The 230,686-nt window shown below is 59.1% G+C and carries 190 protein-coding genes, 3 tRNA genes and 9 pseudogenes; 114 read left to right on the forward strand and 88 right to left on the reverse strand.

Going from position 1 to position 230,686, the window contains the following annotated elements; genetic code table 11:
• Positions 1-95: 95 nt before the first annotated feature.
• The 3 genes from AC3WTM_RS07795 to zapE form a co-directional block, all read right to left on the reverse strand.
• Positions 96-587, reverse strand: a complete 492-nt coding sequence (locus AC3WTM_RS07795) for a GNAT family N-acetyltransferase (RefSeq protein WP_008053742.1) — start codon at positions 585-587, stop codon at positions 96-98.
• A gap of 115 nt (positions 588-702) precedes the next feature.
• The gene (locus AC3WTM_RS07800) at positions 703-1,284 is read right to left on the reverse strand and encodes a DinB family protein (protein WP_102670371.1); all 582 of its coding nucleotides are present in this window, start codon (positions 1,282-1,284) and stop codon (positions 703-705) included.
• A gap of 26 nt (positions 1,285-1,310) precedes the next feature.
• Positions 1,311-2,429 (reverse strand): cell division protein ZapE, encoded by a 1,119-nt coding sequence (gene zapE, locus AC3WTM_RS07805; protein WP_102670460.1) that lies wholly within the window; start codon positions 2,427-2,429, stop codon positions 1,311-1,313.
• Positions 2,430-2,588: 159 nt separating this feature from the next.
• Between zapE and AC3WTM_RS07810 the strand changes: the two genes are divergently transcribed.
• The gene (locus tag AC3WTM_RS07810; RefSeq protein WP_102670372.1) at positions 2,589-3,641 is read left to right on the forward strand and encodes an aldo/keto reductase; all 1,053 of its coding nucleotides are present in this window, start codon (positions 2,589-2,591) and stop codon (positions 3,639-3,641) included.
• Between the two features lie 109 nt (positions 3,642-3,750).
• Here the strand turns inward: AC3WTM_RS07810 and speB are convergent, their stop codons facing one another.
• Together speB and AC3WTM_RS07820 are read right to left on the reverse strand one after the other, a co-directional pair.
• Complete coding sequence (speB, locus tag AC3WTM_RS07815) at positions 3,751-4,710, reverse strand: agmatinase (RefSeq protein ID WP_102670373.1); 960 nt, start codon at positions 4,708-4,710, stop codon at positions 3,751-3,753.
• Between the two features lie 21 nt (positions 4,711-4,731).
• Positions 4,732-5,823 (reverse strand): polyamine ABC transporter substrate-binding protein, encoded by a 1,092-nt coding sequence (locus AC3WTM_RS07820; RefSeq protein WP_102670374.1) that lies wholly within the window; start codon positions 5,821-5,823, stop codon positions 4,732-4,734.
• A 101-nt stretch (positions 5,824-5,924) separates the two neighbouring features.
• On the opposite strand from AC3WTM_RS07820, the gene AC3WTM_RS07825 reads away from it, so the two are divergent.
• From AC3WTM_RS07825 to AC3WTM_RS07840, 4 genes and pseudogenes are all read left to right on the forward strand, one after another.
• Positions 5,925-6,818, forward strand: coding sequence for a LysR family transcriptional regulator (locus AC3WTM_RS07825; protein ID WP_090455380.1), 894 nt, complete (start codon positions 5,925-5,927; stop codon positions 6,816-6,818).
• Positions 6,819-6,982: 164 nt separating this feature from the next.
• Complete coding sequence (locus AC3WTM_RS07830; protein WP_102670375.1) at positions 6,983-8,089, forward strand: enoyl-CoA hydratase/isomerase family protein; 1,107 nt, start codon at positions 6,983-6,985, stop codon at positions 8,087-8,089.
• A gap of 3 nt (positions 8,090-8,092) precedes the next feature.
• Entirely contained in the window at positions 8,093-9,244 is a 1,152-nt protein-coding gene (locus tag AC3WTM_RS07835) for an acyl-CoA dehydrogenase family protein (protein WP_102670376.1), read from the forward strand.
• 33 nt (positions 9,245-9,277) lie between these two features.
• Positions 9,278-9,355, forward strand: a pseudogene (locus AC3WTM_RS07840) (outer membrane lipoprotein carrier protein LolA); the annotation flags it as partial.
• 73 nt (positions 9,356-9,428) lie between these two features.
• Here the strand turns inward: AC3WTM_RS07840 and AC3WTM_RS07845 are convergent.
• From AC3WTM_RS07845 to AC3WTM_RS07870, 6 genes are all read right to left on the reverse strand, one after another.
• Positions 9,429-10,202, reverse strand: coding sequence for an enoyl-CoA hydratase (locus AC3WTM_RS07845; protein ID WP_056724587.1), 774 nt, complete (start codon positions 10,200-10,202; stop codon positions 9,429-9,431).
• Positions 10,203-10,215: 13 nt separating this feature from the next.
• Entirely contained in the window at positions 10,216-11,343 is a 1,128-nt protein-coding gene (locus AC3WTM_RS07850) for an acyl-CoA dehydrogenase (RefSeq protein WP_102670377.1), read from the reverse strand.
• 144 nt (positions 11,344-11,487) lie between these two features.
• The gene (locus AC3WTM_RS07855) at positions 11,488-12,681 is read right to left on the reverse strand and encodes an acetyl-CoA C-acyltransferase (RefSeq protein ID WP_102670378.1); all 1,194 of its coding nucleotides are present in this window, start codon (positions 12,679-12,681) and stop codon (positions 11,488-11,490) included.
• Positions 12,682-12,693: 12 nt separating this feature from the next.
• Positions 12,694-13,455: an SDR family NAD(P)-dependent oxidoreductase gene (locus tag AC3WTM_RS07860; protein WP_102670379.1), complete on the reverse strand. Its 762-nt coding sequence runs from the start codon at positions 13,453-13,455 to the stop codon at positions 12,694-12,696.
• Positions 13,456-13,471: 16 nt separating this feature from the next.
• Entirely contained in the window at positions 13,472-15,136 is a 1,665-nt protein-coding gene (locus tag AC3WTM_RS07865; RefSeq protein WP_102670380.1) for an AMP-binding protein, read from the reverse strand.
• Positions 15,137-15,273: 137 nt separating this feature from the next.
• Positions 15,274-16,197: a carbon-nitrogen hydrolase family protein gene (locus tag AC3WTM_RS07870; RefSeq protein ID WP_102670381.1), complete on the reverse strand. Its 924-nt coding sequence runs from the start codon at positions 16,195-16,197 to the stop codon at positions 15,274-15,276.
• Positions 16,198-16,281: 84 nt separating this feature from the next.
• Here AC3WTM_RS07870 and AC3WTM_RS07875 point away from each other — a divergent pair, with 84 nt between their 5' ends.
• A complete protein-coding gene (locus AC3WTM_RS07875; RefSeq protein WP_102670382.1) occupies positions 16,282-17,190 on the forward strand; it encodes a LysR family transcriptional regulator in 909 nt (302 codons plus the stop codon).
• 9 nt (positions 17,191-17,199) lie between these two features.
• Here AC3WTM_RS07875 and AC3WTM_RS07880 read toward each other — a convergent pair whose 3' ends face one another.
• Positions 17,200-17,454 (reverse strand): hypothetical protein, encoded by a 255-nt coding sequence (locus AC3WTM_RS07880; RefSeq protein ID WP_007970091.1) that lies wholly within the window; start codon positions 17,452-17,454, stop codon positions 17,200-17,202.
• Positions 17,455-17,618: 164 nt separating this feature from the next.
• Here AC3WTM_RS07880 and AC3WTM_RS07885 point away from each other — a divergent pair, with 164 nt between their 5' ends.
• Positions 17,619-17,936: an ElaB/YgaM/YqjD family protein gene (locus tag AC3WTM_RS07885; protein ID WP_102670383.1), complete on the forward strand. Its 318-nt coding sequence runs from the start codon at positions 17,619-17,621 to the stop codon at positions 17,934-17,936.
• Between the two features lie 80 nt (positions 17,937-18,016).
• On the opposite strand, the gene AC3WTM_RS07890 is transcribed toward AC3WTM_RS07885, so the two are convergent.
• Complete coding sequence (locus AC3WTM_RS07890; RefSeq protein WP_102670384.1) at positions 18,017-19,057, reverse strand: Ldh family oxidoreductase; 1,041 nt, start codon at positions 19,055-19,057, stop codon at positions 18,017-18,019.
• 234 nt (positions 19,058-19,291) lie between these two features.
• On the opposite strand from AC3WTM_RS07890, the gene AC3WTM_RS07895 reads away from it, so the two are divergent.
• Both AC3WTM_RS07895 and AC3WTM_RS07900 read left to right on the forward strand, forming a co-directional pair.
• Entirely contained in the window at positions 19,292-24,124 is a 4,833-nt protein-coding gene (locus AC3WTM_RS07895; protein ID WP_102670385.1) for a dermonecrotic toxin domain-containing protein, read from the forward strand.
• Positions 24,125-24,337: 213 nt separating this feature from the next.
• Positions 24,338-25,339 (forward strand): FecR family protein, encoded by a 1,002-nt coding sequence (locus tag AC3WTM_RS07900; RefSeq protein ID WP_102670386.1) that lies wholly within the window; start codon positions 24,338-24,340, stop codon positions 25,337-25,339.
• 57 nt (positions 25,340-25,396) lie between these two features.
• Here AC3WTM_RS07900 and pvdQ read toward each other — a convergent pair whose 3' ends face one another.
• The gene (gene pvdQ / locus AC3WTM_RS07905; RefSeq protein ID WP_102670387.1) at positions 25,397-27,745 is read right to left on the reverse strand and encodes a bifunctional acylase PvdQ; all 2,349 of its coding nucleotides are present in this window, start codon (positions 27,743-27,745) and stop codon (positions 25,397-25,399) included.
• 247 nt (positions 27,746-27,992) lie between these two features.
• On the opposite strand from pvdQ, the gene AC3WTM_RS07910 reads away from it, so the two are divergent.
• A complete protein-coding gene (locus AC3WTM_RS07910; protein ID WP_102670388.1) occupies positions 27,993-28,364 on the forward strand; it encodes a fe2+ zn2+ uptake regulation protein in 372 nt (123 codons plus the stop codon).
• An 8-nt stretch (positions 28,365-28,372) separates the two neighbouring features.
• Here the strand turns inward: AC3WTM_RS07910 and AC3WTM_RS07915 are convergent, their stop codons facing one another.
• A complete protein-coding gene (locus AC3WTM_RS07915) occupies positions 28,373-28,561 on the reverse strand; it encodes a hypothetical protein (RefSeq protein WP_102670389.1) in 189 nt (62 codons plus the stop codon).
• 181 nt (positions 28,562-28,742) lie between these two features.
• A pseudogene (locus AC3WTM_RS07920) lies at positions 28,743-28,892 on the reverse strand (LysR family transcriptional regulator); the annotation flags it as partial.
• Positions 28,893-28,895: 3 nt separating this feature from the next.
• Between AC3WTM_RS07920 and AC3WTM_RS07925 the strand changes: the two are divergent.
• Positions 28,896-29,035 (forward strand): annotated as a pseudogene (locus AC3WTM_RS07925) (aldo/keto reductase); the annotation flags it as partial.
• Positions 29,036-29,081: 46 nt separating this feature from the next.
• On the opposite strand, the gene AC3WTM_RS07930 reads toward AC3WTM_RS07925, so the two are convergent.
• Positions 29,082-29,612, reverse strand: coding sequence for a hypothetical protein (locus tag AC3WTM_RS07930; protein ID WP_102670390.1), 531 nt, complete (start codon positions 29,610-29,612; stop codon positions 29,082-29,084).
• A gap of 385 nt (positions 29,613-29,997) precedes the next feature.
• Between AC3WTM_RS07930 and AC3WTM_RS07935 the strand changes: the two genes are divergently transcribed.
• The 7 genes from AC3WTM_RS07935 (at position 29,998) to AC3WTM_RS07965 (ending at position 34,984) form a co-directional block, all read left to right on the forward strand.
• A complete protein-coding gene (locus tag AC3WTM_RS07935; protein ID WP_102670391.1) occupies positions 29,998-30,444 on the forward strand; it encodes a DUF411 domain-containing protein in 447 nt (148 codons plus the stop codon).
• Complete coding sequence (locus AC3WTM_RS07940; RefSeq protein ID WP_102670392.1) at positions 30,444-30,878, forward strand: YqaA family protein; 435 nt, start codon at positions 30,444-30,446, stop codon at positions 30,876-30,878. Before AC3WTM_RS07935 ends, AC3WTM_RS07940 begins: the two co-directional genes overlap by 1 nt.
• Positions 30,879-30,963: 85 nt before the next feature.
• Positions 30,964-31,989 carry an alpha/beta fold hydrolase gene (locus AC3WTM_RS07945; RefSeq protein WP_102670393.1) on the forward strand — a complete coding sequence of 342 codons (1,026 nt, stop codon included), beginning with the start codon at positions 30,964-30,966 and terminating at the stop codon, positions 31,987-31,989.
• Positions 31,990-32,002: 13 nt separating this feature from the next.
• Complete coding sequence (locus tag AC3WTM_RS07950) at positions 32,003-32,956, forward strand: D-2-hydroxyacid dehydrogenase family protein (protein WP_102670394.1); 954 nt, start codon at positions 32,003-32,005, stop codon at positions 32,954-32,956.
• 175 nt (positions 32,957-33,131) lie between these two features.
• On the forward strand, positions 33,132-33,674 hold the full coding sequence (locus tag AC3WTM_RS07955; RefSeq protein WP_057714697.1) for a tetratricopeptide repeat protein: 543 nt from the start codon (positions 33,132-33,134) through the stop codon (positions 33,672-33,674).
• Between the two features lie 54 nt (positions 33,675-33,728).
• Complete coding sequence (locus tag AC3WTM_RS07960; protein WP_102670395.1) at positions 33,729-34,223, forward strand: RNA polymerase sigma factor; 495 nt, start codon at positions 33,729-33,731, stop codon at positions 34,221-34,223.
• Entirely contained in the window at positions 34,223-34,984 is a 762-nt protein-coding gene (locus AC3WTM_RS07965) for an anti-sigma factor (protein WP_102670396.1), read from the forward strand. The genes AC3WTM_RS07960 and AC3WTM_RS07965 overlap by 1 nt, the downstream gene beginning before the upstream one ends.
• Before the next feature lie 49 nt (positions 34,985-35,033).
• Here the strand turns inward: AC3WTM_RS07965 and AC3WTM_RS07970 are convergent, their stop codons facing one another.
• Together AC3WTM_RS07970 and AC3WTM_RS07975 are read right to left on the reverse strand one after the other, a co-directional pair.
• Positions 35,034-36,335, reverse strand: coding sequence for an ATP-binding protein (locus AC3WTM_RS07970; protein WP_102670397.1), 1,302 nt, complete (start codon positions 36,333-36,335; stop codon positions 35,034-35,036).
• A 4-nt stretch (positions 36,336-36,339) separates the two neighbouring features.
• Positions 36,340-37,041 carry a response regulator gene (locus AC3WTM_RS07975; protein WP_057714693.1) on the reverse strand — a complete coding sequence of 234 codons (702 nt, stop codon included), beginning with the start codon at positions 37,039-37,041 and terminating at the stop codon, positions 36,340-36,342.
• Positions 37,042-37,334: 293 nt separating this feature from the next.
• Between AC3WTM_RS07975 and AC3WTM_RS07980 the strand changes: the two genes are divergently transcribed.
• The 8 genes from AC3WTM_RS07980 to AC3WTM_RS08015 all read left to right on the forward strand — a co-directional run bounded on the left by AC3WTM_RS07980 (position 37,335) and on the right by AC3WTM_RS08015 (position 47,977).
• Positions 37,335-38,492 carry an efflux RND transporter periplasmic adaptor subunit gene (locus AC3WTM_RS07980; protein ID WP_102670398.1) on the forward strand — a complete coding sequence of 386 codons (1,158 nt, stop codon included), beginning with the start codon at positions 37,335-37,337 and terminating at the stop codon, positions 38,490-38,492.
• A 15-nt stretch (positions 38,493-38,507) separates the two neighbouring features.
• Positions 38,508-41,606, forward strand: a complete 3,099-nt coding sequence (locus AC3WTM_RS07985) for a multidrug efflux RND transporter permease subunit (RefSeq protein ID WP_102670399.1) — start codon at positions 38,508-38,510, stop codon at positions 41,604-41,606.
• 168 nt (positions 41,607-41,774) lie between these two features.
• Positions 41,775-42,416, forward strand: a complete 642-nt coding sequence (locus AC3WTM_RS07990; protein WP_102670400.1) for a DUF1345 domain-containing protein — start codon at positions 41,775-41,777, stop codon at positions 42,414-42,416.
• 172 nt (positions 42,417-42,588) lie between these two features.
• A complete protein-coding gene (locus AC3WTM_RS07995) occupies positions 42,589-43,614 on the forward strand; it encodes a LacI family DNA-binding transcriptional regulator (RefSeq protein ID WP_102670401.1) in 1,026 nt (341 codons plus the stop codon).
• A gap of 182 nt (positions 43,615-43,796) precedes the next feature.
• Entirely contained in the window at positions 43,797-44,579 is a 783-nt protein-coding gene (locus tag AC3WTM_RS08000) for a sugar phosphate isomerase/epimerase family protein (protein WP_102670402.1), read from the forward strand.
• Complete coding sequence (locus AC3WTM_RS08005) at positions 44,572-45,558, forward strand: sugar kinase (protein WP_102670403.1); 987 nt, start codon at positions 44,572-44,574, stop codon at positions 45,556-45,558. The genes AC3WTM_RS08000 and AC3WTM_RS08005 overlap by 8 nt, the downstream gene beginning before the upstream one ends.
• 103 nt (positions 45,559-45,661) lie before the next feature.
• A complete protein-coding gene (locus AC3WTM_RS08010) occupies positions 45,662-46,954 on the forward strand; it encodes an MFS transporter (protein ID WP_102670404.1) in 1,293 nt (430 codons plus the stop codon).
• 21 nt (positions 46,955-46,975) lie between these two features.
• Complete coding sequence (locus AC3WTM_RS08015; RefSeq protein ID WP_102670405.1) at positions 46,976-47,977, forward strand: 2-hydroxyacid dehydrogenase; 1,002 nt, start codon at positions 46,976-46,978, stop codon at positions 47,975-47,977.
• Here the strand turns inward: AC3WTM_RS08015 and AC3WTM_RS08020 are convergent.
• Positions 47,969-49,642 carry a fibronectin type III domain-containing protein gene (locus AC3WTM_RS08020; RefSeq protein WP_102670406.1) on the reverse strand — a complete coding sequence of 558 codons (1,674 nt, stop codon included), beginning with the start codon at positions 49,640-49,642 and terminating at the stop codon, positions 47,969-47,971. The genes AC3WTM_RS08015 and AC3WTM_RS08020 overlap by 9 nt on opposite strands.
• A gap of 593 nt (positions 49,643-50,235) precedes the next feature.
• Here AC3WTM_RS08020 and AC3WTM_RS08025 point away from each other — a divergent pair.
• On the forward strand, positions 50,236-50,520 hold the full coding sequence (locus tag AC3WTM_RS08025; protein ID WP_102670407.1) for a helix-turn-helix transcriptional regulator: 285 nt from the start codon (positions 50,236-50,238) through the stop codon (positions 50,518-50,520).
• A 53-nt stretch (positions 50,521-50,573) separates the two neighbouring features.
• Positions 50,574-51,320, forward strand: a complete 747-nt coding sequence (locus AC3WTM_RS08030; protein ID WP_102670408.1) for a response regulator — start codon at positions 50,574-50,576, stop codon at positions 51,318-51,320.
• 77 nt (positions 51,321-51,397) lie between these two features.
• Here the strand turns inward: AC3WTM_RS08030 and AC3WTM_RS08035 are convergent, their stop codons facing one another.
• The 4 genes from AC3WTM_RS08035 to AC3WTM_RS08050 form a co-directional block, all read right to left on the reverse strand.
• Positions 51,398-56,113 carry an RHS repeat-associated core domain-containing protein gene (locus AC3WTM_RS08035; protein WP_102670409.1) on the reverse strand — a complete coding sequence of 1,572 codons (4,716 nt, stop codon included), beginning with the start codon at positions 56,111-56,113 and terminating at the stop codon, positions 51,398-51,400.
• A gap of 75 nt (positions 56,114-56,188) precedes the next feature.
• On the reverse strand, positions 56,189-59,581 hold the full coding sequence (locus AC3WTM_RS08040) for a hypothetical protein (protein WP_102670410.1): 3,393 nt from the start codon (positions 59,579-59,581) through the stop codon (positions 56,189-56,191).
• 62 nt (positions 59,582-59,643) lie between these two features.
• On the reverse strand, positions 59,644-62,046 hold the full coding sequence (locus AC3WTM_RS08045) for a hypothetical protein (protein ID WP_102670411.1): 2,403 nt from the start codon (positions 62,044-62,046) through the stop codon (positions 59,644-59,646).
• 40 nt (positions 62,047-62,086) lie between these two features.
• A complete protein-coding gene (locus tag AC3WTM_RS08050) occupies positions 62,087-63,862 on the reverse strand; it encodes a hypothetical protein (protein WP_102685551.1) in 1,776 nt (591 codons plus the stop codon).
• Between the two features lie 196 nt (positions 63,863-64,058).
• On the opposite strand from AC3WTM_RS08050, the gene AC3WTM_RS08055 reads away from it, so the two are divergent.
• The 6 genes from AC3WTM_RS08055 to AC3WTM_RS08080 all read left to right on the forward strand — a co-directional run bounded on the left by AC3WTM_RS08055 (position 64,059) and on the right by AC3WTM_RS08080 (position 74,915).
• Positions 64,059-64,592, forward strand: a complete 534-nt coding sequence (locus AC3WTM_RS08055) for a hypothetical protein (protein WP_146023707.1) — start codon at positions 64,059-64,061, stop codon at positions 64,590-64,592.
• Positions 64,593-64,896: 304 nt separating this feature from the next.
• Entirely contained in the window at positions 64,897-69,594 is a 4,698-nt protein-coding gene (locus tag AC3WTM_RS08060; RefSeq protein ID WP_158247445.1) for an RHS repeat-associated core domain-containing protein, read from the forward strand.
• Between the two features lie 238 nt (positions 69,595-69,832).
• Positions 69,833-70,384: a fimbrial protein gene (locus AC3WTM_RS08065; protein ID WP_102670415.1), complete on the forward strand. Its 552-nt coding sequence runs from the start codon at positions 69,833-69,835 to the stop codon at positions 70,382-70,384.
• A 76-nt stretch (positions 70,385-70,460) separates the two neighbouring features.
• Complete coding sequence (locus AC3WTM_RS08070; RefSeq protein ID WP_102670416.1) at positions 70,461-71,216, forward strand: fimbrial biogenesis chaperone; 756 nt, start codon at positions 70,461-70,463, stop codon at positions 71,214-71,216.
• 18 nt (positions 71,217-71,234) lie between these two features.
• Complete coding sequence (locus tag AC3WTM_RS08075) at positions 71,235-73,751, forward strand: fimbria/pilus outer membrane usher protein (protein ID WP_256586024.1); 2,517 nt, start codon at positions 71,235-71,237, stop codon at positions 73,749-73,751.
• Between the two features lie 69 nt (positions 73,752-73,820).
• Complete coding sequence (locus AC3WTM_RS08080) at positions 73,821-74,915, forward strand: fimbrial protein (RefSeq protein WP_102670417.1); 1,095 nt, start codon at positions 73,821-73,823, stop codon at positions 74,913-74,915.
• Positions 74,916-74,959: 44 nt separating this feature from the next.
• On the opposite strand, the gene AC3WTM_RS08085 is transcribed toward AC3WTM_RS08080, so the two are convergent.
• The 6 genes from AC3WTM_RS08085 to AC3WTM_RS08110 all read right to left on the reverse strand — a co-directional run bounded on the left by AC3WTM_RS08085 (position 74,960) and on the right by AC3WTM_RS08110 (position 85,274).
• Positions 74,960-76,429, reverse strand: coding sequence for a hypothetical protein (locus tag AC3WTM_RS08085; protein ID WP_102670418.1), 1,470 nt, complete (start codon positions 76,427-76,429; stop codon positions 74,960-74,962).
• A 126-nt stretch (positions 76,430-76,555) separates the two neighbouring features.
• Entirely contained in the window at positions 76,556-78,763 is a 2,208-nt protein-coding gene (locus AC3WTM_RS08090; RefSeq protein ID WP_173677965.1) for an autotransporter outer membrane beta-barrel domain-containing protein, read from the reverse strand.
• A 240-nt stretch (positions 78,764-79,003) separates the two neighbouring features.
• A complete protein-coding gene (locus tag AC3WTM_RS08095; RefSeq protein ID WP_102670419.1) occupies positions 79,004-81,031 on the reverse strand; it encodes a hypothetical protein in 2,028 nt (675 codons plus the stop codon).
• Between the two features lie 258 nt (positions 81,032-81,289).
• Complete coding sequence (locus AC3WTM_RS08100) at positions 81,290-82,477, reverse strand: pyridoxal phosphate-dependent aminotransferase (protein WP_102670420.1); 1,188 nt, start codon at positions 82,475-82,477, stop codon at positions 81,290-81,292.
• Positions 82,478-82,740: 263 nt separating this feature from the next.
• Positions 82,741-83,895 (reverse strand): glycerate kinase, encoded by a 1,155-nt coding sequence (locus tag AC3WTM_RS08105; protein WP_102670421.1) that lies wholly within the window; start codon positions 83,893-83,895, stop codon positions 82,741-82,743.
• 257 nt (positions 83,896-84,152) lie between these two features.
• Positions 84,153-85,274 carry a sugar diacid recognition domain-containing protein gene (locus AC3WTM_RS08110; protein ID WP_090455446.1) on the reverse strand — a complete coding sequence of 374 codons (1,122 nt, stop codon included), beginning with the start codon at positions 85,272-85,274 and terminating at the stop codon, positions 84,153-84,155.
• A gap of 169 nt (positions 85,275-85,443) precedes the next feature.
• On the opposite strand from AC3WTM_RS08110, the gene AC3WTM_RS08115 reads away from it, so the two are divergent.
• The 3 genes from AC3WTM_RS08115 (at position 85,444) to rarD (ending at position 89,015) form a co-directional block, all read left to right on the forward strand.
• Entirely contained in the window at positions 85,444-86,754 is a 1,311-nt protein-coding gene (locus tag AC3WTM_RS08115; RefSeq protein ID WP_102670422.1) for an MFS transporter, read from the forward strand.
• A gap of 158 nt (positions 86,755-86,912) precedes the next feature.
• The gene (locus AC3WTM_RS08120; RefSeq protein ID WP_102670423.1) at positions 86,913-87,923 is read left to right on the forward strand and encodes an aldo/keto reductase; all 1,011 of its coding nucleotides are present in this window, start codon (positions 86,913-86,915) and stop codon (positions 87,921-87,923) included.
• 210 nt (positions 87,924-88,133) lie between these two features.
• Positions 88,134-89,015, forward strand: a complete 882-nt coding sequence (gene rarD / locus AC3WTM_RS08125) for an EamA family transporter RarD (RefSeq protein ID WP_102670424.1) — start codon at positions 88,134-88,136, stop codon at positions 89,013-89,015.
• Between the two features lie 59 nt (positions 89,016-89,074).
• Here the strand turns inward: rarD and hppD are convergent, their stop codons facing one another.
• Both hppD and AC3WTM_RS08135 read right to left on the reverse strand, forming a co-directional pair.
• On the reverse strand, positions 89,075-90,151 hold the full coding sequence (hppD, locus tag AC3WTM_RS08130) for a 4-hydroxyphenylpyruvate dioxygenase (protein ID WP_102670425.1): 1,077 nt from the start codon (positions 90,149-90,151) through the stop codon (positions 89,075-89,077).
• Positions 90,152-90,401: 250 nt separating this feature from the next.
• Complete coding sequence (locus tag AC3WTM_RS08135) at positions 90,402-91,346, reverse strand: DMT family transporter (protein ID WP_102670426.1); 945 nt, start codon at positions 91,344-91,346, stop codon at positions 90,402-90,404.
• 77 nt (positions 91,347-91,423) lie between these two features.
• On the opposite strand from AC3WTM_RS08135, the gene AC3WTM_RS08140 reads away from it, so the two are divergent.
• The 3 genes from AC3WTM_RS08140 (at position 91,424) to AC3WTM_RS08150 (ending at position 94,541) form a co-directional block, all read left to right on the forward strand.
• The gene (locus AC3WTM_RS08140) at positions 91,424-92,296 is read left to right on the forward strand and encodes a LysR family transcriptional regulator (RefSeq protein WP_102670427.1); all 873 of its coding nucleotides are present in this window, start codon (positions 91,424-91,426) and stop codon (positions 92,294-92,296) included.
• Between the two features lie 112 nt (positions 92,297-92,408).
• Entirely contained in the window at positions 92,409-93,941 is a 1,533-nt protein-coding gene (locus tag AC3WTM_RS08145) for an EAL domain-containing protein (RefSeq protein WP_102670428.1), read from the forward strand.
• 234 nt (positions 93,942-94,175) lie between these two features.
• Positions 94,176-94,541 carry a histone-like nucleoid-structuring protein, MvaT/MvaU family gene (locus AC3WTM_RS08150; RefSeq protein ID WP_008051761.1) on the forward strand — a complete coding sequence of 122 codons (366 nt, stop codon included), beginning with the start codon at positions 94,176-94,178 and terminating at the stop codon, positions 94,539-94,541.
• A gap of 162 nt (positions 94,542-94,703) precedes the next feature.
• Here AC3WTM_RS08150 and AC3WTM_RS08155 read toward each other — a convergent pair whose 3' ends face one another.
• Positions 94,704-95,222, reverse strand: a complete 519-nt coding sequence (locus AC3WTM_RS08155; protein ID WP_102670429.1) for a DUF4946 domain-containing protein — start codon at positions 95,220-95,222, stop codon at positions 94,704-94,706.
• Between the two features lie 144 nt (positions 95,223-95,366).
• Between AC3WTM_RS08155 and gloA the strand changes: the two genes are divergently transcribed.
• Positions 95,367-95,888: a lactoylglutathione lyase gene (gloA, locus tag AC3WTM_RS08160; RefSeq protein WP_102670430.1), complete on the forward strand. Its 522-nt coding sequence runs from the start codon at positions 95,367-95,369 to the stop codon at positions 95,886-95,888.
• Between the two features lie 217 nt (positions 95,889-96,105).
• Here gloA and ahpF read toward each other — a convergent pair whose 3' ends face one another.
• The 3 genes from ahpF to AC3WTM_RS08175 all read right to left on the reverse strand — a co-directional run bounded on the left by ahpF (position 96,106) and on the right by AC3WTM_RS08175 (position 99,449).
• A complete protein-coding gene (ahpF, locus tag AC3WTM_RS08165) occupies positions 96,106-97,668 on the reverse strand; it encodes an alkyl hydroperoxide reductase subunit F (protein ID WP_102670431.1) in 1,563 nt (520 codons plus the stop codon).
• 139 nt (positions 97,669-97,807) lie between these two features.
• On the reverse strand, positions 97,808-98,371 hold the full coding sequence (gene ahpC, locus AC3WTM_RS08170) for an alkyl hydroperoxide reductase subunit C (RefSeq protein WP_007975937.1): 564 nt from the start codon (positions 98,369-98,371) through the stop codon (positions 97,808-97,810).
• A gap of 139 nt (positions 98,372-98,510) precedes the next feature.
• On the reverse strand, positions 98,511-99,449 hold the full coding sequence (locus AC3WTM_RS08175; protein WP_102670432.1) for a site-specific integrase: 939 nt from the start codon (positions 99,447-99,449) through the stop codon (positions 98,511-98,513).
• Positions 99,450-99,741: 292 nt separating this feature from the next.
• Here AC3WTM_RS08175 and AC3WTM_RS08180 point away from each other — a divergent pair, with 292 nt between their 5' ends.
• Positions 99,742-100,752, forward strand: a complete 1,011-nt coding sequence (locus AC3WTM_RS08180) for a DNA-binding protein (protein WP_102670434.1) — start codon at positions 99,742-99,744, stop codon at positions 100,750-100,752.
• Here the strand turns inward: AC3WTM_RS08180 and gorA are convergent.
• From gorA to galU, 3 genes are all read right to left on the reverse strand, one after another.
• On the reverse strand, positions 100,749-102,107 hold the full coding sequence (gorA, locus tag AC3WTM_RS08185) for a glutathione-disulfide reductase (RefSeq protein ID WP_102670435.1): 1,359 nt from the start codon (positions 102,105-102,107) through the stop codon (positions 100,749-100,751). The two genes, AC3WTM_RS08180 and gorA, sit on opposite strands and share 4 nt — an antisense overlap.
• Before the next feature lie 107 nt (positions 102,108-102,214).
• Positions 102,215-103,729, reverse strand: a complete 1,515-nt coding sequence (locus AC3WTM_RS08190) for an MFS transporter (RefSeq protein WP_102670436.1) — start codon at positions 103,727-103,729, stop codon at positions 102,215-102,217.
• A 336-nt stretch (positions 103,730-104,065) separates the two neighbouring features.
• Positions 104,066-104,905, reverse strand: a complete 840-nt coding sequence (gene galU / locus AC3WTM_RS08195; RefSeq protein WP_056724500.1) for a UTP--glucose-1-phosphate uridylyltransferase GalU — start codon at positions 104,903-104,905, stop codon at positions 104,066-104,068.
• 288 nt (positions 104,906-105,193) lie between these two features.
• Here galU and AC3WTM_RS08200 point away from each other — a divergent pair, with 288 nt between their 5' ends.
• The gene (locus tag AC3WTM_RS08200) at positions 105,194-105,382 is read left to right on the forward strand and encodes a hypothetical protein (RefSeq protein WP_102670437.1); all 189 of its coding nucleotides are present in this window, start codon (positions 105,194-105,196) and stop codon (positions 105,380-105,382) included.
• Positions 105,383-105,516: 134 nt separating this feature from the next.
• Positions 105,517-105,798, forward strand: coding sequence for a hypothetical protein (locus tag AC3WTM_RS08205; protein WP_102670438.1), 282 nt, complete (start codon positions 105,517-105,519; stop codon positions 105,796-105,798).
• 11 nt (positions 105,799-105,809) lie between these two features.
• Here the strand turns inward: AC3WTM_RS08205 and AC3WTM_RS08210 are convergent, their stop codons facing one another.
• Positions 105,810-106,040 carry a hypothetical protein gene (locus tag AC3WTM_RS08210; RefSeq protein WP_008053025.1) on the reverse strand — a complete coding sequence of 77 codons (231 nt, stop codon included), beginning with the start codon at positions 106,038-106,040 and terminating at the stop codon, positions 105,810-105,812.
• 72 nt (positions 106,041-106,112) lie between these two features.
• The gene (locus AC3WTM_RS08215; RefSeq protein WP_057714660.1) at positions 106,113-106,469 is read right to left on the reverse strand and encodes a hypothetical protein; all 357 of its coding nucleotides are present in this window, start codon (positions 106,467-106,469) and stop codon (positions 106,113-106,115) included.
• A 201-nt stretch (positions 106,470-106,670) separates the two neighbouring features.
• Here AC3WTM_RS08215 and AC3WTM_RS08220 point away from each other — a divergent pair, with 201 nt between their 5' ends.
• The 5 genes from AC3WTM_RS08220 (at position 106,671) to ada (ending at position 109,822) form a co-directional block, all read left to right on the forward strand.
• Positions 106,671-106,973: a DUF1883 domain-containing protein gene (locus AC3WTM_RS08220; protein WP_007912251.1), complete on the forward strand. Its 303-nt coding sequence runs from the start codon at positions 106,671-106,673 to the stop codon at positions 106,971-106,973.
• 37 nt (positions 106,974-107,010) lie between these two features.
• Complete coding sequence (locus AC3WTM_RS08225; RefSeq protein ID WP_090455470.1) at positions 107,011-107,178, forward strand: hypothetical protein; 168 nt, start codon at positions 107,011-107,013, stop codon at positions 107,176-107,178.
• A gap of 117 nt (positions 107,179-107,295) precedes the next feature.
• Positions 107,296-108,000 (forward strand): 2OG-Fe(II) oxygenase, encoded by a 705-nt coding sequence (locus AC3WTM_RS08230; RefSeq protein ID WP_102670439.1) that lies wholly within the window; start codon positions 107,296-107,298, stop codon positions 107,998-108,000.
• Positions 107,990-108,670 carry a DNA oxidative demethylase AlkB gene (gene alkB / locus AC3WTM_RS08235; protein ID WP_102670440.1) on the forward strand — a complete coding sequence of 227 codons (681 nt, stop codon included), beginning with the start codon at positions 107,990-107,992 and terminating at the stop codon, positions 108,668-108,670. The genes AC3WTM_RS08230 and alkB overlap by 11 nt, the downstream gene beginning before the upstream one ends.
• Positions 108,671-108,757: 87 nt before the next feature.
• The gene (ada, locus tag AC3WTM_RS08240) at positions 108,758-109,822 is read left to right on the forward strand and encodes a bifunctional DNA-binding transcriptional regulator/O6-methylguanine-DNA methyltransferase Ada (RefSeq protein ID WP_102670441.1); all 1,065 of its coding nucleotides are present in this window, start codon (positions 108,758-108,760) and stop codon (positions 109,820-109,822) included.
• Here the strand turns inward: ada and acuI are convergent, their stop codons facing one another.
• Positions 109,823-110,806 carry an acrylyl-CoA reductase (NADPH) gene (acuI, locus tag AC3WTM_RS08245; RefSeq protein ID WP_102670442.1) on the reverse strand — a complete coding sequence of 328 codons (984 nt, stop codon included), beginning with the start codon at positions 110,804-110,806 and terminating at the stop codon, positions 109,823-109,825. It abuts the gene before it with no gap.
• A gap of 154 nt (positions 110,807-110,960) precedes the next feature.
• Between acuI and AC3WTM_RS08250 the strand changes: the two genes are divergently transcribed.
• From AC3WTM_RS08250 to AC3WTM_RS08280, 7 genes are all read left to right on the forward strand, one after another.
• Positions 110,961-112,028, forward strand: coding sequence for an NAD(P)H-dependent flavin oxidoreductase (locus AC3WTM_RS08250; protein ID WP_102670443.1), 1,068 nt, complete (start codon positions 110,961-110,963; stop codon positions 112,026-112,028).
• 123 nt (positions 112,029-112,151) lie between these two features.
• Positions 112,152-112,919, forward strand: coding sequence for a molybdate ABC transporter substrate-binding protein (gene modA, locus AC3WTM_RS08255; protein WP_102670444.1), 768 nt, complete (start codon positions 112,152-112,154; stop codon positions 112,917-112,919).
• A complete protein-coding gene (gene modB / locus AC3WTM_RS08260) occupies positions 112,920-113,600 on the forward strand; it encodes a molybdate ABC transporter permease subunit (RefSeq protein WP_090455483.1) in 681 nt (226 codons plus the stop codon).
• A gap of 3 nt (positions 113,601-113,603) precedes the next feature.
• On the forward strand, positions 113,604-114,683 hold the full coding sequence (gene modC, locus AC3WTM_RS08265) for a molybdenum ABC transporter ATP-binding protein (RefSeq protein ID WP_102670445.1): 1,080 nt from the start codon (positions 113,604-113,606) through the stop codon (positions 114,681-114,683).
• Between the two features lie 126 nt (positions 114,684-114,809).
• Complete coding sequence (locus AC3WTM_RS08270) at positions 114,810-115,031, forward strand: hypothetical protein (protein WP_102670446.1); 222 nt, start codon at positions 114,810-114,812, stop codon at positions 115,029-115,031.
• 130 nt (positions 115,032-115,161) lie between these two features.
• A complete protein-coding gene (locus AC3WTM_RS08275; RefSeq protein ID WP_057714650.1) occupies positions 115,162-115,392 on the forward strand; it encodes a hypothetical protein in 231 nt (76 codons plus the stop codon).
• 206 nt (positions 115,393-115,598) lie between these two features.
• Entirely contained in the window at positions 115,599-115,883 is a 285-nt protein-coding gene (locus tag AC3WTM_RS08280) for a hypothetical protein (RefSeq protein ID WP_057714648.1), read from the forward strand.
• Between the two features lie 25 nt (positions 115,884-115,908).
• Here the strand turns inward: AC3WTM_RS08280 and AC3WTM_RS08285 are convergent, their stop codons facing one another.
• Positions 115,909-116,574: a TetR/AcrR family transcriptional regulator gene (locus AC3WTM_RS08285; RefSeq protein WP_102670447.1), complete on the reverse strand. Its 666-nt coding sequence runs from the start codon at positions 116,572-116,574 to the stop codon at positions 115,909-115,911.
• Between the two features lie 177 nt (positions 116,575-116,751).
• Between AC3WTM_RS08285 and AC3WTM_RS08290 the strand changes: the two genes are divergently transcribed.
• The 3 genes from AC3WTM_RS08290 to AC3WTM_RS08300 all read left to right on the forward strand — a co-directional run bounded on the left by AC3WTM_RS08290 (position 116,752) and on the right by AC3WTM_RS08300 (position 118,491).
• On the forward strand, positions 116,752-117,594 hold the full coding sequence (locus AC3WTM_RS08290) for an NAD(P)H-binding protein (protein WP_102670448.1): 843 nt from the start codon (positions 116,752-116,754) through the stop codon (positions 117,592-117,594).
• 93 nt (positions 117,595-117,687) lie between these two features.
• On the forward strand, positions 117,688-117,882 hold the full coding sequence (locus AC3WTM_RS08295) for a hypothetical protein (RefSeq protein WP_090455493.1): 195 nt from the start codon (positions 117,688-117,690) through the stop codon (positions 117,880-117,882).
• A 426-nt stretch (positions 117,883-118,308) separates the two neighbouring features.
• Complete coding sequence (locus AC3WTM_RS08300) at positions 118,309-118,491, forward strand: hypothetical protein (RefSeq protein ID WP_102670449.1); 183 nt, start codon at positions 118,309-118,311, stop codon at positions 118,489-118,491.
• A gap of 272 nt (positions 118,492-118,763) precedes the next feature.
• Here the strand turns inward: AC3WTM_RS08300 and AC3WTM_RS08305 are convergent, their stop codons facing one another.
• The 3 genes and pseudogenes from AC3WTM_RS08305 to otnI form a co-directional block, all read right to left on the reverse strand.
• Positions 118,764-119,369 (reverse strand): transglycosylase SLT domain-containing protein, encoded by a 606-nt coding sequence (locus AC3WTM_RS08305; protein WP_102670450.1) that lies wholly within the window; start codon positions 119,367-119,369, stop codon positions 118,764-118,766.
• Between the two features lie 200 nt (positions 119,370-119,569).
• Positions 119,570-119,671, reverse strand: a pseudogene (locus AC3WTM_RS08310) (hypothetical protein); the annotation flags it as partial.
• Positions 119,672-119,845: 174 nt separating this feature from the next.
• Positions 119,846-120,637 carry a 2-oxo-tetronate isomerase gene (gene otnI, locus AC3WTM_RS08315; protein WP_102670451.1) on the reverse strand — a complete coding sequence of 264 codons (792 nt, stop codon included), beginning with the start codon at positions 120,635-120,637 and terminating at the stop codon, positions 119,846-119,848.
• Positions 120,638-120,863: 226 nt separating this feature from the next.
• Here otnI and dapF point away from each other — a divergent pair, with 226 nt between their 5' ends.
• The 3 genes from dapF (at position 120,864) to AC3WTM_RS08330 (ending at position 123,922) form a co-directional block, all read left to right on the forward strand.
• Positions 120,864-121,679 (forward strand): diaminopimelate epimerase, encoded by an 816-nt coding sequence (dapF, locus tag AC3WTM_RS08320; protein WP_102670452.1) that lies wholly within the window; start codon positions 120,864-120,866, stop codon positions 121,677-121,679.
• Positions 121,680-121,891: 212 nt separating this feature from the next.
• On the forward strand, positions 121,892-122,941 hold the full coding sequence (locus AC3WTM_RS08325) for a DUF3592 domain-containing protein (RefSeq protein ID WP_102670453.1): 1,050 nt from the start codon (positions 121,892-121,894) through the stop codon (positions 122,939-122,941).
• 282 nt (positions 122,942-123,223) lie between these two features.
• On the forward strand, positions 123,224-123,922 hold the full coding sequence (locus AC3WTM_RS08330; RefSeq protein ID WP_102670454.1) for an ion channel: 699 nt from the start codon (positions 123,224-123,226) through the stop codon (positions 123,920-123,922).
• 154 nt (positions 123,923-124,076) lie between these two features.
• On the opposite strand, the gene AC3WTM_RS08335 is transcribed toward AC3WTM_RS08330, so the two are convergent.
• Entirely contained in the window at positions 124,077-125,027 is a 951-nt protein-coding gene (locus AC3WTM_RS08335) for a LysR family transcriptional regulator (RefSeq protein WP_158247446.1), read from the reverse strand.
• A gap of 237 nt (positions 125,028-125,264) precedes the next feature.
• Here AC3WTM_RS08335 and AC3WTM_RS08340 point away from each other — a divergent pair, with 237 nt between their 5' ends.
• A complete protein-coding gene (locus tag AC3WTM_RS08340; protein ID WP_102670456.1) occupies positions 125,265-125,690 on the forward strand; it encodes an ester cyclase in 426 nt (141 codons plus the stop codon).
• 364 nt (positions 125,691-126,054) lie between these two features.
• Here AC3WTM_RS08340 and AC3WTM_RS08345 read toward each other — a convergent pair whose 3' ends face one another.
• Positions 126,055-128,892 (reverse strand): AMP-binding protein, encoded by a 2,838-nt coding sequence (locus tag AC3WTM_RS08345; protein ID WP_256586026.1) that lies wholly within the window; start codon positions 128,890-128,892, stop codon positions 126,055-126,057.
• Positions 128,893-129,053: 161 nt separating this feature from the next.
• Here AC3WTM_RS08345 and AC3WTM_RS08350 point away from each other — a divergent pair, with 161 nt between their 5' ends.
• The 4 genes from AC3WTM_RS08350 to AC3WTM_RS08365 all read left to right on the forward strand — a co-directional run bounded on the left by AC3WTM_RS08350 (position 129,054) and on the right by AC3WTM_RS08365 (position 136,493).
• The gene (locus tag AC3WTM_RS08350) at positions 129,054-130,358 is read left to right on the forward strand and encodes an MFS transporter (protein ID WP_102670457.1); all 1,305 of its coding nucleotides are present in this window, start codon (positions 129,054-129,056) and stop codon (positions 130,356-130,358) included.
• A 190-nt stretch (positions 130,359-130,548) separates the two neighbouring features.
• On the forward strand, positions 130,549-130,866 hold the full coding sequence (locus tag AC3WTM_RS08355; protein WP_102670458.1) for a hypothetical protein: 318 nt from the start codon (positions 130,549-130,551) through the stop codon (positions 130,864-130,866).
• A gap of 93 nt (positions 130,867-130,959) precedes the next feature.
• Positions 130,960-131,826: a patatin-like phospholipase family protein gene (locus AC3WTM_RS08360; RefSeq protein WP_102670459.1), complete on the forward strand. Its 867-nt coding sequence runs from the start codon at positions 130,960-130,962 to the stop codon at positions 131,824-131,826.
• A 434-nt stretch (positions 131,827-132,260) separates the two neighbouring features.
• Entirely contained in the window at positions 132,261-136,493 is a 4,233-nt protein-coding gene (locus AC3WTM_RS08365; protein WP_492587599.1) for a DUF5801 repeats-in-toxin domain-containing protein, read from the forward strand.
• An 84-nt stretch (positions 136,494-136,577) separates the two neighbouring features.
• Here the strand turns inward: AC3WTM_RS08365 and AC3WTM_RS08370 are convergent.
• Positions 136,578-136,854 (reverse strand): annotated as a pseudogene (locus AC3WTM_RS08370) (DNA adenine methylase); the annotation flags it as partial.
• 197 nt (positions 136,855-137,051) lie between these two features.
• On the opposite strand from AC3WTM_RS08370, the gene AC3WTM_RS08375 reads away from it, so the two are divergent.
• The 3 genes and pseudogenes from AC3WTM_RS08375 to AC3WTM_RS08385 all read left to right on the forward strand — a co-directional run.
• Entirely contained in the window at positions 137,052-137,264 is a 213-nt protein-coding gene (locus AC3WTM_RS08375) for a DUF1059 domain-containing protein (RefSeq protein WP_008001113.1), read from the forward strand.
• A 982-nt stretch (positions 137,265-138,246) separates the two neighbouring features.
• Positions 138,247-139,872, forward strand: a complete 1,626-nt coding sequence (locus AC3WTM_RS08380; RefSeq protein WP_371918647.1) for a DUF5801 repeats-in-toxin domain-containing protein — start codon at positions 138,247-138,249, stop codon at positions 139,870-139,872.
• A pseudogene (locus AC3WTM_RS08385) lies at positions 139,812-143,411 on the forward strand (DUF5801 repeats-in-toxin domain-containing protein); the annotation flags it as partial. The gene AC3WTM_RS08380 and the pseudogene AC3WTM_RS08385, both read left to right, overlap by 61 nt.
• Positions 143,412-143,787: 376 nt before the next feature.
• On the opposite strand, the gene AC3WTM_RS08390 reads toward AC3WTM_RS08385, so the two are convergent.
• Positions 143,788-143,991 carry a hypothetical protein gene (locus AC3WTM_RS08390; protein ID WP_102671513.1) on the reverse strand — a complete coding sequence of 68 codons (204 nt, stop codon included), beginning with the start codon at positions 143,989-143,991 and terminating at the stop codon, positions 143,788-143,790.
• 773 nt (positions 143,992-144,764) lie between these two features.
• Between AC3WTM_RS08390 and AC3WTM_RS08395 the strand changes: the two genes are divergently transcribed.
• The 4 genes from AC3WTM_RS08395 to AC3WTM_RS08410 are packed head-to-tail and all read left to right on the forward strand — an operon-like array spanning position 144,765 to position 147,819.
• Entirely contained in the window at positions 144,765-145,547 is a 783-nt protein-coding gene (locus AC3WTM_RS08395) for a transporter substrate-binding domain-containing protein (RefSeq protein ID WP_102671512.1), read from the forward strand.
• Between the two features lie 55 nt (positions 145,548-145,602).
• Positions 145,603-146,331, forward strand: a complete 729-nt coding sequence (locus AC3WTM_RS08400) for an ABC transporter permease (protein ID WP_057712432.1) — start codon at positions 145,603-145,605, stop codon at positions 146,329-146,331.
• Positions 146,328-147,038 carry an ABC transporter permease gene (locus AC3WTM_RS08405; RefSeq protein ID WP_102671511.1) on the forward strand — a complete coding sequence of 237 codons (711 nt, stop codon included), beginning with the start codon at positions 146,328-146,330 and terminating at the stop codon, positions 147,036-147,038. Before AC3WTM_RS08400 ends, AC3WTM_RS08405 begins: the two co-directional genes overlap by 4 nt.
• A gap of 16 nt (positions 147,039-147,054) precedes the next feature.
• Positions 147,055-147,819: an ABC transporter ATP-binding protein gene (locus AC3WTM_RS08410; RefSeq protein WP_102671510.1), complete on the forward strand. Its 765-nt coding sequence runs from the start codon at positions 147,055-147,057 to the stop codon at positions 147,817-147,819.
• A gap of 97 nt (positions 147,820-147,916) precedes the next feature.
• On the opposite strand, the gene AC3WTM_RS08415 is transcribed toward AC3WTM_RS08410, so the two are convergent.
• Positions 147,917-148,546, reverse strand: a complete 630-nt coding sequence (locus AC3WTM_RS08415; protein WP_102671509.1) for a LysE family translocator — start codon at positions 148,544-148,546, stop codon at positions 147,917-147,919.
• 212 nt (positions 148,547-148,758) lie between these two features.
• On the opposite strand from AC3WTM_RS08415, the pseudogene AC3WTM_RS08420 reads away from it, so the two are divergent.
• The 4 genes and pseudogenes from AC3WTM_RS08420 to AC3WTM_RS08435 form a co-directional block, all read left to right on the forward strand.
• A pseudogene (locus AC3WTM_RS08420) lies at positions 148,759-148,938 on the forward strand (IS5/IS1182 family transposase); the annotation flags it as partial.
• A gap of 1,008 nt (positions 148,939-149,946) precedes the next feature.
• A complete protein-coding gene (locus AC3WTM_RS08425; protein WP_102671507.1) occupies positions 149,947-150,297 on the forward strand; it encodes an ArsR/SmtB family transcription factor in 351 nt (116 codons plus the stop codon).
• Positions 150,298-150,335: 38 nt separating this feature from the next.
• Positions 150,336-151,406, forward strand: a complete 1,071-nt coding sequence (locus AC3WTM_RS08430; protein WP_102671506.1) for a flavin-containing monooxygenase — start codon at positions 150,336-150,338, stop codon at positions 151,404-151,406.
• 414 nt (positions 151,407-151,820) lie between these two features.
• Positions 151,821-152,025, forward strand: a pseudogene (locus tag AC3WTM_RS08435) (nucleotidyltransferase domain-containing protein); the annotation flags it as partial.
• Positions 152,026-152,113: 88 nt separating this feature from the next.
• Here the strand turns inward: AC3WTM_RS08435 and AC3WTM_RS08440 are convergent.
• The 7 genes from AC3WTM_RS08440 to AC3WTM_RS08470 all read right to left on the reverse strand — a co-directional run bounded on the left by AC3WTM_RS08440 (position 152,114) and on the right by AC3WTM_RS08470 (position 156,286).
• A tRNA-Leu gene (locus AC3WTM_RS08440) sits at positions 152,114-152,200 on the reverse strand.
• Between the two features lie 195 nt (positions 152,201-152,395).
• Positions 152,396-152,469: transfer RNA gene (locus AC3WTM_RS08445), tRNA-Cys, on the reverse strand.
• Positions 152,470-152,515: 46 nt separating this feature from the next.
• Positions 152,516-152,591 (reverse strand) — tRNA-Gly (locus tag AC3WTM_RS08450).
• Between the two features lie 63 nt (positions 152,592-152,654).
• A complete protein-coding gene (gene pgsA / locus AC3WTM_RS08455; RefSeq protein ID WP_057714620.1) occupies positions 152,655-153,215 on the reverse strand; it encodes a CDP-diacylglycerol--glycerol-3-phosphate 3-phosphatidyltransferase in 561 nt (186 codons plus the stop codon).
• 32 nt (positions 153,216-153,247) lie between these two features.
• The gene (uvrC, locus tag AC3WTM_RS08460; RefSeq protein ID WP_102671505.1) at positions 153,248-155,071 is read right to left on the reverse strand and encodes an excinuclease ABC subunit UvrC; all 1,824 of its coding nucleotides are present in this window, start codon (positions 155,069-155,071) and stop codon (positions 153,248-153,250) included.
• Positions 155,072-155,073: 2 nt separating this feature from the next.
• Positions 155,074-155,715, reverse strand: coding sequence for a response regulator transcription factor GacA (gene gacA, locus AC3WTM_RS08465; RefSeq protein WP_032829778.1), 642 nt, complete (start codon positions 155,713-155,715; stop codon positions 155,074-155,076).
• 97 nt (positions 155,716-155,812) lie between these two features.
• Positions 155,813-156,286 (reverse strand): GNAT family N-acetyltransferase, encoded by a 474-nt coding sequence (locus tag AC3WTM_RS08470; protein ID WP_102671515.1) that lies wholly within the window; start codon positions 156,284-156,286, stop codon positions 155,813-155,815.
• 653 nt (positions 156,287-156,939) lie between these two features.
• Here AC3WTM_RS08470 and AC3WTM_RS08475 point away from each other — a divergent pair.
• Both AC3WTM_RS08475 and AC3WTM_RS08480 read left to right on the forward strand, forming a co-directional pair.
• The gene (locus tag AC3WTM_RS08475) at positions 156,940-158,016 is read left to right on the forward strand and encodes a 3-deoxy-7-phosphoheptulonate synthase (protein ID WP_102671504.1); all 1,077 of its coding nucleotides are present in this window, start codon (positions 156,940-156,942) and stop codon (positions 158,014-158,016) included.
• A gap of 247 nt (positions 158,017-158,263) precedes the next feature.
• On the forward strand, positions 158,264-158,593 hold the full coding sequence (locus tag AC3WTM_RS08480; RefSeq protein ID WP_102671503.1) for a colicin E1 family microcin immunity protein: 330 nt from the start codon (positions 158,264-158,266) through the stop codon (positions 158,591-158,593).
• A 23-nt stretch (positions 158,594-158,616) separates the two neighbouring features.
• Here the strand turns inward: AC3WTM_RS08480 and AC3WTM_RS08485 are convergent, their stop codons facing one another.
• Complete coding sequence (locus AC3WTM_RS08485; RefSeq protein WP_146023717.1) at positions 158,617-160,302, reverse strand: colicin-like pore-forming protein; 1,686 nt, start codon at positions 160,300-160,302, stop codon at positions 158,617-158,619.
• A gap of 208 nt (positions 160,303-160,510) precedes the next feature.
• On the opposite strand from AC3WTM_RS08485, the pseudogene AC3WTM_RS08490 reads away from it, so the two are divergent.
• Positions 160,511-160,714: pseudogene (locus tag AC3WTM_RS08490) on the forward strand (lipase family protein); the annotation flags it as partial.
• 207 nt (positions 160,715-160,921) lie between these two features.
• On the opposite strand, the gene AC3WTM_RS08495 reads toward AC3WTM_RS08490, so the two are convergent.
• Entirely contained in the window at positions 160,922-161,986 is a 1,065-nt protein-coding gene (locus AC3WTM_RS08495) for a hypothetical protein (protein ID WP_102671500.1), read from the reverse strand.
• Between the two features lie 335 nt (positions 161,987-162,321).
• Between AC3WTM_RS08495 and AC3WTM_RS08500 the strand changes: the two genes are divergently transcribed.
• From AC3WTM_RS08500 to AC3WTM_RS08555, 12 genes are all read left to right on the forward strand, one after another.
• Positions 162,322-163,203 (forward strand): esterase/lipase family protein, encoded by an 882-nt coding sequence (locus AC3WTM_RS08500; RefSeq protein WP_102671514.1) that lies wholly within the window; start codon positions 162,322-162,324, stop codon positions 163,201-163,203.
• Between the two features lie 106 nt (positions 163,204-163,309).
• A complete protein-coding gene (locus tag AC3WTM_RS08505) occupies positions 163,310-163,591 on the forward strand; it encodes a peptidylprolyl isomerase (protein ID WP_008051985.1) in 282 nt (93 codons plus the stop codon).
• Positions 163,592-163,726: 135 nt separating this feature from the next.
• The gene (locus AC3WTM_RS08510) at positions 163,727-165,595 is read left to right on the forward strand and encodes an extracellular solute-binding protein (RefSeq protein ID WP_102671499.1); all 1,869 of its coding nucleotides are present in this window, start codon (positions 163,727-163,729) and stop codon (positions 165,593-165,595) included.
• Positions 165,595-166,656 (forward strand): microcin C ABC transporter permease YejB, encoded by a 1,062-nt coding sequence (locus AC3WTM_RS08515; RefSeq protein WP_102671498.1) that lies wholly within the window; start codon positions 165,595-165,597, stop codon positions 166,654-166,656. The genes AC3WTM_RS08510 and AC3WTM_RS08515 overlap by 1 nt, the downstream gene beginning before the upstream one ends.
• Complete coding sequence (locus AC3WTM_RS08520; protein WP_102671497.1) at positions 166,656-167,678, forward strand: ABC transporter permease; 1,023 nt, start codon at positions 166,656-166,658, stop codon at positions 167,676-167,678. The genes AC3WTM_RS08515 and AC3WTM_RS08520 overlap by 1 nt, the downstream gene beginning before the upstream one ends.
• Before the next feature lie 26 nt (positions 167,679-167,704).
• Complete coding sequence (locus tag AC3WTM_RS08525) at positions 167,705-169,282, forward strand: ABC transporter ATP-binding protein (RefSeq protein WP_102671496.1); 1,578 nt, start codon at positions 167,705-167,707, stop codon at positions 169,280-169,282.
• 139 nt (positions 169,283-169,421) lie between these two features.
• Positions 169,422-170,837 (forward strand): sigma-54 interaction domain-containing protein, encoded by a 1,416-nt coding sequence (locus AC3WTM_RS08530; protein WP_102671495.1) that lies wholly within the window; start codon positions 169,422-169,424, stop codon positions 170,835-170,837.
• A gap of 286 nt (positions 170,838-171,123) precedes the next feature.
• Entirely contained in the window at positions 171,124-172,515 is a 1,392-nt protein-coding gene (locus AC3WTM_RS08535) for a GntP family permease (protein WP_102671494.1), read from the forward strand.
• A 7-nt stretch (positions 172,516-172,522) separates the two neighbouring features.
• Complete coding sequence (locus AC3WTM_RS08540) at positions 172,523-173,296, forward strand: 3-hydroxybutyrate dehydrogenase (RefSeq protein WP_102671493.1); 774 nt, start codon at positions 172,523-172,525, stop codon at positions 173,294-173,296.
• Positions 173,297-173,374: 78 nt separating this feature from the next.
• Positions 173,375-175,330 (forward strand): acetoacetate--CoA ligase, encoded by a 1,956-nt coding sequence (locus AC3WTM_RS08545; protein WP_102671492.1) that lies wholly within the window; start codon positions 173,375-173,377, stop codon positions 175,328-175,330.
• Between the two features lie 243 nt (positions 175,331-175,573).
• Positions 175,574-178,111 (forward strand): PAS domain-containing hybrid sensor histidine kinase/response regulator, encoded by a 2,538-nt coding sequence (locus AC3WTM_RS08550; RefSeq protein WP_102671491.1) that lies wholly within the window; start codon positions 175,574-175,576, stop codon positions 178,109-178,111.
• A gap of 66 nt (positions 178,112-178,177) precedes the next feature.
• Complete coding sequence (locus AC3WTM_RS08555; RefSeq protein ID WP_007898282.1) at positions 178,178-178,453, forward strand: peptidylprolyl isomerase; 276 nt, start codon at positions 178,178-178,180, stop codon at positions 178,451-178,453.
• Between the two features lie 145 nt (positions 178,454-178,598).
• Here the strand turns inward: AC3WTM_RS08555 and kdgK are convergent, their stop codons facing one another.
• The 4 genes from kdgK to AC3WTM_RS08575 all read right to left on the reverse strand — a co-directional run bounded on the left by kdgK (position 178,599) and on the right by AC3WTM_RS08575 (position 182,230).
• Positions 178,599-179,531 carry a 2-dehydro-3-deoxygluconokinase gene (gene kdgK / locus AC3WTM_RS08560; protein ID WP_102671490.1) on the reverse strand — a complete coding sequence of 311 codons (933 nt, stop codon included), beginning with the start codon at positions 179,529-179,531 and terminating at the stop codon, positions 178,599-178,601.
• Positions 179,532-179,672: 141 nt separating this feature from the next.
• Positions 179,673-180,890: an amino acid deaminase gene (locus AC3WTM_RS08565; RefSeq protein ID WP_102671489.1), complete on the reverse strand. Its 1,218-nt coding sequence runs from the start codon at positions 180,888-180,890 to the stop codon at positions 179,673-179,675.
• Positions 180,891-180,929: 39 nt separating this feature from the next.
• Positions 180,930-181,694, reverse strand: coding sequence for an IclR family transcriptional regulator (locus AC3WTM_RS08570; protein WP_102671488.1), 765 nt, complete (start codon positions 181,692-181,694; stop codon positions 180,930-180,932).
• A 146-nt stretch (positions 181,695-181,840) separates the two neighbouring features.
• Entirely contained in the window at positions 181,841-182,230 is a 390-nt protein-coding gene (locus AC3WTM_RS08575; RefSeq protein ID WP_102671487.1) for a RidA family protein, read from the reverse strand.
• Positions 182,231-182,603: 373 nt separating this feature from the next.
• Here AC3WTM_RS08575 and wecB point away from each other — a divergent pair, with 373 nt between their 5' ends.
• The 6 genes from wecB (at position 182,604) to AC3WTM_RS08605 (ending at position 191,938) form a co-directional block, all read left to right on the forward strand.
• On the forward strand, positions 182,604-183,755 hold the full coding sequence (gene wecB / locus AC3WTM_RS08580; RefSeq protein ID WP_102671486.1) for a non-hydrolyzing UDP-N-acetylglucosamine 2-epimerase: 1,152 nt from the start codon (positions 182,604-182,606) through the stop codon (positions 183,753-183,755).
• Positions 183,752-185,926, forward strand: coding sequence for a cyclic di-3',5'-guanylate-activated glycosyltransferase NfrB (gene nfrB / locus AC3WTM_RS08585; protein ID WP_102671485.1), 2,175 nt, complete (start codon positions 183,752-183,754; stop codon positions 185,924-185,926). Before wecB ends, nfrB begins: the two co-directional genes overlap by 4 nt.
• Positions 185,923-189,087, forward strand: a complete 3,165-nt coding sequence (locus tag AC3WTM_RS08590) for an NfrA family protein (protein WP_102671484.1) — start codon at positions 185,923-185,925, stop codon at positions 189,085-189,087. Before nfrB ends, AC3WTM_RS08590 begins: the two co-directional genes overlap by 4 nt.
• Positions 189,087-189,965 carry a DUF4434 family protein gene (locus AC3WTM_RS08595; protein ID WP_102671483.1) on the forward strand — a complete coding sequence of 293 codons (879 nt, stop codon included), beginning with the start codon at positions 189,087-189,089 and terminating at the stop codon, positions 189,963-189,965. Before AC3WTM_RS08590 ends, AC3WTM_RS08595 begins: the two co-directional genes overlap by 1 nt.
• The gene (locus tag AC3WTM_RS08600; protein ID WP_102671482.1) at positions 189,949-191,025 is read left to right on the forward strand and encodes a GGDEF domain-containing protein; all 1,077 of its coding nucleotides are present in this window, start codon (positions 189,949-189,951) and stop codon (positions 191,023-191,025) included. Before AC3WTM_RS08595 ends, AC3WTM_RS08600 begins: the two co-directional genes overlap by 17 nt.
• 184 nt (positions 191,026-191,209) lie before the next feature.
• On the forward strand, positions 191,210-191,938 hold the full coding sequence (locus tag AC3WTM_RS08605) for a hypothetical protein (protein ID WP_102671481.1): 729 nt from the start codon (positions 191,210-191,212) through the stop codon (positions 191,936-191,938).
• Positions 191,939-192,024: 86 nt separating this feature from the next.
• Here the strand turns inward: AC3WTM_RS08605 and AC3WTM_RS08610 are convergent, their stop codons facing one another.
• Positions 192,025-192,429 carry a MerR family transcriptional regulator gene (locus tag AC3WTM_RS08610; RefSeq protein WP_102671480.1) on the reverse strand — a complete coding sequence of 135 codons (405 nt, stop codon included), beginning with the start codon at positions 192,427-192,429 and terminating at the stop codon, positions 192,025-192,027.
• Positions 192,430-192,505: 76 nt separating this feature from the next.
• Between AC3WTM_RS08610 and AC3WTM_RS08615 the strand changes: the two genes are divergently transcribed.
• Positions 192,506-193,729 (forward strand): NADH:flavin oxidoreductase/NADH oxidase family protein, encoded by a 1,224-nt coding sequence (locus AC3WTM_RS08615; RefSeq protein WP_102671479.1) that lies wholly within the window; start codon positions 192,506-192,508, stop codon positions 193,727-193,729.
• Positions 193,730-193,802: 73 nt separating this feature from the next.
• Here AC3WTM_RS08615 and pqqE read toward each other — a convergent pair whose 3' ends face one another.
• The 12 genes from pqqE to AC3WTM_RS08675 all read right to left on the reverse strand — a co-directional run bounded on the left by pqqE (position 193,803) and on the right by AC3WTM_RS08675 (position 204,506).
• Positions 193,803-194,945, reverse strand: coding sequence for a pyrroloquinoline quinone biosynthesis protein PqqE (pqqE, locus tag AC3WTM_RS08620; protein WP_102671478.1), 1,143 nt, complete (start codon positions 194,943-194,945; stop codon positions 193,803-193,805).
• On the reverse strand, positions 194,923-195,195 hold the full coding sequence (gene pqqD, locus AC3WTM_RS08625) for a pyrroloquinoline quinone biosynthesis peptide chaperone PqqD (protein WP_057715190.1): 273 nt from the start codon (positions 195,193-195,195) through the stop codon (positions 194,923-194,925). The genes pqqE and pqqD overlap by 23 nt, the downstream gene beginning before the upstream one ends.
• On the reverse strand, positions 195,192-195,944 hold the full coding sequence (gene pqqC / locus AC3WTM_RS08630) for a pyrroloquinoline-quinone synthase PqqC (protein ID WP_102671477.1): 753 nt from the start codon (positions 195,942-195,944) through the stop codon (positions 195,192-195,194). The genes pqqD and pqqC overlap by 4 nt, the downstream gene beginning before the upstream one ends.
• A 143-nt stretch (positions 195,945-196,087) precedes the next feature.
• Positions 196,088-197,002 (reverse strand): pyrroloquinoline quinone biosynthesis protein PqqB, encoded by a 915-nt coding sequence (gene pqqB / locus AC3WTM_RS08635; RefSeq protein ID WP_102671476.1) that lies wholly within the window; start codon positions 197,000-197,002, stop codon positions 196,088-196,090.
• A gap of 55 nt (positions 197,003-197,057) precedes the next feature.
• Complete coding sequence (pqqA, locus tag AC3WTM_RS08640) at positions 197,058-197,129, reverse strand: pyrroloquinoline quinone precursor peptide PqqA (RefSeq protein ID WP_003253598.1); 72 nt, start codon at positions 197,127-197,129, stop codon at positions 197,058-197,060.
• A gap of 262 nt (positions 197,130-197,391) precedes the next feature.
• Positions 197,392-198,912, reverse strand: coding sequence for an acetaldehyde dehydrogenase ExaC (gene exaC / locus AC3WTM_RS08645; protein ID WP_102671475.1), 1,521 nt, complete (start codon positions 198,910-198,912; stop codon positions 197,392-197,394).
• Positions 198,913-199,163: 251 nt separating this feature from the next.
• Entirely contained in the window at positions 199,164-200,939 is a 1,776-nt protein-coding gene (locus AC3WTM_RS08650; protein ID WP_102671474.1) for a PQQ-dependent methanol/ethanol family dehydrogenase, read from the reverse strand.
• Positions 200,940-201,217: 278 nt separating this feature from the next.
• On the reverse strand, positions 201,218-202,156 hold the full coding sequence (locus AC3WTM_RS08655) for a quinoprotein relay system zinc metallohydrolase 1 (RefSeq protein ID WP_102671472.1): 939 nt from the start codon (positions 202,154-202,156) through the stop codon (positions 201,218-201,220).
• A gap of 16 nt (positions 202,157-202,172) precedes the next feature.
• The gene (locus tag AC3WTM_RS08660; RefSeq protein WP_102671471.1) at positions 202,173-202,934 is read right to left on the reverse strand and encodes a quinoprotein dehydrogenase-associated SoxYZ-like carrier; all 762 of its coding nucleotides are present in this window, start codon (positions 202,932-202,934) and stop codon (positions 202,173-202,175) included.
• Positions 202,935-202,944: 10 nt separating this feature from the next.
• On the reverse strand, positions 202,945-203,820 hold the full coding sequence (locus AC3WTM_RS08665; RefSeq protein ID WP_102671470.1) for a substrate-binding periplasmic protein: 876 nt from the start codon (positions 203,818-203,820) through the stop codon (positions 202,945-202,947).
• Positions 203,821-203,823: 3 nt separating this feature from the next.
• Positions 203,824-204,285: a cytochrome c-550 PedF gene (gene pedF, locus AC3WTM_RS08670; RefSeq protein ID WP_057715198.1), complete on the reverse strand. Its 462-nt coding sequence runs from the start codon at positions 204,283-204,285 to the stop codon at positions 203,824-203,826.
• 56 nt (positions 204,286-204,341) lie between these two features.
• Positions 204,342-204,506 (reverse strand): hypothetical protein, encoded by a 165-nt coding sequence (locus AC3WTM_RS08675; RefSeq protein WP_173677957.1) that lies wholly within the window; start codon positions 204,504-204,506, stop codon positions 204,342-204,344.
• 157 nt (positions 204,507-204,663) lie between these two features.
• Between AC3WTM_RS08675 and AC3WTM_RS08680 the strand changes: the two genes are divergently transcribed.
• The 6 genes from AC3WTM_RS08680 (at position 204,664) to AC3WTM_RS08705 (ending at position 209,763) form a co-directional block, all read left to right on the forward strand.
• Positions 204,664-205,848, forward strand: coding sequence for an ABC transporter substrate-binding protein (locus tag AC3WTM_RS08680; RefSeq protein ID WP_102671469.1), 1,185 nt, complete (start codon positions 204,664-204,666; stop codon positions 205,846-205,848).
• A 30-nt stretch (positions 205,849-205,878) separates the two neighbouring features.
• The gene (locus AC3WTM_RS08685) at positions 205,879-206,838 is read left to right on the forward strand and encodes a YVTN family beta-propeller repeat protein (protein WP_102671468.1); all 960 of its coding nucleotides are present in this window, start codon (positions 205,879-205,881) and stop codon (positions 206,836-206,838) included.
• Positions 206,835-207,566 carry an ABC transporter ATP-binding protein gene (locus AC3WTM_RS08690; RefSeq protein ID WP_102671467.1) on the forward strand — a complete coding sequence of 244 codons (732 nt, stop codon included), beginning with the start codon at positions 206,835-206,837 and terminating at the stop codon, positions 207,564-207,566. Before AC3WTM_RS08685 ends, AC3WTM_RS08690 begins: the two co-directional genes overlap by 4 nt.
• On the forward strand, positions 207,563-208,354 hold the full coding sequence (locus AC3WTM_RS08695; protein WP_102671466.1) for an ABC transporter permease: 792 nt from the start codon (positions 207,563-207,565) through the stop codon (positions 208,352-208,354). Before AC3WTM_RS08690 ends, AC3WTM_RS08695 begins: the two co-directional genes overlap by 4 nt.
• A gap of 128 nt (positions 208,355-208,482) precedes the next feature.
• On the forward strand, positions 208,483-209,040 hold the full coding sequence (locus AC3WTM_RS08700; protein WP_102671465.1) for a PQQ-dependent catabolism-associated CXXCW motif protein: 558 nt from the start codon (positions 208,483-208,485) through the stop codon (positions 209,038-209,040).
• A gap of 57 nt (positions 209,041-209,097) precedes the next feature.
• The gene (locus tag AC3WTM_RS08705; RefSeq protein WP_102671464.1) at positions 209,098-209,763 is read left to right on the forward strand and encodes a response regulator transcription factor; all 666 of its coding nucleotides are present in this window, start codon (positions 209,098-209,100) and stop codon (positions 209,761-209,763) included.
• Between the two features lie 107 nt (positions 209,764-209,870).
• On the opposite strand, the gene nahK is transcribed toward AC3WTM_RS08705, so the two are convergent.
• From nahK to AC3WTM_RS08735, 6 genes are all read right to left on the reverse strand, one after another.
• Positions 209,871-212,504, reverse strand: a complete 2,634-nt coding sequence (gene nahK / locus AC3WTM_RS08710) for a hybrid sensor histidine kinase/response regulator NahK/ErcS' (RefSeq protein WP_102671463.1) — start codon at positions 212,502-212,504, stop codon at positions 209,871-209,873.
• A complete protein-coding gene (gene nosP / locus AC3WTM_RS08715; RefSeq protein WP_102671462.1) occupies positions 212,434-213,591 on the reverse strand; it encodes a nitric oxide-sensing protein NosP in 1,158 nt (385 codons plus the stop codon). Before nosP ends, nahK begins: the two co-directional genes overlap by 71 nt.
• Positions 213,592-213,745: 154 nt before the next feature.
• Positions 213,746-214,930 carry a porin gene (locus tag AC3WTM_RS08720; RefSeq protein WP_090454960.1) on the reverse strand — a complete coding sequence of 395 codons (1,185 nt, stop codon included), beginning with the start codon at positions 214,928-214,930 and terminating at the stop codon, positions 213,746-213,748.
• 209 nt (positions 214,931-215,139) lie between these two features.
• The gene (locus AC3WTM_RS08725; RefSeq protein ID WP_102671461.1) at positions 215,140-215,946 is read right to left on the reverse strand and encodes a sulfite exporter TauE/SafE family protein; all 807 of its coding nucleotides are present in this window, start codon (positions 215,944-215,946) and stop codon (positions 215,140-215,142) included.
• Between the two features lie 9 nt (positions 215,947-215,955).
• Positions 215,956-217,200, reverse strand: a complete 1,245-nt coding sequence (locus AC3WTM_RS08730; RefSeq protein ID WP_102671460.1) for an NAD(P)/FAD-dependent oxidoreductase — start codon at positions 217,198-217,200, stop codon at positions 215,956-215,958.
• 70 nt (positions 217,201-217,270) lie between these two features.
• Positions 217,271-217,612: an ArsR/SmtB family transcription factor gene (locus tag AC3WTM_RS08735; protein WP_102671459.1), complete on the reverse strand. Its 342-nt coding sequence runs from the start codon at positions 217,610-217,612 to the stop codon at positions 217,271-217,273.
• A 118-nt stretch (positions 217,613-217,730) separates the two neighbouring features.
• Between AC3WTM_RS08735 and AC3WTM_RS08740 the strand changes: the two genes are divergently transcribed.
• Both AC3WTM_RS08740 and AC3WTM_RS08745 read left to right on the forward strand, forming a co-directional pair.
• A complete protein-coding gene (locus tag AC3WTM_RS08740; protein WP_102671458.1) occupies positions 217,731-218,594 on the forward strand; it encodes an MBL fold metallo-hydrolase in 864 nt (287 codons plus the stop codon).
• Positions 218,595-218,721: 127 nt separating this feature from the next.
• Positions 218,722-219,582, forward strand: coding sequence for a tyrosinase family protein (locus tag AC3WTM_RS08745; RefSeq protein WP_102671457.1), 861 nt, complete (start codon positions 218,722-218,724; stop codon positions 219,580-219,582).
• Between the two features lie 13 nt (positions 219,583-219,595).
• On the opposite strand, the gene bkdR is transcribed toward AC3WTM_RS08745, so the two are convergent.
• On the reverse strand, positions 219,596-220,084 hold the full coding sequence (gene bkdR / locus AC3WTM_RS08750; RefSeq protein WP_007976593.1) for a Bkd operon transcriptional regulator BkdR: 489 nt from the start codon (positions 220,082-220,084) through the stop codon (positions 219,596-219,598).
• Between the two features lie 185 nt (positions 220,085-220,269).
• On the opposite strand from bkdR, the gene AC3WTM_RS08755 reads away from it, so the two are divergent.
• From AC3WTM_RS08755 to AC3WTM_RS08775, 5 genes are all read left to right on the forward strand, one after another.
• On the forward strand, positions 220,270-221,505 hold the full coding sequence (locus tag AC3WTM_RS08755; protein ID WP_102671456.1) for a 3-methyl-2-oxobutanoate dehydrogenase (2-methylpropanoyl-transferring) subunit alpha: 1,236 nt from the start codon (positions 220,270-220,272) through the stop codon (positions 221,503-221,505).
• 1 nt (position 221,506) lies between these two features.
• The gene (locus AC3WTM_RS08760) at positions 221,507-222,565 is read left to right on the forward strand and encodes an alpha-ketoacid dehydrogenase subunit beta (RefSeq protein ID WP_102671455.1); all 1,059 of its coding nucleotides are present in this window, start codon (positions 221,507-221,509) and stop codon (positions 222,563-222,565) included.
• Positions 222,566-223,843 (forward strand): dihydrolipoamide acetyltransferase family protein, encoded by a 1,278-nt coding sequence (locus tag AC3WTM_RS08765; protein WP_102671454.1) that lies wholly within the window; start codon positions 222,566-222,568, stop codon positions 223,841-223,843.
• A 3-nt stretch (positions 223,844-223,846) separates the two neighbouring features.
• Positions 223,847-225,229, forward strand: coding sequence for a dihydrolipoyl dehydrogenase (lpdA, locus tag AC3WTM_RS08770; RefSeq protein WP_102671453.1), 1,383 nt, complete (start codon positions 223,847-223,849; stop codon positions 225,227-225,229).
• A 242-nt stretch (positions 225,230-225,471) separates the two neighbouring features.
• Positions 225,472-226,491 (forward strand): branched-chain amino acid aminotransferase, encoded by a 1,020-nt coding sequence (locus AC3WTM_RS08775; RefSeq protein ID WP_102671452.1) that lies wholly within the window; start codon positions 225,472-225,474, stop codon positions 226,489-226,491.
• Between the two features lie 158 nt (positions 226,492-226,649).
• On the opposite strand, the gene AC3WTM_RS08780 is transcribed toward AC3WTM_RS08775, so the two are convergent.
• Positions 226,650-227,414: an ArsR/SmtB family transcription factor gene (locus AC3WTM_RS08780; RefSeq protein WP_102671451.1), complete on the reverse strand. Its 765-nt coding sequence runs from the start codon at positions 227,412-227,414 to the stop codon at positions 226,650-226,652.
• A gap of 78 nt (positions 227,415-227,492) precedes the next feature.
• Here AC3WTM_RS08780 and AC3WTM_RS08785 point away from each other — a divergent pair, with 78 nt between their 5' ends.
• Positions 227,493-228,602 carry a cytochrome P450 gene (locus AC3WTM_RS08785; protein ID WP_102671450.1) on the forward strand — a complete coding sequence of 370 codons (1,110 nt, stop codon included), beginning with the start codon at positions 227,493-227,495 and terminating at the stop codon, positions 228,600-228,602.
• Positions 228,603-228,613: 11 nt separating this feature from the next.
• Here AC3WTM_RS08785 and dmeF read toward each other — a convergent pair whose 3' ends face one another.
• The 3 genes from dmeF to AC3WTM_RS08800 form a co-directional block, all read right to left on the reverse strand.
• Positions 228,614-229,546 (reverse strand): CDF family Co(II)/Ni(II) efflux transporter DmeF, encoded by a 933-nt coding sequence (gene dmeF / locus AC3WTM_RS08790; protein ID WP_102671449.1) that lies wholly within the window; start codon positions 229,544-229,546, stop codon positions 228,614-228,616.
• Between the two features lie 13 nt (positions 229,547-229,559).
• Positions 229,560-229,835, reverse strand: a complete 276-nt coding sequence (locus AC3WTM_RS08795; RefSeq protein ID WP_057715220.1) for a metal/formaldehyde-sensitive transcriptional repressor — start codon at positions 229,833-229,835, stop codon at positions 229,560-229,562.
• A gap of 426 nt (positions 229,836-230,261) precedes the next feature.
• Positions 230,262-230,600 (reverse strand): FKBP-type peptidyl-prolyl cis-trans isomerase, encoded by a 339-nt coding sequence (locus AC3WTM_RS08800; RefSeq protein ID WP_102671447.1) that lies wholly within the window; start codon positions 230,598-230,600, stop codon positions 230,262-230,264.
• Positions 230,601-230,686 lie beyond the last annotated feature (86 nt).

Raw genomic sequence — 230,686 nt, forward strand, 5'->3', positions numbered from 1 at the left:
TGGCGTACGGTTACCGGGATAGTGAGTTCTTTTTCATGAAGATCAAGAGCGTCTTTCCCGGCAATCCGTGAAGAACCCTTTTTTTTCCTGGTGAATCAGAGGCTCTTGGTCCAGAACAGCATCCGTCCATGGGCCGGGTCGAACATGCCGGCGGCGAAACCGGCTTTTTCATAGGAACCCTGAGCCACGGCATTGCCTTCCAGCACTTCCAGGGTGAGCTTGCAGCAGCCACGCTGACGGGCGATGTCTTCGACCTTTTGCAGCATCTTCTGGCTCAAGCCCAGGCCGCGAAATTTTTTCACCACCGACACATCATGCACATTGACCAGCGGCCGGCAGGCAAACGTCGAGAACCCCTCGAAGCAATTGACCAGCCCGGCCGGCTCGCCACCGACAAAGGCCAGCACACTGAAGGCGTGGGGGCGCCGGGCAAGTTCGGCCGGGAGCTGCTCCAGTACATTGGCCGGCAACGGCTGGCCGCCCCCCATCGGGTCCTCGGCGTAGTGGTTCAGCACCAGGCAAATAGCCTCGGCATGCACCGGATTGGTGTAACTGGCCTGAAGCACAAGAATTTCTGCGGAGTCCATTTCCATCCTCGATCACACATGAAGTAGCCCCCAGCATGTACTCACGCTGAAGTGCCGGCAGACCATAGCGCGAGCAATGTGCCAACGACAATCGCAACCGAGAAAATCTTTGGCCTCAAGCGCCCCAGATCAAGGCTTCCGTCCACCCCAGTTCGGCAAAATCCTCGGCCCGCAAGTGCGACTCACCGGCGCAGAAAAACTCGTCGAGTTGCGGTGGCTGGACCGAGGTGCCGCTGAGCATGGCGTGAATCTGCCCGCGGTGATGGATCTGGTGTTCAAACAAATGGGACAGCAGGCGCAAGCGACTGTCGTGTTGTGGGGTGTCGCGGGCGATGGTCACGATTTTTCCCAGGTCGGCGTCGCGCATCTGCTCGCAGTAGGCGATCAGCCGGCGGTCGACGTGGGCCTGTTCGCCAACCAGATCCATTGCCGTGAGGCAGGGTTCGTCCTCCTTGAAAAACACCCGGCAATCGGGATGCGGGTCGTCGCCGCGCAGTTCGCGCTCCAGGGCGTCCACATAAAACCAGTCACAGGTGAGGATGTGGTTGAGGGTGGCGCGGATCGAGGGGAAGAAGCTGACCCGGGATGCGCTCAGTTCCTGCGGGCTCAACTGACGCCAGGCCTTGGCCAGTCGGTGATTGGCCCAGGCGTTCTGGTAGGCCATGGTCAGCAAATGGTGTGACAGGGGCTGATTCATGTTCGCTGCTCCCGATCAAAACCCGATCAAACTTCGGCAAACCGCTGCAGTTGCATTTCCTGCAATCGACTGAGGGTGCGGCGGAACGGAAATTCCAGATAACCCTCGGTGTAAAGCGATGCCATTGGCACTTGCGCTTCAAGGTACAGCGGCACCTTGCGGTCGTAGCACTCGTCCACCAGGGCAATGAACCGTCGCACACCATCGTCATGCACCGATAACTGCGGCAACTCGCGATCTCCCGCCTCCACCCGCTCGACACCGTCCTCGGTGCCGCGGGCAATGCGCCCTGCGCGTTTCTGTGCGCTGAGGTTGGGCACGTCACTCAACAGGATAGCGCCGTAGGTATCGCACAGGGCGATGAAATCCATGGCCGCGAAGGGTTGCTCGCACAGCGCGGCGTAACGGGTCCAGAGCACCGTCGGGCTGGCCTTGACCACCTCGAGGGAACGGTGACCGACCTTGACCGGCTCGCTCGATACTGACTGGCCGACGCTCAACAACTGGAACACTTCACCCAGCGCGCAGGGGTTACCGGGCTCGGCCACCCAATAACGTTGCAAACCGGCCCCCGGATGCAGGCGATGGTCTTCCCCGCCATCCACCGCAATCACCTGCATGTGCTGCTTGATCGCCGCGATGGCGGGCATGAAACGGTCGCGATTGAAACCGTCGGCGTACAACTGGTCCGGCGGCAGATTGGACGTGCAAACCACCACCACGCCCTGTTCGAACATCACCTGGAACAGACGCCCGAGAATGATCGCGTCGCCGATGTCATTGACGAACAGTTCGTCGAAACACAGCACACGAACCTCTTCAGCCAATTCACGGGCCAACGCCTTGAGCGGATCGGCAGTGCCGGTCAGTTGAAACGAGCGTTGGTGCACCCAGCCCATGAAGTGGTGAAAGTGCTGGCGCCGAGCCGGTACTCGCAGGCTTTGGTAGAACTGGTCCATCAACCAGGTCTTGCCCCGCCCCACCGGCCCCCACAGGTACACGCCGGAAATGGGCGCGCGGTCTGCGTGCAACGCTTCGTGGCATTTTTGCAGCGCCCACACCGCATGTTCCTGGGCCTCGTCCTGGACAAAGCCCTTTTGTTCGATGGCATGCTGCCAGGCGCTTAAGGGGGAATCGATAGTCATGGGCGGCAGTATGCCATTGCCCATGGATAACGCGACCGGTGATCGGCAGTTTTGTGCAGACAGGAAAAGCACCTTGACGCTTTAAATTACCAGCATCATATTAAATAGATGCTTTAGATAATCTATTAAACCTTGTCGCCATCCCTCTGGAGTCATCCCATGCATTACAAAGTTTTCGGTCGTAAAACCGGCTTGCGTGTTTCCGAACTGGCGCTGGGCGCGGGTAATTTCGGTACCGGTTGGGGCCATGGCGCCGAGCGTGACGAAGCCAAACGGATTTTTGATGGTTATCTGGAAGCCGGTGGCAATTTCATCGATACCGCCAATGGCTATCAGGGCGGGCAGTCCGAGGCCATGCTCAGCGAATTCATCGCCGCAGAACGGGATCGCCTGGTCATCGCCACCAAATACACCCTCGGGACTACACCGGCAGCCGGCATTTCCCACACTGGCAACAGCCGCAAGAACATGGTGCGCGCCGTCGAAGAAAGCCTGAAACGGCTGAAGACCGAGCATGTCGACCTGTTCTGGGCGCACATGAGCGACGGCGTCACGCCCATGGAAGAGATCCTGCGCGGCTTCGACGATCTGGTCAGTGCCGGCAAGATTCATTACGCCGGGCTTTCGAACTTCTCCGCCTGGCGCATCGCCCGCGCCGACCTGCTGGCCGAGGTACGCGGTTTTGCCCCGATTGCCGCGATCCAGGTCGAGTACAGCCTCGCCGAACGCACGGCCGAGCGTGAACAACTGCCGATGGCCGAAGCCCTGGGCCTGGCCGCGACCTTGTGGTCGCCGCTGGGTGGCGGCTTCCTGACCGGCAAGTACCGCAACAGTGACGGCGACAACCGTGCGAACAAGCTCGGCGTGCTGATCCACGCCGAAAAAAGCGCCCGCGAAACCGCCCTGCTCGACACCTTGATCGATGTCGCCGCAGAACTGGACGCCAGCCCGACCCACGTGGCCATAGCCTGGCTGCGGGAAAAAGCCAGACGCTCGACCACGGCGCTGATTCCGATCCTCGGCTCCCGGACCCGTGAGCAGCTGGATGCCACGTTGGGCGCGCTGAATGTGCAGTTGAGCAGCGAACAACTGGCACGACTGGACGGCGTCAGTGACGTGGACAAAGGCGTGCCGCACGAATCCATTTCCGGTTCGTTCGCGCGGTTCAGCGGTGGTCAGATCCTCGACCTGCCAATCGTTCCAGTGGCCTGACCCCCATCAAAACTGTGTGGGAGCTTGCTCGCGATGAGGGCGGAACATTCAACATCCATGTCGGCTGATCGACCGCCATCGCGAGCAAGCTCCCACCGGGTCAGGCGTATTAGTTATCGACCTTATGCCTGGCCGCATACAGGCACAGCATCTCCATCGCCAGCGTCGCCGCCGCCAGTGAGGTGATCTCCGCGCTGTCATAGGCCGGTGCCACTTCCACCACGTCCATGCCCACCAGGTTGATGCCACGCAGACCGCCGAGAATCTCCAGCGCCTGCACCGTGCTCAAGCCGCCGCATACAGGTGTTCCGGTGCCCGGCGCGAATGCCGGATCGAGGCAGTCGATGTCGAAGGTCAGGTACACAGGGTTGTCGCCGACCCGCGCGCGAATCGCCTCGACGATCGCCTCGCAGCCACGGCGGTGCACCTGCCGTGCGTCGAGCACCTGAAAGCCCTGATGATCATCGTTGGTGGTGCGCAAGCCGATTTGTACTGAGCGCGACGGGTCCACCAGCCCTTCCTTGGCCGCGTGCCAGAACATGGTGCCGTGATCGATGCGCTTGCCCTCCTCGTCCGGCCAGGTGTCGCTGTGGGCATCGAAGTGGATCAGCGACAATGCCCCGTGCTTTCGCGCATGGGCCTTGAGCAGTGGGTAAGTAATGAAGTGATCGCCGCCAAAAGTCAGCATTGCCGTGCCAGCATTGAGGATGTGCTCGGCGTGGGCCTCAATCATTTCGGGCGTCGACTGCGGCGAACCGTAGTCGAAATCGCAATCGCCGTAGTCGATGACTGCCAGGTGATCGAACGGATCAAACGTCCACGGCCAATGCCGTTCCCAGGCGATCCCGGCCGAGGCTGCGCGAATACCCCGTGGCCCGAAGCGTGCGCCGGGGCGGTTGCTGGTGGCCGTGTCGAACGGCACGCCACTGACGGCCACATCAACGCCGCGCAGGTCACGACTGTAACGGCGACGCATGAAACTGGTGATACCGGCGTAGGTACTTTCAGCAGCCGTGCCGTATAGGCTGTCACGGGTAAGGGCTTGATCGTTCTGCATCGGGACGTCCATTTGAAGCTCCTTCATATCTAGTTATTGGCGGCTACGGAAAGTGGTCCACAAGCGCGTGCGCTGGCGCATGTCCTTGAGGTTCATGCTGCGGTCGGCGTACAGCCGTTCGCGCACGTCGGCCAGCGGGTAGATGTCCGGATCGGTGCGCACCGCTTCATCCACCAGCGGCGTGGCGGCCTGGTTCGCCGTGGCGAAGAACAAGGTGTTGGTCAGTGCCGCAACGGACCCGGGGCGCAACATGAATTCGATAAAGGCGCGGGCGGCTTCTGGGTGCGGCGCGTCCTTGGGAATCGCCAGGTTGTCCTGCCACACGAGGGTGCCTTCCCTGGGAATCCGGTAGGCAATTTCATAGGGTTTGTTGGCCTTGCGTGCCTGGTCGGCGGCCATGCTGGCGTCACCGTTGTAGGTCAACGCCAGGCACACGCTGCCATTGGCCAGGTCGCTGATCTGCCGCCCGGTGGCGACGTACAGCACGTTCGGCTGTAGCTGATGCAGCAACGCCCCGGCGGCTGACAGATCATTCTTATCCGTGCTGTAGGGATCTTTACCCAGGTAATGCAGCGCCAGTCCGATCACCTCCTGGGGCGAGTCGAGAATGGCGATGCCGCAGTCTTTCAACTTGCTTGCGTACTCGGGTTTGAACAGCAGGTCAAGGCTATTGAGCGGCACGTCCGGCAAGCGCTGCTTGATCGCCTCGACGTTCATGCCCAATCCCAGCGTGCCCCAGGTATAAGGCACGCCATAGCGGTTGCCGGGATCGACAGCGGCGAGTTTTTCCAGCAAGTCCGGATCGAGGTTGGCGTAACCCTTGAGTCCTTCGTGGGGAATCGGTTTCAACGCCCCGGCTGCAAGCCCCCGGGCCAGCACACTGGAGGACGGTACCACCACGTCATAACCGCTGCCGCCGGTGAGCAGCTTGGTCTCCAGTACTTCCGAAGAATCGAAGGTGTCGTAGCGCACATGGATGCCGGTTTCCTGCTCGAACCGCTGCAGGGTTTCGGGGGCCACGTAATCGGCCCAACTGTACAGATTGACCACCTTGTCTTCGGCCTGGGCCGAAACAGCCACGGCGAGCAACAGCGCGGGTAAACACAGCTTGAACATGGGAGCCATGACGAACACCTGACCAGAGGAAGTGGTTGCAGGATGCGTCGTCGGATACATTGGTAAAATATCAAGTTAATTAACCTGACTTTATGACGGAGTAATGTTTGATGCTCGGCCAACTCCATGATCTGGACCTGCAATTGTTGCGTCTGTTTGTCAGCGTGGTGGAGTGCGGCGGATTCAGTGCCGCCCAGGGTGAGCTGGGCTTGAGCCAGTCGAGCATCAGCCAGCAAATGGCCAAGCTGGAAACCCGCCTTGGCTATCGCCTGTGCAGCCGCGGCAAGGGCGGATTCAAGGTCACCGCCAAGGGCGAACAACTCCTCAGCGCCACACGCACCCTGTTCGAATCCATCGAAGCCTTCCGTCATCAATCCAACGGCGTGGCCGGGCGCTTGATCGGTGAAGTGCGCCTGGGTCTGTCCGAAGCCCTGGATCAATCGGTGCTGCAACGGGTGGCCGAGGCGATCCGGCGCTTCCGTGAGCGGGACGAGTCCGTGCGCATCGAACTGATCAGCGCCATGCCCGGCGAAATGGAGCGCTTGCTACTGCAACAGCGGCTGGACCTGGCCATCGGCTATTTCTCGCAAGTGCAAAGCGCGTTTGACTACCGCCAATTGTTCATTGAAACCCAGCATCTGTATTGCGCCCCCGGCCATCCGCTGTTCACCAACCCGGCCCCCTGCGATCAGGATCTGCAGGCCAGCGACCGGGTCGATCACCCCTACCGTTTCCTGCGCAGTGACGAACCCTTCCAGGGCAAGCTGTGTTCGGCGCGCTCGGAACAAGTCGAAGGCACCCTCGCCTTTATCCTTTCCGGCAAGCATGTCGGTTATTTACCCAGCCACTTCGCCCATGCCTGGGAAAACAAGGGTTTGCTCAGGGCCGTGCGTCGAGGCGACATGAGTTTCGATGTCGCGTTTCATCTGGCCCGGCACCGGGCGCAAGTGGCCGGCGATGCACAAAAGGCATTCGAAGAGGATCTGCTCGCGGCGTTTGCCTGACTACGTCGTGGTCTACGCTGTAACAATGCCGGACACTGTCATGCAAAAATGCACAGATAACCTGCACTTATCCGGGTTGTACAAGGCAAATTTGCACTGATACGATCCGCCATCGCTCGCGCGCGAGCATCTTGATAAAGAACAATAAAAGCAGGGAGTTAGTGATGACTGCTCAGGTTTTTTCTCCCGGGACTCAGTCCATGGATGCCATGCAAAACGAAGTGCTGGCCGAGGTTCGCAACCACATTGGTCACCTGACCCTCAACCGCCCCGCCGGCCTCAACGCCCTTACCCTGGACATGGTGCGCAACCTGCACCGCCAGCTCGACGCCTGGGCCCAGGATCCGCAAGTCCATGCCGTGGTCTTGCGCGGTGCCGGGGAAAAAGCCTTCTGCGCCGGCGGCGACATTCGCTCGCTGCATGACAGCTTCAAAAGCGGCGACACCCTGCACGAAGATTTCTTTGTCGAGGAATACGCCCTCGACCTCGCGATCCACCACTACCGCAAACCGGTGCTGGCCCTGATGGACGGTTTTGTCCTCGGCGGCGGCATGGGCCTGGTGCAAGGCGCAGACCTGCGCGTGGTCACAGAGAAAAGTCGCCTGGCGATGCCGGAAGTCGGCATCGGCTATTTCCCGGACGTCGGCGGCAGTTACTTCCTGCCGCGCATCCCCGGTGAACTGGGGATTTACCTCGGCGTCAGCGGCGTGCAGATTCGCGCCGCCGATGCGCTGTATTGCGGCCTGGCCGACTGGTACCTGGAGAGCGAAAAACTTGGCGTCCTGGACGAAAAACTCGACCAGCTCGAATGGCACGATACGCCGCTCAAGGACCTGCAAAGCCTGCTGGCGAAATTGGCCGTGCAGCAACTGCCCGATGCGCCACTGGCGACTTTGCGCCCGGCTATCGACCACTTCTTCGCCCAACCCGATGTGCCGAGTATTGTGGAGCAATTACGCCAGGTAACGGTCGCCGACAGCCATGATTGGGCTATCACCACCGCCGACCTGCTGGAAACCCGTTCGCCGCTGGCCATGGCCGTGACCCTGGAAATGCTCCGTCGCGGACGCGAGCTGCCCCTTGAACAATGTTTCGCCCTTGAGCTGCACCTGGACCGTCAGTGGTTCGAGCGCGGCGACCTGATCGAAGGCGTGCGCGCCTTGCTGATCGACAAAGACAAGACACCACGCTGGAACCCGCCCACCCTCCAGGCACTGGACGCCGAACACGTGGCGAGCTTCTTCAGCGAGTTTGACCGGAGCGAGAGCTGAGCCATGCACGATATCGAATTGAGCGAAGAGCAAGTCATGATCCGCGACATGGCCCGGGATTTTGCCCGCGGCGAAATCGCGCCCCATGCCCAGGCCTGGGAAAAGGCCGGCTGGATCGATGACGGTCTGGTGGCGAAAATGGGCGAACTGGGCTTGCTGGGCATGGTGGTCCCCGAGGAATGGGGCGGCACCTATGTCGACTATGTGGCCTATGCACTGGCGGTAGAAGAAATTTCCGCCGGCGACGGTGCTACCGGCGCCTTCATGAGCATCCACAACTCCGTGGGCTGCGGGCCGGTGCTCAACTACGGCAGTGAAGAACAGAAGCAGACCTGGCTGGCGGACCTTGCCAGCGGCCAGGTCATCGGCTGTTTCTGCCTGACCGAACCCCAGGCCGGTTCCGAGGCGCACAACCTGCGCACCCGCGCCGAACTGCGCGAAGGCCAGTGGGTGATCAACGGCGCCAAACAATTCGTCAGCAACGGCAAGCGCGCCAAACTGGCGATTGTGTTTGCCGTGACCGATCCGGACCTGGGCAAACGTGGCATCTCGGCGTTCCTGGTACCGACCGACACCGCCGGTTTTATCGTCGACCGCACCGAACACAAGATGGGCATCCGTGCTTCCGACACCTGCGCGGTGACCCTGAACAATTGCACCATCCCCGAAGCCAATTTGCTGGGCGAACGCGGCAAAGGCCTGGCCATCGCCTTGTCCAATCTCGAGGGCGGCCGCATCGGCATCGCCGCCCAGGCACTGGGCATCGCCCGCGCAGCGTTTGAGGCGGCACTGGCTTATTCCCGTGATCGTGTGCAGTTTGGCAAAACGATCAATGAACACCAGAGCATCGCCAACCTGCTGGCCGACATGCACATGCAGTTGAACGCCGCGCGATTGATGATCCTGCATGCCGCACGCCTGCGCACGGCCGGCAAACCCTGTCTGTCGGAGGCGTCACAAGCCAAGCTGTTTGCGTCAGAAATGGCGGAAAAGGTCTGCTCCTCCGCGATTCAGATTCATGGCGGATACGGGTATCTGGAAGACTATCCGGTGGAGAAGTACTACCGGGATGCGCGGATCACGCAGATCTACGAAGGGTCGAGCGAAATTCAGCGGATGGTGATTGCCCGCGAGCTGAAGAACTACCTGATTTGATGCCCTGTACCTGTAGGAGCGAGCTCGCTCGCGATGGTGGCCAACGATAACGCGGGGTACCTGAATCAACCCGGTGCCCTCAGGTTTTTCGCGAGCAGGCTCGCTCCTACAAGGGGATCTCATAAACGCTGAGATCCAATGTGGGAGCGGGCTTGCTCGCGAAAGCGTCCGAAAGGTGACTACATCACTTGCCTTGGAACTCAGCCTCACGCTTGGCAATGAACGCCGCCATCCCTTCCTTCTGATCCTGCGTCGCAAACGCCGCATGGAACACCCGACGCTCAAAGCGCACGCCTTCGGCCAGGCTCACTTCGAAAGCACGGTTGACGCTTTCCTTGACCATCATCGCAATCGGCAACGACTTTTTAGCGATCAACGCGGCGACTTTCAGCGCTTCATCCAACAGCTCATCGCTCGGCACGATACGCGCCACGATGCCGCAACGCTCGGCTTCCACGGCATCGATCAAGCGACCGCTCAGGCACATTTCCATGGCCTTGGCCTTGCCCACGGCGCGGGTCAGGCGCTGGGTGCCACCCATGCCCGGCAACACGCCGAGATTGATTTCCGGCTGGCCGAATCTGGCGTTGTCACCGGCCAGGATGAAATCGCACATCAACGCCAGCTCACAGCCGCCGCCTAGGGCGAAACCGTTGACCGCCGCAATGATCGGCTTGCGGCGGTTGGCCACACGATCGCTGTCGCTGAACAGGTCGTCGATGTAGATCTGCGGGTAGGTCAGCTCCGCCATTTCCTTGATGTCGGCACCGGCGGCAAAGGCTTTTTTCGAACCGGTCAGGACGATGCAGCCGATGTTCGAGTCAGCCTCGAAACCATCAAGGGCCTGGTTCAGTTCGCTGACGATCTGCGCATTCAACGCATTCAGCGCTTGTGGACGGTTGAGGGTGATCAGGCCAACGCGGCCGTGGGTTTCCAGCAAAATCGTTTCGTAGTTCACAGGGGACTCCTTCTTATAAGTTGCGCGAAATGACCATGCGCTGAATATCGCTGGTGCCTTCGTAGATCTGGCAGACCCGCACGTCGCGGTAGATCCGTTCCAGCGGGAAATCGTTGAGGTAACCGTAACCGCCCAGGGTTTGCAGCGCCGAGGAGCATACCTTCTCGGCCATTTCCGAGGCGAACAACTTGGCCATCGACGCTTCGACCAGGGCCGGTTTGCCACTGTCACGCAGGGCGGCGGCGTAGTGCACCATTTGCCGCGCAACGGCGATCTGGGTCGCCATGTCCGCCAGGCGGAAGGCCACGGCCTGGTGCTCGATGATCGGCTTGCCGAAGCTCTCGCGCTCACGGGCGTAATCGCGCGCCGCTTCGAACGCGGCACGGGCCATGCCCACCGATTGCGAAGCGATGCCGACGCGGCCGCCTTCAAGGTTGGCCAGGGCAATTCTGTAGCCTTCGCCCTCCTCGCCCAACCGATTGGCCAGCGGCACCTTCACGTCTTCGAAGAGGATCTGGCAGGTGTCGGATGCATGCTGGCCGAGCTTGTCTTCGACCCGCGCGACTTTGTAGCCCGGCGAATCGGTCGGCACTATAAAGGCGCTGATGCCACGTTTGCCGGCACTCGGATCGGTCACCGCAAACACGATCACCACCCCGGCATTCTGCCCTGAGGTGATGAACTGCTTGCAGCCGTTGAGCACATAATGATCGCCTTCCAGGCGCGCACGGGTTTTCAGGCCGCTGGCGTCGGAACCGGCCTGGGGTTCAGTAAGGGCAAAAGCGCCGAGCATCGCGCCGCTGGCCAGCGGCTTGAGGAAGCGCTTTTTCTGCTCATCGGTGCCGTAGTTGAGGATCGGTACGCAACCCACGGAGTTGTGCACGCTCATGATGGTCGAACAAGCGCCATCGCCAGCGGCGATTTCTTCCAGCGCCATGGCGTAGGCCAGGTAACCGGTGTCGCATCCGCCCCACTGCTCCGGCACCAGCATGCCGAAGAAGCCCAGCCCGGCCATTTCGTCGATGGCTTCCTTGGGAAAACGGTGTTCGCGGTCCCACTCGGCAGCGAAGGGCTTCAGCCGTTCCTGGGCAAAGTCCCGGGCCATGTCGCGGATTTGTTGTTGGTCGTCATTGGGGATCATGGTGAATCCTTAAAAATGTAATCGCCCCCTGTAGGAGCGAGCTTGCTCGCGAAGAGCCTGAAAGCGCCGCATTCATCCAGGCAGACCTCGTCATCGTTGACGTTCTTCGCGAGCAAGCTCGCTCCTACAGGGACTGTGCACGTCTTAATAAAGGCATTCCACGGCCATCGCCGTCGCTTCACCACCGCCGATACAAATCGCCGCGACACCACGCTTCAGGCCTTTCTGGCGCAGGGCCGAAAGCAGAGTCACCAGAATCCGCGCACCGGACGCACCGATCGGGTGCCCGAGGGCGCATGCGCCGCCGTGCACGTTGAGCTTCTCGTGAGGGATTTCCAGATGAGTCATCGCGGCCATGCCGACCACGGCGAAGGCTTCGTTGACTTCCACCAGATCCACGTCATTGAGCGACCAGCCGGTTTTCTTCATCAACTTCTTGATTGCACCAATCGGTGCCACCGGGAACAGGCCCGGGGTGTCTGCGAACGCAGCGTGGCCATGAATCACCGCCAAGGGTTTCAGGCCTTGTTTCTGTGCCTGGGACTGGCGCATCAGCACCAGCGCGGCGGCACCGTCGGAGATCGAACTGGAGTTGGCCGCTGTCACCGTACCGCCTTCGCGGAACGCTGGTTTCAACGAAGCGATCTTGTCCAGCCTGGCTTTTGGTGGCTGCTCGTCGTTGCTGATCACCACCTGCTCTTTGCCAACCGTCACGGTCAGCGGCACGATTTCGGCCTTGAAGCTGCCGTCCTTGATCGCCTGTTGCGCCCGAGTGGTCGAGGCAATGGCAAACGCGTCCTGGGCTTCACGGCTGAAGCCGTTGGTTTCGGCGCAGTCTTCGGCAAAGGTGCCCATCAGGCGGCCCTTGTCGTAGGCGTCTTCGAGGCCGTCCAGGAACATCGAGTCCTGCACCCGACCATGGCCCATGCGGTATCCGGCACGGGCGCGATCCAGCAGGTAAGGTGCGTTGGACATGCTTTCCATGCCACCGGCAACCACCACGTCGGCACTGCCCGCCACCAGCATGTCGTGGGCCAGAATCGCCGCTTCCATGCCGGAGCCGCACATCTTGTTCAGGGTGGTGCAGCGGGTCGATTTATCCAGCCCCGCGCCCAGCGCCGCCTGACGCGCAGGGGCCTGGCCGAGTCCTGCCGGCAGCACGCAGCCGAACAGCACTTCGTCGACGCTATCACTGGCAACGCCGGCACGTTCGACGGCGGCTTTGATGGCAGCCGCACCGAGTTGCGGTGCAGTCAGGCTTTTCAGTTCGCCTTGGAAACCGCCCATCGGGGTGCGGACGGCGCTGACGATTACAATCGGATCGTTGGACATTGTCATGACAAATCCTCCTTATTTGGCAGCCATGCGCAAGGCACCGTCGAGACGGATCACCTCGCCATTGAGCATGCTGTTTTCAATGATATGCCTGACCAGCGCGGCGTACTCGCTCGGTTTGCCCAAACGCGGCGGGAATGGCACGCCAGCGGCCAGGGAGTCGCGGACTTCCTGGGTCATGCCGGCCATCATTGGCGTCTCGAAGATGCCGGGGGCGATCGTCATGACACGGATGCCGAAGCGCGCCAGCTCACGGGCCGCCGGCAAGGTCAGGCTGACTATCGCGCCCTTGGACGCCGAGTAAGCCGCCTGACCGATCTGGCCGTCGTAAGCCGCGGCAGATGCGGTGTTGATAATCACGCCGCGCTCGCCATCGGCATCCGCTTCGGTTTCGGCAATCGCCGCGGCTGCAAGGCGCAGCATGTTGAAGCTGCCGATCAGGTTCACGTTGATCACCTGGCTGAAACTGGCCAGCGCGTGTGGACCGTTCTTGCCGAGAATCTTCTCGCCACGCACGATGCCGGCGCAATTGACCAAGCCATTGAGGCCGCCAAAGGCCTTGACCGTCGCCTGCACGGCAGCTTCGGCCGCCGATTCGTTGCTGATGTCCGCCACCACGCTTTGCGCACCAAGGCGCTGGGCCTGGGCTGCAACGGCTTCGGCGTTCATGTCCACCAGCATCACTTTGGCGCCAGCGGCAACCAGCACCTCGGCGGTGGCGGCACCGAGGCCGGAAGCGCCACCGGTGACGATAAAAATCTTGTTCTCGATCTGCATCATTGTTTCCCTGGATTCAAGCTGGAAGGTTCTTCGCCGCGGCCTCTTGAGCCTTGGCGATTTCCTGGTTGCGCAAGATAAAGCGCTGCAATTTGCCGCTGGGGGTTTTCGGCAATTCGCTGACAAATTCGATTTCACGGGGATACGAGTGCGCCGCCAGACGCTTGCGCACGTGCTGGCGCAGCTCTTCGGCCAACTCGGAGGCGGCGCGGTATTGCGGGCTGAGCACGACGAACGCCTTGACCAGTTCGGTGCGCTCCGGATCGGGCTTGCCGACCACAGCGGCCTCGACCACGGCCGGGTGTTCGATCAGCGCACTTTCCACGTCAAAGGGACCTACCCGGTACCCGGAGGTGGTGATCACGTCATCACTGCGACCGACGAAGCTGATGCTGCCGTCCGGGTTCCACTCAACGGTGTCGCCACTCAGGTAATAGTTGCCGACAAAGGCCTTGGTCGGCCCGCCTTCGTAACCGGCGAACCAGCACATCGGCGACTGGCTGCGGTCGATAGCCAGGATACCCGGCTGCCCAACGCCGAGTTCCTTGTACTCGTCATCCAGCACGACAATGCGGTGGCCCGGCGAGGCAAAACCGGCGGCGCCCATGTGAATCGGGTGCTCCAGGCCGTGGTGGTTGCACAGCACCATGCCCAGCTCGGTCTGGCCGTAGTGGTCGTGGATGACCACGTCGAGGTTATCGGCGAACCAGCGGATCACTTCCGGGTTCAGCGGCTCACCGGCGCTGCTGACGATACGCAGCTTGCCCTTGATCGACTTGGCGAATTCATCACCGCCGGCAATCAGCAAACGGTAGGCCGTCGGCGAACCGGTGAGGTTGGTGATCCCGTATTTGTTGATCACCCGGCAGGTGCTTTCGAGGGTGAACGGGCCATCGTAAAAGGTGATCGGATGGCCCATGGACATTGGCCCCGTGACACCGAAATAAATGCCGTAGGCCCAACCCGGGTCGGCGACGTTCCAGAAGGCGTCTTCCGGGCGCAGATCCACCGCATCGCGGGTGTAGCTCTGGAACGCTACGATGGCCTTGAGTGGCACCGACAGCGCTTTCGACGGGCCGGTGGTGCCCGAGGTAAACATCAGCAGGAACGGATCTTCGCCAGTCAGCAGCACCGGTTCACAGTCGGCGGAATAGTTGGCCAGTTCGGCCCAGAAACTGAAGTCGCCGTGAACCAGCCCCTGCCCTTTGGGGCCTGTGACGGTAACCGTGGCCGGGCAAGCGGCGACTTCGGCGAGTTTCGGCCGGTTCACTGCATCGGTCACCACCACTTTGGCGCCAGAGCAGCCCAGGCGGTGCTCGATGGCTTTGGGGCCGAATGCGGTAAACAGCGGTTGATACACCGCGCCGATGCGCCAGGTGGCGAACACGGTGATCAACAGCTCGATATTGCGGGGCAACAGGCCGGCGACCTTGTCGCCTTTCTTCACGCCCTGGGCCAGCAGGTAGTTGGCGAAACGCGCGGCCTTGTCCTGCAAGTCGGTGAAGGTGTACGAAGCACCAGTGCCATCGCGTCCTTCCCAGAACAGCGCGATGCGACCCGGCAAGGCATGCCGGTCACAGCATTCGACACAGGCGTTGAGGGCCGTCAAATCGCCCGCGAGCGCAGCATCGACGGTGCGTTGATAATTGAACTGAGAAGTAGCAGACAAGTAATCGCGCATTGCCAGAATCCCACTGTGTTTTTTATTAGGTTGGGGGGAACCGTAATCAACAGGGAAATACTCGCTCTGCGCGGGTTACCGGGCAATGGTCAAAGCTATCAAGTTGTCTGACTGCTTTGGCCAAAGCCCGCTGGGCATCAGGAGGTGAAGCGCACCCCGGGCCTGGCGCGTTCGTCCACGGTCAGCTCGAACACATCCGGCCGCGCGTAGTGGCCGACCACGTCGAAGTCGTAGCGGGCGCGCACCAGGTCGTCGGTGTCGATTTGCGCGGTGAGCAGCCCGGTACTGTCGCGCAACGGTCCGGCGAGGATGTCGCCCATGGGACCTACGATCACGCTGCCACCGGCGATCAATGGCCGATCCGCCGGCCAGTTGGCGATGTCCAGGCCCAAGGCCCGGGGCGAGGCCTGGACCTGACAGGCGCTGACCACGAAACAGCGCCCCTCATGGGCAATGTGGCGCATGCTGACTTGCCACATCTCCCGTTCGTCCACAGTCGGTGCGCACCATACCTCCACGCCTTTGGCGTACATCGCCGTGCGCAGCAGCGGCATCATGTTTTCCCAGCACACCAGCGCACCGACACGCCCGACCTGACTGTCGATCACCGGCAAGGTCGAGCCATCGCCCTTGCCCCAGATCAGCCGCTCGGTGCCGGTGGGCATCAGTTTGCGATGTTTGGCCACCAGCCCGGCCTGCGGATCGAAATACAGCGCGGTGCAGTACAAGGTGCTGCCGGCGCGCTCGATCACACCGATCACCAGATTGGCTGCGGTGCGAGCGCAGAGCCCCGCCAGCGCCTCGGTTTCCGCGCCGGGTACATCGATGGCATTGGCAAAATAGCGGGCAAAGGCTTCGCGCCCTTGCGGCAGGCGATAGCCCAATTGCGTACCAAAGCCCTCGCCTTTGGGATAACCGCCCAGCAGCGCTTCCGGCATCACCACCAACCCGGCGCCGGATTCGATGATTGCCTTTTCATAGGACAGGATCTGTTCCAGGGTTTCAGCCTTGCCGCCGGGCAAGGCGCCGATCTGCAGGGCCGCGACAATTGATTTGGGCATCTTGGAAACTCCATTCGCATCAGGTGTTGCTCATTCTCCGGCGCCAGGCAATCATCAATAAAGACCGATTCACTGCTGAATGATATGAACCAAATGAATATCACCAATATCGACCTCAACCTGCTCAAAGTCTTCGAGGCGCTGCACGAAGAGTCCAGCGCCAGCCGTGCCGCACTGCGCCTGGGCGTGACGCAATCGGCAGTCAGCGCGGCCTTGCGTCGCTTGCGCGAGCTGTATGGCGATCAGCTGTTTGTGCGCACCGGACGCGGCTTGGCCCCCTCGCTCAAGGCCAATCAGCTCAAACCGGTGGTCAGCGATGCCCTGAACAAATGCCGGCAGAGCCTGGCGATGGTCGATCCGACTGCGCAACAGTACGAAGGTCGCTCGGTCACGGTCGGTATGTCAGATGATTTCGAGATAGCCTACGGCCGGAGGCTGATCGAAGAGATTGCCCGTTGCGCGCCGAAACTGCGGCTGATTTTCCGCCAGACCCACAGCCAGATAGTCGCCCAGGCGTTGATGGAGCGCAGTATCGACCTGGCGATTGCCGCGGGCGGGTTTGCCGAGCGGCTGCTCAGCCGTCAGGTGCTGGGGGAAGGTGGCTATCTGTGCCTGGTGGACCCGTCGAGCCTGGTCGAGGGCCAGCAGAGCATCGGTCTCGAGGAGTTTGTGGCCCGCGAACACATCCTGGTGTCGTCCGGCGGTTTTATCGGGATTACCGATGAGGGATTGGCGGCGCTGGGGCTGAGCCGGAGGGTGTGCGCCTCGACCACGCATTTTGCCGCGTTGCCGCACTTGCTAAAAGGCAGTCGGGCGGTGGCGACCATTCCGGCCCATGCCGCCCAAAGCATCGCAACGCTCAGCGGGCTGGCGCTGCTGCCCTGCCCCCTGGCGTTGCCGCGCTACCCGATCGAACTGGGCTGGCGGACCAGCACCCAGCTCGACCCGGTGCTTTTGAAAGTGCGCGAGGCAATCGTCGCGAGTTTCGCCTGACAGCCGTTGTTACTTGTTGGCCGCCATCAGGCGATTGACTTCACTGCGCACCATGTTGGCGTATTCCGGCGGCGACATGCCGTCCAGTTCGGCGCGCACCCATTCGGCCCATTTGCCTTTGCGCTTGGCCCGTTCGCCGAACAACCGCGCAGCCTCACCCTTGGCCTTGCCCAGGTTGTTTTGCCAGAGTTCGAACAGACGGGATTTCTCGTCTTCAAGCGCTGCGCGCTCGGCGAGGGGTTTGTCGGCCAGATTGAAGCTCATGGGAATTTCCTGCTGCGTAAAATAGGCGACATCTTACACTGTAGGACGAAAGGTCCTGCGCCGGTTTTTCAGCAAGATGGCCTCCCCAGGCAAAATAGCTGCAACTTTTCCGACGACGGCAGACTCCATTGTTCACTGTCCACTTACCTGCAAGGAGTACTTCAATGGCCCGCAAACCCGCCGCGCAAGCCGCCGAAGATCAAATCAAGGATCAGGCCTTCAGCGAACTGCAAACGCTGATCGAAGAATCGGAAAAACTGCTGAAAAGCAGCGCCTCGCTAGTCGGGGAAGAAGCAGAGACCCTTCGAGGGCAAATCGCCCTGAAACTCCAGCAGGCCAGGAATTCGGTGAACAGCGTGCGCGACCGCACCCTGCCCGCAGTTGAGGCCACTGAAACCTATATCGGCGGACATCCATGGCAAACCGTGGCGATTTCCGCCGGGTTCGGCCTGGTGGTAGGGTTGTTGCTGGGTCGTCGCTAAGCACGCGATCTGTCAGCCATGAATCCCCCCTGTGGGAGCGAGCAAGCTCGCTCCCACAGGGGTTGCGCAAAACTTCTCCTTTAGAGACCCGCCAGCTCCCGCAGGTTCGCCAGCGTCTTGGCATCCAGCTCAATGCCGTTGACCTGTGACTTGGCACGCTGATGATGACGCCGGTCACCCGGCAAACGCTTCAGGCCGACACCATGCATTTGCCGCACCAGTTCCTGGCTGCGCTCGGCAAAGCTTTGCCCCGCCGCCTTGTCCGGATCGATCACGATAAGCAATTGACCCGTCCAGGGGGTCTTGGCACCAGGGTGGTTCTTCCAGTCGAACTCGAAGGAAAAATTGCCACCGGTCAGTGCCGCCGCGAGCAACTCGACCATCATCGACAACGCCGAGCCCTTGTGCCCGCCGAAAGGCAGCAACGCGCCGCCCTCGAGAATCGCCTTCGGGTCGGTGGTCGGCTGGCCGAGACTGTCCACGCCCATCCCTTCCGGCAAGCGTTCACCCTCGCGAGCGGCAATTTGCACATCGCCATGGGCGATGGCGCTGGTAGCCAGGTCGAAGACAATCGGCCCGCCCTCGGCCCGCGGTGCAGCGAAGGCAATCGGGTTGGTGCCGAACAGCGGCCGGTCGGCACCGTGGGGCACCACGCAAGTCATGCTGTTGACCATGCTCAATGCCACAAGGCCCTCTTCAGCGAAGGGTTCGACATCAGGCCACAAGGCCGCGAAATGGTGCGAGTTACGGATCGCCAGCACCGCGATGCCGGCACTTCGCGCTTTTTTCACCAACAGTTCGCGGGCAGCCGCCAGGGCCGGTTGCGCAAAACCGTTGGCGGCATCGACCCGCACAAAACCCGAAGCCACATCTTCGACGATCGGAACGGCCTGACCATTGACCCAACCACTTTGCAGCGTGGACACATATCCCGGAATCCGGAACACGCCGTGACTGTGCGCGCCATCGCGCTCGGCACCGGCGCAGTTTTGCGCCAGCACCTGGGCAACCTCAGCCGACGTGCCGTGACGCAGGAAAATCTTCTCCAGCAAAGCGCTAAGCGCTTCGAATGACAGGTATGACGGGACCGCGGTAGAGGCGTGATCGTGTGGCGCAGACATCTGAAGCTCCAGACTGATTATTGGAGGGAACAACAGCATACAAAGACCCGCCGATTAACAACGCGCGACGTGCGAACTGTCAACCTTTCGCTCAGGGTCGATGAGGCCTATCCCTGTCACAAACGCCCGCGCCCCGTGCGTTATCTATTTACCACCGGCGTCAACGCACCGGCTTTTAGTCTCGATGCTCAATCCACAGGCGCCTTTGAGTGGCACCTAGAACGAGAATCGACGATGTCTACACCAGTAACTCCGCTCTTTTTCCCCGAGGCGCTGACTTTGCGCGGTCTCTGGAGAGAACTTGGCCAAACCCACGGGCTGACGCAAAGGGACTTCGAATGGTTCAGCCATATCGAACTGGCCACCCAGGCACTGCGCGATGAGCAGACGCCGCCCATGCTGGCGAAGAAAATCCTGCTGAAAATCCCTGGACTGGAACCCATGGCGCTGGCCGGCAGTTTTTTGCTGAGCGCGACACCCGATGACAATGGCGTGATTCTCTACACCCCGTACGGGGGAATAAAAAAGTTCGCCGACCGTACGGCCCTGACCGAACAGCTGGTGACGCAACTCAAAGCGGCTGGTGAACACGATGACCTGCTGGCCTTCATGGCGCTGTCTCAACGCAACGCCGTGGTGGGCGCCGCCGACATCAAGCTGGACTTTCAAACCATCGACGGTGACGTGTTTGAAGACCAGCGCAACACCCTCTCTACCCACCAACAACTCAATGACCAGGCCCTGCTTGACGAACTCAAAGCGCTACCCTCCTTGACCTCACTACTCGATGAATGGCTGGGTAAACAGCTGGCAGCGTCTTTCCCCGACCTGGATCAGAGCCGGACCCAAGTGAACTTCTACCTGGCTACAACGCCGGAAAATGCGGGCGAAAGCCATCCGGTCCGACGCTGGGTCAACTCACTTTCTCTGAGTGACGCGGTACTGCTGCACTATCGCCATCAGCGTTGGCCATCCGGGCAGTCCCATGAATTTTCCCATCCGGGAAAGTCCCCGGCAAAAACCGACCAGCCACTCTGGGAGGCAGCCGTCACGACAATCTCGCGCCAACTGATCAGCCTGCTGATCGGGCAGCTCGACGGTTTCTGGGCTGCGGCGAGCACCGAAGGCGCATCGCGTCGCCAGCTCTTCGGCCAAGCCATCGCCGACCAGGCGCGGGTACAACTGTTGCTAAAGCGCGAAGCCGGGATCATCACCCCTGGGCAAAACAAGGACTTGCACGCGTTGATCTCGACGGCCAGCCGGACGAACAAAGCCATGACGGTTGAGACCGTGCGTCTGTGGGAGTACCAGGCCAACTATGTAGAATTGGCCGGTTCACTGATGGTCAGCGCCGGCAATGCGTGTCTCTACACGCCCACCGCAGGTCTGCAGGTGCTCGAGAACTATCAGGACTTGCGCAATACGGTGCTGAGCAAGTTCAGTGCGGCCGGTCATGAGGATGAACTCTATGGTCTGCTGAGCCTGGATGAACGCCAGCGTATAATTGGTTTTGACCGGCCGAATGTGACCGGGGAAGTGATTGGCGGCGCGATCTTCCCCAAGCTCTTCGACGGGATCATCAGCAAGCAACGGCAGAACATGGAATATGCCCTGCAGGTGTTCCGTCACAGTGACGGCAGCGTGGACATCCACGCCCTGTTCGACAAGGCGCTGGATATCCGCTCGATGATCAGCGAGCGACTGCTGACGCTGGATGTCGGCGGACGCTGGAGCACACGCCCCGTGTTATCCGGCAATCAGCATCCCTCCACCGTGCTGGCCGATACGGCGGCAGCTTTCGTCAAAACCTTCTGCGACATCGAAACACTGATCAACGCGGATTTTGCAGCACAACCGGTTGCGTCTCTGGCCTTGCAACGGGTCTATCTGGAAAACATGAAACCCCGCCTGGCCCATGCACTTGCCGTTGGCCTGCGTGGCGAGGCCAGCCTGCGGGTGCTTGGCGCAACACTGCGGGATGCGGATCGGGCAATTGTCGAAACAGTCTTCAACCCGGACCAGCCCGACCGGCAAAACCGCCTGTCACTCAAGGGTTTCCGCCCCGATGCCTACTCGTTGACGCTGGAGCGCTCCGGCCATGAAGATCTCCTGCCCCTGGCCCATTGTGTGCTCGTGACCGAGCGTGGCGGACTCGATCCCTCGCATTCCGGCCGGACGATTCTGTGGACACCCGTCGAAGGCCTGGAAGTCTTTGACACCATCAGTCGTGCACGACTGGAACTGAACCGCCGCCTGCTAGAGCCGCAGCAACGCCTGGCGCTGTTGGAGAACCTGCCCCCGGCCCAGCGCGTCTTTCACCAACGCTACTCACTGGGACCGCTGCGGCTGATTGAAGGGTCTGTATTGGAACGGGTCGCGCAATCGTCCATCGAACACTTTTTGGCTCGCTGCGAACACGTACGTACTTTTGGCCTGAGCGACACGAAGCAGAAAAAGGCCCTTGAAGACCTGACCAAAACGGTCCTCAACACCAACCTGGGAAGAGCCACGTCGATTGCCCGGGCGACCAGCCAGCAGCAGTCCCTGCCCGCCTGGCTGGGAATGGCTCCGCTGCAAGAGCAGCGACTGCACCTTGAACTGCTGGAGCAATACCGCCACAGCGTTGTTGAGGACAAAGACTATTTGCACGGGATCAAACCCCTCAAGTCGTATGTGCATGAAACGCTGAAATCGTTGCTCGCCAGCCGCTTCCCCGCAACAGCGCTGGACCCTGACAATATTGAAATCACCCCGGACCTGGCCCTGGTCGGCCCCGCCCGGAGCCTCACCGAGTTCGCCTTGCACCACGTAAACATTGCGCAAGGCACAGGGTTCAAGGTCCGGTCGGCAAACACTCAAGCGCTGCCCCTGAATCTGGATCAGGCGGCTGTCCGCCAACTATTGAGATCACTGGACATTGCGCAGAACTACGCCAAACAGGTCACGGACAGCTTGTCCAATCAAGCGACCGACGTCGAAAGCAGGATGTTGCGCTTCGTCAAGCAACTGCCCTGGCAACTGCTGCAACACGCACACGAACTGAAACTGCAGCAACGGCTTTCCGACAGCGCTTTCGATTTGCTTCGGCAAGTATTCGACATGCCGGACGCCATCGCCCGGGCGACCGTAGAAGGTGCTCATGCCATTGCCCGACCATTGGAACTGATCAAGACAACCGGTGCCGCCGCCGTGAAGGCGCTGGGCCTGTACCTGATTGGCCCAGGCACGGGCAAGGCAGGCCCACAAATCCTCTATGCCCCTTACCACCCCAGTGGCTCACCCTTCGTTGAGTTCAACAATGAGGCCAGCGTTGTTTCAGCACTCAACACACCGGGGCCATTGCAGGACATGTTGATACGTCGCCTGCCGGACAGGGAGCAAACGGTGTTTCGAAACCTGTTGGGGTCCACCGTCGGCCAGTCGAGCGAAATCACCCTTGCATCCAACCCCATCGATGGCAACCTGCTCACCCACTTGTTCCATGACAACACCCAACTGTTGGTGAAGATGCTTGCCAGCCAGTCACACGCTAGCGGTCAGTCAGACTGGGAGGCCGTTAAACACCTGTTCGGCGCCGGTATCGAGCGCATTTCCAGCCTGCTGCCGGGCAAACTCGCGTATGTGCAGTTTCTTTGGAAGGCCTACAAGGATGCCCTCAACTCGGCCGAGGCCTTGCAGGACCATCATTGGACGACCGCGTTGCGCGAGTTTATTGCCGGGGCGGCGCAAATCCTGTCGTTGGGCCGGCTGTCACTTGAAGGATGGGGCGAAAGCGCCCAGGAAACCGGCGAAGCCGTTGTTCCACCGGTTGTCCCCCCCGTGATCGCGCAACCCTGGTCGAAGATACGGTCGACAGCAGCAACACGCACCCGGCTGCAACCGTTCGAAACCACGGTTGAACTCAAGGGCCTGGCGAGAAACAGCACTGACGGCACCTATCTGGAGGCGACCAGCAAGAAAACCTTCGCCGCGATTGCCGGAAAGGTGTACGGCGTGAACAAGACCGGAGCGGTCTGGAGAACGATCAAAGGCACGGAAAAAGGCCCCGTGTTAACGATTACCTCTGACAAACAATTGGTCATCGACCCGGATTTCCACACTGTCCATTTCGGCAAAGTCTTCTCGAAAATGCACGAACAGTATGCCGACACCTATGTTGCATGGGCGGTCCTGAACATCGAGGCCCGGGGGATGGACGAAATACGGGCAAAGCATCCCGCTAAAGCCCGCATGATCGTGCAGGCCATCGACATGGCTCGTTATTATGCGTTCAACAGCCTGCACAACCTGGTTCAACTGCGCAAACTCGTCCCGGGCACACGGCTCGATACCTTCCTCAAACAGTTCTTTGATGTTGGTCAGGTCGACAAAGCACTGCTCGAAAAAATCAAACAGACCATCGTCCCCATCTGCAACGCGCTGGTCGATCCCAATGAAGACTGGATGAACTCGCAACGCTTTATCGTGGGTTCAAACCGGGACCCGGAGGCCAACCTCATCGCGTTTGTCATGGACAAGGATCTACAGCGCAACGTGCATTTCACGGAAAAATTCTTCAATCAACAACTCGACTGGTACAAATCCAGCCTGACACAGCCCTTCGATGTCGACGGCCACAGCCAGGCCGCGACCCTGATACACGAATTCGCTCATTTGTTTTCCGGGGCCGTTGACATTGCATACCTTGAGTCCAGGCTGCCGTTCAGCGATCTGGTGGCGTCGGTCACCGGCTATGGCGCGGCAAAGAAACAGTCTCAGCTGGATTTTCAGCGAGAAGCCTTATCGTTGAAAACGCCGCAGAAGGAACTGTTCGCACGCTGGAACAGTGGCCTGCAATCCTGGATCAGCCTGGATTCGATTCCGGACTCTTATCACATTGGCAAGGCCATTCTGCGGCTGACGGGCAGCCAGACTATGGATAAGGCACGGGAAGCTTTTTTAAACAGGCAGGAATCGAAGTTCCGAACCGATGTCATTTTGCACAATGCCGACTCGATCGCCTTTTTGATCTGCGAAATGGGCCGGCAACTGGACCCGGTGCCGGTCACTCCCACCGCTGAAACCTGACCACGGCGTAACAACGCGCAGATCCCCGGGTCTGCGCAGCACAACGGTGTTTGACTTGATGTTTTTTTCACGCACCCTATTGATACTGTTATTCGGCAACACGCTCCAAAGGCGATGCGTTGAAAAAAAACAACACATTGATGGTTAAATGCCATGACTGATGTTCTCGCAGACTTCCCCCAAGGTTAGAATGCAGGAAATCAGGAAGGGCCAATGACCGACCACACACTTTCGCAAGCCGAATACGACGCCATCACCGATGCTGCCGCGCATTGGTGCATGCGTCTGCACGCCAGTGACTGCACCGAGCAAGAGCGCCAGGCGTTCGAGCAATGGCGTGATGCGCATCCGCTCCATACCTTCGAGTACGAAGCGATGCTGGAGATCTGGGATGTCGCCGGCGACTTGCCTCGTCCCGTACCCGTCATGCCGCTGGTTCGCCGCCAACCCGAAAACCCGTGGCGCCGCCTGGCCATTGCCGCGGCGGTATGTGCCCTGGCACTGCCTTTGGCCGGTTATGGCGGCTGGCACCTGGGCTGGGTACCGAACGCGTACCAGCATTTCGAAGCGACCGACAATGTTCGTACCGTCACCTTGAAAGACGGCAGCCAGGTTGAGCTGAACCTGGGCAGCGAGCTGACGTACAGCAACTACAAGGATCAGCGGCAAGTCACGCTGGATAAAGGCGAAGCCTTCTTCAAGGTCAGCCATGACACCCGCCATCCCTTCGTGGTCAAGGTCGCCGAAGGCCGGATTCGCGTGACTGGCACCCAATTCAATGTCTGGATGTATGAAGATCAGGTCAAGATCAACCTGATCGAAGGTTCGGTACTGGTCAGCAGCAACGCCGACCTGCAAGGCGACGGTTTGCGCCTTGGCCCGGCGATGCAGGCCAGTTATCGCCGCGGCGACTTCATTCCCCGCATCAGCCAGACCTATGACAATGACAGCTCGCTGGCCTGGCGCCAGGGCAAGCTGGTGCTCGACGATCTGGCCTTGAGCGATGCGCTGCCCTTGATCAATCGCTACCTGGACAAACCGTTGATGGTGGCTGACCACAGCACCGGCTCGATCCATATCGGCGGCATCTACAACATCAAAGAGATCAACGGCCTGGTAAAGTCCTTGCCGCGGGTCCTGCCGGTCTACCTGACCCGTAACCAGAACGGCAATCTGGTGGTCAACGCGATTCCGCAAATCTCCCCGAAAAGCTGAAAAGGCCGCCACCCTTGCGGATGCGGCCTTCAGCGTTCATGCAAAAACCCCACGACCTTACTGCGCGACCACTTTTGCATCCTGCCGGCGGATCGTCTGCACCTGATAGTCCGGATCGGACAGGATCTGTTGCTCGGTGAAAGGCAGCACGCTCCATTGCTTCCTGGAAAAGGCCTGCGTCTGGTCCCGTGAATACTTCGAGGCCGGGTCGCTGGACAACGAGAATGCCAGCAGCCCTTTGGCATGCGGTCCGTTTTGGTCAAAGGTCACCACTTGCAGGTAGCTCGTGCCGCTGACCACTTCGCGCTTGCCATCGCTGCGCGGTACGCTCTGGATCGCGTTATAGACCCCCAACGTTCCCGGCCCGCCGTGGATCGGTGTCTGTTGTCCGCCGCTGCTGACCACCTGGATATCGCCCCAGCGACTGTCCGGCTTGAATCCTGCCGCCTTGACCTGTTCAGCCGAAGCCAGCATCGCTGCCCGTAGCGCCTTCGCCACCTGCGGGTGATCGACTGCCAGACCCCGTGGGGTATGTTGCGGATCCCGTGGATCGAATGCCACGCGCCATACGTCCGGCACCGGCTCCAACGCCTCCATGACATTCTGGAAGTGTACAAAGCCCAGACCGCTGCCCAGGTTGGCGTTGCGGTCCCAGGCCTTGAGGCTGGCGCACAGTGGCGCGAGCGTTTTGGCATCGGTTCCGAGATCCGCCGCGCAAAATTGCAGCAGGTCCGGCATCACTAGACTGGCTTGATAAACCCGATCGTCCATGACCATGTGTTGCAAGTCCGCTGCCTCGACCTTGCCAGCCTGGGCCAGCGCGCTCAAACGGTCCAGGGCAAAGCGCGAGCGCAGCCCCAGTGGCTGACTGTCCTGGCTGATCAACGGCGAATAGCCGGTCAGCGGTTGCGCCGGGTTGGCCATCCAAGCCGAGTCGTTGGAGTGCTGGACAAAGTCCTTGCGTAACAATTGCGGCAACTTGTCCGCTGCATAGATACCCTGTTGTGCAGCCTGCGGGTCGATGTCCCAGGCACAGGCGCTGTTGGAGCCGTCGAGAATGATCATCTGCAGGCCAACGCGCGGATCGCTGCATTGCGCCAGCTTGTCGACATTGACGTTGGGCACCACCGAGAGGTTCATGTACAGCGTCTGCCCCTGATCGTCCGCTGCCAGCGTATTGACCCACGGAATGCCCTGGATCTCGTGCACCGAAGCCTGGAAATCCTTGAGGTTTTCAGCGCGGTTCATCGCGTACCACTGCTGCAGAACCCGGTCGTTATCCAGATTGGCGTCGCGCAGGCTGTAAGCGTATTGATGATCCCAATCCAGTTTCCCCGGCCATTGCACCACCGGACCGAATTTCGAGCTGAAGACCTCGTGGGAAATTGCCCGGACCTGCCCGTCCGCCTGCCTGACGTTTACGGCCACGGTCTGCTTGTCCATCGGCAAGGACTGGCCGTCGAGCAAGTAACGAGTCGAATCCTTGGGATCGAGCTGCAGGCGATATAGCGTAAAGTGCCTGGACGAATCCACGGTGTGGGTCCAGGCCAGATGTTGATTGAAACCGATGTTGATCACCGGCAGGCCGGGCAACGCCGCGCCCATCACGTCCAGTTTGCCGGGAATGGTCAGGTGCATCTGATAAAAACGCATGCCGCCCACCCACGGAAAGTGCGGATTGGCCAGCAACATGCCGCGTCCGTTGAAGGAGCGCTCGCTGCCGACCGCGACGGCGTTGCTGCCACGGTCCAGGGCAAAACGCTGCATCCGCGTAGCGGCCACCCGGAACGCTGCCTGAGCGCTCGACGCCCGGGCAACGGCTTGGGGTGGCGTGGCACCGGCCAGGGCTTCGGCAAACTGGCCGACGCCACCCTCGACCAACAGGCGCCGGGTCAGCTTGACCAGATCCGAAGTGGTAATGTCGCGCACCCAATCTCCCTGGCACTGCGGCGGCAATCCCTGGACGCGACGCTCGCTCAAGGAGCGGTTGTACCCTGCCACATAGCCTTCGACCAACTCACGCACTGGCGGGGTCTGGGCCTGCCAGAAACCGGCGACGGCTTGCGGAGTGTTCAGCCAGGTGAAAAATACATCGCTGGCCAGGTTCTCGCGCTCTTCGACGGTGAACTGATCCGGCCCGAAATACCGCGAACGTTCACCGTTGACTGTAGTGATTTCGTTGGCCAACAGGCACAGGTTGTCCTGGGCGTAGGCATAGCCGATGCCGTAGCCGAGCCCGCGCTCGTTGTCGGCGCGGATGTGCGGCACGCCGAAACCGGTGCGGCGGATATCGGCGCTCGTTTGCGCGGGCGTATCACTCGCGCTCGCCGCAAGGCTCAGCCCCAGGCTCAACCCCAGAGTCACACCCGCCAGGCTCAACCTGGTTAAATGGCTGGAAATAATCACGCTCGCTCCTGATCGAAAAACGATGGTCACGGCTGCGCATACCCACGCGCACCGGGCCTCCCTGTAGGGACGAAGCTCACCACAAAAATTTAGGAGATTACTGCGCAACGCCCCATGGTCTGACAGGTTGATCACGCGATGGCGACAAAATTTCTACATTCGACCCTTCATGATTCGGGCTGCTCATACGTCTAATGCTGTAAGAGCGCCCATTTTTTCCTGATCAGGCTCTGAAAGGAGTTTTGCAATGTACAACTCGCAACTGCCAACGGACGGTAGCAACGCGCCAAAGGGTACTTCCATGGGAGTCGGCGTATTCGAGCCGCGTACCGATCGCCACGGCAACGAGCGGATCAGGGGCCTGCTCAAAAGCTTTGGCCTTCGAACCAGTCTGATCCGCCTGAAAGTCATCGATGCCCTGCTGACGGCCGCCGAAAACGACCGCAGCCTTGGCGTGCGTGGTGTGCACAGCCAATTGCTGGACCTGGATATTCCCCTGTCCTTTCTCAGCGTGCGTGAAGTGCTGAAGCGTTTGTGCAGCGAAGGGGTGATTGTCCTCAACCCCGACAAGAGCTACAGCCTGCATCCCCAGGCTGCCGCCATTTTACGCAACCGATGATCGAATGATCAGAGTTTGACCTTGCGGCGCATCACGCCATTGATGACCACCACGACCACCGCCACGCCAATGGCGATGTACTGGAACAGTTTTTCGCTGATGACGCCGGTGTTCTGCAACCAGGAAAGGCCAAACATGATCCCCAGCACCACCAGAGAGATCAGAATCGAGTATTTCAAACGTTGCGACTGAGTCATTGCGGGTTCCTGAATCTGAAATTGTATCCGGTTTGTATCGACGCGCATGCCAAGCGCTTACCCTGTTTCGGGGATAAGCGGCTACAAGCGGGGTCTCATGTTACAACCGATGAAGAGTTTTGGCTTCATTGCGGCGATAACCATGGCGGACCAGGTTACGACCCACATCGTTAACAGCGGATCAACGTCCTGAATCCTGTCGGTAAAAGTCATTGCCCGGTTGAACGCACAGTTCCACCAGCCAATCGACAAACACACGTACCCGCCGGGATAACTGGCGGAGCGGTGGCGGCACGTCCCCCAGCACTTCGCACAAACGCCCCTCCTCCACTAATACCTGGAAGAAAACGTGGCGGCTCTGGAGGTGACGCTGAGCGCCGAAGAACTGCACGCGCTGCAAGCGGTCTTTTTGCGGCGAATGCCACCGCTGGCCTGCGTTATCCGGAAGAAGTCATGAAGCTGCTCGACCGCTAAGGGTCGCCGGCCCGCTCAATAAACCGGGCGGGCCGGGCAACGGGCGTCAGGCTTCGTCCTTGATAACACTGCCCGGTCTCACCATGGGGCCGTTGCTTTTGCCATAAGTTTCCAGGTTTTGCAGCACGTAGATCGCTTTCTTGAACTCGGGGACCAGGTAATTGGCGTACTTATTACCCTTCATATTGTTGCTCTGGATGTTCTCCAGTTGCGTCGCGAAATATTCCAGCGCATTAAACTTCGCATCAGGGTCCTTGATGCCAAACCGGTCGAACTTGTCACCAGCATTGCTCAGCGTGACCGCCGTCACATCACTGATCAGACCGCGTTCTTTCAGAAAGACACTGAGACTGCCCATGGATTTGATTGAAATATTAGTGGGATCAAAACCCTTCATCTGCTTGCGCAACTTCATTGCGTCCATCTTGACTGTATCCAGTTCAACTGGATTGTTGCCCACCAGGTCAAGCATCTGCCTGACCTTGACGCTCTGGGGAACTGACTTTGATCTGCTGGCAGTATCTCGAACCAAAAGGCCCGCCTTCGGGGTCCAGGCGCCGGTATAACCGATAGTCATTGAAAACTCCTTCTTTTTGATCAAGTTAGAGGGTCAGAAGTATCGGCCGGAACACTAACACCACCAAACTGTTATTCAGCGCCTTAACAATTTTCGTACAATTAAGATACATGCTGTAAAACTTCATGTTTATTAAACTTCGGAAGATTGATGAATAGTCCTTCAGACTTTTCTTACAGGGAGGATAGTTGATCCATATCAACACCGACATTTACCGTCAGCATTCCAACCTGACGACTTTGTAATGTTCCCCTCATCTCCCTGACAGCGTTGATCTACCATCATTGAATGGCCTATCTTGTAGCAACTGGAAACACTCCTTGAATGCCTGACCCATAAAAAGGGTCAAAATGCGTTTTTTTGCCCGTTAGCCGAGACGAATCCCATGCGAAACCCTCTGCGTCTGATCGCCCTGAGCGCCCTGTTCATGTCTTCCCTGGTCCAGGCCGCCGACCTCATTCCGATCGAGGTTCATCGCGACGCCAATTGTGGTTGCTGCAAAAAATGGATCACCCACCTGGAGGCCAATGGCTTCAAGGTCGATGACCACGTAGAAGCCAACATGAGCGAATTCAAGCAACAGCACGGCGTGCCGCCACGCCTGGCGTCGTGCCACACCGCATTGATCAATGGCAAATTCGTTGAAGGCCATGTCCCGGCCGACCAGGTCCTGGCCTTGAGCAAACGCGACGATCTGCTGGGCGTCGCGGCCCCCGGCATGCCCATGGGTTCGCCCGGCATGGAAATGGACGGCATGAGCGATGCCTATCAAGTCATCGGCCTGAAAAAGGACGGCACTGACGTGGTGGTTGCGGACTACCCCGCCCATTGATGTCCGGTGCGTACTTCGGGTTGTTTTTCGCGGCATTCGGTGCCGCCACGCTGCTGCCGTTGCAATCCGAAGCCGTGCTGGTCGGACTGCTGCTCAGCGATCGCTATTGGCTCTGGGCACTGCTGGCGGTGGCAACGTTCGGCAACGTTCTGGGCTCGCTAATCAACTGGTGGCTGGGGCGCGGGATCGAGCGGTTCCGCGACCGGAGCTGGTTTCCGGTGAGCCCCCGGCATCTGGAAAAGGCCCGGCTTCATTACCAACGCTACGGCCATTGGTCATTGCTGCTCAGTTGGCTGCCGGTGATCGGCGATCCGTTGACGCTGGTCGCCGGGGTCATGCGCGAGCCGCTGGGGCGTTTCCTGCTGATCGTCACCCTGGCCAAAGGTGCCCGCTACAGCGTGCTGGCGTTGGCGACTTTGGGCTGGATGGGTTGAACCATCAAGGGCGGCGATTGCCTGTGATTAATGCCGCCCTAATCGTGTCGATCCAACATAGGCGGATTTTCCATGGAGCCCTCCGATGTCGCGCCCCTTCTCCCGCTGGTTACCCAGCCTGTTACTGACTGCCATCCTGCCCGTCATCGCCCACGCCGAAGGGCCGCAATACGGCCCCGAGTTGCAAGGTTTCGACTACCCCTACACGCTCAAGCACTTCGCCTTTGATTCCCAGGGCCAATCCCTGCAAATGGGTTACATGGACGTCGCCGCCAACGGCAAGGCCAATGGCCGCAGCGTGGTGCTGATGCACGGCAAGAATTTCTGCGGCGCCACCTGGGACAGTTCGATCAAAGCCCTCAGCGACGCCGGCTATCGGGTCATCGCCCCGGACCAGATCGGCTTCTGCACCTCCAGCAAGCCGGCGCACTATCAGTACAGCTTCCAGCAACTGGCAACGAACACCCAGCAATTGCTCAAGGCACTGGGTATCCAGAAAGCCACCCTACTGGGGCATTCCACCGGCGGCATGCTCGCCACTCGCTATGCCTTGCAATACCCCGAACAGGTCGAGCAATTGGCGCTGGTCAACCCCATCGGCCTGGAAGACTGGAAAGCCCTCGGTGTGCCCTATCGCACGGTTGATCAATGGTACGAGCGCGAACTCAAACTCAGTGCCGAGGGTATCCGCAACTACGAACGCACCACCTATTACGGCGGTCGCTGGAAGCCGGAGTTCGATCGTTGGGTCGATATGCTTGCCGGCCTGAACAAAGGCCCGGGGCATACGCAAGTCGCGTGGAACTCGGCACTGATCTACGACATGATCTTCACTCAACCTGTGTATTACGAATTCCAGAACCTGAAGATGCCGACCCTGCTGTTGATCGGAACGTCCGACACCACCGCCATCGGCAGTGACATCGCCCCACCCGAGGTCAAGGCGAAGATCGGGCACTACGACGTCCTCGGCAAACAGGTGGCCGGGCTGATTCCCCAGTCCACGCTGGTCGAATTCCCTGGCATGGGCCACGCGCCACAGATGGAAGAACCGGCCCGATTCCACCAAGCCCTGCTCGCCTGGCTGAACAAGACCAACCCCGTGCATTGAAGAGGAAAGGCTGATGCCTGTGCAGATTGCAGTGATCGATGATTGGCAGGATGTGGCGCGCAATATAGTGGACTGGTCGGCACTGGACAGCGTCGGTGAGGTAAGTTTTCTCCATGACTACCCCACCGACACCTCATCCCTGGCCGAGCTCCTGGCCGGGTTCGAGGTGATCTGCGTGATGCGCGAGCGCACCCGCTTCGATGAAGACCTGCTGAGGCGCCTGCCCAAACTCAAGCTGCTGGTGACCGGCGGTATGCGCAACGCGGCCCTGGACCTGAAAACCGCTGCCGCGCTGGGCATTCAGGTCAGCGGTACCGACAGCTACAAACACGCCGCCCCGGAACTGACCTGGGCACTGATCATGGCCGCGACCCGCAACCTGGTGGTCGAGGCCAATGCCCTGCGTGCCGGTCAATGGCAACAGGGCCTGGGTGGCGACTTGCATGGCAAGACACTGGCCATCCTCGGTCTGGGCAGCATCGGCCAGCGAGTCGCGCAGTTCGGTCAGGTGTTCGGCATGCGTGTCATCGCCTGGAGTGAAAACCTCACCGCCGAACGCGCGGCGCAGGTCGGTGTGACCCGTGTCAGCAAACAGGAACTGTTCGAACAGGCCGACGTGCTGTCGGTGCACCTGGTGCTCAGCGAGCGCAGCCGCGGTCTGGTGGACGCACAAGCCCTTGGCTGGATGAAGCCCTCGGCGTTGCTGGTGAACACCGCTCGTGGCCCCATTGTCGATGAAGCGGCGCTGATCAAGGCGCTGCAGAAACAACGGCTGGCTGGCGTCGCCCTGGACGTCTTCGAGCAGGAACCGCTGCCCGCCCACCATCCGTTCCGGACCCTGGACAATGTACTGGCGACGCCCCATGTCGGGTACGTGAGCCAACAGAACTACCGGTTGTTTTTCTCGCAAATGATCGAGGACATTCAGGCCTGGTCGGCGGGTGCTCCGATTCGTTTGCTGGGCTGACACTCCCACAGGGATCTTCGGCGCACACAATGCTGCGCTATGAGCGTTCCTCGAAAAAACCACCAGGACATAACGAATAATTGTTCATGCTGCGGTGTTCTCGTCACATCAACCTTGCACTGCGTCCGGCGGGACGCGACCTGATCGGAACCCATGAAGCTCTGGAGCAAAGCCCATGAATATTCGTTTTGCTGTTCTGACGCCTCCTCTGTTACTGGCCGTTGCGTTGTCCGGTTCCCTCGCCCTGGCCAACGGCGGTGGCGGGGACGATGACGCGCCCATCAGACCCAACTGCCCGAAAGGTCAGGTGTTCGATAGCAAATCGAAACGTTGCGTCCGGCAGACCAGTAGCCTGGTGCCGGACGAAGACCGTACCAACTATGCCTATCGACTGGCCAAGGACGGGCGTTATGAAGAAGCCCTGGCCCTGCTCGACACGCTGAAACAGCCAAATACCGCAAAAGCGTTGAACTATCGCGGCTACGCCACGCGTAAACTGGGACGTACCGACGAAGGCATCGGCTATTACCTGCAATCGGTGAAACTAGACCCGCAATATGCGCAGGTTCGCGAATACCTCGGCGAAGCCTATGTGGTCAAAGGCCGGCTGGATCTTGCACAGGAGCAACTGCGGCAGATCGAATCCATCTGTGGCAGTACCCAATGCGAGGAGTACCAGGACTTGGCCGAAGCCATCAACGGTTCATCGAAAACCTGACAACCCGAGCGGACGGAGGTCGCCATCGCCAGCGATCAGGCAATACGAACGGAATTGAACCAGCATCTGGCGCGTTTATGGCGCTACGGCCTGCTGCTGTCCCGGCAACGGCATGTTGCCGATGACCTGGTGCAAGCCACTTGCTTGCGGGCGCTGGAACGGGCCGGGCAATACGTGCAGGGGACGCGCATGGACCACTGGCTGCTGAGCATTCTGCATTCGATCTGGCTCAACGAAGTCCGCGCCCGGCGGGTGCGCCAGGGGCAAGGCCAGGTGGACGCCGATAAGGCCTTGTCGTTCGATGGAGAATGCGTGGCACAAACCCATGTGTTGGCAGCACAGGTCATCCGCCGCGTCGATGCCTTGCCCGAAGCCCAGCGCGAAACGGTGTTTCTCGCCTATGTCGAAGGCTTGTCCTACCGCGAAGTCGCCGAGGTGCTGCAAGTACCCATCGGCACCGTCATGAGTCGCCTGGCAGCCGCTCGGGCGAAACTGGCCGAATATCCACCGTTGCACACGGTGCCCACCCCTAACCGAGGAGAACATTGATGAACGCGATACCCTCGGACGAACAACTGGTGGCTTACCTCGACAACCAACTCGATACCGAGCAGCGCTCGCGCATCGACGCGGCCATCAGCACCGACCCGATGCTCGGCCTGCGCCTGCAATGGCTGGATCGCAGCAGCCTGCCGTTCAAGGACGCCTACGATGAACTGGCGCGACAGGCGCCGGTCGATCGCCTGCAAACCATGCTCGCCACACTGCCCTCACCTGCCCGCCCCGGGCTCAATCGACGCTGGTTCCTGGCCGCCGCGGCGGGGCTGTTGGCCGGCGGCGTACTGGCGGACCGTCTGTTCCTAGGCTGGCAAGCAAGCCAACAACCACATAGCTGGCGCGGCCTGGTGGCCGATTACATGGCGCTCTATGTGCCGGAAACCCTGGATCACCTGCCTGTCGATGAAGCTGCCCAACGGGCACAACTGCGCACGATCGATGCGCGTCTGGGCCTCACCCTCGCGCCGGCAAAACTTAGCCTGCCCCGTGCCGAATTCAGGCGTGCGCAAATCCTCGAGTACGACGGTGCGCCCATCGCCCAGATCACCTACCTCGATCCGGTCCACGGCCCCATGGCGCTGTGTGTTACCCGCTCCAACAGCGGCAGCCGCCATTTCGCCCGGGAACAGCGACGCGAGCTGAACATCGTGTATTGGGCTGACATGGAACACGCCTGGATGCTGATCGGGCATCAGCCGATGGCGGACCTGGAGGAGATGGCGAAACTGATACGTAGTCGCCTGAACACCTGAGAATCCTTGGCTCAACGCAGGTGCTGCGGGGCAGCGCCTGCGAAGCGCATCAGGCCGAAGCCGGCAACCACAAACGAAACCGAGCCCCACCCAGCGGAGAGGCTTCAACCGTCAGCGTGCCGCCTTGGGCTTCCAGTGCACGGCGGCTGATCGCCAGTCCCAGTCCGAAACCACCCGTGGCGCGGTCGCGGCTGCGATCGAGGCGGTAGAAAGGTTCGAAGATCCGCTCGCGTTCGTCATCCGGAATGCCGATGCCATCATCGTCGACCCAGATTTCACAGCCACTGGCATAGACATGCACACCGATCTGAATACGCTTCTCGCAATAGCGCATGGCATTGCGCAGCAGGTTTTGCAGGGCTCGCGCGGTCAAGCGCGGGTCCAGGCTGAAGCGTTCGAGTTGGCCGTGGAGCAACACGTCGATGACGATTTGGGGAGACTCCATTTCTTCGTCGACGCTGCCGAGAATGCTGTCAATGAATTCATCCATCGACACTTCGACCTGCTCCGGCAGCCGCGCCGGGTTTTGCAAGCGACTGTAGGACAGCAGCTCCAGCACCAATTCATCGAGTTCCCGAATGTGCGCCACCAGGCTTTGCAAGCGCTCGCGGCTGGCCGCCGGCAAGTCGTCGGACAGGGCCAGCGCCAGGCCGAAGTCCAGGCGCGTCAGCGGCGTGCGCAACTCGTGGGACACCGCATTGAGCAAGTCCCGCTGCTGGTTGAGCAGGTTCTCGATATCGCCCGCCATGGTGTCGAACACACTGGCCAGGCTGCCGATATTGGAACTCGGGGAGATTTGCGTACGCTCGCTCAAGTGGCCCTTGCCAAAGCGTTCGGCCGCGCCCTTGAGGCGTTCCAGGTCACGCCAGTGCGGGCGCAGCCACAGCAACAGGCACGCGAGCATGGTCGCGCCGATCAGGACGTTGATGCTCCAGTACAACAGATTGACGTCCAGCGGATCAGGTGGCACGACCATTTGCACCACGGTGCGCTCATTCAGCGGCGCGACCGCCAGTGTGCGCCAGCCCCAGTCGCCCACGCGCACGACGTTTTCGCCGCGGCGCAAGCGCTGCTGTTCATCGGGCGTCAGACTGCTGTCGTCATTGCTGCTGAGCACGATGTGCAGAGGAGAGAAGTCCTTGTCCATTTCAGCGGCAAGCGTAGGCCACTGTTCGGTCGGGACCCCATGGAACTGTTTGACGATCAGCGTTTGCAGCCCTCGCGAATAATCGAGGTTGTAGGTGACAAAGCGTTCCTGGAACACCTTGACCACCAGATCCGGTACCAGATAGATCGCCGCGCTGAACGAGACGATGGTCACCAGGTACAAACGAAAGAGGATTCTGAACATCGGCTCAGCATTCCCACTCGGAACGGCTGAACAGGTAACCCTTGCCCCACACGGTCTTGATCTTGCGCGCCTCGCCGGCGTGGTCGTCGAACTTGCGTCGCAGCTTGGAAATCGCCACGTCCACCGAACGGTCGGTGCCATTGAATTCGATGCCGCGCAAGCGTTGCAGGATCTGGTCGCGACTCAACACCTCTCCGGCATGCCGGGCCAGCACCACCAGCAGGTTGTACTCGCCGCTGGACAATTCCACCAATTGCCCGCGCCAGGTGACGGTGCGCTCGGACAAGTCGATGCACAGGTTGCCCATCAGAATACGGTCATTTGCAGTCTGCGGCTCGCTGAGGCTGCTACGGCGCAACAAGGTCCGCACCCGGGCCAGCAGCACCCGTGGCTCGCAGGGTTTGGTGACGTAGTCGTCGGCCCCCATTTCCAGGCCCAGGACCTGATCGTGGCTGTCGTCGCGGGCGGTGAGCATCAGGATCGGCAGTGTCGCCGAATCGGCGCGCAGCAGGCGACAGACTTGCAAGCCGTCGAGGCCGGGCAGCATCAGGTCGAGGATCACCAGGTCCGGCGGATTGAGCCGCGCACGTTCGCGCACGTGGTCACCGCGACCGATCACGCTGACGGAATAACCGTTGCGTTCCAGGTAACTGGCAATCAGTTCGGCGAGGGCGGTGTCGTCTTCGACCAGAAGGATGTTGGGCATGGGGTGTTTCCAGAAAGAGCCGTGGCGCCAGATATGCCGCCATCGCGAGCAAGCTCGCTCCCACAGTGGTCGGTGTTGTTCACAACATTCGTGTTCACATCAAATCCCGGTGGGAGCGAGCTTGCTCGCGATGGCAATCTATCCAGCGCAATAGAAATCAAGGACTGCAGGATATACGCCCTCACGCACACCTGAGTAAAACCCTTACACAATTTCACACAGCACCAACAAAGCTTCACCGCTACCCTCGCCTTCGCCCAGTAGGATGCTGGGGGTCTCTATTGGGGTATTACATGTCGAAGAATCTGCTTGCCAGGCTCAGCCTGATTGCACTGGCGTTGACACTGGGCGCGTGTGACAAGTCCTCGAATGCCGAGGAACAGGCGCCGCTGGCCACAGTTCGCATCGAGACCATCGAAGCGCGGCCACTGACCATCAGCAGTGAACTGAGCGGGCGGATTGCCGCACCGCGCATGGCCGAAGTGCGTGCCCGGGTGGCTGGCGTTGTCTTGCAGCGCACCTTCCGTGAAGGCAGTGACGTGAAACAGGGCGAAGTGTTGTTCCGCATCGACCCGGCGCCGTTCAAGGCTGACCTGGACAGCGCCGAAGCCGCGCTGCGCAAGGCTGAAGCCAACGCGTTCCAGGCCAGATTGCAGGAACAGCGCTACGCCAAGTTGATCGACGACAAGGCCATCAGCGGCCAGGACTACGACAACGCCCGGGCCAACGCCCGGCAGACCGCTGCCGACGTCGCCGGCAACAAGGCGGCGGTGGAACGCGCCCGGTTGAACCTCGGTTACGCCACGGTCACCGCGCCGATTTCCGGGCGTATCGGTCGCGCACTGGTCACCGAAGGCGCACTGGTCGGGCAAAACGAAACCACGCCCTTGGCGCTGATTCAGCAACTGAACCCGATTCATGCCGACCTGACCCAGTCCACCCGCGAACTCAACGAACTGCGCCGTGCCTTCCGCTCAGGTCAGTTGCAGCAGGTCGGCCAGGACCAGGCCAAGGCCACGTTGATTCAGGATGACGGCAGCCTCTACCCGCTGCCGGGCAAAATGCTGTTCAGCGACATCACCGTCGACCCGGGCACCGGCCAGATCATCCTGCGCAGCGAGTTCCCCAACCCCGACCTCGACTTGCTGCCCGGCAGTTTCGTGCGCGTCCGCCTGGAACAAGCGGTCAACCAGCAGGGCATCAGCGTGCCGCAACGGGCCATCCAGCGCGACAGCGCCGGCATCGCCCAGGTGCTGCTGCTCGACGCCGAACAGCGGGTCGGGCAGCAACCGGTCGAACTGGGTGCCGTGCAGAACGATCGCTGGATCGTCACCGGCGGCCTGAAGGCAGGCGACCGCATCGTCATCGAAGGGCTGCAGCACGCCCGTCCCGGCGAGAAAGTGCAGATCGACGACACCCCTCTTCCACTTGCCCAGGTGACTGGTCAGTAAGCAGGACGCTTTTTTATGCCGCAGTTCTTTATCGACCGCCCGGTGTTCGCCTGGGTGGTTGCCCTGTTCATCCTGCTGGCCGGTGCGCTGGCCATTCCGCAACTTCCGGTGGCGCAATACCCCGATGTTGCACCGCCACAAATCGAAATCTATGCCGTGTACCCCGGCGCTTCGGCGCAAACCGTGGACGAGAGCGTGGTCAGCCTGATCGAGGAAGAGCTCAACGGCGCCGATCACCTGTTGTATTTCGAATCCCAGAGCAGCCTGGGCAGCGCCACCATCAAGGCCACCTTCCAGCCGGGCACCAATCCGGAACTGGCTCAGGTGGATGTGCAGAACCGCCTGAAAGCCGTGGAATCTCGCCTGCCACAAGCGGTCATCCAGCAAGGTTTGCAGGTGGAGAAAGTCTCCTCCGGCTTCCTGCTGCTGATCACCCTGACCTCCAGCGACGGCAAGCTCGACGACGTGGCGCTCAGCGATTACCTGGCGCGCAACGTGATGAACGAGGTCAAGCGTCTGGACGGTGTCGGCAAGGCGCAGCTGTACGGCGCCGAACGGGCGATGCGGATCTGGATCGACCCGCAGAAACTGCTCGCCTTCAACCTGACGCCGGCGGACGTCAACACCGCCATCGTTGCGCAAAACGCCCAGGTGTCGGCCGGCAGCATCGGTGACCTGCCAACCCGCACCACCCAGGAAATCACCGCGACCATTCTGGTCAAGGGCCAGTTGTCGACCCCCGAAGAGTTTGCCGACATCGTCCTCAAGGCCAACCCGGACGGCTCGACCGTGCGCATCAGCGATGTGGCGCGGGTCGAGATCGGTAGCCAGGAATACCAGTTTTCCACGCGCCTGAACGGCAAACCGTCCACCGCCGTCGCCGTGCAACTGTCGCCCGGCGCCAACGCCCTGAACACCGCAACCCTGGTGCGGGCGAAGATGGACGAACTCAAGCGCTACTTCCCGGCGAACGTCGATTACTCGATCCCGTACGACACCTCACCCTTCGTCAAGGTCTCGATCACCAAAGTGGTCTACACCCTCGGCGAGGCGATGCTGCTGGTATTCGCGGTGATGTTCCTGTTCCTTCAGAACATCCGCTACACACTGATTCCGACGCTGGTGGTGCCGGTGGCGCTGATGGGCACCTTTGCGACAATGCTGGCGCTGGGGTTTTCGATCAACGTGCTGACCATGTTCGGCATGGTGCTGGCCATCGGCATTCTGGTGGACGACGCCATCGTGGTGGTGGAAAACGTCGAGCGAATCATGGCCACCGAGGGCTTGTCGCCCAAGGAAGCCACGCGCAAGGCCATGCAGCAGATCACAGGAGCCATCATCGGCATCACCCTTGTGCTGGTGGCGGTGTTCATTCCGATGGCGTTCATGCAGGGTTCGGTCGGGGTGATTTACCAGCAGTTCTCGCTGTCGATGGCCACCTCGATCCTGTTCTCGGCCTTCCTCGCCCTGACCTTGACCCCGGCCCTGTGCGCGACACTGCTCAAGCCGATTGCCAAAGGCGAGCACCACGAAAAGACCGGGTTCTTCGGCTGGTTCAACCGTCGCTTCGAACAACTGACGGAGCGCTATCAGGGCTGGGTCGCCTATGCGTTGAAACGTACCGGGCGCTACCTGCTGATCTACGGCGTGCTGCTGATCGGTCTGGGCTTGGCCTTCAGTCGCTTGCCCTCCTCGTTCCTGCCGGTGGAAGACCAGGGTTACACCATCACCGACATCCAGTTGCCACCGGGTGCGAGCAAGAATCGCACTGTGCAGGTGGCCGAGCAGGTTGAAGCGCACAACGCCGGGGAACCGGGCATTCGGGACAGCGTGGTGATTCTCGGATTCAGCTTCTCTGGCAGTGGGCAGAATGCGGCGCTGGCGTTCAGCACGCTCAAAGACTGGTCCGAGCGAGGCAGCGACGACTCGGCAGCTTCGATTGCCGACCGGGCCAACGTCGCCCTCAGCCAGATCAAGGACGCGGTGACGTTTGCCGTACTGCCGCCGCCCGTGGATGGCCTGGGTACGTCCAGCGGATTCGAGTTCCGCCTGCAGGATCGCGGGGGTCTCGGCCATGAGAAGTTGATGCAAGCGCGCACCGAGCTACTCGCGGCTGCCGAAAAAAGCCCGATCCTGATGAACGTGCGCGAAAGTGCCCTGGCCGAGGCGCCGCAGGTGCAACTGATCGTCGACCGCAAGCAGGCCAATGCACTGGGGGTGTCATTTGCCGACGTCGGCAACGTACTGTCCACGGCCGTGGGCTCAGCCTATATCAACGATTTCCCTAATCAGGGGCGGATGCAGCGCGTCGTGGTACAGGCCGAGGGTGACCAGCGCAGCCAGGTGGAAGACCTGCTGAAGATTCACGTGCGCAACACCCACGAAAAAATGGTGCCCTTGTCAGCCTTCGTGCAGGCCACGTGGACGCAGGGCCCGGCGCAGTTGACCCGCTACAACGGCTACCCGGCGATCAGTATTTCCGGTGAACCGACTCCGGGCCACAGCACCGGCGAGGCCATGGCCGAGATCGAGCGGCTGGTGGCGCAAGGCCCGGCGGGCCTTGGCCAGGAATGGACCGGGTTGTCGCTGCAGGAACGGCTGTCCGGCAGCCAGGCGCCGATCCTGCTGGGGCTGTCGCTGTTGATCGTGTTCCTGTGCCTGGCGGCGTTGTACGAGAGCTGGTCGATCCCCACCTCGGTGCTGCTGGTGGTGCCGCTGGGCGTGCTCGGCGCGGTGCTGGCCGTGACCTTGCGCGGGATGCCCAACGACGTGTTCTTCAAGGTCGGGCTGATCACCATCATCGGCCTGTCGGCGAAGAACGCGATCCTGATCATCGAGTTCGCCAAGAGCCTGTACGACGAAGGCCACGACCTGATTGACGCGACCCTGCAAGCGGCACGCCTGCGGTTGCGGCCGATTGTCATGACCTCGTTGGCGTTCATCCTTGGCGTGGTGCCGTTGGCAATCGCCACCGGCGCCAGTTCGGCGAGCCAGCAGGCCATCGGCACCGGGGTGATCGGCGGGATGATCACGGCGACGCTGGCCGTGGTGTTCGTGCCGGTGTTTTTTGTGGTGGTGATGAAGCTGGTGCGCAAGCGCCATAAAAACATCTAACCAACACCACAGCCCCACACCTGTAGGAGCGAGCTCGCTCGCGATGGTCGTCAACGATAACGCGGGGAACCTGACACCCAGCGGCGTTCTTGAGTTCATCGCGAGCAAGCTCGCTCCTACAAAGGTCCTGCGCTATGGTGCACTGACGCCCTGCCACAGTGAGCCTCCATGCCCTACCTCACCCACACCCACCCTCGCCTGTCTGCCGCCACGACGCTCGGTATCGCGGCGGGTATCCTGGTTCCGTCCGATTCAATCATCGGCAAAATACTCATCGGCTGGAATGCCGGGGTCTGGACTTACCTGATCCTGATGTCCTGGCTCGTCGTGCGTTCGAAAGCGACTGATGTGAAACGCATCGCCGAAATCGAAGACGAAAACGCCGGGCTGGTGCTGTTCGTGGTGTGCATTGCGGCAATTGCCAGCCTGGCAGCCATCACCCTCGAACTGGCCGGCGGCAAAGACCTGGAAACCACCCGCAGGCTCCTCCACTACGGCTTCACTGCTTTGACGGTGATCGGTTCGTGGCTGCTGATCGGGGTGATTTTCAGCGTGCACTACGCGCGCCTGTTTTACACCTGGGAAGGCAAGGAGCCGGCACTGCGTTTTGCCGAAGGTCTGACGACACCCAACTACTGGGACTTTTTGTACTTCTCGTTCACCGTCGGCGTGGCGGTGCAGACCTCGGATGTCGGCGTGGCGACACGGGAATTGCGCAAGATCGTGCTGGCGCAGTCGTTGATAGGTTTCCTTTTCAACACGGCCATCCTCGGGTTCTCGATCAACATCGCCGCCGGGCTGTTCAACTGAACGCTGCACAAACGTTTTAGTCATTGGCCTGACGGCCACTTCTCGGTCGTTGTTCGACAATCCATCATCCGGGGCTTGACGGCGAAATGGTTTTTGGTGTCTTCTGAAACCGGTTTCAGATGGATCTCACGAACCACTCGACCCTATAAATCCAATAAAAAGGTTTCAGACCGTGAACGATTTCTCCGCCGCCCAACGCAGCCGCGTGACCATGCTCGACGTGGCCGAACACGCCAAGGTCTCCAAGGCCAGCGTTTCGCGGTTCATCGGCGAAGACCGCGCCCTGCTCTCCGATGCCATTGCCCAGCGCATCGAACAGTCCATTGCCGAACTGGGCTACCGCCCGAACCAGATGGCCCGAGGCCTGAAACGCGGGCGCACCCGCCTGATCGGCATGCTGGTGGCCGATATCCGCAACCCATATTCGATTGCCGTGATGCACGGGGTGGAAACCGCCTGCCGTCAACACGGCTACAGCCTGGTGGTGTGCAACACTGATCGCGACGACGAGCAGGAACGCCAGCACCTGGCACTGCTGCGCTCGTACAACATCGAAGGCCTGATCGTGAACACCCTCGGTCATCACCCTGACGAATTGCACGAACTGCACCGGGAAATGCCCCTGGTACTGGTGGATCGCAAGGTCGAACACCTTGAAAGCGACATGGTCGGCCTGGATAACCCGGCGGCGGTCAAGATGGCCCTTGCACACCTTGAAGAACGCGGCTATCGCGACGTGCTGTTGGTAACAGAGCCGTTTGACGGCACCAGTTCGCGGATCGAGCGGGTCAGCAGTTTCAAGACACAGATCGCACAGCGCCCGGCCCTGCGCGGCACGATGATTGAGACCGGTAGCGAACTGACCGAGCAGCTGAAATCCTTCCTCGCCACTCCAGGCCCTGGCCCGAAAGCGCTGTTTTGCGCAAACGGGATCGCGGCGCTGGCCAGCACCCATGCCTTGCGTGAGCTCAAGTGCAATCTGTTTGAAGACGTGGGGCTGATAGCCCTGGATGACCTGGATTGGTATCCGTTGGTGGGCAGTGGCATCACCGCTTTGGCCCAGCCGACCACCGAGATTGGCGCGAGTGCGTTCGAGTGTCTGCTCAAGCGGTTGCGGGGGGATGACGGAGCGTTGCGGACGCTGGATTTTTCGCCGCAGCTGGTTGTGCGGGGGTCGACCCTTGGCGTTTTCAGATGACTGGACTGGCCCCATCGCGAGCAAGCTCGCTCCCACAGGAGTCTCTGGGGTACACAACATGTATGTACGACACAAAACACTGTGGGAGCGGGCTTGCCCGCGATGAGGCCCGAAAGAACAACACATCACTCACTGATATTTTTTTGAACAAAAATGAAACCGGTTTCAGAGGTACAAAAACAATGAATAAACCAGCCGTTTCCATCAGTCTCTCCAGCTACGGCGCCGATCTGGTGCGCCAACGCGGCCAGGGCAGTTTCATCGCAGTACTGGCCGCCGCCGGGGCCACGCGCATCGAATGGCGCGAAGAGCTGCTGACCTTTGAGAACCCCGAGCACCTGGCCGACGCGACTCAGGCCGAGGGCCTGGAAAGCGTGTACTCATCACCGATGGAACTGTGGCTGGCCGGTCAATCCAAACCCAATCCCGAATTGCTGACAGCACTGCAACGCGCCCAAATGTTCGGCGCCAAATGGCTGAAAGTATCGCTGGGTTACTTCACCGACAACAGCGACCTGCAACGCCTCGCCCCCATGCTCGGCGAAAGTACAGTGCAATTGCTGGTGGAGAACGACCAGACCCTGCACGGTGGCCGCATCGAGCCGTTCCAGCGTTTCTTCAATGAAGTCGAGCAACACAACCTGCCGATCAAAATGACCTTCGATATCGGCAACTGGCAGTGGCAGGATCAGTCCGCCGCCAGCGCCGCACGGTTGCTCGGTCGGCACGTCGGTTATGTGCACTGTAAAGCGGTGACGCGCCGTGCCGACGGCAAACTGGTTGCCATCCCACCCGCCGCCAGCGACTTGCAACAGTGGGAACACCTGCTGCGGCACATGGACCAAGGCGTTATGCGAGCCGCGGAATATCCGCTGCAAGGCGAAGATCTGGTGCAGCTGACAACCGAGCATGTCGCCGCCCTCGCCCACCTCGGCCAATCGTCGCTGGAGAACGCTCATGTCTGAGATCGATATCCTCTCGTTCGGCGAAACCATGGCGATGTTCGTTGCCGAGCAGACCGGCGACCTGGCCCGCGTCAACGCGTTCCACAAACGCATTGCCGGCGCCGACAGCAATGTCGCCATCGGCCTGTCGCGCCTGGGTTTCAACGTGGCATGGTTGAGCCGCGTCGGCGCCGATTCCCTGGGCCGATTCGTGATCGACAGCCTGGAAAAGGAAGGCCTGGATTGCCGCCACGTCGACATCGACCCCGCGCACCCCACCGGTTTCCAACTCAAGTCGCGCACCGACGATGGCAGCGATCCTGTCGTCGAGTACTTTCGCCGTGGCTCGGCGGCCAGTCACTTGTCGTCGCATTCGATCGTGCCCGACTTACTCAAGGCCCGGCATCTGCACGCCACCGGCATTCCTGCGGCGTTGTCGGAAACGGCACGGCAGATGTCCTTCGAATTGATGACCCGCATGCGCGATGCCGGGCGCAGCGTGTCGTTCGACCCCAACCTGCGCCCCAGCCTGTGGGCCAGCGAGCGACTGATGATCACCGAGACCAACCGCCTCGCCGCCCTCGCTCATTGGGTGTTGCCAGGGCTGAGCGAAGGTCGCCTGCTCAGCGGCTTCGAAGACCCGGCCGACATTGCCGCGTTCTACCTCGACCAGGGCGCCGAAGCCGTGGCAATCAAGCTCGGCCCCCACGGTGCTTATTACCGCACGCATCTTGATCAAGGTTTCGTCGCTGGTGTGCCGGTGCAAACGGTGGTCGACACCGTGGGTGCCGGCGATGGATTTGCCGTCGGCATGATCAGCGCACTCCTGGAAAACCACAGCTTTGCCGACGCCGTGCGGCGGGCCAACTGGATTGGCAGCCGTGCGGTGCAGAGTCGGGGGGATATGGAGGGGTTGCCGACCCGATCCGAAATGGTCAGCGAATTTGAGGCCGCCATCGCGAGCAAGCTCGCTCCCACACTGGATCGTATTCCAATGTAATTCCCCTGTGGGAGCGAGCTTGCTCGCGATGAGGCCAGTACAGGCACTGAAGTACAAACCGTTACCTGCTGCGACAAAAACAACAAGCTCAGGAGCATCACCCATGAAAACCGCAACGCTCGCCGCCCGCCGCTGGTGGTACATCATGCCCATCGTGTTCATCACCTACAGCCTGGCGTACCTCGATCGCGCCAACTACGGTTTTGCCGCCGCCTCCGGGATGGCCGCCGACCTGATGATCACGCCGGGCCTGTCGTCGATGCTCGGCGCACTGTTCTTCCTCGGTTACTTTTTCTTCCAGGTGCCAGGGGCGATCTACGCCCAGAAACACAGCGTGAAGAAACTGATTTTCGTCAGTCTGATCCTCTGGGGCAGCCTGGCGACGTTGACCGGGATCGTCTCCAACGCCTACTGGCTGATCGTCATCCGCTTCATGCTCGGCGTGGTCGAAGCCGCGGTGATGCCGGCGATGCTGATCTACCTGTGCCACTGGTTCACCCGTGCCGAACGCTCACGGGCCAACACCTTCCTGATCCTCGGCAACCCGGTGACCATGCTGTGGATGTCGGTGGTCTCGGGGTATCTGGTGCAGCATTACAGCTGGCGCTGGATGTTCATTGTCGAAGGTTTGCCGGCAGTGCTCTGGGCCTTCATCTGGTGGCGTCTGGCCGATGATCGTCCGTCCCAGGCCAAGTGGCTCAACGATCAGGAAAAACAGGATCTGGAAAGCGCACTGGCGGCCGAACAGGTCGGCATCAAAGCGGTGAAGAACTACGCCGAAGCGTTTCGCTCACCCAAAGTGATCATCCTCGCGCTGCAGTTTTTCTGCTGGAGCATCGGTGTCTACGGTTTCGTGTTGTGGCTGCCGTCGATCCTCAAGGCCGGCGCGCAGATGGACATGGTCCAGGCTGGCTGGCTTTCGGCGCTGCCGTACCTGGCAGCGGTAATCGGCATGCTGCTGGTGTCCTGGGGTTCGGACAAACTGCAAAAGCGCAAACGCTTCGTCTGGCCGCCGCTGCTGATTGCCTCGATTGCTTTCTATGGTTCCTACGCGTTGGGTGCCGAACACTTCTGGTGGTCGTACACCCTGCTGGTGATTGCCGGTGCCTGCATGTATGCGCCCTACGGTCCGTTCTTCGCGATCATCCCGGAAATCCTCCCGGCCAACGTCGCGGGCGGTGCCATGGCGCTGATCAACAGCATGGGCGCGCTCGGTTCGTTTGGCGGCTCTTATCTGGTCGGTTACCTGAACAGTTCCACCGGTTCGCCCGGCGCATCCTATCTGTTGATGAGCGGTGCGCTGATGCTTTCGGTGGTGCTCACGGTGTTCCTCAAGCCCGGCGCCAGCGACCGGGAGCGGCCCACGGTAGCGCGCCCCCTCACGGCTCATTCCTGAATTGAAGTTGAGATCACGAAGATGAAAAAGCAGGTCGTCCTGTACAAGAAACTCTCGCCGCTGCTCATGGCTCGCCTGAATGAGCACACCGATGTGACGCTGATCGACAGCCTCGATGCCGAAGGTCTCGGCAAACTGCGCGACGCCCTGCCCCGTGCCCACGGCCTGCTCGGTGCGAGCCTGAAACTCGATGCCGAACTGCTGGACCTGGCGCCCAACCTTGAAGCCATCGCCAGCGTTTCGGTGGGCGTCGACAACTACGACATCGATTACCTTACCGAGCGGCGCATCCTGCTCAGCAACACGCCGGACGTGCTCACCGAAACCACCGCCGACACCGGTTTCGCACTGATCCTGGCCACTGCGCGGCGGGTGGTGGAATTGGCGAACATGGTTCGCGACGGCCAGTGGACCCGCAACATCGGCCCCGCACATTTCGGCAGTGATGTACACGGCAAGACCCTCGGCATCATCGGCATGGGCCGCATCGGCGAGGCGTTGGCCCAGCGCGGGCATTTCGGCTTCGGCATGCCGGTGATCTATCACAGTAACTCGCCGAAACCGGTGGTCGAAAAACGCTTCAATGCCCAGTACTGCAGCCTCAACGACCTGCTGCAGCAGGCGGATTTTGTCTGCCTGACGCTGCCGTTGACCGCCGCAACCGAAGGGCTGATCGGTGCACGGCAGTTCGCGCTGATGCGCCCGGAAACCATCTTCATCAATATTTCCCGAGGAAAAGTCGTGGATGAAGCGGCGCTGATCCAGGCCTTGTGCGAACGACAGATTCGCGCGGCGGGGCTGGATGTGTTCGAGCGCGAGCCGCTAAGTCATGACTCGCCATTGCTGCAACTGGACAATGTGGTGGCGACTCCGCACATGGGCTCGGCCACCCACGAGACACGGGAAGCCATGGCCCGCTGTGCGGTGGACAACCTGTTGGCGGCGCTGGGCGGGCAGCGGCCGGTAAATCTGGTGAATGCCGCTGCCTGGAAAGTCGGGCCTGATCGCGCGAAGTCAGGATGACGTAGCGACCGCCGCGCCGTCAGTGAACGTCATCGTTACCGACAGGGAACGGTTTCCAGCGGCATCTTTGGCCCTTACCTCAAAAACGTCCGCGCTCCCCAAGCCTGAAACCGGGTAACTGGTACCGCTCACCGCAATCCAGCTACCCGAGTTGCGACGCACCTCATAGCCGGTAACCGCGACATTGTCCTGCGATGCGCTCCAGCTCAATAGTGCGTTACCAGGTGTCGAAGGCGTCAGCTTGAGGGCCGTCACGCGAATCGGCGGGACCAGGTCATGGGTCACCACGTTGATCACAGCTGACAACGCCGGTACGGGGCCTTCGGGCCGACGAGGCTGAACGGTGAACCGATACTCACGTTCGGGTACCAACCCCGTGGCGATGTGTTCACGGGTGCTGGTGCGTACGACCGGCCGCCCCGGGCAGGTAACTTCATAGTCGATCAGATAAGAGGCGTCCTGAGGCGCGTCCCAAGTCAACCTCGCTTCGTTGAACGTCCTGCCCGGATTACTCAGGTTTCCGGGTTGTGTCCGGTCCGGGCCGATGGTGACGGTTGCGTATGAAGGGGATGAATATCCTGTCTCGTTGAAGGCTCGCACTTCGATGAAATAGGTCACATCGGGAGACAGGTATCTCAACAGCCAGGTCAGGTGCTCAGTTTCATATCGGGCAATGACTTGCGGGTGTTGACTGAGCAAACCGTAGGCCACCTCGTACCCTGGCTGATTGATCGTGGCCCAACTGACGCGCACGGTATCAAAGGTGTCCAGCACAACCAACGGGCCTGGCTTGGGGGGCAACGGTGGGCCATCCAGCGTTCGTTGAGTGATGCGCGACGGAGGAGATTCGCCGTTGGCATTGCGAGCGCTGACTTCGACGAAATAAAGGGTATTTTTGTTGAGGTTAGCCAGCGTCTCGCGCAGAAGTCGCGTGGTCAATGGATAGACTGTCCCACCGGGTTCGACACCGTAACGGATGACATAATCGACGGCGCCGGTGACGGCGGACCATTGAACCTCCAGCGTCGAGATTGTCGCCGTCGCCCGCAAGCCAGCGGGCGCCCCGGGCACTTGCAAGGTCTGCCGGGTGATCCGCGTCGGTGGCGAATCGCCGACGTTATTGGACGACTGCACATCGAAGTAATAGTTGGTACCGGCGCTCAGGCCACTGACCGTGTGAGCCGCCGCCACCGATGTTGTGGAGCCGATCACCGCGCCACTGGGGGCAAGTCCGTAGCTGATCTTGTAGCTCGACGCATCGGCGGGGCCGGACCAGGTCAGGGCCATGGTGTTTTTGGTGGGTGTGGCACTGAGGTTGGTCGGGCTTGCCGGCACAGAGGCTGCGGGATGGGTTTTGGCCTGGGCGTCCTTGCTGACTGGCGATAGCTCGCTCCCCTTGAGCCCGAAGACCTGGATGAGGTATTGCGTGTTCGGATTGAGCCCGCTGATGATATAGGTCAAGGAGTTGATAGGAACATCGAACTCGCCGACGGTGGGGCCGCCGAGCACTCCCCACTTCACCCGCGAACCGGTATGCCCACCACCGGCCGTGTACCCCCAGATCACCCGTATGGTCGACGTCGACTGGGCGGACGCGGTAATGGCGATTGGCGGCATTACGTAAGCGGTATCGGTCAAGGGTGGTTCGTATTCATGCCCGCTCATCCAGAAGTCTCCAGCAACGGTTTGTCTGTTTCCATTTAAATACCGTTTGCGGGTGCACCACCACTGACAGAACTGATAGTGGCGGTCAGTTGATTTCTATGCTTGTCACGGCCTGATCTGGCCCGGGGACAGGTTGGGGAATATCGAAATCCGGATCGCCGATGGACAACAACAGGACATCGACGCCCTGCTCGCGCAATTGCAGCGACGAACGGGCATATCGGTGCCGATCGAAAACTGCCCCTTGCCTCGGCATCTATCCGGTGAAAATCTGCGTGGTGACTCGACTCCGTTCAATACACAAAACCGCGTCTAATCAAAAAATTAACGCGCATTTCTCGGGACATCATCACTCGAAGATCCCTCCTACAACCACTGGAGCATTCGGCTGACAGCCTTTTCCATAACGCCTGATTAAAGTCCCTCACCTGTAATTTCTGACAGGTTCCAAGTCGGAGGATTCGCGCTATAAAAAGACCTCACCTACAGCCCTGTACCGGGCTTTGTAGGACGGCCCAGCGAACCATGCCTTTATGAAGTAGGACGATTCTGCCGCGCCCACGCCGTCAATGATGATGAATGGGAGATCCACAATGCATCAGTCCGCTACCCCCTCAGTTCGCTCATCGATAACCCCGCTCACTCAGCTCGATCAGGAGGTCGCTCAACCGAAGAAAATCAAGCTCACCCCCAGGGAAAAAGAAGTCCTGATGTGGATCGCAGCGGGCAAATCGTCCTGGGAAATCGCGCAGATCATCAGTTGTACCGAGTCTGGTGTGAACTACCACTTTTGCAACATTCGCCGAAAATTCGACGTGAGCTCACGCTGGGTTGCCTTGGTCAAGGCGCTGGAACAAGGCTTGATCCGAATGCCTTGAACTTGCTGCTCTCATCAAGGGGCCGCGTGTCGTCGCCCCTGTTGAGACATTTCATGAATCCGGAACACAAGCCTCAATTCTTGCCGTCTACACCCGCCCGCCAAAGTGCCTGTGACGATACGTCCGTATCGTACGGGCACCGAACCGACTCCCCGCAACGCATCATTCTCGCCGACGACCATCCCGTGGTGCTGGGAGGCGCGAAAATTGCCCTGTGCTCGCCACCTGGCTCGATGTTTTCGGTGGTCGCCCTGGCACACAACGCCGATGAACTGATCAACCATCTGGAGCACACACCCTGTGACCTGGTGATCAGCGATTATTCGATGCCCTATGGGCGCTTTCCCGATGGCATGGCGTTGATGGGCTATCTCAAGCGCCACTTTGCCCACATCCCGCTGGTGGTGATGACCACGATGCGCAACCCTTCGCTGTTGCAGGCATTGTTGAACGCTGGCGTCAAAGGTCTGTTCGACAAGCGCAGTCCGATGAAGGAATTGAAACGGGCGGCACAGAGGGTGGTCGGCGGGCGAAGCTACCTCTGCCCGACTTTCGCCAGCGCTCTGCAGGCCCAGACCCTGGTCGAGTCTCAAAGCGGTACGGCAGCGGTGAGTCTTTCCGAGCGTGAACTGGAGGTGGTGCGGCTGTTCGTCCAGGGTTTGTCCGGCCGGCAGATCGCGGCGCTGCTTAACCGCAGCGAAAAAACCATCAGCCGACAGAAACGCACCGCCATGGACAAGTTGGGACTTGACCATGACGGTGGGTTGGTGGAGTTTGCGCGGGTGAGTGGGTTGATGTAGTGAAGTCCTGCGAAAGTCATCAACCCATCCACTCCCCCCCTACAAGTCACTAGATAGAGATTCTTAAATAAATATAACTAAGGTTGCTCCCTGAATCTGGCGGACTCTTTTGGAACATCCATCCAATTACTCTTTTTCTTTGGCGCAGGCATACCTGTTGTGGGATCTATACCACCTCTATCCAAATATCTTTGCCTATCGAACAAACCCAGCTTATTGAATTCTTTGGTGGAGAGTGGCTTTGGCGGCTTCGGAGCAGGTATCGCTGGGCCAGGTTTAGTTTGTGCCACTGCTTGTCGCGATTGTTGAGGAGCATAATTCACGGCAGGAGTGGCACGACTCGGTCCCGGCATAGAGGGCACCGGTGCGGATGAGATACTGCTAACCCCCCTGGAACCGGTTTGTTGAGCAACCGATGTCGTCGCCCCAAACGTGCTGGATCCACGGGTGGTAGTCATCGTAAAGCCGCTCAATAGGTCATCGCTAGCTCCCACTGTCGAGCTCGCTGCATTTGTTGCCTGGCCCGCAGTTCTTGACGCTCCCTGTAGGACCGAGCGGGACGTTCTTGCCGCTCCCTGGCCTGCGGCCTGGCCCGCCTCGCCGACGCCGCTAAACATCAAAAGCGCGAATAGTTTTAACTTAAGATGCCCTGTCGGATCCGTATAACCCACCGGATTCCCCGCCACATACGCATACCCATTCATCCCCCCTTTCCCGAACGGGCTCAAACTGTCCGGACTTTCAAACCGCATCAATGTCGAATTGAGTGCCCGATACCCTTTCCCCAGCAAATACCGACCATCGCGCACTTCACGCTGTTCACCGTTGTACCCCAGCGCCCCTTCCCCACCGACCGAATAACCATAGGGCGTATAAGCCAGGTCCAGACGTTCACCGTGGCCGAGTTCATGCAGCACGCTGCTCTTGTCATCAGCGGCCAGCAGCAGGGACTTTGGGCTGGCACCTTCCTGGTGCTCGGCGAGCACGACACCTTCTGCTCGAACGAAGGTGCTGCTGTCCGCGCCTTTTACCAGGTTGACCAAATCACCATTCTGGTAAAAACGCCGTTCGTTGCCGCTGTCGGAACCGCTGCCGCTGAGGATGTCGAGCGCGTCGTATTGATAATCGCCGAGGGACTCACCAGACAACGCACTGACGCTGATCAAGCGGCTCAGGCTGTCGTAACCCAATAGGCGCCCGGCTTCATCATTCAACAAGTTGCCGTTGGCGTCATAGTTGAAGTCGATCCTGGGCGGATAATCGGGATCGCCGGGGCGTGGTGGACTCAGTTCATTGTCCAGCGCGCTCAACTGACAGGGGTCTTCGTTGTTGTATTCGAAGTAAATCGAATGACGACCGCCATCGAAGGTGGTCTCCAGGTACGTCAAATTGTCCTTCTCATCGAAACCGAACAGTTGGCCGATGATGGTTTTGCCATACGGGTCCACCGGACACTCACTGCCTTCACAGCGGTAATCCACCAGCCGCCCTCGTTCATCGTAGGCGTAGGTCTCATCGCGCAGCAGGTCACTGCCTTGCTGCAACATGCGGTGGGTCAGGCGGTCCGCTTCGTCGTAGGTCTGGGCCAAGGTTTGGATGACACCCTGCCCAAAGTCGAACGTACGCAGTACTTCACGTCCATAATCGTCGTAGGCGATCGTGGTTTCCAGGACTTGATCGCCGTCGACCGTCCTGATCGACTTGACTCGCGCCAGATCATCATAGGTAAACGTTGAATGCGTGTTGCCCAAGCGGGTTTCGATCAACTGCGCGCGCGGATTGTAGGTGTAGGTCTGGTGCTGTCCAAGCACATCGATGTAGTTGAGCAGACGCGCCTGGCGACTGTATTGGTAGTGCATCACGTACGGCTCTTCATTGGCCGCCCCACGGCGTTCGCTTTTCAACTCACCGGTACTGAAATACTCACGTTCAAGTACATGGGTAATGCCGTTCTCATCGACTTCCTGGGTTTTCCTCAAGCGCGCATTTTGCTGATCGTATGTAAAGACAGCGGTGCTCTCCACAGCGATTCGCTGTTCCGGGTCTTCGCCCAGTTCCGGCCGATAAACGTAATCCGTCGTGACGCCGCTGGGGCGCAGTACGCTTTTGGGCTGGCTTTGCCCTGGATCGAAGGTGTATTCGCTTCGCCGCCCGCCGGTGGTGGATGCCGTCATGCGATCGAGGCCATCGAACTCCTGGGTACCCAGTTCGATACCGCCGACACTGATGCGCGTCGGCAAGTCTTCGGTGCTATGGGGCGCATACTCACGCTCGACCTCGTAGTAGTCCGGCAACACGGTCTTGACCATGCGATCGAACGCATCGTATTCGTAGGCAGTCCGGTTCCCCATGGGGTCATGCTCTTCAGCGGTGCGACCCATACCGTCATAGCGATAAAGGTGTTCGCTGTAGGCCACGGCGCCGGGTGCGGTTGGGTCGACGCCCTTGGCATAACGCTTGATGCTGTCCGGCTTGTCGAAGAGGTTATTGGCGGTGACGGTTTTGCCGGTGGCATCCTTGCCCTCGACTTCCAGCCACTGGGTCGTGGTTTGGTGGATGGGGTCGGTCACCTCATGTTCCTCGACACCATCGGCCCGTACCACACAGCGTTGCTCTCCCCAGTCGTCGTAGCGCAAAAGGCTGGTCAACGGGACGTTCTTCGGCCCTTCCCAGTCGATGACCGTCTCGCTGATCAACTGTTCACGGTTGTTGTATGTGGCTTCGTAGGTCAGGCGCGGTTCGTCGTTCGGGTTGAATCCTGGCGCGTCGGCGTCCTGCCGGGCTTCCTTGATCGGCCGGTTGAAGCCGTCCAGCCACGTGGTGGTGGTGACTCCCTTTACGTCGCAAGCGGTTTGCAGAGCCTGCTGCCCGGCAGCGTTGGTCAATCTGTAAGTATAGGAACGGCTGGCTTCGTAAGCGGTATTGGGGGCCACGGTCTCCTTGGTCACCCGGCTCAGCAAGTCGTATTCGTAGGCGATTTCGACATCGCTATCGTCTCGGTTGAGCAACGGTTCGCCGTTGAACATGGAATGCATCAGCGTGTGTCGCTTGCGCACCGGTTTCGTGGCGCTGTCATCAAACCCGACGATTTCGATGTCGGTGTGCAATACCGGTTCGTCGGTCCGGGCATACCGGGCCATGCGATAGCTGTAATGGGTCGCGGTGACATTGCCTTTGTGCGCCACCTCGTCCAGCCGTTTGCGGCCATGCTCGAATGGGTTGCCTGGATCATTGAAGTAAGCATACGTCGTTGTTGTCAGCTCCAGTTCGTTACCGGTGCGGATCTGCATCAGCGTTTCATTTTCTATCGCCAGCCACTTTTCCCTATCGATCAGGCTCGGCAGTTCGCTGTAGGTGTAACGGGTCTGCAGGGTCGGCGCATTGCCGTAGTCGGACTTCGCCGGGGTCACGGTCTTGCGCTTGAGGTTGCGCACGAACCCCTGGGGGTCTGCCGGGCAGCCGTCCTCGCCTTCGGCCTTGTACCACTCGCTGGTTTCGGTGACGCCGTTGGCGTTGACCTGGGTCAGCAGGTTGCCGAAATTGTCATAGGTGGTGGACACGGTTTCCACATGGCGCGGGGTCGTGGCGGCGACCAGGTGCCAGGTCTCGGTCACGGTTTTCGGCAACTGGCAATAAGGCGGCTGGTCCTTGAACTCCAGGTTCGGGACGAGGTGATATTCGGTGTCGGTTCTTTTGAGGGTGTGCTTGCTTGGGTCGCTGCTGTACTGGGTGGTTTCTTCCAGCGTTTGCAAATGGAAGTGATTGAACACCCGCCGGGTTTCCTCGACTTTCTGGTTGCCGATGCCGTCCCAGAGGATCTCGGTGGTTTCATACCAGTAAGTCGAACTCACCTTGTACAGGTTGTCCAAACCGTCGTCGCTCCAGGACACGCCGCTGCCATAGCCGAGAAAGTTGTGGTCGCGAGCGTCGTACTCATAGCGTTTTTCGACCGCGGGTTGGCCGAACCCCGGGTTACGCACGTGACGTTCGACCCGTGGCAACTTGCGTGAGGCCAGGCCTGGGAAGGCGTGCGACTTCGCCGAGTAGGTCACGGTTTCCCGGGCGCCGGTGGGGGTATCGACTTGTGCGAGGCAGGTCAGGCCCTCCTTGAGCACGTAGCCAAACCGCCAGGAGGCCTGGTCGTCGGTGGGCAGGATCAGGCTCGTGGTCTCGCCGCCGACGATGTTCATGCGGAACAGGGCTTCATACGCACTGCCCGGAAACAGCGTGATATCCAGCCAGTTGGTGTTGCGTACCAGCGTAAGCAGTGGCGTGCCATCGGCGTTGCGGATGCTGCTGAGCAGCGGCCCCGTGCCGAAGGCCACGTAATCGAGCGAAACGCTGTGGCCCTGGGGCGAACGCATTTGCACCGGCAGGGCTATATCACCTTGAACACGCGCCAGGATTTCTACCAGGCCGGATTTATGCTCGACGCGGTAACGCTGGTTGCCCAGGTCATGGAAGTGGAAGGAATCGATTTTTTTCTCGGGAATCTCCGCCCCGTTGGCGCCGGGATTGACCTTGAAACTTTCTCCGGTGTAGAGCGACAGCATGCGGTTGGTGGTGTTGAACTGTGACAGTTTCAGGTCCCAGCCCTTGCCGAAGCCGCTGTCGGGTGTGTTGAACGGGTTGAAGATCAGCTGCAGGGGAACTATCGGGCCGCACAGGTTATTGGCTTTCAGTTCGGGTAAGGAAATGGCGCAAGTGTATTGCCCGGTGCGAGGGTCGACCTGGCTAAGTATGAAACTCATGAAGTTGAAGGCGTTGGAATGCACAGCGGTAGATGTAGACATTGTTCACATCCCACAATAATAAATATTTAAGGAGGTGCGAAGCAGAATGCCTCGCACCTGGGTCTTTCTTTAATGTCAGGAGCCGATAATTCTCAGCTTGTTCCGGTTATTGCCATCAAAGCCAATGGCCACGGTGTGCCGATTGCCATAATCATCATAAACAATCAGATTCAACGCGGAATCGAAATCAGACTTGGCATATTGATCATATTGCCAATATTGACGGCGGTGCAGACTGAACAGCACTTGCCCCGCAGGTACCGGATGTCCTGGATCAACAATAGGATCCGGAATGTTTCCGTCCATACGACGCAGTAGAATGCCGTCAATATGAAGAATCTGCTTGCCATCTCCATTTTTAACATCGGGCACCGCGTAACCAGTAATACTGTGCACGTCTTCAAGCTGTGTATTGCTTTCCCATTTGAGCATGCTCGTATTGCCCACGAATTCGACATGCCGAATACCGAGCTGTACACCTCTTATCATCAACTTAAGAAAATAATAATCAATGGTTTCCAGATCTACCTCATCGTCCTTATCGCCTTTTACCCGGACCGGAGGATTATCACCGAAGGTAAACACCACCTGACCAATCGTCCCGCCCTCAGGTGGTTGAATGGCAATTAGTTGGCGGGCTTTGTTGTTGCCTTCGCCGTCCTCTGGCGAGGGATTGGAATAGAACGGATAATTGTTGTCATTTCGAATACGTGCCGCCACCATGAGGCTTTCGACCTTATGGCACTGAACGAAGAATTCCTTCGTATGCAGTCGCCCCGCCTTTTTCTGATCAGGGTTCGCCTCTTGGGATACCGCCGTTTCCTGGTATTTTCTGTAGTCATTTTCGGTTTCAGTGACATGCCACTTGTCTCCGACAGGCACTCCACCGGCCCCTACTTCCGGCAGCGGATTTTTGTCGTTGGCCGACACCAGGCTGATACTTTCGTATTCTCGATCCGACAGTTCCGGCGCGGCAGGGCCACCGTCGTAAACGGCAGGCCTGACCCGAACCACCACTTTGGCCTGTTGCAAGCCATTGGCGTACACACGGGTAGGTACGGGGTCGACAGCGAAATCAAAGGTATCGAGTGCAAGCCAACTCGAGGCTCGGGCATGCTCGGACAAATAGATAATGCTGTAACCCACCGTGTCGAAAAAATCGCCTTCATGAACGACCTTCACGACGCTGTAGGGCGAGGTGATGTTAGTGGGCGCGGTGAAAACCCCGGTCGTCGGGTTGATGCTGCCTTGCCCGGCCACCACTTCCCACTTGAACTGATCGGGTCGCAGGTTGTTGGGCACTTTCAGCAACGCCGAACTGCTCGGCCGCAAACCGGGCACAAAGGCCGGAGAGATGTTCAAGGCGAAGTTACCCTGACGTAACAACACGGTAGCGGTGGTTTTTTCCCCTGTGCTGGTGTCTTCGACATCAAACTCCGCCACTTGCAGGGCACCGTCGGGCAAGTTGGTTTGCGGCGGGGTATAAATCGCCTCGTTACCGTTGGGTATCAGTGTGCCCGGCCCCCCTTTCGCGGTCCATCTGATGGGACCGGCCCCCAGTGTGGTCGCCTTGAGCGTCACGCTCTTGCGATCTTCCATTTCGATCAGCGACATCGACGGCGTGACCACAACACCGCTCAACGCCACAGTGACCAGCGCCGAAGCGGTCACTTCATTACCGGTGGCCGGATCGGTGTAAGTGGCGGTCACCACGTTGCGCGCCGCCGTACCTTCGAGCAACTGCGCGGCCGGTGCGGTGTACTCGCCATTGACGATGGTCCCGGTCGCCCGGGCGCCGTCGACGCTGCGTACGCCCCAGATGACATCGGCGGCCCGATAGCCCAACTGGCGAATTGTGAACACTTGCTTCTGGTCCGCCTTGACCACCGGCATCAGCGGGTCGAGGGTGAACGTGGTTTCCTTGGGATCGATCTGGCCGTACAAGGCCAGGTCGCCTGGCAGACGCGCGTCTGTCAGTTGCAAGGCGTTGAGTTCAGGGAATATCAGGTTGCTGATGGCTAATGTGTTGATTTCGGGAATACCGAAGCTTTTAAAGATCGCCGTATCGCGAAAAAAGCTAGTGTACTCATTAAGCGTTGAGTTAACTTGTGGTAAAAACACTTTAATAAAACGCTGAATAAACTCAATATTAATATAACTGGCGGTGACAGCGTCATAATTAGAGTTAAATGAGACCTGCGGTGTTCTCGCCTGAAACGTTAAAACATTCAAAGGACCAACAACAGGATCAAATTTTATTTTTACGTCGTAAGTCACTTCTGCGTCAGAGGGATACTTATCATTAACCCACAAATCACGAATCCAAACCTCAAACCTTTGCTTCTGCTCACCCGTCCAAGTAGCCTCCAAAGCATTATCGGCACCAGCGACTATCTTCAGGGCATCAACATCGATTCCACTGAACGATAGTTTATGCTCTCCAACATTATAGACCTCCTCTATATGCGTCACAAAATCGGCCCATCTATGAAAGTATCCAGGCAATGGCAATTCACCAGAAACAGCCCTAAGGGATCGAGCAATATTATTAGACTCTGTCATACGCTCAAAACGCACACCATGACCAATCATATTTTGTATTGGATCCTGGAAATACCAATCAAACACCGCCCGACTGGCCAACACCAACGAACCTGAATACTTGGCTTTCCCTTGGGCATCCCTGTCATTGGGAATCAGGTAATCCAGGGACGTTTCAGTCGGTTCATCACCTTCCTTCGAATTCCCCTTGGTACGCACCATCAATACGACAGCACCCTCGCCATAATCGTCGGAAGTACGAATTTTTCCTTCATCGGTGGCCATGGTGCGAATCTTGAACGAACGCGGAGCCAGCAGGTCGACATCGCGCAAGTCCAGCATCCCCAGCGTGTAAACCCGATCCTCCGGCTTTTGCTCGAGGAACAGGGCCTTGAAAAAATCCCCCAGCAACTCCTGTGATTTGTCCTCATTGACCAGATTGCAACGACAGTTATAGGCATCGCCGATATCCAGAATGACTTTACCCTGCTCATTGACCGAGCCCGTACTGCCGGCCAGATCGATGTCCATGGTCAGCGTATGGCCCTGGTGTGCGCTGACCACGTAACTTCTCAATACCGCAGCGGGGATTTGATTGTTACCCTTGCGCACATAAGACACTGTGCCAGAAACAATATCCATGGTCGCGGTCACGCGGGAATCACGCAATGAGGCTTTTTCGAAACTCAGGCGCGGGTGACTGAGTATTACCCCGCTTAGTTCCAGCAGCTCCTCGCCGTCGGGGGTCATCGGGCAGACACCAGAGATACGCTTCAAGAAACTGTGCTGGTTGAACCGGGTAATGTATTGCTGTTCCAACAGGCTATTAACTTTTGCCCTGTTCATGAACACAACGGCGTCCCAGCCGAGCGTGATCGATTTCCCCTGCATTCGGGTAGTTAATTCTGCCAGCGAATAATTAGCCATGATGATGCCGCCTTGTTAAAAGATAAAAACAATAAGTTTCTTTACGCTTTGCCGCATCGACACTACATCAGTGAGTTTTCACCGGCCGCGAGGGCCAGATTTACATCCTCAATCAATTCCACATACTTCGTTAACGGCAAGGGAACGGCGGCAACCGCATGGGTATCAACAAAGGGCCCCGGAACGGTGCCCAATACAACCACAAAACTGCCAGGCACCATGGCACTGGGCTCGGTATATACGCCGGTTTTGTCATTGAAATTACCCGGACCGTGTAACAATCTCCATGTAACCAACTCAGGATCGATAGGGCCGTTTTTCCCTCTTAGTTCAAATTGCACGGTACCTGTGGAGGGGTCGCTCGCTTCGCTTAGATGCATCGGAGTACCAATCGTTGTGCCGCGAATCAATATATGAACGTAGGCATAAGTCGTTACATTGTTGACAGTTGTTTTGATTTCAATTTTGTCCACAGGAAAAGGCATGTCTGGATCAATGTTTTTTCCGGCTTCATAGAGGTATTGATTCGGATTACCTTCGACCGGTTTGAGCGTCGACCCCCATTGTGGCGTCAGGATCTTCCACTCCAGCCTCTCGCCTTTTAACGATTCGGCTTCCAGTATTTCTGTCCTGCCGGGATCACAGGCAACGTACATCGGATTGGCCTTGATGCTGTGGTGAACCACCGAAACCAGTGCGGAGCTTTCTACCGGTTGACCGTTCAAGGTGCCTTTGGCGGTGACCAGCGCGGCGACAAAACCTTCGTCCAGTACCCCGGCGGCAGGCGCTGTGTATTCACCTGTCGAGCTGATCACACCGGGCTGCGCCAGATTGCCGTCGACATCTTTCACGCTCCACAGCACATTCGACGGCATGGGCGACAGGGTGAATTGCAGTTTGCTGCCGGCCTCTATGGTCGAGTTCATCGGCGCCAGGGCGATGCTCGTACGAAGCGGATCGATCTGACCAAACAACGCCAGATCACCCGGGACAAAGGCATCGCTCAGCTGCAAGGCGTTTTGCCCCGGGAACAGCAGGTTCCGGGCCAGGAAAGTGTCTATGGTTGGCGTTGTGAGTTTTTTCAGGATTTCCAGAAGTTTGGGTCGGAAATAATCCTCAATGATAGGAATCATGTTGACCCCTTCCCACATCATATCAAACAAGTGTTCGAATCCAGTCACCTTCATTTCAAAGTTTGAAGAGGCTGGATCATGAGTGAAATTGACGACCCCCGTATTTTTATCAAGGTTGACATTGAAGTCCACAGTGTAATTACAGACAAAACTTAGAGGCCCCTCCTCTTCATCGTCCGGGTATGGAAATTGATAATCAATTACTCGGGTAAATCGTGTGGTATAGCTCTTGTTCCAGGCAAAGCTGATTTTGTTACCTTGACCACTTATAGTGAGCGCGGGGCCACCTTCGTCCACCTTGAACCACGAATACAGGTTGGCTGTAAATACTGCAGGAAAATCATCACTTCTTACCCTGTAATGATGGATAAATTCATGCGAGATTCCTCCGGTACTCCCACGCAAACTCCAGCCAACATCCTGCCCAGCACCATTGCCATTTGTGTAATCCAGAAAGTTGATGCCATAACCGATGTCGGCTCTCGCCGGCCCGCGCATGATCTTGTCGAACAACACCCTGCTCGACAGCAGCATCGCCCCAGTGTATTTGGCACCGTTCCCGTCAGCCGGAATCAGATAAGGTGAATTGGCATTTGGAAAAGACGTGCCATCGGTGCCATCCCTCAAGGTAATGAACATCATCACCGCACCATCGCCGTAGGCTTCATCCCCCATCACGGCGAGGGGGTCCGACTTCATGGTTCGGATTTCGAAGTTCTTTGGCGTCAAGACATCATTCAAGTCCCCGGTCAATCGTCCAAGCGGGAATTGCTTCTGTTCAGGCGTCAATTCTTTTTCGAAATACTCTTGGAAACGCCTGCCGACATCGGCCTGGGTCAGGTCGCCGACGACAAAGTTGGCCATGAATCTATCGGCGTTTTTCAAGTCGATCACAACGTCCCCAGGCCCGCTGACAGTGCCTTTGGTAACTCGCTGATCCATCCAGAGTTGCGGCCCGCCAATTGGCAGTAACTGCTGCATTTTCGAGACGTGAGTCGCTCCACCGGATGAGTTGGTGCTGACAATCATGCCCCCCACCATGTCCATGGTCAGACGCGCCCTTGCACCCTCGCTGGGGTCCGCGCTTTCAAACGACAAACGCGGAGCACTCAACTTCAAGTTATAGATGTGCTCCTTGTATGACCCGTCCCCCCACTCCGCGACCATTTTCATGGGTTCGATATAATTACCGGAGTTAAAGCGTTGAACATACTGTTGAAACAGCAACTCGTTAGCCTTGCGCTGATCGTACAAACTTACCGCATCCCAACCATAGGTCAGGGATTTCCCCTGCATATAATTAACTAGTTCCGCCAACGGTCTTTTGCTCATGATATTGCTTCCTTTTTTTGGAGTACAGGCGACTGTGCTTTCAATCCAGCAACTTTATCGATAGAGGGCTAAACGGAAAAAACGAGTTCCCACCGTCGAAACTCACACTGGCCCGTAAGGTAAAGAGCGCGTTTGTCGCAATGCCCGCCAAGTGCGTTTTCATTAGACGAGTCTTGACTCTACCGGTAACTTCCTCAGGCAAAACATCGCGCACCGGCAGGATTTCCCGCTCGCCCACTGCGCTGGAGCTCAACCACACGCGCACTCGCTGCCGTGTTGAAATGAACGGCCAAAGGTCGACACTCAAAATCGCACCCGCGTCTGGAACATCCGATAATTTCAGCGTGGCGGGTGAGCCGATTTGAACTTTTTCGCACTCGAGGCCAGGAAGATTGGAGAGGGGGCGAACATACAACTGCAGCGCAGGCTCGGCATCCTGGCCAGCAACCTGGTAAATGACTTCAACGGTTTTGCCGAAGTTAGGCGGCAACACATCCGCTGGCACTTTGAACTTCATGGGGTTGAGTTGACTTGGCACTGCGGTTTCGTAGGATCCACTGCTGCCGAATCCATTCCACATCGCCTTTACCGGGTCGCCATCGCCAATCGTAGCGCCGGCAGGAATGGTGATGTATGCACCGTCAATGGCCAGGATCGGATTCAATTCATCCCGACCGCCGACAACCACACTGCGATCGACCGATGGCGTCGGCAATACCAGCGGTTCCCGGATGGTTAATTGCAATTCATCGCCGCGACCAGCCGCATCGGGTCGGGCATATTCATAGAGGATGTTTACCGCACCGCCGCGATTGTCCAGCAGCCATTGTTGGCCAATTGGAACTTCGACTTTGCCGCTCTCGATATGGGAGCTGTCGATTTTCAAATACTGAATGGTGTTTTTGTTCGGGCCACTGCCCGCTCCGGTGCGCGTTCCGTACACCAGCACTTCATCACCTACACGGATGCCCCAGTAAATCGGGATCACCACGCGAATCCCTTGTGGAAACTGCCCGGGGTTGATTTCGCTGCCGGTCAGGTCCTTGATGCTGGCCACGGGCAATTGCGCAATACCAGGTGCTGTCACCAGAAAGGTGCGCTCGGCGGACAAGGTATCGGCCAACGCACCAGACGACGCGTAAGTGATCTCATAACTCAGGGTAATTTTGCCCCCGCGCAATGCGACCACATAGGATTTCGCGATGGTCCAGCTCAGCACCTGCCGGGGATTGTTGGTTGGATCGGTATCGGTGTCGCTCAAGATTTTGACAGGCGGATTGAAAACCGGGCCAGGGCTACCGTCAGCGCGTTCACCTTTCCAGATGAGCCTGTACCTGTCGCCGTTGTTCATCACACCAACGGGCGCCAGCGCGATGGTCATATTGCTCTCGATCGCATCCGGGTCCAGCTGCAAGTTATGGGACTCTTTTATCTGGGGGGCCGACAACAATCCCTGCTTGCCAACGCCAAAGTGAATTCGTTTTGACTCTTCCCTGTCTCCCCCGTCAGCACGTTTTAAACAATATGAATAGAACACCTGCCCTTTATTCAATAAGTGCACGAAATGATTGGCAATCGGCATCAGGAATCCATATTCCGTTTCCTGATCAGGATCGACATCAATTGGAATGTCCTTGACATCCACCGGAGTACCATCTTCCGCCAAACCAATCCAACTTTGATAAAGGGTGTCACCCAGTAGCGGATCTGGGTATTTTGCGTAGGTATCAAGTGGCGCACCGTTCAAGGAGTCCGGATCAAGCGCACCGTTGATCAAGAGTGGAATAGTAGGTGCATCTAAATCGCCGGGAGCCATATGCGAGTTCCTTATTTACTTGAAATACTGAGCAGACACTCAGTGAAAAAACCAATAGGCAGTATGTTTTACACCCATTCACCGGCACTGAATACCTAGCAGTTCTGCTAGGTTGCGAACGTAACCTTCAGTGCTAAAGTCGGGACAGAAGCCCCCCACGCCTACTCGCAAGCCCTATCAAACGAGGTCTTAAAACATGAATTCACTCAATAAACTTCGCACATCACTTACAACCTGCACGCTGCTCGTACTTTACGCTGCAAGCTTCATTGCCAGTGCGCAAGAGGCAAGTGGCGGTGCGTACGGCGACATCACGTTCTTTAATTCGAGAAATGAAAAAATATGTTCATTATCAGTCCCTGAAACCAGTCAGTTTTTCGACTTTAGCTCAAGTAGCCAACATTGTGAAAACAATAGTGCCGCCACTTTTCAGCTGGAAAATATCCCCTCGGCAACACTCATTCAGTTTTATGAAAATGAACATTGCTCTGATTCGAAACTGAACGATAATTTTTTCGTAAAACTGCAAACAGTCAAACAACCCACCGACTGGACCAATCCACTCTCTCAAATGAATTTCAAGGACTTTAAAAATAAAAAGACTGGCGACCTCATTCCGAAGAAAAACATTCGCGTCAATGATAAATGGGAAGGAAGTGAATACTCCGAAGTCGATTGGGATGAGCGAATCAGCTGCGTTTATATCAAGCGTTCGCAGCCCGCCGACTAAAAAACTCGGTCGGTTATTCACAGCCGTTCATTAATTCCTGCTGATACGAAGTGAGGCCACTTCCATGAGTAGTTCCAGCGTCATCCAGTCCAACGCGTTCAACTTCATGAGTTTCATTCAAAGCGAAGTCGACTCCCGCACCGGGCAATACGCCTGCGTCATTTCCCTGCCAGAACTCAAGGCCAATAACCTGTGCGGCCCGGTCGTCCCCCTGCAACTTAAATTCAACCCGCTCAATGCACCCGACAGCGGCTTCGGCAAGGGCTGGAACCTGCTACTGTCACAGTTCAACACCACCAACCGCATGCTGTCGCTCTACACCGGCGAAAGTTTCAAGGTCAATCCCGGCGCCAATGGGGTGGACATTCCCGAAAAAAAAATCGATTCCTTCCACTTCCATGACCTGGGCAACCAGCGTTACCGCGTCGAGCATAAATCCGGCCTGGTAGAAATCCTGGCGCGTGTTCAAGGTGATATAGCCCTGCCGGTGCAAATGCGTTCGCCCCAGGGCCACAGCGTTTCGCTCGAATACGTGGCCTTCGGTACGGGGCCGCTGCTCAGCAGCATCCGCAACGCCGATGGCACGCAAATGCTCAAGCTGGTGCGCAGCACCAACTGGCTGGACATCACGCTGTTTCCGGACAGTGCGCATGAAACCCTGTTTCGTCTATACATCGAAGGCGGCGAAACCAGAAGCCTGATCCTGCCCACCGACGACCAGGCCTCCTGGCGTTTTGGCTACGTGTTCAAGGAGGGCCTGACCTGCCTCGCGCAGGTCGATACCCCCACCGGCGCCCGGGAAACCGTCACCTATTCGGCCAAACCGCACTCCTTCCCGGGCCTGGCCTCACGCAAGTTGCCGCGGGTCGAGCGTCACGTGCGTAACCCTGGGTTCGGCCAACCCGCGGTCGAAACCCGCTATGAGTACGACGCTCGCGACCACAACTTTCTCGGCTATGGCAGCGGCGTGTCCTGGAGCGACGACGGTTTGGACAACCTGTACAAGGTGGGTCGGACGTACTGGTATGAAACCACCGAGATCCTCTGGGACGGCATTGGCAACCAGAAAATCCAGGAAACCCGGCGGGTGTTCAACCACTTCCATTTGCAGACGCAGGAAGAAACCATCCAGTACAGCAGCGACCCAAGCAAGCACACCCTTAAAAGAACCGACACCGAATATCACCTCGTCCCGAACCTAGCGTTCAAGGACCAACCGCCTTACTGCCAGTTGCCGAAAACCGTGACCCAGACCTGGCACCTGGTCGCCGCGACGACGCCGCGCCACGTGGAAACCGTGTCCACCACCTATGACAATTTCGGCAACCTGCTGACCCAGGTCAACGCCAACGGCGTCACCGAAACCAGCGAGTGGTACAAGGCCGAAGGCGAGGACGGTTGCCCGGCAGACCCCCAGGGGTTCGTGCGCAACCTCAAGCGCACGACCGTGATCCCGGCGAAGTCCGACTACGGCAACGCGCCGACCCTGCAGACCCGTTACACCTACGGCGAACACCCGAGCCTGATCGACAAGGAAACGTGGCTGGCGCTAAAGGACGAAACGCTGGTGCATAGCGTCGATGGTCAAGAAGCGGCAGAGGTGCGCCACCTCCGCCATGACTACATCATCCAACCAACGGATCCAGCGAGCCATGGCCTGCTGCGCCAAATGACACAAAGACTCAATGGCCAGGACGATACCCTGACCACCACCCGATACACTTACAACGTCACCCGCAACGCTCGCATCAACGCCCTGGTCATGCGAACGGACAGTGAAGTGATCGGTTTCGACGACACGCCAGGCGCGCCCGTTCGCAAAACCATCACCAAAGAAGTCTCGCTGCACAACGGTCAAGAAGTTTCGGTCATGGATGGCACCGACACCGCCATCGCGTACCGCCATGACCGACTCGGCCGGGTCGTCGAAGAAATCGCGTCACCCGGCTCGGTTGCTCACGAAGCCAGACGCACCTACCTCTATACACTCACCAATGGCGGCAATGGTCAACAGGCCACGGAGCGTGTCACTGACGTCAACGGTGTCGAAACCGTCAATTACCTGGACGGGTTCAGCCGGGTCATCAGGAACACCCGACGTGATGCCGATGGGATGGGGGGGGATACTGAAAAATTTCGCGACACCTATCTGGCAACCTATAACAACCGTGGGCATTTAATCACCGAAACCGATATCGACTGGGAAGGTGCGGCCGACAAGCCCTTGCTCAAACGCTTCGAATATGACGCCTGGGGTGAGCAATACAAAGTGATCGGGCCCGATGGCGTGGCGCATGTCACTGAGGTCGATCCGACGACAAACACCCTGCGTACGTGGAGCGAAAGTACCGTACTTCCCATCAGGCAGGTTGGAAAAACCCGGAGCACGCTCAATGTGTTCGGCAAGGAAGACAAGGTCGAAGCGCTGGATGCACAAGGCAAGATGGTCGCTGAACGTCTGTTCCTCTATGACGGACTGGGGAACTGCGTTGAACAAATCAACGAAATGGGTGAATCCACCCGGTTCGAGTACGACCTGTTTTCCCGACTGCATGTCACCACCTTGCCCGACTACACGGCAATCCGTCGGTCTTATGCAGCGCACAGTGCCGATGAACTGGCGACGAAAATCGAGGCGATCGTCAACGAAGTCCCAGTCAACGTCGGCGAGCAGACCTACGATGGTCTGGAGCGGCGCACGGCATTGGCCGTCGGGAACTATGTTCAGCGTTTCGAATACGAGGCAGGCCGATCTCAAGTCAGCAAGATGATCACCGCCAGCCAAAAAACCATCACCTATGAATACCAGCTCGGACTGGTGGACTTGCCGGTGGGCAGCATAGCTCCCGATGAGCAGTCCAGCTTTACCTATGATGAACGGAGCGCGAAGCTGACCCTGTCGCAAAACACCCAGGGCAAACATGTGTTCGGCTACAGCTCTACGGGTGAGTTGCGCAATGAACGCTGGACCGACAAGGCATCGAGCAAAGAATGGGAAACCACCTACAGCCACACGTTGAACGGACGCCCTCTGAGCCGCCTCGACACCAATGGTCTGGCATGCACCTATACCTATGATGACCGCGCCCGGATTAAAACCATCGCGCAGGGTCAATTGCTGGCCAGTTTCGACTACGACGATCTGGGGCGGGCAAACGTAGTCACCACCCGCAATCAACACACCGGCCAAGTGTTGCAAACCACGCTGACCTTCGACGATCAGGGCCGGGAGATCAGTCGTGAAATGTTGCTCGACGGCCACCCCAAACAAACGGTAAGCCAGACCTACCGTAGCGACAGCAAGTTGCGGACCCGGCATTTGCAGGTGGCGGATCAGACCCAATTGCTGGAGACCTTCGACTACGATCCGCGTGGGCGCATGGTGGCCTACTACTGCGATGGCCCCGCCCTGCCCCAGGACCGTTATAAAAATCCGATCAAGGAACAACTGTTCATATTCGACGCGCTGGACAACGTCACCGAGGTCTACACGCAGTTTGCCGATGGAAGCGGCGACGAATCCATGAGCTATTTTTCACCGCACGACCCATGTCAGTTGATCGAAGTCACTCACAAGCACCCCGACTACCCCCCCAGTTGCAAGCTCGAGTACGACGGCGATGGCAACCTGCTGCAGGATGAAAACGGTCAGACCCTGCATTACGACAGCCAGGGGCGCTTGTTGCGGGTGAGCGCTGCGGACGGCACCACGGTCAGCCATTACCGGTATGACGCACACAACCATTTACTGGGTGTCACCAAAGCTGGCACGGCAGAAACCTTGCACTTCTATCAGGACGAGCGCCTGGCACGGACCGAACAGGCCGACAAGAAAATCCACTACCTTTACATCGCAGATCAGCCCTTGGGCCAACAGCAACAAGATGACCCGGAGCAGACCCTGCTGTTGTTGACCGACAACAAAAACAGCGTATTGGCCGAAGGCGAGCACGACCAACTGCGCAGAGCGGTGTATGGCGCCTATGGCGAACGCAATCCTGACGATGATCTGAAATGCCTGCTTGGCTTCAACGGCGAAGTGCGTGACGAAATCAGCGGCTGGTATCTGCTGGGTCGTGGTTACCGTGCGTACAACCCGACCTTGATGCGTTTCCACAGCCCGGACTCGTACAGCCCGTTCGGCGCCGGCGGGATCAATCGTTACGCCTATTGCGCCGGCGACCCGATCAACTTCGTCGATCCTACGGGGCACGCCAATCGAGGGATAAACCTGAAAGGGGTGTTTGGCGCATTCCTGGCAAGTGTGGGTATCCTTTTGACCGTCGCGGCGGTTATCGTCGCCCCACCGATAGGGGTGGCTTCCACCATTTTCAACGGTTCGTTAGCAGCAGTGGGCGTGGGTTTCGGGGGGGTTGCCGTCTACGAAGGAGTCATGGCGACTCACGCGGTGAAGCTGAAAGATCGCGAAAGGTATGAGAAGAGCGCGATGATTGCTGGTGGACTTGACGCTCTATTTGGTGTGGTAGGCCTTTATTTTGCAATGAAAGAGGCCGCAAAAAGGACAGCCGCGGCAGCGGCAGCGGCGGCTCAATCACGTTGGCATGATACGGCCGGGGCGGGGCTGAACAACACAAATTTCATTATACCTAGACCGAAGCTGATTAATAACCGGACTGCTAGTGCGGATGCAGCGACTCAGGTGAATTCTGGACCGCCAGTGCCTCCCAAACCAAAACGTTCAGCACGCAGCCCTGTGCCGGATGAGGGCCCACAACCAGGACCAAGTCGGAACTTACAACCGGTTACGCGTCCAAGCCCAGAGCCACCCACGCAGAGCGTTAGTCAGAATTCTAATTCAAATAGGGCAGGATACAACTTTAACCACCATAGACGGGATCAAGCCAGTAAAACAACCATTAAGAATAACAAGGTAGTAGATTTGCCTACTACTTGGAACGCCTACGGCATCAATCCTGAAACTACAGTAAATGATAAGGTTCACCTCCTCAACCAAGCTCTAATTTTGCGCAAACCTAACTAAAATCACTCCAAACGGACTCCACTTCAAAGAAGCAGGAGTCCGTTTTTTTTTGCAAAAAAAGATAATCCCTTCCCAGCAGAAACTGAGAGTTCTCTCATATCCCCCGCCCCACCCCATCACTAAACTCCCGCCGTCGAGACGATCCAACATCCCACTACTCGCTCACTTCCTCCGTGAGCACTTCCCGGCGTCGTCTCGGGTCTATAACGCCGGGCCAACACAACTAAGGATTTGTAACATGAAAGCTTCTTTACTCGCGCTGCCGCTTGGCCTGGCACTGAGCCTGGGCGCCACTTCGGCATTCGCCAACACCGGCACCATCAACTTCACCGGCAAAATCAGCACCGCCTCCTGCCCGATCGAAATCGTCAACCCGGACAGTGGCGCGGTGAGCAACCTGGTCAATCTGGGTTCGGTGGATAGCGGTGTGTTTACCGGCGTCGGTTCGATAGGCGGCGGTCGTGGCTTCCAGATGCGCATCACCCCCGGCAGCGGCTGCGTGCTAGACCCAGCCAAACTCAATGCAACCGTGACTTACACGTCGGTTCAAGGCGGCGCTGGTGATCACTACGGCATCAAGCCGGTTGCCGGCGCAGCGAAAGGCGTTGCGGTGGGCATCAAGGACAACACCAATACCCTGGTGAAAAATGGCACCAAATCGGCCATCTACCCCCTCAGTGAAACTGACCCGACCTTGATGTATTTCACCGCGGTGTACATCGCCACAGCGGCGACCGTGGACGCCGGTCCTGCCGATGCGGATGTCAACTTCCGCGTCGATATCAACTGATACTTCTTTCATTTGCATGAGCAACGGGCCACTGCGCCCGTTGCTTTCTGCTGTTTTTTCGATTTAGGGTTTTATCATGTCTGGCTTGACTAACCACTCTGTTCGTTATCGAACAGGGTTACTTGCTGCTTTTGTGCTGGGCGCTACGAGTCTTTGGTTACCCGAAAGTTATGCTGCCCTGACCGTCAGCAATACTCGTGTAGTGTTCGACAGTGACAAACGCAATGTTTCACTGAGTGTCAATAACCCCAGTAACAAACCCTTCGCCGTGCAAACCTGGGTTAACACCGTTGCCGACGATCAGACCACTGCCGTTCCCTTCATCGCCTCTCCACCGCTGTTTCGCTTGAATGCCGGCAAAGAGCAACAAATTCAAATCAATGCATTGCCCAACACTTTGCCGAAAGATCGCGAATCACTTTTTTATTTCAACGTCCAGGAAATACCGCAACGGGAAAGTGCCGAAATAAATCAGCTGAACATTTCATTGCGCACACGCATCAAGTTGTTCTATCGCCCAATTGAAATCAAGCGCAATGCCCTGGACGCCTTGAAGGACTTGAGTTGGTCGGTCAAGAAAGTCGACGGTCAAAGCCGCCTGGTGCTGAACAACCCCACCCCGTTTCATGTGTCTTTCGTGCGCATAGAACTCAATGCGAACGGCCAGACCGCTTCCCTTAAAGACACGCCCATGTCGCTGCCGTTCGAATCCCGGACTTATGAACTGGACGGCTTCAAACCGCGCCCGGGGATGCAGGTGAGCTTCTCGGTGATCACCGATTTCGGCGGATACACCGACCCGATGACGTTGCCGGTTCAATTCGATCTTTAACAGGTGCGGACGTTTGCCATGATTTTCTTTCCGTACCGCAACATAACGCCTGCCCGTCGTCTGTTCCCCGTTTTCATTTTTGCCGGTGGCAGCCTTGCGATGCTGGAGATTCGCCCGGCCGTGGCCGAGGGTGACGTGGAGTTTCAGTCCAGCTTCATGCGTCAAACCGACAACCGCGCCAGCGATGCCGGCGCATTGGCCTTGAAGTCACTCTCCACGGGCCAGGACCTGCTGCCGGGACGCTATCTGGTGAGCATCGATGTCAATCGCAGCTTCTTTGACCGGCGCGAGATCGAGTTCGTCGCCAATGCCGAAGGCAATGGACTGACACCCTGCCTGTCGGCGCAGTTGATCGCGGAAATCGGCGTGAAGCTCGATGCGCTGGCCGACCCTGAAATGGCGCAGGGAACATGCATCGATCTGGCGCGCCTGGTGCCTGGCGCGTCGGCGCAGCTTGACGGAGGTCAGTTGGCCCTGTCGATTTCCGTTCCGCAAATTGCCATGCGTCGCGATGTGGCCGGTCACGTCGACCCGGATCTTTGGGATTACGGAATCAATTCGGCGTTCATCAACTATCAGGTGTCCGCGCAACAGGGCAGTAGCGCTCGCGCCGGCCATAACAGCAGTCAGGACCTGTATTTCAACAGCGGCTTGAACCTGGGGGCGTGGCGCCTGCGCAGCAACAATGTGTTCCGCAGCGACGCCCAGGGTGAACGCACATGGTCGCGCGCCTATACCTATCTGCAACGGGACATTCCCGACACGCATTCGCAACTGACAGTCGGCGAGACCTACACCCCCGGCGATATATTCAGAAGCATTCCGATCAGAGGGGTCCAGGTGGCTTCCGACCTGGGCATGCTGCCTGACTCGCAGCAAAATTATGCCCCGGTGGTGCGGGGTGTGGCGCAGACCCGGGCCAGGCTCGAAATCCGTCAGAACGGCTATCCGATCTACTCCACCTACGTCAGTGCCGGGCCCTATGAAATCAACGACCTGACGATCGCCGGTGGCAGTGGCGAACTGGAAATCATCCTGACCGAAGCCGACGGCCAGGTGCGACGCTTCACCCAACCCTATTCGACGCTCAATAACCTGCTGCGCGAAGGCATCTGGCGCTACAGCGCCAGCCTGGGGCGCTACAACGCACCGACCTACTCAGTGGACGATGCGATGGTTTGGCAAGGAACGCTGGCGACCGGCGTTGGCTGGAATTCGACGCTTTATGGCGGCTTGATGGCCAATGATTTTTATCAGGCCAGCACACTGGGCATCGGCAAAAACCTGGGCGCGCTCGGCGCGCTGTCGCTCGATGCAACACGCTCTTCGGCCGATATCGACACCCGTGACAGCAGCCGTAACGTTCAGGGCATGAGTTATGCGGTCAAGTACGGCAAGACATTCGACACCAGAACCAATCTGCGCTTTGCCGGGTATCGCTACTCGACCGAAGGCTATCGTGACTTCGCCGAAGCCATACGCGAGCGCAGTGCCGACCGTGGTTACCACGGCAGTCGGCGCAGCCTGCTGGAGGCCTCGGTGTTCCAGGACGTCGGCGCCTATAGCTCGCTTAGCCTGACACTGTCCCAGGAAGAATTCTGGCGCTCCGATTATCGGCAGCGACAATTCCAGTTCAACTTCAGCACCCGCCATAACGCCATCAGCTACAACCTGTATGCCTCGCAATCGCTCAATGACCAGCAGTCCAGTGACCGTCAGTTCGGCTTGAGCATTTCAGTGCCACTGGATTTCGGCCGCTCGACCAGCGCCACCTTTGACGTGCGGTCCAACCGCGGCTTGTATAGCCAGCGGGCCACCCTGTCGGGCCTGACCGAGGGCGACCGCCTCAACTATCGGGCGTCGGTGGCCAACAATGAATATGACGATCAAACCGCCGAATTGGCATTGGGCTACCAGACCTCTGTTGCCAGCATCGGCGCCGGCTTTACTCAAGGTTCGGCGTACAACAATCTGTCGCTCAATGCCAGCGGCGCCTTGTTGCTTCATTCGGACGGGTTGGCGCTCGGCCCGTACCTGGGAGAAACCAGCGGCCTGGCCCATGTTCCGCAGATCCCCGGCGTCGGTCTGGTCAACGCCGCAAGCGTCAAGACCAATGACCAGGGCTACGCCTTGATTCCTTACCTGCAGCCCTATCGGGTGAACCGGGTCATCCTCGACACCGACCAACTCGATCCCAATGTGGAGATCGACAATGGCATCGCCCAGGTGGTGCCTCGTCGAGGCTCCGTGGTGAAGGTGGCATTTCCTGCCCGAGTCGTACAACGGCTGGTATTGACCGCTCGTGACAGCCTTGGCGCTCCCCTGCCCTTTGGTGCGCAGGTCAGCAATGGCGATGGCGAAGTACTCGGCATTGTCGGCCAGGCTGGCCAGGTGCTTCTGAGCACCGTCGATGGTGTGCAAACCCTGACTGTGCAATGGGGCAACGCGGTCACCGAGCAATGCCTGCTGCAGGTCGATGTTCAGGCAATGCCCATGGAGCAGGGTTATCGGGTTCAGGATCTGACTTGCCGCTGATGTAACCCCTCGTCCTTCAACACCCGGTGCGCCCGTACGCGCGCCGGGTGCTTTTTTCAGGAACACAGCATGTCGAAAAAAATACTCTCAGGCGTTCTGCTCACGCTCGCCACCTGTGGACTGTTGCCCTTCAATTCTGCTTACGCCAACGGCTGCTACTGGGCTAACGGCAATGCCGGTCCGATCAACTATGTCGCCAACCTGGGTGTGCAGTACATTCCTCGAGACGCCAAAATCGGCGATCCGATCGGTCCGATCGAGCAACCATTTCTTCTGAGTGGCGGCGGCTTGTCCGTCCATTGCATAACGGACGGTGCGCGGCTGACGTTCAATGCCATGGCAACCGCCCCGCCGGCACCCGGCCCGGCACCAAGACTGAACGGTGCTCCGGCGAGCGGAACGGTGCTTGCCACCAATATCGATGGCGTTGGAGCACTGATCAAACTGGGCAGTCCGTATGACGGAGCCACCACTGGCTTCTGGAAGCTCAACTCGGTTGACAGTACGGTGCCCTTCGACGGCTACATCGACTTCAGCACGCCATTCGCGCTGCAGCATTCGGTGCTGCGCGGCACGGTCACACTCATAAAAACCGGGCAGATCGGCCGAGGCATGCACCCGCTGGACTCCGGCAATGAAATGTTCAAGGCCTCCTTCACCGACGTGCCCAATGCTTTCAGCCTGGCCTTGAGCGGCTCGGTCACCCAGGCAGAATGCACATTGTCCACCAACCCGGTGAGTGCCGACCCGGTCAAGCTTGGCGAATGGCCAGACACCGACTTCAAGGGCGAGGGTCATACCACCCTGGCTGTTCCTTTCAGCATTGCATTGAACTCCTGCATTTCCGACCCGTTGCCCGGCGGCTTCGTGGCCAATGCGCATATTCGGCTGGACCCGGTGGCGGGCTCCACCACGCTGGATGCCGGCAAGGGCTTGTTCAGTCTGGGCAGTGGTGCCACCGCGAAGGGAGTCGGCATTCAGATACTGGGACGCGATGCCATGACGCCCGTGGCATTGGAGAGCGATGTGATCCAAGGCGTCATTCCGGCCAGCGGCGGCATGCTCCTGGAATTCAACGCCCGTTATTATCAGACCGGCCCGACCACGGACGTCTCGGCGGGTTCGGCGGATGCGTCACTGGCCTTTACCATTACCTACAAGTAAGCCTCACCCCCGGCAGGTCCGCTTGCCGGGGGCGAGCCCCTTGATCACACAATCACTTTTATCTGCATCGCCCTGAAAGGACGGTAGCTATACCCCTGATCAAAACTGACGCCGGCGTACAAAGTGAACGTGCTGTTGAGCGTCAGCGCCGCAACGTAATCCTTGGGCAAGGGGGTGGAGAACTTCCCGCCACCGGAAATCGGGGTCGGTCCGGCAGTGAGAAAGTCGGTCGGGACCGAGGCCGCCACTGCCCACACGTTGATCAACTGTGAGTCCGTATGGTACGCCCACTCTTCGATCTGGATATTCGCGCCCGACTGGGCAACGGTGGCCTTGGAGAGCGTCGCCGGGGAGCCGATCTGCGCCTTGTCGCATTCGACCGAACCGAAGGACGTTGACGATATTTCATCGATGCTCAGGGTGAAGGTCGCGGAAACGCTGGTACCGGCCCGATAACGGACCTCGACCTTGCGGCCATCGCCCTGGACCGGAATGTTTGCCGCGACGATGGCAGCCGCAATGGCGAACTCCAGCCCCCCGGTGACAGTCGGCCTGACGCCGACCACAGAACCGACCCCACTCTCGCCACCCAGCCCGATGAAATCCACGGTCACCTCTTCTCCCGGGTCGATTTCGTCCTTGGGCACCACCACCGTGATGCCGTTTACGCCTCTGAATGGATTCAACACACCGGTGCCAGCGGGTGTACTCGACGCTTCCTTGACCGTGGGAAATTTGCGCGGGGTGGGTGGGCGGATATTGACGATGAGCTCGACCGGTCTGGACAACACATCGTCGCCGTTGCCCGCCCTGTCACGCACCCGATAGGTTGCAAAAAAATTACCGTTGGCACGGCGAAGCAGATCACCGGAAAAGGCCACCTGCACAGGCTTACCCAGGTCAGCTTGAGCGAGTGTTTTTGTATAAGCGACTTGCTGCCCGCCCGGGGAAGTTTCCCAATAAACACTGATCACATCCCCTACTTTTTTTGTGTTGTAGTCGGGCAGCGTTGCCAACACCTGATCGTTGTTGGCCGGGTCGGCGAGGTAAGCGGCGGTGATGGCGTTGGGCGGCAGGACTTCGGGCGGGAAAATCAGTTTGCTGTCGGCTGCGAGCAAGGGCTGTTGTGTATCAAGTGTCAACGGCAGGTCGAATGAATCCGCTGCCTCGCCGTTGAAAATCGTCACCCTGTAATTGAACAGGTGTTCGCCATCGTTATTGCGCAGCCAGGCCTGTGGTACTAAGAGGTAACGATCCGTATCGTCGATCGGCTGGCTCCACCGGCGAGTCACCAGTGCATTCGGGTTGCCATCAACGAACAGCTCGACTGTTTCCTCGGCAATATCGGGATGGGAGTTCTCCGCTACGGTAAACCAGACTTTCAGATCGGAATGGGTCAATGCCTCCGGCAACAGATTGGTTTCACCGCCCGGAACATCCGGCAGTAGCCCGTCGATCTCGGGCGGGGGCATTTCCGGGTTGCGGGAAGAGCGGACACTGCTGGACTTGACCATGAACAAAACTCCTCGAAAAAAACAAAGAAGAAAAACCCCCGACAGGTTTCTCTTCTTTGCCTCATGAAAAGAACATTGAACCGGTAGTGCATTGGCCTACAGACGGGTCGAGATCAAGCCAAATGTTTACCAGCTATAGCGCGCGCCCACGTTGAAGCCCCAAGGCTGCTCTATCTTGTCGCCATTGCTGTAATCAAGGTCCAAATGCATGGAAACCTTGTCAGTCACCGCCATGGCCACGCCCGCGCCCAACTCGCCACGAGAGCCCGACAGGTCGGTACTGAAACGGTTGTCATTGACCTCGACATCGCTGTTCTTGGCAAACTCGTGTACGTACGCGGCACGCAGGTACGGCTGGACCGTTTTACCTTGCGCCCAGGTAAAGTTGCGACCCACCGTGGTACCGACTTTACCCAGCAAGGAATGCACACGATCACCTTTGGCGGCCAGGCCGTTGTCCAGCTCGTAATCGGCGCCATCGATCATCACACCGGACAGTTGAGCGTAGGGCTCGACAAAGTAGTCATCCGCCAGCTTGATGTTTCGCCCAAACTCCAGCGACGCACCGATGCCGTCAGTGTCGTAATTGCCCTTGGTTTTCTTGCCGTCGCTGAGTCGAACGTCGGATTCGTTCTGGAACCGGTTGTATTTGACGACACCGTCGAAGTAATAGCCGCTCTGCGCGTCCAGCCAGGTCGTATAGGCACCCAGGTAGTAGCTGTCGACTTCACCGTTCGTGCCACGGCTCATGTCCAGGTCGGACTGGCTGTAACCGCCCAGCACACCGACCAGCCATTGCCCGTCGCCCATGGGCAGCGGCGCATCGGCACCGAACGAAATGCCTTGCTGGGTTTGCTTGTAGGCCACGCCGGCGCTGTCACTCACGTTGTATTTATTGCCATAGGCACGGATCCAGCCACCGGCCTTGCCCTGATCCATGCGCACCTCGCCCATGCGGGTGCGCAACGTGCTGAGTTCACCGTACCAGACCGTCGGGGCCGCGTTGAACAACGCCATGACCGATTGTGTACCAGGGCTGATCGCCCGTGTGGCCGTGTCCAGGACCCACTCGTTGTCGCCTTGCTTGATCAGGTCGTAGGAAAACGCCCCGAGGTCCACGGCACCACCGGCCAAGGCGAAGGTGGCGTCACCCGAGCCGATACTCACCACGGCCTTGGAGCCTGCCCCTACCGGTTCAGTGCCCTGGCTGTCGAGGGCAATAAGATGGTTGCCACTGGCGTTGCCAGACACGGTCAGGGTATCCACCTGCCCGGTGGTGAAGTTGTTGTGCATATAGAACGTTCCCCCCGTACCCGACAGGGTTTTCAAGGAGAGATTGAAATACTGCCCCGGGTTGCCGAACTGGACGCCACCGCCGTTGAGCGAAAGGTTTTTGACACGGCCGTCACCGACCATCACCCAGCGTGCATCGTTGTTGACGGTCAGGTTCTCGACGTTTTCCAGGCGCCCGGTCAAGGTTGCGGCGCGGTCCAGCAGCACTTCGGCGCTGCTGCCGTCGGCCACGACGATATCGCCGACGAGGTGACTGTTGTTGACCGCGAAGTTGGCCGCCGCGCCGTTGAGCACTTCCAGCAATATGCCGTTGCCACCTTTGAGCGTGGAACCATTATTGACCTCGATATTAACCTGCTCACTGTTGGTCTGGTTCACGCCTTGTATAACAATCGCCGAGCCATTGACTCCCTCGACATGGCTGTTGTTCAAAACCAGCGCATCGTCGGTAATCAAATCATTGCTGAACAGCCTGACCCCATTGAGCCCACCCATGACGGTGCTGTCAGTGGCGGATATTCTGCTGCCAAACGCTTCGATGCCGATGCTGGCGGCATTGGTACCGATGACGCGTGCACCGGATTGCAGCGTCAGTTGGCTCTCGGCGCTGACGGTGGCGCCACGGTTACCACCGACGATTTCACTGTCGCTGACCGTCGCACTCGAGGCTGACCTGCCAGCACGTATCAGACTCAGCCCGGTGCTGGCGCTGACCACTCTGCTTTTATTGGCAATAGTCGCCTCGCTCCCGGACAGCCGAACGCCATTGGCGGCACCCGTTGCATTGACCGCCGTGCCGTTGAGCGTCACCTTCGAACCGGTTTGCGCGCTAATTTCCCGGGTGGTGGCGCCATTCGCCGTCAGGCTGGCCGCGTTGATCAGTCGATACTCATCAGCCGCAACAGAGCCGTCGATGGTTTTGCTCCGGCCATCAATCAAGTCCGCAAGCGCGCTTGGGGCAATCAGGAATAATGGCGTCAACGTGGCCAGTTTGAACCAGTACGCAAGCGGTGTGACGGGAAATGAATGAATGAGTCGCATAGGGTCGCTCCTGAATACAGCAACGGACTGTAAATTCGCGCCGACAGGATGCCGTTGAACCGGGTCGGGCGGTTTAGGGACGGCGATCCTAAGTAAAATGCGTACTTGCGGTATGTAGGATTTATCCTCAAAACGCTTGGCACCGCTCAACGGGCCGTTTGGTTTGAGTGAGAACAAACCTGCCACCGGATCCGGGTCGATACGAACCGAAGCAGTCCGTGCCGACCCGGCATAATCAAGCTAGGGGCCCGTAATCGGGCAGGATCCCGTCGGTGTGCTGAACGCTGTGCGAACGATCCACGGCTCCGATTCAATGTCTTCGGTGCCGTCATTGAAGAAATACTGAATCTTCAGGCGACCTACACGAGTTGGGTTTTCGTCGTAAAGCGGCAGGATATGTTTATCGTACGGCTGCACTAGAAACGTGAATCCCGTCACCGGGAACCCGGTGGTACCGAGCGTAAAGTCAGCCTTGAACTCCGCGCCGATAATCGGATCCTCGGCGGAGCCCAGGTTGCCTCTCATGGGTGTGACGATGACACTGATCTTGTCCCCCGACACAAGCAAACCGGTCAGGTCCGGTATATCGGCCTTGAGCGATCCATCGGGTTCCAGAGTGTTACAACGCGGGAAGCCATCGGGTACGGGAATGGTGGGGAAACTCGCACGGGGTAGTTCTACTGCAATCGCATTGACCACGACATTCGTTGTTGGCGAGTACAGATCGTTCACCAGGCCCGGCGCGCTCACCCGGTAGTGGACGGGCACCGGATTACCGTTGCCGCCTTTCTTGATGTACGACCAGGGAATGTTGACCTTGTAAGGACCGCCCGGCACATGCTCGGGATCGGCATCGTCAAATTCGACCTGCGCCTCGACCAAACGCTCGCCGTTCCAGTAAAAGTCGATGATGTGGCCATTCTTCGCGTCGCTGTACCAATCGAAGTGGTAGGTGGCGTCCTTGTCCTTATCGGCCCGAGTCAGTTCATTGGTCCGGCTCGCATCGAAGTTCTTGACTTCACCTTCGAGCAGGCCCGGGTGGATCGGGTTGGGCCAGTCTACCGGCGGCCATGGGTCGGGCCATGGCACAGCCACCTCAAAGTTGACGTCAAAGTCGTCACCCACTGGACCGAACAAGCGTCCCTGGCGAACAACGTGGTAGCTTACCCGCGTTGATTTCACCCCGGTCGTCATCCGTCCATAGTCTTCAAGCATCAGCTTGTTGGGCAACACCTGTATTTCAATATCTGAGGGTGGAACGCTTCCCAGATCGTGGTCGCCCAAGACCTGAGCTCCCCACTGCAAACGAATGCGATCCCCGCCTTTGGCGTTGTCAAACCTGAAGATCCATGTACTCACACCGTGAGCAACATGCTGCATGTTCAAGGGGCCGGGGTTGGCTTGCGGCACACGCGGCGCGAACAGGTTGGTGGGCAACGGGCCGAACGTGAGGCTGACTTTTTTGTAAAGCGCCGGCGGGCTATCGTTGAACGCTTTATCGCGCAAGGCATAGGTAACCAGCGCCTTGGCATCGCCAAACGCGCGGATCTTGTCTGCGTCAATGTCGACTTTGCTATCGGTGATGCCCGGTGCGGGCGCCGGCCCGACATAAATCGGGGGGGTAGTGGTGGGGTCTTCCGGGATGTTGTCTTCATCAACCAGGTACACGGCAATTATATCAGTGGCTTGCCAATCCCCGTAGCCAGGGATGGTCATGGACAATTTGCCGCCGACCGGCAGCAACACATCGTCGAGGTAGTCCCCTGCAAATACCGGCGCCTTTGGCGCATCGTGTTTATAAGGCGGTAGTCGATCGCAAATGACCGTGGTGATAAACGAGTCAAATTCGTCCCCCGCAAAATCGAACAGTTTGTAGCGCAGGCGGCACGTCGCGTCATCCGGCAGCGCATTGGTCGGGATTAACATGTCAAACGGAAAGGTTTCGGGATACGTGCCACCATCGGTTGGCATCGTGAACACATGAGAGGCTACTGTTGAAAAGGTGCCTGAACCAGGGTCAATCTGCAGTTCGACTGTTTCTTCCATACCAGCGAATGGCGCCTTGTTTTCCCACTCCGGGACTTTGACCTTGAGCCCGCCATTGTCCTTCAGTCTTGGCCCATGGAGGAGCTTGGTTGCGAGGTCCGCAAAAGCGTCCGAGGCAATAATCAACTCCATGTCGGCAAGCTTTGCCCGATACTTGGAGCGCATTTTCAGATAGGCGCTGTTCGCTTCCTGTTGCGCCCGGATGTCCTGATCGATCGACATGCTCTTACCCTCCTGTCACGCCATTTGAGCCATAGGCAGCGCTACGGCTGATCCATAGGTCAACAGCGTGGGCGTTGCGGGCAAGCCAAAAAATGGTCCAGCGCAGCAAGCCAAACTGACCTTGGGCGGATTAAACGCTCATGAAAAAAAAAGCGATACTGTCAAAGTTGACAGGTGGGGGCCGATTCCCTGCGCAGGAAGGATGGCGCGCGCAGGGTGCAAAACGGTGAAGAAGAGCTCAAGACCGCGACGAAAAAATCAGGCCCGCCGCCCTTCAAGCATATTCGTCACACACATCACGATACGTCGGCAGGCGTCCGCCAGCTTCGGCCGATCCACCACCAGACCGATGCGAATATGCCCCGCCGCACTCGGCCCGAAGGCTTCGCCGGCCAGCACCGACACGCCATAACCGTCCAGCAGCCGCTCGGCAAAATGTTGGGCGGACAACCCGGTCTGGCGCACGTCGACCATCACGAACATGCCGCCATCGGGGCGAATCGCCTGGATGCCAGGGCACAGATTCAAACTGGCGCACACCAGGTCGCGACGCTGGCGATATTCCTCTCGCATCTGCGCCACGTGCGGCAGGTTTTCATCCAGCGCCAATTGCGCGGCGTTCTGGATGAAATCCGGAATGCCAAACAGCATGCACAACGACAGATTCACCAAATGTTCACACAGCGAATGCGGCCCGATCACCCAACCCACCCGCCAGCCACTCATAGCGTGGGATTTCGACAGGCTATTGATCGTCGCCGTGCGTTCGGCCATGCCGGGCAAACTCGCGGGGCTGATGTGCTCGCCCTCGAACAGCAACTCGCTGTACACCTCGTCGCTGATCAACCACAGGTCATGGCGAATGCACAATGCGGCCAGCGCTTTCCAGGCCGTCAGCGACAGGCTGGCGCCGGAGGGGTTGTTCGGGCTGTTGAGCAACATCGCGCGGGTGTTCGGCGTGATCAGTGCCGCGACATCCGCCGGATCGACCCGAAAGCCGTTCTGCGAGCGCACCGGCACCGGCACCACTTTCGCCCCGCAGGCACCGAACACGCCTTCGTAGGTCACGTACATCGGCTCGGCGACGAGCACTTCGTCCCCCGGGTCGAGCAGGCATTGAGCAACCGAATACACCGCGCACTGCGCCCCGGGGAATACGATCACGTGCTGCGCATCCACGGCCTGGCCGCTGCGTCGGCGATGATGGCGGGCGATGCTGTCGCGCAGGCCTTGGCTGCCGCGCACCGCCGGGTAGTGCGTGTCGCCGGCCAGCAAACTGCCAATCGCGGCCTGGACGATGGGTTGTGGGGTGTCGAAATCCGGGTCGCCGATCGATAGCAGCAAGACATCGACACCCTGCTCGCGCAGCGCCAGTGCTCGATCGTGAATCCGCCAGGCTGCCGCTCCGTCACCGGCAATTCGTTGGGTCAAGGCTGAGTAGCGCATGGCGTTCTCCTGTCGCGCGTGTTCCTTGCCTCAACCCTATATTAAATCGCGAAACACGCCACCCCGCAGGCACCTGTTTAATAGCGTTTAAGTAATGCGCTGCTGAGGATTTCCAACAGCGTGATGCTGGCGGAGATCACGGCGAACCAGGTGCTGTAACGGGAATCCTGTAGGAGCGAGCTTGCTCGCGAAAAACCAGAGAATGTCGCGGGGTGTCTGACTGGGCGCGTTACCGTTCACCACCATCGCGAGCAAGCTCGCTCCTACAGGGGGCGCGGCGTTGTACGAGCAGCCAGCCGCCAAACCCGCGCCACATCGGTCGCCCGCTCACGCAACAAGCGCGGTGCTTCGGCACAAGCCTGCTCCAGGGTCATCGGCCCGCTCGCCAGGGCAAACGCAGCGTCGATACCGTGCTCGTACAGTGCCTGATAGCCCTCGCCCAACGTGCCAGCGATGACAATGACCGGCACGCCGTGTTCCCGGGCGACCCGCGCCACGCCAAACGGCGTCTTGCCGCGCAGGGTTTGCGCATCGAAACGCCCTTCACCGGTGATCAGCAGATCGGCGCCTGCAACGGCGTCGGCCAACCCCACCAGTTCGGCAACCACCTCGACTCCGGCCTTGAATTGCGCACCGAGGAACGCCTTGGCGGCAAACCCCAGGCCGCCTGCCGCGCCACTGCCAGGCTCGTCGCGCACGTCGCTGTTCAAGGCTTGCGCGCAGAGGTCGGCAAAGTGCCCCAGGGCGCGGTCCAGTTGCTCGACCTGCACGGGCGAGGCGCCTTTTTGCGGGCCGAAAATCGCCGAGGCACCATGGGGGCCGCACAGCGGGTTGTTGACGTCGGCGGCGATGTCAAAGCGGACCTGGGCCAGGCGCGGATCAATCTCGCTCAGGTCGACGCGTGCCAACTGCCCAAGGGCGAGGCCGCCCGGTGACAGCGTCTGCCCCTGGGCGTCGAGCAATCTCACGCCCAAGGCCTGCATGGCACCAGCGCCGCCGTCATTGGTCGCACTGCCGCCAATCGCCAGGATCACCCGTTGCGCTCCGGCATCCAGCGCGGCGCGGATCAGTTGCCCGGTGCCGAAGGTGCTGCTGATGCACGCATCCCGTTGCGCCACCGGGACCAACTGCAAACCGCTGGCCTCGGCCATTTCGATGATTGCGGTGTGGCTCTGGGGCAACCAGCCCCAGGCGGCTTCCACCGTGGCCCCCAGCGGCCCGCGAACCAGAGTGCGGCGCTGCTGGCCTTCGCACGCGGCCAGGATCGACTCGACAGTCCCTTCCCCGCCGTCGGCCATCGGGCATTTGATCAGTTGGGCATCAGGCCAGACCTGCGCCAATCCCAATGCAATGGCATCGGCAACGCCTTGGGCGCTAAGGCTGTCCTTGAACGAATCGGGGGCGATCACGATTTTCATGGGAATTCTCCAGTTCCAATGCCCACATGCTGCCAGCCGCCATGAACAATAACGCCGGGCCGCTGCACAAGCGGTGTTGAGGATTATTGTTCATTTCCACAAAACCCGGCGGGAGCGGCATCGTCCACAAATCTGTGCACCACCACAAATAACTGTGGGAGCGAGCTTGCTCGCGATGGCGGCGCATCAGTCAGCATTAATGTCGCTGACACACCGCTATCGCGAGCAAGCTCGCTCCCACAGGGCAATTGCGTGATTCATGGATGGGTGTCTGACTCGGGCAGCAGTTGCACGCCAAGGTAGAGTGCGAGCATGCCGTCCAGTCGCAATGGATCAACCCCACTCAGCTCGGCAATCCGCTCCATGCGATACCGCAGGCTGTTGCGATGGATGCCCAGTGCATCGGCGCAGGCCTGGCTCTGACCGTCGTGTTCACACCAGCTGCGCAGGGTCGCCAGCAACTGACCGTTGCTGTCCTTGGCAATGACCTTGCGCAGCGGATTGAGCAATTCGTCGAGGGCGTCGTCGTTGCGGTGGCGCCAGAGCATCACCGGCAGTCGATAGCGGTTGAGCGTCAGCAATCGGGAGCGCGGCAGCACTTCGCGCCCGTAGGCCAGCAAGTCACCGACCCGACGATAGCAGCGACGCAATCCGGAAAGTCCATCGGCCTGCCCACCCACGGCAATGCGCAGGATGTTCCAGCCCAGGCCGTCGAGTTTGTCCAGCAAGCGCTCGTTCTCGACCGTCTGGCTGGCCGGTCGGCACCAGAGCAATGAGGTTTTGGCCGAACTCACGCACCAACTGTCCGGATGACGGCTCGTCAACCAGGCACTCAGTGCCTCGACGGTTTGCCCTGGTGCATGTTCCAGGCCCAGTTCGAACAAGTACGGCACCCGGGTCATTTGTGGCTTGAGGCCCAACTGCTGAGCTTCATCGACCAGTCGTGGAGAATCCCCGGCTTCGCTCAGCAGCAGCGCCAGCAAGTCATCGCAGCGCTGGCGCCGCCATTGCTGTTCGGCCTGCTGGTTGCGCTGGCCCACCAGCATTTCGGCGGTCATGCGCACCAGCTCGGCGTAGGTGCGCAGTTGCTCGGGTTCGCCGGTGATGCCCAGCACGCCGATCAAGCGCTGGTCGAGCATCAATGGCAGGTTGATGCCCGGTTGTACGCCCTTGAGGTGAATCGCCGTCTGCGCATCGATCTCCACCACCCGGCCATTGGCCAATACCAGTTGCGCGCCTTCATGCCGGGTGTTGACCCGCTCCGGTTCGCCGCTGCCCAGGATCAAGCCCTGGCTGTCCATGACGTTGACGTTGTACGGCAGAATGGCCATCGCCCGGTCGACGATGTCCTGGGCCAGGTCGTGATCGAGTTCGAACATAGCGGGGATCCTTGAAACAGTGGTGGAACGGGTTGTTCACCCGCACAGGCCTTGGTGGCAAACCCTGTGCTCAGGCACAAAGACAGCCACCCTGAGGGTGGTCGAGACTCTCTGGGCGATCAACGTTACCCTTTGCATCGCAAAAAATCATAATAAAGAGAGAGCCGCCATGACACAGAGCGCCGTAGCGTCCGACGCCATCGCTGACGACAAAAACGCCGTCTACAAGCGCATCACCCTGCGTTTGATTCCCTTCATTTTCATCTGCTACCTGTTCAACTACCTCGACCGGGTGAACGTTGGATTTGCCAAACTGCAGATGCTCGACGCGCTGAAGTTCAGCGAAACCGTGTACGGCCTCGGCGCCGGCATCTTCTTTATCGGTTACGTGCTGTGCGGTGTGCCAAGCAACCTGGCCCTGACCAAGTTCGGCCCACGGCGCTGGATCGCGTTGATGATGATTGCCTGGGGCACCCTGTCGACCTGTCTGCTGTTCGTCACCACGCCGACCGAGTTCTATACCCTGCGCCTGTTCACCGGCGCGGCCGAAGCCGGGTTCTTCCCGGGCGTGGTGCTGTACCTCTCGCAGTGGTTCCCGACCTTCCGCCGTGGCCGCATCATGGCCTTGTTCATGTCGGCGATCCCGGTATCCGGCCTGCTCGGCAGCCCGTTCTCCGGCTGGATCCTCAATCACTTCGCCGCTGGCCAGGGTGGTTTGGCTGGCTGGCAGTGGATGTTCCTGCTGCAAGGCATTCCCACCGTCATCCTCGGTGCGCTGGCTTACTTCCTGCTCAGCGACAGCTACGCCAATGCCAAGTGGCTCACGCCATTCGAGCGCTCGGTGCTCGAAGCCGACCACGCGCAAGATCTGGCCAACAAACCGAAAACCACGACCGATTCGCTGCTGGCGGTGTTCAAGAACCCGGCGATCTGGGCTTTCGGTTTGATTTACTTCTGCATCCAGAGTGGCGTCTATGCGATCAACTTCTGGCTGCCGTCGATCATCAAGAACCTGGGCTTCAGCGATAACCTGGTGATCGGCTGGTTGAGTGCGATTCCGTATTTGCTGGCGGCGCTGTTCATGTTGTTTGTCGGTCGCTCGGCAGACCTGCGCAAAGAGCGCCGCTGGCATTTGGTGGTGCCTATGTTGATGGGCGCGCTGGGGCTGCTGATTGCGGTGAACTTCGCCGCCAACCCGGCCATCGCGATACTTGGTCTGACCATCGCCACCATGGGCGCCCTCACCGGTCTGCCGATGTTCTGGCCGGTGCCGACTGCCCTGCTGAGTGCCGGCGCTGCCGCCGGTGGCCTGGCGCTGATCAACTCGATGGGGCAGATGGCCGGTTTCCTCAGCCCCTACCTGGTGGGTTGGGTCAAGGACAGCACCGGTTCGACCGATGCGGCGCTGTACCTGCTGGCAGGTGTGATTGTCTGCGGCAGTTTGCTGGCACTGCGCATGACCCGGACCCTGCGCGCCTGATCAACACAAATCCCTGTGGGAGATTCTATGGTTGAGGGCTTTCCTTCAACCATAGAATCTCCCACAGTCTGATTCCGGCGTGTTCGATATTTCGATTTGCCCCATGGGATGATTCTGGTATCTGATTGAGCCTTTCCCACTGGTAAAAGGATTTGCTCATGAGCTACCGCACGCTGGGTCATTCGGGTCTGCAGGTGTCCACCCTGACCCTGGGCACCATGATGTTCGGCGAACAGACCAGCACCGAAGATTCCCTGCGGATCATCGACAAGGCCTGGGACCAGGGCATCAATTTCATCGACACCGCCGACGTCTACACCAACGGCCGTTCCGAGGAAATCGTCGGCGAGGCCATCGCCAGCCGCCGCCATGAATGGGTGCTGGCCACCAAGGTCGGCTTCGGTCCCGTGGACGGTGTTCCCAACCGCAGCGGCCTGAGCCGCAAGCACCTGTTCAATGGCATCGATGCCAGCCTGACGCGCCTGGGCACCGACTACCTCGACATCTATTACCTGCACCGCGAAGACCACAATACGCCGCTGGAGGTCACGGTATCGGCCATCGGTGACTTGATCCGCCAAGGGAAAATCCGTTACTGGGGCCTGTCCAACTACCGTGGCTGGCGCATCGCCGAAGTCATTCGCGTCGCCGACAAGCTTGGCGTTGACCGGCCGGTGATCAGCCAGCCGCTGTACAACATCGTCAACCGTCAGGCAGAAACCGAGCAGATCACGGCGGCGCAAAGCTACGGGCTTGGCGTGGTGCCCTACAGCCCGCTGGCGCGCGGCGTGCTCAGCGGCAAATACGCGCCGGATGTGAAACCTGATGCCAACAGCCGTGCCGGACGCCAGGACAAACGCATCCTGGAAACCGAATGGCGCGTCGAATCCCTGCGCATCGCCCAGCAAATCCAGCAATACACTCAGGAACGCGGCGTCGGCATCGTCGAGTTCGCGATTGCCTGGGTGCTGAACAACAGCGCCGTCACCTCAGCCATTGTCGGGCCGCGTACCGAAGCGCAGTGGGACGCCTACACTAAGGCGCAGGCGGTGACGATCACGGCCGAGGATGAGGCGTTCATCGATTCGCTGGTGACACCGGGGCATGCGTCGACACCGGGGTTCAATGATGTGAGCCATTTTGTCTCCGGCCGCAGACCGTTTAACTGAAAAACATAAACCCCTGTAGGAGCGAGCTTGCTCGCGATGGTGGTCAACGATAACGCGGGGAGCCTGCCTGCCCGCGGTGTCTGGTCGTTCATCGCGAGCAGGCTCGCTCCTACAAGGGGATGTTGGAAATATTGATCATCCGGACAATATTCAGCACAAAAACCACGTATCCTCCGCCCCCCGTTTCACCTTCAACCTCGCGAGGACAGCTTGTCTAAAGGTATCGCTCTATCGGTTTCAGCCTCGGTGCTGTTTGCCGTCATGTATTACTACACGTCGCTGCTCACCCCCTTGAGCGGTGTGGAAATCTTCGGTTGGCGCATGCTGCTGACCGTGCCGTGCATGACCGTGTTCATGGTGCTGTCCGGGGAGTGGAAGCGCGTGCTGGAGATCGTTCGGCGCGCCATGGCCAATCCGAAACTGATGGGAGCGCTGATCGCCTCCTCTGCCCTGCTCGGCGTGCAATTGTGGCTGTTCATGTGGGCACCGTTGAACGGCTACAGCCTCGACGTATCACTCGGCTATTTCCTGCTGCCGCTGACCATGGTCTTGACCGGTCGCCTGGCCTACGGCGAACGCCTGTCCTACCTGCAGAAAGTCGCCGTGGTGTTCGCCTGCCTGGGGGTGGTCAACGAGGTGTATCAGGTCGGTGGTTTTTCCTGGGCGACCCTGCTGGTCTGCGTGGGTTATCCGGCCTACTTCGTCCTGCGCAAACGACTGGCGGCGGACAATCTCGGCGGCTTGTGGCTGGACATGGCCTTGACGCTACCGGTGGCGATCTGGTTCGTCCAGAGCGGCGCGCAAGGTTTTGGTGTGTTTGAACAGCATCCATGGTTATCGCTGTTGATCCCGATGCTCGGCGTGATCAGCGCATCGGCATTGGTGGTCTACATCATTGCCAGCCGCCTGCTGCCGTTCAGCCTGTTCGGCTTGTTGAGCTATGTCGAACCGGTGTTGCTGCTGGGCGTGGCGTTGCTGTTGGGAGAGAGCATCAAGGCCGGCGAATGGCTGACCTACATCCCGATCTGGATGGCCGTGCTGGTGTTGGTGTTTGAAGGGTTCAAGCATCTGGTCCGGCAGCGCAGACCTTAAGCACATGCAAAACAAATGTGGGAGCAAGCTTGCTCCCACAGTTTTATCGGTGTAGCGGCTTAGTCGGTGGAGAGAACACCACGACGAACCTGGTCACGCTCGATGGATTCGAACAGCGCCTTGAAGTTGCCTTCGCCGAAACCGTCGTCGCCCTTGCGCTGGATGAACTCGAAGAACACCGGCCCCATCAGGGTTTCCGAGAAGATCTGCAACAGCAGACGCTTGTCTCCCGACTCTGACGAACCGTCCAGCAAAATGCCTCGCGCCTGCAGTTGGTCAACCGGCTCGCCATGGTTCGGCAAACGGCCTTCGAGCATTTCGTAGTAGGTCTCCGGCGGCGCGGTCATGAAACGCATGCCGATGCTTTTCAGGTGATCCCAGGTCTTGATCAGGTCATCGGACAGGAACGCAACGTGCTGGATGCCCTCACCGTTGAACTGCATCAGGAACTCTTCGATCTGCCCGGCACCCTTGGACGACTCTTCGTTCAGCGGGATGCGGATCATGCCATCGGGTGCGGTCATGGCCTTGGAGGTCAGGCCGGTGTATTCGCCCTTGATGTCGAAGTAGCGGATTTCGCGGAAGTTGAACAGCTTCTCGTAGAAGTTGGCCCAGTAGGCCATGCGACCGCGATACACGTTGTGGGTCAGGTGATCGATGATCTTCAGGCCGGCACCGACCGGATGGCGGTCAACGCCTTCGATGAACACGAAGTCGATGTCATAGATCGAGCTGCCTTCGCCGAAACGATCGATCAGGTACAGCGGTGCGCCGCCGATGCCTTTGATCGCTGGCAGGTTCAGTTCCATCGGGCCGGTTTCGATGTGAATCGGCTGGGCGCCGAGTTCCAGGGCACGCTTGTAGGCTTTTTGCGAATCCTTGACGCGAAACGCCATGCCGCACACCGACGGACCGTGCTCGGCCGCGAAATACGAAGCCACGCTGTGGGGTTCGTTGTTGAGGATCAGGTTGATCGCGCCCTGGCGATACAGGTGCACGTCCTTGGAACGGTGGGTCGCCACCTTGGTGAAGCCCATGATCTTGAAGATCGGCTCCAGGGTGTTCGGGGTCGGCGATGCGAGCTCGATGAATTCAAAGCCCATCAGGCCCATTGGGTTTTCGTATAAATCTGCCATGGTCGGCGCCTCATCATTTTTTATCAATTAACAAAGGTTAGTTGTAAGCAATGCTGAGACCGGTGGGTGGCGCACAGGAGATGCCCCGCACACTGCGGGCGAGAAAGTCACCGTAGATCAGTTGAAACCCGAATATCTTCATTTTCGACCCAAGGCTCTTGCGGGCGAGGCTTCTGCTGCCAGAAGACGATTATTATTGTATGCGTAACCCGATTCTACACAGCGTAAATCAGTTTGTCCGCCTTCTGTATCAAATCCCCTTTTTCCATGCCCGCGCAAGGGGTTTGTTGCAGAGGAAAATCCCCGCCAGTATCAGCCCGCCACCCAGGTACATGGCCAGCGTCAGCGGCTCATCCAGCAGCAGCGCGCCAAGGATCACCGCCGTCAACGGGTTCAAGGCAATGAACACCCCGGAACGGGTCGCGCCGATTTTGCGAATACCGTCGTAGTAGCCGATGTACGCCAGCGCCGACCCCAGCACGCCCAGGTACAAAAGGCTCAACCATTGCTGCGCACCCAGCTGGGCGATCGCGGCGACACTCACCTCGCCGCGCACGATACTGGTCGTCCAAAGCATGATGGTGCCCAGCAGGATCGAATAGGTCACCGTTTGCACCGGACCCAGGGTGTGATTCAGCTCTTTGGAGAACAGCGAGTAGACACCCCAGCCCAGGACGCAGCCGAAAATCAGCAAATCGCCGAGCCAGACATCGGCACCGCCAGCCAGTAGCTGTGGGTCGCGACTGACGATCACCATGCTCGCGCCCGCCACGCAGATCGCAATGCCGACGACTTTCGCCCGATTCAAACGCTCCTTGAACACCAGCCAGGAAGCCAGGCCGATCACCGCCGGATTCAGCGCCACGATCAAGGATGCCCGTGAAGCGTTGATGTAATGCAGGCCATAAAAGAAGCACAGGTTGTAAAAAAATATCCCGAAAAAGCCAAGCAATGACAATTGCAGCCATTGCCGGGGGCTGGGCCGGACCAGCGGTATCCTTACCATGCGTATAAACAGCAGCAATGCCACGCTGGCCAGCAGAAACCGCAGGCTGGCAGCCAGTAGCGGGCTGAGGCTACCAGCCAGATAGCGTCCGGCAACGAAGGTGCCACCCCACACCATGGTGACCGCCGCCAGTTTCAGATACACCGGGAGATCCGATGGTTTTGACAGGCTTTGCTCGCAGATCGTCATAGATTCCAGGACCGAATGTCGGAGAGATGCCGTATCATTCGGTTAATACCCAGTCATCGTAAAATGAGCAAACACTCATGACCCTCACTCAACTGGAGATTTTCTCCCTCGTGGCCGAACTCCACGGCTTCACGGCAGCGGCCAATCGCCTGGGTATTTCCCAATCGGCGGTGTCCCATGCCTTGAAGTCCCTGGAGTTGGAGTTGGGTGTCGAACTGTTACGCCGACATCAAACCCAGGTCGAACTGAGCGACATTGGCCAGCAGTTGTTGCTGCGCGCCCGAGCGATGCTCGGCCTGGCCAACACCCTGCGCCAGGAAGCGGCCGATGCCAGGGGCATGAAACGCGGCACGCTGCGAATCGGCTCCTTCGGCCCGACTTCATCGATCAAATTGCTGCCGTTGATTCTGCAGCAGTACCGCGCCGCCCATCCCGGCATCGAGGTGCATATCGACGAAGGCCCCGACCGTCAGGTACTCCAGTGGCTGGAGGAACGGCGGATCGACATTGGCTTTGTGGTATTGCCCGAGGAGCGTTTCGACACGGTCGCGCTGATCGAAGACCAGATGGTCGCGCTGCTGCCCGCCGACCACCCGCTGGCGGTTCACGACAGCCTGAGCCTGAAGGATCTGTGCGACTTCCCGTTCGTACTGACCGAGGCCGGTTCTTCGGAGCTGGTTTCACGTCTGTTCACAGCGGCCCGACTGACGCCCAATATCCGTTATCGCTGCTCGCAGTTGATCAGCACCCTGGATGTCGTCGCTCGTGGCGACGGGGTGACGGTGGTTGCCGAAGGTTCATTGCCTAGTCAGATTGACCGCCGCTACGTGAAAAAACCGCTGTCGCCGGCGGTGTTGCGCCAGGTCGGCCTGGCGGTGCTCGATCGACGCCAGGCGTCACCCGCGACGCTGGCCTTTATCAAGCTCGCCGAAAGCCTTGACTTGCGTTGAACGGCATAACCGCCAACGGCCAACTATCATGGCCCATACCCGAACTCTTCATGGGAGGCGTTTTGCCCCGCCATCAATTGAGAGCCTTACATCTTCGTGACAGGACTCGCGAATGCCGCTGAAAGCCAAAACCCGCAGTCGCAGCACAAAAATTGTCGTCACTCTGATCAGTGGCTTGCTCCCGGTGCTGCTGGGGGCCGCCATTCTTTACATGCAAGCAGGGCGTGCGCTCAAACAAGACGCCGAACAAACCGCCGAAGAAGCGGTTCGTCAGTTCGACCTGATGCTCGACAACAACGCCCAGGCTGCTCGTGAATTGCTGCCGCTGGCAGGCCAAAGTTGCGGTGAAGTCACACTGGCGCTGCGCGAGCAGGTCACTCGCCGCCCCTTCGTGCGTTCAACCAATCTGGTGTGGGACAACAACCTCTATTGCAGCTCTCTGTTCGGCGACTACCAGGAGAGGGTCAACCCTGGTGACTACACCCAGGGCGCCTTATGGCTCTTGAGCGGCAATCCGGTAACGCCCAACACCGCCGTGCTGGTGTACCGGCTGAGCGAAGGAAAAAAAGGCGCACTGTCGACCCTCGATGGTTATCACTTGATTAATACCCTGCGCCTGATCGGTCGCAATACCTTGCTGGCACTGCAAGTTGGCCCGGACTGGATATCCGCCGATGGCAAGGTTCATACCGGCACTGCGCCTGACCTGCCCGTTGCGCAAAGTCGCTTGACCTCCGGGCGCTATGCTTTTGTCGTGGAAGCCGGTTTTCCCAAAGGCGAAATCTGGCGATACATACGCAGCGAATATCCGCCGCTGCTCAGTCTGCTGATTTTCTTCGGTGTGATTGCCGGGGCTATCGGTCACGTCCTGCAAAAGCGCTCCTCGGCACCTACCCAGGAAATGCAGCGGGCACTGGAAGCTTCAGAGTTCATTCCGTATTTCCAGCCCGTGGTGCATGGCGATAGCAAAAGCTGGTCCGGCGCTGAAGTGCTGATGCGCTGGCAACATCCAAAGGAAGGCCTGGTGCGTCCGGATCTGTTTATTCCGTTTGCAGAGCACTCCGGGCTGATCGTGCCGATGACCCGCTCACTGATGCGACAAACCGCCGCCCTGCTCGCACCGCAATCGGCCAGCTTCAACAAACCGTTTCACATTGGCATCAACATCACCGCCAGCCATTGCCAGGACCTGGAACTGGTCAAGGATTGCCGCGAGTTTCTAGATGCGTTCGAGCCTGGCTCGATCCATCTGGTACTGGAACTGACCGAGCGTGAATTGATCGAGCCCACGGCCATCACCCTGCAACTGTTCGAACAACTTCGCGAACTGGGTGTAAAAATCGCCATCGATGACTTCGGCACCGGCCACTCAAGCCTTGGCTACCTGCGGCAGTTCAATGTCGATTTTCTGAAAATCGACCAGAGTTTTGTCGCCATGATCGGCGTCGACACACTGTCGAGCCACATCCTCGACAGCATCATCGAACTGGCGGTCAAACTCGACCTTGCCCTGGTGGCTGAAGGCGTCGAAACCCGCGAACAGAGTGATTACCTGAGCGTTCACCAGGTCAACTTCCTGCAGGGTTATCTGTTCGGCAAACCCATGCCCGGTGAGGAATTCATTAGTGCATTAAGCGACCATTAACTCGCGAATTCAATCGTCAAAACAAACGATTACCCGCACCAATTTGAATCAAAACACTACTGACGTTACATGAAGAAAAAGACAGGATTTACTCTTGGCCAATTAACTACTACAATTTTTGATGCCTGCGCTAGATTGGCAGGTGAGCCACTATCACCGAGTCGCTTCAAGGCTCTTGGCTTATAGCTTTGTTTGCGGTTGGCATCAACCAAACACACTATTGGAGTAAAGATATTGTCCAGACTCGCTGAATTTCGTGCAGCCGAAAAGGCCCTTCAAGAACAGCTCAAGCAGTTGGAATCCCTGAAGAACGATGCCGGGCTCAAGAAAGAAATTGAATTCGAAGAGAAGCTCCAGGGCTTGATGAAAACCTATGGCAAGAGCCTGCGCGACATCATTGCCATTCTCGATCCTAACCCGGCAAAATCCGGCCTGCTGCAGGCAGCCGCCCCTAAAACCCGCCGCGCCCGTGTGGTCAAGGTTTATCAGAACCCGCACACCGGCGAGCTGATTGAAACCAAGGGCGGCAACCACCGCGGCCTGAAAGCCTGGAAAGAACAGTACGGTGCAGCCACCGTTGATTCCTGGTTGCGTGGCTAACTCTCGCGGCGACAAAAAAGCCCTGCTTATGCAGGGCTTTTTCATGGGCTATCTAAATGTCCGGGGCCGACACCCGACAATTACTAACTGCCATCAACTTTGTGCTTAATCCATTTGGATATCTAAAATATTTTTCATGCACCGAAAAAGCACTGGCGCTTACTAAAGTTTCAAGCTGTTACGGGCAGCGTCTATTTCATCCTGGCTCGCCTTATAAGCCTCGGCCTGCCCTGCGTAGGAAAGAACATAGGCCTTATCGGCATCCACCGCGGCCACCAATGTTTGAGAAAGCACATGCCTGCCGTTTTGCGTGATGGTGCAGGTTGTTTCCAGCGCGGCCAATCGACTCAACGTAGTCGAATGAATGCGCGTGCAGACACTTTGATATCCGCCCTGAAAGAAGTCTTTTTGAACCGACTTGCGCATCTCTAGCAGTACGCCTTCGAGGTTTACCTGATGATCGCTTTGCACCGGGCTCATGGTCAGTTCCATCACCATGAGCGGCGATCCATCCTGATCATTTTTCACCGCCCGCTGGCGACTGACCCCCGACGCCGATTCAGGCACGTCTTCGACCTGCCAGCCTTGCGGCCAGGTCACCACTGGCGCATCGGCGCGAGCAGCGCCAGCCAGCGAAAGCAGGCTCAACAGGATGAACAGCACGTTACGGAAGCGAATCATTGCAATGGGCACTCAAGGTTCAAGTCGTAAAGTCTGGGCCCAGTCCGGCTGTCAGGCAATAGCCGACCGTTTGGGTTTGGTGATGTCCGAACCCTTGCGTATCATTGTCGCCATTCGTTAGCCCACATATTTCCCGGAGGGCCCATGAGCCTGCACGAATTGAATACCTTCCCCGGCGTCACCGCCCAACCGGACGCCGCCACACAGAAATTTGTCTTCAACCACACCATGCTGCGGGTCAAGGACATCACCAAGTCCCTGGATTTCTACACACGCATCCTGGGTTTTACCCTGGTGGAAAAACGCGATTTCCCGGAAGCCGAGTTCAGCCTGTATTTCCTGGCGCTGGTGGACAAGAACCAGATCCCGGCCGACGCCGCTGCACGCACCGAGTGGATGAAATCTATCCCCGGCATCCTGGAGCTGACTCACAACCACGGCACCGAGAACGACGCGGATTTCGCCTACCACAATGGCAACACCGACCCGCGCGGTTTTGGCCACATCTGCATCTCGGTGCCGGACGTCGTCGCCGCCTGCGAGCGCTTTGAAGCACTGGGCTGCGATTTCCAGAAACGCTTGAGTGATGGCCGCATGAAGAGCCTGGCGTTCATCAAGGATCCGGACGCCTATTGGGTCGAGATCATTCAGCCAGCACCGCTGTAACCCTCACAACAAATCCCACATTTGGAATGTGTGAAACACAAAACCCCATGATCAATCATGGGGTTTTGTGTTTTCAGAGCCGGCGCCGATACCCCTTTGTAGGAGCGAGCTTGCTCGCGAAAAACCCGACAACGCCGCGGGGCACTTGCCAAGCAGCGTTATCGTTGACGACCATCGCGAGCTCGCTCCTACAGGGCTTTGTGTTTCAGCGTCCGATTTATGCCGGAGCCGAGGTCCGGATCAAGTGATCGAAAGCGCTGAGAGAAGCCTTGGCGCCCTCGCCCACCGCGATCACGATCTGCTTGTACGGCACCGTGGTCACGTCGCCGGCAGCGAACACACCCGGCACCGACGTTTCACCGCGAGCATCGACGATGATCTCGCCACGGGGCGATAACTCAACGGTGCCTTTGAGCCAATCGGTGTTGGGCAGCAGACCGATCTGCACGAAGATCCCTTCCAGTTCCACACTGCGCAATTCATCGCTCTGCCGATCCTTGTAGCGCAGGCCGTTGACCTTCTGACCGTCGCCGCTGACTTCAGTGGTTTGCGCACTGGTGATCACGGTGACGTTCGGCAGGCTGTGCAACTTGCGCTGCAATACCGCATCGGCCCGCAACTGCACATCGAACTCCAGCAGCGTGACATGAGACACGATACCGGCCAGGTCGATGGCCGCTTCGACACCCGAGTTGCCACCACCAATCACTGCCACGCGCTTGCCCTTGAACAACGGACCATCGCAGTGCGGGCAGTACGCCACGCCTTTGTTGCGGTATTGCTGTTCGCCCGGCACGTTCATTTCACGCCACCTGGCACCGGTCGCCAGAATCACGGTCCTGGCCTTCAACGATGCGCCGCTGGCGAAGTGAATCTGATGCAGCTCGCCATTCTTGCCGGGTACCAGTTTGTCGGCACGCTGCAGGTTCATGATGTCCACGTCGTACTGCTTGACGTGCTCTTCCAGGGCCACAGCCAGTTTCGGGCCTTCGGTTTCCTGCACCGAGATAAAGTTCTCAATGGCCATGGTGTCCAGCACCTGCCCACCAAAACGTTCGGCCGCGACACCGGTGCGAATGCCTTTGCGGGCCGCGTAGATTGCCGCCGAAGCACCAGCCGGGCCACCGCCGACCACCAGCACGTCAAAGACTTCTTTGGCGCTGATCTTCTCGGCCTGGCGTTCGATGCCGCTGGTGTCAATCTTGGCGAGGATTTCTTCCAGGCCCATGCGGCCCTGGCCGAAGTTCACACCGTTAAGGTAGATGCTGGGGACCGCCATGATCTGGCGCTCATCGACTTCAGCCTGGAACAGCGCGCCGTCAATGGCGACGTGGCGAATGTTCGGGTTCAGTACCGCCATCAGGTTCAGCGCCTGGACCACGTCCGGGCAGTTCTGGCAGGACAGCGAGAAGTAAGTCTCGAATTTGAACTCGCCTTTGAGCGAGCGGATCTGTTCGATCACTTCGACACTGGCCTTCGAAGGGTGGCCGCCGACTTGCAGCAAGGCCAGCACCAGCGAAGTGAATTCGTGGCCCATCGGAATGCCGGCGAAACGCAGGCTGATATCGGCTCCCGGGCGATTGATCGAGAACGATGGCTTGCGTGCATCGTCACCGTTGTCGAGCAAAGTGATCTGGCTGGAAAGACTGGCAACGTCTTTCAGCAATTCAAGCATTTCCTGGGATTTCGCACCGTCGTCGAGGGAGGCAACGATCTCGATCGGCTGGGTGACCCGTTCCAGGTACGATTTCAACTGGGCTTTAAGATTGGCGTCCAACATACGGGCGATTTCCTTTTGACTGATACATTTAGAGCAGGCATAAAAAAACGCCCGAGCGAATCTCGCCCGGGCGTTTTTATTGGGCGGTGCAGCTTACCGAGTAGGTGCGGAATTCCGCCCTGAAGGTGCGATCACAGACTTAGATCTTGCCGACCAGGTCCAGGGACGGCGCCAGAGTGGCCTCGCCTTCTTTCCACTTGGCTGGGCAGACCTGACCTGGGTGAGCAGCGACGTACTGGGCAGCCTTGATCTTGCGCAGCAGCTCGGATGCGTCACGGCCTACACCGCCGTCGTTGAGTTCAACGATCTTGATCTGGCCTTCCGGGTTGATCACGAAGGTGCCGCGGTCAGCCAGGCCTGCTTCTTCGATCAGCACGTCGAAGTTGCGGGAGATGGCGTGGGTCGGGTCGCCGATCATGGTGTACTGGATCTTGCCGATGGCTGGCGAAGTGTTGTGCCAGGCAGCATGGGCGAAATGGGTGTCGGTGGAAACGCTGTAGATCTCGACGCCCAGTTTCTGGAACGCGTCGTAGTTGTCAGCCAGGTCTTCCAGCTCGGTCGGGCAGACGAAGGTGAAGTCCGCCGGGTAGAAGAACACCACAGACCATTTGCCTTTCAGGTCTGCGTCCGAGACTTTTACGAAGTCGCCATTTTTGAATGCGTCAGCTTTGAACGGTTTAACTTGGCTGTTGATGATAGGCATCGTTGACTCTCCGTCAGGGGGTTAAGAAGTTGATGGAAAGAACTTTACCCACTCGACGAACGGAAGGCTCATTGGCAAACCTGATGCTGCTGATTGGCTTTCGCTATTAGCCAGCTGTATTAATAGAAGAAAACGGTATCTAGGGTGAGACGGGCTTTTCCGTGATACGCGCCATGCCGAGAAACGGACTGGCTTCGATGTAGCGCATAGCCGACTTCATGTCCTTCCAGCCCACATAGCTCATCAGCGACTTCAGATCCCAGCCACTTTGATGCGCCCAGGTGGCAAAGCCGCGACGCAAGGAATGACTGGTGTAAAGCTCACCCGCGATACCCGCTCGCGCCAACGCCTGACGCAATAACGGAATCACGCTGTTGGCGTGCAACCCCTCCTCGCCCAGATGCCCCCAGCGGTCGATGCCACGGAACACCGGCCCCCGCACCAGTGCCGCCTCGGTAATCCAGTCGATATATGCCTGCACCGGACACAAGCGTTGCAAGGCCGGTGTCTGATAGGTCTTGCCAAGGTTATCGCGATCACTCTTGCTACGCGGCAGATAGAGACTGATGCCGGAACCGGCGCTGGCCTGCACGTGTTCCACCTGAAGCCGGCACAACTCATCACTGCGAAAGCCACGCCAGAAGCCCAACAGGATCAGGGCCATGTCGCGCCTGGCCCGCAGTAACCCCGGTCGGTCATCTGCGGCCCTGGCTGTCTGCACTTCTTGCTCCAGACACCTGACCACCTGTTCCAGGTGCTGAAGCTGCAAGGGTTCTGCCTGTTTTTCCTGGGCCGGGTGCAGAGCGCGAATGCCCTTGAAAACTTTGCGCACCACCGGCGCCTTGGTGGGATCGGCAAAGCCCTGGCTACTGTGCCACTGCGCCAATGCCGACAAACGCAGTTTCAGTGTGTTGATCGACAACACGCCGGCATGGGCCACCAGGTAGCGCGCCACGCTGTCGCCGGTTGCCGGCAGAAAACCGCCCCACGTGACTTCGAAGTGTTCGATGGCTGCCCGATAGCTGCGACGGGTGTTGTCGCGAGTCGCTGCTTGCAGATAGCGATCCATATCGCTCATAGGAAATGAACCTGTTTTAACCGACTGTAGGAGCGAGTTCGCTCGCGATGATCGTCAACGATAACGCTGGCTGGCAGGTACCCCGCGGCGTTCTCAGGTTTTTCGCGAGCAAGCTCGCTCCTACAAGGGTTGGTGTACGGAAACAGTGCGAGGAATACCTGGAAATTTCGATCACACGGGGTAATACCAGTATATCCCGTGTTAGTAAGATTCAGCATTCAACTTCTTAAATTGAATGGTACAATGTGTATTTACGTGGTACGTACCACATCATCAAAACCCGGGAGATCTCATGGCACGCGGCGGTGTAAATAAAGCGGTGGTTCAAGCCGCTCGGTTGGCGATCCTCGCCCGCGGCGAAAACCCCAGCATCGATGCCGTACGCATCGAAATGGGCAATACCGGTTCGAAAACCACGATTCATCGCTACCTCAAGGAGCTCGATGACCGGGTCGAACCTGTTGAGGCGCCGACAGAACCGATCGACGACGAACTGATGGCGCTGGTGGCGCGGCTCGCGCAAAGACTCAAGGAGCAGGCGCAAGAGCCCATTGATCAGGCGCGCGCGCAGTACGAAGAACAACGCAAGGCCCTGGAAAACCAGCTCGGCGAAGCGCAAGAGGACAACAGCGAACTGCACCAGCAATACGAGTTTCAAAGCCTGGCGCTGACACAGGAATCCGAGGCCCTGCAAGAAACCCGAGCCATGCTGCAAACGGAGCAAACCCGCAACGCCGGATTGAATCAGGCGCTGGCCGATTTCGAATTGCGCTTGAAAGACAAGGACGAGCAGATCCGCTCCCTTGAAGAAAAACACCTGCACACTCGCGACGCACTGGAGCACTACCGCAATGCGGTCAAGGAACAGCGCGAACAGGAAATGAGTCGCCACGAAGGCCAGGTGCAACAGCTGCAGATGGAACTGCGTCAGGCGCAACAAAGCGCACTGGTACGTCAGGATGAAATCACCCAACTGCACCGCGACAACGAACGCTTGCTGACTGAAAACCGCGGCACGCTGCGCGAACTGAGCCTGCTGCAAGAACAGCTCAAGCAAAGCAATACCCGCCAGGATCAGTTGCTGGAACAAGCCACCCGCGTCGACGGTGAGCGCACCCTCCTCCAGGAACGCCTGCGCGTCGCCCTGCTGGAAAGCCAGGCACTCAAGCAGAACGTCGACGAGCAGTCGCAACTCAACAGGTCACTGGAAATGGATCTGGCCAAGACCCGGGCGGATCTGGAAGAACGCGTACGTCTGGCCGCGACCCTTGCGGCAGCGGCAGACGCAGCGAAGGACGCTTAACCGGCGACCGGCGTACGCATGGTGACGAACTCTTCGGCGGCCGTCGGGTGCACCCCGATGGTTTCGTCGAAGTCGCGCTTGGTGGCGCCGGCCTTCAAGGCAATCGCCAGGCCCTGGACGATTTCACCGGCTTCCGGACCGACCATGTGGCAACCCAGGACCTTGTCGGTGTTGGCGTCCACCACCAGTTTCATCAGCGTGCGCTCCTGGCATTCGGTCAGGGTCAGCTTCATCGGCCGGAATCGGCTTTCGAAGATCTGCACCTTGTGACCGGCTTCGCGAGCCTCTTCCTCGGTCAAACCGACGGTGCCGATGTTCGGCAGGCTGAAAACCGCCGTCGGGATCATCTTGTAATCCACCGGACGATACTGCTCTGGCTTGAACAGGCGTCGCGCCACTGCCATGCCTTCAGCCAGGGCCACCGGCGTCAACTGAACACGGCCGATCACATCGCCCAGCGCGAGGATCGACGGCTCGGCGGTTTGATACAGCTCATCGACCTCGACAAAGCCTTTCCCGTCGAGTTTGACCCCGGTGTTTTCCAGCCCCAGATTGTCCAGCATCGGACGACGACCCGTGGCGTAGAACACGCAATCGGCTTCCAGCTGGCGACCATCCTTGAGCGTTACTTTCAGGCTGCCATCGGCCAGCTTGTCGATGCGCTCGATGTCCGCGTTGAATTGCAGGTCCATGCCGCGCCTGGTCAACTCTTCCTGCAAATGCTTGCGCACGGAACCATCGAAGCCGCGCAGGAACAGTTCACCGCGATACAACAGCGTGGTCTTGGCACCCAAGCCATGGAAGATCCCGGCGAACTCGACCGCAATGTAGCCACCGCCCACCACCAGCACCCGCTTGGGCAGCTCTTTGAGGAAGAACGCCTGGTTGGAACTGATGGCATGCTCATGCCCCGGAATCTCCGGAATCTGCGGCCAGCCGCCGGTGGCGATCAGGATGTTCCTGGCGGTAAAACGCTCACCATTGATCTCGACCTGATGCGGATCGACGATCTTCGCGTGGCCTTCATGCAAGGTCACGCCGCTGTTGACCAGCAGGTTGCGATAAATGCCATTGAGGCGATTGATCTCGCGGTCCTTGTTGGCGATCAACGTCGGCCAGTCGAACTGCGCCTCATCCAGGCCCCAGCCAAAACCGGAAGCCTGCTCGAAGTCTTCGGCAAAGTGCGCACCGTAGACCAGCAACTTTTTCGGCACGCAGCCGACGTTCACACAGGTACCGCCCAGGTAGCGGCTCTCGGCCACGGCCACTTTCGCACCGAACCCGGCGGCGAACCGCGCAGCCCGCACACCACCGGAACCGGCACCAATCACGTAAAGGTCAAAATCGTAGGCCATTTTCAATCTCCTCGGCAGGTGACCAGCATACCTGCGGACGGCCGCCGAGCAAGCATTGTGCTGAAATGCTCGGGCCGTGCGATGCGCGGCCCAATCTTCGTTTTCGATCAATGCCCCTTTGCAGATTGCGTTTTCGGTATCCGCAGGGTGCACCAAGCAATCAAAATTGCCATAAGTGCCAAGCCGAACGTCACCCACGAAACCAAACCAATTCCACCTTCGAATGCCCTTCCCGCCTGCGCCATCAACTCCCTTGCTTGATCACCCGACAAGTCTGCCGCCACATGATAGGCGCCAGACAGCGTCTCACTCGCCAGCATCAACTGCACTTCGCTGAGGAACCCCGGAAGCTGCAATGCACCGCGATAGTAGGCTGTGACGACCCCGCCGAGCACAGTCGTCCCCAAAACTACGCCCACTTCATAGGCCGTTTCGCTAATGGCCGACGCCGCGCCCGCCTTTGCCGGTGGTGCGGCTGACAAAATCACATCATTGGACACCGTCGCGATCGCGCCCACGCCAATGTTCAGCAAGGCAAAAGCCACCACTAGAACGGTCAGACTACTGCCCATGCTGGCGACCAACAAAAACGCCGCTCCAGCAAACGCCATCAGAATCGGTATCAGCACATGCACCTGTAATCGCTGTGCGACAGGCACGACCGCAATCCCCACTACAATCGCCATGACCTGACCAGGAACCAACGCGAGGCTAGCACTCAAGGGCGACATCTGAAGAACGATCTGCAGAAACTGAGTGGTAAAGAATACGAAGCCGACGAGAAACGCGAGACTCATCAAATTGATCACCATAGAGCCGCTAAAGGTGCCACTACGGAACAGACTCAGGTCCATCAGCGGCACTGGCAGACGTAACTGTCGACGCACAAACATCCAGCCCGCAACTGCACCTAATGCAAATGCTGTCAGCGCCATCCAGTCGATACCATTACTGGCGCTGTGTTTAATGCCGTAAACAATGGCACCAAGGGCTACCATTGATTGCAGTATGCTTATCGGATCCAACGGCCCTGAAGCATCTCGCTCGGATTCAGGCAACAACAGTGGCCCCAACACCAGCAGTGGCACCAGCACGGGCACCGCCAACAGGAAAATCGCCCCCCACCTGAAGAACTCCAGCAACACCCCGCCCACCAAAGGTCCGAGTGCCGAGCCGACCGTCAACGTCGTTGCCCAGATCGCGACCGCCAGTCTGCGTTCTTCTCGGTCCTCGAACAGCGAACGTATCAGCGCCAACGTTGAGGGCATCAGCATTGCACCGAAAATGCCCATACAAGCTCGCCCGGCAATCAGTTGCGTGGCGGTATCGGAATACGCGGTTAGCACCGACACAATCGCAAAACCCAAAGACCCGGCCAGCAACAACTTACGATGACCGACTCGATCTCCCAGACTCCCCATCGACACCAGCAATCCCGCCAATACCAGCGAATAAGCGTCGATCATCCACAACTGCTGGCCAGCACTCGGACGCAGGGCCTCGGCAATCTTTGGCAACGCGAACCCAAGCACCGTACTGTCAATTGTTACCAGCAGTACCGGCAGCATCAGTACGCTTAGAGCCAACCATCGTTTTAGGGTTACGTATCCTGTTAACGCCATTCACGAAACTCCATTTCCCTATAAACCCCAGGGACTTTAAGCGCGCCCTTGACGTGAAATCAGTCACGCCGAGCAACTCGGCTCTGGTATATCCCATTTATTACAGAGGTTTTTAGCCGCAACAACCATCGTTTACCCCTGCAATTAACAAATCAGGATTTTCCTTCGCAACGCCTACCGATGGATGTCAGGCGATACCTACCTTTGCGCCCCCCTGCGTACATTTTCCTATACAAAAGCAAACGCCCCGAACGAAGTCGGGGCGTTTGCTTGATCCCTCACCTGTGTTTTTTACACAGAGCGGAGTTCGATTTCCAACACGAGCAACTCTGGCAATCAGTACGCCTTGCCCGTCTTGTAGAAGTTCTCGAAGCAGAAGTTGGTCGCGTCGATGTAGCCTTCGGCGCCGCCGCAGTCGAAACGCTTGCCCTTGAACTTGTAGGCCATCACGCAGCCGTTCTGGGCCTGCTTCATCAGGGCGTCGGTGATCTGGATTTCGCCGCCCTTGCCTGGCTCGGTCTGTTCGATCAGGTCGAAGATGTCCGGGGTCAGGATGTAGCGGCCGATGATGGCCAGGTTCGACGGTGCGTCTTCCGGCTTTGGTTTTTCAACCATGCTGTGTACGCGGTAGATGTCGTCGCGGATCATCTCGCCGGCGATTACGCCGTACTTGTTGGTCTCGGACGGATCGACTTCCTGGATGGCCACGATCGAGCAGCGGAACTGCTTGTACAGCTTGACCATCTGGGTCAGAACGCCGTCGCCTTCGAGGTTTACGCACAGGTCGTCCGCCAGCACCACGGCGAACGGTTCGTCACCGATCAGTGGACGGCCGGTGAGGATCGCGTGGCCCAGGCCTTTCATTTCGGTCTGACGGGTGTACGAGAACGAGCACTCGTCGAGCAGCTTGCGGATGCCGACCAGGTATTTCTCCTTGTCGGTGCCCTTGATCTGGTTTTCCAGCTCGTAGCTGATATCGAAGTGGTCTTCCAGGGCGCGCTTGCCGCGACCGGTGACGATGGAGATTTCGGTCAAGCCGGCATCCAGTGCTTCTTCGACGCCGTACTGGATCAGTGGCTTGTTCACCACCGGCAGCATTTCTTTGGGCATGGCTTTAGTCGCTGGCAGGAAGCGAGTACCGTAACCGGCTGCTGGGAACAAGCATTTCTTGATCATATAAGTCCTTGAAAGGGCTGTGTGTACGAGTTTCGGCGCAGTCTAATCAGGCGGCGTGCACCTTACAATGCCCCGCGCTGGCTAACCGATGCCAACATAGAGAAATATTCTTGCCGATAGTTCCCTGCCGCGATGCGCAAGTCGCTGCGCAGCCTCTTATGCATAGCAGAGACTTGCGCAAATGCACGGTTTCCACCGCCCGGAACCCATCACCATACGCCCATCGGCACCCCTTGAGGGCGTTTGGCGGTATCATGGCGCGATTGAACCAGACAACGAGGCAAGTAGATGTCGGCAGTAAAAAGCATCAACGGATTCCTGATCAATCAGGAGAAAGACGGCCAATGGTGGGTGGCCAGTGTCGCCGGTGAAAATATCGCCGGGCCTTTCCCTTCCGAAGCCCTGGCAATCGAAGTAGCCTCGGTGCTGGAGCTTGAGCACCCGGAACCCAAGCGACGCGGCAAGGACAAGAGCTGATCGACGCCCGATGCGAAAAGCCCTGCCATGGCGCAGGGCTTTTTTATGAATACCGAAAAATAAGTGGCCTTTGGCTATAACCTTTTGAATCCGGCGCTGTCTCAGCCTTAGCCCCCCCTGACGATGATCAAGCCATGAATAAAGTTTTGCCTTTGCTGACAGTATTGGCCCTGAGCGGCTGTGCAACGTCGGAACAAACCTACCTGGCTAACGGAGAGCAAGGTCTATCGATTGATTGCTCAGGGGAAGCCAACTCCTGGGCTGCGTGCTACGAAAAGGCCGATGCGTCCTGCGCGGGCACCGGCTACAAGATTGTCGGAACCGATGGCACCCCCTCGCTCAAGGAGAGCGAAAAGACCCTCGGCGCCGACGTCGGTAACTACAAGAGCCGCAGCGTCGTGGTGATCTGCAGGTAACGCGCCACGCCCTACATATGGATTTCGGCGAATTTGATTCCAAGCCCGCGCACGGTATCGATCAGATCATCAAGGCGGCTGAAGGACTCGACTTCATCATTGTCATCCACCAGGAAATAGCTGCGCCCGGCACTTTTCTTGAAAAACACGATCCATTCCCCCAGTTCCGCCGGATTTTGAATCACATGGGTGGCAGAGATTAAACCCTCTGCATGCCGCTCCCGGACCTGCTCTCGCTTCATGTTCGACTCCAGAAATAACGATGCCGCCAAAGCAGGGCTTTGGCGGCATCGGGGCTGATGGTCGATAGTCTATCAGCCGGAAATGCACTCATTGGCAGCCTTCTGTACATCCTTTGGCCGTACCGGGACATTGGACATGCTCTCGTGCAGCTTGATGCTGCTGCCGCCGGAGCGCTCTTCGATGTCAAACACGGCAGACGGCCCCACGGAAAACTTGAGCGGCACGATCACGCGCAAGCCATCCTTGTGCGACTGGATCTGCAAGGCGCCTCGGCTATCGGCCAGTTTTTCGCTCAGGCATTGCGCGTATTCATGGGGCTTCTTGCCAGAAATCACGTTCATCGTAGGCAAGGACTCGTTGATGTCCGAGACGTTCGCGCAACCACTGATCGTCAATGCCATCGGCAACAACCACAAACCCCACTTCATACTAAACCTCCATTAAAGAGCCTCGGACAGCGCAACTGCGATTTTTCTCCGAGACAAACTGCTTTATCGCTCATCAAATGTGAAATAAGCGTTTTTAATTGTCGAAGCGGCCGGATAATAACGCCTTCGGGCTGATAAACTGCGCCAATCGCCCATGCTATCGTTTTGATTTTGTAGAAAAAGCCCTTCTGGAGGCGCCTCATGAAATTTATCCATCAGCGCGAGCACCTCAATGAAGACGACATCGTCGTCATTCAATGCTCCCAAATGTGCAACATCCGCTTGATGAACGACGCCAACTTCCGCAGCTTCAAGAATGGCGGTCGTCATACCTATCACGGCGGTGCATTCGACACGTTTCCAGCCCGCATCACAGCCCCGAGCACCGGTTTCTGGAACATCACGATCGACACCGTCAACCGCCGCGCTATCAGCGTGACGCGCAAACCCACCCTGACGCACTCGATCAAAATCATTCGCCGCTCCAGCACGAAACTGAGCTGATCAGCGAACCCGAAACACAAGACAGGCAGATACAACCGTGGCCCAAACGACCAAGTACGTCATCAAATACAAACTCAACGGTGAGCGCCGCTTCGAGTTTGCCCAGCTTGAAAACGGCACCCAGGAAGAAGCCAAGGCAGCGCTGGACGCCATTCATGGACAGGACGACGTCATCAGCGACATCAGCGTCAGCAAAGCGCTGTAACACGATCCGGAGCGACAATGGACGTCGGCTCCCGCTTGCAGTTCGACCGCAAGCAGCGGAGTGCCAGTTTTATTTTTGCCTTGCAGACTGACCACCTCCATAACAAGAGGCCCGGCAATGAGCGAGCAATATCTGGACAGGCTGGACTGGCCCCGGCTGGAGCAGCAACTTGATCAGGACGGCTGCGCCGTCATCCCGTCACTGCTGAGTCACAAGGCTTGCGGGCAGGTCAGCGCCTGGTACCCTCGCACCGAACTGTTTCGCTCCCACGTGGTGATGGCTCGCCACGGGTTCGGCCGAGGCGAGTACAAGTATTTCAACTACCCCTTACCGGAACTTGTGGCCCGCTTGCGCAGCGCGCTCTACCCACGACTGGTGCCCATCGCCAATCGCTGGCATGAACAAATGGGCTTGCCGGAGCGTTTTCCTGAAACCCTTCCAGCCTTCCTCGAACGTTGCCATGCCGCTGGTCAGAACCGTCCGACACCCTTGTTGCTGCAATATGGTCCGCAGGACTACAACTGTTTGCATCAGGATCTGTACGGTGAGCACGTTTTTCCACTGCAAGTGGCGATCCTGCTGTCAGACCCGGATCAAGACTTCACCGGCGGCGAATTTGTCCTGACTGAACAGCGCCCGCGAATGCAGTCACGCCCGATGGTCATCGATCTGAAGAAAGGCGACGGGCTGATCTTTGCGGTCAACCAGCGGCCAGTCAAAGGCACCCGCGGTTACTACCGCGTTACCCTGCGCCACGGCGTGAGTCGCCTGCACAGCGGTAAACGGCATACCCTTGGAATCATCTTTCACGATGCGTCATGAACCCATGAAACCGCAGACTTTCGATCTGTTTGCCGATGCAGAACCCGAGCAACAGCCCAGGCGCGAGCAGATCGGCGAGCAATCCTACGTGCTCAGAGGCTTCGCCCTGCCCTGGCTGGAGCGTTTGCTGCCTGCCCTGGAAAAAGTGCTGGCGGCCGCGCCGTTTCGGCAGATGGTCACACCCGGCGGTTTCACCATGTCGGTCGCCCTGAGCAGTTGTGGCCAATTCGGCTGGACCACTGACCGCAGCGGTTATCGGTATACCCGCCTCGATCCACAAACCGCAAAGCCTTGGCCAATGATGCCCGAGGTGTTTTTCCAACTGGCACAAGCGGCGGCGCAGGCAGCAGGGTTCACCGGTTTTGCGCCGGATTCCTGCCTGATCAACCGTTATATCCCCGGGGCAAAAATGTCATTGCATCAGGATAAGGACGAACATTCCTACGCCGCCCCCATCGTTTCGGTATCCCTGGGTTTGCCGGCGACGTTCCTGTTCGGCGGTTTTGCACGCAGCGACAAAAGTCAGCGCGTTCCCCTGTTCCATGGCGACATCGTGGTCTGGGGTGGCGTGGATCGCCTGCGTTATCACGGCGTGTTGCCGATCAAGGACGGCCATCATCCGAAACTGGGCGAGCAACGCTTCAACTTCACCTTCCGTACCGCCGGATAAAGCCTTCGAATTTGACCGCAAGCGCCGGAGTGTGTGGCAACTGCCCCACGGTTAATGTGCAGGCAACCCCTCAATGGACGTGACGCCATGACAACCCGATCGACCAAAATCGCCACTGAAAACGATCCGCGCTGGGCCGCCGTGGTTGCGCGCGACCCCAAGGCTGACGGGCAGTTTGTCTATGCGGTGAAGACCACAGGCATCTACTGCAACCCCAGCAGCCTCGCGCGCTTGCCAAAGCCACACAATGTCGAATTCTTCGATAACGCCGAACAGGCACGGGCCGCGGGTTATCGTCCGAGCAAACGCGCGACGAAGGATCAGAGCGAACTCGCCGCGCAACATGCCGCCACCGTGGCCGCCGCGTGCCGCCAGATCGAAAGCGCGCAAACGCTGCCCGCCCTGGTCGAATTGGCCGAGGCGGCGGGCCTGAGCAGCTTCCACTTCCATCGCGTGTTCAAAGCCGTCACCGGCCTGACGCCCAAGGGCTACGCCGATGCCCATCGTTCACGCAAGGTACGCGAGCGACTGGCGCACGGCGGCTCGGTGACCGATGCCCTGTATGACGCTGGCTTCAACTCCAACAGCCGGTTTTATGAAGCGGCAGACCAACTGCTGGGAATGAAACCCGGGGACTACCGCGCGGCCGGTCAAAACAACGATATTCGTTTTGCCGTCGGCCAGTGTTCGCTGGGCGCGATTCTGGTGGCGCAGAGTGAGCGCGGGGTCTGTGCGATCCTGCTGGGCGATGATCCGCACCAACTGGTCTGTGATCTGCAAGACAAATTCCGCCGCGCCAACCTGATCGGTGCCGATCATGAGTTCGAACAATTGATTGCCCAGGTCGTCGGCTTTATCGAGGCGCCGGCCATTGGCCTTGATTTGCCGCTGGACGTACGCGGCACGGCGTTTCAGGAGCGTGTCTGGCAAGCGCTGCGGGAGATTCCCGTGGGCAGCACTGCCAGCTACGCCGATGTCGCCCAACGCATCGGTCAACCAAAAGCCGTTCGCGCCGTGGCCCAGGCCTGCGGCGCGAACAGCCTGGCTGTGGCGATCCCTTGCCATCGAGTGGTTCGCAGCGACGGCAACCTGTCGGGCTATCGCTGGGGTGTCGAGCGCAAACGTCAACTGCTGCAGCGCGAATCGCAGTGATCAGCGGTTCACATCCACCACCACGCGCCCGCGCAATTGCCCGGCAAGCAAGCGTTGCGCGGCTTCGATGGCTTCGCTCAAGCCTATTTCGTGACTGATCAGCGGCAACAGATTGAAGTCCAGATCCCGGGCCAGGCGACTCCAGGCCTCCACACGCTTGGCTTTGGGCTGGGTCACGCTGTTGATGCCGACCAGGGTCACGCCGCGCAAGATGAATGGCGCAACGGACGCTGGAAAGTCCATGCCCTGAGCCAGTCCGCAGGCCGCGACGGTGCCATTGGCCTGGGTGCTTGCGCACGCATTGGCCAGGGTGTGGCTGCCGACCGAATCGATGACGGCCGCCCAGCGCTCCTTTGCCAACGGTTTGCCCGGTGCGGACAAGGTGGCGCGATCGATGATTTCGCTGGCGCCCAGTTGCTTTAGGTAATCGTGCTCCGAGGTCCGTCCGGTGGACGCGACCACCCGGTAGCCGAGCCTGCTCAGCAAGGCGATGGCAAAACTTCCGACGCCACCGTTGGCGCCGGTCACCAGAATGTCGCCCTGCCCGGGCGTCACGCCGTTGTGCTCCAGTGCCAGGATGCACAGCATGGCCGTGTAGCCCGCCGTACCGATGGCCATCGCCTGGGCCGCACTAAACGCTTTGGGCAGCGGGATCAGCCAGTCACCGTTCAGGCGAGCCTTCTGTGCCAATCCCCCCCAATGCCCTTCACCCACGCCCCAGCCATTGAGCAGGACCTGGTCACCGACCTTGTAGTCCGGATGGCCGCTGACTTCGACGACACCGGCCAGGTCGATCCCCGGCACCATCGGGAATTTGCGCACCACCGGACTGCTGCCGGTAATCGCCAGGCCATCCTTGAAGTTCAGCGTGCTGTAGGCCACACGCACCGTGACATCGCCCTCCGGTAGCTGATCGTCCTGGATCTCTTGCAGTGTGGCCCGGTAACCGCTGTCGTCTTTGTCGATCAAAATACCCTTGAACATTACGGCCTCTCAATGGAATCAGTCTGTGGGTGGTGCAATTGAAATAACACATAAGCCTCACCCGCTGAAATGACGACTGGCCTTGCACCAGTCGTTGCGTTACAAATCCTGTTCTACCGCCCCTACCCGGATTCAACGTCGGAGAACACAGCACATGAACCAATGGCCAGATACCCGCATTCTTGACCTGCTCGGGATCGAACTGCCAATCATTCAGGGGCCGATGGCCGGTGCCACAAACTCCTCCATGGTGATTGCAGCCTGCAATGCCGGCGGCCTGGGCTCGATGCCAGCGGCAATGCTCAGCACGGATCAACTGCGCGAAGAGCTCAAAACCATCCGCCAACACACCCGGCGCCCGATCAACGTCAACTTCTTCTGTCATCAGCCACCGGCTCCGGATGAGCAACGCGCGCAGGACTGGAAAAACCTGCTGCAACCTTACTACCAGGAACTCGGCGCCGACTTCGATGCGCCGACGCCGGTGTCCAACCGGGCGCCGTTCGATAACGCGGCCTGCGAAGTGGTCGAAGCGTTTCGCCCTGAAGTGGTGAGTTTTCACTTTGGCCTGCCGGAAAAATCCCTGCTCGACCGGGTCAAGGCCACTGGCGCGAAGGTGCTGTCCTCGGCCACCACCGTCGCAGAAGCCGTGTGGCTGGAACAGCATGGTTGTGATGCAATCATTGCCATGGGCTACGAAGCCGGGGGCCATCGCGGAATGTTTCTCAGCGATGACCTGAGCAGTCAGGTGGGGACTTTCGCCCTGGTGCCCCAAGTCGTCGATGCGGTGAAGGTGCCGGTGATTGCCGCCGGCGGCATCGCTGACGCACGAGGTGTCGCTGCCGCATTCATGCTCGGTGCTTCGGCGGTGCAGGTGGGTACGGCATACCTGTTCACGCCAGAGGCCAAGGTCAGCCCTTCCCATCACAAAGCCTTGCGAACCGCCCGGGAAAGCGAGACGGCCGTCACCAACGTGTTCACCGGCCGCCCGGCCCGGGGCATCCTCAATCGGGTGATGCGTGAGCTGGGGCCCATGAGCGCCAAGGCCCCGGCCTTCCCCCTTGCCGGTGGCGCGCTGACGCCGTTGCGGGCCAAAGGTGAAGCGGACTTCAGCAACCTGTGGGCCGGCCAGGCATTTACCCTCGGGGTCGAATTGACCACCGAGGCACTGACTCGAAAACTGGCTGAAGAAGGATTAGCGAGACTGCAAGGTCGTCCCTGAGCATCACTCTCACACAAAATTGTATACAGTTCTGCGGCGACACATTCCGTTTAAAGGCAATTCGCTATATATTTTTGTACATAACGATTAATCTGCCGTCATTGCCTTTAACGGAGCCGTTTCATGACCATTCGTGCCTCACGTTTTGCCCCGACCTGTCTGGCGAGCCTTCTCGCCGTATTCGCCTTCGGCTCCGCCCAGGCGGACGAAGTCCAGGTGGCTGTCGCCGCCAACTTCACCGCCCCCATCCAGGCCATCGCCGCTGATTTCGAAAAAGACACCGGGCATAAACTGGTCACCTCCTTTGGCGCCACCGGCCAGTTCTACACCCAGATCAAAAACGGCGCGCCGTTCGAAGTGTTCCTCTCGGCAGACGACAGCACCCCGAAAAAGCTTGAAGCCGAAGGCGACTCCGTCAAGGGTTCGCGCTTCACCTACGCCGTCGGTACGCTGGCGCTGTGGTCGGCCAAGGAAGGCTACGTTGATGCCAAGGGCGATGTGCTGAAAAAGAACGAATACCAGCACCTGTCCATCGCCAACCCCAAAGCCGCGCCTTATGGCCTGGCGGCGACCCAGGTACTGGCCAGGGAAGGTTTGACCGACAAGGTCAAGGACAAGATCGTTGAAGGCCAGAACATCAGCCAGGCCTACCAGTTCGTCTCCACCGGCAACGCCGAGTTGGGTTTTGTCGCCCTGTCGCAGATCTACAAGGACGGCAAGATCACCAGCGGTTCGGCCTGGATCATTCCCGCCAGCCTGCACGACCCGATCAAGCAAGACGCGGTGATTCTCAACAAGGGCAAGGACAACCCGGCCGCCAAGGCGCTGGTTGACTACCTCGAGGGGCCGAAAGCGGCAGCTGTCATCAAGTCCTACGGTTACGAAATCTAAATGTCGCTATCGAGTGCCGATTTTTCCGCCATCTGGCTGACCCTGAAACTGGCGTCCCTGACGACCGTCATCCTGCTGATTGTCGGCACTCCGATTGCGTTATGGCTGTCGCGCACCCGCTCCTGGTTGCGCGGCCCGGTCGGGGCGATTGTCGCCCTGCCCCTGGTGCTGCCACCGACGGTGATTGGTTTCTATCTGTTGCTGGCCCTCGGCCCTCACGGGTACCTTGGCCAGCTCACCCAGTCACTGGGCCTTGGCACCCTCACGTTCAGTTTTGCGGGGCTGGTCATCGGTTCGGTGCTGTATTCGATGCCGTTTGTGGTCCAGCCGCTGCAAAACGCTTTTTCCTCGATTGGCACGCGCCCGCTCGAAGTGGCCGCGACCTTGCGGGCCAATCCCTGGGATACCTTTTTCAGCGTGACACTGCCCCTGGCCCGCCCCGGTTTCATTACCGCGGCCATTCTCGGCTTTGCCCACACCGTCGGCGAGTTCGGCGTGGTGCTGATGATCGGCGGCAATATTCCCGAGAAGACCCGCGTGGTCTCGGTGCAGATCTACGATCACGTCGAAGCCATGGAGTATGCCCAAGCCCATTGGCTGGCCGGGGCAATGCTGGTGTTCTCGTTTGTCGTCCTGCTGGCGCTGTATTCCAGTCGTAAAACCAAAGCGGGCTGGAGCTGACCGATGATTCAAATGCGTCTGAAACTACGTTATTCGGGCTTCGCCCTGGACGTCGATCTGCAGGTGCCTGGCCGTGGCGTCACTGCGCTTTACGGCCACTCCGGCTCTGGCAAGACCACTTGCCTGCGCTGCATCGCCGGCCTGGAACGGGCTGAGCAAGGCTTTGTCCAGGTCAACGATGAAATCTGGCAAGACAGCGACAACCGGATCTTCGTCGCGCCGCACAAGCGCGCGCTGGGCTACGTGTTCCAGGAAGCCAGCCTGTTTCCTCATCTGTCGGTGCTGGCCAACCTGGCATTCGGCCTCAAGCGCATCCCCAAGCCGCAACGCCGCGTCGACATGGCCCACGCCACCGAGTTGCTGGGCATCAGCCATTTGCTGGACCGGCACCCGCAACACCTTTCAGGCGGTGAGCGACAGCGCGTCGGCATCGCCCGCGCCTTGCTCACCAGCCCGAAACTGTTGTTGATGGACGAACCCCTGGCGGCGCTGGATGCCCGGCGCAAAGGTGAAATCCTGCCCTACTTGCAACGCCTGCACGACGAACTCGACATCCCGGTGCTGTACGTCAGCCACTCCCAGGATGAAGTCGCGCGGCTGGCCGACCATATCGTGTTGCTCAGCAACGGCAAGTCACTGGCCAGCGGCCCGATCGGCCAGACCCTGGCACGCCTGGACTTGCCCCTGGCAATGGGGGATGACGCTGGTGTGGTGATCGAAGGTCGCGTCAGCGCTTATGACGCCGACTATCAATTGCTGAGCCTGCAATTGCCCGGCACCACCCTCGACATCCGTGTGCCTCATACGCCACTGGATGCGGGCCAGGCACTGCGCTGCAAGGTCCAGGCGCGGGATGTGAGCCTGAGCCTGGGCAATACCGGGCAAAGCAGCATTCTCAATCGCCTGCCGGTCACTGTGGTCAGCGAAATGAGCGCCGACAACGCCGCCCACGTGCTGATTCGCCTGGACGCCGCCGGCACGCCATTGCTTGCGCGGATCACGCGTTATTCCCGCGATCAACTGAACATCCACCCGGGCCAGCCACTGTGGGCACAAATCAAAGCGGTCGCGGTGCTGGCGTAAATCCGAAGGCACGACTGCACCGGGCAGAGGTCAGCGCCTGAATCGACGAATTGACCTGCCTATTTTTTGCACGATCACCAATGACTTCTATAGTTGAACTGAACACGTATCAGCTGCGGAGACGCCATGGAAGACATTTTCGTCGTGAAGCGTTGCAAAAAGATCATCATCCATGGTCGCCGCGCAGGTGAAAATGACCACCTGCCACCGGATGCCGCGGTCTGGTACCGCATCGCCGATACCCGCACCCAAGGCTTCATCGGAGATGGCTACGATATTGAAGAAGACGCTGTGCGTGTTTGCCATCAGTTGAACGCTCAATCACAAGTGACAGCCCGACAAAGTTGACGGCTCATCACCCTTTTTTAACGGGTCTATACTGAGATAGTTGAAGGATCAGTAACCCTTTCGGCAGAAAGCTCGCCCCAGGCGGGCTTTTTGCTGCCACACCCAGGTTTCTTGAACGGAGGTGCTTCCCATGTCCGAAAAAGAGTCCATCACCACCCTGCTCACCTTGTTGGACTCCCGTCAGGCTCGCCTGGCCGCCGCCTGCAAGGAAATCGCTGACTGGGTCGATCATCAAGGCGGACACCCCACCGCCCTCAGAATTCGTGATCGCCTGAACGACATTGAGAAGGACACGCCGCTGATCCGGCACACGCTGTCGTCTCTCAAGCCTGTCGACCGGCCTTTGCCCCGGTTCAGATGATCCGTCGCGGATCCACGGTGCGGGAAAAGGCCCTATTCGGGCTGCATGATCGGTGACCGTACGTCTCCACGCACTTGGCTGCCTGCTGGATTTCCATCACTTCTCACAACCCGGCCTGGAACCGGGATTTTTTGTTGCGCAAAACCAATCGAACGTCCCCGCTCACGTGGAGTCAACCGCTCACACGTCACGAAGGAGACGTTCCAATGGTCACTCATTTCAAAGTCAGCGGGCACCTGGCCTGCGGTCACCACGGCAACAACCTCGTATCGACCCGCGAACTCAATCGGGTGAAATGCCGAAGCTGCCGAAACACCGACGCCTACAAAGAAGCCCGCAAGGCTGAGCGCAACGCTGCCCGCCGCGCAGCACGCAAAGCCAAAGCCGTGCACACCGCCAATGACTGGCGTTCAGCCTGGACCGAGCGGCTGACCGCGATGGCCGGCCTGCAACGATTGCCCCGTGGCTTTGGCGGCCAACCCTTCGTTTAGGGAGCATGAAGTAGCTGTCAGGTTTTTACGGCGAGTCGATGTCCCTGCGCGCGGGCTGCATGATCTCGCGCAGGGACATGCGCTTGAACGCCTCGACCAGTGCTCGCCCCTCAACGGGTGCACAAGTGACAGCCAACCGCATGGTCGCCTCACCCAGGTGCCAGATCAAAAACGCGGACTCCTCGACCTGTTGCTCGTCGCAGTCGGGATACACGCGTAGCATCGCCTGGGCCAGCAGAGCTCCGGCAACCCGGCTCTCCTCCAGTTCCAGCTGCAACAACTGCTTGTCGGCCTGCATGCCGGACCAGATGTCACGCATCACCGGTGTCGCCATCACGATCTCGTAATACTGATCGAGCAACTGCGAATAGGCGGCGCGCAAACCCCGGGCATCCTCGACAGCCTCCATTGCCTCGGCAATGCAACGACGGCTTTCAGCGTTATAGCGCTCGGCCAGCGTACGGATCACGGAACTCTTGTCGGGGAAGTACTGATAAAGGGAACCGATCGAGATCTCGGAGCGCTCGGCGATTTCACTCATCTTGAGTTGATCGCTGCCCTTGTCCGCGATCAATTGAGTGGCCATGGCCAGAATCCGCTCCTGACGATCACGGCTGCGCTGTTGCGTGGGTTTGCGTCGAACCGCTTCTGCAGCAGGCTGTTCGAGGGTTTCAGAGGTTTTTTTGCGCACGAGTGAGTTCCCGATCAAAAACGTGACATGTACTCACCTTAGCATCGCCATCCCCTACGCCCAACAACAGATGCCACACGTCGGGGAATTCGATCTGATGGGTTGACGGCAAAACATGAGCATCTATCATCTTTTAAACATGAGCATCACTCACATTATTCGATGGAGATGAACGCGATGAAAACAGCCCAACCCATCACGCTGGTCCTCGGCGCCACCGGCAAAACCGGACGGCGCATCACACAACGGCTCGAGGCTGCCGGCCTGCCCGTTCGCCAGGGTTCGCGCGATGCCAATCCACCCTTCGACTGGGAAGATCGATCGACCTGGGACGCCGTGATCGATGGCGTTCATTGCGTCTACATTTCCTTTCAACCGGACCTCGCCGTTCCAGGCGCCGTTGAAACCATCCAGGCGTTCACCGACCTGGCAGTGAAAAGCGGCGTCCGCAAACTGGTCTTGTTATCCGGGCGCGGCGAAGTTGAAGCACAACAGGCCGAATGCGTCGTACAGGACAGCGGGATTGACTGGACGATTCTGCGAGCCAGTTGGTTCTGCCAGAATTTCAGCGAGGCACACTTTCTTGAACCCATTGTGCAAGGTGAGCTTGCACTCCCCGTCGGCCAGGTCGCCGAGCCCTTTGTCGATGCAGAAGACATCGCCGAGTGTGCCGTCGCGGCACTGACCCAACCCGGGCACAGCAACCAGCTCTATGAACTGACCGGCCCTCGGGCGTTGACCTTTGCTCAAGCCGTGACCGAGATTGCGCGCGCCACCGGTCGCAAGATCGAATTCGTGGCCGTACCGGCGGACGCGTATCGACAGGCAATGGAACAGGAACAACTTCCTCCGGCGTTTATCGATCTGGTGTTGTATCTCTTCACGACTGTGCTGGACGGGCGCAACACACCCGTGGCCGATGGTGTACAGCGGGCGCTGGGCCGGCCGGCGCGCGACTTTGGCGACTACGTACGGCGCACTGCCGCTACGGGCATTTGGGGCAATGGCAGTCCGACGTAAAGCAGTGGCGGGAACAGGCTTCGTCGACTAGGGTTTTTTGGCGTATCGAAGTGCGGCGCCTTTATTGGCAGGAGCCTGATTAAGGAGGAACCCATGTCACTCAATCGTAGCGCTGAACAAACCTACCGCCAGTGGTCGACCCCAATTCTGTTGGAACTCAAGGAGCGAGAACATCAAATGAACCCGTCAGACCGCCAGGCACTGGAAAACGTACTGCTGGAAAGAAGGCTGATCGATACCGGCAACCCGGCCGGCAGCGATCGCCGCAAGGCAGACCCGACGTCCTGAAAAACATCAGGTAATCACGATCAGGATAGAAATAACGGAAAAGAAAAAACCAAGGGCTCGCATCCGCTTTCGCTTGCAAGCCCTTGGTTCAGAATATGCCCAATCGAACGCAAACACGGTTCCAACGTCTGAATCCCCCCGCCGCCGTAAATCCATTTTTGATAATTATTAATTTCCAAACACTCCCCTCTATCGGCTTTAAATGTGCCAATAGGAGGGTTAGCCATGGTAGGGCCTGCAGGTGACGTTTTTGACGAAAGCTTCGACTGCCATCAAAACCGCATTTGCAGAGGCTGACTTTCCTGAGCAGATTTACTGTTTTGTCCCGCGTTGTCACCCAGGCCACGCAGACAAACATTCACACACCGCACTTCGGTTTTCCCCGGTTCGAGACCAGGCTAAACCACCACATGGAGGGATTCCAGGATGCTGATAAAAATCGAGAAGGCGAGCAAACCGGAAGGCTGGAATGTATGGATGAACGCGTGGTGCGTTGAGTTTCGCAGCTACGCAGAGGCCTTGGCGTTCGTGATCAAATTGGAAGGCCGGATCAATGCACCTCACCCCTTGCCTATCAGTACCGCCAGACTTCTTTTGGAACTGGCTTGAGCTCTCGACGCCATCACCGAGAAGCTATGCACGACGTCATATCCATATTTATTAATCTGTCTTTGATAATTATTGATTTCGCTCGCCCCTCTCCCTCGACTTTAAATATGCACCGAGGGGGCGTTGGCCAAGGTGAGGTTTACAGGTGACACCTTTAACGGACGCTTCGAATACAGCCAGTCTGTTTTCGAGGAGGCCGACCTTCCTCACCATGTGTATTACTTTTCCCCGCATCTTCCCCCAGGAGATGCGGGGTTTTTTTCGTAAATGCGTTAAAACCACCCGCTACGATCATCTTCCAACTCTTGGCGACACACTTTAAGTTGAGCGTTGTAAATCTCTGACTGCTTTTGCACTTTCTGGGCAACCTGCATCAGCCAAGGTTTACTGCGATAGGTATTGCGGCTAAAGCCCCCATGCCCCTCGTGATAGGCCAGGTACTGATTGTAGGTGTCCCATTTGGAGATTCCGAGTTGGCGTTGGGTGCCGGTGGTGTACCAACCGATAAACATGATCGCGTCGTCAAAACTGTCACGCGAACCACCGTTGCCTGTACTGTCCTTGTACTCACCCCACACCGGGTCTTGAGCCTGCGCATAACCGTAAGCCGAACTGACTCGCCCCCAGGGGATCACCCAGAGCAGGTAGTCACGAGGCGGCAATGCGTCCGCCACGTAACTGCTTTCCTGCTTCATGATCGCCATGGCCACATGCAGAGGCGTCCCATATTCACTCTCCATTTGCAGCGAGTCCTCATACCAGTCGGGATACTCACGGTAAATACTGCAGAGATTGCCTTGGTCTTTTGGCGGCGTAGTCGTGCACCCCGTTACAAACAGCATCAACAAAGCCAACAGCAGAACCTGTCCTTGTTTCATTCATTACCCTCAAAAATAAGGGCATAGGGTACCCTCCGATTACTGCAAGGCGCCTGAGTCATGCAGGTGCAGACAAAAACGTCAGAAGACATCCAACTTGATCGCGTCACCCTTATCGAGAGGCTTCTTTGTAAGTCCCTATTGCACGGCGGCCTGACACAAGCCCTGAGCTCTGCGCTCTGATTGAGTGCTCACACGTGGGCGTTGCGATACGGTGCATAGCTGCCATGCACCGCTGGCAAATCGGTGGCTTCCAGTGAGTTGGTCAGCAGGCGCACATCAACGCCGGCATCGGCCCGACCCAGGAAGATCAGCTGCTTGCGCCAGGACTCGAGTTGCGGTTGCGCCTGGTATGGTTGTACAACGCCTTGCTCTCGATACGTGAGGTCTGGAGCGATTGCTCCAGGCGTTGGCGGCTTTCGAGCAAGTCTTGCGCTGTTAGCTTGTTGAGCTGGAAGTCGCAGGCCCGCCCTCCGCTATAGAGCCTGGCTCGCTTTCCAGTCACGCAACCACTGCAAGCCGGCAGACGTATTGCCTCGTGGCCGATATTCGCACCCTACCCAGCCGTCATAACCCAATTGGTCGATCAGCTCGAACAGGTAGGGATAATTGACTTCCCCCAAGTCCGGTTCATGCCGATCCGGCACGCCCGCTATCTGGATATGGCCGATATTATCAAAGTCGCGACTCAGTTTAGTCGCCAGGTCGCCCTCGACGATTTGGCAGTGGTAACAGTCGAACTGAACCTTCAGGTTGCTGGCGCCCACTTCCTTGCAGATGGCCTGGGCCTGATCCTGCCGGTTGAGGAAGTAGCCTGGCATGTCTCGCGTATTGATCGGTTCGAGCAACACGGTGACGCCTGCCTTGGCCGCCCGGGCGGTGGCGTAGGCGAGGTTCTCCAGGTACACACCGTGATGACGTGGGCGATCATTTTCCGACGGCAACAGCCCGGCCATGACATGGATGCGTGAGTTGCCCAATACGCTGGCGTAATCCAGGGCACGATCAAAACCGTTACGAAATTCACTCAACCGCCCCGGCAGCGACACGGTACCCCGCTCGCCCTTCGCCCAATCACCGGGCGGCGCGTTGATCAGTGCCTGCACCAGGCCATTGTCGCTCAAGCGTTGCTTGAGTTCTTCAGCGCTGTACTCGTAGGGAAACAAATACTCCACCGCTTCGAAACCGTCAGAGGCAGCGGCGGCGAAGCGATCCAGAAACTCATGTTCCGGGTAGAGCATGCTGAGGTTGGCAGCAAAACGAGGCATGGCAGCTCCTGAGATAAAGGGTTAGACATAGGACTGAGTCGTTTTCGGCTCTTCGCGACAGGCAGCAGTCGGCCATTAGCAGCCGGTGACGAATCAAACACAACAATGGTCCCGTCTACCAAACCTATTTGCCTCATGAGCTTCTACACAGCTTGCTAAAGTCATGCGAATCGGGATAGATCGCTTTAAAAGCTAAACTCATCATGTCTAGTCGCCAGGTCTATTTATGCCGCTGAGTTTTCATAAAATGCACGCCAATGGCGATGATTTCGTTATCGTGGACTCGCGAAACTCACGCAATCCAATCACAAGCAATTTGGCTCGGAAAATGGGAGATCGCAACCGAGGAGTCGGCTTCAATCAACTCGCGGTGATGCTCGATTGCGATGATGCAGATGCGCGCTTGGTCTTTTGGAATGCAGATGGCTCATCGCTGGACGCTTGCGGCAGTGCAACGCGGGGGGCGGCAGATATGCTGATGCGCGAATCCAATATGGATTCGGTAGTACTGCGAACCAACCGTGGCCTGCTGACTTGCGAACGCACTTCAACCGGCGCCATTTCCGTCAATATGGGAAAGCCGCTTTTCAGCTGGTCGGATATTCCTCTGGCTCTTGAAATGGATACTTCAGTGTTGCCACTTGCCGGTGAGCCAACAGCTTGCAGCATGGGAAATCCGCACTGCACCTACTTTGTGGGTGACCTGACAGGCGTTGACATAGCGACGATTGGACCAGCAATTGAAACCAACCCCTTGTTTCCCCTGAGGACGAACGTGCATTTCGTCCAGATCACTGACCGAAAGCATGTTCGGTTGCGTATTTGGGAGCGCGGAGGGGGTATTCCGCTGGGTTCAGGTTCCTGCTCTTGTGGCGCCGCCGTTAATGGAATTCGTCGTGGCTTGTTAGACAATTGCGTTGAGGTTGAATGTGATGGCGGAGCTGTAACGGTTCAATGGGATGGCGTGGGACCGGTCTTTCTCACCGGGCCGGTGGAGACGATTTTTTCAGGAACAATCACGGATACTCTGTTGAAAGTCTGAGCTTAGATAGGCCGCTATCTGAGGGTTGCTTTAGGTCGAATTCAGCCTCTGTGACAGGCAAAAACCGGCCAGGAGCGGAAGCGCGGCAAGTTGCATTGCATTTGAGTATCTACGGACTAACCTCAGTGCATCATTACACCGCGCGCAGGGGGACTTGCTGCCAAGGTGTCATATCCCAACTGACCTCCATTTCACGTTGGCCAAGGAGCCTTATGAAGACCTTCTTGCTCTTGCTAAGGACGGCCCTGTTCGTTGTTTTATTTTCCTTTGGCTTGCTCTGTCTTCTCGTGTCTCTTTCCTCGTACAAGGAGGTGGACGAGACGAAGACTTGGCAGAAGTTGAATGCTACTGTCGCCACTGTCTCCATTTCTGAGGAGATGCGCAGTAAGGGTATGACCTATTGCCCTCTGGTTAACGTGACCTTTGAGTTGAACGGACAGCATTACACTTATCCGCTCGAAATATCGCAGCGGCCCTGCAGAACCAGCCTGGAGTCGGTCGAAAGATCAGTTGCATCATTCAGGGAAGGAAAAGTGATCGAAATTCTTGTCGACCCTGCAAAGCCAGGTAGAGTGAAGCCAGGTACTTACTCACTAGGTGGGAGTTTTTACCTCGGCGTTTTCTTGGGCACACTAGCCTTTATCGGGGCCGTAGCTGTCCTGGTGTTTCCTGCTAAGAAATCTGTCAAATTGACGCAAGGAGAAAGCATTTCACATTCAACTTTGAGCAAGAAAGAAGTTAAGCAAAAAGCTCGCGAACTACTCGCCGCCGGCACTGCAAAGTCGGAAGTATTTTCACAACTCTCCGGGAGGGGTGTAAAAGACAGTCAACTTGCCTACTTTATAGCCTCGTATGCAGATCCAATTCGTTGTGACGAGCACGATCGAAAAGTCAATATTCTCATCACGATAATGCTCGCCCAGGCTTTGATTGCATTCATTCTGGGATTGGACATCGGCGCCAGGATGGGGCCAACGGCCAAATGGGTTATGGGTGTTTCAATGACCTTGATTCCCTTGTTTTTGGTATGGGGCTTTTACAACCATCGCGTCGGCGCCTACAACGCGTACATACTCCTTTCGCTTCCCCAATTCCCAAGATCGCTTGCGGGGTTTACATCGAGTCCGGCAACAACCGCTATCGCATTAGCTATAAGTATCGCTATCCTGGCTTTTGTTTGGTACGTCCGAGGAAAAATCTTTCCAGACTTCGTCTTCGTCAACCCCAGGAAAATCAAAGGCGAGTACTTCTTTTCGGGCTGACCCATCATGCCGCCGGACTTGCACGAACGGCTGTCCAGGCTTATGAGGTCAATCATTAGCGAAGACTGCTTCGGGTCGATTTCAGCCGGTTCCAGCAGGCAGCTATTGGCCGCTTTCTGACTGTCGTGAAGGGCTGCATCCGCCCCATAGCTATCTGTCAGGCTGAATCCTCTTACATGCATTCGCGACTAGAATTTCACTGCCGACTCTTCTAACGCCAGGTCAGATTTCAACCGTGCAACGTCAGGTCTCGAGCATTATTTCGGTCTATGGGAAACCGGTATGACAAATCCGCAAGAAAAAGCTGAATCCGACGAAGATTTAGGTCAGATGGTAATAGGGCGAGGGCCCTGCACCTATCTATTGCTGCTCTTACTAGGATTGATCCTCCTGTTTCCCTTTCTTGAGGAAGGTATATTTGCTCGCACATTACTCGGCATTCTGTTTTCAATCGTGCTGCTCGTGGGCGCTTTCGCCACTAGGCAGACTCGGCAGGGGTTCATCCTCAAACTAGGCCTGGCGTTGCTTGGGGTTGGCCTTCAATGGGCGGCGTTGTGGGCTGAAAGTACCGCGATTCTTGTCCTTGCCGGGATATTTTATGTGGTGTCCCTTGCAGTCTCGTTCATCGGAGTGCTTCGCTATATTCTCAAGCGCGGGCCAATTACAGCCGACAAGCTGCATGGCGCACTTGCGGGTTACATCATGCTGGCCTTCGTTTGGTCCTTCGTCTATGCCCTGGTCGAGATATCCAGCGCTGGCTCATTCGGCCCTAGCCACCTTGACTTCGTACAGCCCGGCACCTTCTTCAAACTAATCTATTTTAGCCTCACGACGCTCACGACCACCGGTTACGGTGATGTTATCCCATTGACCAACCACGCCCGCTCGCTTGTGATGGTCGAAGAATTTTCAGGCGTCTTTTACGTTGGCGTTGTGATAGCACGGCTTGCCGGTCTGTATCCGTCGAATCAGACAAAGTGACTCTCGATTTGCCTGGGCCACCTCTGGGCATTAGTGATTGAGTCGTCCCTGATTTAGTGAACACCTGCGACCGACTGCTAATGGCCGATTGCTGCCTGCTCTCAAGACTGTCCATCCATACGATGGGCTATTGCAACAATTTGAACCCCTTCTCTCACAGAAGGTATTCCTTCATTTTTGGGATGCTGTGCATAACCTCTCTTAGTGCGTCCAACAAAGCGGAAGCGGCAGGTGACAATGTAGAGTCTGCCAGTCGGGAAACACCGATTTGTTCCAGAATTAGAGGTTCGAAAGCCGGGAGGCGAATTAGCTCCTGACTGTGTGCGGGGTCAGAAATAACTGACTGCGGTAATATTCCAAGAAGATCAGTCTGTTTTAATAACCAAAGTATATTAAAGAATGATGCTGTTTCTATAGTTGCATGTGGTGGATTGATGTCCTTTCGATAAAAAATATTATCGAACTGCTTCCGTAAAGTAGTTTCTATTGGAGGCAGAATCCATGCTTCTCGCGCAAGTTCTTCCAGTTTAACCCCTGGTTGCTGAGCAAGAGGGTGGTCCCGACGCGCAACGATGATGGCGTTTTCGCTAAAAAGCGCCTCCTGAGCGACAACGACGCTTGAGCTGACATCGGAAAGTCTCCCAATCAAAAAATCCAATTCGCCCGAGATGAGCCGAGGTATCAGTTCGCTGCTTACACCGTCGACGATTTTGATGCGGATGCTTGGTCGGCTTGCCCACAGTCGCGCGATGGCGGAAGGGACAAGATAACTTGACCCTGTTAACACGCTTCCTATGGCAACACGCCCGGCATGCCCCTTTCCGAGAGCGTCGATTGCTTGGGATACATGATCCAGTTGGGCAAGGATCATCCGGCTGCGCTGCACAAAGTCCCGACCAAGCTCTGTAGGCGTAACCCCTCTGCGATTCCGAGTGTAGAGCTGAGCCCCTACAGCCTCCTCCAGATCCTGTAATAGCTTGCTCGCCGTGGGCTGTGAGAGGTTCAGCGAGCGTGCGGCGTGCAAGACACTGCCGTATTCAAACAATGCAATTGCCAAGCGGAAATGCCTGACTGTCGCCCATTTTTCCAACCGTTCCAGACTCATGTGGTATTCCATTAACCGATAGCATGTCTAATATATTCTAGATTTACGAATACCATAACCCCTCCTAGAATGTGCCTGACGCGCTGGGCTGCTCCAATTAAACACTTGCAAAGTGTGCAAAAGGTCTTGTTCGTATCGATGTAAGTCTCTCGGATACGACTCCTTTTGAGTGGCTCGGCCTTTATAAAAACTGTTGAATTTATTGCTTGTTATCAATATGAGAGAGGTAAATGTTGTATGAGCGTAAAAAATCTAGACACGGTGAAGAATTACTTTAAGTACTGTGTGGATGGTAAGGATGTTGAGCGAGTTTCAGAGTATTTCGATGTCGATGTGGTCGTGCATCGACCGGACTGCGATGCTCCGATAGGTGGTTTGGAGAACTTCAAACGAGCCTTGAGCGCAAATGTTCTCGAGCGATATAAGACAATTAAAACTACGTTCAGCAAAGAAGTTGTTACAGATGACGTTGTTGTAGTCGCGTTGACACATTGTGCAACCGGTTCGAATACATGGCACGGCTTTAACGTAGAAGGCAAGAGCTTGACGTGGACGGCCCTGACGTACTTCCGGTTTAACAAAGAGGGTAAAGTGATCGAAGAGATCGTTGAACGGAACGAACTGTTCATGGCAAAGCAACTCGGAATTATCAGTTACGAATAACATTTAGTTAAATCCCAAGGGAGCTAAGTCCACCGTGGTGAAAGCAAGCTCTCCACGGTGGTCAGAGGCTGCTTCTGGCCGACTTCTGTCTTCCTTGACCGGCTGAAATCGACCCGATATTCGGAGTAAAAAATAAATCAGTCCCCTTACCCCTACCTGATTGCACTTGAGCTGAGCAGGCATTTTTATGGGGTTGACTCCCGCGACTTATGGCTATGACCGGTTGAATCCACAGCCAAAAGCGAGCACTCACAGTGGATGTCGATATCAGACTTGTTCAGTAGTGGATAAGAATCCAGTTTAGATTTGACGTGTGCCCACTCTATAAACGGCTCTGGAACAATGATGGCAGCAAGGTAGTCGCCTAACCTGCGCACTGGGCTCGTTCCGATTCATCCAGGTGCTCTAGCAGCACTGCTATCGTCGCATCCCGCAGCTTTATTGCCTCCATCCAGCCCGGCCCTTCTGCCAACAGCGGGGGACAGACGTTGACGTGGATTGCACCGTGGCGAGGGTACCACTGACCGTCGCGCAGCACCTCGCGCGTGCCGCAAATTGCGACCGGCAGCAGCGGCACGCCGACACGCGCAGCGAGCACGAAGGCACCCATGTGGAACGTTCGCAATCCTGGCTCGCGGGTGAAGGTTCCCTCGGGGAAGAACACCAGGGGCTGGCCAGCCCGTAGCGCCTCGGCCAGGGGCTCGGTGTCTGCGGCGCTGCGCTGCAGGTCGAAGCGTTCGACAAAGCGGGCGCCGAGCTTGCGCAGGAACCGGCCGGCGATCCACTGGTCAGCCAATTCGCGCTTGGCAACGAAGCTGAACTGCGGCGGTAGGGCCGCGCTGAGAATGACACCATCGAGGTAGCTGGCATGGTTTGCGGCCAGCACGCTCACCGAGGAGGAAGGCAGGCGCTCGAGTCCCGTGACACTGAACGGAACACCCGCCAGGCGCAGAAACAGCCGGGAGGCCGCACGGGTAAAGCTGCGACACCAACGCTGGCTCGGCAGGATCGCAACGACCAGCCAGGTCAGCGGTGTGACCAGCCAGAACAGCAGCCAGATGTAGGTGGCATACAACGCGGTGCGGCAGGCCTGCCAGCTGCGACCGAAATGCCCGCGCAAGGCCTGCAACACCAGGCGCAACAGCTGGCGCCAAACGGCCAGGTGCGGCCGCCCCACTTCGCCGCGCTCATACAGTTCACGACTGGCAGCACGGCGAAGCTTTCCGCTGGAGGTTTTCAGTACGCTATGCGGTGGCGCCAGAACGATATCGTCGGGCGCCACACCGGTGAGGTCGAACACGATACGGTTGACCTCCTGCTGCAGTTGTTGCCGCGCAGCAGCGTCCTTCTCGCAGGTTTCCGCCAACACCACCAGGCGCTCGGTGCCGGTGGCCGGCTCCGGACTGCCGAACACCGCGATGCAGCCTTTGCGCAGCCCGGGCAGGTTGCCGACCGCTGCTTCGATATCGTAGGGGTAGATGTTGCGCCCGGCACGGATGATCAAGTCCTTGGCGCGGCCGGTCAGGTAGACCTCACCGCCGGCCATGTAGGCGAAGTCGAGCGAGTCGAACCAGCCATCGTGCAGCACCCGGCGGGTCTCTTCGGGGTTGCGATAGTAGCCTGCCGAGGTAGAAGGCCCGCGAAATTGCAGGTGCCCTTCGCTGCGTTCGGGCAGTTCGATTCCGCTGCCATCGACGATACGAATCTGATGGCCCGGCAGTGGTCGACCGCTGGAGACGAAGCGCAGCGTTGCGCTGGCATCCGATTCGGCGGGCAGTGCATTTCCACGGGCCTGGAACGCATCGCGCTGTACCCGGTCGATCAGCGGCCCTCGGCCCAGGGGAGGAAAAGCCACGCCCAGCGTAGCCTCGGCCAACCCATAGACCGGCGCCAACGCGGTAGGGGCCAAGCCGTAGCGAACGAAACGTTCTGCGAAGTGCTGCAAGGTCTGCGGGCTGACCGGTTCGGCACCGTTGAAGGCCAGGCGCCAACTGCTCAGGTCCAGCCCCTCGAGATCGTCGTCAGCGAGTTTGTTCAGACACAGTTCGTAGGCGAAGTTGGGCGCCGCCGACATCGTGCCGCGGAAGCGGTCGATGGCCCATAGCCAACGCGCCGGCCGTGCCAGGAAAGCCAGCGGCGACATCAGCACCAGGCTGTAGCCGTAATACAGGCTGCCCAGCCAGGCACCGATCAATCCCATATCGTGGTACATGGGCAGCCAGCTGACGAACACGTCTTGCGGTCCCACCTTCAGAGCCCTCCCCATGGCGCGCAGATTGGCCAACAGATTGACGTGGCTGACCATCACACCCTTGGGCTGGCCAGTACTGCCCGAGGTGTACTGCAGGAAGGCGATGTCATCCGATTGCCGCGGTGGTGTGATGCATTCGCCCCCTTCCTCCATCAAATCGGCCACGCTGGTGATGCGGGTCAGGCTCGGGACCTGCGGCTGAAGCAACCGGGCAAGCAGCTTCGCTTGCGTCACGGTAATCAGCACTTTGGCCTCGGCGTTGCGCAGAATGCCGGCCTGGCGGCGCAGATGATCCTCTATCTGCGACAGGCGCAGCGGTGGGTAGATGGGCACCGGCACACCACCGGCCAACAGGATGCCGAAAAAAACCTGGAGAAAGTCGCGGCCTGTGGGCAGCATCAGGGCCACGGTTTGACCGGCGTGCAAGCCACTGCGTTGCAGCCCTGCGGCAACGGCCAAGGCCCCCTGGTGCAAGGCGCCATAGCTGATATCTTCCTGCTGGTCACTTTCACCTAGCAGGCGCACGTGGAGATGCTGGGGCTGCTGGCGCACATGCCAGTCCAGTACCTCGATCAAGGTCCGCGCGGCGTCTGGCGTCTGCCCCGTTGCTATCAGGGTCTCGCTGATGTTGCTGGAGGGCAACGGGCGTACGGCCTCGGCGCCATGCCTGCTGTGCAGCACGCGCAGTATGTCGGTGGGGGTGTCTGCCGAGGCGAACAGGTTTTCTGGTAAGCGCACACCGAATTCGTGCTCGATACGTGACCAGAGCTCGACTCGAGTCAGGCTGTCTACGCCCAGATCCCGATCCAGCACGCTGTGCAAGGTGACTTGCAACCCTTCTGCCGCTTGCGGGCGCAGCTCGACCACGGTGCGCCGGACAATTTCGAGCAATTTTTCCGCGTCCCCATCGGAACGGGGAACCGCACGGGTTTCCGGAGGCGGACGAGGCATCGGCAGCCCCTCATGACAGAACACTGTGTGTAGATCCTTGCCAATTGCCATTATGCGCCTACGGAGGCGACTGGGAATGCCATCATCAGCTGCAGCGCTCGCACGATGGGTGAGCCGAGGCTAGGCTTCTGAAGAACGCAGCCCCTGCAGAGAGATCTGCCATGCCAGCCAGCCTTGCCCCCGGAGTGACACGCCGAGAAATCTGGGCTTGGGCGATGTTCGATTTCGCCAACTCCGGCTACACGACCGTGGTGATCACTGCCGTGTTCAACGCCTACTTTGTCGCCGTGGTCGCCAAGGGCGAAGCCTGGGGTACGCTGGCCTGGACCAGCGCCATATCCCTCTCTTACGCCCTGATCATCCTGACCGCTCCGCTGATCGGTGCCTACGCCGACGCATTCGCCTGCAAGAAACGCCTGCTGCTGTTCAGCACGATCGGTTGCGTCACCTTTACCGCTGGACTGGCGTTGGCCGGGCCGGGGGATCTCGGCGTTGCGATTCTGTTCATCGTGCTATCCAACTACTGCTTTGGCAGCGGCGAGAACCTGATTGCCGCCTTCCTGCCCCAGCTCGCCCGTGCAGATGCCTTGGGCAAGGTGTCCGGCTGGGGCTGGGGGTTGGGTTATATTGGCGGTTTGGTCAGCCTGGGCGCCTGCCTGGCCTTCGTCAGCTGGGCCCAGGCGCAAGGCCAGACGGCGGCGCAGTTCGTGCCGGTGTGCATGCTGATCACTGCGGCCTTGTTCGCGTTGGCCAGCGTACCGACCTTCCTGTTCTTGCGTGAACGCAGCCTGCCGCAGACAGGAAGCAGCGACAGGCCTATCCCGCAAGCGGTGCTAGCGCGCTTCGCGCAGACGCTGCGTGAAGCCGACCGCTATCGTGACCTGCTGCGCTTCCTTGCCTGCACCGTCTGCTACCAGGCCGGAATCTCGGCGGTGATCACCCTGGCTGCGATCTATGCCAATCAGGTCATGGGCTTCAGTACCCAAGACACGCTGCTGCTGATCTTCGTGGTGAATATCACGGCCTCCATCGGTGCCGTGCTGTTCGGTTGGCTGCAGGATCGCCTCGGCCATCGCACCACGCTGGCGCTGACCCTGCTGGGCTGGCTCGGCATGGTCGGTCTGGTCTGGGTCGCGCGCGGCCCCGGGCTGTTCTGGCTGGCGGCCAACCTCGCCGGTCTGTGCATGGGCGCCAGCCAATCGGCCGGACGTGCGATAGTCGGTCTGCTCGCGCCGCCAACGCGGTTGGCGGAGTTCTTCGGCCTCTGGGGGCTGGCGGTCAAACTGTCGTCAATCCTCGGCCCCATGACTTACGGCCTGACCAGTTGGCTGTCCGGAGGCGATCACCGCCTGGCGATGTTGATTACCGGCAGCTATTTCGTTGTCGGCCTGCTGATCCTGGCCGGCGTCAACCTGGAGCGCGGGCGGCAGGTAGCTGTCAGCCATACCGAGAGTCTCGAAAATTGAGAAGGACTCCCCGCATCGGGTCAGTCTTCGCCTGTCGCAGGCTGATTTAATACTGATGGGTTACGCTGCCGTTGGTCGGCGCCTTGCGCAGCAGTGCGATAGAAAACTATAGGAATAAACTCTCGTGCCGATATCGATAAGGCAAGGCCTGCGCGTGCCTGACCTTGAACCTGAGCGAACGAGCACATTGATGATTGATAAATCTTTGGAAGAAAAAGCGGCATTGATGGTCGACCCACATGAAACGATGGCCAGTATCGGACAGATCACTGCCATGCGCGATGCCCTGCGACAGCGCCTGGACAAGGCGGATAACGCGGTTCAGGAGCTTCAGGAGCAACTGGACTTGGCAAAGACGCTGATGACCCGTCTGCTGGCGGCGAGTTTTGCGTCGACCGGCAAACTTTCCGCGCCCCTTACAAACTGGGGGCTAAATGAGATCGACGTTGTCGAACGGGAGATGGCCTGCTATTTGAATTCTACCAATGAGGCGAGCGCCGCTTCATAGGTCGCGCACTGAATGCATATGGCGGGCTACCGGAAGTCATGCCGACCCGCCAGCTACACTCATTCGATACATTTCCGCACAGAGACTTCCGCCATGACGAACAAAACCGCAATCGTATTCGCTGGCGGTGGCAGTTTGGGGGCGGTGCAGGTGGGGATGTTGCGGGCCCTGGTCGAAGCCAATGTTCGATTTGACATGGTGATTGGTGCTTCGGTAGGCGCTATCAACGGTGCCTACTTTGCCGCAAGACCCGACTCCGATGGCGTCGAGGCGCTCGCCGGATTCTGGCGCGGGCTGAGTAAAACTGACATTTTCCCCCTCTCTTGGTTCGATACCTGTAGAGGATTGATCAAACGGCGTGGCTATCTGTTGCAACCGTCGGCCTTGAATCGGCTGCTGGGTCAGGCACTGCCCATTCACCGCATTGAGGATGCAGTGCTGCCCCTATACATCGTCACCACCAACCTGCTCAATGGTGCCGAGACGGTTCTGTCCAGTGGCGAACTAGAGCAGGCGCTACTGGCCAGCGCTGCCATTCCGCTGGTGTTCCCCTGCGTACAAATCGCCGATCAGTTTCTGGTTGATGGCGGCGTGGCAAGCAATACACCTATTTCGACTGCCGTAGCCTTGGGAGCCACCAACGTCGTGGTAATCCCCACCGGAGTGAGTTGCGACCTGACGCAACCTCCCCGAGGACTGGTCGCCTTGGCCCTGCACACCGTCAATCTGATGAGCATGCGCCAACTGGTGAGCGACATCGAACACTTTCGCACTGTCACCAGTCTGCACATCGTCCCGCCCTTGTGCCCGGTGGATGTCTCGGTGTTCAACTTCGACCAGACCGAGTCTTTGCTGCAGCGTGCCTATGAGCAGACCCTTCGGTGGCTGGAACGTGGGGGGCTCGAGCGCACCAAGGTACCTGGTGCCCTTTCCATCCATTCGCATGCCCATGAGCATTGAGTGATGTGAATTACAAAAACAGCGAACCTTCAGGCCGGAGCACCCAGAGCGATGCCTGCGTTACAAGATCAACCCGAATCAGCTCGCCCTACCCGCCCTGAATGCCGCCATCCTGGAGTTCACGCTTCGGGTTGCCCATGATGTGGCGGCAACGTTTAGCGATGAGGCCCCTCTACATTAGCCTCAGTTCGACACGCTGGAGGTTAAAGCCCCGGCAACCTTGAACACCCGCGCCATACCCTCATTCACAAGCGGAACATTCGGCTCCGTTCCTTCGCGTCATTCCGTCTCCCCTTCCCAGTAGTCTGAATCTCCTATCCCGCCTGGGAGTATCGGCCAATGTATATCGCCCGGCGTTTATCCATAGTTGTGGCATGTACCAGAAAAAGGCCCGCGGTCCGGCCTTGGTGACTGCAATTGCTTTGGAGAAAGTCATGGCTACTCAGAAAAAAAACTCATCGTCAACGAACGATCAGATCGCTCTATTCACCCAGCCCCTCACCACTGACCTCAACGAGTCATTGGTGACAACGTCGGTTACAGCCAGCGCTTTGGGCGTCGTGGCGACCGGCGAGGACGTGACCCTGGATGAAACGGCCGGATTGCAGAACGCCACCGCCACGCCAACCCCTGCGGGGGACGCCGACGACAACGACATTCTGGTGGCGTCCCTGCCCACGACATTCGCTAACCGTTTGGCCGGACTGGGGGCAGGTACTGCAACGGGCGCGGCCTTGAGTGGTTATACCGGTGCCGAGGGCAACACGGGCAGCGATGCCTTCACCATCACCGCCGCACCCGGAGCGAGCATTACCGATATCAGCTTCACCGACAGTTCCGGCGCACCGCTCGATGGGGTGGACAGTGGGCTGGATACCCTCGATGGCACCAGCATCCTTCTCTATACCGATACGAACGACAACAACATCGTTCTGGGTCGAGCCGGGGGCCCGGCCGGTGCGATCGTATTCGCTGCCTACATTGAAGAAACCGGTTCGCCGGTCACGGGCGGCAAGATCTGGACCGTGGAGTACCAACCGCTCAAACATCCCGATATGACGAACGCCGATGACTCGCTCAATCTGCTGGACAAGGTTTTCATCGGCGCCAGTGAGGACCTGGTGTTCAGCCTGGCCAATGCGCCCTCCGGTCAGAACCTGTTCCTGATGTTCACGAAGGCGAACCCGAACGTTGTCGATGACGGCGGTGTGTTGCGGATCACGGATCCCACCATCATTGCCACCGGCAAGGACCCCGCAGACCAGTCAAGCGGCGTCAACATAAACACTGGCGACACGATCAATACCAGCCAGGCGGGTGGCCCGACCACCTTCGGCACCAACAATCAGATGATTGTGGAGCAAGAGGGCATACGCTTTTCGTTCGTCACGGGTGCCAGGCAGAATGTGACCGTTCCCAACCTGGATCAGAACGAGGCCGACCTTGAATCCAACGTCGACTTTACCGACGTCTACAACACGAAGTCGGCCAGTTTCGACGTTGTGCAATTGCAAAGCGGCAAAAGCGCTATCGTAAAAGTCAGCGCATTCAGCACCGCGGCTGAACCTGGCGTGAATTTCATCAATGGATATGCGAATGATGCGACGGTGGCCATCACCAATGTTCGCGTGATCAACAATAGCACCGGGCTGGTAATCGAGAATTCAGACGGATCGGTGAATGATCCGGCCATTACCATCAGCTTCGCTGGAGGGGTCGCAACCATCACCGGCATTAAAGCCGGCTACCAGATTGAATACACCACTACAGCGGATCACAACCGCGTGCTTATCGAGAACGGGGCGGCCGTCACTGCCAAGGGCAATGACCACGCCGACTTTGACATCGGTGGTTTCACGCTGGTCCAGGCCTCTGTTACGACCACCGAAATCGGCTCCAAGATGATCTTCGACGACGACGGGCCGAGCATCAACACCACTGGCACGGAGCCGACGCTGACCGTGGACGAAACGGTGCTCGCGACCAACGACACCCAGAGCTTTGCCGCCAACTTCAACTCGGCGTTTGGCGCCGATGGCGCCGGCACCCTGACCTATGCGCTGGGCGTGGTGGCCGGGGCCTCCGGGCTCACGGACACGGCCTCCGGTGAGGCGGTTAACCTGTCGCTCAACGGCACCGTGGTCGAAGGCCGCACGGCCCTCGGCAACCTGCTGGTGTTCACGGTCAGCGTGGCCGCCAATGGTGATGTCACCCTCGACCAGATCCGCGCCGTGGTGCATCCCGACGCCACCAATCCGGATGACTCGACGACCCTGACCTCGGACAACCTGGTGACGCTGACGGCAACCAAGACCGACGGGGACGGCGACAGCGCCCAGGCGACCCTCAACATCGGGCAGAACCTGGTGTTCAAGGACGACGGACCGAGCATCAATACCACCGGCGTGGAACCGACGCTGACCGTGGACGAAACGGTGCTGGCGACCAACGACACCCAGAGCTTTGCCGCCAACTTCAATTCGGCGTTTGGCGCCGATGGCGCCGGTACCCTGAGCTATGCGCTGGGCGTGGTGGCCGGGGCCTCCGGGCTCACGGACACGGCCTCCGGCGAGGCGGTGAACTTGTCGCTCAACGGCACCGTAGTCGAAGGTCGCACGGCCCTCGGCAACCTGCTGGTGTTCACCGTCAGCGTGGCCGCCAACGGTGATGTCACCCTCGACCAGCTCCGCGCCGTGGTGCATCCCGATGCCACCAATCCCGACGACTCGACGACCCTGACCTCGGACAACCTGGTGACGCTGACCGCAACCATTACCGACAAGGAGGGCGACAGCGCCCAGGCGACCCTCAACATCGGGCAGAACCTGGTGTTCAAGGACGACGGACCGAGCATCAATACCACTGGCGTGGAACCAACGCTGACCGTGGACGAAACGGTGCTGGCGACCAACGATACCCAGAGCTTTGCCGCCAACTTCACCTCGGCGTTTGGCGCTGATGGTGCCGGCACCCTGACCTATGCGCTGGGTGTGGTGGCGGGTGCTTCCGGGCTGATCGACACTGCCTCCGGCCAGGCGGTGAACCTGTCGCTCAACGGCACCGTGGTCGAAGGCCGCACGGCCCTCGGCAACCTGCTGGTGTTCACCGTCAGCGTGGCCGCCAATGGCAGCGTCACCCTCGACCAGCTCCGCGCCGTGGTGCATGCCGACCCAAGCAATCCCGATGATTCGAAGTCGTTGACCTCGGACAATCTGGTGACGCTGACGGCGATCAAGACCGACGGTGACGGCGACAGTGCCCAGGCGACGCTGAACATCGGGCAGAACCTGGTGTTCAAGGACGACGGGCCGGCTCTCAGTTTCGGCAACCTGATCGGGACCGGTAGCGTCCTTGCGCAATCCGGGTTCTGGAATATGGCGACGGGAGCCGACGGGCTCGGGGCGGCCGGTCTGGATATCTCTTTGGTCAATAACCAGTTCACCCTCGTCAGGCCAGACAACACGACCACGACCGGGACCGGCACGCTCACCGAGCTGTCGCCATCACCGGATATCAATGGCGCGTACCAGTTCGCGGGAACCTTGACCGGTGATTTCGACAACAACGCCGCAACGGCGAATACCACCGTCGACTACACGTTGACCGCCTATGCCGATGGTCGCTATGCACTGGATCTGGTGCAAGGCTTCAGTTCGACGATCGTGCTCAGCAGTGCCGACGGCTCGCTTGCTGCCGGCGGCCCGGATCCGGTGCGCACATTGTTGATTCCACAGACGAGTAACCCGGCTATTCCTTCGACATCCGAGGAGATCGTGTTCTTTTCCGCGAAGGCGCTGGCGTCGACCGCGGACATCCTGACCGGCATCGGACTTGGAGCACCCGACCCCACCGAAGCCGCGCTACAGACCAACCCCCTGCCGGGGTACATCGACCCGGCGGCCATGAACGTCAGCACGGCCGGCATCGGCGTCGCCAACAACGTGTTCCAGGGCGATAACCTGGTGGGTATCAGCGCCGCCGATGAAAGCTTCGTCATCAACCCAGAGAGCCTGCTGACAGCAATGAAGGTCTTCATCGACAACTCCGTGGCGGGTTACAACACCGCGACCGAAGACCTGTACTACAGGATCTACTACGCGGATGGCACGTTTTCGGACCGCATCGAGGTGAACACCCTGACGCCGGAGGCTGGCGGACAGGTGTCCTTCCTCGTCGAGAAGGCGGGCGCGACACTGATCGACGCGGTTCAGCTGACGATGGGTCGTGGCGATATCAAGATCCCGGTGATCCAGTTCATTCAGGAGAGCGAGAGTCTGGCCAGCGATGTCCAGCTGGCGTTCAGCGCGACGCTGACGGACAAGGACGGGGACTCGGCGACGAGTACGTTTGACGCCAACCTGTTCGCCAACGACCCGGCCAACGCCCCCTTCGACTTCACGCTGGTTGGCACGATCGGAGAGCAGGATGCGTTCAACATCGATCTGTCAGTCAATGAGAACCTGTACCAGGTCACCGGCTTCGATGCGGGCCCGGGCATGCGGGACAAGCTGGTGCTCAACGGCGACCCGAACGCCGTTGTCCAATCGATCGATAATACCGGTGCAGACAGCGTCGTGACGGTTGCCGAGACGGGCGGACAAACAACGACCATCACCTTGGTCGGGGTTGATGTTCTGAATACCGACGTCTTTTTTGGCAGCGCCTGAAGCATTGCGCGTGTGAACGGATGCGAGGGTGGCCCAGGAAACCACCCTCGCATTCTTTTTGCAGTCCAATACGAGATTCGGATGATCGCATGCGCGGTGAACATCCGGGTGGTCATTGATACTGACCATCACCCTGCCCTTACAGCGACGCATGAAATCAGCCATACGCTCGTAGTTATCAAATGGAAAATCCACGCCATAACCGGCGGTCTGCCAGTACGGCGGGGCCATGTAATGGAAAGTATGGGCACGTAGCGTTCAGCGCAATCCAGCCAGGGCAGATTTTCAACGTAGGTGGCAGAAGACGCTGCCACACGGCTGAGTGGTTTTCTTCGATGCGCAGCAATTTCAGATAAATGCCGAGCCGTCGTGATCTGCCCCCTGTTTCCGCGCGACCGTTTTCCATGTCTGGCACAAGTACCCTGACATCGGGGGGCCTATAATTTAATGATCAGCACACTCGATGTGGTATGCAGTCGTGTTTGATGCATGAGGGACGCGTCGAGCGATCGTCCACGCAGGCCACGGCCTGCCTTCGTCGTAGGGAGGAAAACATTCATGGCGCGTAAATACATCGACTGCCGCGAGTTTCCGAGCGATTCCCACTGCTCAATTGCACTGTCCGCAGACTCTGAAAACGAACTGCTCGAGGCCGCCGCGCAGCATGCGGTCAGTGTTCACAAGCACACCGACTCACCAGAACTGCGTGCTCAACTGAAGACGATGTTTCACGACGGAACTCCGCCTGTTGAAGCACCGCGTCCTGCTTAGCGCCCTGGGGTTCCAGAGGAGTAATTGTCATCGATAAGCACCTACGAGGCTCATTTCGATGAGCTCCGCAGGCCTGAGGGTAGTTTTATATGCCTGGCATAATCTGAATGACGAAGGAGATCCCCAAGGAACTGCCAATGGCTGCTCCTTGGGGGTGCTTTGGAGTGCTTGTTTAATCTGGCTGCGTGTTCAACAGACTGCTATCGGCCAAAAAAGGCCCTTTTCGACCAGTTAAATCCATGTCGCCTTTCTACCCGGCCGCCTGAGCAGGTTCAGCCTCAGTTCGACGCGCTGGCGGTTAAAGCCCCGGCGACCTTGAACAGCAGCGCCATGTCCTCATTCAAAAACGGAATGTTCGGCTCGGTTCATTCGCGTCATCCCGCCTCCCCCTCCCAATAGCCTGAAACTCCTAGTCCGCCTAGGAGTATCAGTCGATGTGCAGCCTGCGGTGCATGTTCATAGTTGTGACCAATAGAACCGAAAATGGTCCAAGGTCGACCCCTGATGACCGGACCCCGCTCAGGAGAAAGTCATGACTATGCGCAAAAAAACCTCATCGCCCACGAGTGATCTGGCCAGTAACGCCGGTGACCATCCTTCCCCCGTCAGCCACGACTGGACTTTCACCTACATCCCGACCGTCACCACCAACCTTGAAGACTACGCCCCCGGTAGCACGGCCATCATAACGGCCAGCGGTTTCGCCTCCGGCAGCACCGTGACGCTCGAAGTGGACCACGCCATCGGTGCCGGCGCGGATAATGTGTGGGGTACGTCCGACGACGTGCTCGATACCAACACCGGCGAGGGACACGAGCCCTGGTCCGTGACCGACGGCGGCGCCGGCGATCTTGACGGCCAAGTCAACGGCAGCGTCACCACTTCGTGGTACGTGAATCCCGACGACTCGGCAGGCGCAAGGTTTCTACTCACCGCGACCTCTGGGGGCGCCGATGGTGTGGTCGGCACCGGTGACGACGCCATGGCGACTACGTCCTTTACTGACAGCGTTTTGGGCGTCGTGGCGACCGGCGAGGACGTAACGCTGGACGAAACGGCCGGGTTGCAGAACGCCACTGCCACGCCAACCCCAGCAGGGGACGCTGACGATAACGATATTCTGGTGGCGTCCCTGCCTTCAACCTTCGCCACCCGTTTGACCGCACTGGGGGCAGGTACCGCAACGGGTGCAGCCTTGAGTGGTTATACCGGTGCCGTTGGCAACACCGGCAGCAATGCCTTCACCATCACCGCTGACCCCGGAGCAAGCATTACCGATGTCAGTTTCGTCGGCAGTTCCGGTGCACCGCTCAATGGGGTGGACAGCGGGCTGGATACCCTCGATGGCACCAGCATCCTTCTCTATACGGATACGAATAACAACATCCTCGTGGGCCGAGCCGGAAGCGCAACCGGCGCGATCGTGTTCGCTGCCTACATTGAAGAAACCGGTTCGCCGGTCACGGGCGGCAAGATCTGGACCGTGGAGTACCAACCGCTCAAACATCCCGATATGACGAACGCCGATGATTCGCTCAATCTGCTGGACAAGGTTTTCATCGGCGCCAGCCAGGACATGGAATTCAGCCTGGCCAATGCGCCCTCCGGTCAGAACCTGTTCCTGATGTTCACGAAGGCGAACCCGAACGTTGTCGATGTCGGTGGTGTGTTGCGGATCACGGATCCCACCATCATTGCCACCGGCAAGGACCCCGCAGACCAGTCAAGCGGCGCCAATATAACGACTGGCGACACGATCAATACCAGCCAGGCGGGGGGGCCGACCACCTTCGGCACCAACAATCAGATGATTGTGGAGCAAGAGGGCATCCGCTTTTCGTTCGTCACGGGTGCCAGGCAGAACGTGACCGTTCCCAACCTGGATCAGAACGAAGCCGACCTTGAATCCAACGTCGACTTTACCGGTGTCTTCAATGCGAAAGCAGCCAGTTTCGACGTTGTGCAGCTGCAAAGCGGCAAGAGTGCCGTGGTAAGAATCAGCGCATTCAGCACCGCGGCTGAACCTGGCGTGAATTTCATCAATGGGTATGCGAATGATGCGACGGTGGCCATCACCAATGTTCGCGTCTTCAACAGCACCGGGCAGGTGATCGAGAATTCAAACGGCTCGGCGAATGACCCCACCATCACCATCAGCTTTGCTGCAGGGGTCGCAATCATCACCGGCGTTAAAGCCGGCTACCAGATTGAATACACCACGACGGCGGATCACAACCGCGTGCTCATCGAGAACGGGGCGGCCGTCACAGCCAAGGGCAATGAGCACGCCGATTTTGATATCGGTGGTTTCACGCTGGTCCAGGCCTCTATTTCGACCACCGAAATCGGCTCCAAGATGATCTTCGACGACGACGGGCCGAGCATCAGCACCACCGGCACGGAGCCGACGCTGACGGTGGACGAAACAGTGCTGGCGACCAACGACACCCAGAGCTTTACCGCCAACTTCACCTCGGCGTTTGGCGCCGATGGCGCCGGCACCCTGACCTATGCGCTGGGGACGAAACGGTGCTGGCGACCAACGATACCCAGAGCTTTGCCGCCAACTTCACCTCGGCGTTTGGCGCCGATGGTGCCGGCACCCTGACCTATGCGCTGGGTGTGGTGGCGGGTTCTTCCGGGCTGATCGACACTGCCTCGGGCCAGGCGGTTAACCTGTCGCTCAACGGCACCGTGGTCGAAGGCCGCACGGCCCTCGGCAACCTGCTGGTGTTCACGGTCAGCGTGGCCGCCAATGGTGATGTCACCCTCGACCAGATCCGCGCCGTGGTGCATCCCGACGCCACCAATCCGGATGACTCGACGACCCTGACCTCGGACAACCTGGTGACGCTGACGGCGATCAAGACCGACGGGGACGGCGACAGCGCCCAGGCGACGCTGAACATCGGGCAGAACCTGGTGTTCAAGGACGACGGACCGAGCATCAATACCACCGGCGTGGAACCAACGCTGACGGTGGACGAGACGGTACTGGCGACCAACGACACCCAGAGCTTTGCCGCCAACTTCACCTCGGCGTTTGGCGCTGATGGTGCCGGCACCCTGACCTATGCGTTGGGCGTGGTGGCCGGGGCCTCCGGGTTGACCGACACGGCCTCCGGTGAAGCGGTGAACCTGTCGCTCAACGGCACCGTGGTCGAAGGCCGCACGGCCCTCGGCAACCTGCTGGTGTTCACGGTCAGCGTGGCCGCCAATGGCAGTGTCACGCTGGACCAGCTCCGCGCCGTGGTGCATCCCGACGCCACCAATCCGGATGACTCGACGACCCTGACCTCGGACAACCTGGTGACGCTGACGGCAACCAAGACCGACGGGGACGGCGACAGCGCCCAGGCGACCCTCAATATCGGACAGAACCTGGTGTTCAAGGACGACGGGCCGAGCATCAATACCACCGGCGTGGAACCAACGCTGACCGTGGACGAAACGGTGCTGGCGACCAACGATACCCAGAGCTTTGCCGCCAACTTCACCTCGGCGTTTGGCGCCGATGGTGCCGGCACCCTGACCTATGCGCTGGGTGTGGTGGCGGGTTCTTCCGGGCTGATCGACACTGCCTCGGGCCAGGCGGTTAACCTGTCGCTCAACGGCACCGTGGTCGAAGGCCGCACGGCCACGAGTAATCTGCTGGTGTTCACCGTCAGCGTGGCCGCCAATGGCAGCGTCACCCTCGACCAGCTCCGCGCCGTGGTGCATCCCGACGCCACCAATCCGGATGACTCGACGACCCTGACCTCGGACAACCTGGTGACGCTGACGGCGATCAAGACCGACGGGGACGGCGACAGCGCCCAGGCGACGCTGAACATCGGGCAGAACCTGGTGTTCAAGGACGACGGACCGAGCATCAATACCACCGGCGTGGAACCAACGCTGACCGTGGACGAAACGGTACTGGCGACCAACGCCACCCAGAGCTTTGCCGCCAACTTCACCTCGGCGTTTGGCGCCGATGGCGCCGGCACCCTGACCTATGCGCTGGGTGTGGTGGCCGGGGCCTCCGGGCTGACCGACACGGCCACCGGCGAGGCGGTGAACTTGTCGCTCAACGGCACCGTAGTCGAAGGTCGCACGGCCCTCGGCAACCTGCTGGTGTTCACGGTCAGCGTGGCCGCCAATGGTGATGTCACCCTCGACCAGCTCCGCGCCGTGGTGCATGCCAACACCAGCAATCCGGATGATTCGAGGACGTTGACCTCGGACAGCCTGGTGACGCTGACGGCGACCATTACCGACAAGGAGGGCGACAGCGCCCAGGCGACGCTGAACATCGGGCAGAACCTGGTGTTCAAGGACGATGGACCAAGCATCAGCACCACCGGCGTGGAACCGACTCTGACCGTGGACGAAACGGTGCTGGCGACCAACGATACCCAGAGCTTTGCCGCCAACTTCACCTCGGCGTTTGGCGCCGATGGCGCCGGCACCCTGACCTATGCGCTGGGCGTGGTGGCGGGTGCCTCCGGGCTGACGGACACGGCCTCCGGCCAGGCGGTGAACCTGTCGCTCAACGGCACCGTGGTGGAAGGCCGCACGGCCACGAGTAATCTGCTGGTGTTCACCGTCAGCGTGGCCGCCAATGGCAGCGTCACCCTCGACCAGCTCCGCGCCGTGGTGCATGCCGACCCAAGCAATCCCGATGATTCGAAGTCGTTGACCTCGGACAATCTGGTGACGCTGACGGCGATCAAGACCGACGGTGACGGCGACAGTGCCCAGGCGACCCTCAACATCGGGCAGAACCTGGTGTTCAAGGACGACGGGCCGGCCCTCAGTTTCGGCAACCTGATCGGGACCGGTAGCGTCCTTGCGCAATCCGGGTTCTGGAATATGGCGACGGGAGCCGACGGGCTCGGGGCGGCCGGTCTGGATATCTCTTTGGTCAATAACCAGTTCACCCTCGTCAGGCCAGACAACACGACCACGACCGGGACCGGCACGCTCACCGAGCTGTCGCCATCACCGGATATCAATGGCGCGTACCAGTTCGCGGGAACCTTGACCGGTGATTTCGACAACAACGCCGCAACGGCGAATACCACCGTCGACTACACGTTGACCGCCTATGCCGATGGTCGCTATGCACTGGATCTGGTGCAAGGCTTCAGTTCGACGATCGTGCTCAGCAGTGCCGACGGCTCGCTCGCTGCCGGTGGCCCGGATTCGGTGCGCACATTGTTGATTCCACAGACGAGTAACCCGGCTATTCCTTCGACATCCGAGGAGATCGTGTTCTTTTCCGCGAAGGCGCTGGCGTCGACCGCGGACATCCTGACCGGCATCGGGCTTGGAGCCCCCGACCCCACCGAAACCGCGCTACAGACCAACCCCCTGCCGGGGTACATCGACCCGGCGGCCATGAACGTCAGCACGGCCGGCATCGGCGTCGCCAACAACGTGTTCCAGGGCGATAACCTGGCGGCTATCAGCGCCGCCGATGAAAGCTTCGTCATCAACCCAGAGAGCCTGCTGACAGCAATGAAGGTCTTCATCGACAACTCCGTGGCGGGTTACAACACCGCGACCGAAGACCTGTACTACAGGATCTACTACGCGGATGGCACATTTTCGGACCGCATTGAGGTGAACACCCTGACGCCGGAGGCTGGCGGACAGGTGTCCTTCCTCGTCGAGAAGGCGGGCGCGACACTGATCGACGCGGTTCAGCTGACGATGGGCCGTGGCGATATCAAGATCCCGGTGATCCAGTTCATTCAGCAGAGCGAGAGTCTGGCCAGCGATGTCCAGCTGGCGTTCAGCGCGACGCTGACGGACAAGGACGGGGACTCGGCGACGAGTACGTTTGACGCCAACCTGTTCGCCAACGACCCAGCCAACGCTTCCTTCGACTTCACGCTGGTTGGCACGGGCGGTGAGCAGGATGCGTTCAACATCGATCTGTCAGTCAATGAGAACCTGTACCAGGTCACCGGCTTCGATGCGGGCCCGGGCATGCGGGACAAGCTGGTGCTCAACGGCGACCCGAACGCCGTTGTCCAATCGATCAACAACACCGGTGCAGACAGCGTCGTGACGGTTGCCGAGACGGGCGGACAAACAACGACCATCACCTTGGTCGGGGTTGATGTTCTGAATACCGACGTCTTTTTTGGCAGCGCCTGAAGCATTGCGCGTGTGAACGGATGCGAGGGTGGCCCAGGAAACCACCCTCGCATTCTTTTTGCAGTTCCGATACTCCGGTGGGATAAGTCATAAAAAACCAGCGACAGTCATGGCTGAATCTACCAGCCCACGGAATTGAAGAGGCAGGCCATGGCGCAGAGACAACGCGCGGGTCCAGTGGGACAAACATACCAAGGAGAGCGCTCTGCTCGAGCGGATTGGCGCCGAGAAGCGCTTGCCAATCAGTCTGCCCGCTTCGCCAACATGTCGTGACCTGAAATCGTAGTTTCTGAAAAGTGGTCGCGAAAACTAGTAGAGTTCGCCAAGACCGGTATCGAAATCTGGCGGTCTAGCTACTGCGCTGGCGCACTCTCCATTACTTGACTTGATCATATGCATCATTCATCACTTTAATGGCGTTTAGCACATGCGGATGTTCAGCCCAGCGGTATGAAGCATTTCCAAGTAAGCCGGCTGTCGCGTTGTCCATCAGGCTTTTTACATCAAGCCCGCTGGCGACGGCCGCTCCAATAATTGCTACAAGCGCTTGTTCCAGTGCAATTTCGCGATCACTAACCACTGCATCTCCTTAAACCGACCCCATGCCGGCCTGAAAGATTAATCGCTCACCCACAACCAAATTGCCACTATTCCCTGTCGCATCCGGTCACGGAGTACGGCGCTTGAGCCACCCTAACCCTTTTCGCATGTTCTCCACAATCAATCGATGCTTTGTAGCTTTGTAGTGGTCAACTAATCCCGGACACGACGTTAAGTTTTTTCTCGGCCTGAGCTGGCACGAGCCCATCATTGAATTGATGGGGCCGAATCCAGTTGTACCGATGCATCGTTCGGGAGGCTACGTTGTTTTACTGGATGGCCTTCAAAGGTGTATGGCTTTCGAAGTCAGGTGGAATGCAAATGGGTGGGCGAGTCAGCGGAGTTATCAGCCGCACGGCGCTGCGTAGTTTCAGGGCTTGGGCAGTACAAGGATGCGATTTTCGCGTCTGCGAAAATGGAAGCTACCTCATGCTAATCACCCGGTGGGCCGCTGCTCAAAAGTTGAACAGGAACAGTTGAACACCTGGGGTAGTTTTCGGTCAGCGGCAGCACGCCAAATCATCACATGGTCAGTATTGCTCGTCATAATGACCAACAATTCGTTAAATCAACGCACTTTTCGTCTTATCGTCGCACTCGCTTGCTTCTAGACTACTTTCCCCTGCGGGCTCTGCCTTCTTGTTCACCAGGAGCGCGACCTGTCGAGTGTTACTTCTTCCATAGTGTCATACGAGTTCCATAGCAGTGCTCATGTGTCACAAGCGCTCATGTTGGTCCTTAGGAATAAAAACAATGAAAAGAAAATTTCTGACCCTTTCTGCGATAGCTTTGTGTGTAGCTGCCGGTTCCGCGCTGGCCAAGGAGTACAAGGAGTTGCGCTTCGGTGTTGACCCCTCTTATGCACCGTTCGAATCCAAGGCCGCCGATGGCAGCCTGGTGGGCTTCGATATCGACCTGGGCAACGCGATCTGCGCTGAGCTGAAGGTCAAGTGCAAGTGGGTTGAAAGCGACTTCGACGGCATGATTCCCGGCCTCAAGGCCAACAAGTTCGATGGCGTGATCTCTTCCATGACCGTTACGCCGGCGCGTGAGAAAGTCATTGATTTCTCGGGCGAACTGTTCTCTGGCCCGACCGCCCTGGTATTCAAGAAAGGCTCGGCCGTCGGCACCGATCCGGCTTCCCTCAAGGGCAAGAAAGTCGGCTACGAGCAAGGCACTATCCAGGAAGCCTACGCCAAGGCCGTACTGGACAAGGCCGGGGTAGAAACCCAGGCCTACGCCAACCAGGACCAGGTGTACGCCGACCTGATCTCCGGACGCCTCGATGCGTCGATCCAGGACATGCTGCAAGCCGAACTGGGCTTCCTGAAGTCGCCACCAGGCGCCGACTTCCAAATCAGCGGACCGGTCGAAAGCCCCCTGCTGCCAGCCAAAACCGCGGTGGGTCTCGCCAAAGGCAACGCCGAGCTCCAGGCCTTGCTGAACAAAGGCATCAAGGCACTGCACGACAATGGCACCTATGCGGCCGTCCAGCAGAAGCACTTTGGCGATCTGAATCTCTACAGCGGCCAATAATAACCCTGCGCCCATTTCCGGATGGGCGCTTTCTGGATTGACGTAGGGCTGCCCAATGTTCGAAAACCTGTTGATGATCCTGGGGTTGTCAGGCTTCAGCCTCAAGGGCTTTGGCCCTCTGTTGCTGCAAGGTTCCTGGATGACTGTCAAATTATCCTTTCTGTGCTTGCTGGTGAGCGTTGGCCTGGGCCTGATCGGCGCCAGCGCCAAGCTTTCGAAATCGGCACTGCTGCGCGTCCCTGCGCAGGCCTACACCACGCTGATCCGCGGGGTGCCGGACCTGGTGCTGATGCTGCTGATTTTCTACAGCCTGCAAACCTGGCTGACCAGCCTGACCGAAGCACTAGGCTGGGACTATATCGAAATCAACCCGTTTAGCGCCGGGGTCATTACCCTGGGTTTCATCTACGGGGCTTATTTCACCGAAACCTTCCGTGGCGCCATCCTTGCCGTACCGCGAGGGCAGATGGAAGCGGCTACCGCCTACGGCCTGACCCGCGCCCAGCGCTTTCGCCTGGTGGTGTTCCCGCAAATGATGCGTTTTGCCCTGCCGGGCATCGGCAATAACTGGATGGTGATCCTCAAGGCCACCGCGCTGGTGTCGATCATTGGCCTGGCCGATCTGGTCAAGGTGGCCCAGGACGCGGGCAAGAGCTCCTATCAGCTGTTCTTCTTCCTGATTCTGGCCGCCTTGATCTACCTGGTGATCACCACCGTTTCGAACTACGTCTTGCGCCGGATGGAAATCTTCTACGCCGCAGGCACCCGGGAGGCCGTGCGATGATCGAGCTACTGCAGGAATACTGGAAACCTTTCCTGTACCAGGACGGCAATCACCTCACCGGCCTGGCCATGACCCTCTGGCTGCTCAGTGCCTCGATCTTCTTCGGCTTCGTGATGTCGATCCCGCTGTCGATTGCCCGGGTCTCGACCAATGTCTTGGTGCGCTGGCCGGTGCAGTTCTACACCTATCTGTTTCGGGGTACACCGCTCTATATTCAGCTGCTGATCTGCTACACCGGCATTTACAGCCTGGCTGCGGTGCGTGCCCAGCCAGTGCTCGATGCGTTCTTTCGTGATGCGATGAACTGCACCATCCTGGCCTTCGCCCTGAACACCTGCGCCTACACCACGGAGATCTTCGCCGGAGCGATTCGCAGCATGGCCCATGGTGAAGTCGAAGCGGCCAAGGCCTATGGCCTCACTGGCTGGAAGTTGTATGCCTACGTGATCATGCCGTCCGCCCTGCGTCGCTCGCTGCCTTACTACAGCAACGAAGTGATTCTGATGCTGCACTCGACCACCGTGGCCTTCACCGCAACCATCCCGGACATTCTGAAAGTCGCGCGGGACGCCAACTCGGCGACCTTCATGACCTTCCAGTCGTTCGGCATCGCCGCGTTGATCTACCTGGCAGTCACTTTCTCCCTGGTCGGCCTGTTCCGCCTGGCTGAACGCCGTTGGTTGTCCTTCCTCGGCCCGGCTCACTAATTCAGGATGCTTGTTCATGTACAAACTGACCGTTGAAAACCTGCACAAAAGTTACGGCAACCATGAAGTCCTCAAGGGCGTTTCGCTAAACGCCAGGACCGGCGATGTGATCAGCCTGATTGGCGCCAGTGGTTCGGGCAAGAGCACCTTTCTGCGTTGCATCAACTTCCTCGAAACGCCCAACGACGGCGCCATGAGCCTGGACAACCAGCCGATTAAAATGGTCCATGACCACCACGGCATGCGCGTGGCCGACGCCAATGAACTGCAACGCATCCGCACCCGCCTGGCGATGGTGTTCCAGCACTTCAACCTGTGGAGCCACATGACCGTGCTCGACAACATCACCATGGCCCCGCGCCGGGTGCTGGGCGTCAGCAAGAAGGACGCAGAGGATCGCGCCCGGCGTTACCTGGACAAGGTCGGTTTGCCGGCACGGGTTGCCGATCAATATCCGGCGTTTCTCTCGGGCGGTCAGCAACAACGTGTCGCCATTGCCCGTGCCCTGAGCATGGAACCGGAGATCATGCTGTTCGACGAGCCGACTTCGGCTCTGGACCCGGAACTGGTGGGCGAAGTGCTCAAGGTGATCCAGGGCCTGGCCGAAGAAGGCCGCACCATGATCATGGTGACCCACGAAATGAGCTTTGCGCGCAAAGTGTCAAACCAGGTGCTGTTCCTGCACCAGGGACGGGTCGAAGAACAGGGTGCGCCCGAGGACGTATTAGGCAACCCCAAAAGCGAGCGCCTGAAGCAGTTTCTCAGCGGCAACCTGAAGTAAGTCCCATGTACAGACATCTCGTCTCGGTCACGATTACGGTGTTCGATAGCGTGTATCAGCAAGGAAAAATTGTGCCGAGTCGATATGTCTCGCTCCTTTAAAAGGGTCGATCAAGTAGAAGCAACCGTGCCGCCAGAGCTGTCATCACCGCAGCGAAGCTATAGGCACCAAGGCGTTTAGAGATCAGGCCTTCGCGAAGGCGCACATGCAGCTGTCCGGCGCAAAATCCGAGCAGGGAATGAAAGATCAATGCAATCAGCGCAAGCAACAAACCTAAGAACATTAATTGCGAGGTGACACTGCTGGTGCCTACAGTGACGAACTGCGGTAGGAATACCATGAAGAACAACAGTGCCTTGGGGTTTAACAAACTGTTGAGCGTGGCTCGGGCAAAGATCTTCTTCAGCGAGGTCTGTGTGGCTTGAGATTCAGTATCCGAAGTAGAAGTCTTCAATGCCTGCCACGCCAGCAACATCAGATAACAAGCCCCGGCCCAGCGCAGCAAGTCAAACGCCGGCGCCCAACTCATCACCAACACACCGAGGCCTGCGCTAACCATGACGGTCATTAGCACATCGGCCAGGGTTATTCCCAGTGCTGCAGCGAGGCCGGCACGCCATCCATGAGCAACTGCATGGCTGCTGACGATAGCCATGTTAGGGCCAGGAACGATCAACAACAGCAAGGCGGCAACAATGAACAGGTAAAGGTTGGTGGTATCCGGCATAGCGCATCAGTCCGTGAGTGAGGAGTAATGCTAACCAGTAGTAAATAGGCAAAAGCAGATACAGTGCGGTTGGATTTGGCCGCAACAGTCTGGTTTGGACAGGAAAAATAATCTGGTCGACGGCGTGGCAAAGCAGGTTCGGTTGGCCGCTTCTGACCGACTCTGTTGGAAAAGTAGCTCCCCTGTCTGGCCTGCGGCAAAATCTTCGCACCTTCTACGCTTACTCCACGAATTATCTGATCGATACCGAGCGCGGTGACATCGTGAATGTGGAACCCACTCTGGCTCATCGCACGGCCGAAGTCGAGAGCACCAAGATCATGATCGACCGGGGCGAGGCGCAGTTCGACATCAAGCCGGAACGCCTCATTGGCGAGACCGCGTACGGAACCTGCGACGGCTGGCCAAATTTACCTCTCAAGGGTCACCGCTCACGGGATAGGTGCGCCTGCATTCAGCAAAAAAATCTTCAAATTAACCCACTAACTGAGCAGCAACGGTCAACGAAGGGCCGAGAAACCACTCAATATGGTGAGTCGGTTCTCCGGTGTTGGTCGTGCCTGAGTTCAGGCGATCTGAAAATCCGACTTTTTCAACAGAATCGGCCAGAAGCGGTCACTCCACGGATCATCAACAGTTGGCTAACAAGAGAGCTACATTCACAGCTCGAACAGTCACTGGTTATGCTTACACACAGCAGAGTCTTCAGGCCCAATCTGATATTGCTCGTCCGTCACTTTTTCCAACCACCCATCGTTCTTGCCGTTCAAGGCTTCTTGCACGGCTATATGGGTCATTGAATCCACAGCTTCAGCAGCATCTCCGCACCAGAGATGATCCGCACTATCGTTCTACAGGAAGGCGAAACTGGCGCCAGCATCTGGCAGCGAGCAATCGAGGTCATGCTAGAGCTCAAGCAGATACTCCCACTCAACGTCTCAGCTCTACCTCACGGTATCTTCCATTTCCACTACGACGGACTGCTGAATGTGATAGAGGTTGAGATGGGCAACAACTACCGCAGATAGGTGTTTTTAAATCCTCACCTATGGTTGTTTTCTGAGAGCCCTTACAGCCCTTGTTTTGCAAGGGTTCCAGAGGATTACCAGAATCTCCGGATCTAACACCCGTCTACCTGAGCCGTGACCAAATTGACCCCGTATCTAACGGCCCAAACGTTAATCGATCAGTCTGGCCACCCCGTTAATGGCTGTTTTCACCATCGAGGTACGGGTTTTGGCTGTTGCTGCCCGTCACGAAGGGCAGCAGGCGATTCATAGCTGACGGTCGGACTCGCTATTTCGGAGCGTGCAGGCATTGATCAGGTGCTATTGGTATCTGTTGTTGACGTCTGTTCGGCGAATTGACGCGTGCATAGACATGCACATATAGTCATCCGCATGACGAACCGAACCTCTACACGTTCCCGGGCAATTGATGCCGCAATCGACTCTCTCGATGGAGCCTTCTTCAAAGCTCTTTGCGAGCCGTCGCGGGTAGCTGTGCTCAAGCGAGTCATGCAACTGGGGCGTGCGGATATCGCCGAGATTGCCGAAGGAGTGCCTCAAGAGCGTTCTGTGGTGTCTCGTCATCTGCAAGTGCTATCAGAGGCGGGCATCGTCCGTGCTACCAAGGTCAGCCGGCAGATGTTCTACGAGGTGGATGGGGCGGCGATGGTGACACGGCTCGAAGCCATTCTCCAACACATGAAGAGTCTGGCCCCGTTTTGCTGCCCTGGTGTGCCAGAGTAGTTTTTTTATTACCCATATATATGCATGAGTGCGCATACATGAATATAACTAATGAGCCCATGGATGCCATCGTTATTGGTGCGGGCCAAGCTGGGCTCGCGTGCGGCTGGCATATGCGGCAGCAGAACCTCAGGTTTCTCATTCTGGATGCCGAGAGCCAGCCAGGTGGAAACTGGCGCAATTACTACGACAGCCTGAGACTTTTTTCCCCTGCTGCTTACTCATCGTTACCTGGGATGCCCTTTCCAGCTGAAGCCAAGCATTATCCGCTACGCGATGAAGTCATAAATTATTTGGAGCAGTACGCGGACGCTTTCCAGCTACCCATTCGGCAGAACATTCGAGTCCAGAAAGTGCGTAGGGAGGATGGACTATTCATGCTTCAGGCATCTGATGGTCAGCGTTTCTGCTCAAAAGCATTGATCGTCTGCACTGGCGGATTCAATCAGCCGTTCATCCCTGACATTCAGGGGCTGGAGAGTTTTCACGGGCAACGTTTACACAGTGCTGATTACCGAAATGTCGACGGCTTCAGTGATCAACGAGTAGTGGTCATAGGTGCGGCCAACTCAGCTGTACAAATTGCTCATGAGTTGGCTCAAGTCAGCAGCGTCGTATTGGCGACAAGGGTATCGATTCGATTTTTTCCGCAAAAGATCCTCGGTGTGGATTTTCATGCTTGGCTCAAGTGGACAGGAATAGAGAAGACTCGTTGGCTGAATGATCAAAGTACCCCCGTACTGGATGATGGCACCTATCGTCGAGCCATGAAGCAGGGGCTTTTTGAGCGTAAGCGGATGTTCACGGAGGTAACGTCAACGGGCGTAATCTGGGCCGATGGGCAGCACACAGAAGTGGACAGTTTGGTTTTCGCGACCGGATTTCGTCCGAACCTTGGTTTTTTGGCAGGTCTGCAAATGGGAGCCAATGGAAGCCTGGCTCAGCGCAATGGGCAGGCGGAGCACGTACCGGGTTTGTATTTTGTGGGATTGCCGAAACAGCGCAACTTTGCTTCGGCCACCCTCAGAGGCGTCGGGCCGGATGCTTCTCACATCATCCCCAGCTTGATGCACTTCATTCACGGTACATCGCACCCAGTGCTCGCTTAATACCGGGTATCGACGTTTTTCAAATCGCCGCTGCGTCTACCGGACCATCGTCATGATTTACCTTTTTTACGTAATCGGCTGGACGCCAAGTGGCGATGAAGCACAGCAACAGAAACCCACACATGACGCCAAGTAGTACCGATGCTCCGAAGCTCCCAAACGAAGCTGCAGCGATGGGGTCGCAGGCTTGGGTGATAAGAACGGGCCTTGCGAGCAGACCCGTTCGTGCGCCATATCCTTGAGGCCCAAACAGCGCCAATGAAAGAGTACCGCGAGCGATGGTTAGGCAAGCCGATGCTCGGCGACGGCTTTTTGGGGTGGAAATGGCACTTTCTGGCATGCCGCTTTCAGCCAGAAGCTGTAACTGTTGGCTCTGTTAAAGTAGCTTCCTGAACACAACTCACAGACGGCCTCATAGAACGACTCCATTCTCGTGGCATTGATGCAGACAGTTTTATCCTCACCGTGCCCAACGTCGAGGTGCAGCCACAGTTTCATACTGGTGGACGTTTGCATGACTCTCGCTCGATCGGAGCCTCTGCTGGACGGGATTTATCTTTATGGCAGCGTCGCTAGAGGCGATGCTGTGCCGGGGGGGGGGACTGATCTGGACCTAACTCGGCAACCATAGACAACAAAAAAGCCCGCTCTAGGCGGGCTTTTTTGTTGGCTCTCGGGTGATTTTGATGTCACCTGAAAATGATTAGTGGTGCCCGAAGCCGGAATCGAACCGGCACGCCCTTACGAGCGGGGGATTTTAAGTCCCATGCGTCTACCAGTTTCGCCATTCGGGCGGTAGCGCGGTAAGCGTCCAGCTTTTGCCAAATAACGATCTGGCAGTACTGACTGCTTGTGCAGCAGAGGAGGAAATATATACATCCCGCCCCAGTGAAGCAAGTTCGCAAATATCCTTTTCAAGACTAAATCTTGCAGGCTACTGCAAATAAAAAAGCTCCGTAAATCATAGATCTACGGAGCTAGTTTATTAGTGGAGGCCGAGGTCGGAATCGAACCGGCGTAGGCGGATTTGCAATCCGCTGCATAACCATTTTGCTACTCGGCCTCAAAACATTTGCTGTCAGTAGCGCGACATCAAATGCGTACAAACTTGGAGCGGGAAACGAGACTCGAACTCGCGACCCCGACCTTGGCAAGGTCGTGCTCTACCAACTGAGCTATTCCCGCGTCTTGGTGTGGCGCATTCTATAGAATCCAGAAGCCCCGTCAACCCTTTGATTCAAAAAAGTTTTATTTCTTTTCAACGTCGGTCTTCAGATGTGGCCAGGCAGCCCGCAAGTACTGGACCATCGACCACAAAGTCAGGCCAGCCGACACCATCAGCAAGGTGTAGCCCAGCAAGACCCAGAAACTGAAATCCTTGGAGTTGGCCAGCAGGATCACCAGCGCCAGCATTTGCGCGGCGGTTTTCCATTTGCCCAGGTTCGATACGGCGACGTGGGCACGAGCGCCCAGTTCGGCCATCCACTCGCGAAGTGCCGAGACGACAATCTCGCGACCGATGATCACGGCAGCCGGCAGCGTGAGCCACAGGTTTCCGTGTTCCTGCACCAACAGGACCAATGCAACCGCAACCATCAGCTTGTCGGCAACCGGATCCAGGAAAGCCCCGAACGGTGTGCTTTGTTCCAGCCGGCGGGCCAGGTACCCGTCCAGCCAGTCGGTCGCGGCAGCGAATGCGAAGACCGAAGCGGAGGCCATGTAGCTCCACTGGTAAGGCAGATAGAACAGCAAAATGAAGATCGGTATGAGCAGAACGCGTAGAACGGTAATCAGATTAGGGATATTCATCGGCACAACTGGCTGCGAGGTGAGGGGGCATTCTACTCGCTGTGCAGATTTGCATAAATCAACTCTGCGAGCTTTTTACTGATGCCGGGGGCTTTGGCAATTTCTTCGATGCTTGCACGAGACAGCTCCTGCAATCCACCAAAATGTTTCAACAAATCACGCCGACGTGTGGGTCCGACGCCAGCGACGCCTTCCAGTGTAGACGTCCGACGGGTTTTTCCACGTCGGGCGCGATGCCCGGTAATGGCAAACCGGTGGGCTTCGTCGCGAATCTGCTGGATCAGGTGCAGCGCGGGCGAGTCCCCGCGCAAGGTGAACTCATGTGCAGCGTCGTTCAGGTACAGGGTTTCGAAACCGGCCTTGCGCGTTGCACCTTTTGCCACGCCAAGCAGAATCAGGTCAGGCACGGCCAGTTCATCGAGCACGTCGCGAGCCATGGATAGCTGACCTTTACCGCCGTCCACCAGCAGGATATCCGGCAGCTTGCCCTCCCCGTCCTTCAGTTTGCTGAAGCGTCGGGTCAGCGCCTGATGCATCGCCGCGTAATCATCGCCGGCCGTAACGCCCTCAATGTTGTACCGGCGGTAATCGGCCTTGATCGGACCTTCGGGACCGAACACCACGCAGGACGCCACCGTCGCCTCGCCGCTGGAGTGACTGATGTCGTAGCACTCAAGGCGCTGTGGAGGTTCATCCAGCTTCAGCACCTCGGCCAGTGCATCGAAGCGCGCCGTAATATGCTGACGATTTGCCAGGCGCGCACTCAGTGCCTGCTCGGCATTGGTCACCGCCAATTGCTGCCAGCGCGCCCGCGTGCCCCGCACGCGATGGCTGATGGTCAGTTCACGACCGCGTAACTCGTCGATGGCCGCGATCAGCGTGGGAAAGTCATCGTGGACCACATTGACGATCAGTTCGCTTGGCAAGTCGCGTTCAGGACTGCTGATGAAGTACTGGCCTAGAAATGCGGCCATGACTTCAGAAACGTCTTCTTCAATACCAACTTGAGGGAAGAAGTTCTTGCTTCCCAGTACCCGCCCGCCCCGTACGCTGATCAAGTGAACACAGGCGCCGCCCGGGTTGACGAAGGCGGCAATCACATCGACGTCCCCGGTTCCGCCCTCCATGCTCTGTTGATCCTGGACCCGGCGCAGTAACGCAATCTGGTCCCGCAACTCGGCTGCTCGTTCGAATTCGAGATTGATCGCCGCCTCTTCCATCCCGGCAGACAACTCGTCAGTCAGTGCATTGCTGCGCCCTTCAAGAAACATCACCGAATGGCGAACATCCTCGGCGTACACCTGCGGCTCCACCAGCCCGACACACGGCGCCTTGCAGCGTTTGATCTGGTATTGGAGGCAAGGACGGGTACGGTTCTTGTAATAACTGTCTTCGCATTGCCGAACGAAAAACGTTTTTTGCAGCAGGCTCAGGCTTTCACGGATCGCGCCGGCACTCGGATAAGGCCCGAAATACTTGCCCTTGGCCTTTTTCGCGCCGCGATGAATGCTCAGGCGCGGAAACTCCCCGTCGGAGAGATAGACGTATGGATAGGATTTGTCGTCGCGCAGCAGGATGTTATAGGGCGGGCGCCATTCCTTGATCAGCGTTTGTTCAAGCAGCAAAGCTTCGGTTTCGTTGGCGGTGATCGTCGTCTCGATCTGAGCGATACGCGCTACCAGCGCGGCGGTCTTGGGGGCAAGCCCGGTCTTACGAAAGTAGCTCGACAGGCGATTCTTGAGGTTCTTCGCCTTGCCGACGTAGAGCAACCGCGCTTCGCTGTCGAACATGCGGTACACACCGGGGCGCCCGCTAACGGTCGACAGAAAGGCGCTCGGATCAAAGGTGTCGTTCATTTTCAGAGGCTGGCGTCGACCATGCCATGACGAACCGCCAACAGCGTCAACTCGACATCACTGCTGATCGAAAGCTTTTCGAAGATGCGGTAACGATAGGTGTTCACGGTTTTCGGGGACAGGCAAAGTTTATCGGAAATGATCTGTACTTTCTGACAGCCGACGATCATCAGCGCGATCTGAATTTCCCGCTCCGACAAGGCATCGAAAGGCGAATCGTTGGTGGGCTGGAAGGACTTGATCGCCAATTGCTGGGCAATTTGCGGACTGATGTAGCGTTGCCCGGCAAACACCAGGCGAATGGCCTGGACCATTTCCGGCAAACCTGCCCCCTTGGTCAGGTAACCTGCCGCACCGGCCTGCAACAGCCGCGTAGGAAACGGGTCCTCTTCACACACGGTCACCGCGACGACCTTGATATCCGGATGACTGCGCAATAATTTTCGAGTGGCTTCAAGACCGCCAATACCCGGCATCTTGACGTCCATCAACACCACATCGGGCTTCAGCTCGCGCGCCTTGATCAGGGATTCCTCACCCGACTCGGCCTGGCCGACTACTTGCAGGCCATCGATGTCAGCCAGCATTCGTGTAATGCCTGTACGAACGAGATCATGGTCATCGACTACTAGCACCCTAATCAAGCAGACACCTCGCGATTTGGTCTTATTGGGTTGTCAGACACCTTAGCAAAAAGCATCTGGCAGACCTAGCGGAAAGCGTCAGATTAAAAGTTTCAATTCATCTTGAAAGGCTTGTCGCAAGCGTGTTGCAGCGATCCACGCCGAAGATATCCAGCTGCATCCTCAGGAAACATTCGTCCTTGCCCACCACCCTCAATCCCTTGCGCTCGTACAACGCTTGTGCCGGGTTGTTTTCGAAAACCGTCAGGCGCAACGCCGGACGCCGCTCCTGGCGCGCCAGAACCAGTACCTGATCGATCGCCCAGGATCCAGCGCCCTGCCCACGAAACGCTTCGACGATATGCAGTTCACGGATATACAAGGCCTTGCTATCACGGCTCAGGCTGACATAACCCAGCACTTTTTCGCCCCATGCAATCAAGCGGTTTTCCCGCCCGGCCCAGGCAACGTCAAACGCTTCGTCCAGCCACAACAGGTCATGCTCAATGTAGTAACGCAGCATGCCTCTACAGGTCAGTTCGCGGGCAAATTCCAGGTCATCCGGTGTTGCCGGACGCCATTCGCATTCCATCATTCCAGCTCCACGGCGAGTGACAGGTGCGCCCTTGTGACGATTTGTTTTTTATTGAAGCACAGAGTGTGTCACAACCTTCGGGCCACTCAAACGATAGAAAGGGACGTCGTTGGCCGATAGCATTTTCTGATTGAATCTGCGTACCGGCCTCTAGTAAGCTCGACCCATCCATCGGAGACAGACCATGTTCAACGCCCTCTTACAGCTTGGTACCGCCAGCGCCCCGCGCTCGGTTGCGGCTGCCCGGGTGAACGACGGTTGTGCTCCGGTCAGCTTTTATTTTGGGTATTGGTTTAGCCACTGGCGCGCCTGATACCCACACGGCGCCCACTTTAAACGGGTCGCCACCAGAGAATTCTCAACCCCCGGTCGGCCTCCCGACCGGGGGTTTTGTTTTTTCAGCCCCAACACTTTTAGCGACACACCAGACATTCAGAGGATTAAGAACATGAACTACGCCACTTATTACCGTTACGACAGTTTTACCGCCTGGCGATTTACCACCCTCCGCTCGGGACAACCTGCCGCCTCCGATCGGTCACCCACAGGTGGCAAGCACACACACGCAGCCAATCCGGCCAATTGTCGAACACCCCAGTAGGGCCGAGCGCGCGGGCACGAACCCGCCACCAGCCCAGGAAGCCTTGAATATGAACTCGTCCGTCTCTGCACTGCCACTGTCCACCTTGAGCCCTGCCAATGAAGCGCTGACCCTGCGCCTGCCCAGCTCATTGCAACTCAAACAGCAATTGCCCCTCGGCAACGCCCTGACCCGGCAAGTCACCGCCCACCGCCAGGCGGTTCGCGCGATCCTCAACGGTGAGGATTCCCGTCTGCTGGTCATCGTCGGCCCCTGCTCGATACACGATCCCGAATCAGCCCTCGAATACGCTGGCAACCTTGCCCGCCTCGCCGCCGAAGTCAGCGACGAAATGCTGCTGGTGATGCGTGCCTACGTCGAAAAACCCCGTACCACGGTTGGCTGGAAAGGCCTGGCCTACGACCCGCACCTCGATGGCAGCGATGACATGGCCGCCGGCCTGACGCTGTCCCGCGAGTTGATGCGCGAAATGCTCCGCCTGGGCCTGCCCGTTGCCACTGAACTGCTGCAACCGATGGCGGCCGGCTACTTCGATGATCTGTTGAGCTGGGTCGCCATTGGCGCCCGGACCACGGAGTCGCAGATCCATCGGGAAATGGCCAGCGGCCTGGGCATGCCTGTAGGGTTCAAGAACGGGACAGACGGCGGTGTCGGCGTCGCCAGCGACGCCATGCGCTCCGCCGCCCATCCCCATCGCCATTTCGGTGTCGATAGCCAGGGGCATCCGGCGATCATTCAAACCCCGGGTAATGCGGACACGCACCTGGTACTGCGCGGCGGCCATCGCGGCCCGAACTACGACAGCGCCAGCATCGCCCAGGTGAACAGCGACCTGACCAGACTCAGGATTCCGGCTCGAATCATGGTCGATTGCAGTCATGCCAACAGCGGCAAAGACCCGTTGCGCCAGCCAGCCGTTTTCAACGATGTACTTGAACAACGCCTGCAAGGCGATCGTTCGCTGATCGGCATGATGATCGAGAGCCATTTGTTCGAAGGCTGCCAGCCGCTAGGTTCGACGCTGAAGTATGGCGTGTCGGTTACGGATGGTTGCCTGGGCTGGTCTGGGACGGAAACGTTGTTGCGCGATGCAGCGGATAGATTGCGGAAACAAATTCGCACTTAACAATCGCTCTGGTGTTGAGCTCCCTTGCGTTCCATATGACGCAAGCTGAGCTCCTCACCCCCCGAACAATTTGTAACGTTTAGACGCTGCACTCGTGAAACTTTTGGAGGACGATTGAAGCACAAGAGTTCTGTCGAAAAACCTGGATGATTATGTATGGAGGCAAATCTACAGAGTAAGAAGAAAGTGACGCCAGCTCGATTCAAGCTGGCATGGCACATTGTCATCAACAGTAACGAGGTCAAGGATGGATAAAAAATATTTTACTAAACATTTACTATTGAGCGCGCTGTACCTAATTACAGCTAGTGCTGCCTTTTATATTGGTGACAAACTTTTCTACCATGACATTAAGCTTGTCACACTCATGCTACTCAGCACGTTGCTATACCCGTTTTCCAGGTACTGGATAACCGCCAGCGCCTATAAACTGACAGGACCTGAGTTCTGGAGAAAGGATTTTTTTATCAAGGGTGACTCTACAGGAATAAATGCACTATTTATATTTTTTTGCCTCGCCTTCGCCATCCCACTGGGCAGCGCTTACTTAATATGCATGATCTTAAAAAGGGGGTGAAAGCTGCCACCCCCTTTTACATATCAGAGATTTATCACGTAGTCGTTGATCTTGCCCACGAGCGCGTCATCAATCAATGAACTAATCACAGCCGTTAGCAATGCAAATCCTAGAATAGTCATGGGTGTCGCAGCCGTCAGACCAAACATGAACGCCACCAGAGCGGTTGCCCCCTTACCCACAACTAAAGACTCAACTTTGACAAAAAACGGTATCCAATCACCACTCTTTGATGATGTTTGCGCTTCTGCGAGCAAGCTGAAAAGATCAGTGAGATTACCAATAGTCTTCAGCCCTTTACCGAATGCTGTCAGATTTTTAGACATCACCTCTTTATCAAGAGCGTCAAGAGCCCGAGCAATCGCCTCCCTGTCCTGAACTCCAAACTTTTTGCTCAAAACATCCTTATACTGATCAAAGGCCTTTATTGCCTCACCAGCATTACGAATCGTCTTCCCTTTTGCATTTTCCGAAAGCTCTTTCGCCAGCGCCTCGGCTCTTACACCAAATCTCTCACTCACCTCCTTATAAAAATCCGTAGTAAATTTGATTGCACTCTGGATCTGTTCAGCTTCATTTGACCGTTCTGCCAAGCCACCCAACGCATTTGAAGTTGAAGTCAGGTGCCTCGCAGATTCGGCCTTCAACAATGCGTCGTGGTAGCTGAGCCACTTTGTCCCTATCGGGGTGTGGGTTTGCAGATAAACCAACTCGTTGAGGGCCTCTAATTCTGGCTTGCTCAGAGGTGCGCTGATTTTCGGGTTGTTCGCTCGAAAATTGATGGTTATCCCACCACTTTTGTATGGAGGCGGTGCAACGACAGGTTTGATCTCTGCCATTTTGGTCGAAGCCATACGCTCTAGCGTCGCCTTGTAATGTAATAACACTTGAGTTTGGGTCATGCCTGTCAGGGAACCTGCTGCAGCAACGAGTTCTGTTTGAAGAAACTCGGGAAGTTGCTGAGCGTGAATATTCAGTTCCAAACCAATAATGCTGAGTCTCTGGCTCTGCACAGCGAACCATGCGGTACCATCTAGAGGAACTACCGACTCCGCTTGGTTTCTGCTGTTAGCTAGATCTGCGAGTTTGCCAGCCAGAATGTCCACCGAGAGTGAAAGCGCTTTTAGCTCCAATGCCGATTTATAGACATTGTCAAACATGGCATATAGGCTCATGAGTGCTTGGGAGTCGGCACTACCGGAGTTCAGAAACTCACGCATCTTCTGACGCGGCAGCACCTCCATCATGAAGAAGGGGCTCTGACCAAAAAGGCCATAGATATTTGGTGCGATGGATATGTACTGCTTCTTTTTTAAGTCAATAAGCTCTAGGGTGACCTGTTGGTCTACGGCAGCAGATTCTGGGGGAGCTAAAACCTGAGCACTTTTTGCGGCGTTTTTTCTTTCCTCCAGTTCACGCGTGGTATCGGTGAGGAGTGTATTGAATCGTGCATTGTATTCATTATCAATCTGCTGCTGATTGTAGACTTGTTCATTCATAAACTCAGCCATAACGTTTGGCAACGCGATATCCCGAATTCCACTTGAGCCTCCCTCCCCTCTACGAGGCCCTTCCTGCAACCCCCATCCACCATTACTTCCGCTGTAACCACCGCCACCACCCGGACCGAAGGTTTGCTGACGCCCAGCAACAATGTGCGTAGGTTTAATATAGTAAGTTTCGCCTCGAACAAATCCGTTATCTGCCACGTGTAACTTCTCCCTATCAATCCATTGAAAGTTCGTTTCCCAACAATCGGCATCGAACGAAGCCTATTAAACGTCATAAAAAAATCTCATGATGTCGGGAGAGCACTTCGCGCCACGGAGAATATTGATATTGATGCGGTAGGAATTGGCGCTTTACAATTTTCTTTCTGACGAATTACGTTCAGACATTCCGGCGAAGACCGAATGAGTCGGCAAGTTCGAGGTCTTTCACGACATCAGGTAGACGCGAAGGAACGCCGGAGCAAGAGTGTTCGTTCCCCACCTATCAGCCACCTATGACAACGAAGTACTCGATGATCAATTGCTCACGTAGATCGAGCGGGTAGTGGAAGAAACCGGTGCACACAAAGTCAACCTCATAGGACCTCACCACGGAGCACTGACCGCGCGGTCGCCCAGGTAAACAGCCACCTGACCAGACTCAGGATTCCGGCTCGAATCATGGTCGATTGCAAGCCGTGTTCAACGATTTACTTGAGGAACAGAACAACTGCTGCTTGAAGCGGCGGATCGGTTGCAAGCGCAAGACAGCGCCCGTTAATCGACATCATCCGTCCGCCCTCCGGTCTTCATGGAAAGACTGGAGGGCAAATGGCAATCAATACCCCATCAGGGACTGCACTTGAACCAGCGTCACCCCCGATTGCTGTCGGGTGCCGTCAAGGCGCTCGACTGAATAGGAAACACGGATCGCCGAATCTCGATGTTCCCTCCAGAACGGGTAGGGAACGATGAACACCAACGGCTCGCCAGCGGTGTCCCTGGTTATTTCGCGGTCGTCATGGTGATTGAGTTTTTCCCCGTCGCACTCCAGGTAAATCCGGTCTCCTTTTTCAGCGCTGGCGCTCTCGATGACGACGGTCACGCCATCCTGCGCATCATGCAGGTCCACCCAACCTTCGTCGGCTTCCAGCACGGTGGGTGCTTGCAGTGGTCGTCGCTCCAGGCTGCCAATCATCAGTGTCGTTACTTCAGAATAACGAGCCCCCTGCCCTGCTTGCCTGACGCAATATTCGACGGACACCGAGGAGCCCAGATTCTGCGTAATGCATTCCGGACTGACCCAGAACGACAGTTCGTCCCCCACAGCGAAGGACTCGACCTTGAGTGCATCACTGAAACCTGAGTCGACCGAAACGCCCACCCAGGTCAGCAACACCCAGTCGCCCGCCGCCATGCGCGCATAGGGTTTGATCATAACGATCGCCCCTTCCTTCACCCGATCCGGATCAAGCGTTCTACCCACCGCATCGTTCACCGTCGCGGGCAACAGGTCGCATTGCACGTCACCGACACTCAGCTGCAGACGATGGGAATGCACGGGCTCGGCAAATCGAGTGCTCGTCAGTGAGTAACCGATTTCCAGTGAACCGCCCTCAAGCGCCGCGATATGTGCACTACATACGGCAAAGATGATGTCCTCACCGACCCGTTCCTCACTGACAAAACGCGCCACCTGATGCTTGCAGGCGAGGCCATCGGCATCCAGTCCCGCCCAACTCAACAGTAATTTGTCGCCGCAGGTCATGCCTGGATACGGCTGGACCCTGATGACGGCTTTTTTGTCAGAAGGGTTCAGAACACCGTTCTGCGCCTGTTCCAGCATGGGAGGTGATAATGGTTGCTGCGCGAGATTCAAGGTATCGGGTTCATAAACAGTCATTCATTCGCTCCATTCCCTGGAATAGACACCGGACAGGTGGCCGGCTCTGGACGACTATTTAGCCCCATGGCAAACAATCGCGATGTCGGTCTCAAACGCTGACCCGCTCGGAAAGTCGATACATGCAAAGTAGGTCTTTGATCAGCAGCAACCTGATTGCCGCGAAAAGTCCTCAAGCGATTCCGACCAAGGCTTCAGCCACTCTTGGGTATTCGCACTTGTTCTATTCCGTTTTCCGCAAGTTTCGCCGGACTTTTCATACATCGCGCCAACCTCGAGTGTTTTAGAGTGAAGCGCCATGCAGTCCCAATGAACTTCTGCGTAAAGGTATGAACATGCAAAGGAATGCAAACACTTGTTACCCGATACTGCTGGTCCACGGCCTTTTCGGCTTCGAAAGAGTCGGCAAGTTCGAGCTCTTTCACGACATCAGGCAGGCGCTGAGGAACGCCGGAGCCAGGGTGTTCGTTCCCCACTTGTCGGCCATCCATGACAACGAGGTACGCGGAGACCAATTGCTCGCACAGATCGAGCGGGTACTGGAAGGAACCGGTGCACACAAAGTCAACCTCATAGGTCATAGCCAGGGCGCACTGACCGCACGTTATGCCGCAGCGATTGCGCCACACAGAGTAGCATCGGTCACCTCCGTCAGCGGGCCGAACCATGGTTCGGAACTGGCCGATTTCCTGCGCAAGGCATTGACACCGGGCTGCCTGCCGGAACATGTGGCCGAGACAGTGGTGACCCTGTTCGCCGACTTCCTCGCGGCATTAAGCGACAATCAGTATCTACCGCGGAACGCCATTGCCGCCCTCAACGCGCTGACCACCGAAGGCGTAGGCGCATTCAACGACAAATACCCACAAGGACTGCCAGCCACCTGGGGTGGCAAGGGGTGCGAACGGGTCAACGGTGTTCATTACTACTCGTGGAGCGGCGTGCTGCCGTCGAATGCTCTCGAAGAAGGGCTTTATGCGCTCGATCCGCTTAACGCCTTCTTCCGAGCCCTTTCCGGTTATTTCGTCACGGAAAGCGAGCAGAATGACGGTTTGGTCGGTCGTTTCAGCTCCCATCTGGGAACGGTTATCCGGTCCGACTATTCACTGGATCATCTGGACACCATTGGCCAGCCAGCTGGTCAACTGCGTAAAGGTGTCAACCCGATTGAACTGTATGTCCAGCACGCCAGACGCTTGAGGGACGCCGGCCTTTGAGGTGCGACTGCCGCGGATCCCGCGTGGAACGGAACTTAGAGGAGAAATAGCTCACTGAATCCGGTAGGCTCAGCACTTTATCGAGTATTGAAAGGAGTATTTTCCCATGGCTAAAGCCACTGCCCGTCACATCCTTGTTGCCTCGGAAGCCAAGTGCAACGAACTCAAGGCCCAAATCGAAGCTGGCGCCGATTTCGCCGAAGTTGCCAAGGCAAACTCAACCTGCCCTTCGAGCCGCCAGGGCGGTGACCTGGGTTCGTTCGGTCCGGGCCAGATGGTCAAGGAATTCGACACCGTGGTCTTCAGCGCACCACTCAACGTAGTCCAGGGCCCAGTCAAGACCCAGTTCGGTTTCCACCTGCTGGAAGTGACCAGCCGTCAGGACTGATCGACGCTTGAGCTATTCACACAACGGCCCGCCTATTGGTGGGCCGTTGTGTTTTCAACGCGCAATACGGCTGGCGAGGGACGCGCCGCTAGCGTACAAATTGTCGTTAACGACCTCCCGGCTCTAAGGCTGACAATGCGACTGGCTTTCCCTACCTTGCTGTTCACGGCCGTGGCCCTTCTGACGGGTGCCTCGGGTGTGCATGCGGCACCGCAACCGGCAATGACCGTGTACGGCGAACCGGCGAAATACCCTCCCGGCTTCAGTCATTTCGCCTACACCAACCCGCAGGCTCCCAAGGGTGGCACGATGCGGCGCTCGGCGATCGAAATCGGTCAGTTCGACCATGTTTTGCCTTACATCGACAAAGGCATCGGCGTTACACAGATTGACGGCTTGATCTACTCGCCACTGGCCCAACGCTCGCTGGACGAGCCTTATACCGTTTACGGTCTGGTGGCAGAGAAGATGGAGCGCTCAGAGGACGGCCTGTCCCTGCGCTTTTACCTCAACCCCAAGGCGCGCTTTGCCGATGGCAAACCGATTACCGCCCAAGACGTGCGTTACACCTTCGACCTGCTGATGACCCAGGGCAGCCTACGCTACCGAACCCAATTCGCCGACGTCAAAAGCGTCGAAGTGGAATCGCCACTGACTATCCGCTTTGATTTCAAGAACAACGAAAATCGCACCCTGCCCCTGGATATCGCAACCTTGCCGGTGTTTCCCGAACACTGGTGGAAGAGCCGCGATTTCGCCGGTGGCGGCGGCTATGAAGCGCCGCTGGGCAGCGGCCCCTATAAAGTCGGCAAGATCGATTCGGGGCGCAGCATCACGTTCGAACGCAATCCCGACTGGTGGGGCAAGGATCTGCCGGTCAGCCGTGGCCTGTACAACTTCGATCATTTCAGCATCGAGTACTTCGGCGATACCGACGTGGCGCGCCAGGTCCTGCGCGGGGGCGCCTATGACTACAATCGCGAATTTTCCGCCACCGGCTACTCCATCGGCTACGACAGCCCGGCCCTGAGCGACGGTCGCCTGCAAAAGGCCCACCTTGCCACCGAGGCGCCGCAGCCAGCCCAGGGTTTTGTGTTCAATCTGCAAAAACCCATTTTCCAGGACCGTCGCGTGCGCCAGGCCCTGGTGATGCTGTGGGACTTCGAGTGGAGCAACCGGCAGATGATGCGCGACATGTACATCCGCCAGCAGAGCTTTTTCTCCAATACCGATCTCGCGGCCCGACAACTGCCGGATGCGGGCGAGTTGGCGATTCTCGAACCGTTGCGCGGGCAGATTCCCGACGAAGCCTTCACCAAAGTGTTCGAGGCGCCGAAGACCGATGGCAGCGGCGTGATTCGTGACAAGCAGTTGCAGGCCCTGGACCTGCTCGAACAGGCTGGCTGGAAACCCGACGGCGACCAACTGGTCAATGCCCACGGCGAGCCGCTGAGCTTTACGTTCCTGGTCAGTCAAAACGGCATGGACCGCCTGCTGTTGCCCTATAAACGTACGTTGAAACAGATCGGCATCGACCTGAACATCCGCCGCATCGACTCCTCCCAGTACGTCAATCGCCTGATGAGTCGCGACTACGACATGATCGTCACCGGCTACCCGGTCACCACTTCCCCGGGCAACGAACTGCTCAATTATTTCGGCTCGGCGGCGGCCACCGACCCGGGATCAAACAACTACATGGTCTTGCAGAACCCCGCAGTGGACACCCTGATCACCGGGCTGATCCGTGCCAATACCAAGGCCGACATGCTGCATTACGCCCATGCCCTGGACCGGGTGCTGCAATGGAACTACTACTGGATTCCCAACTATTACCCACCGGGCACCTCAACGGTGTGGTGGAATCGCTTCGGCATCCCGAACGTGCAAGCGAGTAATGACGAAGCCATCGAGAGCTGGTGGGAGATGAGCACCACGCCATTGACCAACCAACAGATGACGGCCGAACGTATCAGCCGTGGCAGACCCGGAGGGCCGCACTGATGTGGGCTTACATATTGCGGCGCCTGCTGCTGATCATTCCGACGCTGGTAATTATTCTTCTGGTCAACTTTGTCATCGTCCAGGCCGCGCCGGGCGGGCCGGTCGAACAGGCCATCGCGCACCTGCAAGGCATTGGCGGCGCTGCGGTCGGCGGCGGTTCCGGCGAGTCCGTGAGCGGCAAGTCCCGGGCCAGTCGCGGTCTCGATCCGCAGCTGATCAAGGACATTGAAAAGCAGTACGGCTTCGATAAACCGGCACACGAACGCCTTTGGCTGATGCTCACCAGCTACGCGCGCCTGGATTTCGGCAAGAGTTTCTTCCGCGGCGCCACCGTCACCGACCTGATCCTCGAAAAAATGCCAGTGACCATTTCCCTCGGGCTCTGGGCGACACTGATCACCTACCTGGTGTCGATTCCCCTGGGCATCCGCAAGGCCGTGCACCATGGCAGCCAATTCGACATCTGGAGCAGTACCGCGATCATCATCGGCTATGCCATGCCGGCGTTCCTGTTTGCGATGTTCCTGATCGTAGTCTTTGCCGGCGGCACTTCGCTGAACTGGTTTCCGGTCCGCGGGTTGGTCTCGGACAACTTCGAATCGCTGTCGACCCTTGGCAAAGTGGCCGACTACTTCTGGCATCTGGTACTGCCGGTGACCGCCCTGGTAATCGGCGGATTCGCCACGCTGACCATCCTGACCAAGAACTCTTTCCTCAATGAAATCACCCGCCAGTACGTGGTCACCGCCCGGGCCAAGGGTTTAAGTGAACGACGGGTGCTCTACGGGCACGTGTTCCGCAACGCCATGCTGCTGGTGGTGTCGGGCATTCCCCAGGCGTTCATCAGTGTGTTTTTTGCCGGTTCCCTGCTGATCGAGGTGATCTTCTCCCTCGACGGCCTCGGCCGCATGAGCTACGAAGCGGCAGTATCCCGGGACTATCCGGTGGTATTCGGCTCGCTGTTCATCTTCACCCTGTTCGGCCTTCTGATAAAACTGGTCGGCGACCTCTGCTACACCCTGGTCGACCCACGTATCGACTTCGCCGCGAGGAACGCCTGATGCTCAAGCTTTCACCGCTGGCGCGTCGCCGCTTCGAACGCTTCAAGAAAAACCGGCGGGGCTGGTGGTCGCTCTGGCTGTTTGTCGGCCTGTTCCTGATGACCCTGGGCGGCGAACTGATCGCCAACGACAAACCACTGGTGGTCAGCTATCAAGGCCAGTGGTACTTCCCGGTCTTCAAGCGCCACACCGAACAGGAGTTCGGCGGACAACTGCCGTTTCAGGCCGACTACCGCAGCGACTACGTGCAGAAGCTGATCAGGAAGGACGGTGGCTGGCTGCTGTTTCCGCCGATTCCGTTCAGTGATGACACCCCTAACTACGACCTGAACAAACCCGCCCCCAGTCCGCCCTCCAGCGTCAATTGGCTGGGCACCGACGACCAGGCACGGGACGTTCTGGCCCGGGTGATCTTCGGTGCCCGGGTGTCGATCCTGTTTGCCTTGATGCTGACGTTTGTCAGTGCCCTGATCGGCATTGCGGCCGGGGCCCTGCAAGGCTATTACGGCGGCTGGGTGGATTTGCTCGGCCAGCGTCTGCTGGAGGTATGGTCCGGGTTGCCGGTGCTGTACCTGCTGATCATCCTGTCGGGCTTCGTCGAGCCAAATTTCTGGTGGCTGCTGGGAATCATGGCGCTGTTTTCATGGCTGGCCCTGGTGGACGTGGTGCGCGCCGAGTTCCTGCGCGGGCGCAACCTGGAATACGTCAAGGCCGCACGCGCGCTGGGCCTGACCGACCGCAAAGTCATCGTGCGGCACATTCTGCCCAACGCCATGAACGCGACCTTGAGCTACTTACCGTTCATTCTGACCGGGGCGATTTCCACCTTGACGGCGCTGGACTTCCTCGGCTTCGGCATGCCTGCCGGCAGCGCTTCCCTGGGTGAACTGATTGGCCAGGGCAAGCAGAACCTGCAAGCGCCATGGCTGGGCCTGACGGCGTTCTTCACCCTGGCGCTGATTCTTTCTTTACTGGTGTTCATTGGCGAAGCACTGCGCGACGCTTTTGATCCCCGGTCTTGACCCTCGCTCTTGATGCGGATGCTGATATGACTAACCTGATCGAAATCCGTGACCTCAGCGTGGCCTTCAGTGGCCAGACCGTGGTACGCAATCTGTGCCTGGACATCCGCCCCGGCGAATGCCTGGCACTGGTGGGCGAATCGGGCTCGGGCAAGTCGGTGACGGCCCACTCGATCCTGCAACTGCTGCCGCAAACCGATACCGAGACGAGAGGCAGCATCCGCTATCGCGGCCAGGAACTGGTGGGCGCCGATGCCGGCAAGTTGCGCAAACTGCGCGGCAATCGCATCGCGATGATCTTCCAGGAGCCGATGACCTCCCTCAACCCGCTGCACAGCATCGAAAAACAGATCGGTGAAACCTTGCTGGTGCACAAAGGCCTGGCGGGCAAGGCGGCGCAAGCGCGGATCCTCGAATTGTTGCATCTGGTAGGTATCCAGAAACCCGAAGAGCGCCTCAAGGCCTATCCCCACCAATTATCTGGCGGGCAGCGCCAACGGGTGATGATCGCCATGGCCCTGGCGTGTGAACCGGAACTGCTGATTGCCGATGAACCGACCACCGCGCTGGATGTGACGGTGCAACGCAAAATCCTGCTGCTGCTTAAATCCCTGCAACAGCGGCTGGGCATGTCGCTGCTACTGATCAGCCATGACCTCAATCTGGTGCGCAGCATCGCCCAGCGCGTGTGCGTGATGAAGGCCGGGGAAATCGTCGAGCAGGCGCCGTGCGAAACCCTGTTCACCGCACCCAGGCACCCTTATAGCTGCATACTGCTGCACGCTGAACCCGAGGGCGAAGCCTTGCCCCGGGACGAGCGCGAAAACGTACTGGAGGTGGACAACCTGCAGGTGCGGTTTCCCGTCGGTGGGGGCCTGTTTCAGCGCAAGACCTGGCTGCATGCAGTGGATGGCATCAGCCTGAATATCCAACGCGGCAAGACCCTGGGCATCGTCGGCGAGTCCGGTTCGGGAAAGTCCACCCTTGGCCAGGCGATCCTGCGTTTGCTCGACTCCGAAGGCGGTATTCGCTTTCAAGGCCAGGCGCTGGACGGTCTGACGCAAAAACAGCTACGGCCGTGGCGCAAGAAGATGCAGGTGGTGTTCCAGGACCCTTTCGGCAGCCTCAGCCCGCGGATGTCGGTCGCGCAGATCATCAGCGAAGGCCTGGAAGTGCACAGCCAGTTGAGCACTGAAGAGTGCAATGCCGAAGTGATCCGGGCACTGAACGAAGTCGGCCTTGACCCCCAAAGTCGCCATCGCTATCCCCACGAGTTCTCTGGCGGGCAGCGTCAACGTATTGCCATCGCCCGGGCGCTGGTGCTGAAGCCGGCGCTGATCCTGCTCGACGAACCGACCTCGGCGCTGGACCGCACGGTGCAAAAACAAGTGGTCGCCCTGCTCCGCCAGCTTCAGGAAAAATACGGATTGACCTATCTGTTCATCAGTCATGACCTGGCAGTGGTGCGCGCCCTGGCCCACGACATGATCGTGATCAAGGACGGAAAAGTGGTGGAACGCGGCGCCAGCCATGAGGTGTTTGACTCACCGCAGCATCCGTACACCAAGGAGCTGTTGGCGGCGGCGATGTTGGGGCAGGCATAATCTGGCCGTTAAACCGCGTTGCGGCCTTCGCGAGCAAGCCCGCTCCCACAGTTGATCGGTGTCGTTCACAGATCCCATGTGGGAGCGGGCTTGCTCGCGAAGGGGCCGCCACAGGCAATAAATCATCAGGATCAAACCCATGAACACCACCGAAAGCCTCAAGGACTACCAGCGCGTCCGCTTGCTGGCAATCCGCTCATTGTTCGAGATCATCGAGCAGTCGAGCGAGGGCACGGTGATTGTCGACCGCGATGCCAACATCGTCTGGATGAATGAGCGCTATGCCCGGCGCTTCGGCCTGCAATCGGCCGAAGTCGCGATCGGCAAGCCCTGCGAAAGCGTGATCCCCGGCAGCCTGCTGCGTGAGGTGGTGCGCACCGGCCGGCCGATTCTGCTGGATATGCAAGACACCTCCAAAGAACCGCTGGTGGTCATGCGCCTGCCGATTCACGACGATGCCGGCGTAGTCATCGGCGCCATCGGTTTCGCCCTGTTCGACGAGTTGCGCAGCCTGTCGCCGATGCTCAAGCGCTACATGAGCATGCAGGAAGAACTGGCCTCCACCCGCTCGCTGCTGCGGGCGCGGCAGACCAGATACAACTTCGCCCACTTCATCGGCACCAGCGCCGCCAGCCTGGAAGTCAAACGCCGCGCCCGGCGCAGTGCGAGCACCGAATCGCCGGTGCTGCTGCTCGGCGAGACCGGTACCGGCAAAGAGTTGCTGGCCCAGGCGATCCACAACGCCTCGCCCCGCGCGCACAAGGCGTTTGTCAGTATCAACAGCGCGGCGATTCCCGAATCGCTGCTGGAAGCCGAATTCTTCGGCACCGCCCCCGGCGCGTTTACCGGTGCCGACCGCAAGGGTCGCGCCGGCAAATTGCAGATCGCCCAGGGCGGCACGCTGTTCCTCGACGAAATCGGTGACATGCCGCTGCCCCTGCAAAGCAAACTGCTGCGTGTGCTGCAAGAAAAGGAATTCGAGCCGGTGGGCTCCAACGAAGTGATCCAGAGCGATGTGCGTGTGATCGCCGCGACCTCTACGGACCTGGAAGCCGCGATCAAGCGCGGCGAATTCCGCGCCGACTTGTACTACCGACTCAACGTGCTGCCGATCCAGGTTCCGCCCCTGCGTGACCGCCTCGATGATGTGCCGGCGCTCAGTGAGGCCATTCTCGAAGAACTGCACAGCCAGCATGAATTGCACCACGAAGCCCTGGAACTGCTGGGGCAACACGTCTGGCCGGGGAACATCCGGGAGCTGCGCAATGTGCTGGAGCGGGCCGCGCTGCTCAGTGATGATTTGCGCCTGACGGTGGCGGACATCCGCGGGGCGATCGGTACATTCATACCGGTGGAACGCGTGGCGCCCTTGACCATCGAACCGCTTGCCCACGAGACGTTCAGTGTGGCGCGGGAGCGATTTGACCGGCAATTGATCGAAACCACCCTCGCGCAATGCGGAGGCAAGGTGGTTGATGCGGCGGCGCGGCTGGGGCTGGGGCGGTCGACGTTGTACAAGAAGATGGTGGCGCTGGGGATTGTCGAGTCTCAATAAAGAGACATTAGTCTCCATTGCTAGACAAACCATCGCGAGCAAGCTCGGTCCCACAGTAGACAGCGTTCTATTGAACTAGTCCATCCACCTGTGGGAGCGAGCTTGCTCGCGATGAGGCAAGCACCACCAGCAAAAGTCTCTAATTAGAGACAAAACATTTGAACCCAACCCTCACAAATCAAATATATTCTTATATTTCAACAACTTAACTATGTGGCACAAAACTCGCTATAGGCCTCTCCTGTCAAGTTTCACCCAACAAAAATAACAACCCAGGAGACACACCATGAGTGTGATCATTGCCTTGGCAGCGCTCGCGCTGCTGATGCTGGCTGCCTACCGTGGCTACAGCGTTATCCTTTTTGCTCCGATTGCCGCCCTCGGCGCTGTCCTGCTGACTGACCCGTCTGCCGTCGCCCCCGCTTTCACCGGGGTGTTCATGGAAAAAATGGTCGGCTTCATCAAGCTGTATTTCCCGGTGTTCCTGCTCGGCGCGGTGTTCGGCAAGCTGATCGAACTGTCCGGCTTCTCGCGCTCCATCGTCGCGGCCGCCATTCGCCTGCTCGGCACCCGCCAGGCGATGCTGGTGATCGTGCTGGTCTGTGCCCTGCTGACCTACGGCGGCGTATCGTTGTTTGTGGTGGTGTTCGCGGTCTATCCGTTTGCCGCTGAAATGTTCCGCCAGAGCAACATCCCCAAGCGGCTGATCCCGGCGACCATTGCGCTGGGCGCCTTCTCGTTCACCATGGACGCCCTGCCCGGCACGCCACAAATCCAGAACATCATCCCCAGCACCTTCTTCAACACCACCGCCTGGGCAGCGCCGTGGCTGGGCCTGATCGGCACGATCTTCGTGTTCTGCGCCGGCATGCTGTTTCTCCAGCGCCAGCGCAACAAGGCCCAGCGTACCGGTGAAGGCTATGGTTCGGACCTGCGCAACGAGCCGGAAACCGCCCCCGACTTGAAGCTGCCCAACCCGTGGCTGGCGCTGTCGCCACTGCTGGCGGTGGGCATCATGAACCTGCTGTTCACCCACTGGATTCCGCAGGTGTACGGCAAGACCCATAGCCTCGCGCTGCCGGGCATGGCCACGCCGGTGACCACGGAAATCGCCAAGCTCACGGCGATCTGGGCGGTACAGGCAGCCTTGCTGGTCGGCATCCTCATGGTGCTGGTGTTCGGCTACAAGGCGATCAGCCGAAAGCTGGCCGAAGGCAGTAAAAGTGCGGTCAGCGGTGCCTTGCTGGCGGCGATGAATACGGCCTCGGAATACGGTTTCGGGGCGGTGATCGCGTCCCTGCCGGGTTTCCTGGTTCTGGCCGACTGGCTCAAGAGCATTCCCAACCCGCTGGTCAACGAAGCGATTACCGTGACCCTGCTGGCCGGCATCACCGGTTCCGCCTCGGGCGGCATGAGCATCGCGTTGGCGGCGATGTCGGAGCAGTTCATCAGCGCAGCCCATGCGGCGAACATTCCGCTGGAAGTGCTGCACCGGGTCGCCGCGATGGCCAGCGGAGGCATGGACACCCTGCCGCACAACGGCGCGGTGATTACCCTGCTGGCGGTCACCGGGCTGACCCACCGCGAGGCTTACAAAGATATTTTCTGTATTACGCTGATCAAGACCCTGGCGGTTTTCGTGGTGATCGGCACTTTCTACGCCACTGGCATTGTGTGAGGTATTCATGACGACTCTTTCGGGCAAGACCGCACTGGTCACCGGCTCCACCAGCGGCATCGGCCTGGGGATCGCCCTCAGCCTGGCCAAGGCGGGGGCCAACCTGATCCTCAACGGCTTCGGCGATGCCTCCCAAGTGATTGCCCAGGTGCAACAGTTTGGCGGCAAGGTCGGCCATCACCCGGCCGATGTCAGCGATCCGGCACAAATTGCCGACATGATCGCCTACGCCGAGCGCGAGTTCGGCGGCGTCGACATTCTGGTCAATAATGCAGGTATTCAACACGTCGCAGCGGTGGATGACTTTCCTGTGGAACGCTGGGATTCGATCATCGCCATCAACCTGTCGTCGGTGTTCCACAGTACCCGGCTGAGTCTGCCGGGCATGCGCGCCAAGGGTTGGGGCCGGGTGATCAACATCGCGTCGGTGCATGGTCTGGTCGGCTCGGTGGGCAAGTCTGCCTATGTCGCCGCCAAGCATGGGGTGATCGGCTTGACCAAAGTGGTCGCGCTGGAAACCGCAACCACCCAGGTCACCTGCAATGCGATCTGCCCAGGCTGGGTATTGACGCCGCTGGTGCAAAAGCAGATTGATGATCGTGCCGCCAACGGTGTTGACCCGCAGCAGGCGCAGCATGATTTGCTCGCTGAAAAGCAGCCATCGCTGGAATTCGTGACACCGCCGCAACTGGGTGAACTGGTGCTGTTCCTGTGCAGCGAAGCCGGCAGCCAGGTGCGGGGCGCGGCGTGGAATGTTGATGGTGGGTGGTTGGCACAGTGACTGGCTGATAGCCCCCTCGCCACAAAAGCCGGCTCCACATCAGCCTGTGTGAAGGCATAAAAAAAGAAGAGGCAAACCATGTCCGACATCCTCTGGCAACCCGACGCCAAACGCATTGGCAAGACCCGTATGGAAGCATTTCGGCGCTTCATCAATCAGCGACACCACCTCAAGATTGACGACTACCCGGCCCTGCACCAGTGGTCTATCGATCAACGCCCGGACTTCTGGCAGGCCATCGTCGATTTCTTCGACATCCGTTTCCACGAGCAGCCCGACACCGTGCTGCTCTTAGGTCCTCGGATGCCCAGCGCCCAATGGTTCCCCGGTGCAACGCTGAACTTTGCCGAACACCTGCTACAGCGTCGCGACGATGCGATCGCCGTAATAGCCGTCGGCGAAAACGGTCAGCGTGAACATTTGACCTGGGCTGAACTCGCCGAGCAGGTCGCCGGTTTTCAGAATGGCTTGATCGCCGCCGGCGTCGGTGTGGGTGACCGGGTCGCCGCGTGCATGCCCAACACCTGGCAGACACTGGTGGCCATGCTCGCCACCACCAGCCTTGGCGCTATCTGGTCCTGCTCCTCACCGGACTTCGGCACCCAAGGGGTGGTAGACCGTTTCGGTCAGATCGAACCGAAAGTACTGGTGACCTGCGCCGGCTACCGCTATGCCGGCAAGGAGATCGACCAGACCGCCAAGGTCAACGAGATCCTCCAGCGTCTGCCTTCGCTGCAACAGCTCATCGTCGTGCCTTGCGCCCGGCCACAGGCGCACATCGAAGAATTCCACACCCAGGCCAACGTGACGCTGTGGGACGATTTCTACGAACCCGGCGGCGAGCCGGACTTCGTCCCCGTGCCCTTCACCCATCCGCTATACATCCTCTACTCCAGCGGCACCACCGGCGTGCCCAAATGCATCATCCACAGCACCGGCGGCGTGTTGCTGCAACACGTCAAGGAACACGGCCTGCATTGCGATCTAGGCCCCGGTGAACGGCTGTTCTACTACACCACCTGCGGCTGGATGATGTGGAACTGGTTGGTGTCGGCACTGGCTACAGGCAGCTCCGTGGTGCTGTACGATGGCTCACCGTTCCAGCCCGAGCCACAACGCTTGATCGACCTGATCGACGACGAACGCATCAGCGTCTTCGGCACCAGTCCCAAATACCTCGCAACTCTGGAAAGCAGCGGTATCAAGCCCCGCGAAAGTCATGACCTGAGCAGCCTCAAGACGTTGCTTTGCACCGGCTCGGCACTGTCGCCGCACAGCTACGATTTCGTCTATCGCGACTTCAAGTCTGACGTGTGCCTGGCTTCGATGTCCGGTGGCACCGACATCGTCTCGTGCTTCGTCAACGGCAACCCGATGTCGCCCGTGCGGCGCGGCGAAATCATGGGCAAGAGCCTGGGCATGGCCGTCGAAGTGTGGAACGACGAAGGCCACCCGGTGATCGGCGAAAAAGGCGAACTGGTCTGCACCCGGCATTTCCCGGCGATGCCCATTGGCCTGTGGAACGATCCCGATGGCGAGAAACTGCGCCAATCCTATTTCAGCCAGTTCCCCGGCGTCTGGTCCCAAGGGGATTACGCCGAACAACTGCCCCATGGCGGGATGATGATCCACGGTCGCTCCGATGCCGTGCTCAACCCCGGCGGCGTGCGCATCGGCACGGCGGAAATCTATCGTCAGGTGGAGAAAGTCCCCCAGGTGCTCGACTGCGTGGCGATCGGTCAGCAGTGGCAGGATGACGTGCGAGTGGTGCTGTTCGTACGCTTGCGCGACGGGCTCGAACTGGACGAGGCGTTGCAACAGCAGATCCGCCAGACGATTCGCGCCAATACCACGCCGCGTCATGTGCCGGCGAAAATCGTCGCGGTCACTGACATTCCCCGGACCATCAGTGGCAAGGTCGTTGAGCTGGCGGTACGCAATGTGGTGCATGGGCAGAAGGTGAAGAACACTGATGCCTTGGCCAATCCCGAGGCGCTGGAACAGTACCGAAACAGGCCCGAGCTCCTGGATTGAATGTAGGAGCGAGCCTGCTCGCGATAAACCTGAGAGCGCCACGGGGCACCTGCCAACCGGCGTTATCGTTGACGTCCATCGCGAGCAGGCTCGCTCCTACAAGGGTTTGGTGATTTCGGCCAATGCCCCTCGTTCCCACAGGGTCCTGTGTCGCGGAGCCGCTCAAGCCTTCGAATCAACCTGAGCCAGCCACCTGTGCAAGAATGGATGCCAGATAAAGCGACTCAGGCGCAGGACTCCTTGATGAACGCAACACCAACCGCCAGCGATGCCCAGGCCTTGATCGCCCGAATCGACTGGGCGAGCAGCCCGCTGGGCGCTGCCAGCACTTGGCCACAAAGCCTGCGAACCGCCGTGGACATCGTCATTCATTCACCGATGCCGATGCTCCTGTTGTGGGGTCCGCAACTGACGCAAATCTACAACGACGGCTTCGCCCTGCTCGCCGGGAGCAAGCATCCGCACGCTTTCGGACAACCGACACACCTGATCTGGCCAGAGTTGCAAGACTTCACCGACCCGATCTACAGCGCCGTACTGCAAGGTCAGGTGCGCACCTACAGCGAACAGCGCTTTACCCTGCAACGCGAGGGCCGGGAGTCTGACTTCTGGCTCGATCTGACCTACAGCCCGATCCGCGACGAAGGTGCCCAGGTGTCCGGGATCCTGGTCACCGCCATCGAAACCAACGAACGCCGGCGCATCGCCCTCGAACTCGAACAGCGCTCGGCGGCCAGCCTCAAGGCCCAGCGTGAAACCGAGGAACGCCTGCAACTGGCCCTTGCCGCCACCGATGCGGTCGGTACCTGGGACTGGGACATCGGCGAGGACCGTTTCATCGCCGATGCGCATTTTGCCCAACTGCATGGCATCGACCCGGCCATGGCCAGTCAATTGCCGATCAGTGAATACCTGCACGGCGTACACCCCGAAGACCGCGCCCTGATCGCCCGCAGCATCAAGCATTGCATCACCCATGGCAGCGAATACGCCGAGGAGTATCGCCTGCTGCAAACCGACGGCCAGATGCGCTGGGTATTTGCCCGCGGTCGCTGCTACAAGGATCACCATGGCCGGCCGGTGCGCTTCCTCGGCGCCGCCCTGGACCTGACCGAACGCAAACACACCGAACAAGCCCTGCGCCAGAGCCAGACCGAGCTGCAACTGATCATCAACGCCATGCCGGTCCTGATCAGCTACGTCGACCGCGAAGAACGCTTTCGCCTGAACAATGCGGCGTACCTCGACTGGTACGGGCTGACGCCGCAAGAGCTTTACGGGCGAACCATTCTTGAGGTGCTCGGCGAAGAAGCCTATGCGCTGCGCGCTCCGCACATCATGGAGGCGCTATCCGGCCGGCCCTGCTGTTTCAGTATCAGCACGCCACACCGCGATGGCAGCATCCGCCAGGCCTTGATGAATTACCTGCCACGCCACGGCGCGGATGGCGCCGTGAACGGTTTCTACATCTTCGTGATCGACGAAACCGAGCGCAAAAAGACCGAAGAAGCCCTGCGCAACCTCAACGAAACCCTTGAAGAACGGGTTGCCGCCCGCACCCGCCAACTGGCCGAAGCCAACGAGCGTCTGCAGAACGAGATGTTCGAGCGCGAACGTGCCGAAGACGCCTTGCGCCATGCGCAGAAAATGGAAGCGGTCGGCCAGCTTACCGGCGGCATCGCCCATGACTTCAACAACATGCTCACCGGTATCATCGGCAGCCTCGACCTGATGCAACGCTACATTGCCGACGGCCGCGCCAGCGAGATTGGTCGATTCACCGAAGCGGCCGTGTCCTCGGCCAACCGCGCCGCCGCCCTCACCCATCGCTTGCTGGCGTTCTCTCGGCGCCAATCACTCAATCGCAAACCGCTCAACCCTAACGAGCTGATCCACTCTCTCGAAGACTTGTTCAGGCGTACCAAGGGCGACCATATCGAACTCAACCTGCAACTGGCCGAGGACATCTGGCGGGTCAGCACTGATGTCAGCCAACTGGAAAACGCCCTGCTCAACCTGGTGATCAACGCCCGGGACGCCATGCCCGGTGGCGGTGAGTTGCAGATCGAAACGGCCAACGTGTACCTCGACGGCAGTGACATGACGAGCCTGGAACCGGTCAAGGCCGGTGACTACGTGATGATTGCCGTCAGCGACAACGGCACCGGCATGACGCCCTCGGTGCTGGCCAAGGCATTCGACCCGTTCTTCACCACCAAGCCCATCGGCCAGGGCACCGGTTTGGGCTTGTCGATGATTTACGGTTTCGCCCAGCAGTCGGGGGGCCACGTCAGTCTTTTCAGCCTGCCGGGACGGGGCACCAGCGTGCGTTTGTACCTGCCGCGCCTGCATTCGACCGAGCCGGAAAAAGTTTTGTCGCCCGTCATCGGCGAGGCACCGGCGGCGATTGCCGGCGAAACCGTAATGCTGGTCGAGGACGATGCGGCAGTACGCATGCTGGTATTGGACCTGCTCAATGAGCTCGGTTATCGCGCCCATGAAGCCAAAGATGCCAAGAGCGCCCTGCCGCTGCTGGAGTCGGACCTGCGGGTGGACCTGCTGGTGACCGACGTCGGGTTGCCGGGCATGAACGGCCGCCAACTGGCGGAAATCGCCCGTCAGCATCGTCCCGAACTGAAAGTGCTGTTCATGACCGGTTACGCCGAGATCGCCGCCGAGCGTCAGGGTTTTCTCGAAGAGGGCATGGACATGGTAGCCAAGCCGTTCTCCATCGATCTGCTGGCCAACAAGATTCGCACGATGATCAGTCAATCGGACTGAGTTGAGGCATAATCGCGCGCCCTCCACTGCCGCCCACATAGCCACCACCGTTGCAAGGTACCGCCAATGAAAGCTCAAGCCCGCCATATTCTGGTGAAAACCTCGGAAGAAGCCGAGCAGCTCAAACAACGCATCGCCAAGGGCGAAGCGTTCGACGTGCTGGCCAAGAAGTATTCGACCTGCCCATCGGGCAAGCGCGGCGGCGATCTCGGTGAAGTGCGGCCGGGACAGATGGTCGGCGTGATTGATGCGGTGATTTTCAAGAAACCGCTGCGGGTGGTGCATGGGCCGATCAAGAGCAAGTTCGGGTATCACCTGGTGCAGGTGTTTTACCGGGATTGATGCTCTGTTGGCTTCCGGGTCCCATCGCGAGCAAGCTCGCTCCCACAGGGATTTGTGAGTTGCAATAGGTTGCAGCCACACCGAATACCACTGTGGGAGCGAGCTTGCTCGCGATCCGATGGCGCAGCCAGCCGCCATTCAACTTTTACTTGGGAATCAGCGCCCCCGGCACCTGAATCACCCGGCTCGCCAACCGATGCCCGGCCTCGGCGGCTTGCGAAGGGCTGCCGCCCTTGAGCCGCGAAGCCAGATACGCCGCGCTGAACGAATCCCCCGCTGCCGTGGTGTCCACCACCCGCTCGACCTTTTGCGCCGGCACTTCGAACGACTCTCCATCACAACGAATCAGGCACGCTTGTGCGCCGCGCTTGAGCACCACTTCCGGCGTACCGATCTGCTCATACGCGGCAAACACCGCTTCAGCATCGGCATAACCAAACAACGCCTGTTCGTCATCCACCGTCAGCAACGCCAGGTCGACATACGCCAGCACACGGCGATACGCCGCCCGGGCGTCCTCGACCGAGGCCCACAGTCGTGGCCGGTAGTTGTTGTCGAACACGATTCGCGCATCGCGCTGGCGGGCTTCGATCAGGGTTTCCAGCAATTTTTCCCGGCCTTGTTCGCCGAGTACCGCCAGGGTGATGCCGCTGAAGTACAGCACGTCGTAATCCGGCAACGCGGCGAGAATCGGCGCGGCGGCCGGGGTGGTGAAGCAATCGCGGACAGCCGCTTCGTTGCGCCAGTACAGAAAGCGTCGCTCACCGGCGGCGTCAGTCTGGATGCAATACAAACCCGGCAGGCGTCCGGGCAAACGCTGGACCATGGCGAGCCCGATATTTTCTGTCGCCCAACTCTGGCACATCGCGTCGCTGAAACTGTCATCGCCCAGGGCGGTGACGTAGTCCACGGAGCCGTCCTCTCCCAGTTCCCGGGACAGGTACACGGCCGTGTTCAAGGTGTCGCCACCGAAGCTCTGTTGCAGGCTGCCATCGGCGCGATGCTGCAACTCGATCATGCACTCGCCGATCAGGGCGATGCGTGGAGAGTTGGGGCCCAGGGTGTTGATGGTGTTCATTGTTGTGGGGTCTCTGGTGTTTCGGTGTTGTCTGACAGGGCCTCATCGCGAGCAAGCTCGCTCCCACACTGGATCTTCGGTGTTCACAAAACCCTGTGGGAGCGAGCTTGCTCGCGATGGCCGCAACTCGATCTCAAACCCTTAGAAACAGGTTTCCATGGTCTCGATGACGTTCAGTTGCTCATCCACCAGGCAACCGACACGCCACTTGTCGAACGTCAGGCACGGGTGCGAAGTGCCAAACGAAATGATGTCGCCCACCCGCAGATCAACCCCCGGTGCCACAGTCATGAACGCATGTTGGTCCATCACCGCAGTCACCTTGCAGACGCTCACATCATCGCCTTTGGCCGGCACGACGCCCGCCTTGTAACGCAGCAATGGCACCGGCAAACCGGCGTCGTAGGCCACGTCGCGCTTGCCCAGGGCAATCACCGCAAACCCTGGTTCGGGCAACGACTGCACATGCGCCCACACTTCCAGCGCCGGACGCAGGCCTTCGTGCAGGTCGCTGCGACGGTCGAGCACGCAGCACTGCGCTTCCTTGTAGATGCCATGGTCATGGGCCACGTAACTGCCAGGACGCAGCACGCTGAGGAAACGCCCGGCGGCGTTCTGCGCTTCGAAGGACTCGGCAATCAGGTCATACCAGGCCGAGCCCGACGCGGTGATGATCGGCTTGGAGATGGCGAAAGCACCGCTGTCCTGCAACTGCACCGCCAGGCGCACCAGTGACGCGGCGAAATCGCGGATACCGGTCACCGCGTGATCGCCGTGGATCACCCCTTCGTAGCCTTCGATCCCGGTCAGGGCCAGCGCCGGCTGCGCAGCGATGGCCTTGGCCAGGTCGAGCACCTGCTGCTCGCTGCGGCAACCGCAGCGACCACCGACCACGCCGTATTCGATCATGACGTTCAAACGCACGCCACGGGAGGCGAAATAGGCACCGAGGTCGGCGACGTTGTCCGGGTGATCGACCATGCAATAGAAGTCGAACGTCGGGTCGGCCAGCAGGTCGGCAATCAGCGCCATGTTCGGCGTACCGACCAACTGGTTGGCCATCAGCACCCGGCGCACACCATGAGCGTAGGCCGCACGGGTTTGGGTGGCGCTGGCCAGGGTGATGCCCCAGGCACCGGCGTCCAGTTGGCGCCGGAACAGCGCCGGGGTCATGCTGGTTTTGCCATGGGGCGCGAGTTCCGCTCCGCTGTCGCTGACGAATGCCTGCATCCAGCGAATGTTGTGTTCCAGCGCCTCGCGGTGCAGTACCAGCGCAGGCAGGCTGACGTCACGCACCAGGCTGGCGCCCTTGGGCGCGGTGCCTTTTTCCACGGCGGCAGTATTGGGGGCAGAAGACATGGTCGAACTCCTCGTTCACGCGGCCGCGGGCAGCCGCTGTTATTCGTTGATGCGACGGGCCAGGCTGTTGGCGCTTTCGATCAGCACCCGGCGGTAGTCGTTATAGTTGCTCTTGGCATCGGCCCGGGGGGCGACGATGCACAGGGTCGCGATGGCTACACCGTTGGGGTCTTTGACCGGTGCGGCGAAGCAATGGGTAAAGGTGTCGGCGACGCTATCGAAGGAAAAGAAACCGTCGATACCGGCCTGACGGATCTCCTTGAGAAATTGCTCCAGCGGCAATTGTTCGCCATTGGGCAGGATGAAGTCGTCACGGTCGATCAGGTCGACGATTGCCTGGTCGCTCAGGTGCGCCAGCAGCAAGCGCCCGGATGCGGTCCAGGGGATGGGCGCGTTTTCGCCGATGTCCGAGGAAATGCGGAAATGCCGCTCCCCCTCCTTCATCAGCGCAACGGTGTACTTGCGCCCGTTGAGCAGGCACATCTGTGCCGTTTCACGGGTCTGGCTGACGATCTCCTGCAAGGCGTGATCGGCCTCGCGAGTCAGATCGAAATGTCGCAGGTGTGCCTGCCCGAGAAAGTACAACTGGCGACCAAGGTAGACATGACCGTCCTTGCCCACCGGCTCCAGGATGCGTCGCTCCAGCAGCGAGGCCACCAGTTCGTAGACCGTGGATTTGGGGCTGCCGATGCCGTTGGCGATGTCGTTCGGGCGCAAGGGCTGGCCAATCTCCTTGAGAAAATCGAGGATATCGAACGCCCGGTCCAGCCCGCGTGCCCGGCGCTTGATGGTGTCTTCGGTCATTTCAGTGGTTCCCATTCAAAGTCGCCGGGAGTTTACCCAGTGTGCTGCATTGACCGTCAGGCCGCCTTCGCGAGCAGGCTCGCTCCCACATTTGGAATGCGATCCCCTGTGGGAGCGAGCAGGCTCGCGAAGAAGTCACCGCGGACTCAGCCTTTTTTCTTGTAAGCAATGCAGTCGATCTCGACCTTGCAGTCGACCATCATGTTTGCCTGCACACAGGCCCGCGCAGGGGCATGTTCTGGCTTGAAGTACTCGGAGAACACCTTGTTGAAGCTCCAGAAATCCCGCGGGTCTTCCAGCCACACGCCGGTGCGCACCACGTCTTCGAGGCCATAACCGGCCTCTTCAAGGATAGCGATCAGGTTCTTCATGGTCTGGTGAGTCTGCTCGACGATACCACCGACAATGATCTCGCCATCCAGCGCCGGCACTTGGCCGGACACATGCAGCCAGCCATCGGCTTCGACAGCGCGGGCGAATGGACGAGGCTGACCACCGCCGGCGGTGCTGCCGGTGCCGTAACGAGTAATGCTCATGCGTGTTTCTCCTGACTGGAAGTTATTATTCCGCTATAGCGGAACTAAGTGTGCAATAACGGAATATCGGCAGAAAGTGTGCCACAGGATGTGGAGGGAATGTGAGGGGGATTGAAATTTGTTTTGAATCAGAGGGATGGGTAAAAACAGAAAAGTCGTCACCAAACACAAGGGCAAACAGACGCTGCCGCTGGCTACAGGGGACGGGTATCTGGTTCTCAATTGGGTGCACATGCCCCCATCCGAAGCAACACCCTCGACTCAGGGTAGCTTCATTGGACAACCGCCCATCCGACTGCTTTATTCTATGTCCAGGAAATTACCGGTTTTAGCAGCCGCGACGTGTTCGGCGTGCGCGGTCCCAGGAGGGTTGATGTCATTTAAAGTCATGATGGTTTTCGGTACGCGTCCGGAGGCCATCAAGATGGCTCCCCTGGCACGGGTCCTGCGCAATTGGCCTGGTTTAACCCTGAACATCTGCTCCACTGGCCAGCACCGGGAAATGCTCAAGCAGGTCCTCGACTCGTTCGAACTGACGGTCGATGAAGACTTGCAGGTGATGACTCGGGGCCAGACCCTCAACAGTCTCTCCGAGCAATTGCTGGGGCATCTCGACAAAGCCTACGAGCGGGTGCATCCGGATATCGTGCTGGTACACGGCGACACCACCACCAGCTTCATTGCCGCCCTCGCCGCGTTCAATCGCCAGATACCCATCGGCCACGTCGAGGCAGGTTTGCGTACCGGTAACTTGCGCGCACCCTGGCCGGAGGAAGCCAACCGGCACCTGACCGGTGTCATCGCCGACCTGCATTTCGCGCCGACCACCATCAACCAGGACAACCTGCTGCGCGAAGGTGTGTCCAAGGCCAACATCGAGGTCACCGGTAACACGGTGATCGATGCGCTGATATGGATGCGCAGACACCAACAGGAAATCCACTGGCACCCGGCCGCCGACTCGCCGCTGGCGGTGCTCGATGACAACAGGCGCATGGTGCTGATCACCGGGCATCGCCGAGAGAATTTCGGCGGCGGTTTTCGCAACATCTGCCTGGCTCTTGCCACCCTTGCCGAACGTTATCCCGATGCGCAATTCGTCTACCCGGTGCACCTCAATCCGCAGGTGCAAACGGCGGTCTACAGCCTCCTCTCGGACAAACCCAATATCTATCTGGTGGCGCCGCAGGATTACCAGCATTTCGTCTGGCTGATGGACCGCGCCTATTTCATTCTCACCGATTCCGGTGGCATCCAGGAGGAAGCACCGGCCATTGGCAAGCCGCTTCTGGTGCTGCGCGATGTCACGGAGCGGCCATCGGCACTCGAAGGCGGAACCGTGGTGCTGGTGGGCACCGACACCGACCGCATCGTCAGGAAATCGAGCCTGTTGTTCGATGATGAAGCCACCTTCGAGCGAATGAGCCGGGTCCATAGCCCCTTTGGCGACGGACACGCCAGCGAACGGATCGCCAATCGCCTCGGCATGTGGCTCAAACACCGCACGGCGGGTAAAGCCGTATGAGCCTGGTGTTTGTCGACTTCTTTGCCTATGTGTTGTTCGGTCTCAAATACCTCGCGATTACCCTGGCCCTGCTGATGTTCATACTCGGCCTCGATGACCTGTTCATCGACCTGGTGTACTGGACCCGCAAGTTGATCCGGCGCTGGCGGATCTATGAAAAATTTGACCGCGCCGATGAGCAACGGCTGTATTCCATCGGCGAAAAACCCCTGGCAATCATGGTTCCGGCGTGGAACGAAGTCGGCGTGGTCGGTGAAATGGCGCGCCTGGCGGCCTCAACCATCGACTACGAGAACTATCAGATTTTCGTCGGCACCTACCCCAACGACGCCGAGACCCAGGCCGACGTCGATGCGGTGTGCCTGCATTATCCCAACGTGCACAAAGTGGTGTGCGCCCGTCCCGGCCCTACCAGCAAGGCTGACTGCCTGAACAACGTGATCGACGCCATCCTGCGCTTTGAAAACGATGCAAAGATCCAGTTCGCCGGCTTCATCCTGCACGATGCCGAGGACGTGATTTCACCCATGGAGTTGCGCCTGTTCAACTACCTGCTGCCGGCCAAGGACCTGATCCAGATTCCGGTCTATCCCTACGCGCCGCAATGGCATGGCTTCACTGCCGGGCACTATGTCGACGAGTTCGCCGAGAACCATGGCAAGGACGTCATCGTGCGTGAAGCACTGACCGGGCAAGTGCCCAGCGCTGGGGTCGGCACCTGTTTCAGCCGTAAGGCCATCAGTGCCCTGCTCGAAGACGGTGACGGTATCGCCTTCGACGTGCAGAGCCTCACCGAAGACTACGACATCGGTTTTCGCCTCAAGCAAAAAGGCATGAAGTGCATCTTTGCCCGCTATTCGGTGACCGACCCGAAACTGGCACTGGAACAACCATGGGTGTTCGGCATGGACCGCGCCTTTTCCCAGGTGATCTGTGTGCGCGAGCACTTTCCCCGGGACTTGCAGTACGCGATCCGGCAGAAGTCGCGCTGGATCGTCGGCATCGTGTTTCAGGGCACCAAGAATCTGGGCTGGAGCAGCAAAGGCCTGCTCAATTATTTCCTGTGGCGCGACCGCCGTGGCCTGATCGCATACCTGTTGAGCTTCCTGGTGAACATACTGCTGGTGGTGTTACTGGCGATGTGGCTGGTCACCGTGATCGCGCCGAGCGCCTGGCGGTTCCCGTCGATCCTCTCTGACAGCACGTTGTTGGTGGGCCTGCTGTGGCTCAATGGCTTCATGCTGCTCAACCGGCTATTCCAGCGTGGTTGGTTTGTCACCCGTTTTTACGGACTCGGCGAAGGACTGCTGTCGGCACCCCGGATGATGTGGAGCAATTTCGTCAATTTTTTCGCCAACCTTCGGGCGTTGCGCCAGGTGATGGAAATGGGCGATTCGCGTCGCGTCGCCTGGGACAAGACCACCCATGAGTTTCCGGCCCTGGCTGAAGCCCAGCGCACCCCGCTGGGCCATCGCCTGGTGGAAAAAGGCCTGCTGTCTGAAGATCAACTCGAAGCCGCGATCACCAACCCGGTACGTCGGCGCCTGGGGCAGGAACTGTTGCTGCGCGGGCACATCGACACCACGCAACTGGTGCAGGCCCTGGCCGAACAACTGGACCTGGAATGGGCGCCACTCAATCCGTTCAAGCTCGACAAACGCCTGATCGACGCCGTGCCGCGCAAAATCGCTACACACTACGGCGTGTTACCGGTCGCCGAGGAGAACGAAACCCTGGTGCTGGCCTCCGAAGGTCCGGTGAGCCAGGTGTCCCTGGGCGCCATCAGCCGTCAACTGAAACGCCCGGTGCGTTGCCGACTTGCACCACAAGGCCGGGTGACGCTGGGGATCCGCTACTGGTACGCCAGTCCTCGTCAGAGCGAGGAAGTACATCAGATGCTTGAGGTGCTTGAGCAAAATCAGGACGACGAAGACCTGATTGAGCGCGTCAGCCATCACCAAGTGTTGCTGGGCAATCTGTTGCAAGTACGCGGCATGGTGCCGCCAACCCTGTTCAATCAGGCGCTGATCGATTTCGATGCGGAAAAAATGTCTCTCGGTGAACACTTGATTGAACGCGGCATGATCACACAGGAAATCCTCGAACAGGCCCTGGTCGATCAGACGAGCGAGCAGCACGCAGCGTACTGCATTGCCCGGGAGGCCGCATGAAGCCTGTCCATCGTCACACGTTGGTGGCCGGTAGCCTGTTGCTCTGCCTGAACACGACGACGTGGGTGCAAGCCGAACCCTTGACCGATTTCGATCAGTTCCGCAGTTACCCCTATATGGACCGCAGTTACCGCGAAGCGAAAAACGGCAACTGGAAGGAAGTCGAACGGTTGATGCGTCACCTGCTGAGTAACGTGCCGCAAAACGATGAAGCGCGGGCGTTACTGGTGCAATCGCTTGTCAAGCAGCAACGCTACGAAGAGGCCGTGCAAACGCTACCGGATAGCCCGGCCAACAGCGACACCCTGCTCAACCTGCGCCTGGCCTGGATCGAACAGGATCCGCCGGACAGAAAACAGGTGGAGCAGTGGATAGCCTCCAGCAATCCTGACCACCGCGTGCAACTATGGCAAGCCTACAGCGCGAGCCTGGCCAAGCGCGGCGGCGCTGCCTCGGCCCATGACTGGCTGGCGCAACTGCCACCCAAGGGTGACGAGCAAGCGCTGCAACAGGCCCGGGCCAACTGGTCCGAGCAACTGCGCGATTGGGATGGCACCATCAAGGAACTGGCGCCACTGGCCGCTAACCAACAACTCGATGCCCAAAGCTGGCAACGCCTGGCCAACGCCTACGTGCAACGCCTCGACGAGCAACCCTTGCAGCAACTGCTGCAAACAGCGCCAAGCCCGGAAGCCGCGCGCAAAACCCGGCTGGCCATGGTCGACCGGGCGATTGCCATGGGCCAGGCCCAGCAGGCGCAGCGCTGGTTGCAATCGCTACCGCCTGCCGATCTTGCCGATCCGGCGCAACGCCAACGTCTGTGGGAACTGGCCCGGCAAACCGGCGACAGCGCCACGGTGCAACGCTTGAGCGCCGAGCTACAGCGGCCGTGCCTTGAGACCGCCGACTGGCTGTCGCGTCGTGATCCGCAAGCGGCGCTGAGTCAGTTGAAAAGTTGCCAACCCATTGATAATCCGCAAGCCTGGCTGGTCCTCGCCCAGCGTCTGCAAGCCACCGACCTGCTGCAAACGACCCGTCTGCCGGAGCCCTGGGACACGCGACGCCGCGAACACCTGCTCGACGTCTGGCAGGATGAAGGTCGCAGCGACAAAGTCATGGCCTACCTCGCCAGCCAGCCCCAGACCGCCGACGTGGTCAAACGCCGTGCTGAACTGCTCCAGGCATCGGATCACAATACCGAAGCGGCGGCCTTCTGGGAGCGGCATTACCAGCAAACCGGCAACCTCGACTCGCTCAACCAGGCGACCTACCTGGCGTTGAAAGCCGGCCAGCAGGAACATGCGCAGCAATTGCTCGAGAGTGCCTTCGACCGCCACGGCGGCAAGCTGCCGCCCCCCCTGCTGCAAAGGTTGGCGGGGCTGTATGCCGCGTCGACACCGACCGCGGCACAACAGCAACGCGTTGTTTCGCTGCTCAACCGCGTCGACCCCGCCACTCGCGGGCAACTGCTGGCGCAACTGGCGGAAAACGGCCAGTGCGGTGCGGTTCAACAGGCCATCGGTGATCACCCTCAAGCCGCGGGCGACTACCGCGCCCTCGGACGTTGTGCAATGCCCGAGCGCCCCGGCGAAGCAGTGGTGTATTACCAGACCGCCGAAAGAATGGGTGACCAGAACACTCGCCTGCCACTCGCCTACGCCCTGGAGGCTGCCGGAGACTCGGCCGGTGCCCTGGCCATCTGGCGCAGCATTCCAGATGCCGAACTCAGCGACAATGCCCGCCTCACCGCCAGCCGCGGCGCCCTGAATATCGGCGACACGCAAACAGCTGAACGCTACTGGCAACTAAGCCGCACCCGTGGTGCCAATGAGTGGACGTTGGGCGCGGCGATTGCAGATGCCCAGGGCGATCATACCCTCGCGCTGCAACGCCAGCGTTCCGCCCTGCAGCTGGTACCGGATGCCGAGCATTACTATGCGGCCTCGGTCACGGCGCAAAAGGCCGGCGAACTGCAACAAAGTACCGAATGGCTCGCCGAAGCGACGCGCCGCGAACCGAACAATCCCCGTTATCGGGCCGACTACGGAGTGCGCCTGGCCGGTGCCGAGACCAAAGCAGCACGCGCCGGTTCCATCCCGTATCTGCAACGCGCCACCCAGGATTTCCCGGAAGACTATCGCCTTGGCGAAACCCTGGCTTGGCGTTATGACGAGGTCGAAGACAGCGCTTCGGCGCGCAAGGAACTGCGCCGGGTGATCGATCTGGAGCAGAATCCGGTGGCCGCCGATGACGAGGACGGTAGCATGGAAGCGCGGCGCTATCGCCAGCGTCGCGCCCACGAAAGCCTGTCCCGTCGCGACACAGTCACCATCGCCAGTACCTGGTCACCGGCCGGGATATCGACCAACGACATCCTGCGTCCCGACGACAGTACCGGCACACAGCGACGCTCCAGTTCACAGAACGTGCAACTGGCCATGTGGGACCACGCACTGGGCGATGAACCCAGCCGCGCCGGCAGCACGCTGTCGGTCTATGGCCGCGTGCTGCTTGGCGGCATGGGCCGGTCGAGCTATGCCGAATCCCTGGGTACCGGCGTCGGCCTGCGCTACAAGCCCTGGGGCACCGCCAACATCAACTTCTATGGCGAGATCTACAAACAAAGCCAGTTCGATGACCAGGACAACCATGGCCTGAGCCTCGGCCAGATGCTGGTCCCCGACAAGGTGTCCGATCAGGCCGAGGATCACCGCAATGATGGCCACACCACCACCGACTACCTGCTGCGGACAACCGCATCGTTCCTTGATCAGGGTCGATTCCGCAACGATTGGCGGGTCGATGAAAGCGACTGGGAGGAGCGCTTCCTCTACCTCGACGCAGCGTGGTGGACCAAGGCCGGCGACCATCAATGGTTGTCGCGCTTCCAGCAAGGGCACACCTGGAAACTTCCGTTCAACGGCGCTCAAACGATCATGCCGTACGGCTTTCTCGAATTCGCTACCCAGGACCCGAGCAATGACTGGCGCCAGGATCTGCGGACCGGTCTGGGCCTGCGTTGGCAATGGTGGTTCGACGACGATGTCTACAACGCCTATCGCGCGCACTTGACGGTGCGCACTGAGTATCAACAAGCGTTGGGCGGCAATCTGTATGAGGGCGGCAACGGCGTGCTGGTGGGCGTGGAGTTGAATTTCTGATGAAGCGACTTCTTTTGGCTTTGTGCCTGTTGCTGGGCGCCGCAGCGCCCCATGCCGACGAACGTATTTTCTATCAGCCGCTCAATGTCGATGCCAACCTGAGCCAGGCGCAATGGCAGCGGATCTGGCAGGACAGTGCGCGCCAAGGCGTGCACACGGTGATCGTACAGTGGACGGCCTATGGCGATTCGGACTTCGGCGGTGCCAACGGCTGGCTTGCCCGCAGCCTGAAACAGGCTCAGGCCCAAGGCCTGAAACTGGTGCTGGGTCTGCACATGGACCCGGCCTATTACCAACGTATCGATGAGCTTGACAGTGCTGGGCTGGCAACGTACTGGCAGACGCAACTGGGGCAGTCGCTGGCCCGGCAGCAGAAACTGCGAAAGGACTGGAAACTCCCCGTCAGCGGCTGGTATCTGCCCATGGAACTGGATGACCTGCACTTTCTGGCGCTTGATCGTCGACAAAGTTTGCAACGCCAGCTCAAGGACTTTTCCGGCAAGCTCGACGCGCCATTGCACATCAGCGTATTCAACGTCGGAAAACTCGCGCCACAAGTAAATGGCCAATGGCTGGGGGAACTGGCGAACCTCGGGATCCAGGTGTGGTGGCAAGACGGTGCCGGCACCGGACGCTTGCCACCATTGATTCGCAATGGCTACGCCAATGCGCTGCCCTGCTCCATCGGCATCGTCAGGGAAGCCTTCCGGCAAGTCAGCGCTGCCGGACAACCCTTCCGTGCCGAACCAATGCCCCCACAAACCTCTTCACCGGGTTGCCACCCGACATCGGTGTTCTCTCTGCGCTACCGACCCTGGGGCAAGGTGATTCTCGACAACCAACACAACGGCAAGGTCGGCAATGTACAAAACCATTGAAGACGAAGTGCTGAAAAAATCGGCGCCGACTGAACTCAAGGCCGAGTTCCTCCAGCATGAATTCGATCGGCTGCACACATTTTGCGTACTGATCTACATTGCCAGCATCGTGGTCTGGGTTGCTTACGACCTGATCCTGAGTTTCATCGGCGGGCAGCCATTCACCTGGCGCTCGCTGGTGTTCTTCGGTGTCTTCACGATTCTGGTCGTCATTCTGCTGTTTATCCGCGACGCCCGGCACTTCCAGAAACTCAACCTGCTGTTTGTGCTCACCATTGCCTTCGGCACGCGGCTGCTCATCGAAGGCCTGGGAAACGACCACCAACCGGCCTGGCTGTTGCTGGCGGCTTCGACCACCCTCTTCACAGCCTCGGTATTGCCGCTGAGCCGCTGGTCATTCTTTGCCGCGCAGTTGGTGACCTGGTGGTTTCTCAATCCCTTCTACAACACCGGCATCGAACAGTTTGAACTGGGGGGCGTGATGGCCCTCAGTTACACGACATTTATCGGCGGCCTGACCCTCTACAGCTTCCTGACGCTGCGCAAGGCCAAGCTCAACAACTTCATCATGTCCAAGCTGCTGCTGGACCAGGCCTACATCGACACCCTCACCGAAATCCCCAATCGCCGTTCGTTCATGACCCGCGCAAGCCTGCAGTTGAACAACGCGACGCGGGAAAACGACCACTATCTGGCGATGATCGACATCGACAACTTCAAGAAGGTTAACGACGTCTACGGCCACGACATTGGCGATGAGGTGCTCAAGCGCATCGCGCAGGACATCAAGTCGGTGATGGCCCACCACGAATATGCGCGGTTAGGTGGCGAGGAGTTCGCGATTTACCTGGCCGGGGTTCGCCGCGAAGACGTCGAGACGCTGGCCGGTAACCTGTGTCGGGTGGTACGCGAACAACCCACTCGACACCCGGTAACCATCAGTATCGGCCTGGCCCGGGTGCTCGAAGGTGACACACTGAACCAGGCGCTGATCAAGGCCGATGCAGCCTTGTATGAGTCAAAACACACCGGGAAGGATCGCTACACATTTCATCAATAAAGCTATCTACCCCAACTACTGCGCCGCGCGTCCTCATCGCTAATCGAGCGATGTGTGCCATCGAAAAAAGATCTGTTTAAACCCGACCAATCTGATAGCCACTGTCAACTATGACAGTAGACGCTTCTGAGTAGGCAAGGAAATACTGGCGCCGCATCGACTATCGACACCAAAGGGATCGAACATGAATACGGCGAGAACTTTATTTTTTTGCGCGACGCTGGGGATGGGTTTAACGGGTTGCAATATTGATCCGGACGCGACTGTTTCCACGGTCAGCGAAGAGTGCAGCAGCTTGGTCAACGGAAAGTACATCGGCCAGAATGGCCCTGAAGTTTGCATCACCACACCGCTGTCAAAAAGTGCCACATCCATCTCCGGCACTATCGTTGGGACCACGGCTACCGGCCCGTTCATGGTAACGGCAAAAAACAGCGATGATGTCATTTTGAAGCAGGTATCCACGCTGCCTAACGGTAACTTCACGATGTCACAATTGAATCTGCAAAACCTGCCAGGCAAGGGCATTGAATTTTCGGTGGTGGTAACGGGTGTAAGTTCACCGCCCACCAAACTGGTAGTCGGCCAGGAGCCACCGTCAAAATGTTCACAAGGAGTTCCGAACTATCCGTTATGTGGCACTTACCCTGGCGCGATTTTTTTTCCAATTAAAACCTCCATTACCACCATTTTCTCTGTTCCACCTGGAGAACTTTATACGGGGGCTACTTTAATCCCGTATCTCATAGGCTTGGATACAACCCGCTGGAAGCCAGACCGATACATCAGCTCTTCACGAAACGTTCCAGCTCCCATAAAGCCGGGCGAGAAGCAAACCGTTTTTGCGACTATCGATAACACTGAGTCTTTTGCCTACCCTGTCACTCAAACTGTTTTGCCCGCTCAACAGTAAAAGTCTCGCAAGAAACGTGCTCACAGCCGGGGGCGCGCAGGGCCGGTACGCTGATGCACAATCCCGTTCCCGTGTCCCTGGCTGACCTAGTGCTTGAATGACGTCATCACCCGCTCGGCATTTTCATCACAACTCATGCCTTCGGGCCGGGCCTGGAGGGTGTCGATCCAGCCCAGCAACTGAGCCTTGCTATGGGCCAGGTGCCGTTGCATCTCTTCGATCTGCTCGATCTTGCGATACAGGCCCGCCATCAACTCATCGTGCTTGAACGCGCCCGTCACATTATCCGGCAGTAATTGCCTGAGTTCTTCCAGGCTGAAACCGGCCTGTTGTGCGCACTGGATGATTTGCAGGGTCTGCAGCGCCTGTTGCGAGTAACGCCGATAACCGTTGGCAGAGCGCTCGACCTGGCGGATCAACCCCTGAGACTCATAAAAGCGGATCCGTGATGCGGTCAACCCGCTCAACTGCGCCAATTCACCGATCTTCATTGCGGCCTCACTTACCTGCTTGACATTAAAGTTAACTTTAAGCTTAGCCTCTATTCATCACTACGAGGAGTCAAGCATGTCGCCCTTTCAAGCGTTGAATTTGCCCAACGGCCAGACCATCGGCAATCGCATTGCCAAAGCCGCGATGGAAGAGAACCTCGCCAATACCGATCAAGTTCCCGACAAGGCACTGCTTCGCCTTTATCAGGCCTGGGCCGAGGGCGGGGCCGGCTTGTTGCTGACCGGCAATGTAATGATCGACCGTCGCGCCATGACCGGTCCCGGCGGTGTAGCGCTGGAAGACGAGCGCCATCTGGAGCGCTTCCGCCAGTGGGCCAGCGTCGGTCGGGCCGGCGGTGCGCAATTCTGGGTGCAGCTCAACCATCCTGGCCGCCAGACCATGGCCAACCTTGGTCAGCAAGCTCTGGCGCCGTCGGCGGTTGCGCTGGATCTGGGCCCGTTCTCGAAGATGTTCGCCGAACCCAAACCCATGAGCGCGGACGACATCCAGGAGGTGATCCGACGCTTCGCCACCAGCGCCGCACTGGCCGAGAAAGCCGGTTTTACCGGCGTTCAGATCCACGCTGCCCACGGCTACCTGATCAGCCAGTTCCTTTCGCCGCTAACCAATCGGCGCACCGATCAATGGGGCGGATCCCTGGAGAATCGTGCGCGACTGCTGTTGTCCGTCGTCGAGGCGGTTCGCCAAGCAGTGTCGCCGCAATTTTGTGTGTCGGTAAAACTCAACTCAGCAGATTTCCAACGCGGTGGTTTCGATGCCGATGATGCGCGGCAAGTGATCCAGTGGCTCAACGAACAGCCGATCGACCTGCTGGAGCTCTCCGGTGGCAGTTACGAAGCACCTGCCATGCAAGGCGAGGCGCGCGACGGCCGAACCCTGGCGCGGGAGGCGTACTTTCTGGAAATGGCCGGCGAACTGGCCAGCGTGGCGCGGATGCCGGTGATGGTGACCGGCGGGATCCGTCGTCTGGCAATTGTCGAACAGGTCCTCGACAGCGGCCTTGCCATGGCCGGCATCGGCACCGCGCTCGCTGTGGAACCACAGCTGGTCAAGCACTGGCGCGAAGGCCAGGACAGTCATCCGCAACTGCCGCCGATCCGCTGGAAGCGCAAACCACTGGCGGCGCTGGCGAGCATGGCGGTGGTCAAGTTCCAGCTGCATCGCTTGAGCCGTGGACGCAAAACCCGACCTGAAGTCTCGGCGTTGTGGGCGTTGATTCTTGACCGGTTATACATTGGCAAGCGCACCCGGCAGTATCGGCAGGCAATGGGTAAGTGATCTGGAACTGATGTTGACTGTCCCACCGCCTTCGCGAGCAAGCTCGCTCCCACAGGAGATTGATGTCGCCAGACTAACTGCGATAGATCAGCTGCGAAGTCTTCGCATTGCGCAGCGTCAAGTGTTCGATCCCCAACCCTGGCGCCTCGGCTTCTTCGCGGGCCTTGAGAATGACGCCATGGTGCGGCGACTTGCTGCACACCGGGTCGGCATTGGTGGCGTCACCGGTCAGCATGAACGCCTGGCACCGGCAACCGCCCAGGTCCTTGTGCTTTTCGTCGCAGGAGCGGCACGGCTCCTTCATCCAGTCATCGCCGCGAAAACGGTTGAAACCAAACGAGTCGTTCCAGATGTGCGAGAGGCTGTGCTCGCGCACGTTGGGAAACTGTACCGGCAATTGCCGGGCGCTGTGGCAAGGCAACGCCGTGCCATCGGGGGTGATGTCAAGAAACAGGTTGGCCCAGCCGTTCATGCAGGTCTTGGGACGCTCTTCGTAGTAGTCCGGGGTGACAAAGATCAGCTTGCACGGGTGGCCCTGGGCTTCGAGACGTTGGCGATACTCGTTGGTGATGCGCTCGGCCCGTTGCAATTGCTCGCGGGTGGGCAACAGGCCGACGCGGTTGAGTTCAGCCCAGCCATAGAACTGACACGTGGCCAATTCGACAAAGTCCGCTTCCAGCTCCAGGCACAACTCGATGATCTGCTCGATCCGGTCGATGTTGTGCCGATGGGTGACGAAGTTCAGCACCATCGGATAGCCCTGGGCTTTCACCGCGCGGGCCATGGCGAGTTTCTGGGCAAAGGCCTTGCGCGAGCCGGCGAGCATGTTATTCACCGCTTCGTCGGCGGCCTGGAAGCTGATCTGGATATGGTCCAGCCCGGCCACCTTGAAGTCGCGCACTTTCTGCTCGGTCAAGCCGATGCCCGAAGTGATCAAATTGGTGTAGTAGCCCATGTCTCGCGCGGCCTTGATCAACTCGGCGAGGTCCTGACGTACCAGCGGCTCGCCACCGGAAAAGCCCAATTGCGCGGCGCCCATGTCCCGCGCTTCGCGGAATACGCGAATCCACTCTTCCGTGCTCAGTTCCTCGCCGTGTCGAGCAAAGTCCAACGGATTGGAGCAATAGGGGCACTGCAGCGGACAGCGGTAAGTCAGCTCGGCGAGCAGCCACAACGGCGGTCCAGGTAGCGTCTCACTCGATCCAGAATTGCGCATGGGCCACCTCCAGAAACGCCAGCACGTCTTCGTCGATCCCGGGTACGCCGGGGAAATTCGCGCTCAATCGATCAATGATCGCCGCCACGCTGCGCTGGCCATCCACCAGGTCGAGAATCTGCCCGGCGCTGCTGTTGAGCTTGATCATGCCTTCGGGGTACAGCAGCACGTGGCAATCCTGACGGGGCTCCCATTGCAGACGAAAACCACGACGCAAGGCCGGTGATTGCTGGCGATTGATCAGACTCACAGGGCGATCCCCCGGTGCCAGACTTTGTCGCCGGTGACCGTGTGATAAGGCGGGCGTGCAAGTTCGTAGGCCATGCTCATGGCATCGAGCATGCTCCACAGCACGTCGAGCTTGAATTGCAGGATCTCCAACATGCGTTGTTGCCCCTCGACCGTCACGTAGTGCGCCAGAGTAATGCGCAAGCCATGCTCGACATCGCGCCGCGCCTGACTCAGGCGCGTGCGGAAATAGTCGTAGCCGGTGACGTCGATCCACGGGTAATGGGTCGGCCAGGCGTCGAGTCGCGATTGATGGATCTGCGGGGCAAAGAGTTCGGTCAGCGAACTGCTGGCCGCTTCCTGCCAGCAGGCGCGACGGGCGAAATTGACGTAGGCGTCCACCGCGAAACGCACCCCGGGCAGCACCAGTTCCTGGGAGAGGATCCGCTCGCGATCCAGCCCCACGGCTTCGCCCAGGCGCAGCCAGGCTTCGATACCGCCCTCGCTGCCGGGGACACCGTCGTGGTCGAGAATCCGTTGCAGCCACTCCCGGCGCACGTCACGGTCCGGGCAGTTGGCCAGGATCGCGGCGTCTTTCAGCGGAATGTTGACCTGGTAATAGAAGCGATTGGCGACCCAGCCCTGGATCTGCTCGCGGCTGGCGCGTCCGGTGTACATGGCTTGGTGAAACGGATGATGGATATGGTAGTAGGCGCCCTTGGCGCGCAGGGCGGCTTCGAATTCTGGGGGGGACATCGGCGTCTCGGTCATTTTGTTCTCCGGGAATTTTTGCGGTGCCTGCGCTGGCCCTATCGCGAACAAGCTCGCTCCCACAGGTGTGCGGTGGGAACACAAATTTCATGTACTGCAGAAATCCATTGTGGGAGCGAGCTTGCTCGCGATAGGGCCTTTGGCTACAGCTCAATACTCATGCCGTCATAAGCCACTTCGATCCCCCGCCGCTCCAGCAAAGCCCGCTCGGCCGAGTCTTCATCGAGAATGGGATTGGTGTTGTTGATATGTATCAGCACCTTGCGCTGGCGATTGAAACCCTCCAGCACGTCAAGCATCCCGCCGGGGCCGCTTTGTGGGAGGTGCCCCATTTCGCTACCCAGGCTCTGGCCGACTTCGCAGAGACGCATCTCGTCGTCCCGCCACAGGGTGCCGTCCAGCAGCAGGCAATCGGCACGCTGCATCCAGCCCAGCACTTCATCGTCGATTCGGCCAAGGCCAGGCGCATAGAACAACGAGGCACCGTTGCGCAGGTCTTCAATGAACAGGCCAATGGTGTCGCCCGGTTGCGGGTTGCCGCGATTGGGCGAATACGGTGGCGCGTTGCTCACCAGGGGAATCGCGCGAAATTGCAAATGCTCGCAGGCCGGGACGCTGAACGGCTGGCGATCGAGGCCGACCGGTTGCCATTGCAATCCTCCGTTCCAGTGTTCAAGCATTTTGAACAAGGGGAAACCGCTGCTCAGGTCCTGATGCACGCGCTCGGTGCACCACACCGCATGCGGACAGCCTTCGCGCAGGCTGAGCAAACCGGTGCAATGGTCGATCTGGCTGTCGAGCAGCACGATACCGGCGATGGCGCTGTCACGCAGACGCCGCGCCGGTTGCAGCGGCGCAAAACCCTCGAGTTGCGCGCGAATGTCCGGTGAAGCGTTGCACAGCACCCACGCCACACCGTCGTCACTCAGGGCAATCGACGACTGCGTACGGCGCTGGGCCCGCAGGCTGCCATTGCGCACACCGGCGCACTGGCGGCAATTGCAGTTCCACTGCGGGAAACCACCGCCAGCGGCGGAACCGAGAACGCGGATGTGCATGGCGGATGCTCCAGAAGGCAGGCCCGGCCAACGCATCGGCTGGCCGGGTGATCAATCAACGGTTGGCGAAATACATCGTCACTTCGAAGCCAATGCGCAGATCGGTAAACGCGGGTTTAGTCCACATGGGTCATTCCTCTTCTTGTGCCCGGGTGATTCCGGTAGAGCCATTAATGCACGGGGCGCCGAGTGCCCGAATGCTACTTTCGAAGGAGTTTGCGGGGTGATTTGGTAGGGGGGTGCGATCGTCATGTACACACGAATACTGTAGGAGCGAGCTTGCTCGCGATGATCCCGAGAACGCCACGGGGCACCAGGCTTCCCGCGTTATCGTTGACGACCATCGCGAGCAAGCTCGCTCCTACAGAGTGCTTGTCATCAGTACGAAATCAGAAGAACCCGAGCGGATTGATGTCGTAGCTCACCAGCAGGTTTTTGGTCTGCTGATAGTGATCGAGCATCATCTTGTGGTTTTCCCGACCGACGCCGGACTTCTTGTAGCCACCAAACGCCGCGTGCGCCGGGTATAGGTGGTAGCAGTTGGTCCACACCCGCCCGGCCTTGATCGCCCGGCCCATGCGGTAGGCCCGGTTGATGTCGCGGGTCCACAGGCCTGCACCGAGGCCGAACTCGCTGTCGTTGGCAATCGCCAGCGCTTCAGCTTCGTCCTTGAAGGTGGTGACACCCACCACCGGGCCGAAGATTTCCTCCTGGAACACACGCATCTTGTTGTGCCCCTTGAGCAGCGTCGGCTGGATGTAATAACCGCTGGACAGGTCGCCCTCCAGACGTTCGGCCGCGCCGCCGGTGAGCAGCTCGGCGCCCTCCTCCTGGGCAATGGTCAGGTACGAGAGGATCTTGTCGTACTGCTGCTCGGATGCCTGGGCACCGACCATGGTCTCGGTGTCCAGCGGGTTTCCGCGCTTGATCTTGACGATCTTCTTCATCACCTCGGCCATGAACGGCTCGTAGATCGACTCCTGCACCAGCGCCCGGGACGGGCAGGTGCAGACTTCGCCCTGGTTGAAGAATGCCAGCACCAGGCCTTCGGCGGCTTTTTCGATGAACGCAGGTTCAGCGTTCATGATGTCTTCGAAGAAAATGTTCGGCGACTTGCCGCCCAGTTCGACGGTGCTCGGGATGATGTTCTCGGCAGCGCAATGCATGATGTGCGCGCCCACCGGGGTCGAGCCGGTGAAGGCGATCTTGGCGATGCGCTTGCTGGTGGCCAGGGCCTCGCCGGCTTCGCGCCCGAAGCCCTGGACGATGTTCAGTACGCCCGCCGGCAGCAGGTCGGCAATGAGCTCGGCGAAGACCATGATCGACAGCGGCGTTTGTTCGGCAGGCTTGAGCACGATGCAGTTGCCGGCGGCCAGGGCCGGGGCGAGTTTCCAGGCGGCCATCAACAGCGGGAAGTTCCACGGAATGATCTGCCCGACCACACCCAGCGGCTCATGGAAGTGATAGGCCGTGGTCAGCTCATTGATCTCGGCAGCCCCGCCTTCCTGGGCACGGATGCAGCCAGCGAAGTAACGGAAGTGGTCGGCCGCCAGCGGCACGTCGGCGTTGAGGGTTTCGCGCACGGCCTTGCCGTTGTCCCAGGTTTCGGTGACGGCCAGAACCTCAAGGTTCTGCTCGATTCGGTCGGCAATTTTCAGCAACACCAGGGAGCGGTCCTGGGCCGAGGTCTTACCCCAGGCGTCGGCAGCGGCATGGGCAGCGTCCAGGGCCTTGTCGATGTCGGCGGCGCTGGAGCGCGGGAATTCGGCAATCACTTCACCGTTGACCGGCGAGGTATTGGTGAAGTACTCGCCATTGACCGGCGCGACGAATTCGCCACCGATGAAGTTGCCGTAGCGCGGCTTGAAGGTAATGACGGCGCCTGGGGTTCCGGGTTGTGCGTAGATCATGGTGAGCCTCTGTCTGGGTCGGAGCCTGTCGTGCTGACAGGCGATGAGCCGATACTAGAGAGCCCCGCGTGCCAGACGAATGCATCGTTGGCAGGAGGGGCTCTCGTTATTTGGTCGTAGGTTTCTGCACCGCCCACCTGTAGGAGCGAGCTTGCTCGCGATGGTCGTCAACGATAACGCTGGAAGCCTGACACCACACGGCGTTCTCGGGTTCATCGCGAGCGAGCTCGCTCCTACAGGTTTGTGGTGGATCAATGTTTGGCGACGAGGTCCTTGGGCAGCTTGAAGGTCCAGAGCATGCCGCCCTGGTTGAAGTCCTTCACCCGCTTGGCCACTTCGCCGCCCCACAGCGGTACCGCGCCGCCCCAGCCGGAGAGCACCGAGACGTACTGTTCGCCGTCCATTTCCCAGGTCACGGGCGAGCCGAGCACGCCGGAGCCGGTCTGGAATTCCCAGACCTTTTCGCCGGTCTTGGCGTTGAAGGCCTGCAGGAAGCCTTCAGGCGTGCCGGTGAACACCAGGTTGCCCTTGGTGGTCAGCACCCCGCCCCACAGCGGCGCGTAGTTCTTGTGGCGCCAGACTTCCTTGCCGGTTTTCGGATCGATGGCCCGCAGCACGCCGATGTAGTCTTCGTTCAACGGCTTGATGGTGAAGCCGGCGCCGAGGAACGCCGCGCCTTTCTTGTAGGCGATGCCTTCGTTCCAGATGTCCATGCCCCATTCGTTGGACGGCACATAGAACAGCCCGGTGTCTTTGTTGTAAGCCATCGGCATCCAGTTTTTCGCGCCCAGGAACGCTGGCGCTACGAAGACCGAGCTGCCCTTGGCTTCGGAACCCGGAGCACCGGGACGGCTGGCTTCGTTGTAGATCGGCCGGCCGTTCTTATCCAGGCCGGTGGCCCAGGTGATCTTGTCCACGAACGGGAAACCACGGATGAATTTGCCGTTGGTGCGGTCCAGCACGTAGAAGAAACCGTTACGGTCGGCAGTGGCCGCCGCCTTGATCTCCTTGCCACCTTCGCTGTAGTTGAAGGACACCAACTCGTTCACGCCATCATAGTCCCAACCATCGTGGGGCGTGCTCTGGAAGTGCCACTTGATGGTGCCGTCGTCCGGGTTGAGCGCCAGGCGCGAGGAGGAGTAGAGGTTGTCGCCAGGGCGCAGGTGCGAGTTCCACGGCGCCGGGTTCCCGGTACCGAACAACAGCAGGTTGGTTTCGGGGTCGTAATAACCGCCAAGCCAAGGGGCCGCGCCACCGGTTTTCCAGAGATCGCCCGGCCAGGTCTTGCCCGCCTCGCCGCCGGAGATGCCGTTTTCCACCGCTTTGCCGTCCTTGTAGACGTAGCCCATATGGCCTTCGACCGTTGGCCGGGTCCACAGCAGATCACCGTTTTTCGGGTCGTAGGCCTCGATCTTGCCCACCACGCCAAACTCGCCACCGGCCACGCCGGTAATCAGCTTGCCGTTGATCACCAGCGGCGCGGCGCTGATCGAGTAGCCTTCCTTGTGGTCGGCGACTTTCTTGCTCCACACCACCTTGCCGGTGTCCTTGTTCAGCGCCACGAGCTTGGCGTCGAGGGTGCCGAAAATCACCAGGTCGCCATACAGCGCGACACCACGGTTGATCACGTCGCAGCAAGGGCGGATGTCATCGGGCAGGCGCGCATCGTATTGCCAGAGTTTCTTGCCGGTGCGCGCATCCACGGCGAATACCCGGGAGTAGGAACCGGTCATATACATCACGCCGTCCTTGACCATCGGCTGCGCTTGCTGGCCACGCTGTTTTTCTCCACCGAAAGAAAACGCCCAGGCCGGGCGCAGTTCCTTGACGTTGTCGACGTTGAGAATATCCAGCGGGCTGTAGCGCTGCCCTTGAACGCCAAGGCCGTTGGTCACGACCTGTTCCGGGTTCTTCGGGTCCTGGAGAATGTCCTGGTCGGAAACCCCGGCCAATGCCTGGCCGGACAACAGCATGGCACTGAGCAGCAGGCTCAAGACGAAGGGCTGGCGACGTGCGGGTTGGGTCATGACGGCTTCCTCTGCGGATTTTTGTTATGTCCGGAAAATTTTCCCGGTCTGGTGCAGATTCTTGGGCGCCGCTGCCCTGGCAACAATTGCCCGCAATGTGGAGTTTTCTAGTTCCTTGGTACAGGGTCGGATGAAATGGACACGAGATTTTGTGAACGCTACTGGCCCCCTGTAGGAGCGAGCCTGCTCGCGAAAAACGTCAGACCACCGCGTTCATCCAGGCAGTTTGCGTTATCGTTAACGTCCATCGCGAGCAGGCTCGCTCCTACAGGAAAGCATCATTTGCCGGCGGCGGAATCGACCCGGGTCATCTGCCCTCGCTCGTAACGCGGGTACAAATGGCTGACGCTGCGGATCAGTTCGTATCGGCTCAGGTTTATCCCGGCGAAACGTTCGGGGATAGGGCTGCGGATCATCTCGGCCATATCACTGCCATTGGCCGCGCCGTCGCGCATGAGCTGATCAAGCCAGGTCAGGTAATCGCGCATCTGCTCGAAGGGTTGTGGATCGCTCGACACCGGCCCATGACCCGGCACGACCTGTGTCCAGGGCAAGCCTCGCAGGGTCGCGATGTCCGCCAGCCACACCGACAGCCCTGGACTGTTGGGCGTTGTCAGCGCCCGCTGATAAAACACCAGGTCCCCGGCAAACAGCACGCCGGTTTGCTGGTCGAGAATAGCCAGATCCGCGCCCGTATGCCCACCCAGGCTCAGCAAGCGCAGATCGTGATTCCCAAAACTTTTCACGCCGGGTGTCAGCACCTGGGTAGGTAGCACCACTTCGGTGCCACGCATCCAGTCGCCGACCATCCGGTACATATTCTCCGCCATGGCATCGCCTTGCTGATGCAACAGCTCGCTGGTGCCGGCCAAGGCGCCGATGGGCACGTCGGTGAAGGCTTGATTACCCAGCACATGGTCCGGGTGGTGATGGGTCAGCAAGACCTCGATCACCGGCTTGTCGGTGGTGGCGGCAATGGCCTTGCGCATCGCTTCGCCGTAACGCCTGGACGGGCCGGTGTCGATCACCACCACACCGCGTTCAGTGACGATAAACGCGGTGTTGACGATGTTGCCGCCATTGGCTTTGGCGAAATTATCGGTGCTGCCTTCCAGCAGCCAGGTGTCCTGGGCGATCCGCCGGGGCTTGAGCGAGTACTCGAGATCGGCCAGGGTCGGCAGACTGATGCTTAACACCATCAACAGGATCCAGCGCATGCCACGCTCCTTTGGGTCAGGGGATCGACGCATCGAACTCATTGCCGCTGTTGTCCCGTAGCAGCAGGCGCGTTTGCCCTGCCCCTTCGATGTCGAAAGCCAGGTTGGGGTTTTCACTGACCGCGGGGAACAGCTCCAGCCGGGCCAGCACTTGCTCGTTGCGGTCGCGCAGTTCGGCATGGTTGATGAAGAATTCCGGAATGCCGCTGACCATGCCGTTGTCCATGGGATGGGCCACCTGCATACGCAAACGGCTGAACCCGTCCCGGGGATAACGACCACCGAGCACTTCGCCGATGCGCTCCTCCCAGCCCGGTTGAGTCCGCACCACGCTCGGCGCGGTGCAACCGCCACCTGCGGCGTCAATCAGGGTCGAGCCGACATGCCACACGCCGTCGCGGGTCAACACCGCCGCGCGCAAGGGCGTCGCCTGTTCGATGCGAATGCGCAAAGACAGCCACGGCAAAACCGAATTCAGCGGCTGGAAGTCGACGATTTTCGGCAACGGATTCAGCTCTGCCCAGGCGAGAATTTTCACCACCTCGCCATTGAACGCCCGGGCATCGATTTCCAGCGGCACCTGCCGGGCATCTTCGGCAAACGGCGGCGCCAGCAGCTTGACCCGCTCATCGAACACGAACGGCGCATTGCCCAGAAACTGCTGATGATAGAAGGCCCACATCACCGATGGCACCGGATCTTTGCCGGGATCGATAGCGCCAGCCTGTGCCGCCAGGCTTAACCAGCAGGCCAACAGACAACTCCCTCGCCATTTCATCGCCAGCTCCTTATTGATACATCTCGGGCACGTCGTAACGCAGGCCGTAATGGCCGTAGATGGTTTTCACCGAACCGTCGCGGATAAGCGCTTCCAATGCCTCTTCCACGGCATAGGCCAGTTGTCGGTTGCTTTCGTGCACCGCCATACCGATTTCCCAGAGCTGCTTGCCCATGTTCGGGTAGGCATTTTCTGCCAGCGCCACCTGCGGGTCGGCCGCTTCGTGCACCTGCCAGTCAATTTCGCCGCGCATGGCCATCACCGCGTCGACCTCACCGGCCTTCATCGCGGCAAACGCCTGTGGCACGCCCGAATAGTGATGGGTCTTGCCGGCGAGCATGCCGTTGAACACCGAGGTCAGGTAGAACGAGGGCACGCTGTCGACTTCGACACCAATCGGGTGATGCTCGAACACCGCGACACTGGCAACCTTGTCCAGCCTTCGGCGGTCATAGGCCACCTGCCATTGTTCGTTCTGGTACGGACCGAACATCACCACTTGGCCGTTGACCAGTTCGCCGAACTCGTTGCGCCTCTGCGCGTAGTCGCGGTCGTAGGGCACGCGCATCATCAGGTCGGCCAGTTGCTGGTTGTGCAAGGCACTGGCACGCCAGATGTAGTCGCGCAGATCGTCATCTAGTTTTTCCCCCGCCGGTGCCCAGATCAGCGTCAGGCGCACGCCAAGCGCCTTGGCCAAGGCCTCGGCCAGTTCGACATCGACCCCCTGGGGCTTTGCGGCGCTTTCGAAGCTGTAGGGAGCGAAGTCCTTGTAGACCGCCACCTTCAGCTCCCCGGCGGCGATCATTTCGTCGTAGTTGCGAACCTGCGCCTGCACCGCCTGGCAGCACAGCCACAGAGCGCTGATCAACACCGTGAGCAGGCGCATGGGTCACTCCTCGACGCGCACAGTGTCCAGATAGGTACGCACTGCCCACAGGGCTTCCTGGCTCAGATAGTCGGCCATCTTCGGCATGTACACCCGACCGTCGCGCACCGCGCCATGGCGCACCCGTTCGGCGAACCATTCATCGCCTGCCTCGCCGACATCGAGCATGCGCAAGTCGGGGGCGATACCGCCGGACTTGGCTTCCAGGCCATGACAGGCCGCGCAGTTCTGGGTATAGGCCGAGGCGCCGATTTCCACTGCCTTGTCGTGTTCCGGGGCAGTGCGATACGGGTTCACTGCGGCCCAGCCATCGGCATCGAGCTGCACCCCGGCGTCCTTGATCGGGGTCAGGCCCTGGGTGGCGACAGCCTGTGGCACCACATTGCCGTGGGCCCAGACGGAACCTGCACTGATCAAACTGGCCAGTAGCCCGGTCACGAGCAAGGCGTTGCGTTTTGTTGTCATTGTTATGCCCTCTGGATTGCACGCAAAACCTCTTGGCAGAGGCTATGGCAGCCATCTTAGAAAGCTCTGCGCACAGGCCCCATGCTGCTTTGGTGGTCGCCACCTACTCCCTTGGTCGTAAGGCTATCGGTGGACACGGGACGCGGGCTGTGGAACCGGTCGACGCCGATCAGGGTCAGGATCAGCAGAAACGGCAGGAGCAGTGCTTTGACGATACGCATGGTCAATCCCCTCCAGAGCAATGGCCGTGGTTGCCCATGCTAGAACCGCGCCGTGCGGAGTGGGTTACTACCTTGGTACTGCCCCTTCGGTACTTTCTGCATATTTTCACTGCACCACAGGCTTCCTATGCTGGCGCTACCTGTAATGGAGTGCCCTATGCGCCAGCTCATCCCTTACGCCCTGATCTACCTGCTGGCGATTGCCTGCGCCGCCGGCCTGGCCACCCAGAGCCAGGCCGCCGATGCGCCCTTGCAGGTGCGGATCGGCTACCTGGGTTATCGCCCCGACCCCGGCCCTTTGCTGTCCAACGTCATCCCCGAGCCCACCGATGCCGGGCTGCGCGGCGCCGAACTGGCGATCACCGACAGCAACAGCACCGGGCGTTTTCTCAACCACGGCTACAGCCTGGTCAGCGTCAGTGTCGACAGCCCCGAGGCCTTGCTCGAAGCGGCAAAGGCGCAGCATGAACAGGGCCTGCGCCTGTTTGTGGTGAATGCCCCTGCCACTAGCCTGCGCCAATTGAGTGCAGCAATGCCCGACAGCTTGCTGTTCAACGCCGGTAGCCCCGATGACAGCCTGCGCACCAGCGATTGCCTGTCGAACGTGCTGCACACCTTGCCGAGCCGGGCGATGCTCGCCGATGCGCTGGCTCAGTTTCTGGTGCTGCGCAAATGGCAGCGGGCGCTGCTGATTGTCGGCCCGACGGCGGATGATCAAGCCTATGCCGCCGCCCTGCGCCGCGCGGCCAAGCGCTTCGGCTTGCAACTGGTGGCGGAAAAACCCTGGAGCTTTGATAACGACCAACGCCGCAGCGCCCAGGCCGACATGCCACTGTTCACCCAGACCGCCGAGTACGACGTGGTGCTGGTGGCCGATGAACGCGGCGACTTCGGGGAATACGTGCCCTACCAGACCTGGTACCCGCGCCCGGTCGCCGGCACTCAAGGCCTGACCCCGGTGGGCTGGCACAAGACCGTGGAAACCTACGGCGCCGCACAGCTGCAAAAACGCTTTGAAGCCCTGACCGGACGCTGGATGAATGACCGCGATTTCGCGGCATGGATGGCCGTGCGCAGTATCGCCAGCGCTGTGAGCAAACTGCGCCAGGCCGAGCCGATGGCGATCCGTACGCTTGAAATCAGCGATCAGTTGCCGCTCGACGGTTTCAAGGGTCGCAAGCTCAGCTACCGGTCGTGGAACGGCCAGTTGCGCCAGCCGATTCCCATTGTCCAGCCCCGGGCGCTGGTCAGCACCTCACCCCAGGACGGCTTTTTGCACCCGTTCAACGAGATGGACAGCCTGGGTTACGACAAGCCCGAGGTCAGCTGCCGCTTTCCCTGATCCGAACATCACAACAATAAGGAATCCGCCATGCGCCGCACCCTGCTCTCTTGCACCTTGCTGCTCGCCGCTGGCAATGCCGTTGCCAGCACTGCCTGGGTCTCCAACGAAAAGGACAACAACCTGAGCCTGATCGACATGCAGACCCTGCAAGTCACCGACACCCTGCCCGTCGGCCAGCGCCCTCGCGGCCTGCTGCTGTCCCATGACAATAAGTTGTTGTACATCTGCGCCAGCGACTCGGACCGGGTCCAGGTGATGGACGTGGCCACGCGCAAGATCATCAAGGAACTGCCCTCGGGCAAAGACCCGGAACAATTCGCCCTGCACCCCAACAATCGCTGGTTGTACGTCTCCAACGAAGACGATGCGCTGGTCACGGTGATCGACACCGAGACCTCCAAGGTGCTCGGCCAGATAAACGTCGGCGTCGAGCCCGAGGGTATGGCCGTCAGCCCAGACGGCAAGTGGGCGGTCAACACCAGCGAAACCACCAACATGCTGCACTGGATCGACACCAGCACCCAGACCCTGGCCGACAGCACCCTGGTGGACCAGCGCCCGCGCTTCGTCGAGTTCTCCCCCGATGGCGCGAAGCTCTGGGCCTCGGCAGAAATTGGCGGCACCGTGACCATTCTCGATGTGGCCAGCCGCACCGTGCTCAAGACCCTTAACTTCCAGATCAAGGGCGTGCACCCGGACAAGGTCCAGCCGGTCGGCATCAAGCTCAGCGCCGATGGCAAGTACGGTTTCGTCGCACTGGGCCCGGCCAATCATGTGGCGGTGGTCGACGCCAAAACCTTCGAGATTCTCGATTACCTGCTGGTGGGGCGACGGGTCTGGCAGATGGCGTTCACCCCGGATCAAAAGCAATTGCTGGCCACCAACGGCGTCAGCGGCGATGTCTCGGTGATCGATGTCGACAGCCTCAAGGTCAGCAAATCGGTGAAGGTCGGGCGCTATCCCTGGGGTGTGGTGGTGACGCCATGAGCGCCCTTGAAGTCAGCGATCTGAGCTTTGCCTACGGCTCCCGGGAGGCCTTGCGCAAGGTGAGTTTCAGCCTGGAACCCGGGCGTTTCGCCGCGCTGCTGGGGCCCAACGGCGCCGGCAAGTCGACCCTGATTGCCCTGCTGACCCGGCTCTATGATCTGCAGCAAGGCGAGATCCGCGTCGGTGGCTGTTCATTGCGCAGCGCGGCACGCCCGGCACTCAGGCAATTGGGCGTGGTGTTCCAGCAAAGCACCCTGGACCTGGACCTCAGCGTCGAGCAGAACCTGCGTTATCACGCGGCATTGCATGGCCTGTCCCGGCGTCAGACCGACCTTCGGGTCGACGCCGAACTGGCCCGCCAGGCCCTGACCGACCGCCGCCGCGAACGGGTGCGCGAACTCAACGGCGGCCATCGTCGCCGGGTGGAAATTGCCCGCGCCCTGTTGCATGAGCCGCGCCTGCTGCTGCTCGATGAAGCCAGTGTCGGCCTCGACCCGGCGAGTCGCCTGGCGCTCAACCAGCACATCCGCAGCCTGTGTCGCGAGGAGCACATCAGCGTGCTCTGGACCACCCATTTGCTCGACGAAGTACAGCCCAGCGATGACTTGCTGATCCTGCATCAAGGCCGGCTGGTGGCCAGCGGGCAAGCCGATGCCCTGAGCCTGGAGCACGGCGGTGATCTCGGCTCGGCCTTCACTCGCCTTACGACATCAGGGGTTGTCCAATGAACGCTTACTGGCAATGCTTGCGCGGTATCGTGCTGCGCGAATGGCTGCGCTTTGTGCTGCAACGCACCCGATTTCTGAGCGCCCTGGTGCGGCCGCTACTGTGGCTGCTGGTGTTCGCCGCCGGTTTTCGCGCGGCACTGGGGATCGCGATCATCGAGCCCTACGACACCTACATACCGTACGAGGTCTACATCATTCCCGGGCTGGCCTGCATGATCCTGCTGTTCAATGGCATGCAGGGGTCACTGTCGATGGTCTACGACCGCGAGATGGGCAGCATGCGCGTGCTGCTGACCAGCCCCCTGCCCCGAACCTTTCTGCTGTGCAGCAAACTGCTGGCCACGTCGCTGATTTCGTTGTTGCAGGTGTATGCGTTCCTGGCGATTGCCTGGGCCTACGGCGTGCGGCCACCGGCCATGGGTCTGTTGCTGGCGTTGCCGGCCCTGTTGCTGGTGGCGTTGATGCTCAGCGCACTGGGCCTGTTGCTGTCGAACGCGATCCGCCAGCTGGAGAACTTTGCCGGGGTGATGAATTTCGTGATCTTCCCGCTGTTTTTCCTGTCATCGGCGCTATATCCGCTATGGAAGATGCGCGAGGCCAGCCAGTGGCTGTATTGGCTGTGCGCGGTGAATCCCTTTACCCATGCGGTGGAACTGGTGCGTTTCGCCCTGTATGAACGCTTCAATCCGCTGGCGCTGGCGGTGTGTGCGGGTTTGACGCTGCTGTTCGCACTGCTCGCCGTGCTGACCTTCAACCCGCAGCATGCGGCCCTGCGCAAATCCAACTGACTACACAGGGGATCTTCATTGAACAGGGTGAAATTACTACTTTAGTACTGGTTTCCCTGTCTATCGTCGCATTCCCAACGCCCCCCCGACTGGCATGTAATAGGTCCATAACTATAAGGACCGAACCCATGCCGCGAGCCCGACGTTGCCTGTTGCGCCCTACTCTCGCCGCCCTGTCGCTGGGCCTGCTGCTGAGCACCGCGCAGGCCGACACGGCGCTGTTCTCCACCGACGGCTATCGCATCGGCCTGTACCGCAGCCCGACGCCCGACCAGCTGCAAGGCGCAACCATCGTCGACACCCGCGCCCTGCAAACCCTGCTCGGCCAAACCCCGCGCCCGGTGCTGATCGATGTCTACCGCCGTCAGTGGCTGCAAGGGCAGTTCATCGAAGACCAGCCCCATGAAAACCTGCCCGGCAGCCATTGGCTGGCCAATACCGGCGACGGTGACCTGACGCCCGCCTGGCAGGATTACTTTTCCCGGAACCTGAAATCACTGACTGGCGGCGACCCGACGCGACCGCTGGTCTTCTACTGCCGCTCCGACTGCTGGTTGAGCTGGAATGCGGTCAAACGCGCAGCCACCATGGGCTATAAGACTCTGTATTGGTATCGCGATGGCCTGGACGCCTGGCAAGCGGCCAATCTGCCGGTTTCGCCAGCCAGCCCCGAACCCTTTCCCTGAAGCTTTACGCGTGCGTGTAGTTGCCACACCATAATCAAAATAATGAGGTGAAAGGCCATGTACAAAATCCTGATTGCCGACGATCACCCGCTGTTTCGCGAAGCCATTCACAACGTCATCAGCGACGGTTTTGCCGGCAGCGACGTGATGGAAACCGCCGACCTGGACAGCGCCCTGGCGCTGACCCGGGAACACGACGACCTGGACCTGATCCTGCTCGACCTGAACATGCCCGGCATGCATGGGCTCAATGGCCTGATCAACCTGCGTAACGAAGCGCCGACCATTCCGGTGGTGATTGTCTCCGCCGAGCAGGACAAACAGATCGTGCTGCAAGCCATCACTTACGGTGCCGTGGGTTTTATCACCAAGTCTTCACCACGCGCACAGATGACCGACGCCATCCAGCAGATTCTCAATGGCAATGTCTACCTGCCCCCGGACATCATCCGCACCGCCAAAAGCAGCACCCAGCGGCGGATGAACGACACTCCGAGCTTCCCGCCCGAACTGCTCCAGGCCCTGACCCGCAAACAACTGCAGGTGCTGGAACGCATGACCAAGGGCGAATCGAACAAGCAGATCGCCTACACCCTGGAAATCGCCGAGACCACGGTCAAGGCCCATGTCTCGGCGATCCTGCGCAAGCTCAACGTGCACAACCGGGTGCAGGCGATCCTGAGTGCCGGGGATATTGATTTCGGGTCTTATTTGCGGCGTTGAGTCAAGACCGCGTCGCTCTCATCGCGAGCAAGCTCGCCCCACAGGTACGATGCTGTCCCTGTGGGAGAGAGCTTGCTCGCGATAGCGGTGGCAAAAACGCCGGGATCTCAAGGCCTGCCGAGCAAATGACTCATCGCCGTCTTCAGCTTCATCGGCCGCACCGGCTTGTGCATCAGGGTGTGCCCCAGTTCGCGGATCTGCTGCTTGAGTTCATTGCTGTAGTTGGCCGTGATCATCATCGCCGGGACCGGTGACGCGCGCCGGGCATTGATCCGGGCGACGGCATCGACACCATTCCGGTCGTTGTCCAGGTGGTAATCGGCAATCAGCAGGTCAGCCTCGGCGTGGTAGTTGTCCACTTGCCGCGCCAGGTCCTCCTCCGAGAGCGCCGTCACCACCCGACACCCCCACCCCTCCAGCAAGGTGCGCATGCCGGCACAGATGGTCGCGTCATTGTCCAGCACCCATATCCGCGCACCCCGCAGGCGCTCAAGCATCGGCTCGCTCATCTGTAACGTCGGCGGCGGTTTCGGCGCGGTGGCGCTCAACGGTACTTCGACGGAGAACATCGAGCCCCGGCCCGGCCACGAGCGCACATGAATGCGATGCCCGAGGATGCCGGCAATTTTTTCGACAATCGCCAGGCCCAGGCCCAAGCCGCGATCCTGATCGGGTCGCTGCACATCACCGCGCTTGAACTCCTGGAAAATCTCCTCCAGGCGATGCTCGGCAATGCCCATGCCACTGTCCCAGACTTCGATCGTCAGGCACTGATGATGCCGCCGGCACCCAAGCACCACGCGACCACTGTAGGTATAGCGAATCGCATTGCTCAGCAGGTTGCGCAGAATCCGGGCGAGCAGCTGAATGTCACTGCGCACCAGCGCCGAACAGCCGATGAAGTGCAGTTGCAGGCCTTCACTGCGCGCCACCTGGGTGTATTCGGCGGCCAGGTTGTCCAGCAGTTCACTGAGGGCAAACGGCGCAATGTCGGCTTTGATCACCCCCGCATCAAGCTTGGAAATATCCACCAGGGTGCCGAGCAGGTTTTCCACGTCTTCCAGGGAGTTGCTCACGTTGCGCACCAGAATTTCGCTGGACATCGGCTCGCGCCGCTCCAGCAAGGCACTGGTAAACAGCCGAGCGGCATTCAACGGTTGCAGCAGGTCATGGCTGACGGCGGCGAGGAACTTGGTCTTCGACAGGTTGGCCTGCTCGGCTTCCTGCTTGGCCTCGCGCAAGCGTGACTCGACCAGGCGACGCTCATCGATCTCGCGCAGCAGTTGGTCATTGAGGGTGGTCAATTCCGCCGTGCGCTCGCGCACCCGCAGCTCAAGGTTCTGATAAGCCTGATGCAACGCCTCGGCGGTGCGCCGGCGTTCGGTGATGTCGCGGATCAGCACGAAAATCCCCACCACCTCGCCACTGGCCAGTCGGTTGGGCACATAGGAGCGCAGCATGTAGCGCTCCTGGTTGTTGACGTTGGTTTCGGCGAACTCGAACGTCACGCTCTCGCCGGCCAGTGCCCTGGCCACGTAGGACTCCAGCCGCTGGTAATGCTGTTCGCTATGCACTTCGCGCAGGCTCTGGCCGAGCATCACGCCACGGGGCCAGCAGTACCACTCTTCGTAGACTTTGTTGGTGAACTCGTAGACCAGATCGGCATTGAGGTAGGCAATCAATGCCGGAACGTGATCGGTAATCAGGCGAATCCAGTGTTCGCTTTCACTCAGCGCCTCGGCGTGCTGATAGCGTTCCGTAATGTCGGTGAAGGTGTTGACGAAGCCGCCGGCGGGCAACGCATGGGTGCGGATTTCCAGGACCCGGCCATCGTACAGGCGCTGTTCGCATTCGCGTACCGGTCGTCCGTTGCCATCGCGACTGGCCGGGGTCAGCAGGTTCAACTCGCTGTCGGCGATTACTTCGGCAAACGGACGATGGGCCGCCACGGGCGCCAGGCCGCTCAACTCCAGGAAACGCCGGTTCCACAACTCCAGAATGCCCTCGGCGCTGACCATCGCCACCCCTTGGGACAGATTGTCGACTGCCCGTTGAAGCAGGTGCGACTTCTGCGCCACCGCCTGCTCCCGGCGTACGGTTTCGCTGAGTTTGACGTCGGTAATGTCGGTGAACAGAATCACCCGCCCCCCTTCCTGGGTCGGTCGCTCGCTGACTTGCAGCCAGCGCCCGTTCTGCAGGCGGTAAAGCAGGTTTTCGTCGGCATGCCCGCGTGGTTCTTCGGTGAACAGGCCGTTGTTCATCATCAGCCGCTTGACCTCGGTCAGGCGCATGCCCGCATTGATTCGCACCCGGCTGTTGCTCCAGAACGCCTTGAACCGACTGTTGAACAGCACGATGCGCTGCTCGGCGTCGAACAGGACGAAGGCGTCGGAAATGCTTTCAATGGCATCGATCAGGTGTTGATGCGCCGTTTCCGCGCGCAGGCGGGCCTCGCTGAGCAAATGATTACCAGCCTTGAGTTCAGCCATGGCCTGGTTCAGGGCATCGGTGCGTTCGCGCACCTGCTCGGCCAACACCACCGAATGCTGGAATGCCGCGTACGGATCGTTGCCGCGGGTCCCCCCCGACTCGACCCGTTCGATCAGTGCGCCATTGATGCGCTGCAGTTTATGGTTTTCCAGGCGCAGCCTGGCCAGCTCGGCCTGCAGCTCAGCGATGTCCTGGGGCACGGCCACGGGCAATGGCAACGCCGGTGAAGGTCTGGTTGATGTGCATGCCATTGAACTGTTCTCCGTAGGTGTTGAAACCCATCACCCGTTGCTCACGCAAAAACGTGCCGATCTGATCAAGACTGCCGTCGTCTTCGAGTTCCAGACGCCGCAGGAAACAGTCGCAACCGATGGTCAACAGCAAATCACCCAGGCGCTCCTGCAAACCCTCGAACAGGCTTTGCAGGTTCGGCAGCATCGGGCCCGGGGTCATGGCGGTGAGGACGATGCCGTTTTCCACGGCGCAGTAGAAGCTCAGGCTCAAGTCCGGATGCACCTGCTGGATGGCCCGCACGTAGTACTGCTGGTTGATTCGCACGGCCAACGGGTGCGCGGCGAAGACCCGGTGATCGAGTTGCGCCACCGGCACGCCGATGTGCCGGGCGTACTCGGCGGCGGCCGGCTCGGCATTGAGTTCAAAGACCCGGCGCAAAGTGCTGTCGGCCCCGGTGACCACCAGCTTCTCGGCGCGGGGCAACACATGGTGGGTAGTGAACACTTCGAAATCCAGCCAGGTATTGACCAGCACCACCACGGCCGCGCCGCTGTGGAACTCGCCATCGAAGTACACATGGGTATGGGTCAAGTAGTTATCGTCGCCGGCCGAGCCGCCGAAATGCGGAATGTCGCCCAATGCCGCGCTCAAGGCCGCCAGGACCATTTCTTCACGGCTGGACAGGCCATCGAGCAAGGTCAGGGCAAAGCTGTTGCCCTTGATCGGGGCCAGGGTGTTGCTGCGACAGCCACTGACCAGGCGCTCGACCATTTGCTGGGCGTCGATCAGGCTGAAGTGCTCCATCTGGTCGATCAGCTCGATCGCGATGGAGAAGTGCCGATGATCGAAACCCACCGCCGTCACACAATTGCGTCCGTAGCCCAGCGGGGTGATTTCCCCGGCGCTGGTGCAGCCCACCAGGCGAATGCCGCCGAAGCTTTGCTGCAAGGCCTGGCCCAGCGCCTGCAAGTCGTACTCGGCGGAACAGAAGAACAGCACGAACCCCAGGTGCGGATGCAACAACTGTCGTGCCAGTTCTTGCGCGACCTGCCGGGCATCGGTGGCCTGGGACATCGCACTGACGACGCCTTCGCTCTGCTGCATCCTTACCTCCCGCAGGTGCGTGTGTATGAGGCACGAGTGTACGAAGTCTGTTAGATACGACGAATGCTACTTGGGTAGCGGGTAGCCGCTTCGATGGGATGAGACGGGTGGCGACCCTCGCCGTGATGCGCACGGCCAGGGCCACCTCCCGGGGTTACCAGGTCAGCACCGCACCCACGGCAAAGGTGTCGGTGTCTTCGTTCTGCTCGTCGGTGTCATGGCCATTGATTTCGAACTGGTTGTACTCGGCCACCAGCTTGAGGTTGTCGTTCACGTCATGGAACAACGCGATGCCGCGGGTCTCGTAGTCCGCGCCGCTGCCGACCACGCCGTTACCATCGTCATTGGTCTTGCCGTAGGACAAGGCCAGGCGGTTCTTGCCCAGTTTGTAGGAGCCCTGCATCAGGTAGCCGTCACTGTCGACATTGCGCAGGGTCGGCTCGCCGGCATTGTTGGTGAAAAACGGGTTGATGCCCTTGGCCTGGAAACCCGACCCGGTGAGGGACAAGCCGCCCATCTTCGCCTGCACGCCATAACCGACACCCTTGGAGGTGACGGTCTCGACCGTGGAATCAGTGTTGTCCGAGGTCTGGTAGCTGCCGTTGACCCAGCTGTAGATCTTTGCCCCCGCCAGGTCGAATTGATAGGTGACTTCGCTCTCGGTACGCGGGTTTTCCTGATAGGCCTTGCCCGTCGGGCTGCTGTCGTTGGTGTCCACCGGGTCCATGATGCCGACCGCCACGCGCAGACCGTCCATCACCGGGGTGCGATAGGTTATCTGCGAGGTCGGGAACGGATACGGATAACCGGTGCCGATGTTGCCGAACGACACCCCGCCGCCATCCACCAGCCCCAGCGTATCGCTGACCTGACCATAACCGGCGAGCATTTCGTCGAGCAGGATGTTGGAACGGGCGAACAGCCCGAAGTCCTTGCCGATCAGCACCTCACCCCACTCCGGGTTGGCCACGGTGCCGAAGAACTGCCGCACATCGATAGCGGTGTCGGTGCCGTTGGTTTCGCTGTCGTTGATGGTGACCCAGAACGAGGCACGGGCGCCGAGCTTGAGGTCGTCTACCTGCTTGCCCATGTTGAACCCCAGGTAGTTGGGCAGAAACCCCATCTTGACCCGCGACTGTCGACGGTCGAACTGATCGCCAGCGCGATCGACATCGCTGTTCACGTAGAAGGCGTTGATGTAGCCGTCTGTGGAGAACGTGGTCTGGTCCTTGTCGTACAGCATGATATCCGCCTCGACCAGCGGGCTCAGGCCAAGGGCGGACAGGCTGGCGATGAAGGCAGGCAGAAAACGATGCGTGACGTTCTTATTGTTGTGCATGGCGCGCTCCGAAACGGGGGACTGAGTGTCGGAGGCGATTATCGAAACCTGACCGGCGGCGCCATACGCTGCCTTGGGGGTGGTTTTAAGGTGCTTTGGACTGGACGGCGGTGCGTGACCACTATGAAGTACGACCGCTGGTCGGCGAGGCTCGCAACTTAGGGTGTAGGCCTGCGGACCCGACTGGCATCCGCAGGAACCGGTACCGGTCAGGCGTTGGCTTTGAACAGCATGTAAGCGGCGACCACCACGCAGATGCTGGCAAACCCGACCTGCAGCCCCCGCGCCGGTACGCGCGCGCAGAGCCTGCGGCCGATGATCATGCCGACGATGCTGGAAACGATGAAGGCAATGCCCGAACCGTCAATGCGCACACCGGCATGGAACGCGCCAATCACCCCGATGGCGGAAATCAGGCTGATCACCATCAGCGAGGTAGCGACAATCCCGCGCATTTGCACATCCGTCAGTTGCTTGAACGCCGGGACGATCAGAAAGCCGCCGCCGACGCCCAGTAACCCCGACACCACCCCCGTCACCGCACCGAGTGCGGCGAGGGTCGCGGTGCATTTGGCAGTCCAGGAAAAGCGCCCGGTCTGTTGATCGAGCATGCAGTTCTTCTGGCCCCAGTTGGCGTGCCCATGATCGCTCGGGCCGTCATCCTTGCGTTCACGGCGCAACATTCGCCAGGCCACCATGACCATCAACAGGCTGAACAGGATCATCAGGATTTTTTCCGGCAACTGATGGGCGAAGTAGATGCCCATCGGCGAAAAAACCGCACCCAGGGCCGCGATCAGCAGCGCCGCGCGATAACGCACCAGGCCATGGCGCAAGCCGTCGATGGCACCGACCGCTGCCGCACTGCCCACCGCGAACAACGCCACCGGAGCGGCCTGGGTCATGCTCCAACCCAACCCCAACACCAGGGCCGGGACCGCAAGGATACCGCCGCCGGCGCCCGTCAAGCCGAGCACCAACCCCATCACTACGCCAAACAGACTTGCCAGCAACATAGGGAGTTCTCAGTCGACCCTGGACACACGTGTCAGCCACTCGCGGCCCTTGAGCATACCGTTCCAGTAGAACCACGGTAGCAGTGTCGCCTTCAGCCACCACGCCGAGCGGCGCGGGGTCGTCGGGTCAAGGGGAAAGGTCGGCAGCAACTTGCCCGCGTACCCGAACTCGGCAAGGATCACCTTGCCCTTCTCCACCGTCAGCGGACAGGAGCCATAGCCGTCGTACTTCAGCGGCAGCGGTTGCTGCTTGCGCAAGGCCAGCAGGTTTTCGGCGACCACCACGATCTGCTTGCGCACCGCCGCAGCAGTTTTTGCATTCGTGGTGCCGCAGATATCACCCAGCGCGAAGACATCGGGATACCGCGGATGCTGCAGGCTGTGCGGATCGACCTCGCACCACCCGGCGGTGTCGGCCAGCGCGCTGCGGGCGATGAAATCCGGGGAGACCTGAGGCGGTACGACATGCAGCAGGTCAAAGGTTTTTGCCTGACGGGCGACATTGCCATCGGCATCCCTGACCTCGAACCATGCGGTTTTTGCCGGGCCATCGACCTTGACCAGATTCGAGTTGAACGCCAACCGGGCCTTGTATTTCTCGATGTACTTCATCAGCGGCGGGACAAATGTCGCCACACCAAACAGCGCCGCGCCGGCCAAATTGAATTCGACATCAATGTCGTTCAGCACACCGGTTCTGTTCCAGTGATCGCAGGACAGGTACAGCGCCTTTTGTGGCGCTCCCGCGCATTTGATCGGCATTGCCGGCTGAGTGAACAGCACCTTGCCGCCGCGCAATTTCTGCACCTGATCCCAGGTGTAGGTCGCGTGCTGGTAGCTGTAATTCGAGGTCACGCCGTGCTGGCCGAGGGCTTCCTCCAGACCTTCGATTTTCTCCCAGGCCAGGCGCAGGCCGGGGCAGACGACCAGATTGAGATAGCTGACCGTGCGCGCATCACTGAGGGTGAGCTGGCGCTTGTCAGGATCGATGCCAGTCACGGCAGCCTGCACCCAATTGGCCCCGCGCGGCATCACCGACGCTGTCGGCCGCACAGTGTTTTCCATCTTGTATGCACCACCGCCGACCAGCGTCCAGGCCGGTTGATAGAAGTGCCGGGGGCTGGGTTCGATCACGGTGACGTTCAGATGCGGGCTGCGCTTGAGCAGGCTGGCGACAAAGCCGATGCCCGCCGTGCCGCCGCCGATGACCACGATATCTGCACTGATGGATGGGCCCCAGTGTTGATCGTTCATTGCTTGTTCCTTTTACTGCACGCAAGGATTGTTACGAGTCAAACCACAAAACCTGTGGGTTGACTGGCATTCAGGGTTGAACCCAGCTTTTAAGCACGGCCCCGCAATAAAGCCCGGAGAGGGTTTTCATCACCTGGATCACTTCGTGACTGGCGAGACCGTAAAAAATGTACTTGCCTTCACGACGGGTGGCGACCAGTCCTTCATCGCGCAGGATCCCCAATTGCTGGGACAGGGTCGGTTGACGCACGCCGGTCATTTTTTCCAGCTCGCCTACGTTGCGTTCGCCCTGGGTCAGCTGACACAGGATCAACAGGCGATCCTCATTGGCCAGTGCCTTGAGCAGCGCACACGCCTTGGAGGCCGAGGCGCGCAGTTGGGTGACTTCACATTCGGTCAGACTGGATTGCATTTGCAGGATGCCTTCAACGTCACTTAAGCTGTAAACATTATGTTTAAACATATAATGTTGCAACCCATGACTGAAATTTCGCCGTCTGACTTTTCCAACCCTGCACAGGTTCGTGTCCATGCCCGCACTGATTGAAGCTTTCCTCGACCCCGCCTCCTCGACCTACAGTTATGTGGTTTACGAGGCCGATGGCGGACAGTGTGCGATTGTCGACCCGGTGCTCGATTACGACGGTGCCGCCGGGCGCACCGCGACGACCCAGGCTGACAAAATCATCACCTTCGTCCGTGCCCACAAGCTGCAGGTGCAGTGGCTGCTGGAAACCCACGCCCATGCCGATCATCTGTCCGCCGCGCCTTATCTGCGGCGGGAGCTGGGCGGCAAGATCGCCATTGGCGAGTCGATCAGTAAGGTCCAGGACGTGTTCAAGGCGCTGTTCAATCTGGAGCCATCCTTTCGCGTCGACGGTTCCCAGTTCGATCACCTGTTCGCCCCAGACGAATCGTTCATGATCGGCAATCTCAAGGCGACCGCCCTGCACGTGCCCGGCCATACCCCGGCGGACATGGCCTACCTGGTCGGCAACGATGTGATTCTGGTGGGCGACACGATGTTCATGCCCGACGTCGGTACCGCACGCTGCGATTTCCCGGGCGGCAATGCTCATCAACTGTTTGCTTCGATCCACAAATTGCTGGCCTTCCCCGCCAGCGTGAAACTCTACGTTTGTCACGACTACCCGCCGGCCGGCAGGTCGGCACACTGTCAGACCACGGTCGGTGAACAACGCAAAAGCAACATTCATGTGCATGACGGGATCGATGAAACCGCGTTCGTCGAGATGCGTACCCGGCGTGATGCCGGGCTGGGCATGCCGACACTGTTGCTACCGGCGATCCAGGTGAATGTGCGGGCGGGGAATTTACCTCCGGCGGAGGAAAACGGCGTGGTTTATCTGAAAATTCCGCTAAATACCCTATAAGAAAAGGCGCCGAACGGCTCGGCGCGAATGCGTTTACCTACAAGCTCTGGCGATAGGGGTGAACTGGCATATCTTTCATCAGGAACTCAGACTTCATTGGGCAAACAACCAATGGAGATTTTGCAATATGGATATTCGTCGCAACCATCGAGACATGACGCAACAACAGAAAGACGCCTTCATCGGGGCCATCCTGATGCTGAAAAACAACGTTAACAGCGTGCTGCGGCCCGGGCAGCAAAGCCGCTACGATGACTTTGTGCAGATTCACAAAAACTCTATGGGACTAGGCAACCCACTTACCCCCAACCCGCATCGCTCACCATTGTTTTACCCTTGGCACCGCATTCTGATTCGTCAATTCGAGCTCGCGCTGCAAGCCGCCGCCGGCGATAGGAGCATTACCCTGCCCTACTGGAACTGGCAAATCACCGGAGCAGACAACCCATTCACATCAAACTTCATGGGCGGAAACGGTGACGATACACAAGACAATCGCGTTACCAGCGGACCCTTTTCCAGGGAGCACTCTCAATTCGAAGTAAGGGTATGGGACGCGGAAGCAGGCAACCCAGGCTTACGCCGCAACTTTGGGCTGATCGGTGCGTTGCCGTCAGCTGAAGCCGTCGTGTCCGCGCTCAATAGAACGCCCTACTGGATGGAGCCGGGCGGTTGGGAAAACTATTCAGAATCGGAACTGCACAATCCGGTACATGCATGGATAGGGGGCAATATGGCAGGAGCGTCTTCGTCCAACGACCCAATATTTTTCTTGCATCATTGCTATCTCGATCTGTTATGGGAGCGCTGGAAACACCAGCACCCGAATGTCCCTGGCTTTTCGCCTCGAGACGTCGCTCCCAATGGGGTAGAGGGATCAACGCTAATTTTTCATCCAGACAACGAACCTGCTCCCTGGGAACAAACCTATACAGTCGAACAAACTTTTTTTACTTCTAATCTCGATTATCAATATGACTACCTATGACGGCACCTGATACTCAATTGCCGAGGGTCAGGCCATTCGCCGGCAACGGCAGCGCCGTTTTATAGCGCACTTGCTTGAGCGCAAAGCTCGAACGGATGTTCGCCACCCCCGGCACCTTGGTCAAAAAGTCCATCATGAAGCGCTCCAGCGACTGGATGGTCGGCACCAGCACCCGGATCAGGTAGTCCGGATCGCCGGCCATCAGGTAGCACTCCATCACCTCGGGGCGATCGGAAATCGCTTCTTCGAAATGCTGCAACGCCTCCTCCACCTGCTTCTCCAGGCTGACGTGAATGAACACATTCACATGCAGCCCCAACAGATCGGCATCCAGCAGCGTCACTTGCTCGCGAATCACCCCCAGTTCTTCCATGGCCTTGACCCGATTGAAACACGGCGTGGGTGACAGGTTCACCGAACGCGCGAGGTCGGCGTTGGTGATGCGCGCGTTCTCCTGAAGGCTGTTGAGAATGCCAATATCGGTACGGTCCAGTTTGCGCATGAGACAAAACCACCTGTTTTTTATGTTTATGCAGGTTTTTTATCTGCAAATGATCTTTAGCGCAACGAAACAGAGAGAAATATTCTTCTTGGTCGGGCCTATGATTGTTGTAGGACAAGATTTCTTCTACCGAACGAAATCTGTCAGCTCACTACAAGAAATTCACAAGATCGAGCGTAGAAGCCATGACCCAAGCGTATGAACCGCTGCGCCTGCACGTCCCCGAACCCTCGGGCCGTCCCGGCTGTAAAACCGACTTCTCTTACCTGCATCTGACCGATGCCGGCACGGTGCGCAAACCCCCAATCGACGTTGAACCGGCTGACACGGCTGACTTGGCCCGTGGCCTGATCCGCGTGCTCGACGACCAGGGCAATGCCCTCGGCCCATGGGCCGAAAACGTACCAGTGGAGATCCTGCGCAAGGGCATGCGCGCCATGCTCAAGACCCGCATCTACGACAACCGCATGGTGGTCGCCCAGCGTCAGAAAAAGATGTCGTTCTACATGCAGAGTCTTGGCGAAGAAGCCATCGGCAGCGCCCAGGCCCTGGCCCTGAACATCGACGACATGTGCTTCCCGACCTACCGCCAGCAAAGCATCCTGATGGCTCGCGATGTGCCGTTGGTCGACCTGATCTGCCAGCTGCTGTCCAACGAGCGCGATCCGCTCAAGGGCCGTCAGTTGCCCATCATGTACTCGGTCAAGGACTCCGGTTTCTTCACCATCTCCGGCAACCTCGCCACCCAGTTCGTGCAAGCCGTGGGTTGGGGCATGGCCTCGGCGATCAAGGGCGACACCAAAATCGCGTCGGCGTGGATCGGCGACGGCGCCACCGCCGAGTCGGACTTCCACACCGCCCTGACGTTCGCCCACGTGTACCGCGCGCCGGTGATCCTCAACGTGGTCAACAACCAGTGGGCGATTTCCACCTTCCAGGCGATTGCCGGTGGTGAAGCCACCACCTTCGCCGGTCGTGGCGTCGGTTGCGGCATTGCCTCCCTGCGGGTCGACGGCAACGATTTCTACGCGGTCTACGCCGCCTCCGCCTGGGCTGCCGAACGTGCGCGCCGCAACCTCGGCCCGACCATGATCGAGTGGGTCACCTACCGCGCCGGCCCGCACTCGACCTCCGATGATCCGTCCAAATACCGTCCGGCCGATGACTGGAGCCACTTCCCGCTGGGCGATCCGATTGCGCGCCTCAAGCAGCACCTGATCAAGATCGGCCAGTGGTCCGAAGATGAACACGCCGCCGTCAGCGCCGAGCTCGAAGCCCAAGTGATCGCCGCACAGAAAGAAGCCGAACAGTACGGCACCCTTGCCGGCGGCCAGATTCCGAGCGCCGCGACCATGTTCGAAGACGTCTACAAAGAGATGCCGGAGCACTTGAAGCGCCAGCGTCAAGAGTTGGGGATCTGACATGAACGATCACAACAACAATATCGAGCTGGAAACCGCCATGACCACGACCACCATGACCATGATCCAGGCCCTGCGCTCGGCCATGGATGTGATGCTTGAACGTGACGACAACGTCGTGGTCTTCGGCCAGGACGTGGGCTACTTCGGCGGCGTGTTCCGCTGCACCGAAGGCCTGCAAGCCAAATACGGCACCTCGCGAGTGTTCGACGCGCCGATCTCTGAAAGCGGTATCGTCGGCACCGCCGTGGGCATGGGCGCCTACGGTCTGCGCCCGGTGGTGGAGATCCAGTTCGCCGACTACGTCTACCCGGCCTACGACCAGATCATTTCCGAAGCCGCACGCCTGCGTTATCGCTCGGCCGGCGAGTTCACCGCGCCGATGACCCTGCGCATGCCTTGCGGCGGCGGCATCTACGGCGGCCAGACCCACAGCCAGAGCATCGAGGCACTCTTCACTCAGGTATGCGGTCTGCGCACCGTCATGCCGTCCAACCCCTACGACGCCAAAGGCCTGCTGATCGCCTCCATCGAAAACGATGACCCGGTGATCTTCCTGGAGCCGAAACGGCTGTACAACGGCCCTTTCGACGGCCACCACGAACGCCCGGTTACCCCGTGGTCAAAACACCCCGCCGCACAGGTTCCGGACGGTTACTACACCGTGCCGCTGGACGTTGCCGCTATCGCCCGTCCGGGTAAGGATGTCACGGTGCTGACCTACGGCACCACCGTCTACGTGTCGCTAGTGGCCGCTGAAGAAAGCGGCGTGGATGCCGAAGTCATCGACCTGCGCAGCCTGTGGCCGCTGGACCTGGAAACCATCACCAAATCGGTGAAGAAAACCGGGCGCTGCGTGATCGTTCACGAAGCCACCCGCACTTGCGGCTTCGGCGCCGAACTGACGGCGCTGGTGCAAGAGCACTGCTTCCACTACCTGGAAGCGCCGATCGAACGCGTCACCGGTTGGGATACCCCTTACCCGCACGCGCAAGAGTGGGCGTATTTCCCAGGGCCGTCCCGAGTGGGCGCGGCGTTGAAACGGGTCATGGAGGTCTGAATGGGCACGCACGTTATTAAAATGCCGGACATTGGTGAAGGCATTGCTGAAGTTGAATTGTCGGTATGGCACGTCAAGGTCGGCGACATGGTCGTCGAAGATCAGGTGTTGGCCGATGTGATGACCGACAAGGCGATGGTCGATATCCCGTCGCCGGTGCATGGCAAGGTCATTGCTCTTGGTGGCCAGCCGGGCGAAGTCATGGCGGTTGGCAGTGTGCTGATCAGCATTGAAGTCGAAGGCGCGGGCAACGTTAAGGAATCGGCGCAACCGGCACCTGTTGTTAAAGAAGCACCGGTTGCAGCAACGAAAGTCGAAACCGTGGTTGAAAGCAAACCGGTCGCGGCCCCTGCGCCGAAAGCTGCCGTATGCCAAGGCCCGATGGTTGCTCGCGAGGCCGACGAGCGTCCGCTGGCCTCCCCGGCCGTGCGCAAACATGCGCTGGACCTCGGCATTCAATTGCGCCTGGTGCGTGGCACCGGCCCCGCCGGCCGCGTGCTGCATGAAGACCTCGACGCCTACCTGGCCCAGGGTCAGTCGAACGCTTCGGCACCGGTGGCGGCTGCTTACGCCCAACGTACCGATGAACAGCAGATCCCGGTGATCGGCATGCGTCGCAAGATTGCCCAGCGCATGCAGGACGCCACCCAGCGCGCCGCCCACTTCAGTTATGTCGAAGAAATCGACGTCACCGCCGTGGAAGAGCTGCGCGCGCATCTCAACGAAAAATATGGCGCGACTCGCGGCAAGCTGACTTTGCTGCCGTTCCTGGTCCGCGCCCTGGTCGTCGCCCTGCGTGATTTCCCGCAGATCAACGCCCGCTACGACGACGAAGCCCAAGTCATCACCCGCCTCGGCGCGGTGCATGTCGGCATCGCCACCCAGGCGGATATCGGTTTGATGGTGCCGGTGGTGCGTCACGCCGAAGCCCGCAGCCTCTGGGACAGCGCCGCTGAAATCTCCCGTTTGGCCACTGCCGCCCGTAACGGCAAGGCCAGCCGCGACGAGTTGTCCGGCTCGACCATCACCCTGACCAGCCTCGGGGCCTTGGGCGGCATCGTCAGCACCCCGGTGCTGAACCTGCCGGAAGTGGCGATAGTCGGCGTGAACAAGATCGTCGAACGGCCAATGGTGATCAAAGGCCAGATCGTGATCCGCAAGATGATGAACCTCTCCAGCTCCTTCGATCATCGCGTGGTCGATGGCATGGACGCGGCGCTCTTCATCCAGGCCATCCGTGGCTTGCTCGAACAACCCGCGACCTTGTTTGTGGAGTAAGTCATGCAGACCCTCAATACCACGCTGCTGATCATTGGCGGCGGCCCCGGCGGTTATGTGACGGCGATCCGTGCCGGCCAACTGGGCATCCCGACCATCCTGGTGGAAGGCCAATCCCTGGGCGGCACTTGCCTGAACATTGGCTGCATTCCGTCCAAGGCACTGATTCACGTCGCTGAGCAGTTCCATCAAACGCAACACCACAGTCAGCATTCGGCCCTGGGCATCAGTGTTTCGGCGCCCACCCTGGACATCGGCAAGAGCGTGGAATGGAAAGACGGCATCGTCGATCGCCTGACCACCGGCGTCGCGGCACTGCTGAAAAAGAACAAGGTCCAGGTCGTTCAAGGCTGGGCCAAAGTGGTTGACGGCAAAACCGTGGAAGTTGGCGACACACGTATCCAGTGTGAACACCTGGTGCTGGCCACCGGTTCCAAAAGCGTGAACCTGCCAATGCTGCCGATTGGCGGGCCGATCATCTCGTCCACCGAGGCCCTGGCGCCGACATCCGTGCCCAAGCGCTTGATTGTGGTCGGCGGTGGCTACATCGGTCTGGAGTTGGGCATTGCCTATCGCAAGCTCGGCGCCGAGGTCAGTGTGGTGGAAGCGCAGGAACGCATCCTGCCGGCATACGATGCTGAACTGACTCAGCCGGTACACGACGAACTGAAAAAACTCGGCGTGAAGCTTTACTTGAAACATAGCGTGCAAGGCTTTGACTCTTCTAACAATACCTTGCAAGTACTTGCCCCGAACGGCGAGAGCCTGAACCTGGAAACCGACCAAGTACTGGTGGCCGTCGGTCGCAAGCCGAACACCCAGGGCTGGAACCTCGAAGCACTCAACCTGGACATGAACGGTTCCTCGATCAAGATCGACCAACGCTGCCAGACCAGCATGCGCAACGTGTATGCCATAGGTGACCTGAGCGGCGAACCGATGCTCGCCCACCGGGCCATGGCCCAGGGCGAGATGGTGGCCGAGCTGATCAGCGGTAAAACCCGCGAGTTCAACCCGACCGCCATCGCAGCCGTGTGCTTTACCGACCCGGAACTGGTGGTGGTCGGCAAGACCCCGGACGAGGCCAAGGCCGCAGGTTGGGACTGCATCGTGTCGAGCTTCCCGTTCGCCGCCAATGGCCGGGCGATGACCCTGGAGTCGAAAAGCGGCTTCGTACGGGTGGTCGCTCGTCGGGATAATCATGTGATTGTCGGCTGGCAGGCGGTGGGCGTCGGCGTGTCGGAGCTGTCCACGGCATTTGCCCAGAGCCTGGAGATGGGCGCGCGGCTGGAAGACATCGGCGGCACCATCCATGCACACCCGACCCTGGGTGAGGCGGTGCAGGAAGCGGCGTTGCGGGCCCTTGGCCACGCATTGCATCTGTGAATCAGGGTGATCGGTGGTGTCCGTGATGGCCTCTTTGCGAGCAAGCCCGCTCCCACATTTGGAATGCATTCCCCTGTGGGAGCGGGCTTGCTCGCGAATTCTCAAGGTCAACGCGAATTATCTGTCCGTCATCCGATAGTCCGGGCTGCGAAACAGCCCAAGAATGAAGTATTGTTGTCCCCATCCAAAAAACGTCAGAAGCCTTGAACCGTTTCGACGGTTGTTCAGTGATAGAGGGTGTCATGGGTAACGAAAGCATCAATTGGGACAAGCTGGGTTTTGACTACATCAAGACCGACAAGCGCTATCTGTCGTACTTTCGCAATGGTGAATGGGACAAAGGCACCCTGACCGAAGACAACGTGCTGCACATCAGCGAAGGCTCGACTGCCCTTCACTATGGCCAGCAGTGCTTCGAAGGCCTGAAGGCCTATCGTTGCAAGGACGGCTCGATCAACCTGTTCCGCCCGGACCAGAACGCCGCGCGCATGCAGCGCAGCTGCACCCGCCTGCTGATGCCGCACGTGTCCACCGAGCAGTTCATCGAAGCGTGCAAGGAAGTGGTCCGTGCCAACGAGCGCTTCATCCCGCCATACGGCACCGGCGGCGCGCTGTACCTGCGCCCGTTCGTGATCGGCGTGGGTGACAACATCGGCGTGCGTACCGCGCCAGAGTTCATTTTCTCGGTGTTTGCGATCCCGGTCGGCGCCTACTTCAAGGGCGGCCTGACCCCGCACAACTTCCAGATTTCCAGCTACGACCGCGCCGCGCCACAAGGCACCGGTGCCGCCAAGGTCGGTGGCAACTACGCCGCCAGCCTGATGCCGGGCTCCCAGGCCAAGAAGGCACATTTTGCCGATGCCATCTACCTGGACCCGCTGACCCACAAGAAGATCGAGGAAGTCGGCTCGGCCAACTTCTTCGGGATCACCCACGACAACAAGTTCGTGACCCCGAACTCCCCGTCAGTACTGCCAGGCATCACCCGCCTGTCGCTGATCGAGCTGGCCAAGACCCGTCTGGGCCTGGAAGTGATCGAAGGCGACGTGTTCATCGACAAGCTGTCGGACTTCAAGGAAGCCGGCGCCTGCGGTACTGCAGCGGTGATCACGCCGATCGGCGGCATCAGCTACAACGACCACCTGCACGTGTTCCACAGCGAAACCGAAGTCGGCCCTATCACCCAGAAGCTCTACAAAGAGCTGACCGGCGTGCAAACCGGCGACATCGAAGCGCCAGCAGGCTGGATCGTCAAGGTTTGACCTGACGCCAGACGCACAAAAGCCCCCCATCGGGTGACCGATGGGGGGCTTTTTGTTTGCATGGTACTGACGAGTCCACCCTCCCCTGTGGGAGCGAGCTTGCTCGCGATGACGGCATTGCATTCAACACAGAAACAACCGGAATACACGTTCGTCAGTCAGCGAATGTTCCCGAACTCCGCTGAACCTGCCGCAATTTGCGAAACTTTGACATTACCCTCGACCACCAACGGCAACACGATTCCAAACCGCCTTCCAAACTCCTTGCGCCCCAACGCCGTCAGCGCCAGCGCGCGACTGTCCAGATCCTGGGTCACCCACTTGCGTTTGAGCGCCATTTGCAACAACGCCGCGCCCAGCGATCCACCCAGATGCGGCCGGCGCATGCTCCAGTCGAGGCATGGGCAGGCGAAACGACGGCGCATGGTGCTCAAGTCCTGCGTCTCGATCCCGAGTCCTTGAAACATTGCAGTACCGCTGTCACTCAAGCGATAGGCCTGTTCGTCGGTTTCCTCCAGCCAGCCGGCTTCGAGCATCCGGTCATGCAGCTGCACGGCCAGGGTTCCCGCCATGTGGTCATAGCAGGTGCGGGCAAATTGCAGGCGATCCGGGGTCCGTGTCCGGAAGCTCGGCGCGGTGTTCTGGCCGATCACCATCAGTGCCTCCAGGGCCTGGGCCACACGCTTGTCCGCCAGGCTGTAATAGCGATGACGCCCCTGAACGTGCAGCCGCACCAGCGCCAGCTCCTTGAGCTTGGCCAAGTGGGCACTGGCGGTCGACGCGCTGACTTCGGCCACCGCCGCCAGTTCGGTGCTGGTGCGGGCATGGCCGTCCATCAGCGAACAGAGGATTTTCGTCCGCGCCGGTTCAGCGATGGCTGCCGCCACCTTCGAGACGCCAATGTCGTGCTGTTCTGCGCTCATATTTCGCTCCCGGACGAATCAATGCCTTTTCGGAATGGAGATAGTAGCAACACTTTCCAACAACCAAAGGCTGTGCTCATGGACCCGATCATCGCTGCGACCCATGCCGATCCTTATCCCTACTACGCACAACTGCGTGCCGACGGTGGGCTGGCTTTTCATCCGGAGCTGAACATGTGGGTGGCCAGCAGCGCCCGAGCGGTGGCCGCCGTGCTGGCGCATCCCGATTGCCACGTTCGACCCGCGCAGGAGCCAGTTCCCAAGGCGATCGCCGACGGCATGGCCGGCCAGGTGTTCGGCCAGTTGATGCGCATGAATGAAGGTGAACGCCAGCGTTGCCCACGGTCCGCGATTGCGCCGGGGCTGGAGTTGATCGATGCGCGGGAAGTCGAGGCCCTGGTCAGCGCCCGATTGATGACCGCCGATGCCGCTGGCCTGTACAACGCCATGTTTCGCGGACCGGTGTGCGTGGTGGCGGCGTTGTTGGGGTTCACCCCGGCTCAGGGCCGCGCCATCAGTGAGTTGACGGCGGATTTCGTCGCCTGTCTGTCACCCTTGAGTGACGCGGCACAATTGACCGCCGCCCACGCTGCCGCTGAACAATTGAGCGGTTATTTCATCGAGTTGCTCGACGATCCGTACAACCACAGCCCTTTGCTTGCAGGTATCGGCCAGCGCTTCGCCTGCGGCGCGCCGCAAACCCTGATCGCCAACCTGATCGGCCTGTTCTCCCAGACCTTCGAGGCCACTGCCGGGCTGATCGGCAACGCCCTGCTGGCATTGATTCAACATCCGTCGTTGCGTAGCGAATCCCCCCCGGTCGAAGACCTGCTGGCCGAAGTACAGCGCTTCGACCCGCCGGTACAGAACACCCGCCGCTTCGTCGCCACCCCCTGTGAAATTGACGGGGTGCGGCTCAATACCGCAGACGTAATCCTGGTACTGCTGGCCTCGGCCAATCGCGACCCGCAGCTCAACGACAACCCCGACACCTTCCTGCTCGACCGCCCGAACCGGCGCAGTTTCACCTTCGGCGCGGGGAGCCATCAATGTCCGGGGCAACGGCTGGCGTTGAGCATTGCCAGCGCTACGCTAAAGCAGTTTATGGCGATGAAGCCAGGACTGGACCATCTGAAGCGGGAATACCGCCCCTCCACGAATGGGCGGATTCCACTGTTCCGTGAATGATCGAAAGCCGCTCAAGCAACACGGTGTTCGACGGTCAGGTGAGACAGTTCATGGACCGGCGCCAAGCGTTCGCGAATGGTGTCGGCACTGACATTGGCCGCCGCCACAACGCTGACAATCGCGGCCCGCGCCTGGGGGCCGACCTGCCATACATGCAGATCGCTGATGCGCACATCGTCCGACGACTCCAGCAGTTCACGAATCTCGTCGGCGACGTGTGTATCCGTGACATCGAGCAAAACCGCTGCGCTGTCACGCATCAATGCAACGGCCCATTTCGCGATCACGATGGCGCCCACAATGCCCATCACCGGGTCCAGCCACACCCATCCCAGATAGCGCCCCGCCAGCAATGCGGCGATCGCCAGCACTGAAGTCAGGGCATCGGCCAGCACATGGACATAGGCCGAGCGCAGGTTGTTGTCGTGATGGTGATGATGGCCGTGCTCATGGCTGTGACCATGATCGTGGTCATGATGGCCGTGGTCGCCCACCAGCAAAAAGGCACTGGCGATGTTCACCGCCAGCCCCACCACCGCAATCACCGTCGCTTCGGTGAACGCCACGGTCGTTGGCTGAAAAAGGCGATAAACGGATTCACCGGCAATGCCGATCGCCACCAGCCCCAGCACCATGGCCGAGGCAAAACCCGCGAGATCCCCGACCTTGCCGGTGCCGAAGCTGTAACGCGCGTTGTTGGCATTGCGCCGTGCAAACCCATAGGCCGCCGCCGCGATGCCCAAGGCCCCGGCATGGGTGGCCATGTGAAAACCATCGGCCAGCAGCGCCATGGAACCGGTGATGTAACCGGCGGCAATTTCGCCAATCATCATCACAAACGTCAGCGCCACCACCCATAAGGTGCGTCGGGCGTTTTCATCATGGGATGCGCCGAGAAAGACATGGTCGTGAGTAAAGCGCGAAGCCTGTGGTGTCAGTGTCATGGAGTTCAGGCCTCTATTTGGCATAGCGACGGATGGCCAGCAACAAGTCTTCCACGCCCTGGGCGCGATCTTCATCGCTCAGGTCCGGATGGGCCACGTGCTCGCGGGCATGGGCGTCGATGAACTGCTCCAGCAGACCATTGACCGCGCCCCGGATGGCGGCCACCAGATGCAGGGTCTTGGCGCAATCGGCATCGGACTCAAGCGCTCGCTCCACGGCTTCCACCTGCCCGGCAATCCGCCGCACCCGCTTGATCAAGTCATCCTTGTGTTCGTGAATGTGTGCCATACCTATACCCCCTACCCCTATATGGCACCTATGGTCGCCGATAGTGCGGAGCCTGGCAAGGCACAACCCGATGGTAGTCGGTTTGGCGTGACATCGATTTTCACCGGCCGGTTGGCCGCTGAACATTTGGGTTCACCCCCCTGCTGCCCGGCTGGATCAGTTATACCGGGTTAAAACAGTCATGACAGGTAGTGCGTTTATCCCGCTGGCCTTTCTCCATAGAGTCACCAGGATCATGGTGAACAACGAGGCTCTATCGATGCAAACCCGACTGGACCAGTCACTGAGTGTTTTTGCGCGGGCAGACCTGCTGCAAGGTCCCACGCCCATTCAGCGGGCTGCGCCCCCGGGAACAATGTGCTGTTTATCATGACCGGCGGAACACCCGGCCTGTATGCCTACCGGGAAACGTTTCAGGCCTGACGGTCAATCATCCCGTGTCAGCACTTCCAGCAATTCGATTTCGAAAACCAGGTTCGAATTCGGCGTGATCTTGCCCATGGTGCGTTCGCCATAAGCCAGGTGCGCCGGCACCCGCAACTTGCGCTTGCCACCGACCTGCATGCCCATGATGCCCTGGTCCCACCCCTTGATGACCCGCCCGGTGCCGATCACACACTGGAAGGGTTTGCCACGACTGTACGAAGAGTCGAATTCGGTCCCGTCCTCCAGCCAGCCACGGTACTGGGTGGTGATCAGTGCGCCTTTTACGGCGGCTTTTCCGTCACCCACCTGAAGATCGATTACCTGAAGCTCGTCATTCATTGATTTCACTCGTATGCTCACTCGCCCTCAAGGGCCTGATGGGCGCCGTTTTCCCAGATTTGTCCTCGATTGGCAACCATTGCCGC

This window comes from Pseudomonas sp. EU05-FHT14B02 (genome assembly GCF_058791055.1).

Coding starts and splice junctions, on each gene's coding strand:
- AC3WTM_RS07795 (WP_008053742.1), bottom strand. CDS start 587: ATGGACTCCGCAGAAATTCTTGTGCTTCAGGCCAGTTACACCAATCCG.
- AC3WTM_RS07800 (WP_102670371.1), bottom strand. CDS start 1,284: ATGAATCAGCCCCTGTCACACCATTTGCTGACCATGGCCTACCAGAAC.
- zapE (WP_102670460.1), bottom strand. CDS start 2,429: ATGACTATCGATTCCCCCTTAAGCGCCTGGCAGCATGCCATCGAACAA.
- AC3WTM_RS07810 (WP_102670372.1), top strand. CDS start 2,589: ATGCATTACAAAGTTTTCGGTCGTAAAACCGGCTTGCGTGTTTCCGAA.
- speB (WP_102670373.1), bottom strand. CDS start 4,710: ATGGACGTCCCGATGCAGAACGATCAAGCCCTTACCCGTGACAGCCTA.
- AC3WTM_RS07820 (WP_102670374.1), bottom strand. CDS start 5,823: ATGGCTCCCATGTTCAAGCTGTGTTTACCCGCGCTGTTGCTCGCCGTG.
- AC3WTM_RS07825 (WP_090455380.1), top strand. CDS start 5,925: ATGCTCGGCCAACTCCATGATCTGGACCTGCAATTGTTGCGTCTGTTT.
- AC3WTM_RS07830 (WP_102670375.1), top strand. CDS start 6,983: ATGACTGCTCAGGTTTTTTCTCCCGGGACTCAGTCCATGGATGCCATG.
- AC3WTM_RS07835 (WP_102670376.1), top strand. CDS start 8,093: ATGCACGATATCGAATTGAGCGAAGAGCAAGTCATGATCCGCGACATG.
- AC3WTM_RS07850 (WP_102670377.1), bottom strand. CDS start 11,343: ATGATCCCCAATGACGACCAACAACAAATCCGCGACATGGCCCGGGAC.
- AC3WTM_RS07855 (WP_102670378.1), bottom strand. CDS start 12,681: ATGACAATGTCCAACGATCCGATTGTAATCGTCAGCGCCGTCCGCACC.
- AC3WTM_RS07860 (WP_102670379.1), bottom strand. CDS start 13,455: ATGCAGATCGAGAACAAGATTTTTATCGTCACCGGTGGCGCTTCCGGC.
- AC3WTM_RS07865 (WP_102670380.1), bottom strand. CDS start 15,136: ATGCGCGATTACTTGTCTGCTACTTCTCAGTTCAATTATCAACGCACC.
- AC3WTM_RS07870 (WP_102670381.1), bottom strand. CDS start 16,197: ATGCCCAAATCAATTGTCGCGGCCCTGCAGATCGGCGCCTTGCCCGGC.
- AC3WTM_RS07875 (WP_102670382.1), top strand. CDS start 16,282: ATGAACCAAATGAATATCACCAATATCGACCTCAACCTGCTCAAAGTC.
- AC3WTM_RS07880 (WP_007970091.1), bottom strand. CDS start 17,454: ATGAGCTTCAATCTGGCCGACAAACCCCTCGCCGAGCGCGCAGCGCTT.
- AC3WTM_RS07885 (WP_102670383.1), top strand. CDS start 17,619: ATGGCCCGCAAACCCGCCGCGCAAGCCGCCGAAGATCAAATCAAGGAT.
- AC3WTM_RS07890 (WP_102670384.1), bottom strand. CDS start 19,057: ATGTCTGCGCCACACGATCACGCCTCTACCGCGGTCCCGTCATACCTG.
- AC3WTM_RS07895 (WP_102670385.1), top strand. CDS start 19,292: ATGTCTACACCAGTAACTCCGCTCTTTTTCCCCGAGGCGCTGACTTTG.
- AC3WTM_RS07900 (WP_102670386.1), top strand. CDS start 24,338: ATGACCGACCACACACTTTCGCAAGCCGAATACGACGCCATCACCGAT.
- AC3WTM_RS07910 (WP_102670388.1), top strand. CDS start 27,993: ATGTACAACTCGCAACTGCCAACGGACGGTAGCAACGCGCCAAAGGGT.
- AC3WTM_RS07915 (WP_102670389.1), bottom strand. CDS start 28,561: ATGACTCAGTCGCAACGTTTGAAATACTCGATTCTGATCTCTCTGGTG.
- AC3WTM_RS07930 (WP_102670390.1), bottom strand. CDS start 29,612: ATGACTATCGGTTATACCGGCGCCTGGACCCCGAAGGCGGGCCTTTTG.
- AC3WTM_RS07935 (WP_102670391.1), top strand. CDS start 29,998: ATGCGAAACCCTCTGCGTCTGATCGCCCTGAGCGCCCTGTTCATGTCT.
- AC3WTM_RS07940 (WP_102670392.1), top strand. CDS start 30,444: ATGTCCGGTGCGTACTTCGGGTTGTTTTTCGCGGCATTCGGTGCCGCC.
- AC3WTM_RS07945 (WP_102670393.1), top strand. CDS start 30,964: ATGTCGCGCCCCTTCTCCCGCTGGTTACCCAGCCTGTTACTGACTGCC.
- AC3WTM_RS07950 (WP_102670394.1), top strand. CDS start 32,003: ATGCCTGTGCAGATTGCAGTGATCGATGATTGGCAGGATGTGGCGCGC.
- AC3WTM_RS07955 (WP_057714697.1), top strand. CDS start 33,132: ATGAATATTCGTTTTGCTGTTCTGACGCCTCCTCTGTTACTGGCCGTT.
- AC3WTM_RS07965 (WP_102670396.1), top strand. CDS start 34,223: ATGAACGCGATACCCTCGGACGAACAACTGGTGGCTTACCTCGACAAC.
- AC3WTM_RS07970 (WP_102670397.1), bottom strand. CDS start 36,335: ATGTTCAGAATCCTCTTTCGTTTGTACCTGGTGACCATCGTCTCGTTC.
- AC3WTM_RS07975 (WP_057714693.1), bottom strand. CDS start 37,041: ATGCCCAACATCCTTCTGGTCGAAGACGACACCGCCCTCGCCGAACTG.
- AC3WTM_RS07980 (WP_102670398.1), top strand. CDS start 37,335: ATGTCGAAGAATCTGCTTGCCAGGCTCAGCCTGATTGCACTGGCGTTG.
- AC3WTM_RS07985 (WP_102670399.1), top strand. CDS start 38,508: ATGCCGCAGTTCTTTATCGACCGCCCGGTGTTCGCCTGGGTGGTTGCC.
- AC3WTM_RS07990 (WP_102670400.1), top strand. CDS start 41,775: ATGCCCTACCTCACCCACACCCACCCTCGCCTGTCTGCCGCCACGACG.
- AC3WTM_RS08000 (WP_102670402.1), top strand. CDS start 43,797: ATGAATAAACCAGCCGTTTCCATCAGTCTCTCCAGCTACGGCGCCGAT.
- AC3WTM_RS08005 (WP_102670403.1), top strand. CDS start 44,572: ATGTCTGAGATCGATATCCTCTCGTTCGGCGAAACCATGGCGATGTTC.
- AC3WTM_RS08010 (WP_102670404.1), top strand. CDS start 45,662: ATGAAAACCGCAACGCTCGCCGCCCGCCGCTGGTGGTACATCATGCCC.
- AC3WTM_RS08015 (WP_102670405.1), top strand. CDS start 46,976: ATGAAAAAGCAGGTCGTCCTGTACAAGAAACTCTCGCCGCTGCTCATG.
- AC3WTM_RS08020 (WP_102670406.1), bottom strand. CDS start 49,642: ATGAGCGGGCATGAATACGAACCACCCTTGACCGATACCGCTTACGTA.
- AC3WTM_RS08025 (WP_102670407.1), top strand. CDS start 50,236: ATGCATCAGTCCGCTACCCCCTCAGTTCGCTCATCGATAACCCCGCTC.
- AC3WTM_RS08030 (WP_102670408.1), top strand. CDS start 50,574: ATGAATCCGGAACACAAGCCTCAATTCTTGCCGTCTACACCCGCCCGC.
- AC3WTM_RS08035 (WP_102670409.1), bottom strand. CDS start 56,113: ATGTCTACATCTACCGCTGTGCATTCCAACGCCTTCAACTTCATGAGT.
- AC3WTM_RS08040 (WP_102670410.1), bottom strand. CDS start 59,581: ATGGCTAATTATTCGCTGGCAGAATTAACTACCCGAATGCAGGGGAAA.
- AC3WTM_RS08045 (WP_102670411.1), bottom strand. CDS start 62,046: ATGAGCAAAAGACCGTTGGCGGAACTAGTTAATTATATGCAGGGGAAA.
- AC3WTM_RS08050 (WP_102685551.1), bottom strand. CDS start 63,862: ATGGCTCCCGGCGATTTAGATGCACCTACTATTCCACTCTTGATCAAC.
- AC3WTM_RS08055 (WP_146023707.1), top strand. CDS start 64,059: ATGAATTCACTCAATAAACTTCGCACATCACTTACAACCTGCACGCTG.
- AC3WTM_RS08060 (WP_158247445.1), top strand. CDS start 64,897: ATGCTGTCGCTCTACACCGGCGAAAGTTTCAAGGTCAATCCCGGCGCC.
- AC3WTM_RS08065 (WP_102670415.1), top strand. CDS start 69,833: ATGAAAGCTTCTTTACTCGCGCTGCCGCTTGGCCTGGCACTGAGCCTG.
- AC3WTM_RS08070 (WP_102670416.1), top strand. CDS start 70,461: ATGTCTGGCTTGACTAACCACTCTGTTCGTTATCGAACAGGGTTACTT.
- AC3WTM_RS08075 (WP_256586024.1), top strand. CDS start 71,235: ATGATTTTCTTTCCGTACCGCAACATAACGCCTGCCCGTCGTCTGTTC.
- AC3WTM_RS08080 (WP_102670417.1), top strand. CDS start 73,821: ATGTCGAAAAAAATACTCTCAGGCGTTCTGCTCACGCTCGCCACCTGT.
- AC3WTM_RS08085 (WP_102670418.1), bottom strand. CDS start 76,429: ATGGTCAAGTCCAGCAGTGTCCGCTCTTCCCGCAACCCGGAAATGCCC.
- AC3WTM_RS08090 (WP_173677965.1), bottom strand. CDS start 78,763: ATGCGACTCATTCATTCATTTCCCGTCACACCGCTTGCGTACTGGTTC.
- AC3WTM_RS08095 (WP_102670419.1), bottom strand. CDS start 81,031: ATGTCGATCGATCAGGACATCCGGGCGCAACAGGAAGCGAACAGCGCC.
- AC3WTM_RS08100 (WP_102670420.1), bottom strand. CDS start 82,477: ATGCGCTACTCAGCCTTGACCCAACGAATTGCCGGTGACGGAGCGGCA.
- AC3WTM_RS08105 (WP_102670421.1), bottom strand. CDS start 83,895: ATGAAAATCGTGATCGCCCCCGATTCGTTCAAGGACAGCCTTAGCGCC.
- AC3WTM_RS08110 (WP_090455446.1), bottom strand. CDS start 85,274: ATGTTCGAACTCGATCACGACCTGGCCCAGGACATCGTCGACCGGGCG.
- AC3WTM_RS08115 (WP_102670422.1), top strand. CDS start 85,444: ATGACACAGAGCGCCGTAGCGTCCGACGCCATCGCTGACGACAAAAAC.
- AC3WTM_RS08120 (WP_102670423.1), top strand. CDS start 86,913: ATGAGCTACCGCACGCTGGGTCATTCGGGTCTGCAGGTGTCCACCCTG.
- hppD (WP_102670425.1), bottom strand. CDS start 90,151: ATGGCAGATTTATACGAAAACCCAATGGGCCTGATGGGCTTTGAATTC.
- AC3WTM_RS08135 (WP_102670426.1), bottom strand. CDS start 91,346: ATGACGATCTGCGAGCAAAGCCTGTCAAAACCATCGGATCTCCCGGTG.
- AC3WTM_RS08140 (WP_102670427.1), top strand. CDS start 91,424: ATGACCCTCACTCAACTGGAGATTTTCTCCCTCGTGGCCGAACTCCAC.
- AC3WTM_RS08145 (WP_102670428.1), top strand. CDS start 92,409: ATGCCGCTGAAAGCCAAAACCCGCAGTCGCAGCACAAAAATTGTCGTC.
- AC3WTM_RS08155 (WP_102670429.1), bottom strand. CDS start 95,222: ATGATTCGCTTCCGTAACGTGCTGTTCATCCTGTTGAGCCTGCTTTCG.
- gloA (WP_102670430.1), top strand. CDS start 95,367: ATGAGCCTGCACGAATTGAATACCTTCCCCGGCGTCACCGCCCAACCG.
- ahpF (WP_102670431.1), bottom strand. CDS start 97,668: ATGTTGGACGCCAATCTTAAAGCCCAGTTGAAATCGTACCTGGAACGG.
- ahpC (WP_007975937.1), bottom strand. CDS start 98,371: ATGCCTATCATCAACAGCCAAGTTAAACCGTTCAAAGCTGACGCATTC.
- AC3WTM_RS08175 (WP_102670432.1), bottom strand. CDS start 99,449: ATGAGCGATATGGATCGCTATCTGCAAGCAGCGACTCGCGACAACACC.
- AC3WTM_RS08180 (WP_102670434.1), top strand. CDS start 99,742: ATGGCACGCGGCGGTGTAAATAAAGCGGTGGTTCAAGCCGCTCGGTTG.
- gorA (WP_102670435.1), bottom strand. CDS start 102,107: ATGGCCTACGATTTTGACCTTTACGTGATTGGTGCCGGTTCCGGTGGT.
- AC3WTM_RS08190 (WP_102670436.1), bottom strand. CDS start 103,729: ATGGCGTTAACAGGATACGTAACCCTAAAACGATGGTTGGCTCTAAGC.
- galU (WP_056724500.1), bottom strand. CDS start 104,905: ATGATCAAGAAATGCTTGTTCCCAGCAGCCGGTTACGGTACTCGCTTC.
- AC3WTM_RS08200 (WP_102670437.1), top strand. CDS start 105,194: ATGTCGGCAGTAAAAAGCATCAACGGATTCCTGATCAATCAGGAGAAA.
- AC3WTM_RS08205 (WP_102670438.1), top strand. CDS start 105,517: ATGAATAAAGTTTTGCCTTTGCTGACAGTATTGGCCCTGAGCGGCTGT.
- AC3WTM_RS08210 (WP_008053025.1), bottom strand. CDS start 106,040: ATGAAGCGAGAGCAGGTCCGGGAGCGGCATGCAGAGGGTTTAATCTCT.
- AC3WTM_RS08215 (WP_057714660.1), bottom strand. CDS start 106,469: ATGAAGTGGGGTTTGTGGTTGTTGCCGATGGCATTGACGATCAGTGGT.
- AC3WTM_RS08220 (WP_007912251.1), top strand. CDS start 106,671: ATGAAATTTATCCATCAGCGCGAGCACCTCAATGAAGACGACATCGTC.
- AC3WTM_RS08230 (WP_102670439.1), top strand. CDS start 107,296: ATGAGCGAGCAATATCTGGACAGGCTGGACTGGCCCCGGCTGGAGCAG.
- alkB (WP_102670440.1), top strand. CDS start 107,990: ATGCGTCATGAACCCATGAAACCGCAGACTTTCGATCTGTTTGCCGAT.
- ada (WP_102670441.1), top strand. CDS start 108,758: ATGACAACCCGATCGACCAAAATCGCCACTGAAAACGATCCGCGCTGG.
- acuI (WP_102670442.1), bottom strand. CDS start 110,806: ATGTTCAAGGGTATTTTGATCGACAAAGACGACAGCGGTTACCGGGCC.
- AC3WTM_RS08250 (WP_102670443.1), top strand. CDS start 110,961: ATGAACCAATGGCCAGATACCCGCATTCTTGACCTGCTCGGGATCGAA.
- modA (WP_102670444.1), top strand. CDS start 112,152: ATGACCATTCGTGCCTCACGTTTTGCCCCGACCTGTCTGGCGAGCCTT.
- modB (WP_090455483.1), top strand. CDS start 112,920: ATGTCGCTATCGAGTGCCGATTTTTCCGCCATCTGGCTGACCCTGAAA.
- modC (WP_102670445.1), top strand. CDS start 113,604: ATGATTCAAATGCGTCTGAAACTACGTTATTCGGGCTTCGCCCTGGAC.
- AC3WTM_RS08270 (WP_102670446.1), top strand. CDS start 114,810: ATGGAAGACATTTTCGTCGTGAAGCGTTGCAAAAAGATCATCATCCAT.
- AC3WTM_RS08275 (WP_057714650.1), top strand. CDS start 115,162: ATGTCCGAAAAAGAGTCCATCACCACCCTGCTCACCTTGTTGGACTCC.
- AC3WTM_RS08280 (WP_057714648.1), top strand. CDS start 115,599: ATGGTCACTCATTTCAAAGTCAGCGGGCACCTGGCCTGCGGTCACCAC.
- AC3WTM_RS08290 (WP_102670448.1), top strand. CDS start 116,752: ATGAAAACAGCCCAACCCATCACGCTGGTCCTCGGCGCCACCGGCAAA.
- AC3WTM_RS08295 (WP_090455493.1), top strand. CDS start 117,688: ATGTCACTCAATCGTAGCGCTGAACAAACCTACCGCCAGTGGTCGACC.
- AC3WTM_RS08300 (WP_102670449.1), top strand. CDS start 118,309: ATGCTGATAAAAATCGAGAAGGCGAGCAAACCGGAAGGCTGGAATGTA.
- AC3WTM_RS08305 (WP_102670450.1), bottom strand. CDS start 119,369: ATGAAACAAGGACAGGTTCTGCTGTTGGCTTTGTTGATGCTGTTTGTA.
- otnI (WP_102670451.1), bottom strand. CDS start 120,637: ATGCCTCGTTTTGCTGCCAACCTCAGCATGCTCTACCCGGAACATGAG.
- dapF (WP_102670452.1), top strand. CDS start 120,864: ATGCCGCTGAGTTTTCATAAAATGCACGCCAATGGCGATGATTTCGTT.
- AC3WTM_RS08325 (WP_102670453.1), top strand. CDS start 121,892: ATGAAGACCTTCTTGCTCTTGCTAAGGACGGCCCTGTTCGTTGTTTTA.
- AC3WTM_RS08330 (WP_102670454.1), top strand. CDS start 123,224: ATGACAAATCCGCAAGAAAAAGCTGAATCCGACGAAGATTTAGGTCAG.
- AC3WTM_RS08335 (WP_158247446.1), bottom strand. CDS start 125,027: ATGAGTCTGGAACGGTTGGAAAAATGGGCGACAGTCAGGCATTTCCGC.
- AC3WTM_RS08340 (WP_102670456.1), top strand. CDS start 125,265: ATGAGCGTAAAAAATCTAGACACGGTGAAGAATTACTTTAAGTACTGT.
- AC3WTM_RS08345 (WP_256586026.1), bottom strand. CDS start 128,892: ATGCCTCGTCCGCCTCCGGAAACCCGTGCGGTTCCCCGTTCCGATGGG.
- AC3WTM_RS08350 (WP_102670457.1), top strand. CDS start 129,054: ATGCCAGCCAGCCTTGCCCCCGGAGTGACACGCCGAGAAATCTGGGCT.
- AC3WTM_RS08355 (WP_102670458.1), top strand. CDS start 130,549: ATGATTGATAAATCTTTGGAAGAAAAAGCGGCATTGATGGTCGACCCA.
- AC3WTM_RS08360 (WP_102670459.1), top strand. CDS start 130,960: ATGACGAACAAAACCGCAATCGTATTCGCTGGCGGTGGCAGTTTGGGG.
- AC3WTM_RS08365 (WP_492587599.1), top strand. CDS start 132,261: ATGGCTACTCAGAAAAAAAACTCATCGTCAACGAACGATCAGATCGCT.
- AC3WTM_RS08375 (WP_008001113.1), top strand. CDS start 137,052: ATGGCGCGTAAATACATCGACTGCCGCGAGTTTCCGAGCGATTCCCAC.
- AC3WTM_RS08380 (WP_371918647.1), top strand. CDS start 138,247: ATGGCGACTACGTCCTTTACTGACAGCGTTTTGGGCGTCGTGGCGACC.
- AC3WTM_RS08395 (WP_102671512.1), top strand. CDS start 144,765: ATGAAAAGAAAATTTCTGACCCTTTCTGCGATAGCTTTGTGTGTAGCT.
- AC3WTM_RS08400 (WP_057712432.1), top strand. CDS start 145,603: ATGTTCGAAAACCTGTTGATGATCCTGGGGTTGTCAGGCTTCAGCCTC.
- AC3WTM_RS08405 (WP_102671511.1), top strand. CDS start 146,328: ATGATCGAGCTACTGCAGGAATACTGGAAACCTTTCCTGTACCAGGAC.
- AC3WTM_RS08410 (WP_102671510.1), top strand. CDS start 147,055: ATGTACAAACTGACCGTTGAAAACCTGCACAAAAGTTACGGCAACCAT.
- AC3WTM_RS08415 (WP_102671509.1), bottom strand. CDS start 148,546: ATGCCGGATACCACCAACCTTTACCTGTTCATTGTTGCCGCCTTGCTG.
- AC3WTM_RS08425 (WP_102671507.1), top strand. CDS start 149,947: ATGACGAACCGAACCTCTACACGTTCCCGGGCAATTGATGCCGCAATC.
- AC3WTM_RS08430 (WP_102671506.1), top strand. CDS start 150,336: ATGAATATAACTAATGAGCCCATGGATGCCATCGTTATTGGTGCGGGC.
- pgsA (WP_057714620.1), bottom strand. CDS start 153,215: ATGAATATCCCTAATCTGATTACCGTTCTACGCGTTCTGCTCATACCG.
- uvrC (WP_102671505.1), bottom strand. CDS start 155,071: ATGAACGACACCTTTGATCCGAGCGCCTTTCTGTCGACCGTTAGCGGG.
- AC3WTM_RS08470 (WP_102671515.1), bottom strand. CDS start 156,286: ATGGAATGCGAATGGCGTCCGGCAACACCGGATGACCTGGAATTTGCC.
- AC3WTM_RS08475 (WP_102671504.1), top strand. CDS start 156,940: ATGAACTCGTCCGTCTCTGCACTGCCACTGTCCACCTTGAGCCCTGCC.
- AC3WTM_RS08480 (WP_102671503.1), top strand. CDS start 158,264: ATGGATAAAAAATATTTTACTAAACATTTACTATTGAGCGCGCTGTAC.
- AC3WTM_RS08495 (WP_102671500.1), bottom strand. CDS start 161,986: ATGACTGTTTATGAACCCGATACCTTGAATCTCGCGCAGCAACCATTA.
- AC3WTM_RS08500 (WP_102671514.1), top strand. CDS start 162,322: ATGCAAAGGAATGCAAACACTTGTTACCCGATACTGCTGGTCCACGGC.
- AC3WTM_RS08505 (WP_008051985.1), top strand. CDS start 163,310: ATGGCTAAAGCCACTGCCCGTCACATCCTTGTTGCCTCGGAAGCCAAG.
- AC3WTM_RS08510 (WP_102671499.1), top strand. CDS start 163,727: ATGCGACTGGCTTTCCCTACCTTGCTGTTCACGGCCGTGGCCCTTCTG.
- AC3WTM_RS08515 (WP_102671498.1), top strand. CDS start 165,595: ATGTGGGCTTACATATTGCGGCGCCTGCTGCTGATCATTCCGACGCTG.
- AC3WTM_RS08520 (WP_102671497.1), top strand. CDS start 166,656: ATGCTCAAGCTTTCACCGCTGGCGCGTCGCCGCTTCGAACGCTTCAAG.
- AC3WTM_RS08525 (WP_102671496.1), top strand. CDS start 167,705: ATGACTAACCTGATCGAAATCCGTGACCTCAGCGTGGCCTTCAGTGGC.
- AC3WTM_RS08530 (WP_102671495.1), top strand. CDS start 169,422: ATGAACACCACCGAAAGCCTCAAGGACTACCAGCGCGTCCGCTTGCTG.
- AC3WTM_RS08535 (WP_102671494.1), top strand. CDS start 171,124: ATGAGTGTGATCATTGCCTTGGCAGCGCTCGCGCTGCTGATGCTGGCT.
- AC3WTM_RS08540 (WP_102671493.1), top strand. CDS start 172,523: ATGACGACTCTTTCGGGCAAGACCGCACTGGTCACCGGCTCCACCAGC.
- AC3WTM_RS08545 (WP_102671492.1), top strand. CDS start 173,375: ATGTCCGACATCCTCTGGCAACCCGACGCCAAACGCATTGGCAAGACC.
- AC3WTM_RS08550 (WP_102671491.1), top strand. CDS start 175,574: ATGAACGCAACACCAACCGCCAGCGATGCCCAGGCCTTGATCGCCCGA.
- AC3WTM_RS08555 (WP_007898282.1), top strand. CDS start 178,178: ATGAAAGCTCAAGCCCGCCATATTCTGGTGAAAACCTCGGAAGAAGCC.
- kdgK (WP_102671490.1), bottom strand. CDS start 179,531: ATGAACACCATCAACACCCTGGGCCCCAACTCTCCACGCATCGCCCTG.
- AC3WTM_RS08565 (WP_102671489.1), bottom strand. CDS start 180,890: ATGTCTTCTGCCCCCAATACTGCCGCCGTGGAAAAAGGCACCGCGCCC.
- AC3WTM_RS08570 (WP_102671488.1), bottom strand. CDS start 181,694: ATGACCGAAGACACCATCAAGCGCCGGGCACGCGGGCTGGACCGGGCG.
- AC3WTM_RS08575 (WP_102671487.1), bottom strand. CDS start 182,230: ATGAGCATTACTCGTTACGGCACCGGCAGCACCGCCGGCGGTGGTCAG.
- wecB (WP_102671486.1), top strand. CDS start 182,604: ATGTCATTTAAAGTCATGATGGTTTTCGGTACGCGTCCGGAGGCCATC.
- nfrB (WP_102671485.1), top strand. CDS start 183,752: ATGAGCCTGGTGTTTGTCGACTTCTTTGCCTATGTGTTGTTCGGTCTC.
- AC3WTM_RS08590 (WP_102671484.1), top strand. CDS start 185,923: ATGAAGCCTGTCCATCGTCACACGTTGGTGGCCGGTAGCCTGTTGCTC.
- AC3WTM_RS08595 (WP_102671483.1), top strand. CDS start 189,087: ATGAAGCGACTTCTTTTGGCTTTGTGCCTGTTGCTGGGCGCCGCAGCG.
- AC3WTM_RS08600 (WP_102671482.1), top strand. CDS start 189,949: ATGTACAAAACCATTGAAGACGAAGTGCTGAAAAAATCGGCGCCGACT.
- AC3WTM_RS08605 (WP_102671481.1), top strand. CDS start 191,210: ATGAATACGGCGAGAACTTTATTTTTTTGCGCGACGCTGGGGATGGGT.
- AC3WTM_RS08610 (WP_102671480.1), bottom strand. CDS start 192,429: ATGAAGATCGGTGAATTGGCGCAGTTGAGCGGGTTGACCGCATCACGG.
- AC3WTM_RS08615 (WP_102671479.1), top strand. CDS start 192,506: ATGTCGCCCTTTCAAGCGTTGAATTTGCCCAACGGCCAGACCATCGGC.
- pqqE (WP_102671478.1), bottom strand. CDS start 194,945: ATGCGCAATTCTGGATCGAGTGAGACGCTACCTGGACCGCCGTTGTGG.
- pqqC (WP_102671477.1), bottom strand. CDS start 195,944: ATGACCGAGACGCCGATGTCCCCCCCAGAATTCGAAGCCGCCCTGCGC.
- pqqB (WP_102671476.1), bottom strand. CDS start 197,002: ATGCACATCCGCGTTCTCGGTTCCGCCGCTGGCGGTGGTTTCCCGCAG.
- exaC (WP_102671475.1), bottom strand. CDS start 198,912: ATGATCTACGCACAACCCGGAACCCCAGGCGCCGTCATTACCTTCAAG.
- AC3WTM_RS08650 (WP_102671474.1), bottom strand. CDS start 200,939: ATGACCCAACCCGCACGTCGCCAGCCCTTCGTCTTGAGCCTGCTGCTC.
- AC3WTM_RS08655 (WP_102671472.1), bottom strand. CDS start 202,156: ATGCGCTGGATCCTGTTGATGGTGTTAAGCATCAGTCTGCCGACCCTG.
- AC3WTM_RS08660 (WP_102671471.1), bottom strand. CDS start 202,934: ATGAAATGGCGAGGGAGTTGTCTGTTGGCCTGCTGGTTAAGCCTGGCG.
- AC3WTM_RS08665 (WP_102671470.1), bottom strand. CDS start 203,820: ATGCGCCTGCTCACGGTGTTGATCAGCGCTCTGTGGCTGTGCTGCCAG.
- pedF (WP_057715198.1), bottom strand. CDS start 204,285: ATGACAACAAAACGCAACGCCTTGCTCGTGACCGGGCTACTGGCCAGT.
- AC3WTM_RS08675 (WP_173677957.1), bottom strand. CDS start 204,506: ATGCGTATCGTCAAAGCACTGCTCCTGCCGTTTCTGCTGATCCTGACC.
- AC3WTM_RS08680 (WP_102671469.1), top strand. CDS start 204,664: ATGCGCCAGCTCATCCCTTACGCCCTGATCTACCTGCTGGCGATTGCC.
- AC3WTM_RS08685 (WP_102671468.1), top strand. CDS start 205,879: ATGCGCCGCACCCTGCTCTCTTGCACCTTGCTGCTCGCCGCTGGCAAT.
- AC3WTM_RS08690 (WP_102671467.1), top strand. CDS start 206,835: ATGAGCGCCCTTGAAGTCAGCGATCTGAGCTTTGCCTACGGCTCCCGG.
- AC3WTM_RS08695 (WP_102671466.1), top strand. CDS start 207,563: ATGAACGCTTACTGGCAATGCTTGCGCGGTATCGTGCTGCGCGAATGG.
- AC3WTM_RS08700 (WP_102671465.1), top strand. CDS start 208,483: ATGCCGCGAGCCCGACGTTGCCTGTTGCGCCCTACTCTCGCCGCCCTG.
- AC3WTM_RS08705 (WP_102671464.1), top strand. CDS start 209,098: ATGTACAAAATCCTGATTGCCGACGATCACCCGCTGTTTCGCGAAGCC.
- nahK (WP_102671463.1), bottom strand. CDS start 212,504: ATGGCATGCACATCAACCAGACCTTCACCGGCGTTGCCATTGCCCGTG.
- nosP (WP_102671462.1), bottom strand. CDS start 213,591: ATGCAGCAGAGCGAAGGCGTCGTCAGTGCGATGTCCCAGGCCACCGAT.
- AC3WTM_RS08720 (WP_090454960.1), bottom strand. CDS start 214,930: ATGCACAACAATAAGAACGTCACGCATCGTTTTCTGCCTGCCTTCATC.
- AC3WTM_RS08725 (WP_102671461.1), bottom strand. CDS start 215,946: ATGTTGCTGGCAAGTCTGTTTGGCGTAGTGATGGGGTTGGTGCTCGGC.
- AC3WTM_RS08730 (WP_102671460.1), bottom strand. CDS start 217,200: ATGAACGATCAACACTGGGGCCCATCCATCAGTGCAGATATCGTGGTC.
- AC3WTM_RS08735 (WP_102671459.1), bottom strand. CDS start 217,612: ATGCAATCCAGTCTGACCGAATGTGAAGTCACCCAACTGCGCGCCTCG.
- AC3WTM_RS08740 (WP_102671458.1), top strand. CDS start 217,731: ATGCCCGCACTGATTGAAGCTTTCCTCGACCCCGCCTCCTCGACCTAC.
- AC3WTM_RS08745 (WP_102671457.1), top strand. CDS start 218,722: ATGGATATTCGTCGCAACCATCGAGACATGACGCAACAACAGAAAGAC.
- bkdR (WP_007976593.1), bottom strand. CDS start 220,084: ATGCGCAAACTGGACCGTACCGATATTGGCATTCTCAACAGCCTTCAG.
- AC3WTM_RS08755 (WP_102671456.1), top strand. CDS start 220,270: ATGACCCAAGCGTATGAACCGCTGCGCCTGCACGTCCCCGAACCCTCG.
- AC3WTM_RS08760 (WP_102671455.1), top strand. CDS start 221,507: ATGAACGATCACAACAACAATATCGAGCTGGAAACCGCCATGACCACG.
- AC3WTM_RS08765 (WP_102671454.1), top strand. CDS start 222,566: ATGGGCACGCACGTTATTAAAATGCCGGACATTGGTGAAGGCATTGCT.
- lpdA (WP_102671453.1), top strand. CDS start 223,847: ATGCAGACCCTCAATACCACGCTGCTGATCATTGGCGGCGGCCCCGGC.
- AC3WTM_RS08775 (WP_102671452.1), top strand. CDS start 225,472: ATGGGTAACGAAAGCATCAATTGGGACAAGCTGGGTTTTGACTACATC.
- AC3WTM_RS08780 (WP_102671451.1), bottom strand. CDS start 227,414: ATGAGCGCAGAACAGCACGACATTGGCGTCTCGAAGGTGGCGGCAGCC.
- AC3WTM_RS08785 (WP_102671450.1), top strand. CDS start 227,493: ATGGACCCGATCATCGCTGCGACCCATGCCGATCCTTATCCCTACTAC.
- dmeF (WP_102671449.1), bottom strand. CDS start 229,546: ATGACACTGACACCACAGGCTTCGCGCTTTACTCACGACCATGTCTTT.
- AC3WTM_RS08795 (WP_057715220.1), bottom strand. CDS start 229,835: ATGGCACACATTCACGAACACAAGGATGACTTGATCAAGCGGGTGCGG.
- AC3WTM_RS08800 (WP_102671447.1), bottom strand. CDS start 230,600: ATGAATGACGAGCTTCAGGTAATCGATCTTCAGGTGGGTGACGGAAAA.